The organism is Streptomyces sp. NPDC056734 (genome assembly GCF_042790455.1).
Lineage (GTDB): Bacteria > Actinomycetota > Actinomycetes > Streptomycetales > Streptomycetaceae > Streptomyces.
Genome location: NZ_JBHTZD010000003.1, coordinates 1 through 227,069 on the forward strand (window position 1 = coordinate 1; position 227,069 = coordinate 227,069).

A 227,069-nucleotide genomic window follows, 5' to 3' on the forward strand; every position below is an offset into this window, starting at 1 on the left:
ACTGGGAATGGGGGGGGCTCCTGGCCAGGAGCCGCGCCCTTTCCGTATACCCGTGGCGGCGTGTTCAGCCGACCAGCGCCGGTTCCCGTTCCGCCGCCTGCGCCGCGTCCGGCCTGCGGGCCTTCAGTGCCGCGCCGGTCACCACCGCGCCGAGCCCCAGCGCCGCCCACCAGGTCAGGGTGAGGGCCGGGCCGAGCGCGCCCGCCCCGTCGAAGTACGACACCGAGCGCAGCAGCGAGGTCCCCGCGCCCGGCGGCAGCCACTGGCCGAGGGTGCCCGCGGGCTCCGGCAGCAGCTCCGGGGCCGACCCGGCGCCGGAGAAGGGGTTGCCGAGCAGCATCGTCACCCCGGCGACGATCCCGGTCCCGGCCCGTCCGATCAGCGCGGACAGTCCGGCCACCGCGCCGCTCACCGCCAGGACGGACAGCCCCAGCACTCCGGCCTCGGCCCACCAGTCGCCGGTGAGCACCTCCAGCCAGCTGTGCCCGATGGCCGTCGCCACGACGCCGACCAGAGCCGCCGAACCGAGCAGCGCGGCCACCGCACGCACCCCGGTCAGCCCGAGGACGCCCACCAGCGCGCCGGCCGCCATGCCCGCCAGCGCCATCGGCAGCACGCTGGAGGTCAGCGCCGCCCCGCGCGGGTCGTTGGCGGGCGCGGGCACCACATCGACGGTCCTGATCTGCGTACCGTCGGCGGCTGCCTGCCCGGTCACCGCCTGCTGGAGAAGCTGGGCGACGGCCGGGCCGCCCGCCGACGCGGTGAGCAGTTCGGGGCCCTCGGGCGTGACCACGAGCGCGCCGTAGACCGTACGGTCCTCGATGGCCTGCCGGGCAGCGGCCCCGTCGGCGTACCGATGGATCTCGAAGGCGCCCTCCTGGGCGGCGAGCCGCTCCTCGATCGGGGCCGTCGCCGTGGCCGGTCCGGCCACGCCCAGCGGCAGATCGCGCGGCGCGGTGCGGGCGGCGGGCCAGGTGAAGGCCCACAGGGTGAGCGCGGCGATCACCGGGACGAGCAGGACGACCGCGAGCAGCTTCCGGTGGTGCTGAGGCCGGTGCTGCGGCGGGTGCTGCGGCGGGCGGGTGGTGGACATGCGGATACCCCTCTTACCTCTCGGTCGGGCGCCGGGCGATGCCGGGCGATATGGAGGGCTTCAAAAAGAAGGATCGTTCGTTTTAGATGTCTCCACCGTGCGTGACCGGCCCGGAGCTTGTCAAGAAGGAATGTTCGTTTTACGTTGGGGTCATGGCCCGCGTATCCCAGGAACACCTCGACGCCCGTCGCCGGCAGATCCTCGACGGCGCCGCGCGCTGTTTCGCGCGGGGCGGCTTCCATGCCACGTCCATGCAGGACGTGCTGAAGGAGGCGGACCTGTCCGCGGGCGCCGTCTACCGCTACTTCAGCGGCAAGGACGAACTGATCGCCGCGATCGTCGAGGAGGTCATCGAGCACGCGCTCGCCGTGTACGAGGGCGCGGCCGAGGAGAATCCGCCGCCGGCCCCCGACGTGCTGATCCCGCGGATCGTGACCCGTATGCAGAAGCTGCGGCCGGAGACCCTGGACGGCGAGTGGATCTTCCCCCGGCTGATGCTCCAGGTATGGACCGAGACCCTGCGCGACGACAAACTCGCGGCGCTGCTCGAAGACGGGGTCGCCCGTATCCGGGACGCCTGGACCACGATCGGCGAGAGTTACAAGGCGGCCGGGATGATGCCCGAGGACGCCGACCCGCAGGCCATGGCCCGCATCATCCTCGCCCTCGTGCAGGGCGTCGCCGCCCAGTTCGCCATGTTCGGCGAGGTGTCGGAGAAGACGCTGGGCGACGGAATGCGGGCGTTGATGAGCGTCCGCCGGGACGGCGTCGCCGGTTGACCGGCCGGGCGTCGCACCGGCGTCCGGCGGCATGCGACCCGGCCTCCGGCGGCGTACGACCCGGCGTCCGGCGGCGTCCGGCCCGGCCTCCGACGGCGTACGACACGCTCCCGTAACCGGATCGTATGACGGTTAACGTCCCGGAAACTCTCCGCAATTAGCCTCCCACCACGCCACCAGGCACCTTTCCGGTGGCCACGGCCGCCGGGCCGCGTCACGGCCTGGAGCGAGGATGTGAGGTGGGACGTGCAACTGACACCGCACGAGCAGGAGAGGCTGCTGATCCATGTCGCGGCCGACGTGGCGGACAAGCGCAGGGCCCGCGGGCTGCGGCTGAACCACCCGGAGGCCGTCGCCCTCCTCACCTCCCACCTTCTCGAAGGCGCCCGGGACGGCCGTACCGTCGCCGAACTCATGGCGTCCGGGCGGCAGGTGCTCACCCGCGACGATGTGATGGAGGGCGTGCCCGAGATGATCCACGACGTGCAGGTCGAGGCCACCTTCCCGGACGGCACCAAGCTCGTCACCGTCCATGACCCGATCGTCTGAGGGGGCCGCGATGATCCCCGGAGAGATCCTCTTCGCCGAGCCGCCGATCGTCTGCAACGAGGGCCGCGAGGTCACCCGGCTCACCGTGCGCAACGCCGCCGACCGGCCTGTCCAGGTCGGCTCCCACTACCACTTCGCCGAGGCCAACCCCGGTCTGGAGTTCGACCGTGCCGCCGCCCGCGGCAAGCGGCTGGATGTCCCGGCGGGCACGGCCGTACGGTTCGAGCCCGGGATCCCCGTCGCGGTGGCCCTCGTCCCGCTGGCCGGCGCCCGGATCGTGCCGGGGCTGCGCGGGGAGACCGGGGGTGCCCTCGATGGCTGAGATCTCCCGCGCCCGGTACGCCGATCTGTTCGGTCCCACCACCGGCGACCGGATCCGGCTCGCCGACACCGATCTGCTGATCGAGATCGAGGAGGACCGGGCCGGCGGCCCCGGACGGGCCGGTGACGAGGCCGTGTTCGGCGGCGGCAAGGTCATCCGCGAGTCCATGGGCCAGTCCCGCGCCACCCGCGCGGACGGCACCCCGGACACGGTGATCACCGGGGCCGTGATCATCGACCACTGGGGGATCGTCAAAGCGGACATCGGCATCCGGGACGGCCGGATCACCGGCATCGGCAAGGCGGGCAACCCCGACACCATGGACGGGGTCAACCCGGATCTGGTGATCGGCCCCGAGACCGAGATCATCGCGGGCAACGGGCGGATCCTCACCGCCGGGGGCGTCGACGCGCACGTCCACTTCATCTGCCCGCAGATCGCCGACGAGGCACTGTCCGCCGGGATCACCACCCTCATCGGCGGCGGCACCGGACCGGCGGAGGGCTCGAAGGCGACCACGGTCACCCCCGGGCCCTGGCATCTGGCCCGGATGCTGGAGGCGATGGAGGCATACCCGCTCAACATCGGACTGCTCGGCAAGGGCAACACCGTCTCGCACGAGGCGATGCTGTCCCAGATCAGGGGCGGTGCGCTGGGCCTGAAGCTGCACGAGGACTGGGGCTCCACCCCGGCCGTCATCGACGCCTCGCTGACCGTCGCCGACCGCACCGGCATCCAGGTCGCCATCCACACCGACACCCTGAACGAGGCCGGGTTCGTACAGGACACCCTGGCCGCGATCGGCGGGCGCGGGATCCACGCCTACCACACCGAGGGCGCCGGCGGCGGGCACGCGCCCGACATCATGACCGTGGTCTCCGAGCCGCATGTGCTGCCCAGTTCGACGAATCCGACGCGGCCGTTCACCGTCAACACCGCCGAGGAACACCTCGACATGCTGATGGTCTGCCACCACCTCAACCCGGCCGTCCCCGAGGACCTCGCCTTCGCCGAGTCCCGGATCCGGCCCTCCACCATCGGCGCGGAGGACATCCTCCACGACCTCGGCGCCATCTCGATCATCTCCTCCGACGCCCAGGCCATGGGCCGGGTCGGCGAGGTGATCCTGCGGACCTGGCAGACCGCCCATGTGATGAAACGGCGGCGCGGCGCCCTGCCGGGGGACGGCCGGGCCGACAACCACCGGGTCCGTCGCTATGTCGCCAAATACACCATCAATCCCGCGCTGGCCCAGGGCGTCGCCCGGGAGATCGGCTCCGTCGAGACCGGCAAACTCGCCGACCTCGTCCTGTGGGACCCGGCGTTCTTCGGCGTCAAACCCCAGCTCGTGATCAAGGGCGGGCAGATCGCGTACGCGCAGATGGGTGACGCCAATGCCTCCATCCCCACCCCGCAGCCGATCCTGCCCCGGCCGATGTACGGGGCGATCGGCCGGGCGCCCGCCGCGAACTCCGTCAACTTCGTCGCCCCGCTCGCCGTCGAGGACGGGCTGCCGGAGCGGCTGGGGCTCGGGAAACGGTTCGCCGCCATCGACTCGACGCGTGCCGTCACCAAGGCGGACATGCGGGAGAACGACGCCCGGCCCGACGTACGGGTCGATCCGGACAGCTTCGCCGTGTATATCGACGGGGAGCTGGTGGAGGCGGTGCCGGCGGTGGAGCTGCCGATGGCCCAGCGGTACTTCCTCTTCTGACCCCGAGTTTCCTCTGCTGATCCCTGACCCTGATCCCTTGATCCCGAGCCTTGTCCGGGGGGCCTGCGATGACTTTGGCAACGCTGTTGCTGCTGGCCGACGGGCGGTTTCCCGCCGGGGGGCACGCGCACTCCGGTGGGGCCGAGGCGGCCGTGCGGGGCGGGCGGGTGACCGACGCGCGCAGTCTGGAGGAGTTCTGCCGGGGGCGGCTGCACACGTCGGGGTTCCTCGCGGCCTCGGTCGCGGCGGCCGCCGCGCTGGGGGTCGATCCGGTGGAGCTGGACGGCGCGGTCGACGCGCGGACGCCGTCGCCCGCCCTGCGGGTCGCCTCGCGGCGGCTGGGGCGGCAGCTGCTGCGGGCCGCGCGGGGCACCTGGCCGGTGGGGGCGGCGGAGTTCGGGGTGCTCGGCCGGGAGTTCCCCAAGGGGGCGCATCAGGCGGTCGTGCTGGGGGTGGTGGCTCGGGTGGTGGGGGTGAGCGCGGGGGAGGTGGCGCATTGTGCGGCGTACGAGTGTGTCAGCGGGGCCGCGTCGGCGACCGTGCGGTTGCTGAGTCTGGATCCGTTCGAGGCGAGTGGGGTGCTGGCTCGGGTGGCGGGGGACGTGGGCCGGGTCGCGGATCGGGCGGTGGAGGTCGCGCGGGGTGTGGTGGGGGAGGGGGTGGGGGTGCTGCCGGCCGGGTCGGCGCCGCTGTTGGAGATCGGGGCGGAGGTGCATGCGGGGGCGGTGGGGCGGTTGTTCGCGTCCTGAGGGTTTTTCGCCCCCGCCGCCCCTACCCGTCCCATCCCCAGGGGCTGCCGCCCCTTCGACCCCGCCCAGGGGCTGCGCCCCCCCGGACCCCCCATCGGCCCCGAAAGGGCCTCGTCCTCAAACGCCGGACGGGCTGAAATGCCCGAGTCCGTTCGAAAGGAGACCCATATGCATCTCGACCACTCCCACTCCCACACCCCCGCCCTCAGTGCCGATGCCCAGCGGCCCGATGGGACGCGGCGGGCGCTGCGGATCGGGCTGGGTGGGCCCGTCGGGTCCGGGAAGACGGCCACCGTGGCCGCGCTGTGCCGGGTGTTGCGGGGGGAACTGTCGTTGGCCGTGGTCACCAATGACATCTATACGCGTGAGGACGCCGAGTTTCTGTTGCGGGAGGCGGTGTTGCCGCCGGAGCGGATCACCGCCGTGGAGACCGGGGCCTGTCCGCACACGGCGATCCGGGACGACATCTCCGCCAATCTGGAGGCGGTGGAGGATCTGGAGGAGGAGGTGGGGCCGTTGGATCTGATTCTGGTGGAGTCCGGCGGGGACAATCTGACCGCCACCTTCTCCAAGGGGCTCGTGGACGCCCAGGTGTTCGTCATCGATGTGGCCGGCGGGGACGACATCCCGCGCAAGGGCGGGCCGGGGGTCACGACCGCCGATCTGCTGGTGGTCAACAAGACCGATCTCGCGCCGTACGTCGGGTCCGACCTCGGGCGGATGGCCGCCGACGCCAAGGCGCAGCGGGCCGAACTGCCGGTCGTCTTCCAGTCGCTGCGCGGCGAGAGCGGGGTGCGGGAGGTCGCCGCCTGGGTGCGGGAGCGGGTCGACGCGTGGCGGGCGTGACCGCCTCCGCCCGCATCCTCGCCCGGTGCGACGGCCGGGGCGGGACCGCGCTGCCGGTGCTGGAGGGTGACGGGCCGCTGGCGCTGCGGCGGACGCGGGGGAGCGGGGACACCGCACAGGTCACCCTTGTCGGGGCGATGAGCGGACCCCTCGGGGGCGACCACTTCCGGATCCGGGCCGACGTCGCCGACGGGGCCCGGCTGCGGGTCGGCTCCGCCGCCGCGACCATCGCCCTGCCGGGACAGCACAAGGAGCCCGCCCGGTACGACGTACAGCTCAGCGTCGGTGCGGGCGGTGCGCTGCACTGGCTGCCCGAGCAGCTGATCAGCGCGGGCGGCAGCGAGCTGTCCGTGCACACCTGTGCCGAGGTCGCGGCGTCGGGGCGGCTGGTGCTGCGGGAGGAACAGGTCCTCGGGCGGGCCGGGGAGCACCCCGGACGGCTCGCGAGCCGTCTCACCGTGCGGGTCGCCGGCCGGTGCGTGCTCGACCAGGAACTGGAGTGCGGGCCGGGCGCGCCCCCCGGATGGGACGGTCCGGCCGGGCTCGCCGGCCACCGGGCCGTGGGGCAACTGGTCGTCGTACGGCCGGAGTTCGCCGAGCGGCCGGTGGCGGCGCGGGTGCTCACGCCGGGGGCGGCACTGTTTCCGCTGGCCGGACCCGCCGCGCTGGTCACGGTCGTCGCGCCGGACGCGCTGCGGCTGCGCGCGGTGCTGGACGAGGCCCTCGCCGAACTGGCCTGACCGCCGCCACCCCGGACGAGGGTGCCGTCGAACCGCACAAGCGGTTCCAGGGCTCCCGGCTGATCACCGAGAAGAACGCCGGCTCGCCCGGTGTCACCGGTCTGGTCAACGTGTGCGTCAACGACCGGGTGGACACCTGCCTGCTGACCGGGAAGCCGGACAGCAAGGACGTGACCTGCGCCCCGCACGCCGTGCCCAAGCCGTAGCGCTCCGCTGGGTTCGCCGGTGAGCGCCGTGGGTGCGATGCGGGTGGTTGTTCGCCGCGGGCTCGTCGTGGCTGGTCGCGCAGCTCCCCGCGCCCCTTGCGGGGCGCGTGTCACCGGGCGGCCAGCCAAGTGGTTTCCGCCTCGTAGTCGAAGAGGTCGCCGTAGCCCGCGTACATCTTCGGGTACGCGTCCTTCCAGTCCCGGCCCGCCAGGTGCGCTTCGATCCAGGTGATCGTCTCGGGGAGGGACGCGGCGTAGTCGATCACCGGGCGGTAGTCCAGTTCCCGGGCCGCCGCCGACATGTCGCAGACCACCGGGTTCGGCACCGACCAGGGCGTGTCGCCCACGCCCGGCGCGGGCGGTGGGCCGTCCACCAGCACCGTTTCCGGCGTCGCCCCCATCGCCTCGTCGATCGCCGCCGCGATCTCGCTCACCGTCGGAGCCTTCGGGTCGCAGGCGTTCAGGGCCCGGGAGCCCGGACGGGCGGCGGCGAGCCGGATCAGTTCCGCGAGGTTGTGCACGTTCACCGGGTGGAAACGGCTCGTACCGCCGTACGCGATCACCCGGCGCCGCCGTCCGTCCAGGTTCCGCTTGACGAAGTACAGCTCGCGCGGGGTGCGGCAGTGCGGGCCATGGACCGCCCCGGCCCGCAGCAGGGTGGCGGGCAGCCGGTCCCCGGCGGCCAGCAGTTCACGTTCCAGGGCCGCCTTGCCGGTGCTGTTCGTCTTCTCGCCGGGGCGTACCGTGCGCTGGGTCTCCCGCAGCGGCACCGGATACCCGGGGAAACCGCCCGGCTCCTCCTCGGTGTCGAAACCGCGCCCCCGGTCGTCCTCGTACACGGCCATGCTGGACAGCACCACGGCCGATCCCACCCGCCCGGCGAGCCCGGTCAGCTGACGCGCGTGCCGGGCGCCGTACGCCACCATGTCCACGACGACCTCGCAGCCGTCGCCGATCACCTCGGCCAGCGCCGAGTCGTCCTCGCGGTCCAGGCGGACCGCCCGTACGTCCCCGGGCCAGTGCTCGTCCCGGCCGCCGCCGCGCGAGGCGGCCGTCACCTGCCAGCCGTCCCGCGCGAGCGCGGCCACCGCGGGCCGCCCGATCTGGCCCGTCGCTCCGATCACCACTGCGTGTCGTGTCATGGAAGGGACCCTAGACGGACGGCTCGCACCGGCCCGTGATCTTCTGCCCAGGGCAGACGGTCAGCCCAGCGGGGCGCGCGGAAAACGGCGGCCCTTCCCGGCGGCCTCCGCCGGCTTCCCCGCAGCACCCGTCGCCTCCGCAGCGGCCGTCTCCTCCGCCTTGGCGACCGCCGCGTACCGGTCCACGTACTCCTGACCGGACAGCGACAGGATCGCGTACATGATCTCGTCGGTGATCGCGCGCAGGATCGCCTTCTCGTGCTCCATCCCGGCGTAGCGGGAGAAGTCGAGCGGCTCGCCGAAGCGGATGGTCACCGGGTGGACGTTCGGGACGATCTTGCCGGGCGGCTGGGCCTCGAAGGTGCCGATCATCGCGCAGGGCACCACCGGGACCCGCGCCCTCAGGGCCATCACCGCCACCCCGACCTTGCCCTTGTACAGGCGGCCGTCGTGCGAGCGGGTGCCCTCGGGATAGATGCCGAGCAACTCGCCCTTGCGCAGCACGCCGAGGCCCTCGCGGATCGCGGCCTGGCCCGCGTCCTTGCCGGAGCGGTCCACCGGGATCTGGCCCGCGCTGCGGAAGAAGGCGGCGACGAGCCGGCCGCGGATACCGGGGCCGGTGAAGTACTCGGCCTTGGCGAGAAAGGTGATCCGGCGCTTGAGGACCGCGGGCATCAGGAAGTGGTCGGAGAAGGAGAGATGATTCCCGGCGACGATCGCCGCGCCGGTCGCCGGCACATGCGCGAGACCCTCGATGCGCGGCCGGAAGACCAGGCGCAGCAACGGGCCCAGCACCACGTACTTGAGCAGGTAGTAGAACACCGCGGCTCCTCGTGTTCCCCGGGGAGCGATCAGTGTAGGCGCGGGTGCGACCTGCGGGAACCGTGCTCGCGGGGAGCGGCACGGGATGCGTACGAATGGGCGGAAACGGCGGCCGGGGTCCCTCGGAAACCCGGCCACCGTGTGGGTACGGGCGCCACCACGCCGATACGGCGAGAGCGGATACGCCCGTACCCGGATAGGCCGACGTACCCGCGCTACCGCCCCAGCACCTTCTCCAGCGCCCCCAGCGCCGACCGCAGTTCGTCGTCCGTGATCGTCAGTGGGGGTGCCAGCCGGATGGTCGAGCCGTGGGTGTCCTTGACCAGGACGCCCTCGGCCATCAGACGTTCGCTGATCTCACGGCCGGTGCCGATCGCCGGGTCGATGTCGACGCCCGCCCACAGGCCCCGCGAGCGGAAGCCGACCACGCCCCGGCCGACCAGCTCGGTCAGCCCGTCGCGCAGGACGCCTCCCGCCTCGGCCGCCCGGCGCTGGAACTCGCCGGTCTCCAGGAGGCCGACCACCGCCGTGCCGACCGCGGCGGCCAGCGGATTGCCGCCGAACGTCGACCCGTGCTCGCCCGGCCCCAGCACCCCGAGCACCTCCCGGGCGCCGGCCACCGCCGACACCGGCACGATCCCGCCGCCGAGCGCCTTGCCCAGCAGCACCAGATCCGGGACCACGCCCTCGTGGTCGACGGCGAGGGTGTGCCCCGTCCGGCCGAGCCCGGACTGGATCTCGTCGGCGATGAACAGGCACCCGGCCCGCCGGGTCAGCTCCCGGACGCCGGTGAGGTAGCCGTCGTCGGGGATGACGACCCCGGCCTCGCCCTGGATCGGCTCGATCAGCACCGCCGCCGTCGTCGCGTCGATCGCCGCCTCCAGGGCGGGCAGATCGTTGTAGGGGACGACCTTGAAGCCCGGGGTGAACGGGCCGAAGCCCGTGCGGGCGGTCTCGTCCGTGGAGAAGCTGACGATCGTCGTCGTACGGCCGTGGAAGTTGTCGGACGCGACCACGATCGTCGCCCGATCGGCGGGGACGCCCTTGACCTCGTAGGCCCACTTGCGGGCCACCTTGATGCCGCTCTCCACCGCCTCGGCCCCGGTGTTCATCGGCAGCATCATGTCCTGGCCGACCAGGGCGGTCAGCCGCTCGGCGAACTCGGCGAGCCGGTCGTTGTGGAAGGCGCGCGAGGTCAGGGTCAGCCGGTCCAGCTGGCGGTGCGCGGCCTCGGTCAGCGCCGGGTGACGGTGGCCGAAGTTCAGCGCCGAGTAGCCGGCCAGCAGATCCAGATAGCGGTGGCCCTCGACGTCCTCGACCCAGGCGCCCTCGGCCGCGGCGACCACCACGGGCAGCGGGTGGTAGTTGTGCGCGAGCACCGGCTCCTCGGCACGGATCAGCTCGGCGGTGGTGCGGGGGGCGCGTTCGGTACCGGCGGTCGCGGTCATCAGCGGATCTCCTGGGTGCAGCACTTGATGCCACCGCCGGCCTTGTGCAGCTCGGACAGGTCGACGGGGACGGGGACATAGCCGTGGGCGTCCAGCCGGGCGGCGAGCGCCTCGGCCCGCGGGGCGATGAAGACATGGCGGCCGTCGGACACGGAGTTCAGCCCGAACGACATCGCGTCGTCGCGGGTCGCGAGCACCGCGTCCGGATACAGCCGCGCCAGCACCTCCCGGCTGCCGGGCGAGAAAGCCTCCGGGAAGTACGCGATGTTGTCGTCGTCCAGCACGAACAGGGCCGTGTCGAGGTGGTAGAAGTGCGGGTCCACCAGCGTCAGGCTGATCACCGGGTGGCCGAAGAACTCCTGCACCTCGCGGTGGGCCTCACGGGTGGTACGGAATCCGGTGCCCGCCAGGACACAGCGGCCGGTCCAGACGAGGTCGCCCTCGCCCTCGCAGACCGACTCCGGACGCTGGACGGCATAGCCCGCCGTCTTGAACCAGGTGTCGTAGTGGACCGACTCCGGGCGGCGCTCGGGCGCGTGGAAGAGCGAGCCGAAGACCCGGCCGTCCACGACGACCGCCGAGTTCGCGGCGAAGACCATGTCCGGGAGACCGGGCACCGGCTCCAGGGCGTCGACGGTGTGGCCATGGGCCCGGTACGCGGCGAGCAGCGACTGCCACTGCTCCTGCGCGAGATCGACGTCGACCCTGACGTCGGGATGCATCCAGGGATTGATCGCGTACTGCACGGCGAAGTGTCTGGGTTCGCAGACGAGGTAGCGCCGTCGGCGCGGCACACGGGTGTCGGACACAGAGGGGTTCCTCCGCTTCCTGCGCTGTTCACTATGGGGTGACACCAAGGTAGAAAGCGGCGGATACGGGCGACAAGCAGCGAAGGCTGCGTGTCCGCGCAGGAACGCTGCGTGTTGATCACCTCTCACGCAGCAATGGTGCGCCGGTCACCCGATCGGCCTGCTTTTCAGAGGTTTCCCAGGTCTGCCTCGGGTGTTTCCTCAGGCGCCCTCCTCCGGCGCCGCCTGCGTCGCCCCCGCCTCCGGCGCCTCCGGGATCAGATGCGACAGCACCATCACACTGATCGTCTTCCGGATGAACGGCTCCACCCGGATCCGCTCCAGCACCTCCTCGAAGTGCTCCACGTCCCGCGCCCGCACATGCAGCAGCGCGTCCGCGCCCCCGGTCACCGTCATCGCCGCGGTGATCTCCGGATGGTTGCGCACCACCTCCGCCAGCCGCCGCGGCGGCGCCGCGCCCTCGCAGTACACCTCGACATACGCCTCGGTACGCCAGCCCAGCGCCGACGGCTGCACGGTCGCCGTGAACCCGGTGATCACCCCGGTCTCCCGCAGCCGGTCCACCCGCCGTTTCACCGCCGTCGAGGACAGCCCGATCGCCGCCCCTATCTCGGCGAAGCTGGTCCTGGCATTGGCCATCAGCGCGGTGATGATCTTCCGGTCGAGTTCGTCGAAGGACGCCGGCCTGCTGTTCATGCGGGCACTGTAACCAGCGCGTACGGGCAGGGGTGACCGGCGCGTACCGGCATTCGTGGCGTGCGCGTCCCGGCGTCCGCGGTCGGCGTGAACCCGCATCCGCGGTCGGCGCGTCACCGCATCCGCGGTCGGCGCGTCCCCGCATCCCCGGCCCGCGCGAACACCCCCGCCGCCCGGGCGAGACGGCCACGTCCGGCACATGGGCAGCCGTACGGATACCTCCTAGACTCCACCTTCATGCTGCGCGCCCTGGCTGTCGACGACGAACGCCCCTCCCTGGAAGAGCTGGTGTACCTGCTCAACGCGGACCCGCGCATCGGCAGCGCCGAGGGCGCCGGGGACGCCACCGAGGCGCTGCGCCGCATGAACCGCGCCCTCCAGTGCGGGCCGCACGGCCCCGAGGCCATCGACGTCGTCTTCCTGGACATCAACATGCCGGGCCTGGACGGACTCGATCTCGCCCGGCTGCTCACCGGCTTCGCCCGGCCGCCGCTCGTCGTCTTCGTCACCGCGCACGACGATTTCGCCGTCCAGGCGTTCGACCTCAAGGCCGTCGACTACGTCCTCAAACCCGTGCGCGGGGAACGCCTCGCCGAGGCCGTGCGCCGCGCCGCCGAACTGCGCGGCCCCCAGCACCGAGCCACCCCGCGCATACCCGTGCACGAACCCGACCCCGACCAGATCCCCGTCGAACTCGGTGGCGTCACCCGCTTCGTCGCCGTCGACGACATCACCCATGTCGAGGCGCAGGGCGACTACGCCCGGCTGCACACGGCCAAGGGCAGCCATCTGGTCCGTATCCCGGTCTCCACCCTGGAGGACCGCTGGCGCTCACGCGGTTTCGTCCGCATCCACCGCCGCCATCTCGTCGCCCTGCGCCACATCGGCGAACTCCGCCTGGACGCGGGCACGGTCAGCGTCGTCGTCGGCACCGAGGAACTCCAGGTCAGCCGCCGCCACGCGCGGGAACTGCGCGACCTGCTGATGAGGAGGCCCTGACGATGTCCCCGGAGCCCACCGAACGCCGGGTCGTCGTCACCGGCCCGCCCCGAGGCGCCGTCCCGCACGCCCGGCTCCGCGCACGCGGGCGGCACCCCCGGCCCACCGGCTCCTACCGCCCCCGCACCGAGATCGACGAACAGACCACCCTCGGCCACACCTACGTCCGCTCCCTGATGCGCAGCCAGCTGCGCGCCGCCCTCGCCGCCCTCGCCGTCCTCGTCCTGCTCGTCGCACCCCTGCCGCTGGTCTTCGCGATCACCCCCGACGCCCGCCTGGAATGGGCCGTCCTCGGCTTCGGCGTCTACGTCCCGCTGATCCTGCTGGCCCGCTGGTACGTGCGCCGCGCCGAGCGCAACGAACGGGACTTCGTGCGGCTGGTCGAGGACGCTTGAGGCCCGGGGCACCCGAGTGAACTCCGGCTACACCGTCACCGCCGTCGCCCTCGTCGTGGTCACAACCGTCCTCGTCGGCGCCTTCGGCCTGCGCATATCCCGGACCACCTCCGACTTCTACGTCGCCTCCCGCACCGTGGGCCCCCGGCTCAACGCCGCCGCCATCAGCGGCGAGTACCTCTCCGCCGCGTCCTTCCTCGGCATCGCCGGACTGGTCCTGGTCCAGGGCCCGGACATGCTCTGGTACCCGGTCGGCTACGCCGCCGGCTATCTGGTCCTGCTGCTCTTCGTCGCCGCCCCGCTGCGCCGCTCCGGCGCCTACACGCTGCCCGACTTCGCCGAGGCCCGCCTCGCCTCCCAGACCGTACGGCGGCTCGCCGGGGCCTTCGTCGTCGGCGTCGGCTGGCTGTATCTGCTGCCCCAGCTCCAGAGCGCGGGCCTGACCCTGACCGTCCTCACCGGCGCCCCCGAACTGCTCGGCGGGATCATCGTCGCCGTCGTCGTCACGGCGACCGTCGCCGCGGGCGGCATGCGCAGCATCACCTTCGTCCAGGCGTTCCAGTACTGGCTCAAGCTCACCGCCCTGCTGGTCCCCGCCCTGTTCCTGGTGCTGGCCTGGCAGGGCGACGGAGCGCCCCGGCACGCCTTCGACGAGCCCGCCGCCTTCCGCGAACAGCGCGCGGTCACCGTCGACGCCACCCTCGATCTGCGCCTGGAGCGCCCCCTGACGGTGACCGTCGACGGCACGGTCGACGGCCGCCGCCACCAGGGCACCGAACTGCGGCTGCCCGCCGGCACCCACCGCGTCGAACGCGGCACCCACCTCACCTTCACCGCCGGTGACCCCGTCCCCACCGCCCAGCGCGACACCGGCGGCGGCCTGTCCACGTCGTTCACCGACGGCCGCGAGGAACGCCCGCTGTACGCCACGTACGGACTGATCCTCGCCACCTTCCTCGGCACCATGGGCCTGCCGCATGTCGTCGTCCGCTTCTACACCAGCCCGCACGGCGTCGCCGCCCGCCGCACCACCGTCGCCGTCCTCGCCCTGATCGGCGGCTTCTACCTGCTGCCACCCCTGTACGGCGCCCTGGGCCGCCTCTACGCCCCCGAACTCGCCCTGACCGGCGACGCGGACGCCGCCGTACTGCTGCTGCCGGAGCGGATGATCGGCGGCCCCGGCGGTGATCTGCTGGGCGCGCTGGTCGCCGGGGGCGCCTTCGCCGCGTTCCTGTCCACCGCCTCCGGCCTCACCATGGCGGTCGCCGGAGTCCTCACCCAGGACGTCCTCCCGGCCCGCGGCGTACGGCACTTCCGGCTCGGCACCGTCCTCGCCATGGCCCCGCCGCTCGCCGCGAGCGTCCTGGTCGGCGGGCTGCCCGTCGCCGACGCCGTCGGGCTCGCCTTCGCCGTCTCGGCGTCCTCCTTCTGCCCGCTGCTGGTCCTCGGCATCTGGTGGCGCCGCCTCACCCCGCCCGGCGCGGCGGCCGGGATGCTGGTCGGCGGCGGCTGCGCGTTCCTCGCCGTCGCCGCCACCATGGCCGGGCTGCCCGGCACCGGCCGGCTGCACACCCTGCTCGCCTGGCCCGCGGTGTGGTCCGTCCCCCTCGCCTTCCTCACCATGATCCTGGTCTCGCTGGCCACCCCCGGCCGCGTCCCCGCCGGAACCGCCGCCATCCTGGCCCGCTTCCATCTCCCCGAGGATCTGAACCAGGGTCCCGACCCGGTACGTGAGGTGAAGGTGTGAGCGGATTCATCGCCGGGCTCTGCGTCGCCGTACTGCCCCTGCTCGCCGCCGGGTTCTGGCTCGGCCGGCGCACCGCGCGCCCCGACAGCCTCGCCGGGCTCGGCACCCCCGTCGAGCACGCCACCTTCCAGACCCTGCACACCGCGTCCCTCGCCGCGCCCCCGCTGCGCGCCGGGCTCACCGAGGAGACCGCCCGCCGATCGGCCCGCCGGCTGCGCTCACTGCTCGGCACCGACGCCCTCTGTCTCACCGACACCGCCCGGGTCCTCGCCTGGGACGGCGCCGGCGGCCACCACCGCGCCGAGATCATGGAACGCCTCGCCGGACCCCTGGACACCGGCCGCGGCGAAGCCTTCCCGCTCACCTGCGACACCCCCGACTGCCCGCTGCGCTGGGCCGTCCTCGCCCCGCTCACCGTCGACGACCGGGTGCACGGCGCGCTGGTGGCCTGCGCGCCCCGCGAGTCCGCCGTCCTGGTCCGCGCGGCCGGCGAGGTCGCCCGCTGGGTCTCCGTCCAGCTCGAACTCGCCGACCTCGACCGGTCCCGCACCCGGCTGATCGAGGCCGAGATCAAGGCCCTGCGCGCCCAGATCTCCCCGCACTTCGTCTTCAACTCGCTCGCGGTGATCGCCTCGTTCGTCCGCACCGACCCCGAGCACGCCCGCGAGCTGCTCCTGGAGTTCGCCGACTTCACCCGCTACTCGTTCCGCAAGCACGGCGAGTTCACCACCCTCGCCGACGAACTGCACGCCATCGACCAGTACCTCTCCCTGGTCCGCGCCCGGTTCGGCGACCGCCTCGCCGTCACCCTCCAGATCGCCCCCGAGGTACTGCCCGTCGCCCTGCCGTTCCTCTGTCTCCAGCCGCTCGTGGAGAACGCCGTCAAGCACGGCCTCGAAGGCCGCACCGCCACCTGCCGGATCAGCATCACGGCCCGGGACGCGGGCGCCGAGGCCCTCGTCGTCATCGAGGACGACGGCGCCGGCATGGACCCCGACGCGCTGCGCCGCATCCTCGCCGGTGAGGTCAGTCCCTCCGGCGGCATCGGCCTGTCCAATGTCGACGACCGGCTGCGCCAGGTCTACGGCGACGACCACGGCCTGGTCATCGAGACGGCCCTGGGCGCGGGCATGAAGATCACCGCCCGGCTGCCCAAATACCAGCCGGGCGTGCACTCGGCACGCGGCCTGCCCGGCGGCTGAGACCCGCCCCGGCCGCCGCGCGGCTCAGCCCTTGGTGGCGACCATTCCCACGGTGATCAGCACCAGTACCACCCAGCCGAACCACAGCCAGCCGTTGGAACCGAGCGTCACCGTGTAGGCCGTCACCGCGACGAGACCGCCGACGGTGAGCACCCCCATGGTCTTTGTGGAACCGTCCGTGGAACCGGGCATGGGCCACCCTCCTCATGGTTCGGTCCCCTCCATGGTGCCCCGGTTCCGCTCCCGAACGGCGCACCCGACCGAAATGAGTACCCGACGACCCCGCTCGGTCACCGCCCCGCGACCCGGGCCCATGCCCCCGCCCCGGCGAGCACGCCCCCTCACCCATCCAGGTGAATCCGGCCCGGACGCCCGTTCAGTGACTACGGGCGTTCAGCGAGGCCAGATAGGCGTTGTACGCCGCAAGCTCCTTGTCCCCGTCCCGGTCGGCGGCCCGGTCCTCCCGCTTGGCCTGCCGCTGATCGGAGGCGTACCACTGGAAGATCAGCGCGATCAGCACCAGCACCGACGGAATCTCACTGAACGCCCAGGCGATCCCCCCGGCCGCGTTCTGATCCGACAGCGCCTCGATCCCGAGCGAGGCGGGCGGATTCTCGTACGTCTTCACCATCGGCGTCGACGCCATCATCAGCGCGATCCCGAAGAACGCGTGGAACGGCATGCCCGCGAACAGTTCCAGCATCCGCATCAGATAGCCCGGCCGGTGCGGGCCCGGATCCACGCCCATGATCGGCCAGAAGAAGATCAGGCCGACGGCGAGGAAGTGGACCATCATCACGAGGTGACCGGGCTTGGACTCCATCAGGAAGTCGAAGAGCGGAGTGAAGTACAGGCCGTACAGGGAGGCGATGAACAGCGGGATCGTGAACACCGGGTGGGTGATGATCTTCATGTACCGGCTGTGCAGCAGCGCCATCAGCAGCTCACGCGGCCCCTTGCGGCCCCGAGCGGCGGGCGGCAGCGCGCGCAGCGCGAGGGTGATCGGGGCGCCGAGCAGGATCAGGATCGGCGACAGCATGCTGATCACCATGTGCTGCACCATGTGCACGCTGAACATGACCATGCCGTAGTCGTTCAGCCCGGTGCACGTCACCAGCATGATGCTGAGCACCCCGGCCGCGAAGGCCACGGTCCGCCCCACCGGCCACTTGTCCCCGCGCCGGGTCAGCCGCACGACCCCCCACGCGTAGAGCGCGAGCCCCACCAGACAGGCGACGAGAAAGAACGGATCGGGCGACCACTCAAGCCCCCGCCCCAGCGTGAACGGCGCCAGCTCCATCTCCATGCCGTGCCCGCTGTGCTCCATCCGCCCGACTCCAGTTTCATGGGGATTGCAAACAAATCGTCCGCCCACAGACTAGAACCGAGTCCGGCACCTCTTGCACAGGGGGTGCCTTAGGGGCGCGGGGAACTGCGCGACCAGCCCCCCCACACCCGCACCCGGCGACGAACCTAAAGCACACACTCCGCTTCCGCGTACCGCGCATCCGGCACAGTCTTCAGCGTCTCCACCGCCTCGCCCAGCGGAACCATCACAATCTCCGTCCCCTTCAGCGCCGTCATCTTCCCGAACTCCCCCCGATGCGCCGCCTCCACCGCATGCCACCCGAACCGCGTCGCCAGGACCCGGTCGTACGCCGTCGGAGTCCCCCCACGCTGCACATGCCCGAGGATGACCGGCCGCGCTTCCTTCCCCAGCCGCCCCTCCAGCTCGATGGCCAGCTGCCGGGCGATCCCCGCGAACCGCTCGTGCCCGTACACGTCCTTGCCGCCCTCGTCGAACGCCATCGTCCCGGGCCGCGGCTTGGCCCCCTCCGCGGCGACGACGATCGCGAACCGCTTGCCCGCCGCGAACCGCGCGCCGACCTTCGCGGCCAGCTCCTCGATGTCGAAGGGCCGCTCCGGTACGACGACGGCGTGCGCGCCGGCCGCCATGCCGGAGTGCAGCGCGATCCACCCGGTGTGCCGGCCCATGACCTCCACGATCAGCACCCGCTGGTGCGACTCGGCGGTGGTCTTCAGCCGGTCCAGCGCCTCGGTGGCGACGGTCACCGCCGTGTCGAAACCGAAGGTCACATCGGTCACGGCGATGTCGTTGTCGATGGTCTTCGGCACGCCCACGATGGGCAGCCCGCCGTCGGACAGCAGCCGGGCCGCTTTCAGCGTGCCCTCACCGCCGATCGGGATGATCGCGTCGAGGCCGAGTTCCGCGACATGCCCCTTCGCGCGCTCCACGCCGTCCCGCAGCTGCTCGGGGCGGACCCGGGAGGAGCCGAGGATCGTGCCGCCGCGGGCCAGGATGCCGGCCACCGCGTCCAGGTCGAGCTTGAGATAGTCGCACTCCAGGAGGCCCTTCCAGCCGTCCCGGAACCCGATGACCTCGTCGCCGTGGTCGACGACCGCACGGTGCACCACGGAGCGGATGACGGCGTTCAGGCCGGGGCAGTCGCCGCCGGACGTGAGGACACCAATGCGCATAGCCCGTATACCTTCTCGACGTGGGCCGGGTCCGGACCGCGCTGTCCGGCTCGATCCCCGCCACCCTAGCGGCACCGGGGGGCGCGGCCCCACCATGCGTCCGACAGCTGGACGGCCCCGCTCACCTGTGCGGACACCCCGTCAGACGGGCCGGTGACCAGGGGCTGGATCCGCGGTGAACGGCGTTACGCGCTCTGCTGCTGCGCGGAGGCGATCCGCTCGCTCCGCAGCGCCTCGTACCAGCGGTCGTCGGTCGGCGGCAGCGCGTTCACATCGAGCGCCAGCTTCAGCAGCAGGTCGGCGATCAGCGGATTGCGGGCCAGCACCGGGCCGTGCATGTACGTCCCGAAGACGGTGTCGTTGAACGCGCCCTCGGTGCCGTCGCCCGTGCCGTTGCCGTTGCCGAACCGGACCCGGGCCAGCGGGCGGGCGGTGGGGCCGAGGTGGGTGACGCCCTGGTGGTTCTCGAAGCCGGTCAGCGGCGGCAGTCCGAGCCGGCTGTCGATGTCGCCGAGCACATCGCCGACGCAGCGCTCGCCCTCGCCGCGCGTGGAGACCACGTCGAGCAGGCCGAGACCCGGCTCGCGCTGGCCGAGGTCGTTGATGAACTCGTGCCCGAGGATCTGGTAGCCCGCGCACACCGAGAACACGATGGCGCCGTTGGCCACCGCCCGGTGCAGTCCGCCGTCCCGGCGCAGCCGCTCGGCCGCCAGCCGCTGCGGACGGTCCTCGCCGCCGCCGATCAGGTAGATGTCCCCGGAGGTCGGGATCGGCTGGTCGCTGCGCACGTCCAGCCGGGCCACATCCAGACCGCGCTGGCGTGCCCGGCGCTCCACCACGAGCACATTGCCCTGGTCGCCGTACGTGCTGAGCAGGTCCGGGTAGATCCACACGATCCGCAGACCGTTGTCGCTCATGAAGTGATCGTCCCTCGTGCTGGGTCGGGTGCTGGGTCGGTGCTCGATCGGTGCTCGGTCGGTGCTGGGCGGCTGCCCGGCGGGTGCTCAGTTGCCGACGCGGCGGCGCAGGTCCTGGAAAGCGGTGTAGTTCGCGATGACCTCGATCCGGCCGGGCGGGGCCAGCTGCACGGCCTGGTCGACGCTCTCGCAGACCTGGAACTGCTGGTTCGCCACTTCGAGGCGGACCGCGAGGTCGAGCTTGCGGTCGCCGATCACGAAGATCGGGTGGCCGGACAGCCGGGTGTAGTCGACGTCCCACAGCCAGGAGGTGTCCGTGCCGTCCGCGCCGCGCGCGTTCACCGACAGGATCACCGGGGTGGGCGGCGGGTCGATCAGCGAGAACGTCTCCAGCCAGCCCGCCGGGTTCTTCGCCAGCAGCAGCCGCAGCTCACGGTTCATGAAACCGACCACGTCATAGCGGCCGGCCACCGCCTGCACCTGGTACATCCGCTCCAGCGCCACCTGCGGCGGCACCCCGAACACGGCCGCGACGGCGGCGGAGGTCGCCGCGTTGGCCTTGTTGGCGCGGCCCGGCAGCTGGAGGTGGATCGGCCATGCCTGGCCGTGCGGGTCGAGCACATGGTCACCGGAGAGCGCCCAGGTCGGCGCCGGGCGGCGGAAGCCGCACTGGGCGCAGAACCAGTCGTCGCCGGGGCGCTGCATCACCCCGCCGCAGGACGGGCAGGACCAGGCGTCGTCCTTCCACATCTGGCCCGCGGCCACCCAGATCACGTTCGGCGACGACGAGGCCGCCCACACCACCAGCGGGTCATCGGCGTTGGCCACGACCACGGCCTTCGACCCGGCGAGCCCCTCCCGCCAGTGCTCCGCGAGCATCCGGGTCTCGGCGGCCCGGTCCAGCTGGTCGCGCGAGAGGTTCAGCAGCGCGATGCACTTGGGGGCGGTGTCCCGGGCGACCCCGGCGAGATACTTCTCGTCGACCTCGATGACCCCGAACTTCGCGTCGGAGCCGCCGGCCAGCGCCGAGGTGATCCCGGCGGGCATGTTCGCGCCGAGCGCGTTGGAGACGACCGGACCGGCCGCGCGCAGGGCCTCGGCGATCAGCCGGGTCGTGGTGGTCTTGCCGTTGGTCGCCGAGACCAGCGTCACGTCCAGGTTCTGGGCGAGCCGGGCGAGGAGGTCGGGGTCGAGTTTGAGGGCCACCTTGCCGCCGATCACCGATCCGCTGCCGCGCCCCGCGGCGCGCGACGCCGCCGCGACCGCCTTTCCCGCGGTCACGGCGAGCTTGGCCCGCGGCGTGAGCGGGTCCGAGTTCCCTGCCATCAGTTCCCGATCCTCCTTGCGTACGCGCCGCGCCGAACGCCTTACGGCAACGGTGTGGACTCAGCCTATCGAGCAACACCCACCTGCCCGAATCGCGGCCTGCGCCTGCGCGGCGGGCGTGAACCGAACGAACCGTACCCTTCGATCATGCGACACGGTTCGATTCCGGGTGCCCACGGGCGCGTCCGGCCCCTCACCCTGCTCGGTGACCCGATCCTTCACACACCCTGCACGGAAGTCACCGATTTCGGCCCCGAACTCGCCCGCTTGGTGGAGGACTTGTTCGCCACGATGTATGCCGCGCGGGGGGTCGGTCTGGCCGCGAACCAGGTGGGCCGATCGCTCCGGGTTTTCGTCTACGACTGCCCCGACGACGATGACGTACGTCACCTCGGTCATGTCGTCAATCCCCGCCTCGTGGCGACGGACGGGGTGGTGCTGCGGGGTCCCGAGGGCTGTCTGTCCCTGCCGGGGCTGGAGGCGGGGACCGAACGCCACGACGAGGCGGTGGTCGAGGGGTTCACGGTGACGGGGGAGGCGGTGCGGGTGTCCGGGACCGGGTTCTTCGCGCGATGCCTTCAGCATGAGTGCGACCATCTGGAGGGGCGGGTGTATGTCGACCGGGTGACGGGCTGGCGCCGACGCCGGGTTGCCCGGAAGATCGCGAAGGCGCCGTGGGGATGAGGGCTATTCGGCGGCCGCGGGTGCTCTGTGGCTGGTCGCGCAGTTCCCCGCGCCCCTGAAAAGCAGGGGGTTGCCGCAACCCCCTGTCTTTTGTCTTTAGGGGCGCGGGGAACTGCGCGACCAGCCACAGAGCACCCGCACACGACACACCACCCTCAGAACCCGGGCCCCCCCACCCGATTGCCGGCGGCAGCCAACCGGCCCCACAGCAGGTCCGCGAGGGACGTCACCAACTCGGGCCGGGGACAGGGCCGTTCCCCCAGCCACCAGTCCCCCGCGGCGTGCATCATCCCGACGATCCCGTGCCCCCACACCCGCGCCAGCTCATGGCTGCGCGGACCGAGGTCCACCCGCTCCTCGATGACCTGCGCCAGCTCCTCGCCCATCCGCCGCAGCAGCGGCGCGGAGTGCTTGCCGACGTCGAAACCCTGGTCGCCCGGGGAGCCGTCCGACGGATGCATCAGGAAGCGGTACACCTGGGGCCGCGCCTCGATCGCCGCGAGGTAGGTGTCCAACGTCGCCTCGACCCGCTCCCGGCGCTCCGCGGGCGCGTCCAGCGCGGCCCGCAGCGAGGCCAGCAGCGCGTCCGTGTGCCGTTTGGCCAGAGCGGCGTAGAGGCCGCCCTTGTCACCGAAGTGGCGGTACAGAATGGGCTTGGTGATGCCCGCCTCGGCGGCGATCGCGTTCATCGAGGCATGCGGACCGTCGCGCAGCACCACCCGGTCGGCGGCCTCCAGCAGCTCGCGCCGCCGGCGCTCGGCGGACCGCTGCTGCTCGGTCCGCTGCGTGGTGTCCATGTGCTCTCCCCACCCGTGCTGATTCGGTGACGCCAGCGCAAACTAACACTGATGACGTCCAATGGATCGAACGGGCTGCCGAGTCACGCTCGCGAGTTGACTTTTCCTACCCACTGGTAACAGACTGCGGTTACCGCAAGTAACAAGCATGGGTGCGCTGGAGGGGACATGGCCGAGTTCACCATGGAGCTGAGCGAGGAACAGAAGGAGGTCCGGGACTGGTTGCACGGCTTCGCCGCCGATGTCATCCGTCCCGCCGCCGCCGAATGGGACGAGCGCGAGGAGACTCCCTGGCCGGTCATCCAGGAGGCCGCCAAGGTCGGTATCTACTCCCTGGACTTCTACGCCCAGCAGTACTTCGACCCGACCGGCCTCGGCATCCCCATGGCCATGGAGGAACTGTTCTGGGGAGACGCCGGCATCGCCCTGTCCATCGTCGGCACCGGACTCGCCGCGGTCGGCGTCCTCGCCAACGGCACCGAGGAACAGATCGGCACCTGGATCCCCCAGATGTACGGCGACGCCAGCGATGTCAAGGTCGCCGCGTTCTGCTCCTCCGAGCCCGACGCCGGGTCCGACGTGGCCGCCCTGCGCACGCGTGCCGGGTACGACGAGGCCAGGGACGAGTGGGTGATCAACGGCACCAAGACCTGGGCCACCAACGGCGGTATCGCGGGCGTCCATGTGGTCGTGGCGACGGTGGATCCGGCGCTGGGGTCCAAGGGGCACGCGTCCTTCATCGTCCCGCCGGGTACGCCGGGGCTGTCCCAGGGGCAGAAGTTCAAGAAGCACGGCATCCGCGCCTCGCACACCGCCGAGGTCGTCCTCGACCACGTACGGGTGCCCGGGTCGTGTCTGCTCGGTGGCAAGGAGAAGCTGGACGAGCGGCTCGCCCGCGCGCGGGCCGCCGGGGGCGAGCGGGTGCGGAACGCGGCGATGGCCACGTTCGAGGCGTCCCGGCCCGCCGTCGGCGCGATGGCTGTGGGCACCGCCCGTGCCGCGTACGAGGTCGCGCTCGACTACGCCATGACCCGCGAGCAGTTCGGGCGGCCCATCATCGACAACCAGGGGGTCGCCTTCCAGCTCGCCGACATGCGCACCTCCATCGACGCGGCCCGGCTGCTGGTGTGGCGGGCCTCCTGGATGGCGGTCAACGGGCGGCCCTTCACGGCCGCCGAGGGGTCGATGTCGAAGCTGTTCGCCAGTGAGACGGCGAAGACGGTCACCGGACAGGCGATCCAGATTCTGGGCGGGAACGGGTACACGCGGGAGTATCCGGTGGAGCGGATGCACCGGGACGCGGCGATCTACACCATTTTCGAGGGGACCAGTGAGATTCAGCGGCTGGTGATCGCCAGGGCGGTGTCGGGAACGCCCATCCGGTAGGTCGAGCGACCTACGGTCACCGGTGTTTCAAGGGAGTCAGTTGCTCGATGTCGTATCTCGTCCTCAGTGCCTCGATCGCCTCGTGGTCCGGTGGGCCGCCGCCGCTCAGGATCTCCAGGAGTTCCTCGAAGTAGCGCTCGTGGTCGGGGGGCGGGGACGCCTGGAAGAACATCTTCGCCGGGGCGTCCGTCGGGTTGGCGAAGGCGTGCGGGCAGCCGGGGGGTACGACGATCACCGTGCCCGGCGTCGCGCGCACCACCCGGTTGCCCCGGGTCGACTCCCAGCGCTGCCAGTGGTCGGGGGTGCGGATCCGGGGCTCGAAGGCGAGGACGTCCAGTTCGCCCTCCAGGACGTAGAACAGCTCCTCGCTGCGGGTGTGGACGTGGGCGCCCACGTCGAAACCCGGCGGGACCAGCACCTCGAAGGTGGAGGCCGAGCGGGAGTGCGAGCCGGTGACCTTGAAGGTCACATGCTGGGCGGGCGTCTGGACCACCCGGCCGTGGCCGGGCGGTACCAGCAGCCCCTCGGTCGCGGTCATCGGCCGCTCACCAGGCGACGGGCAGTGCCTCGGGCCCACGGATGAGCGCGCCCTTCCTGAACGGCACGTCCCTCGGCGCGACGGCGAGTCGCAGCCTGGGCAGCCGGTCGAGCAGGGCGTCGACCAGCAGCTCCGACTCCAGGCGGCCCAGCATGGCGCCGGGGCAGAAGTGCGGGCCGAAGCCGAAGGCGACATGCGGGTTGGGGGAGCGGCCGAAGTCGATGGTCTCCGGGTCGGGGAAGACCTCCGGGTCGCGGTTGGCGGCGAGGTAGGAGACATAGATGGCGTCGCCCGCGCGGACGGTGTGACCGCGGATCTCCACGTCCTGCGTCGCGATGCGCGACAGACCCACCGCGCTGCGGTGCGGGATGTAGCGCAGCAGCTCATCGATGGCGCTCGGGCGGATCTCCGGCTCGGCGCGCAGCCGTTCGGCCAGCTCCGGGCGGGTCAGCAGGATGTAGAACAGCTGCCCGCTGTTGTTGGTGACCGCCTCGCCGCCGATCTGGAGCAGCACCGCGAGCCCCACGGCCTCCTGGAGCGTCACATCCTCCCGGCCCACCGCGGCGCCGAGCAGCGAGGTGACGTCCTCGCCGGTGCTGTCCTCGCGCGAGCCGATGAGATCGGCGAAATAGGCGCCCATCTCCTGCTTGGCCCGCTCGCTGACATCGGCGCCGTGCGAGGAGGACAGGATCAGCTGGGTCCAGGTGTGCATCCCGTGCCGGTCGGCCGCCGGGACGCCCATCAGCTCGCAGATCACCGCGATGGGGAACGGGCTGAGCACCGTCTCGGTCAGATCCGCGGGCGGGCCCTCGCGCAGCAGGCCGTCGATCATCTCGTCCAGCATCCGGCGGGACCTCTCCCGCACCCGCTCCACCCCGCGCGAGGTGAACGCGGGCGCCACCGAGCGGCGCAGCCGGGTGTGGTCGGGCGGGTCGAGGAAGCCGACCGCGCCCCGGGCCGGGATGAAGTGCGGGGCGAGCCGGGTGACCGGCCGGTCCATCACCGCCTCCCGGCTGAAGCGCGGGTCGTTGGTCACCATCCGTACGTCGTCGTACCGGGTGACCAGCCAGGCCCAGCCCTCACCGTTGGGCAGCTGGATCCGGGTGAGGGGGCCCTCGTTCATCAGCTCGCGCAGCACCGGGTCGAAGTCGGCCCCGGTCAGATCGAGGGCGGGCCAGGGCCGTACGGGGGGTGCGGTCCCGGTGATCGTCTCTTCGGTCGTCTCTTCGGTCATCTCACGCCGTTTCCGTTGGAGCCGTGCCAGCGGCCGAGGCTCATCTCCGCGGTGATGCCGGGTCCGAACCCGGCCAGCAGTCCGCGCGCCCGGTGTTCCGCGCCGCCCTCGTCGAACAGTCTGCGCAGGGCGTCCAGGACGACCGCGCTCGCGATGTTGCCGTACTCGGTGAGCGTCGCCCGGCTGAACCGGAAGGCGTGCGGGTCGACCTGGAGGAACTTGCTGAGGTCGTCGAGGATGCGCGGGCCGCCCGCGTGGACTATGTAGAAGTCCAGGTCGGCCGCGTCCCAGCCGTGCAGCCCCGCGAGATCCTGAAGGGCCGGTGCGAGTGGCTCCATGGTGGCCGGCACCCGTTTGTCCAGCAGGAAGTGGAAGCCCGTGGCGCGGACGTCGTACATGATCCACTCCTCGGTCTTGGGGATCAGGTACGAGCCGTTGCGCTCCAGCCGGACGCCCGTGCCGCCCTGGCCGCGCACCACGGCGGCGGCGACCCCGTCGCCGAACAGTCCGTTGGACAGCAGCGAACCGATGCCGATGTCGGTGGGCTGGTAGCACAGCGAGCAGAACTCGCAGGCCACGATCAGCGCGTTGGCCTCGGGGTAGGCCGTGCAGAAGTCGTGCGCCCGGTTGATCGCGGCGCCGCCCGCCGCACAGCCCAGCTGGGCTATCGGCAGCTGCCGGGTGGTGCTGTCGAAGTCCATCTCGTTGATCAGCCACGCCGTGAGCGAGGGCATCATGAAGCCCGTGCACGAGACGTAGATGATCACGTCGATGTCGGAGGTGAGCAGTTCGGCGTCGTCCAGCGCCTGCTGCACCACCGCCGGTACCCGCGCCTTGGCCTCCGCCTCGTACAGCTTGTTGCGGTACTCGAACCCCGGATGCTTCAGGGTCTCCTCGATCGGCTGCACGATGTGCCGGGTGCGTACTCCGGTGTTCTCGATCAGCCGGAGCGCCAGCGGCAGTTGGGGGTGGTCGGCGTGGCGGGAGCGCGCCAGCTCCAGCGTCTCCTCCATCGTGATCACATGCTCGGGAACGGACACCGTGGGTCTGCACAAAGTCGCCATGAACCGTGCCTGCTTTCGCCGTCCGGAAGGCATGTCGCCCCCGGTCAGAAGGTGGCCCACCCGAAGGGTGGTTCACCAGAGGTGATGACCCCACGATCACCCCTCGGCGCGGCGATCTCGCGCGGAACTACTCCGTCTCGGGGAACGGCGCCCGCGACACGCCCGGGAACGCGGTGAACGCCCGGTAGGGGTTACCCCCGCTGCCCGCTGCTGTGCGCGATGCAGGCCACGTCGATACGGTCCGCGAGCTTGGCCAGTTCGATCGTCAGCGCGGCGACGGTGTCCTCGTCCAGCCCGTCCTGCCCGGCCTCGACCAGCCGCAGCCACCGCCCGCCCAAGGTGCGCAGCAGCTTGCTCACATCGGCGGCGGTCACCTGCAAGGTCCCGCGGTCGTCGACGATCAGCGGCAGGGTCACTTCGCGGTTCACAAACGGGATGGTAACCGCGCGGTGCTCACCGACCGTGCCAAACCGTGGTGATGTTGCAGAACTCGCGGATTCCGTGCCCGGACAGCTCACGCCCGTACCCGGACCGCTTGACCCCGCCGAACGGGAACGCCGGATGGGAGGCGGTCATCCCGTTGACGTAGACGCCGCCGGCCTCCAGATCCCGTACGAACCGCTCGACGTCGGCCTCGTCGCGGGTCCAGACGTTGGAACTCAGACCGAAGGGCGTGTCATTGGCGATCAGGACGGCCTCGTCCAGGTCACCGGCCCGGTACAGGGTCGCGACCGGCCCGAACGCCTCCTCGCGGTGGATGCGCATCTCGCGGTCGATGCCGGCCAGCACGGTCGGCGGGTAGTACCAGCCCTCGCCCTCCGGGCGCTCACCCCCGCACAGCACCGCCGCGCCGGTGCGCCGGGCGTCGTCCACCAGCTCCTCCAGGTCGGCCCGGCCCTGCTCGGTGGCCAGCGGCCCCACATCGGTGTCCTCCGCCATCGGGTCGCCCACGGCCAGCGCCCGCATGCCCTCGGCGAACCGCTCGGCGAAGGCGTCGTAGACGTCCGTGTGCACGATGAACCGCTTCGCGGCGATGCACGACTGCCCGTTGTTCTGCACCCGCGCGGTCACCGCGACCCGCGCCGCCCGGTCCAGATCGGCCGACGGCATCACCACGAACGGGTCGCTGCCGCCCAGCTCCAGCACCGTCTTCTTGATCATCTCGCCGCAGGTGGCGGCGACCGCCCGCCCGGCCGGCTCGCTGCCGGTGAGCGTGGCCGCCCGCACCCGCTCGTCGCGCAGGATGTCGTCCACCGCGCCCGAGCCGATCAGCAGGGTCTGGAAGCAGCCCGCCGGATGCCCCGCCCGGTGGAAGAGATCCTCCAGGTACAGGGCGGTCTGCGGCACGTTCGAGGCGTGCTTGAGCAGGCCGACATTGCCCGCCATCAGCGCGGGCGCGGCGAACCGGATCACCTGCCACAGCGGGAAGTTCCACGGCATCACCGCGAGCACCGGACCCAGCGGCCGGTAGCGGACCCGCACGGCCGCGGCGCCGGAGTCCTCGGCGTCGGCGGCGTCGGGCACCTCGTCGGCCAGCAGCGCCTCGGCGCGCTCCGCGTACCAGCGCATCGCCTTCGCGCACTTCGCCGCCTCCGCCCGCGCCTGCGCGACCGGCTTGCCCATCTCCGTGGTCATCACCCGCGCGACGTCATCGCGGTCCTCGTCCAGCAGATCCGCCGCCCGCCGCATCAGCCGCGCCCGGTCGGCGAAGGCGCTCTCCCGGTAGGTGCGGAAGGTCGCGGCGGCCAGCTGGAGCCGGCGTTCGATCTCCTCCTCGCCCATGGCCTCGTACGTCTTGAGCGTCTCGCCGTTCGCCGGGTTCACCGTCGCGATGGGCATGGCCGACCTCCTGAAGAGCGACTGTGCTACGACCTTCCCGCGCGGTGCCGGCGACCGCAACGTGTGGCCGTTTCGTCAGCCCAGGTGTGGTGCGAGGCGGTCCAGAAACGTGGCCTGGGCCCTCACGATCAGTTCACGCGCCCGCGCCACGGGGAACCACGCCACGCGGTCCAGCTCGGGAAACTCCTCCGTACGGCCCGAGCGGGGCGGCCACTCCATCGTGAAGGTGCCCGGCACCACCGCCGCCGGGTCCAGATCGGCCTCGACCGCCCACACCGTGACGACCTTGCCGCCGGTCTGCCGCACCTCACCCAGCGGTACGGGCTCCCCCTCGGGCGGCGCCAGCCCCAGCTCCTCGCGGAACTCCCGCCGGGCCGCGTCCCAGGCGGGCTCCTTTGGCCCGTACTCGCCCTTGGGCACGGTCCACGCCCCCGCGTCCTTCCGCGCGAAGAACGGCCCGCCCATATGGCCCAGCAACACCTCCGGCCCCTGACCGGTGTGCCGCCGATACAGCAGCAGCCCCGCACTGCGCTTCCCCGTCATCCGTGGGCCTCCGGATGGGCCGCGAGCAGACTCTCCACGGTGTCCGCCTCCTCGGGACGCTTGTCCTCGCGATAGCGCACCACCCGCGCGAACCGCAGGGTCACCCCGGCCGGATACCGGGTCGAGCGCTGGAGCCCGTCGTACGCGATCTCCACGACCAGTTCCGGCCGTACGGTGACCCCCCAGCCGGCCTCCCGCAGGGCCAGCTCCTGGAGCCGCCCCGTCTGCCAGGTGAGCATGGCGTCCGTCATTCCCTTGAAGGTCTTGCCGAGCATCGTGTACGAGCCGTCCGCCGCGCGGGCGCCCAGGTGCAGGTTGGAGAGCTTGCCGGTGCGCCGGCCGTGGCCCCACTCGGCGGCCAGCACCACCAGGTCCAGGGTGTGCACGGGCTTGACCTTGAGCCAGGCCGCGCCCCGCCGCCCCGCGCTGTAGGGCGCGTCGAGGGACTTGCAGACCACGCCCTCGTGGCCGCGGGCGAGGGTCTCGGCGAGGAACGCCTCGGCGGCGGGCGTCTCCTCCGGGCCGCCCACCAGCGTCCGGCGGACCCGCATCGGCTCCGGCACCAGCGCGGCCAGCGCCCGGTGGCGTTCGGCGAACGGCAGGTCCAGCAGGTCCCGGTCGTCGACGCTGAGCACGTCGAAGAAGACCGGCGAGACCGGGACCGACCCGGCGGCCGTCGCCACGTCCACGCGGGACCCGACCCGGGAGGCGGTCTCCTGGAAGGAGCGGGGGCGGCCGTCCGGGCCGAGCGCGATGACCTCGCCGTCCAGCACGAACCGCGCGCCGGGGAAGGCCAGGGCGGCGGAGGTCACCTCGGGGAGGCGGTCGGTGATGTCGTCCAGGGTGCGGGTGTAGAGACGGACCGTGCCGCCGTCGCGGTGCACCTGGACCCGGATGCCGTCCAGCTTCTCCTCCACCGCACACCCGCCCAGCCTGCCGACGGCCTCGGCGACCGAGGCCGCGGGCTGCGCGAGCATCGGCTGCACCGGGCGGCCCACGGTGAGCCGGAACCCGTACAGCGCGGTCGGGCCCTCGGTGAGCAGGGCGCGGGCGACCGGTTGCAGGGAGCCCGCCAGCATCACCGCCCGGCGGACGTCCGCGGGCGGCGCGCCGGTCGCCGCGGCCAACCCCAGGGCGGCCGCCGCGTCCAGCGCGCCCTGCCGCACCTCCCCGGTGATCAGCCCGAGCAGGAACCGCTGCTCGTCCTCGGTCGCCGCGCCCATCAGCGCGTCCACCAGGGCGGCCCGCCGCGCCTGCGAGCCGGGGCCGGTGGCCTGGGCCAGCTCGGTGAGACGGGCGTCCACCTCGCGGACGGTCAGGGTCGGCGCGGCGGCCGGCGGGACCGGCCGGCCCAGCAGCTTCCACCCGACCCCGAGCCGCCCCTGAGGCAGCCGCCCGGCGAGATACGGGATGACGATCGGCACGTCATCGGCGTCCGTCTCCCGGAACAGCTCCGCGAGCAGCGCGGTCTTGCGGGAGCGCGCGGCGGTGGCGGCGACCTCCCGGGACACCTCGGCGAGACGGGTCAGGAGCATTCAGTCATGGTGCATCGGGGTGGGGGTGGGGGCACCTTGGTGGGGTGTGGGGTGTGTGTGGCGGGGGGCGGGGGCGTGGGTGGGGTGCGGGGGTGGGTTGGTGCACGGGGCGTGGGTGGGTTACGCATGCGCGGGGCGTGGGCGTGGGTGGGTGCGTGGGTGGGCCGGTGCACGGGGCGTGGGTGGGTGCGGGGTTGGGCCGGTGTACCGGGGGCGTGGGTGGGTTCGGCTCGCCCTTGGCGGGTGGCGCCCGGTGGCGCCCGGTGCCACCCGTTGTCACCTGGCGTCGTCGGCCGCCTCAGGTCATCGACGGCCACTGGCGGCAATTGGAGGCCATTGGCGGTCGGTCATCGGCGGTCATCGTCGGCCGTCACTCGCCCGTCGACGCGTCCAGGTCCGTCATCAGCAGTTCCCCGTTGACGGCTGCCGCCACCCGGTAGCCGCCGCTGACCGCGTGCGGGACCTGCTCGGCGAAGCCCATGGCGTTGCCCGCGGCGTAGACACCGGGCACGGAGGTGAGTCCGTTGGGGTCGACCACGGGGTACGCGCCGAAGGGGGTCTCGTGGAGCTGGGCGCCGAGCCCTTCCAGGAGGCCGATCCGAGGGATCGTGCGCGGGGCGGTGAACAGCACCTCGCGCGCGTGGACCGCTCCGCCCTTGAGCCGGACGCCGGTCAGCCGGGCGTCCGCGACCAGCACCTCGGCCACCTCGCCGGGCACCACCTTGACGCCCGCCGCCGCGAGCCGGCGCCGATCCTGATCGGACAGTTCGGCCTCGTCCACGGTGTGCAGGAAGAAGGTCACATCGCCGGACCACTGGGTGACCATCAGGGCCTGGTGCACACTCAGCGGGCTGGTCGCCAGCACGCCGAACGCCCGGTCACGGACCTCCCAGCCATGGCAGTACGGGCAGTGCAGCACATCCACGCCGAACCGCTCGGCCAGCCCCGGCACCGGCGGCAACTCGTCCCGCAGCCCGGTCGTGACGATCAGCCGGCGTCCGCGCACGGTCCGCCCGCTCGCCAGGGTGACCACGAAGTCCCCGTGCCCGTCCCCGTCCCCGCCGCCGTCCTCCCGGCCGACGTCCACGGCCGTGTCCCGGACCTGCGCGACCACCTCGTACCGGGCGATCTCCGCACGGCCCAGCGCCAGGAACTCAGCCGGAGGCATGCCGTCCCTGGTCAGATAGCCCTGCATATGGGGGGACGGGGCGTTACGGGGTTCGCCCGCGTCGACCACCAGGGTGCGGCGCCGTGCGCGGCCCAGCACGAGGGCGGCGGACAGCCCGGCGGCGCCGCCGCCGACGACGATCACTTCGTAGGGCTCACTGAACGGCTCACTGAATGTTCCGGCCATCGAGGCTGCTGTCTCGGCCTTCTCGGTCATGGTGACCACCTCCGGGACCGACCGTGGCCGAGCCGGTGCGGTATTGACAAATCTCTTTGCCGAACCTGCAATGGCGATATGGGTACGGAAGAGGTGCTGGCCGGAGTCGGGCCGCGGCTGCGGCAGATACGCAAGGAGCGGGAGGTGACGCTCGCCGCGCTGTCCGAGGCCACCGGCATCTCGGTGAGCACCCTCTCCCGGCTGGAGTCGGGGCTGCGCAAGCCCAGTCTGGAACTGCTGCTGCCGATCGCGCAGGCCCATCAGGTGCCGCTGGACGAGTTGGTCGGGGCGCCCGCGGTGGGTGATCCCCGGGTGCGGGCCGAGCCGATCCACCGGCACGGCCGGACGTACATCCCGCTCACCCGGCAGCCGGGCGGACTCCAGGCGTTCAAGGTGCTGCTGCCGCATCGCGCGGTGGAGCCGGAGCCGCGTACCCATGAGGGGTACGAGTGGCTTTATGTGCTGTCCGGGCGGGTGCGGCTGGTGCTCGGGGAGCACGATGTGGTGCTCGCGGCGGGGGAGGCGGCGGAGTTCGACACGCGGGTGCCGCACTGGTTCGGGTCCACGGGGGAGGGGCCTGCGGAGTTTCTGAGTCTGTTCGGGCCGCAGGGGGAGCGGATGCATGTGCGGGCGCGGCCGAAGCGGGCGGGGGCGGAGGAGGGTGGGGAGTGACGCCGAGGATCCTCTGGGCCTGAGATTCCCCTTGGCCTGAGATTCCTTGGGTTGGGCTTGAGATTCCTCTGGCTCTGAGATTTCCCGTGGTCCGAGATTCTCCTGGGTCTGAGGTTACGCCGGTGGCAAGCGACCGCTTAGTATGGCGGGCGATTCGAGCGATGTCGAGTGAGCTGAACAAGCCGGGTGAGGTCGTTCCGGTCCGACCGTCGAGCAGTCCCGCTGGAGGCCCGTATGCAGGCATGGCAGGTGCACGAGAACGGTGAGCCGAGCAAGGTGATGCGGCCGGCGGACGTGGCGCCGCCCACGCCCGGCGAGGGTCAGGTGCTGCTCAGGGTGCGCGCCGCCAACGTCAACTTCCCGGACGCGCTGCTGTGCCGGGGCCAGTACCAGACGCGCCCGCCCCTGCCGTTCACCCCGGGCCTGGAGATCTGCGGCGAGACGGAGGACGGGCGCCGGGTCGTCGCCACCCCGGTGCTGCCGTTCGGCGGCTTCGCCGAGTACGCCGTCGCGGACAGCGCGGGCGTGCTTCCCGCGCCCGGGTCGCTGGACGATGCCGAGGCCGCCGCGCTGCACATCGGCTACCAGACCGGCTGGTTCGGCCTGCACCGCCGGGCGGGGCTGGCGGCCGGGGAGACCCTGCTCGTGCACGCCGCCGCCGGCGGGGTCGGCAGCGCCGCCGTGCAGCTCGGCAAGGCGGCCGGGGCGAGGGTCATCGGGGTCGTGGGCGGTGCCGACAAGGCCGACACCGCCCGGGAACTGGGCTGTGACGTGGTGATCGACCGGCGTGGCACGGACGTGATAGCGGCCGTCAAGGACGCCACGGACGGGCACGGAGCCGATGTGATCTACGACCCCGTGGGCGGCACCGCCTACGAGCAGTCCACCAAGGTCGTCGCCTTCGAGGGCCGGATCGTGGTCGTCGGCTTCGCGGGCGGCGTGATACCGCGCCCGGCGCTCAACCACGCGCTGGTGAAGAACTACTCGATACTGGGCCTGCACTGGGGCCTGTACCACACCAAGAACCCCCGGCTGATCCAGCACTGCCACGAGCAGCTCACCGAACTGGCCGCGCGGGGCGCCATAAAGCCGCTGATCAGCGAGCGGGTGGGGCTGGACGGTGCGGCGGACGCGGTGCAGCGGGTCGCGGACGGGGTGACGACGGGGCGGGTCGTGGTGGTGCCGGGACCGGTCGTGGCGGTGCCGGGTGGATCGGCCGGGTCCGGGAAGGGGACGGTTGTATGACCGAGGGGTCGGAGGTGATCGGCGGGACGGGCGCGACCGGCGGGGCTGAAGTGACGGACGTGACCGGTGTTGTCGGCACGACTGACTTGGCCGAGACGGTGAACGCGCCGGGGACAGCGAGCGCGCCCGGGACGGTGAACGCGGCCGGGACGGTGAACGCGGCCGGACTGCGCCGCCGTACCGCCGTCCTGCTGGCCGCCCACCCACCCGCCGCCACCGCCCCGGTCGACTTCCTCAGGGCCCGCTTCGATGCCGGGCTCGCCTGGGTGCACTTTCCCGAGGGGCTCGGCGGGCTGGGGGCCTCGCGCGCGCTCCAGGCGGTCGTGGACGCCGAACTGGCCGCCGCGGGCGCCCCCGACAACGACCCGCGCCGCATCGGTATCGGCCTGGGCATGGCAGCGCCGACGATCCTGACGTACGGCACGGAGGAGCAGAAGCGGCGCTTTCTGCGGCCGTTGTGGGTGGGGGAGGAGGTGTGGTGCCAGCTGTTCAGTGAGCCTGGGGCCGGTTCCGATCTGGCGGCGCTCGGCACCCGGGCCGTCCTGGAGGGCGACGACTGGGTGGTGAACGGGCAGAAGGTGTGGACGTCGAGCGCGCATTCCGCCCGCTGGGCCATCCTCATCGCCCGCACCGACCCGGACGTGCCCAAGCACCGGGGGATCACGTACTTCCTGTGCGACATGACCGATCCGGGGGTGGAGGTCCGCCCGCTGCGGCAGATCACCGGTGAGGCCGAGTTCAACGAGGTGTTCCTGACCGATGTCCGGATCCCCGACTCCCGGCGGCTCGGCGGGATCGGCGACGGCTGGCGGGTCGCCCGGACCACGCTCGACAACGAGCGGGTCGCCATCGGCGGCATGCGGCTGCCCCGTGAGGGCGGCATGATCGGCCCGCTCGCGCGGACCTGGCGCGAACGCCCCGAGCTGCGCACCCACGATCTGCACCAGCGGCTGCTGACCCTGTGGGTCGAGGCCGAGGTTGCCCGGCTCACCGGCGAACGGCTGCGCCAGCAGCTCGCCGCCGGCCGGCCCGGCCCGGAGGGCGCCGGCCTGAAGCTCGCCTTCGCCCGCCTCAATCAGGAGATCAGCGGCCTGGAAGTGGAACTCCGGGGCGAGGAGGGACTGCTGTACGACGACTGGACCCTGCGCCGCCCCGAACTGGTCGACTTCACCGGCCGCGACGCCGGATACCGCTATCTGCGCGCCAAGGGCAACAGCATCGAGGGCGGGACCAGCGAGATCCTGCTGAACATCGTCGCCGAGCGGGTCCTGGGCCTGCCCGCCGAACCGCGCACCGACAAGGACGTCGCCTGGAAGGACCTCGCCCGATGACCGAGCCTCGCTCTGCTGGTCTCCTCCACTCGGAGGAGGAAGAGGCCCTGCGGGCGGCCGTACGGGATCTGCTCACCGACCGCTGCGACGCGGCGTCCGTGCTCGCCCGTACCACGTCGGACACACCGCACGACCTCGCGCTGTGGAAGACGCTGACCGGCGAGATGGGCCTCGCGGGTCTGCTCGTCCCCGAGGAACTGGACGGACAGGGCGCCACCCACCGGGAGGCCGCCGTCGTCCTGGAGGAGCTGGGCCGGGCGGTCGCGCCCGTGCCGTATCTGACCAGTGCCGTCGTCGCCACGGAGGCGCTGCTGGAGTGCGGCGCCGACGACCTGCTGACGCGGCTGGCGTCCGGGACGTCGGTCGGCGCGCTCGCCGTGGGGCTGCACACCGCTCCCGACGCCGCCTTCGGGACCGTACGGATCGAGAACGGCACCCTGCGCGGGGAGTTGTGCGGCATCGCGGACGCGGCCGTCGCCGATGTGCTGCTCGTGCCGGCGGACGACGGCGGGCTGTACGCGGTCGACGCCGCCGCGGTCAGCGTCGTACCGCAGGTGGCGCTGGATCTGACCCGTCCGCTGGCCACGGTCGTGCTCGACGGAGTGTCCGGCGGGCGCCGGCTGGGGGAGGCCGGGCCGGCCGTGCGACGGGCCCTGCGGGCGGCGGCCGGGCTGCTGGCCGCCGAGCAATTGGGCGTTGCCGACCGGGCGCTGACCGAGACGGTCCGGTATCTGAAGGAGCGCAAGCAGTTCAACCGGCCGGTCGGCGGCTTCCAGGCGCTCAAGCACCGGCTGGCGCAGCTGTGGCTGGAGGTCGTCCACCTGCGGGCCGCCTCCCGCGCGGCGGCGGACGCGCTGGCCACCGGCGAGGACACGGACATCACCGTCGCGGTCGCCCAGGCGTACGCGGCCGGGGTCGCCGTCCACGCGGCCGAGGAGGCGCTCCAGTTGCACGGCGGCATCGGCATGACGTGGGAGCACCCGGCCCATCTGTACCTGAAGCGGGCCAAGGCGGACTCGATCGCGTACGGCACGGCGGGAGCGCACCGGGAGCGGCTGGCCACGCTGCTGGCGCTCCCGGCGCCTTGCCCTTGAGTCCGGCCCTCCTGGTGCCTTGCCCTTGAGTCCGGCTCTCCCGGTGCCCTGCCCTGCCCTTGAGGCTGCCGGCCCTTCCGGTGCCACGAGGCTTCACTCCGTCGGATTCTGGAGAGCCGACCGAGCCGGTGACGGCGGCGCGGCGATCCGATCGTCCTCCACCCGTCCCCTTCCTCACCCCGTCCCCTTCCGCCCCCGGCCCTCCCCCATCCCCCCCCATCTCCCCCATCTCCCCATCCCCCGGGTCCTCCCGGTGTCGTTCCGACGAGCCCGCGACGGCCGCCGCGCCGCTCCCCCCCCCCGTGTACGTTGCGGCGAAGCCAGGGCGACTTGGCGGGAAAGCCCGTCCCACCTGGGGCGGGCTTTTCGGTGTGCGGGGCACGGATGAAGTGAACGGTCGACGGCGGTCCGGCCAACTCCCCCTCGCCGTATGCCGCGTGGAGCCCTCGGCACCGCATACTCCTGTGCGGTTCCGTCCGGCCCACCAGGGAGGCAGCGCATGGCCCTCACCCCTCGTCGTATGGCCCTCACAACCCGTCGTACGTCCCTCACCACCCGTCGCAGAGCCCTCACCACCCTCTCAGTCGCCCTCGCGGGCACGGTGGCGCTCCCCGGCGCCACCGCTCTCGCGGGCGAGAACGAGCAGCGCGCCCCCCGCCCGCTGTGGCGGGCCCACGCCCACAACGACTACGAGCACCCCCGCCCCCTGCTCGACGCGCTCGACCACCGCTTCGGCAGCGTCGAGGCCGATATCTATCTCGTCGGCGACCAGCTCCTCGTGGCCCACGACCCCGAGGACCTCGACCCGGCCCGCACCCTGGAGTCCCTCTACCTCGACACCCTCGCGGCCCGGGTCAAGGCCAATCATGGGTGGGTCTACGGCGGTCACCGCACCTCCTTCCAACTGCTCATCGACATCAAGACCGAGGGCGCGTCGACCTATCTCGAACTCGACCGCCACCTGAAGCGCTACAAGAGCCTGTTCACGACCTACAGCCGGGGCCGGGTGGACCCCGGCGCCGTCACCGCCGTGATCTCCGGCGACCGGGCCGCCCGGGTCCCGATGGCGGCGCAGACCGAGCGCCGCGCCTTCTACGACGGCCGTCTCGCCGACCTGGGCAGCTCCGCACCGGCCTCCTTCGTCCCTCTGATCAGCGACAACTGGACCCTGAACTTCACCTGGCGGGGCGTCGGCGCGTTCCCGGCCGCCGAACGGCAGAAGCTGCGGGCCATCGTCGACGCCGCCCACGCGCGCCGCCAGACGGTCCGGTTCTGGGCGACGCCGGACCTCGCCGGTCCCGCGCGGGACGCCCTGTGGGGCGAACTGCTCGCGGCGGACGTGGACTTCATCAACACCGACGACCTGCTGGGCCTGGAGGCGTTCCTCGACGCCCAGGCGTGACCGCGCCGCCGCCGCGAACACCACACGTTCGGCGGTCAGGTCAGCCGCACGTGCAAACCCTCCGCTACGCCACACTTGCGGCCGAACGCCGCGAACGGGACGTGGCGGAGGAGGTTCACCATGGCCGTTTCCATCTCTGCGACAGTGCTGCTGCTGATCCTGGCGGTGATCTTCCTGCGCAACGGGGGGCTGAAGATCTCCCACGCCCTGGTCTGCGCCCTGCTCGGCTTCACCCTCGCGGGCACGAGCGTGGCCCCCACCATCCACAGCGGGTTGACGGCTACGGCGGACATTGTGAGCAGCTTGCGGCCGTGAGCGTGTCGGGGGGCTGGGGTGTCGGGGCCCGCCGAGAGTGCGGCGCCCGCCCCCTGGGCGACCAGCGTCGACGAACCGCCGCCGTCCGTCCAGGCTGGCCCCCTGTGCCACGCCGAGCCCGCGCAGTACCCAGGCGATCTCGGCGAGACCGGTCAAAGCGAGAGACACAGCCGTCGAGATGATGCCGGCGGGCCCTCATTCCCCCTTGGCAGCCCGGCCCTCACAGGGTGGCTACGACTGGGCCCGTCAGACGGACCCGACCAGCCTCAGATACCGCTCCCAGTCCCACAGCGGCCCCGGATCCGTATGGTCCGTACCCGGTATCTCGTGGTGGGCGATGATGTGCGCGCGGTCCCTCGGGATCGCGTACTTGGTGCATATCGCGGCCGTCAGACGCGCGGAGCTGTCGTACATCGCGTCGGTGAAGTACTCCGGCTGGTCGATCCAGCCCTCGTGCTCGATGCCGATGCTGCGGGTGTTGTAGTCCCAGTTCCCCGCGTGCCATCCGATGTCGGACTCGCGTACGCACTGGGCCACATGGCCGTCGCGGGAGCGGACCACGTAGTGCGCGGAGACGTCCTTGCTCGGGCGCTGGAAGACGGAGAGCGTGTTGGCGTAGGTGGTCTGGGCGACGTGGATGACGACGAGGTCCACGGGGTGGTCGGAAGGACGGTCGGCCGGCGTGTAGTTGGAGTCGTGGGCGGGCTGCCACTCGCCGGGTGCGTAGTCCGGTGCCGGGGCGAGGGCACCGGCCCGGGGGGTGGGCAGCAGGGCGTAGGGGACGGCGGCGAGGGCGGCGCCCTTGAGTAGATGTCGGCGGCCGGGCAGGTGGCGTGGGGCGGTAGGGAGATGGCGTTCGGGTTGCGTCGGCCGGTTCTGCGGGTCGCTCGTCACTGCACAGCTCCGATCTGCCGGGGCGGGCGGTGCCCGCTGTCCTGGTGGGGTGGAGGGCGGGACGGTGCCGACGCGATGCCGTTCCACCGGCCGCGCAGGTCCGTCCCCGCAGCGCTCACGGTGCGCCGCGTGTGATTTCACGGTAGGCGGCAGGACGGCCCGGCGACGGGACGGTTCGGAATCCGTGGAGGGGCGTGTGGTTGTGGATATCTCGGCCACCTGAATGGGTGACGCGATGGATGGTGTTGACGGTTGCGGCTGATGAACGGGTCTGGTGGAGGAGGTTCGGGCGGGGGTTTGGTGACCCGTTGACGGTCCTACGGTCCACGGCAAGGCAGGCGCCGTCCGTGTGGATGGGGGCGGGGGTCGGTCACCGGCAAGGCAGCGGCACCGGTCACCGGCAAGAACGGGGCCGGACGACTGGCTCCCGGTCCACGGCAGGGCCAGCCGGTCCACGGCAGGGCGGTGTCGGCCCCGGCCCAGCCCCCGCTAAGCCCGCCCCGCCACCGCCCCCGGATCGTCCAGCACCCCCCGCACCACCGAGTGCGCCGCCCCCAGCAACGGTCCCTCCGAGCCCAGGCGTGACACCGTCACCGGGCATGCCCGACCGGCCGTGCGGCCGTCCAGCTCCTCGCGCAGGGACGGCAGCAGCCAGGGCGCCAGGGCGGCCAGCGCGCCGCCCAGGACCACGCTCCCGGGGTCGAGGAGATTGACCGCGCCGGTCAGGGCGATGCCCAGTGCCGTGCCCGCCTCGCGCAGGGCGCGGCGTACGTAGGCGTCGCCCCGCTCCGCCCGTTCGGCGAGCAGTTCCACGCGGTTCTCGCCGGGTTCGATCCCGGCGGCCCGCAGTACCGCCTCCTCGCCCGCGTACTGCTCCAGGCATCCGCGCCCGCCGCAGGCGCACCCGGGCCCGTCCGGGCGGACCGGGACATGGCCCAGCTCGCCCGCGAATCCCCGGGTGCCCCGTAGCAGCCGCCCGTCCACGACGACCGCCGCGCCGATGCCGATCTCCGCCGACACATGCAGGAAATCGCGCGGCGTGTCTTCGCCGAGCCAGAGTTCGGCCAGCCCGCCGAAATTGGCCTCGTTGTCCACGGCGGGCGGCAGCTCGGGCGGAAGCAGGGCGGCGAGATCGGTGTCGCGCCAGTCGAGGTTCGGGGCGCGGACGACCGTACGGGCGTCGCTCGCGACCAGGCCCGGTACGGCCACGGCGAGCCCCGCCGCCCACAGCCCCTCGCGTTCGGCCTCGGCGACGACCCGGCGCAGCAGTTCGGTGAGGTCCTCGGCCACCGGCTCCGGCGCACGACCCCGGTTGGGGCCCTGGCGGACGGCCCGCGCCCGGACCCGTCCGCGCAGGTCGACCGCGCAGACCGCGAGATGGTCGACGCCGATCTCCGCGCCGATCCCCGCCGGACCGCGTCCGCTGACGGCGAGCGCCGAACCGGGGCGGCCCACCCGGCCGGGGCGCTCGGGGCCGAGTTCGTCGAGCAGGCCCGCGCGGACGAGTTCGTCGACCAGCGTGGACACCGCCGCGCGGGTCAGCCCGATGCGCGAGGCGACCGCGGCACGCGACAGCGGTCCCTCCGCGCTCACGGTGTGCATCACGCGCGCGAGATTGCGCCGCCGCATGCCCTGCTGGGTGTCGGGCAGCGCGCGTCCGGGACCGGCTGAGTGTGCCTCGTGCAGCGGTGCGGTCATGCCTCCGTCAATCCTCAGTGGCTCCGGGACGCCCGCGCGGGCCGTCCTCGACGACTTTTCGTACGCTCGGGCAGCTCTCGGTACGCCGCTCCCTGCCCCTTGGCCGTATCCGCGAAGTCCCGTCTGGCTCGTGGCGTATGGCACCGCCCCGCGCGGCGTTGTCGGGGCCGCCCGCGTACGCCCAGTACCCGGAGCCCCCCGCCTTGCGATGCTCGGCACCAGACGCCGCGAACCCTGCCCCGCGGGCAGACGACGCTGCGTTGCGGACACGCCCTAGGCGCGTCTGACGGATCTCCGCGGCGTCGCGATGCCCGGCACGCATTCTGGCCGCACCGGACAGCCGCACCAGACAAATACCCCAGCAGCGGAGCTGCCAGAGCTTTCGCCCGCGAACCGGGAGCACGCACCGAACACCGCCCCTCCACCCCCGCATACCCGTCAGACCCGCCCTAGCCGCCCTCCGGCCTCCGCTCCAGCAGCGGCGCCGCGTCGGAGAGTACCCCGGAGATCCTGGCCAGCGTCCCCTCGTCCCGCTCCACCGCGTCGAGCACCGGCCCGCGCGCGGTGTTCCAGCGCCGGGCGACGGCGGCCGGATCCTCGCCGGTGAGCACGCCCGCCGCCTGCGCCGCCGCGCCCAGCGCCACCAGCTCCTTCGCCTCGGGCACCTGCACCGGCCGCCCCGACAGCCGCCGTACGGTCTGCTGCCAGGCCCGGCCCCGCGCGCCGCCCCCGATCAGCAGCAGCGGCACCGACGGGTCCGCGTCCTGGTCGAGCACCAGGTCCAGGGCGCCCAGCAGCGCGTGGACGGCACCGTCGTAGGCCGCCTGGAGGAGCTGGCCCGCGGTCGTGTCATGGCGCAGGCCGTGCAGCAGCCCCGAGGCGTTCGGCAGGTCAGGAGTGCGCTCGCCGTCCAGGTACGGCAGCAGGGTCACCGACGTGCCCGGCTCCACCGCCTCGCGGTCCAGGCCCAGCAGCGTGGCCACGCGGTCCACGGCGAGCGTGCAGTTGAGCGTGCAGGCCAGCGGCAGCCAGTCGCCGCGCGCGTCGGCGAAGCCCGCCACCGTGCCGGTCGGATCGGCCGGGCGGCGCCGCGCCACGCCGTACACGGTCCCCGACGTGCCGAGGCTCAGCACCGCCGTGCCCGGACGCAGCCCGAGGCCGAGCGCCGCCGCCGCGTTGTCGCCGGTACCGGGCGCCACCAGGGTGCCCCTGGCGAACGGCAGGTCATGGCCGTCGCGCACGGTGCCGACGACCTCGCCGGGCCGGGCGACCCGGGGCAGCAGGGCGGGGTCCAGGCCCACATGCGCGAGGATCTCGGCGTCGTACGACTCCGTCGCCGACGCCCACCACCCCGTACCGGAGGCGTCCCCGCGGTCCGTCGTGCCCACGCCCGTGAGGCGCTCGGTGAGGTAGTCGTGGGGGAGACGCACGGCCCGCACCGCGCGGGCCGCCGCCGGCTCGTGCTCGGCGAGCCAGGCCCACTTGGTGACCGTGAAGGACGCGGTGGGCACCGAGCCGACCCGCCCGGCCCAGAACTTCGGCCCGCCCAGCTCCTCCGTCAGCCGCCGTGCCTGCGGCGCCGACCGCACGTCGTTCCACAGCAGCGCGGGCCGTACCGGCTCCCCGCGCGCGTCCAGCGTGACCAGCCCGTGCTGCTGCCCGCCGATCGATACGGCCGCTGCCTCCCGCGCGGCGTCCCCGCACTGGCGCAGCGCCTCGCCCAGGGCATCCCACCACTGGCGCGGATCGCTCTCGCGGCCCGCCCCCGAGCTGACCTCGTGCGGGGCCTGCCCACTCGCCACGACCTGCCCGGTCGCCACGTCCACCACCAGTGCCTTCGTCGACTGGGTGGACGTGTCCACGCCGACGACGAGCGGTCCATCGGCTGCTGACATGGGCTCTCCCTCTGCTACGGCGCGCGTCACGCGGCACGCGCGCGGGTCCTGGCTCGGCTGCTGGTGTCCCGGGCCACGGCCTGTTTCCCCGGCCCCGGGACAACTATGTCTCTTCCCAGGGACGCGACGGCATACTAATTTGTTAAGCGCCATGACGAAATAGGGGCGACGACATGCGCACATCGGTGACGCGTACGCGCACCCGAATCGGCACAGCGCCAGGACATTCATCAGCGAGCAAGGGAGCCGCGGCATGAACTACCAGCCCACCCCCGAGGACAGGTTCACCTTCGGCCTGTGGACCGTCGGCTGGCAGGGAAGGGACCCCTTCGGCGACGCCACCCGCAGGGCGCTCGAACCGGCCGAGACCGTCCGGCGACTCGCCGAGCTGGGCGCACACGGGGTGACGTTCCACGACGACGACCTGATCCCGTTCGGGGCGTCCGACAGCGAGCGTGAGTCGCACATCAAGCGCTTCCGGCAGGCCCTGGACGCGACCGGCCTGACCGTCCCGATGGCCACCACCAACCTGTTCACCCACCCCGTCTTCAAGGACGGCGCCTTCACCGCCAACGACCGCGACGTACGCCGCTACGCGCTGCGCAAGACCATCCGCAACATCGACCTCGCCGCCGAACTCGGCGCCAAGATCTACGTCGCCTGGGGCGGCCGGGAAGGCGCCGAGTCCGGCGCCGCCAAGGACGTGCGCACCGCACTCGACCGCATGAAGGAGGCGTTCGACCTCCTCGGCGAGTACGTCATCTCCCAGGGCTACGACCTGCGCTTCGCCATCGAACCCAAGCCGAACGAGCCGCGCGGCGACATCCTGCTGCCGACCGTCGGCCACGCGCTGGCCTTCATCGAGCGCCTGGAGCGGCCGGAGCTGTACGGCGTCAATCCCGAGGTCGGGCACGAGCAGATGGCCGGCCTCAACTACCCGCACGGCATCGCGCAGGCCCTGTGGTCGGGCAAGCTCTTCCACATCGACCTCAATGGCCAGAACGGCATCAAGTACGACCAGGACCTGCGCTTCGGCGCCGGCGATCTGCGTGCCGCCTTCTGGCTGGTCGACCTCCTGGAGACCGCCGGTTACGCGGGCCCGCGCCACTTCGACTTCAAGCCACCGCGGACCGAGGATCTCGACGGCGTCTGGGCGTCCGCCGCCGGCTGTATGCGCAACTACCTCATCCTCAAGGACCGCGCCGAGGCATTCCGGGCCGACCCCGAGGTCCAGCAGGCCCTGAGGGACTCCCGTCTCGATGAACTGGCCCGTCCCACCGCCGCCGACGGCCTCCAGGCGCTGCTCGCCGACCGCGCGTCGTTCGAGGACTTCGACGTGGAGGCCGCCGCCGCGCGCGGGATGGCCTTCGAGCGGCTGGACCAGCTGGCGATGGACCACCTGCTGGCGGCGCGGGGCTGAGCGGGTCCCGGGCGAGTCCCGACGGGCCGGGGCGGCTCCGCGCGCGTGGCGGTTGATTGGCGCCGGTGAGGGGCGTCCGAAGACGGTCGGGCGACCACCGGCGAGGCCCGGTCGGTCGTCCGACCGGCCTCCGCGCGGAGTGTGGCGGAATCGTGCCGTCCGGTGCATGGGTCCGTAGCAACCTCCGCGCGGGGATCGCCCGGTGATCCCACTGCGGCGATCCTGGACCGCATGGCCACGCCCCCCGTACCTCCGCAGCCGCCCGAGCCGCCGCGCGACACGCCGCCCCCGCCCGGCAACCCACCGCCCCCGGGCGGCGGCTTCGGACCGACGCCCGACGACTTCGGCGGCCCCTACGATCCCGGGGGCCGCCAAGGGCCCCGCATCCCACTGATCCTCGCCCTGGCGATCCTGGTGGCCGTCGCGGCGGTCGGGGTGATCGTGGTCATGGCCAACGACGGTGCCGATCCCTCCGGCCCCGCGCCCGCCGGGACCGACACCAGTCAGGGGACCGGCGAGTCGCCCGACCCGTCGCCGGGCCTCCCCACGGATCTCCCGACCGATCTGCCGTCCCTGCCCTCGGGGTTCCCGACCGATCTCCCGAGCGACTGGCCCAGCGACTTCCCGAGCGGCTGGCCCAGCGGTCTTCCGAGCGACTTCCCGACGAACCTGCCCAGCGGCCTCGAATCCCTCTTCCCGTCCGGCCTGCCCTCGTTCGACGTGGGCGATCTGCCGTAGCGGAAGGCGCCCCACGGCTACGGGGACGGTCGGATCGACCGGCGTAGGAGGTCCGCCGGGGATCAGCCGGCGGCCCAGCGGATGTCAGGAACGGATCATCGGGGACCAGCCGGAGATCGGCCAGAGATCATCGGAGACCGTCGGAGATCAGATGTCGCGCGGCAGCCGGACGTACGTCACCTGCGTCTCGATCCCGCTGTCCACCAGCCGGCCCTGCGCGTCGAACGCCTCGGCGCCGTCCGTCATGCCGAAGTCGTTGTCGTTGATGACGGCGATCGTGCGGTCGTCCACGAGCGCGACGCCCTCGATCTTCCCGGGCACCCCCTCGACCGTGCCGAGGTCGACCACAAGGCTCTTGTCGAGCACCGGCACGCCCGCTGCGGCCGGGTCGGCCAGCTCCTCCAGGGACGGCGACGTCGTCCTGTCGTCCCACTCCTCGCCCAGGATGTCCGAGGAGGGCTTCAGACGCACCAGGTTCAGTCGCGCCGACTTGTCGGTGCGCTCCTCGACGAGCAACTGGTCCCGGCCCACGGCGACGACCGAGGAGATCTTCAGCTCGGAGGTGTCGTCCTCGCTCGGGTCGACGATGTTCACCGGGTCGAACCGGTAGGCGTACTCGGCGGTGACGGCCTTCTTCTTCGGAGAGAAGCGCAGCAGACGGGTGGTGAGCGAGGCTTCCCCGGCGTCCTGGTCCGGCACCGACAGCGGGCTCTGCACGGCGATCACCAGGTCACCGCCGGGCATGAGCGCGAGGCCCTCGAAGCCCCGGTTGATCTTCCGGTCGAGCAGGATGGACGGCAGCGCCTCCACGACCGGGTAGTCCGCGCCCTTGAGGTTCAGCCCCTCGGGCACGTACCGGGTGAGCACCTTGCCGGCCGAGGAGACATGCACGAGCGACGGGCCGTACTCGTCCACCAGCCAGAAACTTCCGTCCGCCGCGCGGACGATGCCCTCGGTGTCGAGCCCGTTCGGGTTGTACGACAGCGGCTGCTGGGCGTTGAAGTCGTACGGCGCCTCGTCCCGTCCCGCCTGGTTCGGCAGGCCGGTGACCGCCTTGCCGGAACTTGTGGTGATCGGGATCGAGTCGAGCACCTTCACCGTCGTGCCGGTCACCTTGATCTTCACGATCGCCGGGTCGAAACCTGGCACGGGGAAGGTCCGGCGCTTGACGCCGTCCACCTTGATCTGGCCGTTGGGGCCGCGGTCGGTGACGGTCCAGAACTCGTCCTTGCGGCCGGTCGGGTAGAGGTCACTGCCGATGCCGCCGAGGTCCACCGCGCGGTCGTCGGCCACCGTGCCCGGCAGCAGCTCGTTGCTGAACGTGCCCAGCGGTATGTCGCCGAGCGTCGCCGTGCGCACGACCTCCGGTTCCTGCTGCTGGTGCGAGCCGGCGGACGCCGGGTAGGCCGCCGCGAGGGAGGCCAGGACGGCCAGCGGAAGACCGGCGGCGACAGAACGGTGAATTCGGCGCCGACCGGCGGATTGCGGGGACATCTGGCCCTCCAGAGGCTCAATTTTCCTGACAGCGGCCAGATTTCAACCTTTGCGGCGGAACGCCGTGCCACGGGTGGGTGAACACAGGGCATCGGCCCATGATCGGGCCGACGCCCACCTGTGAATGCCACGGAGAGACAGCCGCTCTGAGCCCGTCTGTGCCGCTTTGCGAAGCGCCACCCGGACCCGCGGCCGCCTCAGGAGCCGCTCTCCTCCTCCGGAGCCGGACGGGCCGCCGCCAGGGCCGTCGCCGGATCCCCGGCCGCCTGACCGGCCGGTAGCCACCGGCCGTCCTGCGCGCGATACGGCCACCAGCGGCCGTCCCGTCCGAGCCGCACCTGAGCCGGTTCACCGACGACCGTCCACCGGTTGGCCGAGGCGCGCAGGACGGGCCGCTCGTCCTCGTCCCAGGCCGACTCGACGGCCGCACGCGCGCGTGCCGCCGTTTCCCCCTCCACGGCCCACTCCTCCTCACAGACCGACAGCGCGGGCGCACCGCCGTACCGCCACGCCCGCACGGCCACCGCCAGCTCCTGGGCACTCCGCCCCGACCCATCGGCCAGCCGGCCCCGTACGTCCCCCTCGGCGCCCACGGCGAGTCGTACGGCGTCCTGGGCGAGTGTCGGTGCCGTGCCGCCGTCGGCCCGGCCGGGCCCGGCCCTCAGCGCCTCGGCCAGCAGCCGGTGGGCCTCGGCGGCCGTCCGCGCGGCGAGGAACTCCAGGGCCGCCGGATCCACGCCGGGCGGAGGAGGTGCCTCGGTGTCCAGCGACGGGGACACGCCGGGCGTGTCGGGCAGCGCGGGCGGGGCCGGCAGCGGCGGCAGGATGTCCCCGGCCGCGTACGCCTCGGCGGCGTCCACCCCCTCCGGCTCCGCGGACGCCACGACGGGCGCCGCACTGCGCTCCTGAAGCTCCTCCAGCAGGGCGCGTTCGGCGCGGCCCCGCATCAGCAGCAGGACGAAGGGATCCTCGTCCAGCAGCCGCGCCACCTGGTAGCACAGCGCCGCCGTGTGCCCGCACTGGTCCCACGCGCCACAGTCGCACTCGGGCTCCAGCTCACCGAGCCCCGGCAGCAGATCGATGCCGGCCGAGGCCGCGTCCTCCACCAGATCGGGCGGCATGTCACGGTCCAGCAGCGCCGCCATGTGCCCGGCCCGCTCGACGGCCATGTCCAGGAGCCTGTCCCACTGTTCGGCGGACAGCCGCTCCAGCAGCACGTCCGCGCGGTGGCGCGTGCCGTCGCGGTCCTGGACGACGGCCGTGATCCGCCCAGGACGCACCGACACCGCGCCCACCGCTCCCGCGCGGGCGAGCCGGCGGCCCGCCTTGACCTGCTGGTTGTCCAGCGCCCCGCCCTCCAGCGCCTTGAGCCACACATGACCCCACCACGTCTGCGTAAAAGCGCGCCCGCGCGCGGGCGGCAGCGCCGCGAAAGTGCGCTCGGTGTCCGTGGCGCCCTGGTCGAACTCGTTCATCGCGCACCTCCTCGCAGCTCCACCAATTCGGCCAGCTGCGCGTCCGTCAGCTCCGTGAACGCCGCCTCTCCGGACCCGAGGACCGCCTCGGCCAGCTCCTTCTTGCGCTCCAGCAGGTCCGCGATACGGTCCTCGATCGTCCCCTCGGCGATCAACCGGTGCACCTGGACCGGCCGGGTCTGCCCGATGCGGTACGCGCGGTCGGTGGCCTGTGCCTCGACCGCCGGGTTCCACCACCGGTCGTAGTGCACGACATGCTCCGCGCGGGTGAGGTTCAGCCCCGTGCCCGCCGCCTTCAACGACAACAGGAACACCGGCACTTCACCGTCCTGGAACCGCTGCACCAGCGACTCCCGCTCGCCCACCGACGTCCCGCCGTGCAGGAACTGCGACGACACACCGCGCGCCGCGAGATGCTCCTCGACGATCCGCGCCATCCGGACGTACTGCGTGAAGACCAGCACACTCGCCCCCTCGGCCAGGATCGTGTCGAGCAACTCGTCGAGCAGCTCCAGCTTCCCCGACCGCCCGGCGATGACGGGACGGTCCTCCTTGAGGTACTGCGCCGGGTGGTTGCAGATCTGCTTCAGGCCCGTCAGCAGCTTCACGATCAGCCCGCGCCGCGCCATGGAGTCGGCGGCGGCGATCCGCGCCAGCGTCTCGCGCACCACGGCCTCGTACAGGCCCGTCTGTTCCTGGGTCAGCGACACCGCGCGGTCGGTCTCGGTCTTCGGCGGCAGCTCGGGCGCGATCCCCGGATCCCCCTTGCGGCGGCGCAGCAGGAACGGGCGCACCAGCCGGGCCAGCCGCTCGGCGGCGGCCGGATCCCGGCCGCCCTCGACGGCCTGCGCGTAGCGGGTGCGGAAGGTGCCGAGCCGGCCCAGCAGACCCGGCGTCGTCCAGTCCAGGATCGCCCACAGCTCCGACAGGTTGTTCTCCACCGGCGTGCCGGTGAGCGCCACGCGCGCGCGTGCCCCGATGGATCGCAGCTCCCGCGCGGTCGCCGAGTACGGGTTCTTCACATGCTGCGCCTCGTCGATGACCACCAGCCCCCACGGCACCTCTGCCAGCCGCCCCGCGTCCAGCCGCATCGTGCCGTACGTCGTCAGCACGAACTCCCCGTCGGCCAGAGCCTCCAGATCGCGCCGGGAACCGTGGAAGCGGCGTACGGGCGTACCGGGCGCGAACCTCTCGATCTCGCGCTGCCAATTGCTCATCAGGGACGTGGGACAGACCACCAGCGTGGGGCCCGCGGACGACGGGTCGCCCTGCCGGTGCAGATGGAGGGCGATCAGGGTGATCGTCTTGCCCAGACCCATGTCGTCGGCCAGACAGCAGCCCAGGCCCAGCGAGGTCATCCGGGCCAGCCAGCTCAGCCCGCGCCGCTGATAGTCCCGCAGCGTGGCCGTGAGCGCGGCCGGCTGCTCCACCGGCTCCTGCCCCTCGGGGTCGTTCAGCCCCTCCCGCAGCGCCGCCAGCCATCCCGTGGGACGCACCTCGACCCGGCGGCCGTCCACCTCCGTCGAGCCCGCCAGAACGGCGCTCAGGGCGTCCACGGGGGAGACCTTGCCGTCCTGCCGGGCGCGGGCACGGCGTACCGCCTCCGGATCCACCAGCACCCACTGGTCGCGCAGCCGCACGACAGGCCGCCCGGCCTCCGCGAGCCGGTCCAGCTCCTCGCGCGTGAGCTGCTCGTCGCCCAGAGCGAACCGCCAGTTGAAGGCGAGCAGTGCGTCGGCGGACAGTAGCGACGGCGTGCCGGACGCCGCCCTGGCGGGCTCCTCGTCGTCCGGCGGGCCGACCACCGCGCGGGCGGTCAGTTCCCGGGCCAGTTCCTCGGGCCAGTGCACCTCGACCCCGGCGGCGGCCAGGGACCGCGCACCCGCGCCGAGCAGTTCGCCCACCTCGTCGTCGGCCAGTTCGACGGCGTCCGGCGCGGCGGCCGACAGCAGCGGTGCGAGCGCGGCCCAGGCGCGCGCCGCGCGGCGCAGGGCGATCAGTACGTCCATACGCGCGCGTGCCCCGAACCCGCCCGTCGCGTCGCCGCCCGCCCACACCTCGGCGGCGTCCGCGACCAGCGCGGGATCGCTGACGCTGTGCACCTGCGGCACCGCGCGGAACCGCGGGTGCGCACCCCCGTCCTCGGCGCCGCCCTCCCCGCCGTGCCCCGCCGGTCCCGTGAGCCCCTCGACCTCGATCCGCAGCGAGATCCGCACGCCCGCGTCATGACCGGCGGCGACATCGTCGGCCCACGCGCGCTGGTCCGGCAGATGCTGAGGCTGGGGCACCGCGTAGGCAGGACCGCCCGTGACGAGGGCCGCAGCGGGCGTACGGGGCAGCGTGTCGGCGACGGCGTCCAGGAAGGCGCGCAGGAGCCGCTCCGGGTCGGGCAGCCGAAGGGGCGCGGCGGCGCCGGGCAGCGGTACGGCGTGAGCCTCGGGCGGCATGGCCGCGGCCAGGTCACGGAGCCGCTCGACGTCCTCCGCGCGCAGCGGCCCGGCCCGCCAGGCGTCCAGGTCGCCGGCGGACAGGCCGGGCAGCAGCAGCCCGCGGGCGGTCTGCTGCAACGCCAGCACGGTGGCCGCGCCCCAGAACGCGGCCGACCGGTGTGCGGCCGGTGCGACCCGCGCGCGCGTGAGCACGGGCAGCGCGGCCCGCACCGGCAGCAGGGCGGCGGGCACGTAGGTCGCCGCCACACCGTCGGCCGTGGGGACCACGACGGTCAGGTCCCCGGCCGTTCCCGCGCCGACCGGCGGCGGAGCGGTGCCGTCCGGATGCCAGAAGGCCACGGTGCCTGCGCGGGCCGGATCACCGGGGAGGAACAGGGAGCAGCACCGAATCAGGTCGTCGGTCTCGGACGGGGTGGCCACAGGAGTGCTGTGCACAGGACTGCCATACTCCTCAAATTTGACTACGTGGAATCCGAGTCGCCGAGGGTACAGGATCGAAGAGGACTTCCTGGCACGGCGGGCGGTGACGTCCGTCTCCGCGAGGCCCGCGGCGGGAAGACGGCCGGGAAGACGACCGGGAGGTGATCGGGAGGGCAGCTGGCGAGGGGACAGTCAAGGGAGGACAGTCACGAAGGGACGGTCATGAGAGGACGGTCACGGGAGGTAAAGGGAGGCCGTCAGGGATGACTAAGGGACACGACTCAGGGACGTCTCAGGGTAGCGATCCGGAACTGCGGGGAGCGCGGACCCGTTTTTGAGAACAGAGAGCGGCAAGGGCCGCGAAGGAGGCGACACCATGTCGAAGAACGCCAAGATCGCCGCAGGGGGTGTGGCGGTCGGTCTCATCCTGCTGATCTGGCTGCCCTGGTGGGCGGCGCTGTTGATCGTGCTCGGGGTTCCGGCCGCCGCGTACCTCACCCTCGACCCGGCGCAGCGCCGCCGGCTCCGTCGAGTCACCCGCAAGGAGCTGGGCCGCTGAGGCGGGGCTGAGGAGGGTTCGGCTGGGCAGGCCCGACGGGGCAGGGTTCGGCAGGGCAGGTTCGGCAGGGCAGGTTCGGCAGGGTTGGGCCGCGCCACCGCCCGAGGGCGCGCGAGCGCGCGTTCCCGGGCGGCGCGGTACGACTCCGGAGGGGCGTAGGGGCTTGGGCTCAGGGCGTCATTTCGACCCGGCGTGGAGCGGCGTGACACCGGAGTGGGACTGGAGGTGCGGGACTGCGGACCTCGCTTCGGCGCGGGCGTGAAAGGGCGGGACATCGGGCCGGGATCGTCGGCGGAGCGGGATGCCTCCGGGGCTTCCGGCGGCGTCTGGGCCCCCGGCGTCGCACCACGTCGGGACGACCTGGGTCGGGAACCGCGCCGTGCCCGGCCGCCCCGGTCGGCCAGGACGTGGGGCCATCTTGTCCAGGGCCTTCAGCAGACCGGGCAGCTCCGGCCCCGCGCGGTCGGCATTACCTCACCGGGTTCCTCGTCCAGCGGCGGCTCACAGGGCGCGCGGACCAGGGACGATCCGGCTGGACCAGGCGAATCGGCCGACCCGGTACCGGGGCACGCGCCCGGGGTGTCACGTGGCGGGGAGTCCCAACAGCTCGCGGGCCACGGTCCGCGGCGATTCGTCGCGCTCGCGCGCCAGCGCTATCACCGCGCGGCAGGCCAGTTCGTTCACCCCGAACGACAACGCCTCCGGCGACACCCAGCCCGCCGCCTCGTCGATCCGGTCCTGATCGTCCTCGGCACAGGCCGAGACATACGCGGCGGCGGCCTCGAAGAGATTGTGCGCGCGAGTGTCCCGTCCCGTGCTCCGCTCGATGCGAAAGGATTCGGCAACCTTGTTCCAGGACGCGCTGACCTTGCCCCACATACGACCACCCTCGTATCCGTGTTCGACGATCCGTCATCCACCGCTGTTCAACGTAGGGTTGGAATTCGGGCGGCGACAGAGGGACTGCGCGGTGAAAACACGGTGGCCGCACTCCGCAGGGGGCGTCGCTGGGGTGCTCGGGCGGCGGTCGGAGCCTGGGTGACGCAGCGGAGGCGGGGCGGGGTCAGCCGTCCCGTACGGCCAGCGCCAGGAATCGGGTGTCCTCATCGACGTACGAGGTCATCCGCCAGCCCGAGGCGGCCAGCAGCGGACGGAGGTTGGGTTCCGCGCGCAGGTCGTCGGCGGTGATCTGCCGTCCGTGGCGGGCGGCCAGGGCCGCGCGGCCGATCGGGTGGAAGAGCGCGAGCCGCCCGCCCGGGCGCACCACGCGCCGCAACTCCCGCAGATTCTCCGCCGGATGGGGCAGATGGGCGATGAGCCCGGCGGCGAAGACCGCGTCGAGGGAATCCGGGCGCAGCGGCAGCGCGGAGACGTCGGTGAGCAGCAACTGGCCGTCCCGGTCCCGTCCGGCACGCACGGCGGCCGCCAGCATCGCCGGGGTCAGATCGGCCCCCAGGACCACCCCGGAGGCTCCCACGGCGGCGCGCAGCGGTGGCAGGGCGCGGCCGGTGCCGCAGCCGGCGTCCAGGACGCGGTCACCCGCGCGCAGGCCGAGCGCGGCGACCGCGGCGGCGTAGGCGGGGCCGTCGTCGGGAAATCTGCTGTCCCAGTCGGCGGCGCGGCCGGTGAAGAACTCCTGCACATGCGTACGGTCGTCGCTCATGTCCGCATGATCTCTCACCGACAGGGATGACGTCTGTGCGCACATGTTCGAGCGTAATTTGATCGAACGGGTACATAGCTATGTCATATTCCACCAGTTATCGAAAGGTGCTCCCTTTGTGCGCCCCTGTCCGGACTAGCGTCCCTTGGTCATGGGACACCTGGACCACGCCACCTTCGGTTGGCTGACCCCCGCGCTGTCGTACGCGATGGCCTGCATAGGCGCCGCCCTCGGGCTGCGCTGTACCGTCCGCGCGCTCGCCACCACCGGCCGCTCCCGGCGCAATTGGCTGATCACCGCGGCCTCCGCGATCGGCACCGGCATCTGGACCATGCACTTCGTGGCGATGCTCGGCTTCGGCGTCAGCGGTACCGACATCCGCTACGACGTGCCGCTGACCATCCTCAGCCTGATCGTCGCCATGGTCGTCGTCTGCGCCGGAGTCTTCGCCGTCGGCTACGGCCGGGACCGGGGCCGGGCGCTGCTGCTCGGCGGGCTGACCACCGGGCTCGGCGTCGCGAGCATGCACTACCTCGGCATGGCCGCGGTCCGGCTGCACGGGGATGTGCGCTACGACCCGGCGCTGGTCGTGCTCTCCGTCGTGATCGCGGTGGTCGCCGCGACGGCGGCCCTGTGGGCGGCGCTGAACATCACCTCGCCCGTCGCGGTCACCGTCGCCTCGCTCGTGATGGGCGCGGCGGTCAGCAGCATGCACTACACCGGCATGCTCGCCGTCGACGTGCGGGTGACGCCCTCGGACGCCATGCTGCCCGGGGCCACGGCGATGCAGTTCATCTTCCCCCTCGCCGTCGGCCTCGGGTCCTACCTCTTCCTGACCGCGGCCTTCGTGGCGCTGTCGCCCACCACGGGCGAGCGCGAGGCGTCCGCCTCCGCCCAGCGGCCGGTCATGAGCGCCACCCGCTGACGGCCCGCCCCCCGAGAACCCTGACGAGCGAGGAGGCCATGCGTACACCCCGCAGGACCCCGACGGCCGACGGCACACCGTTGCACACGCCCCCGGTGCGCGGGCGCCGCGCCCACGCCGGACCGCCGGCCGACGAGACTCCGGACGAGTTCCTGGCCGTGGACAGCGCGCCCCCGCGCGCGGGACGCCGCCGGATGCGTCCGCGTACCGTCCGCGCCAAGATCATCTGCCTGCTGATGGTGCCCGTCGTCTCCCTCCTCGCGCTGTGGGCGTACGCCACCGTCACCACCGCCCAGGACGTCGCGCGGCTGCGCCAGTTGCAGCGCGTGGACGCCGAGGTCCGCGCGCCCGTGGCAGCGGCCGTCGCCGCACTCCAGGCCGAACGCTCCGCCGCCGTACGCCACGCCACCGACCCCGCCCGGGGAGACGCGGACGACCTCAAGAGGCTCGCCCGGAGCACCGACCGCGCGATCGCGGCCCTGCGGCTCGGGGACCACGGCACCGTCGCCGACGCGCGGGAACTGCCCGCGGGCGTGGCCCAGCGCCTGGAGACCTTCGTCAGCGGCGCCGAACAGCTGTCCGCCCTGCGGACGACGGTCCTCGACGGGCGCACCGGATGGGCGCAGACCTATGAGACGTACACGCGGAGCGTCTCGGCGGCCTTCGCGGTCGACGGCGCGCTCACCGGCATCCAGGACTCCGAACTCGGATCCGACGCGCGCGTGCTGCTCGAATTCTCCCGCGCGGGCGAGGCCCTGGCCCAGGAGGACGTCCTGCTGTCCAGCGCGCGCCTCGCCGACGGGCTGTCCGGCGAGCGACTGCGCCTGTTCACCGGGGCCGCCGAGACCCGCCGTGCCTTCACCCAGTCCGCCGTCGCCGATCTGCGCGGCCCCGAGAGCGCGGCCTGGCAGCGGCTCGCCGACGGCGCGGACTACGCCGCCCTCGCCGCCCTGGAGGAAGAGATCCTCACGAGCGCCCCCGGCGAGCGCGCGGTCGCCGCGGCGCCGGAGGGCGACTGGAACGACGCCCACGCGCGCGTGCAGGGCGGCATGCGGACCATCGAACGGGACGCCGCGCGGGGCGTCGCCGAGCAGGCCGACCCGTTCACCCGGGGCCTGCTCACGCCCGCGGGCGCCGCGGTGCTGCTGGGCCTCGCCGCCGTCGCCGCCTCGCTCGTCATCTCCGTACGCATCGGCCGCGCACTCGTCGTCGAACTGGTCACCCTGCGCAACAGCGCCCTGGAGATCGCCCGCCGCAAACTGCCCGAGGCGATGCGCCGGCTGCGCAAGGGCGACGAGATCGACATCCGCGCGGAGGCCCCTCCCGGGCCGCCGGCCGAGGATGAGACCGGGCAGGTCGCCGAGGCCCTCACCACCGTGCACCGGGCCGCGCTGCGGGCCGCCGTGGAACGCGCCGAGCTGGCCAGCGGCATCTCCGGGGTCTTCGTCAACCTCGCCCGCCGCAGCCAGGTCCTGGTGCACCGCCAGCTGAGCCTGCTGGACAGCATGGAGCGCCGCTCCGACGACCCCGGCGAACTGAGCGACCTCTTCCGCCTCGACCACCTCACCACCCGCATGCGCCGCCACGCCGAGAGCTTGATCATCCTCTCCGGCGCCGCGCCCGGCCGGGCCTGGCGGATGCCGGTCTCCCTGACCAACGTCGTGCGCGCCGCGGTCTCCGAGATCGAGGACTACGCGCGCGTGGAGGTACGCCGGCTCCCCGAGACGTCCGTCGTCGGCGCCGCCGTCGCCGACCTCACCCATCTGCTCGCCGAACTCGTCGAGAACGCCGCCCAGTTCTCGCCGCCGCACACGCGCGTGCGCGTGACCGGCGAGCCCGTCGGTAACGGCTACGCCCTGGAGGTCGAGGACCGCGGCCTGGGCATGGGCGAGGAGACCCTCGCCGAGGCGAACCGGCGGATCGTCCAGTCCGAGACGCTCGACCTGTTCGACAGCGACCGGCTCGGACTCTTCGTGGTCAGCAGGCTCGCGGCACGCCACAGCGTCAAGGTGCATCTGAAAACCTCGCCCTATGGCGGCACCACCGCCGTCGTGCTGCTGCCGACCGCCCTGCTGCACACCCAGGCCGCCCCGGTGGAGGAACGTTCCGCCACCGCGGCCGCGCCCGAGCCGCAGCCGTCGGAACACGCCTACGCGCGCGTGCCCGCCGGTCCCGGATCCCAGGAAGCCGTGAGCGCACCGCCCGGACGACCCGCACTCGTACCGCCGATGGCACCCGACCCGACGCCGCCCCCCGGCGTCACCGCGCTGCGCCTGCACCGCCCCCAGGACGACCCCCCGGAGACCGGGAGCGAGGATCTGCCCCGCCGGGTCCGCCAGGCCAGCCTCGCCCCGCAACTGCGCGAACGCACCGCGCAGTCCCCAGAGCAGCCGGGCCAGGCCGCCGACGAGGAACGCACCCCCGAACTCGTACGGGACCGCATGGCCGCCTATCGCGACGGCTGGGTGCGCGGCGGCGGGCGGCGACCCGGCCACCGCGCCGCCTCCGATCCCTTCCCCGGCAGCCACAGCACCGAAGGAGACCCCGCATGATCCAGGACCCCGGCATCCGGACCGCTCAGCCGTCCGGCGAACTCGACTGGCTGCTGGACGACTTGGTGATGCGCGTGAGCGAGGTACGGCACGCCGTCGTGCTCTCCAACGACGGGCTCGCCGTCGGCGCGTCGAGCGGCCTCCGGCGTGAGGACGCCGAACATCTCGCCGCCGTCGCCTCCGGCTTCCACAGCCTCGCCAAGGGCGCCGGACGGCACTTCGGCGCGGGCGGTGTGCGGCAGACCATGGTGGAGATGGACGACGGATTCCTGTTCGTGGCCGCCGCAGGGGACGGCTCCTGTCTCGCCCTGATCACCGCCGTGACCGCCGACATCGGCCTGGTCGCCTACGAGATGGCGCGCCTGGTACGGCGGGTCGGCGAGCACCTGTACACCGCACCGCGTGTCGGCGCCCGCCCGCCCACCGCGGGATGAGGCCGGAAGACCGCTGCCGATGACCGACGACATGACCGACGCGATGACCGGCGCCATGACCGACGCGATGACCGGCGCCCCGCGCGAGCAGGGCAGCCAGTGGTACGACGGCGAGGCGGGGCCCCTGGTGCGCCCGTACGCCATGACCGGCGGACGCACCCAGTCCGGCCCGAACGGCGTCCAGTTCGACCTGATCACCCTGGTCACACTCGATCCCGCCGCCCCCGCGCTCGACGACGAGGCGGCGCTCGGACCGGAGCACCGGATGCTCCTCGACCTGTGCCAGGTGGAGACCCAGTCCCTGGCCGAACTGGCCGCGGGCGCGGACCTTCCGGTAGGTGTCGTCCGGGTGTTGCTCGGCGACCTCCTGGAACTGGGACGCGTCACCGCCACCCGCCCCGTACCGCCCGCGCAACTGCCAGACGAACGGATTCTGCGCGAGGTGATCGCAGGTTTGCGCGCACTGTAGACGCGGGTCACGGGCGCCGTGGACGACACCAGGGACCATCCGTGACCGGCGGAACCTTCATCCGGAGCCGACTTGTGCACCCAACCAGGCAGCACATGGGCATGAGTCGGTCACATCGGGCAATTAGCGGTCCCGCCCCCCGCCGGAACAGCGCCATTGCCATGATGCTGCCTTCGCACACACACCCGAGCCGCACATCCCCGAGCCGCACGTACCCGACGCACGCCCACCCGATTCGCCCGCGTTCGAACCGTACGCACCCGAACCCTACGTACCCTCGAACCGCACGCACGTCCGAGCCGCACCGGAATCTCGCCGGAGCGCGGCACTCCCTTCGACGCAGTCCTCCTTGCCGGCACCCCCGAGAGAAGTGATCGATGGTCACCGAGACATCCGACGTCACCCACGGCGACACGGCCGCCCTGGCGTTGAAAATCCTGGTCGCCGGTGGATTCGGCGTGGGCAAGACCACCCTGGTGGGCGCGGTCAGCGAGATCAGGCCCCTGCGCACCGAGGAACTGCTCAGCGAGGCCGGCCAGTTGGTGGACGACACCGATGGCGTGGACAGGAAGGTCACGACCACCGTTGCCATGGACTTCGGCCGGATCACCATCCGCTCCGGCCTGTCCCTCTACCTGTTCGGCACCCCGGGCCAGGACCGGTTCTGGTTCCTGTGGGACGAACTGGCCCAGGGCGCCCTCGGCGCCGTCGTCCTCGCCGACACCCGGCGCCTTGAGGACTGCTTCCCGGCGGTGGACTACTTCGAGCACCGCCACATCCCGTTCGTGGTCGCCGTCAACTGCTTCGCGGGCGCCCGCTCGTACGGCGCACAGGACGTCTGCCGGGCGCTCGATCTGGACAGCGGCACCCCCGTCGTCCTGTGCGACGCCCGCGACCGGGACTCGGGCAAGGAGGTGCTGATCCGGCTGGTCGAGTACGCCGGACGCATGCACACCGCCCGGCTGCTGGACTCGGTGAGCTGACCGGCACGAGGCACCGCCGGTGGGCGAAGAGGCAGCCGTCCGACTGGAACCGGCCGGCCGGCCGCCGCCGCGCCCCACCCGGGGGGCGCGTCCCCGGAACCGGATCAGCCCGCGATCTCCTTCTCCGCGAGCACCTTCTCGATCGACACGCGGACCAGCAGCTCGCCCGGAACACCGTTGCGCTCGCCGAACTCCGCGGCGCGCTCCTCACCCATGTACCGGGCCCCGATCCGGGCCGACCAGTACCGCAACTGGTCCAGATCCTCGGAGATCCGGACACGGCCCCGCACGATCACGAAATCGAACGGCGGCCGGTCGTCGTCCACACACAGCGAGATCCGGCCGTCCCGCAGCAGATTGCGCCCCTTGACGCTCTCCTTCCCGGTGTTGAACACCACCTCGTCCCCGTCCAGCACGAACCAGATGGGCGCCACATGCGGACTTCCGTCGGCGCGAACGGTCGCGAGCTTTCCGGTACGGGTGCCGTGCGAGACGAACGCCCGCCATTCGTCGTCGGTCATCTTCTGTGCCATGCCCGCCATCCTCCTTGCCCACGGGCCGTCCGGTGGGGAAGGCTGGCAGGGGGATTTCCCCGGTGCCGCGGAGATCCGGCAGCAGGCGGCGAAGTCACCACGAGAGGGCGGGACCATGGCGCGGACCGGCAAGGGACTCGGCTGGCTGCTCGACGATCTGACCGAGCGCGTCGAGCACGTACGGCACGCACTCGTCCTGTCCAACGACGGGCTGGTCACCGGGGCCAGCACCGGACTGCGACGCGAGGACGCCGAACACCTCGCCGCCGTCGCCTCCGGACTCCACAGCCTGGCCAAGGGGTCCGGGCGGCACTTCGGGGCCGGCGGGGTACGGCAGACCATGGTCGAGTTCGAGGACGCGGTGCTGTTCGTCACCGCCGCCGGCGACGGCAGCTGTCTGTGCGTCCTCAGCGGCGCGGAAGTCGACATCGGCCACATCGCCTACGAGATGACCCTGCTCGTCAACCGGGTCGGCGAACACCTCGGCGTGGACGCCCGGCAACCCGAGCGGATCCCCCTCACAGACAGCTGACCTGCGGTTTCTCCCTCTTCCGCGAAGTTATCCACAGGCCCGCCACGAGATCGGACACAGCGGCTACCGTGGTGTCACCGCGAACGCACACAGCGTGAGCGACGACGACTCCACGGGGGAGACCGACCATGTCAGGCAACACCATCGCCCGACCGGACAGCGCGTTCTGGACCATCAGCCGCGCCGCCCGGGAACTGGGCCTGAAGCGCATCGAACTCGAACTGGGCGTCCGGCTCGGACGCGTCCGCTCCGTACCCGATCCGGGCGGAGGGGGCCGCCGCGTCACCCGCGCCGAGATCGACCGGCTGCGCGCGGAGGACGGATTCCCGCAACTGCTGAGGGAGGGCATCCGGGCGGTCGCCGCCCCCGAGGGCGGGAAGATCATGGACGTGCCCTCGTCCCGGCTCACCCGCCTCGCCAAGCTGGGCCTGCTGGTCCCCGTCTCCTTCTACTTCAACCGCTACCGCGCCCTCGTCTGGCTCTACCTCGCCGACGAACTGCGCCAGTTCGCGACCGACGAGCGCAACGCCGGCCACCTCAAGGGCCGCTTCTCCGAGGGAATGCGAAGCCAGCTCGACGGCGGACTGGACCTGCGCCCGCGCAACTGGCGGGGCCGCCACCTCGGCCTCCTGCTGCGCCAGTCCGACGACCCCTGGACGCAGGCCGCGGCCATCGCGTCGATCCTGGACCAGACACTCGTCTCGGACCTCATCAGGGACCCCTACGAGCACGCCCATCTGAACCGCTTCAGGCCCGTGCCGCCCACCTACGGCTCCCCGGGATCACCCACGGCGGACCTCGCGTCCGACCTCATGACCGCCAGCGACCTCGACGAGATCGACTGGCTCCGGACCGATCTGGCCCAGGCACTGGCCGAGGCCCGCGACCTGCGCCCCGCGCCACGGTCGGCACCGAGGCCCACGGCACCGACCGCGACACCCGCACCCCCGCCGACAGCGGCCGGCCAGCCGAGGCCCGACCAGCCAGGGCCCGGCCACCCTCCTGCCGGCCGTGGGCCCTCGCGCGGTCTCCTCGGCTGGCTCCGGCGCCGCAGCCCATGAGCTACTGCGCCCGGAACAGCCCTTCCTGGACGACGGACACCAGCAGATGTCCCTGGAGGTCGTAGATCCGGCCGCGGGCCAGGCCCCGTCCACCGGTCGCGATCGGTGACTCCTGGTCGTACAGAAACCACTCGTCCGCGCGGAACGGCCGGTGGAACCACATCGCGTGGTCCAGTGAGGCCATGTCGAAGTTCCGCGGACCCCACAGGGGTTCGATCGGGATGCGGACCGCGTCCAGGAGGGTCATGTCGCTGGCGTAGGTCAGCGCGCAGGTGTGCACCAGCGGGTCGTCGCCCAGTGGGCCGACCGCCCGCATCCACACGGCGCTGCGCGGCTCGGCGTCCTTGATCTCCTCGGGCGTCCAGCGCAGCCGGTCCACGTAGCGGATGTCGAAGGGCTGGCGGCGCGCCATGCGCTCCAACTGCTCGGGGAGCGCGCCGAGATGCGCCCGGATCTCGTCCGAGACCGTCGGCAGCGACTCCGGGTCCGGGACCTTCCTCGCGGGCGGCAGCTGGTGCTCGAAGGGACCCTGTTCAGGCTTGTGGAAGGAGGCGGTGAGATTGAAGATCGTGCGGCCCTGCTGTACGGCGGTGACCCGGCGGGTGGTGAAGGACCGGCCGTCCCGCACCCGTTCGACCTGGTACACGATCGGCACACCCGGGCGGCCCGGGCGCAGGAAGTACGCGTGCAGCGAGTGCACCGGGCGGTCGCCCTCCGTGGTGCGGCCGGCCGCGACCAGCGCCTGGCCGGCCACCTGCCCGCCGAAGACCCGCTGGAGCGACTCCTGTGGGCTGCGGCCACGGAAGATGTTGACCTCGATCTGCTCCAGGTCGAGCAGGTCGACAAGCCGGTCGGCGGGGTTCGTCATGACGGTCCTCTGGGGAGTGCTGTGGGTTGTCGTTGTCGTTGTCGTCCTTCGGGGTGTCCTCAGGAAAGCTGTTCTTCCGGGCAGGTCACAGCTGGCCGACGTCGGTGATCCGCAGGACCGCCCGGCCCTCGGCGTCGGACGCCGTCAGATCGATCTCGGCGCTGATGCCCCAGTCGTGGTCGCCGTTCGGATCGTCGAAGATCTGCCGGACCCGCCACAGACTGTGCTGCGGCTCCTCCTGGATGACGAGCAGCTTCGGCCCCCGGGCATCGGGACCGGTGCCCAGGTCCTCGTACTCGTCCCAGTACTTGTCCATCGCCTCGCCCCAGGCGTCCGCGTCCCAGCCGGACTCGGCGTCCAGCTCGCCGAGTTCGCCGACCTGGTCGAGCGCGGCCAGTTCGACCCGGCGGAACAGCGCGTTGCGGACCAGCACCCGGAAGGCGCGCGCGTTGGTGGTGACCGGCTTGACCTCGTCGGCCTTCTCCCGGGCCTCCTCGGCGGTCATCTCCTCCGGGTTGGCGAGCTGCTCCCACTCGTCGAGCAGGCTGGAGTCGACCTGCCGGACCATCTCGCCCAGCCACTCGATCAGATCCTGGAGGTCCTCCGACTTCAGATCGTCGGGGATGTTGTGGTCGAGTGCCTTGTAGGCGCCGGCGAGATAGCGCAGCACGATTCCCTCGGTGCGCGCCAGCTCGTAGTGCGAGACCAGTTCGGTGAAGGACATCGCCCGCTCGTACATGTCCCGGACGACCGACTTCGGCGACAGCGGATGGTCCCCGACCCAGGGGTGGCTCCTGCGGTAGGTGTCGTAGGCGTGGAAGAGCAGCTCCTCCAGCGGCTTGGGGTAGGTGACGTCCTGGAGGCGCTCCATGCGCTCCTCGTACTCGACGCCGTCCGCCTTCATCGCGGCCACGGCCTCGCCGCGCGCCTTGTTCTGCTGGGCGGCGAGGATCTGGCGCGGATCGTCCAGCGTGGACTCCACGACCGAGACCATGTCGAGGGCGTAGGAGGGCGATGCGGGGTCGAGGAGTTCGAAGGCGGCGAGGGCGAAGGTGGACAGCGGCTGGTTGAGCGCGAAGTCCTGCTGGAGATCGACGGTGAGCCTAACGATCCGGCCCTCCGCGTCCGGCTGGTCCAGTTTCTCGACGATGCCGCCGTCCAGCAGCGAGCGGTAGATGGCGATCGCCCGCCGGATGTGCCGCAGCTGCTGCCTGCGCGGCTCGTGGTTGTCCTCCAGGAGGTGACGCATCGCGTCGAAGGCGTTGCCGGGCCGGGCGATCACCGACAGCAGCATGGTGTGCGTGACCCGGAAACGGGAGGTCAGAGGCTCCGGATCGGAGGTGATCAGCTTTTCGAAGGTGTCCTCGCTCCAGGCGACAAAACCCTCCGGGGCCTTCTTGCGGACAACCTTGCGGCGCTTCTTCGGATCGTCGCCGGCCTTGGCGAGCGCCTTCTCGTTCTCGACCACATGCTCCGGGGCCTGGGCCACGACGAAGCCCGCCGTGTCGAAGCCCGCGCGCCCCGCCCGCCCGGCGATCTGATGGAACTCCCGGGCGCGCAGTGTCCGCACCCGGCTCCCGTCGTACTTGGTGAGCGCGGTGAACAGCACCGTACGGATGGGGACATTCACCCCCACCCCGAGGGTGTCCGTGCCGCAGATGACCTTCAGCAGGCCGGCCTGCGCGAGCTTCTCCACCAACCTCCGGTATTTGGGCAGCATCCCCGCGTGATGCACCCCGATGCCATGACGGACGTACCGGGAGAGATTGCGGCCGAACTTGGTGGTGAAGCGGAAATTGCCGATCAGCTCGGCGATCTGTTCCTTCTCCTCGCGCGAGCACATGTTGATGCTCATCAGCGCCTGCGCCCGCTCCACGGCCTGGGCCTGGGTGAAGTGCACGATGTAGACCGGCGCCTGCCGGGTCTCCAGCAGCTCGGTCAGGGTCTCGGTGAGCGGGCTGCGCCGGTAGGAGTAGGAGAGCGGGACCGGGCGGGTGGCCGAGCGGACCACCGACGTGGGGCGGCCGGTGCGCCGGGTGAGGTCCTTCTCGAACATCGCGACATCACCGAGCGTCGCCGACATCAGCACGAACTGCGCCTGCGGCAGTTCCAGCAGCGGGATCTGCCAGGCCCAGCCCCGGTCCGGCTCCGCGTAGAAGTGGAACTCGTCCATGACGACCTGGCCGACATCCGCGCCCTTGCCGTCACGCAAGGCGATCGAGGCGAGCACCTCGGCGGTGCAGCAGATCACCGGGGCGTCGGAGTTCACGGAGGCGTCGCCCGTGAGCATGCCGACATTCTCGGTGCCGAAGAGCTTGCACAGCTCGAAGAACTTCTCCGACACCAGCGCCTTGATCGGGGCGGTGTAGAAGGTGACCTCGTCCCGGGCCAGCGCGGCGAAGTGCGCGCCCGCCGCGATCATGCTCTTCCCGGAGCCGGTCGGCGTCGAGACGATCACGTTCGCACCCGACACGGCCTCGATCAGCGCCTCCTCCTGATGGGGATAGAGCGTGAGACCGCGCTCCTGGGCCCACGACTCGAAGGCGTCGTAGAGGGCGTCGGGGTCGGCGGTCGGCGGCAGCTGATCGATGAGGGTCACGCCCCCATCTTGCCTGGCCTCCGGGCCGAGCGGGGAATCGGCCGCGGACCCGAAGATCGCGAACGCTACGCTGTGTCGCCGACGTGGCGTCAGCGCGCACGGCCAACTGGACAGCGGCACATGACGAATGGGGCGGGCAGCGGCGATGATGGGACCAGCACACTCACTGTCGGGAGCCGCGGCCTGGCTCGGCGTCGGCGCCGCGTCCGCCGCGGCCGGGCACACGATGCCCTGGCCGGTCCTCCTCGTCGGCGCCCTGATCTGCGCCGGTGCCGCGCTCGCCCCGGACCTGGACCACAAGGCCGCGACCATCTCGCGGGCCTTCGGGCCGATATCGCGCTGGCTGTGCGAGATCGTCGACAAGCTCTCGTACGCCGTCTACAAGGCGACCCGGAAGCAGGGCGACCCGCGTCGTACCGGCGGTCACCGCACGCTCACCCACACCTGGGTGTGGGCCGTGCTGATCGGCGGCGGAGCCTCGGCCCTGGCCATCACGGGCGGGCGCTGGGCGGTGCTGGCGATCCTCTTCGTGCACATGGTGCTGGCGATCGAGGGCCTGTTGTGGCGGGCGGCCCGTCCGAGCAGCGATGTACTGGTGTGGCTGCTCGCGGCGACCAGCGCCTGGATCCTCGCCGGAGTGCTGGACAAGCCGGGCAACGGGGCGGACTGGCTGTTCACGGAGCCCGGCCAGGAGTATCTGTGGCTGGGCCTGCCGATCGTGCTGGGCTCCCTGGTGCACTGCGTCGGGGACGCGCTGACCGTCTCCGGCTGCCCGATCCTGTGGCCGATCCCGATCGGCCGCCGACGCTGGTACCCGCTGGGCCCGCCGAAGGCCCTGCGGTTCCGGGCGGGCAGCTGGGTGGAGCTGAAGGTGCTGATGCCGGTGTTCCTGCTGCTCGGGGGAGTGGGCGGGGCGGCGGCGCTCAACGTCATCTGAGCCGAGCGCCACCCGGGGAGTCCGGGGGAGCGGGAAGGGCTCCCGGAGCCGGCGGTGTCGCCAAGGACGCGTCTCCCGGACCGCTCACGCCGGGCCGGCTGAGGAACCGCCGCCGGAGCCGTAGCGCTTCTCGAAGCGGGCGACTCGGCCCTCGGTGTCCACGGTCCGGGCCTTGCCGGTGTAGAAGGGGTGGCTCTCGGAGGAGATCTCGACGTCCACGACGGGGTAGGTCTCACCGTCGTCCCATTCGATGGTGGAGTCGCTGGTCGCGGTGGACCGGGTGAGGAAGGCGTAGCCGGCGGCGCGGTCACGGAAGACGACGGGGTGGTAGTCGGGGTTCTTGTCCTGCTGCATGGTGGCTCCTCTGACAGTGCGGGCGGGGTGGCCGGCGGGCGTGGGGACGACGGACGGCTTCGGTGACCTCGCTCTTGACGTCCCCCGGGGATCCGGACGGAGGGCCCGGCCGGTGCGACCCAGCCGGTGCGGGCCCTGTCGTGGCAGGTCAGCCGGGGAGGGAGTCCTCGTCGACGACATGCATCGCGGCCTCCTCGGCCGACGCCGCGGCCCCGTCGATGCCGACGTCCGTGGCGACCAGGGCGCTCTCCTCGTCCTCGTGCGCGCCCTCGTCGGGGGCGACGAGCCGGCCGGAGCGGGCGGCGCCGACCTCGTTGTCCCACAGTTCGCCGTCGGTGCCCTCGGCGTCGCCGAGGCCGTCGCTGTCGCGGTCGGGTCCGGCGAGGTCGGGCAGTTCCTCGGCCAGCCGCTGGTCCAGGCTCTCGCCCTGGTGCCGTTCGGCGGCGGTGACATCGTCGCGCTCCACCGCCCACGGACGCTCCGGAGGGGACCAGCCACGGTCGAGGGGGTCGGCGACACCGTCGTCGACCAGGGTGTCCTCCGGGTCGAGCAGCCCGGCGTCGTCCTGGACCTCGGATCCGTCGGGCTGGTAGACGTCGTCTCCCCATCCGTCGCCGCTGTTCACAGGTACCTCCAGGTGATGGAGATGGCCCCGATGCCGGTATCCACCCTTCCATCCCCCTTCGGCACCGCGCAACGCCACGGGGCGGAGGGTGACGGAGAGTGTGCGGAGGGGTGAGTGGGCTGGAGGGTGCCGCCATGGGACAGGGCCAGCCGGGATGGGCGGGGTGGGGGCAGTCAGGGTGGGGGTGGGTGGGTTCAGTCGGGATGGGGCTGGGGGCAGCCGTGCACGGGCGGAGATGGGCGCTGGGGCGGCGGGGGCTGTGAAGCGGTGCGGATAGGCGGGGTAGGGGGGTACGGGCCGAGCCGCCCTCGGCGCAACGCCTCGGCTCACGTTCCCACCGCACGCTCCCGTTCAGCGCCTCGGCTCGCCCGCGCCGCACCCCCGCGCCGCCTCCCGGCTGAGTGTGCCAGCCCACACCCGTACCCCACCTACCCCACCCTCCCCGCTCATCGCCTCACTGCACGCCCAACCGCACTATCGAGGGGCTCCGTGACCGGGCCCGGGGGCGCCTGGGTCGTGCCGGATACCCCCCGATCCACCCACCCCCCGCCTTACCACCTGTCACCCATGCCAGGACCGCCACAGCGCCGCATAGGCCCCGTCCGCCGCGACCAGCTCATCGTGGCTGCCCAGTTCGCTGATGCGGCCGTCCTCGACGACGGCGATGACGTCCGCGTCGTGGGCGGTGTGCAAGCGGTGGGCGATGGCGACGACGGTGCGGCCGTCGAGGACGCGGGCCAGCGAGCGTTCGAGATGGCGGGCCGCGCGCGGGTCGAGCAGGGACGTCGCCTCGTCCAGCACCAGAGTGTGCGGGTCGGCCAGGACCAGCCGGGCGAGGGCGATCTGCTGGGCCTGCGCCGGGGTGAGGGCCAGGCTGCCGGAGCCGACCTCCGTGTCCAGGCCCTTGTCGAGGGCGCGCGTCCAGCCGTCCGCGTCGACCGCGCCGAGCGCCGCCCACAGCTCCGCGTCCCCGGCGTCGGCGCGGGCCAGCCGCAGATTGTCGCGCACGGAGCCGACGAAGACATGGTGCTCCTGGTTGACCAGCGCCACATGGGAGCGGACCCGCTCCGCGGTCATGCCGGAGAGTTCGGCGCCGCCCAGGGTCACCCGGCCGGTGCGCGGGCCGTAGATCCCGGCCAGCAGCCGTCCCAGCGTGGACTTGCCCGCGCCGGACGGGCCGACCAGCGCCATCCGGGTGCCGGGCGCGACCTCCAGGGACACCTTGCGCAGGACGTCCACGCCCTCCACGTACCCGAAGTGCACGTGGTCGGCCCGCACATGGCGGCCTTCCGGCGCCAGCGAGGCGTCACCGGCGTCGGGTTCGATGTCCCGGACGCCGACGAGCCGCGCCAGCGACACCTGGGCGACCTGGAGTTCGTCGTACCAGCGCAGGATCAGCCCCACCGGGTCGACCAGCATCTGCGCGATCAGTGCCCCGGTCGTCAGCTGACCGACGTCGATCCAGCCCTTGAGGACGAAGACACCGCCGACCACGAGCACCGACCCGAGGACGGTCACATGGGTGGCGTTGACGACCGGGAAGAGCACCGACCGCAGCCACAGCGTGTACCGCTCCCACGCGGTCCACTCCTTGACCCGCTGGTCCGACAGCGAGATGCGCCGGGCCCCGAGGCGGTGCGCCTCGATGGTGCGTCCGGCGTCCACGCTCTCGGCCAGCGCGGCGGCGACCGCCGCATACCCGGCGGCCTCCGAGCGATACGCGGACGGCGCCCGCCGGAAGTACCAGCGACAGCCGACGATCAGCAGCGGCAGCGCCACCAGGACGGCGGCGGCCAGCGGCGGCGCCGTGATGACCAGACCGCCCAGCAGCAGTGCCACCCACACCACACCGATGGACAGTTGCGGCACGGCCTCGCGCATGGCGTTGGCGAGCCGGTCGATGTCGGTGGTGATCCGGGACAGCAGATCACCCGTCCCCGCTCGCTCCAGCACGCCCGGCGGCAGCCCGACCGACCGCACCAGGAAGTCCTCGCGCAGATCGGCCAGCATCCGCTCGCCGAGCATCGCGCCGCGCAGCCGCACCTGCCGTACGAAGACCGCCTGGATCAGCAGCGCGGCGAGGAACACCCCGATGGTGAGCTGGAGGTGGAGTTCCCGCGCGTCGTCGGAGACCCGCTCCACCAGGCCGCCCAGCAGATACGGGCCGACCATGGACGCGACCACGGCGGCCGTGTTCACACCCATCAGGATCAGGAAGGCCCGCCGGTGGCGGCGGAACAGTTCCGTCACGTACGCGCGCACGGTGGCCGGGGCCCCGACCGGCAGGGTGCTCGCGGTCGTCGGGGCGGCCGGGTCGTACGCCGGTGGCGCCACGCCGATCATGCGCTCTCCTCGATCTCTTCCAACGGTTCCAGCCCTTGGGGCTCTTCGATTGCTTCTCGGGCGCCGCGCCCTGCGGTGACCACGTCGGCGGCGTCGCCCTGCGGTGCGGCAGCGGTCAGGGTCGCAGCCGTGGCCGCCAGGGTTGCAGCGGCGGACGCAGGGGCCTTGGTGGCCGCAGTAGCCGCAGTAGCCGCAGTAGCCGCAGTGGCCGTAGTGGCCGTAGTAACCGCAGTGGCCGCGGTAGCCGTATTGGCCGTAGCGGCCGCGGTGGCCGCAGTGGCTTCCTCGGCGGTCTCCCGCGTCACCACCGCCCGGTACCGCGGCTCGGTGCGCACCAGTTCGCGGTGCGCACCCACGGCGGCGACCGCGCCCTCGTGCACCAGCACCACCCGGTCGGCCCGGTCCAGCAGCAGGGGCGACGAGGTGAACACCACCGTCGTACGGCCCTTGCGCAGCTCCCGCACGCCTCGCGCGATCCGCGCCTCGGTGTGCGAGTCGACGGCCGAGGTCGGCTCGTCCAGGACCAGCACCTCGGGGTCCGTGATCAGCGAGCGCGCGAGCGCCAGTCGCTGCCGCTGGCCGCCGGAGAGGGACCGGCCGCGCTCGGTCAGATGCGCGTCCAGCGGATCGGTCACGTCGAGCGAGCCCTGGAGCAGTGCCGCGAGCACGTCCTCGCACTGCGCGGCGGCCAGCGCCGCCTCGGGGGCGACCGTGCCGGAGCCCGGTACGTCGAGGAGTTCACGCAGGGTGCCGGAGAGCAGCACCGGGTCCTTGTCCTGGACCAGCACGGCGGTGCGCGCCGACTCCAGCGGCAACTCGTCCAGCGGTACGCCGTCCAGCAGCACGGACGTCCCCGGCTCCGACGGATGCCCGCCGAGCCGCTCGGCCAGCAGGCCCGCCGCGTCGGGGTCGCCGCACACCACCGCGGTGAGCCGGCCGGTCGGCGCGAGCAGCCCGGTGTCCGGGTCGTACAGATCCCCGGCGGGCACGTCGACCAGATCCCCGGCGGGCACATCGACCTCGCGCGATCCGCGCGTGTCGGTGGCCCGCTCCAGCGACAGCACGCGCGCGGCCCGCCGCGCCGACGGACGGGAGAAGGAGTACGCCATGGCGATCTCCTCGAAGTGCCGCAGCGGATAGCTGAGGAACATCACCGCGCTGTAGACGGTGACGAGTTCGCCGACGCTGATGGTCCCCTCGCGGGCCAGTCCGATGCCGTACCAGACGACCCCGATGAGCAGCAGGCCGGGCAGCAGGACCTGGATCGCGGCGATCAGGGCCCACATCCGGGCGCTGCGCACGGCCGCGTGGCGGACCTCCTGGGAGGCGCTGCGGTAGCGGTCGAGGAAGAGTTCCTCACCGCCTATGCCGCGCAGTACGCGGAGCCCGGCCACCGTGTCCGAGGCGAGTTCCGTGGCGTGGCCCGCCTTCTCGCGCTGGACGTCGGCGCGTCGGGTGGCGCGGGGCAGCAGCGGCAGCACCGAGAGCGCGAGCACCGGCAGGCCGACGGCGACCGCGACACCGAGCGCGGGCTGGTAGACGACGAGTCCGACGGCGACGATCACGATGGTCAGCAGCGCCGCGGTGAACCGCGACATGGCCTCCACGAACCATCCGATCTTCTCGACATCACCGGTGGACACCGCGACGACCTCACCCGCCGCGACCCGCCGGGTCAGCCCCGAACCGAGCTGCGCGGCCTTGCGGGCGAGCAGTTGCTGAACCCGGGCGGCGGCGGTGATCCAGTTGGTGACCGCCGTGCGATGCAGGAAGGTATCGCCGATCGCCACACCCGCCCCGGCCAGCGCCAGCAGCCCGCCGACGGCGGCCAGCCGTTCACCGGACCGGTCGACGACGGCCTCGATCGCCAGCCCGACGCAGAACGGCATCGCCGAGACCGAGGTGAAGTGCAGCACCCCCCAGGCCAGCGCCTTGAGCTGTCCGCCCAGCTGATTCCGGAACAGCCACCTCAGGAACCGTGGCCCCGAACGCGCGTCCGGTACACCGGGATCGAGGTACGGAAGGTCTTGGATCTGCATGGTGTCCCAGCGGCTCGTATCAAGGGGTGGATGGTATTGGCTCAAGATGTGAGCAGGTCGGATTCGGGGGTGGTGATTACGGAGCGTGGTGGTGGATTGCGGGCGGCCACCGTGCGTGTCGGCAGCAAACCGTGCAAGGTTCGCTCCGGGGGGTGGGGGAAGGCAAACGGTTTTCCGCGGTGGGGGTGGGGGTGGGGATGCGGGTGTCCTCGCGACCCGGGGCGGCGGGACGGCTTCCGGATCACGGCTCGGTGACAGCCGCAGCGGCCACGCCGTCTGCACCCCGAGCCTGCCACGCGGCCAGCGGCAGGGCAGGGCATCGCTACGACGCGCGAGCGCTGTCGACGGCACGGGTGGGGCGGTTGCGACGGATGGGGCGGCTGCTACGGCTGTGGTGGGTGCGGCGACCGTACGACTGCCGGAGTCGTACGAATGCGGCGACCGTACGACTGCCGGGGTCGTGCGAAATGCTGCGTCCTGACGACTGCCGGGATAGTACGAATGCCGCGACCGTACGGCTCCTGGGACCGTACGACCGCTACGACTTCTGCGACTTCTACGACCGTAAGGCGGCTACGACCGTACGGTCACCGCGGTCCAGGGCGTCCCCGCGGAGAACCGGCAGCACGGCTGAGCGCCCTCGCAGGGCTCGGGGAGTCTTCGGCACGCCCGCGTCGAAGTCCCGTCGGCCCGCCCGTACAGGAGCCGCCCCTCAACACCCCCGCGCCGGCCCCCCGTCGATCAGCGTGTCCAGCAGCCCCCCGAACTCGGCGCGCTGATCGACGGTCAGCGGCGCCAGGATCTCCTCGGCCGCAGCCCGGCGGGCGTCCCGCAGCGCACGCAGCGCCTTGCGCCCGTCGTCCGTCAGTTCGATCCGGATCACCCGGCGATTGTGCGGGTCGGGCACCCGCCGTACCTTGCCGCTCGCCTCCAGCCCGTCGACCAGGCTCGTCACGGCCCGCGGCACCACCTCCAGGCGCGTGGCCAGATCGGCCATGCGCGGCGGCGCCGAGAAATGAGCGAGCGTGCGCAGCAGCCGGGACTGGGCCGGGGTGATGCCCATGTCGCTGTGCTCCAGATGGCGTTTCTGGATGCGGTGCACCCGGCGGGTGAACCGCAGCAACTGCTCGGCGAGCAGGCCGTCGGGGTCGGGGGTGGTCATGCGGGAACAATATCAGCACCACGTTCATTGTGAGTATAGGTAACAATGAGCTAAGCTCCGCCAGACATCATCGACTCTCCCTCCGAAGGAGCCCATGCACCCCGATCACGAACCCGACCGGATCCGCTCCGGCCGCCGCCACGACCTGACCCGGAAGCCGCTCGACGGCGATGACCAGACGCAGCAGACGGAGCAGACGCACCAGACGCAGCGGCAGCGAGCCCGCATCCGGATCGACGGCGACGACGCGGCGCGTCCGCGCCAGGCCCGGAACCGCCCGGCCGGTGACGAGAAGGCGCGCCCGACCCGCAACCGCCCCGACGGCGACGACGCAGCCCGTCCGCGCCCGACCCGCGACGACCCCCACGGCGACGACCGGACCCAGCCCCACGAGGTCCGGCGTATCCTCGCCCTCTTCCGTCCCTACCGCGCCCGGCTCACGGTCGTCGGTCTCCTGGTCGGCGCCGCCGCCCTCGCCTCCGTCGCCACGCCGTTCCTGCTCAAGGCGATCCTCGATACCGCGATCCCGCAGGGCCGCACCGGACTGCTCACGCTGCTCGCCCTCGGCATGATCCTCAGTGCCGTGCTGACCAGCATCTTCGGCGTCCTCCAGACCCTGATCTCGACCACCGTCGGCCAGCGCGTGATGCACGATCTGCGCACCGCCGTCTACGGCCGCCTCCAGCGCATGTCGCTGGCCTTCTTCACCCGCACCCGTACCGGTGAGGTGCAGTCCCGCATCGCCAACGACATCGGCGGCATGCAGGCGACCGTCACCTCCACCGCGACCTCCCTGGTCTCCAACGCCACCAGCGTGATCGCCACGATCGTCGCGATGGTCGCGCTCGACTGGCGGCTGACGATCGTCTCCCTCCTGCTGCTGCCCGTCTTCGTGTGGATCAGCCGCCGGGTCGGCGACGAACGCCGCAAGATCACCACCCAGCGGCAGAAGCAGATGGCCGCGATGGCCGCCACGGTCACCGAGTCGCTGTCGGTCAGCGGCATCCTGCTGGGCCGCACCATGGGCCGCTCCGACTCGCTGACCGGCTCGTTCGCCGACGAGTCCGAGCGCCTGGTGGACCTGGAGGTCCGCGCCAGCATGGCGGGCCGCTGGCGGATGGCCGTCATCACCATCGTCATGGCCGCCATGCCGGCGGTCATCTACTGGACCGCGGGCCTCGCCATGAACACCGGCGGCCCGGACGTCTCCATCGGCACGATCGTCGCCTTCGTCTCCCTCCAGCAGGGCCTGTTCCGCCCGGCCGTCAGCCTGCTCGGCACCGGCGTGCAGATCCAGGCGTCGCTCGCCCTCTTCCAGCGCATCTTCGAGTACCTCGACCTGCCCATCGACATCACCGAGCGCGACCGCCCGGTCCACCTGGACCACATCAAGGGCGAGGTCCGCTTCGAGAACGTCGAGTTCCGTTACGACGACAAGTCCGGCCCCGTCCTCGACGGCATCGACCTCGCCGTCCCCGCGGGCGGCAGTCTCGCGATCGTCGGCACGACCGGCGCGGGCAAGTCGACGCTCGGCCACCTGGTGCCACGGCTGTACGACGTGACCGGAGGCCGGGTCACCCTCGACGGGGTCGACGTCCGCGACCTCGACTTCGACACCCTCGCGCGCGGGGTGGGCGTCGTCTCCCAGGAGACGTACCTCTTCCACTCCTCCGTCGCCGACAACCTGCGCTTCGCCAAGCCCGACGCGACCGACGAGGAGCTGTACGCCGCCGCCCGCGCCGCCCAGATCCACGACCACATCGCGTCACTGCCCGACGGGTACGACACCGTGGTCGGCGAGCGCGGCCACCGTTTCTCCGGCGGTGAGAAGCAGCGGCTGGCCATCGCCCGCACCATCCTGCGCGACCCGCCGGTACTGCTGCTCGACGAGGCCACCAGCGCGCTGGACACCCGCACCGAGCAGGCCGTGCAGGACGCCATCGACGCGCTGTCGGCGGGCCGCACCACCCTCACCATCGCGCACCGACTGTCCACCATCCGGGGCGCCGACCAGATAGTGGTCCTGGAGGCCGGCCGGGCGGTCGAACGCGGCACCCACGACGAACTGCTGACCCGCGACGGCCGGTACGCGGATCTGGTCCGCCGGGACGCCCAACTGGAGCCGATGGGATAGATGAGATAGAGACGCGCGCGGTACATCACGGGCCCTTGCCCAACACACCCCGACACGCCCCAACGCGACCAACCGCAACACGGCCAACCGGAACACAACCCCACCGACAAGATGAAGATATGCCGGAATTGTGACGATATGCGGGTTACCGTGCCCGCATGCAGACGAACACTCCGCCACGGAGCACGATCCGACTGACGCGCAGGGGTCGAATCGCCCTCATCGCGACCGGGGCCGTCGTGGCCGGTACCGCCGTGGCGGTGCCGCTGCTGACGTTCGACGACGACCGGCCCGCCAAGCCCACCACCCTGCTCATCCCGGAGGGCTACCGCGCGAGCCAGATCTACACAGCGGTCGACAAGGCCCTCGAACTGCCCTCCGGCACCACCAGGAAGTCCCTCACCCACGCCGGCCTGAAGCTGCCGAACGACGCCGACGGCAACCCCGAGGGCTATCTCTTCCCGGCGACGTATCCCCTGACCGGCACGTCGACGCCGGAAGCGCTGCTCGCGCAGATGGTGGACACGGCCAACGAGAAGTTCAACGGCGCCCCCATCGCCGCGGGCGCCCAGCGCAACGCCATGAACGTCTATCAGGCCGTCACCATCGCCAGCATCGTCCAGGCCGAGGCCGGCACCAAGGCCGACATGGGCAAGGTCGCCCGGGTCGTCTTCAACCGCCTGGAACGCGGCATGCCGCTCCAGATGGACTCCACCCTGAACTACGCGCTCAACCGCAGCACCCTGACGACGACGCTGGACGACACCAAGATCGACAGCCCCTACAACTCGTATCAGCGCATGGGCCTGCCGCCCACGCCGATCGACAATCCGGGCGAGGAGGCGGTCCGGGCCGCGATCAGCCCGACGCCGGGGGACTGGCTCTACTTCGTCACGGTCAAACCGGGCGACACCCGCTTCACCGCCGACTATGCCGAACACGAGCGCAACGTGGAGGAGTTCAACAAGCTCCAGAGGAGCGGGACTCCGCAGGCGACCAGGATGTGATCGCTGATCGATCGATCACGTTCCGGCTGATCGCCTGATCACCATGATTACTTGAGCGCAATCGCCTGATTACTGCGAACGCCGGGTTGCGGATTGCGTGATCGCCAGACCCCGGCACTGGGGGCGGACGGGCGCCAGATGGCATGCCCGCCCCTGATCACCCGATCTGATCACTCGATCAGCGACAGAGACTCATACACCACAGAGGCTCGTACGTGCCACAGAGGCTCACGCGCGCCAAGAGGCTCATACGCACCACAGAGGCGCATACGCGCGATCGAGGCAACACACACCCGACCGAGGCTCACACGGCCACCGGCATCTCCCCGGCGAGCAGCCGCCTGATGTCCCGTACCGCCGCGCGGCCCGCCCGGTTGGCGCCGATGGTGCTGGCCGACGGGCCGTAGCCGACGAGATGGATCCGGGGATCGGCGACCGCGCGCGTGCCGTCGACCTGGATCCCGCCCCCCGGCGCCCGCAGTCTGAGTGGCGCCAGATGGTCTATCGCCGGGCGGAATCCGGTGGCCCAGAGGATCACATCGGCGTCGACCCGCCGCCCGTCCGCCCACTCCACCCCGCCCGGGGTGATCCGGTCGAACATGGGCTGCCGGTCCAGCACGCCGTCCGCGAGGCCCTGGCGGACGGCGTCGGTGAGCGGCAGCCCGGTGACCGACACCACACTGCGCGGCGGCAGCCCCTGCCGTACCCGCTCCTCCACCAGCGCGACCGCCGCCCGCCCGGCGTCCTCGTCGAACGGCCCCTCCCGGAAGACCGGCGGCCGGCGTGTCACCCAGGTCGTGGCGGCGGCGTACGGCGCGATCTCCAGCAGATGCTGCGTCCCCGAGGCGCCCCCGCCCACCACGATCACCCGCAGCCCGCTGAACTCCTCGGGCCGCCCGGAGTACTGCGCCGTGTGCAACTGACGTCCCCGGAAGGTCTCCTGACCGGGGTAGCGCGGCCAGAAGGGCCGGTCCCACGTACCGGTCGCGTTGATCAGCGCCCGCGCCGACCACACCCCGTCCGAGGTCTCCACCCGCAGCCGCCCGCCCTCGCCCTCCCGCACGGCCGTCACCTCCACCGGCCGCCGCACCCGCAGCGCGAACCGCTGCTCGTACGCCGCGAAGTACTCGGCGATGACCTGCGACGACGGCCGCGCCGGATCCGCGTCCGTCAGCTCCATGCCCGGCAGCGCGTGCATCCCGTGCACCTTGCCGTACGTCAGCGAAGGCCAGCGGAACTGCCAGGCACCGCCCGGAGCGGGGGAGTGGTCGAGCACCACGAAGTCGCGTTCCGGCTCGAACCCGACCCGGCGCAGATGAAAGGCGCTGGACAGACCGGCCTGCCCGGCGCCCACGACGACCACCGCGACCTCACGTGTGTTGTTCACGCTTCTACCAACCGCCGGAAGGGCGCCCCTCTTCCCGCCCGGCACCCGAGCACAAAGTGATCGATCGATCGATCCAGCCACCCATCGAGCCACCCATCCAGCTCCCTTCCAGTCATCCGTTCATCCATATGCCGCTGTCAGCGTCCGCCCGCCACCAGCACCGGCGCCCCACCGGCCCCCGCATCCGTCGCACCCGCCATATCCATCGAGCCAGCCGCCCCACACGGACTCGCTGCGCCCCAGCGCCACCTGCGCGACGGCGACGGTGTCCGCGTCCAGATCGTCCAGCAGCCGGTTCGCGGTGGCCCACGCCTCAGCAGACGCATCGCGCGAAACGGTGTGCACCCGCACCCGGGAGGCGACCTCCCGGCGGTCCAGATGATCGCCGAACCTGTGCTGCTCGGCGGAGTCACCGCCGATGATCACATTCAGATACAGCCGCCCGCGCGGCACCCGCTGGTACATCGCCGCCATCTGCGCGGCCAGCGTCGGCGATATCACCCCCGGCCGGAGCGCGACCAGGCACTTCAGCCGTTCGGTGTGCTGGGCGAGCGCGAAGGTCGCCAGCCATGCGTCCTCGCACCAGGTGCCGGTCGGCATCAGCACCGCCCGTCGGCAGGAACCAGTGGAGACGGACGGTCATGTCAGGACTCCTTGTAGACGCGGGGCGCGGAGGTGGAGGGCGGCAGATCGCCGTTGAAACGATCGTCGACGTACTGAGCGAACTCGACCTCCCCCGGGATCAGCTCCAGCTCGGTGAAGGCGTCCGCGATCTGCTGCTCGGAGTCGATCAGGGGCTGATCGACCGCGACCGGGACCCGGGAGGCGTTGGTGCGCTGCACGGACGCCAGCGCCACCTCGTACGGCAGACCGGTGTCCTGCGCCCACACCTTCGCCCAGTCCTCCGGATGCTCGTACACCCAGTCCTGGGCACGCCGCAGCCGCTCCAGATAGTCCGCGATCGCGTCGGCCTTCTTCTGATCGGCCAGCGCGGAGGGCGCCGCCACCTGGAAACTGAGCCCATTCACGACCCCCTCCCCTGTGGTCAGCACCCGTCCTTGCCGTCCCTGGAGAATCTGCGAGGTGTAGGGATCCCACACCGCCCACGCATCGACCTTGCCGCTGGTGAACGCGGCCAGCGCATCGGCCGGCTGAAGGTACTTGACCTCGATGTCATCGAGCGCCAGCCCGGCCTCCTCCAGGGACGCGATCAGCTGGTAGTGCGCGGACGACCCCTGCGCCACCGCAACCGACCTGCCCTTGAGCTGCCCGGTAGCGGTCAGCTTCGACGCATCGGGTACGAGGATGGCCTCGCCCTGCGACGTACCGTGCCAGGCGGCCACCACCGTGATCTTCGAACCGGCACCGGCCGCGAACACCGGCGGGGTGTTGCCGACCCCGCCGATGTCGACGGCCTCGGCGTTCACCGCCTCCAGCAGCGGTGGGCCGGAGCTGAAAGTGGACCATTTGATCTGGTAGTTCAGATCGTCCAGCTCACCGGCGGCCCGCAACACCGCCTCCGAACCGCCTTTCTGGTCACCCACGTTGAGCGTGAGAGAGCCCTTTCCGTCCGTACCGTCACCGGAGGAGATGCCTGCGGCGGAGTTCCCGCCGCAGGCGGAGGCCAGCAGGGCGAGGGGGAGGAGCAAGGACAGGGGGAGGGCGGTGGAAAGGCGACGTCGTGGCATGGGGGGTCCGTTCAGGTGTGGGGTGAGCAGGGGCTTGTGGGCCGGAGCCGAGGTTCGGGGACCGGGGGCCGCCTCAGCCGACGTCCATCGAGGTGTCCGTCGAGGTGCCAGTCGAGGGGTCCGCCGGAGTATCCACGCCGAGCCGCTGGAGCAGACCGGCGCGCAACGCCGCGAAACGGGGATCAGCGATGTCCCGCGGCCGGTCGAGATCGATCATCTGCTCATAAGCGATCACCCCGTGGTCCATCACCAGCACCCGATCCGCCAGCAGCACGGCCTCCTCCACGTCATGGGTGACCAGCAGCACCGCGCAGCCGCGCCGCTGCCACAACTCGCCCACCAGCCGCTGCGCCTTGATCCGGGTGAGCGCGTCGAGCGCGCCGAACGGCTCGTCGAGCAGCAGCAGATCCGGCTCGCGCACCAACGCCCGTGCGAGCGAGACCCGTTGTGCCTCACCCCCGGACAGGGTTTTGGGCCAGGCGTCCGTACGGTGCTCCAGGCCCACCTCGGTCAGTGCTCGCTCGGCGACGGCCCGCTCGGGACGCCCCGGCAGCCCGAGGACGACATTGCGCCACACCCTCTTCCACGGCATCAGCCGCGGCGCCTGGAAGGCGACGGCCTTGCGGCGCGGCACCAGCACGGTGCCCTCGATCTCCCGGTCCAGACCGGCGAGGATGCGCAGCAACGTGGATTTCCCGCAGCCGCTGCGGCCGAGGAGGACAACGCACTCGCCGGACTGGACGTCGAGTTCGAGGCGGTCGATGACGGCACGGCCGTCGAAGGAGCGGGTGAGCCCGGCCACATGCACCGCGGCCGGTGTGCTCACCGGCCGGTGAAGGTCGGTCGCCATTGCAGCAGCAGCCTTTCGAGGGAGCGGACGACGAAATCGGCGAGCAGGCCGAGGAAGGCGTACACGATCAGGCAGACCACGATCACATCGGTGCGCAGGAAATCGCGCGCCTGCACCATCAGGAAGCCGATCCCGGAGTCGGCGTTGACCTGCTCGGCGAAGACCAGCGCGAGCCAGGCGATGCCGAGCGAGTAGCGCAGCCCGGTCAGTGCGCCTGGCAGCGCTCCCGGCAGGACGACATGCCGGACCAGACCCCACCGGGACAGCCCCAGGGACTCACCGGCCTCGATCAGCTGAGTGTCCACATTGCGGATGCCCGCGTAGACATTGAGGTAGAGCGGGAAGGTCACGCCGAGGGTGATGATGGCGATCTTCGGGGCCTCGCCGATGCCGAACCAGATGATGAACAACGGGATCAGCCCGACGAACGGCACCGTCCGCAGCATCTGCACGGACGCGTCCACCAGGTCCTCGCCGACCCGGAACAGCCCGGAGAGCAGCGCGAGCCCGGTCCCGACGACCGTACCGAGCAGCAGCCCGGCGGCGACGCGTTGCAGCGAGGTGCCCATGGCGGCGGGCAGTGAGCCGTCCCGGACCAGGTCCCAGCCGACCTGTCCGATCCGTCCCGGCGGGGCGAGCACCTCGGCGGTCAGTACGCCGGTGGAGCTGAGGAGTTGCCACAGCGCGAGCAGCAGTAGCGGGCCGGAGGTGCGGCGCAGCCAGCGGGGGACGCGGGCGCGGCGGGTGGAGGCGGGGAGGAGGGGTTCGAGGGTGGGGGAGTGAGGGGAGCCCGGTGCGGGTGACTTACCGGAAATATCCGTTTCTGACGGCTCGGGAGGGGCATGGCTGATGCTCATGAAGGCTCCGAGAAGGGCGCCGAAGCGCGTGTGGGGGGCGCACAGAACAGGTCAGGCGAACCATCACGTCACGGACGCGTCAGCGCGCCCCGGACGTACGGGCGAGAGCGGGGAAAGCGGGGAAAGCGAGGAAAGCGGAGAAGCTGGAGGACAGCGGGAGAAAGGGCGTCAGCGGTCGCGGCGACACGCGGCCGAGGCCACCCGCAGCAGGTCGATGTGACCGCGCGTGGTGAGCAGGGCTGAACGCAACATGCAACTGAACGTAGTCAGATGACGTGCTCACGGTCAACGGGTGTATCGCGGAATGGACGGCGTGTCCCGTATACCGGGAAGCGGCAGCCAGTATCGGGGAGCGGTGGCCGACATCGGGAAGCGGTGGCCGGAGGAACGCGGGCGTGTGGGCCGGATACCGGGGGAGCATCGGCGTATGGGAGAGGATGGGACCATGCCTGACGCGTTCACCACCCGAGTGCTGCACATTCCCACCGGTTCGCGGGAGACGGTCCACGACCTCACCCACGACTGCGAAGGCTTTCTGCGCGAGGTGTCCGAGGGCCGGGACGGGTTGCTCAACCTCTTCGTCCCGCACGCCACGGCGGGCATCGCCGTCATCGAGACGGGCGCGGGCAGCGACGACGATCTCCTCGCCGCCCTGCACACCCTGCTCCCGGCGGACGACCGCTGGCAGCACCGGCACGGCAGCCCCGGCCACGGTCGCGACCACGTCCTCCCGGCGATCGTCCCGCCGCACGCGACCCTGCCGGTGATCGGCGGCCGGCTGGAGCTGGGGACCTGGCAGTCGGTGTGCCTGGTGGACACGAACCGGGACAACCCCGAGCGCAAGGTCCGCCTGAGCTTTCTCGGCTGAGGGAGGCGGGAAGGCGGACGGGAAGGGAGCGATACCCGACGCCCCTGTGCCCTGTCGGCTTGCCCTGCTAGCAGCTCACCGCCTCACAACCCGGCCGACGCGTCCCCGATCGCCTCGTCCAGGATCGACAGCCCGAGCGACAGCTCCTCCTCCGTCGCCGTCAGCGGCGGGGCGATGCGGAAGACGCCGCCCATGCCCGCGAGCTGGACGATGTTCATGTGCAGGCCCAGTTCCAGGCAGCGGCGCGTGACCTGGGTGCCCAGCGCGTCCGAGGAACGCTCGGTCGCGCCGTCCACGACCAGTTCGAGGCCGGCCAGCAGACCCCGGCCGCGTATGTCGCCGACGACCGGATGCCGGGCGGCGATCTCCAGCAGGCCCTCGCGCAGAAACGCTCCGAGCGACCGTGCTCGTTCGTTCAAACGATCACGGGTGGGGACATCGAGGACGGTGTTTCCGACAGCGGCCACCAGCGGATCGGACACATGCGTGGTGAAGAACAGGAACCCGCGCTCATACGCCTCCTGCTCGATCTCGGCGCTGGTGATCACGGCCGCGAGCGGGAGGCCCGCGCCGAGGGTCTTGGAGAGGGTGAGGATGTCGGGGACCACCCCGTCGCGCTCGAACGCGTACCACGTCCCGGTGCGGCACAGTCCCGTCTGGGCCTCGTCCAGGATCAGCAGCATGCCGCGCTCCCGGCATTTGCCCTGGAGGGCGGCGAAGTAGCCGGGCGGCGGCTCGATGATGCCGCCGGAGGACAGGATCGGCTCCACCAGACACGCGGCCAGACTGCCCGTCGACTGGGCGTCGATCAGATCGAACGCGAAGTCGAGCTGGCGGCGCCAGTCCAGGGAACCGTCGGCGCCGGTGAAGTCGGGGCGGTACGTGTGCGGGACGGGGATCGCGAAATTGCCGGGGGCGGCGGGACCGTACCCCTTACGGCCCGCGCTGTACGTCGCCGACGCTGCGGCCTGTGTCATGCCGTGCCAGGACCGCGCGAACGAGACGACCTCGTGGCCGCCGGTGATCAGTTTCGCCATCCGTAGCGCGGCCTCGTTCGACTCGGCGCCCGTGGTCAGCAGCATCGCCTTCTCCAGCGGCACGGGCAGCGTCCCGGCGAGCCGCCGGGCGAGATCGATCACCGGGCGGCTGAGCATGCCGCTGTAGAGGTGATCGAGGGTCGCCACCTGCCGCTGTACCGTCGCGACGATCTCCGGGTGCGAGTGGCCGAGGATCGCGCTCATCTGACCGGACGTGAAGTCGAGGATCTTCCGGCCGTCCGTGGTGAACACGAAGCTGCCCGCCGCCCGCTCGATGATCTCCGGGGTGAACATGCCGCCGCCGTAGCGCACGAGATGCCGCTCGGCGTCGGCCCAGGCGGTCGCGGCGGACGACATGGAGGGGGTAGTGGACGAAGCGGTGGAGGACGAAGCCGTGGACGGCGAAGCCGGGGAGGAGGCCGGGGAGGTCATGTCCCGACCGTAGGACCGGGTTGAGCGTCGAGTCCATCAGACGATTTTGGCCCTCCTGTTCGGCGGAACCGCACAACAATGGCTGTCGTGATGAACCCCTGGGGGCTGCGGCTGCTGGTCCGGCTGGACACGCTGGGCACCGTCCGGGCGGTTGCCCAGGCGGCCAACCTGAGCCCGTCCAGCGTCTCCCAGCAACTCGCCGTACTGGAGGCGGAGACCCGCACCCAACTCCTCGAACGCACCGGACGGCGGGTGCGCCTGACCTCGGCCGGGCTGATCCTCGCGCGGCGGGCACGGGAGATCCTCGACCAGATGGACGCCGTGGAGGCGGAACTGCGCGGTTTCGGCGAGGAACCCGCCGGGCTGGTCCGGCTGGGGACCTTCCAGAGCGCGATCCACACCATCGCCGTACCGGCCGTGACCCGGCTGGCCCGCGACCACCCGCACCTCGAAGTGGAACTGCTGCAACTGGAGCCCCACGAAAGCGTGCCCGCGCTGCGGATCGGCGACGCGGACGTCATCGTCACCACCACCGACGTCGACGATCTGCCGCTGGGCCCCGACCTCGATCTCGTCCCGCTGGCCGACGACCGGATCGTCCTGGTGCTGCCGCCCGGCCATCCCGGCGCCGGACGCGGCCCGGTGGACCTCACCGCGTACGCGGACGAGCCGTGGGCGTTCGACATGCCCCAGTCGTACATGGCGAATCTCGCGCTACGGCTGTGCCGTCAGGCCCGCTTCGAACCGCGTGTGGTGTGCCGGTTCAGCAACTACCTGCTGGGCCTGCAACACGTCGAGGCCGGACTGTCGATCATGCTGCTGCCGAGCCTCGCCGTCGACCGCCGCTATCGTGTCGCCACCCGGGAACTCTCGACGCCCGTGCCCCGGACGATCACGGCGGCCGTCCGGCGTGGCGCACCGCCCCGCGCGGCGGTCCGGGTGGTGCTGGACGCGCTGCGCGAACTGCCGGACGCCGGGGCCGCTGGGGACGCTGGCGCCGCCGGGAACGCTGGGGCCGCCGGACCGGAATGAAGTCCATCAGACGCCACCACGCACGCTGTTCACCTCCGCCTCGAACAGCACGTCGGGGTCGAATCCCATCCCGGTGAAGTGGCCGGCCAACTCCAGGGACAGCACGCCGTGCAGTCGGCTCCAGAAGGTGAGGGCCGTGCGCAGGGCGGGGGGAGTGGCGGCGGAGTGACCGCCCGCCCATCGGCGGTGGTCGGCGAGGTGGGCTTCCAGGGGGGTGGACGGGGTGTTGGCGGGTGAGGCCGCTTCGGGGGAGTGCGGGTCGGAGGAGTGCGAGCCGGCGGAACACGGGTCGGCGGAATTCGGGCCGGGCGGGGCCAGGGCGACGGCGGCGTCCAGCAGGACGGACATGATCTCGTTCGAGATCGCGGTGACGTCGTCGGGCGCGTGATAGCCGGGGACGGGCGTGCCGTAGATGAGGAGGTACCGCTGTGGGTCCGCCAGCGCCCACGCGCGCAGGGCGTGTGCCAGCGCGGGCAGGGCGGCTCCGGACGCGGCGGCTTCCTGGACGCTGTCCGCGAGGCTGCGATACGCGTCCCTGATCAGTTCGGTGATCAGGTCGTCCCGGTTGGCGAAGTAGCGGTAGAGCGCGGGGCCGGTCATGCCCATCTGCTTGGCGATCGCGTTGAGGGAGAGCGCGGAGGCGCCGGCGATGGCGATCTGCTCCCACGCGTGCGCCTTGATCTCCGCTCGCACCTGGGCGCGATAACGCTCGCGCGGGGTCGTGCCGCTGTCGGCCATGGCAGCAACCGCCTTTCGTGCCGGTGCGAGATGTGAGATCACCTTTTCAACCTTGTTAGAGGCTATCACTCCAGCGCTTGACTCTCACTGTGATGTCGCGTTACAACTTCTAACGAACGACAGTGGTTCTAGTTCCAGCCGCTCCGATCCCGATCTGTGAGGGGAAGCTCATGACTGCGACAGCTCTGTCACCCGCCCATGCGTGTAGGCGCACTCCTTTGTCCGTGACCGTCTCCGCCTGGGCGGCGCCTGTCCTGGTGGTCGGCCAGTTCGCCCTGATCGCGGCCGTGCCGGTCACGATCGCCCTGGTCGGAGCCCTGCTCCGGGCCCGCGACCGCGCGGTCCGGCTCACCGCCGGGCTGCTCGCCGTCGCCTACGCGATCCCGCTCATCACCTGGCTGATACGGCCCGACGGTGCCCCGAGCCTGTCCAAGGACATCCATCCGGGTTTCGTCGGTCTGATCGTCGCCGCGTCCGCTGCCCTGATCGTCGCGATCCACCGCGCGGGCCGGAACTGACCAGCAGTGACCATCACTGACCCGCACGCTCCAATCACGACCGCGCTTACCCATCCCACACCCCCTGTTCATTCGCTCAAACGAACACCCGCTCATGCTCATCCGAAGGAGAACGCCATGCTGAACACCCGTCCGGCCCCCTCTGCGAACCGCGCCACCACACGCCGGGCAGCCGCCCTCACCGTCTCGCTCGCCCTCGCCGGAGTCCTCGGCGCCACCGCACTCCCCGCCCAGGCCCACGCTCAGTCCGCTCCGAGCGACGGCGCCACCGCGGCATGCCGAGGTGAGGGTGTCGATCCCACCGCCCAGATCCGCTACGAGACCGACCTCGTCATCGATGCCCCGCTGAGCACCGTCTGGAAGCTCCAGACCGACATCGGGCGCTGGCCGTCCTGGCAGCCGCCCGTCCTCACCGCCGAGCGGCTCGACTCCGGCCCGCTGCGAAAGGGGTCGCGGTTCCACTGGACGACGCCGGCCCCGCCCACCCCCACCACTCCGGCCACCACGCTGGGCATCACCTCGACGGTGAAGCAGCTCAAGAACAAGAGGTGCGTCCTGTGGACCGGCCCCGCGATCGGCGAGGGGCTGACCATCGATCAGGGCGTCCATCTGTGGACGTTCACGAAGGTGAAGGGCGGTGTCCGCGTCCACACGGAGGAGACCTGGACGGGTGAGCAGGTCGAGGCGGACGTCCCGCTCGCGACGCAGTACCTGGGGATGGGCCTGGAGGCATGGCTGGCGGACCTGAAGGCCGCTGCGGAGGGTGCTCGGTAGGTCCGAGGAGGCCGAGAGGCGCCAGGGAATCCCAGGTGACCCAGCCCGACCCTGAGCCGCGGTACCTTCACCATCGGTTGCCGCCAGGGCGCCGGGACACGCATACGCCCCCCTGGCTCGCGATCCAGGACCCACAGGCCGGGGACAAGCAGGCCGGGGACAAACAGGTACGGCGTGGCGCTGGAGTGGGCGGGCAACTGGCACATCTCGGCCGACGCCGAACCCGACGGCGCGGTCCGTGTGCGCGCGGGCCGCGTCCCACACGAGAGGATCGTCCACCTCGCCCCCGGCGAGACCCTGGTCGCCCCCGGACGTACCGGAGTTGCTGCCGCACCCGGAGTCGTGGTGCTCCAGGACGTCGTGGTGCTCCAGGGCGGCGGCAGGGCCGTGATCGCGTTCACCCAGCAGGACACCTACGCCGGACACCGCCTGGGAGGGGCTGCGGCCGCCCAGGCAATGAACGAACGATCAGCGCGGTGGTGATCGAGTCGTAGGCGACGGCACTACTCTCCTGGCCCATGAGGTTCTCGCTGCCACTGGATGCCATGCCCCGACTCTCCGGCGCAATCGTGCTCGGCGCTGCGGCCGGGGTGGCCGCGGCGATGGCGACCGACTGGGCGCTTGGCGTGATGGCGGGGATCACGGCGACGGAACTGTTCTTCGTGGCGTCGGGCTGGGCGGTGCTGTGGCCCATGGACGCCGAGGCCACTCGTCGCACCACCCGGCGCGAGGACTTCCGGCCCGTGGTCGAGGAATTCGTCGTGGGCGGCATCGCGTTGTGCGGGCTGATCGCCATCGTGCTGCTGCTGGTGCGCGGCGACTCCACCACCGGAAGCGGCAGTCTCGCAGCCGCCGCCGCCCTCTTCGGCGCCTTCCTGGCCTGGGCCGCCCTGCACCTGATGTACGCCACGCGCTACGCGTACGTGTACTACGAGATCGGCGGCGGGATCAATTTCCACTCGGCCGAACCGCCCGCGTACCGGGACTTCTTCTACTTCAGCTACAACCTCGGCATGACTTACCAGGTGTCCGACACCGAGGTCTCCAGCTCACGTCTCCGCTCGATCGTGCTCCGGCACGCCCTGTTGTCGTATCTCTTCGGAACCAGCATCCTTGCCACCGCCATCAATCTGGTGGTGGGAATCGTCAGCGCCTGAAGTCATTCCTTCCACACAGCCTGCCCACACATTCCCCTGCTCGCATTCCTCGGCGCCTTTCAAAGAATGCGTCAAGACGAGCTGACAGATAACCCAAGAGCCGGTATTCACCACCGCGTTGATCCAGGTCAGAGCCATACAGTGAGCAAGATCGGCGCGGCCTATCGTGCAATAGACGCCACCTCTTTGACTCTAGTGGGGAAAATATTGGATGCTTCCCCGTCGGGACATTCCGGCGGCGGCAGGAAGAGGAATGCGATGAGCGGCATCGAGGACCCGGACGACGAACTGTCGGTCACCCCGCCCAAGCAATGGGCGACCGGTGTGCCCGCCGTCGCACACGCGCTGGAGTACTCGCTGGAGCAGACGTCCATGCGGCGGACCGCTCTGACCCTGCTGAACATCAACCAGGCCAAGGGATTCGACTGCCCGGGATGCGCCTGGCCCGAACCCGCGCCGGGCAAGCGGCACTTGAACGAGTACTGCGAGAACGGCGCCAAGCACATCGCCGACGAGGCGACCTCCCGGCGGATCACCGCCGACTTCTTCCGTGAGCATTCGATCGCCGAACTGGACACCAAGTCCGACTACTGGCTCAACCAACAGGGTCGGCTCACCGAGCCCATGATCAAACGATCAGGCGGTACGCACTACGAGCCCATCGGCTGGGACGAGGCACTGGAGGCGCTCGCCCGTGAACTGCGCCTGCTGGACTCCCCGGACGAAGCGCTGTTCTACACCTCCGGCCGCCTCAATAACGAAGCCGCCTTCCTGCTCCAGCTGTTCGCCCGCGCCTACGGCACGAACAACCTCCCCGACTGTTCGAACATGTGCCACGAGTCCAGTGGATCCGCCCTCCAGGAGACGCTCGGCATCGGCAAGGGAAGCGTCTCGCTGGACGACATCCACCACTCCGACCTGGTCTTCGTCGTGGGCCAGAACCCGGGCACCAACCACCCGCGCATGCTGACGGCGCTGGAGGAGACCAAGCGCAACGGCGGCCGGATCGTCGCCGTGAACCCGCTGCCCGAGGCCGGACTGATCCGGTTCAAGCACCCGCAGAAGCCGCGCGGGGTGATCGGCCGCGGTACCAAGATCGCCGACGAGTTCCTCCAGATCCGCCCAGGAGGCGACCTCGCCCTCTTCCAGGCACTCAACCTCCTGCTGCTGGAGGCCGAGGAGGCCGCGCCCGGCAGCGTGCTCGATCACTCCTTCATCGACGTCTCCACGACCGGCTTCACCGAGTTCGCCGAGCAGACCCGGAAGGTCTCCTGGGATGCCGTGAGCGAGGCCACCGGACTCGACCGCGCACAGATCGAGCGCGTGCACGAGATGGTCCTGGAGAGCCGGAGCGTGATCGTCTGCTGGGCGATGGGCCTGACCCAGCACAAGCACGGCGTACCCACCATCCGCGAGGTCGTCAACTTCCTGCTGCTGCGCGGCAACATCGGCAGGCCGAACGCGGGCGTGTGCCCGGTGCGCGGGCACAGCAACGTCCAGGGTGACCGCACGATGGGCGTCTGGGAACGGATGCCCCAACCGTTCCTCGACGCGCTGGGCCGCGAGTTCGGCTTCACCCCGCCGAGCCGGCACGGCCTGGACTCCGTCGACGGCATCCGGGCCATGCGCGACGGCCGGGCGAAGGTGTTCCTCGGCGTAGCGGGAAACTTCGTACGCGCCACCCCCGACAGCGAGGTCACCGAGGCGGCGATGCGCAGTTGCCGCCTGACCGCGCACATCTCCACCAAGCTCAACCGCTCCCACACGGTCTGCGGCGACACCGCTCTGATCCTGCCCACCCTCGGCCGCAGCGACCGCGACACGCAGGCCACTGGCGTGCAGTTCTTCACCGTCGAGGACTCCATGAGCGAGGTACACGCCTCGCGAGGCCGGCTCGCCCCGGCCTCCCCGCACCTGCTCAGCGAGATCGCGATCATCTCCCGGCTGGCCCGCCGCGTCCTCGGCCACACCCCGGCCATCCCCTGGGAGGACTTCGAGGCCGACTACGGCACCGTCCGCGACCGCATCTCCCGCGTCGTCCCCGGCTTCGAGGATTTCAACGCGCGCGTCGCCCAGCCCGGCGGCTTCCGTCTCCCCAACCCCGTCAACGAGCGAATCTTCCGCACCCCCAGTGGCAAAGCCGTCTTCACCTGCAACGAACTCACCATGCCGAGCGTGCCCGACGGACACCTGCTGCTCCAGACGCTGCGCTCGCACGACCAGTGGAACACCATCCCGTACGCGCAGAACGACCGCTACCGGGGCATCCACAACGCGCGCCGGGTCGTCCTCGTCAACCCGGCCGATCTCGACCGGCTCGGCCTCGCCGACCACGATCTCGTCGACCTGATCAGTCTCTGGCACGACGGCCGCGAACGCCGCGCGGAGGACTTCCGCGTGGTCGCCTACCCGACCACCCCCGGCTCGGCCGCCTCCTACTACCCGGAGACCAACGTCCTCGTACCGCTGGACAGCGTGGCCGACATCAGCAACACGCCGACGTCCAAGGCGGTCCTGGTACGTCTGGAGGCGGCGGCCGGCACCGCGCGCTAGACGCCGGCCGGGGTACGGGCGGCGGTGCGGGCGGGGTTCCCGTCCGATCGGTCTCCGTCGCCCGTGGGAACGCATCACCGCGGGGTCGGGTCACTACCGGTGACGCGGGAGCGGTTGCCGCGCCACCGGGTCGTCGAGTGAACGGTCCCCGTCTGAACGGTCCCTGCGTGAATGGGGCCGTGTGAACGGGTTTCCCCGCCTCACCGCGCGCCCGGCAACCGCTCCAGAGCCCCCGCCACATCGATCATTCGCGCAAGATCGTTCAGCGCGCGTGCCATCACCGACTCGGGCTCGCGCGCCATGGTGACCAGCCCCACGGGCACCGCGCGCGCGGGCTCGATCAGAGGCACCGCCCACATCCCGTGCGGCACGCCGAACACATGCAGCCACGCGTGCGGGACGACACTCGCCCACTGACCGGTTCTGACATGGGCGAACAACGTCCCGACCGAATCCGTCTCCACTCGCGGTTCCGGCCGCAGTCCGGCCTCCGAGAACAGCCCGTCCACCGTCCGGCGACCCTGCATCGCGCCCGTCAGCAGACACAGTGGCAGCCGGGACGCCTCCGCCCAGGTGGCCGTCGGCCGATGCCCCACCCCGTCGGTCGCCGCGGTCAGCAGCACATACCGCTCGTCGTACAGCGGAACCGTCCGGAACCCCTCGGGCAGCTCCTCGTGCAGATACGTCAGTCCCGCGTCCAGCTCGAAGTCGCGCAGCTGCCGCAGGATGTCCCGCGCCTGCATGTCCGCGCTGATCTCCACGGTGACCAGCGGATGCGCCGCGCAGAACGGTCCCGTCAGCAGCGACACGGCCCCGGAAGCGGTCGGTACGGACCCGATCCGCAGCCGCCCGCCGAGACCCGTCCGCAGGGCGTCCACCTCGTCCTTGAGGGCGTCCCGGTCGGCAAGGATGCGGTGTGCCCACACCACGATCCGCTCACCCTCCGCGGTGAGCCCCTCGTACTTGCGGCCCCGTCTGACCAGCGGCACCGCCAGCTCGTCCTCCAGCTTCCGGACCGCCTCGGAGAGCGCGGGCTGGGAGACATGGCAGACCTGGGCGGCACGGGCGAAGTGGCGCTCACGCGAGAGGGCCACGAGATATTCGAGTTGGCGGAACAGCACGTCACGGGTCTACCGGACGGGGTCGGCAAAAGGCCACTGTGACGGACGTGGGGTGCCTCACGCTCCCCGGCCCCGGCGCCTCGCTTTCCGCGGCCCTGGCGCCCCACCGACCCCGGCCCACGCCGAATCGCGCCTCCTGGTGCCCTGTGGAATCGTGGAGTGCCAGGGCCGCCCGGGGTGGGGGTGTCGGGCTGCCCGGGGAGGCGCAGGTCCGGACGGCGGCGAAAGGGTGAGTGCGCGTTGAACGCCCCACGAGACGACCAGGACGGCCATGGGCCCCACGACGGGCCCGAATCTGATCAGATCGGTTCTGCACCTTTGGGTGGTTCCGAGCCCGGACGAGACGGCCTCGCACCCCGCGGAGACTCCGAGCCCGCACGCGGCGGCCCCGAACCGAGTAGCGGGCCCGCACCCGACAGCGAACCGTCCTTCCACCCCTACCACCACCCCTCCGCCGGCTGGGGCGCGGCCAAGAGCGTCGGAAGGGCATTCGCGCGCGAGCGCACCTTCGTGAACGGCCCCCGGGCGATCATGCGGATGAACCACGAGAACGTCGGCTTCGACTGCCCCGGATGCGCCTGGCCCGACGACACCAAGGGCCTGCACCTGGACATCTGCGAGAACGGCATCAAGCACGTGACCTGGGAGATGACCCCCAAGCGCGTCGACCGATCGTTCTTCGCCGAACACTCGGTCACCGAACTGTCCGACTGGTCCGACTTCGCCCTGGAGGACCGGGGACGGCTGACCGAGCCGATGATGTACGACCCCGCCACCGACCACTACGTCCCGATCAGCTGGCAGAGCGCATTCGATCTGATCGGACGAACACTGCGCGCACTGGACAGCCCGGACCAGGCGTCGTTCTACACCTCCGGCCGACTCGGCAACGAGGCCACGTTCCTCTACCAGTTGATGGCCCGTGAACTCGGTACGAACAACCTCCCCGACTGCTCGAACATGTGCCACGAGGCCAGTGGCCGCGCCCTCACGGCGTCCCTCGGCACCGGCAAGGGCACGGTCGACCTCAAGGACTGGGAGGCCACCGACGCCCTGTTCATCATGGGCGTGAACGCGGCCTCCAACGCCCCCAGGATGCTCACCGCGCTCGCCGAGGCCCACCGGCGCGGCGCGCAGATCGTGCATATCAACCCGATGGTGGAGGCGGCGGCGACCCGCACGATCGTCCCGCACGAGTTCGCCGCCATGGCGACCTTCCGCTCGACCAGGACCAGCACCCTGAACCTGCAACCGCGCATCGGCGGCGACATGGCCCTGATCCGCGGCATCGCCAAGGCCGTGCTGGACCAGGCCAAGACGGACGCGAAGGCGCTCGACCAGGAGTTCGTGGACCGGCACACGACCGGTTTCGACGCCTACCGGTCGCTGTGCGAGGAGACCTCCTGGGAACTGATCGAGCACCAGTCCGGCCTGGCCCGCGACGACATCCTCAAGGCGGCCCGCGTCTACCGGGACGCCGACCGCAGCATCATCAGCTGGTGCCTCGGCATCAGCCAGCACGAGCACGGCGTCGACACCGTACGGGAGATCGTCAACCTCCTGCTGCTACGCGGCAACCTGGGCCGGGAGGGCGCCGGACCCTGCCCGGTGCGCGGACACAGCAACGTCCAGGGCAACCGCACCTGCGGCATCGACCACCGCCCCGCCGAGGCGTTCCTGGACCGCCTGGCCGAAGTGTGCGGAATCGATCCGCCGCGCGAGCACGGACTCGACACCGTCGGCGCCGTCCAGGCCATGCACCGAGGCGACGTGAAGGTGTTCGTCGGCATGGGCGGCAACTTCGCCCTCGCCGCCCCCGACACGCCGTACACCTACGCGGCCCTGCGCAACTGCGATCTGACCGTTCAGGTCAGCACCAAGCTCAACCGCAGCCACCTCGTGCACGGCAAGCAGGCACTCATCCTGCCCTGCCTGGGCCGCACCGAGAAAGATCACCAGCGCGAAGGCGTCCAGAGCACCTCCGTCGAGGACTCCATGAGCATGGTGCACCTGTCCGTCGGCATGAAACGGCCCGCCTCCAAGCACCTGCTCTCCGAACCCGCGATCATCGCCGGCATCGCCCGCGCCGCCCTCCCGGACAGCCCCACACCCTGGCAGTGGTACATCGAGGACTACGACCGCATCCGCGACACCATGGCCCAGGTCCTCGACGGCTTCGAGGACTTCAACCGCCGCGTCCGGCTGCCCCTCGGCTTCCGCATCAAGCAGCCGGCCCGCGAACTGGTCTTCCGCACCCCCTCGGGACACGCCGAGTTCTCCACCGCGCCCCTGCCGGACGTCGTCCCCGCCCCCGGCACACTCTCGCTCGGCACCATGCGATCACATGATCAATGGAACACGACCATCTACTCCGACAACGACCGCTACCGGGGCGTGAAGAACCTGCGCACGCTTGTCTTCATGAACAAGGACGACATGCGCGAACGCGGCCTCACCGAGTTCGACCCGGTCGACATCACCAGCACCGCGAAGGACGGCAGCCACCGCCACCTCCACGGCTACCTGGCCATTCCGTACGACATCCCGCGCGGCTGCGCGTCCGGGTACATGCCGGAGATGAACGTCCTGGTCGCGATCGGCGACTACAGCAAGCAGAGTGATCAACCGATCATGAAGCATCTGAAGGTGACGATCACACCCGCGCCCTGAGACGACTACTCCTGCTCCGGCCGGACGACGACCACGGGACAAGCCGCGTGCTGCGCACATCGCTGGCTCACCGAACCCAGCATCGCCCGGGCAAAACCGCCCAGCCCCCGGCGCCCCACCACCAGCAGTTCGGCCCCGGCCGAAGCGCGGATGAGCACCTCCGAGGGATCGCCCTCCACCAGGAGTTCCCGCAGTCCGGCCGGGTGATCTTCACCGAAGACAGAGTGCAGTTCCCGCGTGAACCGCTCATGAGCCTGCTCTAGATCGAACTCCGGATCGATCGCCGGTCCGGTCCAGCCCGCCGCCGACGGCGTGTCCCAGGCGTGCACCGCCTCCACGACCCCACCGGTCGTGGACGCGTAGCGCGCCGCCCAACGCAGCGCAGCGTGCGACGTCGGCGAACCGTCCACCCCCACGACCACCCGCCGTACCGGCTCAGAGGAATCCATGGCCACCTCGCTCAGCGTCGATGTCTCCAGACCCACGCTGCCCGCACCCGCCGCCCCGCGCCAGCCGGGGCATTCCGCCCGTGGAACCGCCCGCTACGCCCCGCCGCGCCACACCTGCACACCCAGCGCGACCGAGGCCGTCCCCGACGAGCCCTGAGACGTCACCAGCCCACATGCCCGGTCCCGCTGATCACGCACACCTGCCGGCCGACCATGAGATCCGCGACCCAGAGGCGGAGTCGTCGTATCCGACGATCGAGACCTCACCGGGGACCGCGAGCCCTCGTCGGCGCGCGGCCCGCACCGCACCCAGCGCCAGCGGATCGCTCGCGCAGATGATCCCGGTGACGCCTTGGTCGAGCAGCCGGGCTGTCGCCGCCTGTCCGCCCTCCAGGGAGAACATGGTCCGCTCGACGTGCGCCTCGGGCAACTCCCGGCCCGCCCGCCGAGCCGCCGCCTCGGCGGCCGCCAGCTTGCGCTGCGAGGGCACGTGATCAAGCGGGCCCAGCACCAATCCGATCCGTTCATGCCCGAGCGATTCCAAGTGCCGCCACGCCTGATCCACCGCCACGGCGTCGTCGCACGCCACACACGGGAACCCGAGATCGATGATCGAGGCGTTCACCAGCACGACCGGGATCATTCGATCAGCGAGCAGGTTGTAATGATCGTGCGGCGCGTCCACCTGCGCGAACAAACCGCCGGCGAACACGACTCCCGACACCTGCTGCTGAAGCAACAACTCCACATAGTCCGCCTCGGAGACACCGCCCTTGGTCTGTGTGCACAGCACCGGAGTGAGTCCCTGCTGAGCGAGTGATCCACCGATCACCTCTGCGAGCGCCGGAAAGATCGGATTCTGCAACTCGGGCAGCACCAGGCCGACCAAACGCGCACGCTCACCCCGCAATTGGGTGGGACGTTCATATCCGAGCACATCGAGAGCGGAGAGCACCGACTGCCGGGTGGCCTCGGAGACCCCCGGCTTGCCGTTCAGCACCCGGCTGACCGTGGCCTCACTGACCCCGACCTTCCTGGCCACCTCGGCGAGTCGTCGCGTCATGCGCGCAAGGTTAGTGCAGGCCGCGCCCCCAACCTCCCGGCCGGCCACGAGGCACCCAAATAAACACCACATCCATGTCCGAACGATCAGAGTGCCTGTGCCCGTGCCCGAACCCGCCGCCCACCCTCACGGCCACACAATCACCGTCGCCCTGATCAACTCCCGCGACCAAAGTTGCGGCCCTGTAGACCATCGGCCGACGACACGCCGAACCCCGGCCGCCCAGACTCGACGCGACACCACACACGGCGGCGACACACGCACCGGGGGACGAGACGAGTGGACATCAAGAAGCGCGAGACCGATCCGGAAATGAACACGGCAAAGCGCCAACAGCCGCAGACGGACGACCAAACGAGCACGGTCGCGGAGTCGGCCTGGGCCACAGTGCTCTTCTGCCTCGCGTGCGGAGCCGCCGGCGGCTGGTTGATCACTGTGCTCGCCGATTGGTTCACCACCCTGCGCTGGGCCCCGCTGAAGGGCCCGGCCAAGCTCCTCAACTCGATTCCGGAACCGGGACTCACCCTCGGCGCGATCACCGTGGGCGCGCTGCTGGGCGTCCTGGTCGGATTCATCGCCGTACACGAGTCCCTGACCGTCCACGTCTCCCGCACCCGCGTGACCCTCACCGTCCGGGACACCCCGGAAGAGTTCACATCCGACCAGATCGAAGTGGCCCTCCGCGACGGCAAACAGTTGGTCCTTCTGAGCCTCAACGGCCTGGAGATCGCACGGGAGGACAGCGGCCTGCCCTGGCACCGGGTGGCCGAAGCCTTCACAGAACACGGCTACACCTGGTCCGACGAAGACCCGTACCGCGACGACTTCCGCCGCTGGGTCCCCGGGGCCTCCGGCCTACCGCAAGGCGCCGACGCCCTATTGATCGCCCGCGCGGCGGCCCGCAAGAACGACGACTCCACCGACGCCCGTGAACTGCGCCGCGACCTGATCCGCCTGGGTGTGGTCGTAAGGGACGAAGGCAAGCGCCAGTACTGGCGGATACCGAACTGACCCATACTCGCTCGGCAGAGCGGGCTCGTGCGCCCGCACACCGCTCACAGCGCCGCTGACGACACTCACCGCGAGCGTCCTTGGAAGCCGGCTACCTCGTCTGGCCGAACCGCTCGGACATTGGCCGACCGCAGGGCCGACGACCTGCTCGTCCAGTGTCAAAGCCCCCCGCGGCGCCTTCACCGGCGCCGACGGCAACAACTTTCTGGTCCCCGTTCAGAACGAACGTGAATGGACGTCCTTGTGCTGGCGATTCCTGCTGCACCCCGAACTCGTAGCCGATGAGCGTTTCGCCCCGGCTCCGGTCGATTGGCGCACCGCGCCGAACTGAACCCGATCGTGGCCGAACGCTTCGATCAGCTGGACAGCACCGAGGCCATGAGACGGCCCGCGACCGCTGGCGTGACGTACCTCTGCCGCGGGCCGACCGAGTGATCTGACGACCGCACCGCGCGCCTGGCGGGCGCCGGTCCACGGCACATCAGCGGCGAAACGCCGTGCGCACGCCTCTGACCAGCCATGCCACCCGGCTGAGATCCTGTCGGTCCCAGGTTCGCCGTCTCAGGGAGGTACCGCATGCCCGAGCCGTCAATCCTCGCCTCACTCGTCTCAGGACTGCGCGGTGGATCGATCGAGGTCGTCGATCTCACCTCGCCCCTGTCGTCGTCCACGCCGGTGATCCAACTGCCCCCGCAATTCGGCCAGACCGCCGTCTTCGAACTGGAGGAGATCAGCCGCTACGACGACCGCGGACCCGCCTGGTACTGGAACAATTTCCGCAGCGGCGAACACACCGGCACCCACTTCGACGCCCCCAACCACTGGGTCACCGGCAAGGACCTCGATGACGTGGCCTCCGTACCCGCCAGCCGGCTGATCGCGCCCGCCGTCGTACTGGATTTCACCACCGAAGCAGCAGAGGACCCCGACTTCCTCGTCGAGGTCGACCATGTGAAGGCATGGGAGGCGGAACACGGTCCGCTCCCCGATGGCGGCTGGCTGCTACTGCGTACGGGCTGGGATGATCGTTCGATCACGCAGGAGGCGTTCCTGAACGCGGACGAGAACGGTCCGCACACGCCCGGCCTGTCGGTGGAATGCGCCCGCTGGGTGGCTCAGGAGTCCCCGGTGATCGGTCTCGGAGTGGAGACGGTCGGCACTGACGCCGGACGCGCCCACTCCTTCGACCCCGCCTTCCCGTGCCACTCCTACCTCATGGGCAGCGACAAGTACGGTCTCACCCAGTTGCGGAACCTGACCGCGCTGCCGCCGACCGGTTCCGTCGTCATCGCCGGGCCCCTGCCCATCGTCACCGGATCCGGCGCTCCCGCGCGCGTGCTCGCCCTGGTGCAGCGCTGATGAAGGTAGCGGAGGCGGTCGGCCGGGCGCTCGCCGCTTCCGGCGTGGACCACGCCTTCGGCGTGGTCGGGTCCGGCAACTTCCATGTCACCAATGCCCTGATCGCGTCCGGCGCCCGCTTCGTCGCCGCCCGCCACGAAGGCGGCGCCGCGACCATGGCAGACGCCTACGCGCGCATGTCCGGCCGGGTGACGGCACTCACCGTCCATCAGGGCCCCGGCCTCACCAACGCCCTCACGGGGATCGCGGAGGCGGCCAAGAGCCGCACCCCGCTCGTCGTGCTGGCGCCGGAGGCAACCGAACCACGATCGAACTTCTACGTCGACCAGGAGGCCCTGGCCCGCGCAGTAGGCGCGACCACCGCTCGGATCACCTCGGCGGACAAGGCGGTGGAGCAGACACACGCGGCGGTCCGCACCGCCCTGATCGAACGAACAACCATCCTGCTTCAGCTCCCCCTCCCGATCCAGTCACTGGGAACACCGGACAGGGCCCTTGCGTCGGCGATGGCCCCACTGCTCACCCGGGAACCGATCGAGCCTGCGGAGGCCGATGCGGCGGCGCTGACCGAACTGCTCGGCCAGGCCCGCCGCCCGGTCTTCGTCGCGGGACGAGGCGCACGCGGCGTGTCCGCCCGGGAGGCGCTCCTCGCCCTCGCCGACCGGTACGGTGCACTCCTCGCGACGTCGGCCGTCGCACGCGGCCTCTTCCACGGCAATCCCTGGTCCCTGGACGTCTCCGGCGGCTTCGCGTCCCCCGTGGCGGCCGAACTCATCCAGGGCGCCGACCTGATCGTCGGCTGGGGCTGCGCATTGAACATGTGGACCATGCGCCACGGCCGATTGATCGGCCCGCAGGCGAGAGTCGCTCAGATCGATGACGATCGCTCCGCCCTGGGCAGGCACCGGCCGGTCGACCTCGGAGTGACGGGCGACGTGGCACTCACCGCGCGGCGCGCACTGGAGAAAGACGCGGATGCCAGGCAGGGCTACCGCACTTCGGCCGTCGGCGACTCGATCGCGACCCGCGTCCGCTGGCGCGACGTACCGTACGACGACACGAGCACGCGTGAACGGATCGATCCCCGAACGCTCAGCATCGCCCTCGACGATCTGCTCCCGGCTGATCGAGTGATCGGAGTGGACTCCGGTAATTTCATGGGCTACCCGAGCATGTATCTCTCGGTACCGGACGAGAACGGCTTCTGCTTCACGCAGGCGTTCCAGTCGATCGGCCTTGGCCTGGCCACCACCATCGGCGCCGCCCTGGCCCAGCCCGACCGCCTTCCGGTGGCTGCCCTTGGCGACGGCGGCGCGCTCATGGGCACCGCCGAACTCGACACCGTGCGCCGGCTCGGACTGCCGATGGTGGTGATCGTCTACAACGATGACGCCTACGGTGCGGAGGTCCACCACTTCGGTCCCGGCGGATTCCCCTTGGACACGGTCGAGTTCCCGCCGACGGACATCGCCGCGCTGGCCCAGGGCTACGGCTTCGAAGCACTCACCGTCCGCACGCTCGACGACCTCAAGGCGGCGGAGAACTGGGTCACCGGACCCCGTTCCTCCCCCTTGCTGATCGACGCGAAGGTGACGCGCGACCGGGGCGCATGGTGGCTGGAGGAAGCGTTTAGAGGCCACTGAGCGCCCCCAGGGTGATCGTCCCTCACGGGTGTGCCAACGAGGCACAACCATTCGGCGATTTGGGGTGTCCAAGTACACATCCCGATATCACCCTCCCTAGGGGGACGCCATGGCACGTAAAGGAACTGTGCTGGCAGCACTCGCGCTCATGAGCGCCGCCTCCGTCGTGACGGCTGCTCCGGCCGGCGCGGCCATCACCTCCACCCCACCCGCGAAGGCCGCGTGCCCCACCGGCTGGGGCAGCCTCGACAAGACCGGCACCGCCTCCACGACGGCATCGCTGACGAACGTCCGGACCGGCAGTCACGACTGCTACGACCGGATGGTCGTCGACGTCCCCGGCGCGGGCAGCGGTCTCGGCTACTCGGTTCGCTACGTCGACCGGATCTACCAGGACGGAACGGGCCGTCACATCCCTGTTGGCGGCGGAGCCGTGATCGAGGTCCGGGTGACCGCACCCTCCTACGACCCCGAGACGGGCAAACCGACCTACGCCGGGCGTGTCGCACAGCCTCTCCCCGGCGTTGTTCTCACCGGCAACCCCACCTTCAAGGACACCCGCTTCGTCGGCAGTTTCGAGGGTGACACCCAACTAGGCCTGGGTGTGCGGGCGCGGCTGCCCTTCCGTGTCCTCGCGCTGAACGACCGGATCGTGGTGGACGTCGCACACACCTGGGCAGGGGCTCGCTGAGGAGGATCTGCGCAGAGCATCACACAACGTGATGCACGTTTGATTATTCGCGCAGAAACGTTCATCTTCGATCATTCGGGCGCTAGACTCGCTGCTCCATCCGATGGACAACGCGAGGGGAACCCGGTCATATGCACGCCGAAGTGAGGCACAAGGAAATTCTCCAATGGCTGCACGAGCGGGGCACCATGCGAGTCTCGGACATGGCCCTGGAGCTGAACGTCTCCGCGATCACCATCCGTCGCGACGTCGACGCCCTGTCGAAGCGCGGGCTGCTGACCCGGGTGCACGGCGGCGCTGTGCTGCCGGAGCCCCGGGGGCAGCGCATGACGGTCGTGTCGGACGGTCCGGCCGTGGTCAGTGGCACCGGCGGCCGTGAACTCGTCCTCGGCCTGATCGTCCCTGCCGCCGACTACTACTTCCCCGAGGTCATCAAGGGCGCCCGCGAGGCCGCCGCCGAGCGCGGGATCCGTCTTGTGCTCGGCATCTCGCAGTACGACCCGGAGGAAGAGCGCGCCCAGGCCCGCCGAATGCTGGAGGACGGCATCCACGGGTTGCTGATCACTCCGTGCGGCCCGGTCGGCGCGCAGAGCTGGCCGGCCGAACTCGACGTCCCCTGCGTGCTGATCGAACGTCACCCTGACGACGACGCCTGGGGCGCGGAGCGCGTGGTGACCGATCATGCCTACGGTGCACGGATCGCCGTACGGCATCTCGTCGACTGCGACCGTGAACTGATCTCCCTGATCCTGCGCGAGGACAGCCCGCACAGTGATCTCATCCTGGAGGGCTATCGCGGCGGACTCGCCGCCGTCGGAATGACCGCGCGTGAATCCTCGGTGTTCCGGCTGCCGTCACCCAGCACCGACCCCGCCGAACGTGAGCGCAAGCTCACGGATTTCGCGGACAAGGCCGCGAACGACCTGCTGGAGGCCGTGATCGTGCACGACGACCACGATGCGATCGTCGTCCTCCAGCGACTCCGGGCGCGCGGAGTGGACATCCCGAACGCGGTCGCGATCGTGGCCTACGACGACGAGGTGGCCGCGCTCGCCGACATCCCGCTCACCGCGGTAGCCCCACCGAAACGCGCGGTCGGCGCGGCGGCCGTGGACCTGATCGTGCGCCGCCTGATCGATCCGGAACGTCCGACCCACCGCCTCGCGATCCTGCCGGAGCTGAACGTGCGAGCGTCGAGCGCACTGGAGTAGTCACCACACACCGAAGGCCCGACCGAAGCCCGACCGAACGAACAACAAAACGGCCAAATGAACATACCGACGATCACTCTCGCGTCTTCCGCCCGACGCCGTCGGTCTCCAGCCCAGCCGCTTGACCTCAATATTGCTTGAGGTCCTACTGTCCCCGGCATGAGCATGGAAATCACCGCCTGGTCCCAGTTGCACAGCGTCATGAATGCCCAGCAGGCACGCCGGCCCCTGGCCCGCGCGACACTGCGCAGAATCACCGTCTTCGCCCGCCCGCACCGCCGCCGGATCACCCAATTCGTACTGCTCGGTGTGGTGACCGCGCTCCTCGCCGTGGCCACTCCGGTCCTCGCGGGGCAAGTTGTCGACGCGATCGTGTCGGGCGGCGAGGCCGGCACGGTCGTACGCCTCGCCGTATTGATCGCTCTGATCGCGCTCGCCGAGGCAGCACTTGGGCTGGTGAGCCGCTGGCTCTCCGCGATCCTCGGCGAAGGGCTCATCCTTGATTTGCGCACCACCGTCTTCGACCATGTGCAGCGCATGCCGGTCGCGTTCTTCACCCGCACCCGCACCGGCGCGCTCGTCAGTCGGCTCAACAATGATGTGATCGGCGCCCAACGAGCCTTCAGCAACACCCTTTCCGGCGTGGTGAGCAACATCGTGACCGTTCTGCTCACGCTGGCCGTGATGCTCACCCTGTCATGGCAGATCACCCTGCTCGCGCTGCTGCTGCTCCCGGTGTTCGTGGTGCCCGCCCGGTGGATGGGCAGCCGCATGGCCCGCCTCCAGCGCGAGGCGGCCGATCTCAACGCGGCCATGGGCACCCGGATGACCGAACGCTTCTCCGCCCCCGGCGCCACCTTGATCAAGCTGTTCGGACGACCCGAGGAAGAGTCGACCGAATTCGCCGTCCGGGCCCGGCGGGTGCGGGACGTCGGAGTGCGCACCGCCATGGCGCAGTCCGCGTTCATCACCGCACTGACCCTGGTCTCGGCCCTCGCACTCGCTCTCGTCTACGGCCTGGGCGGCTGGTTCGCCCTGCGCGGCACCCTGGAACCCGGCGCCGTGGTCGCCCTCGCACTTCTCCTGACCCGCCTGTACGCCCCACTGACCTCCCTCGCCGGAGCGCGCGTCGAAATCATGAGCGCTCTGGTGAGCTTCGAGCGCGTCTTCGAGGTAATCGATCTCAAACCGCTGATCGAAGAATCACCCAAGGCCCGCGCGGTGCCGGACGGACCGGTGTCCGTGGAGTTCGACAATGTGCGCTTCGCCTACCCGTCCGCCGACAAGGTCTCCCTCGCCTCCTTGGAGGAGGTGGCCTCCCTGGACACGCGCGGCGGCGCCGAGGTCCTGCACGGTGTCTCCTTCCGCGTGGAAGCCGGGTGGACCGTCGCCCTCGTCGGCTCCTCCGGCGCCGGGAAGTCGACCATCGCCGCACTGCTGCCCCGCTTGTACGACACCGACGACGGCGCCGTCCGTATCGGCGGGGTCGACGTGCGCGACCTGAGCGCCCGCTCGCTGCGCGAAACGCTCGGCATGGTCACCCAGGACGGGCACCTCTTCCACGACACGGTCCGCGCCAACCTGCTGCTCGCCCGGCCGGACGCCACCGACGACGCATTGTGGGACGTGCTGCGCCGCGCCCGCCTCGAATCGCTCGTCCGCTCGCTGCCCGACGGACTCGACACGGTTGTGGGGGAGCGTGGCTACCGTCTCTCGGGCGGCGAACGCCAGCGCATGACCATCGCGCGCCTGCTGCTGGCCCGCCAGCGCGTGGTCATTCTCGACGAGGCCACCGCCCACCTGGACAACACTTCCGAGGCGGCCGTCCAGGAGGCGCTCACCGAGGCGCTGGAGGGACGCACCGCCGTGGTGATCGCCCACCGCCTGTCCACCGTGCGCGCCGCGGATCTCATCCTCGTCGTCGAGGACGGCCAGATCGTGGAGCGCGGAACGCATGATCAATTGATCGCAGCGGATGGGCGGTACGCGGAGCTGTACCGAACACAGTTCAAGGAACCGTTTCAGGTCGACACAGCGGCATAGGGGCCACAGAACCGATCACCTCATGGCAGTGGCCCTGAATCTCCTGGTACTACAGAGCCGACTCATCGACCCGCTCGGCGAGGATGACCGTCCGACGGCCACCGTCGATCATCTCGCCGAGTGCGGGCCAAGACCGTTCCGAATCGGGATCCGGGGTACGCACCAGACAGACCTCGGCGGCCGTCAGTCGCGCGAGTCGGCCTCCGCCGCCTTCTCGGCGTCCCGCTGCTTCAGCCGCGCCGCCTCCTGGCGTACCTCCGCCTGCGTGGCCCGCTCCTTCTCCAGCCATTCGGGAGACTCCTGCCTCAGCGCTTCGATCTGCTCGCTTGTGAGCGGTTCGGTCACGCCCCCGCGCGCAAGACCGGCGATGGAGACACCGAGCCTGGCCGCGACCACCGGACGGGGGTGCGGGCCGTTCTGGCGCAGCTCGCGCAGCCACTCGGGCGGATCGGCCTGGAGCCGGCTCAGTTCGGCGCGCGAGACTTCACCCTCCTGGAAAGCTGCGGGGGTGGCCGGGAGATACACGCCCAACTTCTTCGCCGCGGTCGCGGGCTTCATCATCTGGGCGCTCTGGTGCGACTTCATGCTGTCCAGACTATCCGCCGGAAAGGAGGCATCCGGCCGCGGCCGGTAGCCTGGCGAGGTGACAGGCTCCGAAGCACCCCCCGCGTTCCGGCTCGCGTACGTTCCCGGGACGACCCCCGGCAAGTGGGTGCGGATCTGGAACGAGCGCCTGCCCGACACGCCCCTCACCCTCCTCGCGATGTCGGCCGCGGAAGCGTTCGAGGCGCTGCACGAGGGGCGAGCGGACGCCGGGATCGTTCGGCTGCCCGTTGATCGAACGATCTTCAGCGCCATCCCGCTCTACACCGAGACGACCGTCGTTGTGGTTCCCAAGGACCATGTGATCACCGCGGCCGACGAGGTCACGATCGCCGATCTCGTCGACGATGTGGTCTTCCATTCCCTCGATGACGTGCTCGACTGGCCCGAGCCACCCGGTAAGCCCGCGATCGAACGCCCCGTGACCACGGAGGATGCCATCGAACTGGTGGCAGCCGGCGTGGGCCTGCTGATCGTTCCGCAGTCGCTCGCCCGTCTGCATCACCGCAAGGACCTCACCTACCGCCCGCTCGTGGACGCCCCGCAGTCCGGCGTCGCTCTCTCCTGGCCGGAGAACGCCACAACCGAACTGGTCGAGGACTTCATCGGCATCGTGCGCGGCCGAACGGTCAACAGCACTCGTGGCAGGGCCAAACCCGAAACACAGCCGGGGGCGAAGCCTGGCGAGGGCAGCGGGGTAGGACGGCGTGGGACGGGCGCGGGCAAGAAGGCCACAGGTGCCAAGAAGCCGACGAACACGCGGACGCGTGGCGGTTCGAGCACCGGATCCAAGCACAGCCGCCCCCGCCGCCGCTCCTAGCGTCGCCGGTCGTCCCTCGATACGAACCTCGCCCCGAAGCTCGCTCAGCCCGAGCAACCGGTAGGCAACGGCTCAGACCGCCGGAAACGATCGTTCAAGCCAGTCATAGGCGATCCGCGCGGTGAACTCCGTCTGCCCGCCCCGCAGCAGCAACCCGGCCGTCGCGAACTCCGGCGCGTTCGCCTGAGCGGCGACGTACGGAATCGCAATGCACATCATCCCCGCGGCATGGGCGGCTGCCGCACCAGGAGCAGCGTCCTCCAGCACCACACAATCACCCGGGCTCAGGCCCAGCCTGCGGGCGGCCTCCAGGAAGACATCGGGCGCGGGCTTCCCGCGGTCGACCTCTTCGGCGGAGACCACCGTGTGCAGATGGGCGTCCAGACCGGTGCCGGCCAGCACCGCCTTGATCGCATCGATCGAGGAGCCCGAGGCCACTGCCATGGGAACGCCGTCGGACGCCAGCAGCTCGATGAACGCACGCATCTCGGGGTACGCGCGCGTGGAGGTCCGGGCGATTTCGAGGTACACACGGTTCTTGTCGGCGAGCAGTTCGTCCACGGAGGCCGCCAGGCGGTACCGCCGCTTCCAGTCGGTGACTGTCTCCAAGGTGCTGATACCGACATATTTCTCGTGTTCGCCCCAGGAGAAGTCGGGTACGCCGTGATCGGCGAGCACCCGGCGGCCGGCTTCGTAGTAGTTCGGCTCGCTGTCCACGAGCGTTCCGTCGAGGTCGAAGATGACCGAGAAGGCGCCAAGGTTACTCATGCGTTCCAGCATGCCAAGGGGGAAAGCGGCGCCGGGCTCCAGGTGATCGTTCCGCGGCTGACTCGCGCCCACCGAAGACCTGAGCCACTGATCACTTGCTCACCGAGCGACCGATCGATTCGACCAGTGGCAGCAACCTATGCGGCACTCTCTCCCGCAGCGCCACCTCGGTGCGGGTACGGACGACTCCGGGCAAACTGATCAGCTTCTGGATCACATCCTCCAGATGCGCGTTGTCGCGTGCCACGACCCGAGTGAGCAGATCGCCGCCGCCGGTGATCGAATACGCCTCGACGATCTCGGGGACGGACGCCACCCCGTCCCCCACTTCGTCCAGGTGCCCCTGGGTGACCTCGATGTGTACAAAGGCAAGCACCGGATGACCGAGAGCGGCCGGCGAGAGGCTCGGGCTGATGCCGGTGATCACTCCCTCCCGTTCCAGCCGATCGAGCCGTGCTTGAAGCGTGCCGCGGGCGATCCCCAGGATCCTGGCGTACTCGCGCACGCTCGTGCGCGGCTGATCCAGCAGCAACCGCAGAATGCGGGTGTCCAACTCGTCCACGGCCATGACGCCGGCCCTCCCTCATGATTCTTGGTGATTGTCGACGACCGAAGCGATCGCGCCGAAAGCTGGTCCGCGCGTCGGGCCACCCCTTGTGGTCCGTTGGCCCTCCCATGGACGAGCGCCAAGGCCATCTCCTGGACCAATGGCACAGCCGGAGGGACGCCATTTGAGCCAGTGACGCACATGATGCTCTCATGGTGCTGTCGATGGCGCTACGGACCCCCGCGGCGCCTTTGTCATGCGTGATCGCTCGAAGCGGGACGCGCGGAGGCGATATCCACGTTCGTTGTCCGTGTTCGTTCGATCCAGTTGGCCAAGGGGGCGCAGAGCAATGCTGAAGAGAGCATTTGTCGCTCCCGACCCGGGCCGGGTGCGACTGCGTTTCGCGGCGCGGGCAGTACTCGGCGTCGGCCTGGCCGTCCTCGCCTGCGGCCTTGCCGGACACGCCCTCATCGGTGCCCTGACCGGCGGCCTAGCCGCACTGCTCGCCCTCTTCACTGTCACCGATCCCATCATGCGTGAGCAAACGATCACGACCGCGCTGCTTCCGGCCGTAGGACTGCCCGTGCTCGCCGTCGCGGCCGGACTGCACGACCAGCCCGTGGCACGCGACCTCGTCTTCCTCGCAGTGGTCGGCGCCGGCGTCTACGCGCGCCGCTGGGGCCCGCGTGGACACAGCCTCGGCGTGTTCGCCTTCATGACCTACTTCGCCGCCCAGTTCCTGCACGCCACCCCCGCCCAACTGTCCGAGCTGTACGCCGCCATGGCGCTGTCCGTGCTGGTTGCGGCGGCCGTACGTTTCGGCCTGTGGCGCTACGAACGCCACCTGCCGCCGACCTTGGCCCCCGCTCCGCTCGACGGCTTTGGCCTCGGCCGTATCACCACCCGCCAGGCCGTCCAGGCCACAGCCGGCGCGGGCTTCGCTCTGGTCGTGGGACACCTGGTGTCGGGGGAGCGCTGGTACTGGGCGGTCGGCGCCACCTGGTGGGTCTTCGTGAACACCACCTCGCGCGGTGAGACGCTCGTGCGCAGCTTCCGGCGTGTCCTGGGCACGGTGCTCGGTATCGGACTCGGCCTGCTGATCGTTCTCCCGCTGCACACCGCGGCGGTACCGGTGGCCGTTCTGCTCGCCGTGTGCGTCTTCGGGATCTTCTACACGGCCGCGGTGTCGTACACCTGGATGATGCTCAGCGTGACGCTGCTGGCCTCCTTGCTCTACGGGCTGCTGGGCGTCCTCGATCCGGCCCTGCTGGCGCTGCGGCTCGCCGAGACGGGCGTGGGCGCGCTGGGTGCCGTTCTCGCGGTGCTGTTCGTTCTGCCGGTGACCACGCACGCCGTCACCGATGCCTGGATCCAGCGTGCGCTTCGCGGTGTGCACACCTGCACCGCGCAGGCCGCCGCGCGGCTCGCCGGAGACCCGGACGCCGACCCGGCACCATGCGTCGCCGAGCTGGAGGGGTTCCTGGGCCGGGTACGACTCGCCGTCGCCCCGCTCGTACACCCGCTGAACCCGATGCGTGGCCGCAAACGCAGGGCCCTGCGTGTTCTCGACCTGCTCGACGAGTGCGCGCGCGAGATCCGCGGCCTCGTCGCCGTCGCCGCAGACCCGCAGGCTGCCCACGACGCCCGCCTGGCAGCCGCCTGCTGGCGCGTGGAGACCGCCGTGGAGGCACTGACCGGGCGGCCGGGCGACCCGCGCACCTCGCCGCCCGAGCCGCTCACAGACGCGCCCGCCCTCGTCCATTTGCATGGCCTGGAACGCGCCCTCGCCGAACTCGCCACGCCCCTGCGCGCGCCTTCCGGTTCGCCCCTGGTCGGCGCCTGATCGAACGATCGGAACGAATGCTCAGCCGGAGCGTTCAAAGCGATCGCTGAAAGCGATCATTGAGAGTGAACGTTCAGAGTGAGCGAACATTCAGAGATGACCCACCCTTGGTCTAGACCGCCGTAGATCGACTGCTACCGTCACCCCGGACGGCACAGCCACCGAGAGGGGACAGCGGTGACATACGGCGGCAGAGGGCAACGGGCGTTCATCGGGTCGTTCACGGCGGCCGGCGGGCCCGGCGTGGTGACGGCGTCCGTGGATCCGCGAGACGGCGCGCTCACCGTGCTCAGCGGCCTGGACGGTGTCCCCGATCCCTCGTATCTCGCCCTCTCGCCCTCGGGCGGCATGCTCTACGCGGTCAGCGAGACCGCGGAGGGCGCGGTGGCCGCGTACCGCGTCGACGGGGACAGTCCTGAGCCCGCAGGCCAGCCGGTTCCCGTCGGCGGAAACGGCCCCACCCACCTCACCGTGCACGCGGGCCACGTCCTGACCGCCAACTACGGCTCCGGCAGCGTCAGCGCGATCCCCCTGCGTCCGGACAGCACCCTCGCACCGGCCGCCTCCGATGTGTTCGCGCACTACGGCGCGGGCCCGCACACCCCCCGCCAGCAAGGTCCGCACGCCCACCAGGTGCAGCCCGACCCCAGCGGTCGATGGGCCGTGAGCGTCGACCTCGGCACGGACTCCGTACGCGTGTGCACCCTCACCGGGGGCCGTCTCGCCCTGCACCGCGAGATCGCGCTCCGCCCGGGTTCCGGCCCGCGCCACCTCGCCTTCCACCCGGACGGCACGTACGCCTACATCGTGAACGAACTGACGCCCACGATCACCGTCTGCCGTTGGGACGCCGCTGACGGCTTGCTCAAGCCGCTGTCCGAGGTGCGACTGTTGCCCGGCTCGCCGGACGGCGACGCCTACCCGTCAGGGATCGTCGCCTCGCCCGACGGGCGGTTCGTGTGGGCCGCCACGCGAGGTGAGGACGTACTGTCCGTGCTCGCCGTCGACGGAGACGCACTCCGGCTGGTCGGGACGGTCCCGTGCGGCGGCCACTGGCCACGCGCGATCACCGCGTCGGGTGGTCACCTGTACGTGGCCAACGAACGCTCCGGCGACGTCACCTGGTTCGCCCTGGACCCCGCCACCGGCCTGCCGAGCCGCGCCGGATCCATCAGGGTCCCGGCCGCGTCCTGCGTGATCTTCGAATAGGCCCGCAGACAGGGGCGTGCCGACCGCGCTCAGCGACATGGACGGCGCCCCCTGCCCCACCGATCGCCGACCTGCCCCCTGCGACCGTCGGCCGACCGTCCACCCCCACCCCTACCGACACGCCCGGCGCGCCAGCCCAGCACGCCCCCGTGCAGCACCGACACGCCCGAGCGTCCACCCGGCCCTCCAAATACCCACCGACACGCCGCACCATCATCACCATCGCAGCCTCGCGCGCACACCGAAGGGCCCGCTCCCACAAGAGGAGCGGGCCCGACGACCATCGATGGACAGCCACAGGCGACACGGCTGGCGACGCGACACGCCGTCAGCGCACCCTGCTCACCGCACCGGCGCGCCCTGCGCGTGCTGCGGCGCGATGCCCAGCGCCATCATGTACTTGGCGAGCGCCAGCTTGCCGATCGCCGGGTACGGGCCGAGTGCCTCGGCAGCGGCGCAGCCCGCCTCCTCCGCGGCGGCCTGGACGAGCGCGGGGTCGATCTCCGGGCCGATCAGATAGGGCGCCAGCGCCAGTTGCTGCGAGCCCGAGGAGAGCAACTGCTCCGCGATCGCCGCGATCGAGCCCTCCTCGTCGAGGGCGGCGGCCATCACCGGCACGGCGAGCCGCGCGGCCAGCAGCATGCCCGTGATCCCGGCGGCCTGCACGGCCTCCTCGCCGCCCACGGACGCCAGGATGATGCCGTCCGCGGCGGTCGCCACGGTGAACAGCCGGGCACGGTCGGCACGGGCCAGCCCGGCCTCCGACAGCCGTACGTGCAGCGCCTCGGCGAGCAGCGGGTGCGGGCCCAGCACATCGGTCAGGTCCGCGGCGACCTTGCTGTCCATCACGGCCTGGCGGACCCGCCGCAGCAGCGCGTTGTCCGGACCGGCCAGCAGCGGCACGACGACCGCGACCGGACCCTCGGGCTCCTTGACCTCCAGGCCGGCGGCCACCGCCTGCTCGTAGCGGGCCGTGCGCTCCTCGGCGGCATGCGCCAGCACGGCCTTCAGCGACGCGAACTCCGTGTCGTCGCCGTCCAGGTATCCGATCCGGGCGTCCAGGCCGGGCAGCTCGGACCGGGCGATACTGACGATCTCCTCGGCGATGCCGCGCGTTGCGGAGCCCGGTGTTCCGGGGACCGCGAGGACGAGAGCGGGTGCGCCCTCGGGAGCCGCGAGCGGCTCGGGGCGGCGGTGCCGTCCCGGCTGGCGCGGGCGCGGCATTCGTACGGGGAGCCCGGACGCGGGCCCAGTTGAGGAGGAGCTCATGGCGCCGCATGTTACTGGTTTCCTGGGCTCCCCTGTTCGGGGAGGGTGCAGGTGAGCGGTATCCGTCCGGTTTTGTCTGATGAGTTACGTACGGATCAGAACTGGGCGTCGCTGGCTCGTCCGGACGTGCGCGTGACCGACAGCATGTTCTTGTCGTACGGGAAGGTCAGGGCGCCGATGGCCAGACCGGCGGCCAGGGTCACGGCACCGTGCAGCGGATCGCCCTCGGCGGGCACCAGCGGCGCGTGCGGCAGCTGACGTGCCAACTCGGTCTCCAGCGGCCCGAGCAGCGGCGGTCCCATTTTGAACAGGCCCCCGGTGAGCGCCACCCGGACGTCGCCAGAGGCGGGGCAGACGGTCGCCGCGGAGTCGGCGATGTGCCGTGCCGCGGCCCGCAGGACGGCCGCCGCGACCGGGTCCTCGTCCGCGCAGGCGGCGACATGGGGCGCGAACGACGCCAGTACGGCGGTCCGGTCCGGGCGCGGATACAACCGCCCGGGCAGCTCGGACAGCGGACCGAACTCGTCCTCCGCGCGGTTCATCAGCGGTACCGAGCCGCCCGCGCGACCGTCGTACGCGCGCAGCGCCGCCTGAAGCCCCGCCTGCCCGATCCACGCCCCGCCGCCGCAGTCGCCCAGCAGATGACCCCAGCCGTCCGCCCGCCGCCACCTCGACAGATCCGTGCCGAGGGCGATCAGACCGGTTCCGCCCGCCACCACCGCACCCGGACGCGCCCCGAGCGCACCGGCGTACGCGATGACGGCGTCGGCGGCCAGCGCGAGGGTCTCCGTTGCGAACTCCCGGTGCAGGGCGGCGGGCAGTTCGGCGCGCAGCGCGTCACCGAGCGTGCCGAGGCCGGCGGCGCCGACAGCCGCCGTACACAGGACATGGAGCCCTGTCTCCTCGGCCAGTGAGCGGACCATCGGCACCAGTTGGCCCAGCAGATGATCCGGGTCGATACCGCGCGGGCCGGTGCGGACGGGCTCGGCGGAGGACCGCTGGGCGAGAGCGCCCCTCGCCGCCGTACCGACGGCCGCGCGCAGGCCCGAGCCGCCCGAGTCGACGGCGAGGATGCCCGCGGCGTGGGCCGGGGAGTCCTCGCCGGTGGTCACGGCAGGCGCCAGTCGACCGGCTGGCCGCCCTGGGAGATCAGCATGTCGTTGACACGGCTGAACGGACGCGAGCCGAAGAAGCCCCGGTCTGCGGACATCGGCGACGGATGCGCCGACTCCACGGCGGGCAGCTGCCCCAGCAGCGGACGCAGATTGCGCGCGTCCCGGCCCCACAGGACCGACACCAGCGGCTTGCCCCGCGCGGCGAGCGCGCGGATCGCCTGCTCGGTGACCTCCTCCCAGCCCTGGCCGCGATGGGCGCCCGGCTTGCGCGGGGCGGTGGTCAGCGCTCTGTTGAGCAGCAGCACGCCCTGCTGGGTCCAGGGCGTCAGATCGCCGTTGGACGGCTGCGGCAGTCCCAGATCGGCGTGCAGCTCGCGGAAGATGTTGATCAGGCTGCCGGGCAGCGGTCGTACGTCCGGAGCCACCGAGAAGGACAGACCCACCGCGTGTCCCGGTGTGGGATAGGGGTCCTGCCCGACGATCAGCACGCGTACGTCGTCGAAGGGCTGCTGGAAGGCGCGCAGGACGTTGGGCCCGGCCGGAAGGTACGTGCGCCCGGCGGCGATCTCCGCGCGGAGGAAGTCGCCCATCTGGGCGATCCGCCCGGCGACGGGTTCCAGGGCCTTCGCCCAGCCTGCTTCGACGATTTCATGCAAGGGTCGTGGTGCCACGGTGTCACCCTACTGCCGTACACCGCGCGGTGATCAACCGATGGCCAAGACCGGCTCGCCACCCTCCTCATCTGCCCGCGCCTCACACCTCCCACCTGCCCGTGCCTCCCACTGACCCTGGGCTCACGCCACGACCGCCGCCCGCACGCACAGCACGTCCGGCAGGTGGGACGCCAACTGCCGCCAGCTGTCGCCGTCGTCGGCCGACGCGAACACCTCTCCGTTGCGATTGCCGAAATACACGCCCGCCGGGTCGGCGTCGTCCGTGCACAGCGCGTCGCGCAGGACCGTGCCGTAGTGGTCCTCCTGCGGCAGCCCCGCCGTCAGCGGCTCCCAGCTCCGCCCGGCGTCCGGCGTGCGGAACACCCGGCAGCGCCGGCCGGCGGGCACCCGGTCGGCGTCCGCGGTGATGGGGAAGACATACGCCGTGCCGCCGCGGCTCGGATGAGTGGCGGCGGCGAAGCCGAAGGTGGACGGCAGGCCCTCGCCGATGTCGGTCCAGCGGGCGCCCGCGTCGTCCGTGCGGTAGACGCCCCAGTGGTTCTGGAGATACATCCGGTCGGGGTCTGCGGAATCCTTGGCGATCTTGTGCACACACTGGCCGAACTCCGGGTTCGGGTCGGGCAGGAACACCGCCGAGACACCGGAGTTGGCGGGCGCCCAGCTCGCGCCGCCGTCCGTGGTGCGGAACACGCCTGCCGTGGACACGGCGACCGTCACGGCCCGCGGATCACGCGCGTCGGTGATCACCGTGTGTAGCCCCTCGCCGCCGCCACCCGGCACCCACTTCGCGCGCGTGGGGTGCTCCCACAGCGGACGGACCAGGTCGAACGTCTCACCGCGGTCCTCCGAGCGGTACAGCGCCGCCGGTTCCGTGCCCGCGTACACCACGTCCGCCTCGGCCGCCGCGGGGTGCAACTGCCACACCCGCTCCAGCGAAGCGTCCGTGTCCTTGGGGAACTTCACGGGCGGGCGGGCCGGTTCGGTCCAGGTCCGGCCCAGGTCGTCGGAGTGGAACACCGACGGCCCCCAGTGCGAGCTGTCCCCGCCGGCCAGCAGCCGCGGCGTCTCGCCCCGCATGTCGATGGCGACCGAGTACACGGCCTGCGCGTTGAAATACGGACTCTCGTCGAACTCCCAGGAGCCACCGCGCCGGCGCCCGATGAACAGGCCCTTGCGCGTCCCCACGGCGAGTAGTACTTCGGTCATGCCGATCACCTCCGCGACGTCGTTGTCCCAGACACCGGCCAGTCTGCACCCCAGCACTGACAATCTCCCTCGGGAACGACGTCTGTGCAGGTCAGAGCCGTCACGTCGTACGACGGGACGGGCGGACGCCACACTCCGGACCGGGGCGGCCGGGCCTGCGCCAACCGCATGGAACACGCCATCCCCCGGCCGGTGCCCTGACCATCCGGCCGCCGATGCGCGTAGGGGGGAGGGTCGCGGATGCCTCGCGCGCGCAGGGGACGAGGGCCGACGCGGGCGAGGGTGGCGAGGCCGGGCTCGGATGCCTCGCGCGCGCAGGGGACGAGGCCTCGCGTTCGAGGGCGGCTATGCGGTCGAGGACGGATACCCGCGCGCGGAGGGGACGAGGAGGAAGCCGTCGATTGGCGATCCCGGGTCGGAAGGTGTGGCTGTGGCGCTGGCGGCGCAATCCGCTCACGGGGCGCTCGGACGCGGTGGAGGCATGCGTTCTGCTCGCCCGTGGGCTGGCCGCCCTGGTCCGCGGGCTCGCCGGACTGGATCACCGCCCGCTCCGTCGAGAACTCGCTGGTCCGCGAGCGCGTGGAGCGACGCCCGATCACCGCGCTGCTGACCGAGGGCGCGCCCGGCATGCCCTCCCGCGCGAGCGGCGAACAGGTCTGGGCCCGCATGACGTGGACGGCGCCGGACGGCTCTGCCCGCGCCGGGCAGGCCCGCGTCGTGCCGGGCAGCCGCGCGGGTGGCGAGATCACCGTCTGGACCGACCGCGCGGGCCGCCTGGTCACCGAACCCGCCACCGTCACCCAGGCCCGCGTCCGCGCGTCCCTGGTCGGCAGCATGACCGGGGCGACCGCGGCCATGCTGCCGACCGCCGCGGGCAGCATGCTCCGCGGACGCCTGGAGCGGCAGCGCTTGGACCCGTGGGAGCCGGACTGGGCCCGCTTCTACGCGCTCCGATGGCGGCAGACGGGATGACGCGCGCCCTAGACGTCCCCTTGCGTGCCCCGCACCACCTCGCGGCAGAGTCTCAGCAACCGCTCGTCCTTGGGGATGTCATCGCTGCCGTGGCCCCCTTCCCGAGCCAAATGCCGCCGTCCCGAAGCGAGTTCCGCCTCCATGAGGTCCCGCAAGGGTGCGGCGGCCGACCCCATCTCGCACACGTGCTCGGCGATCTGGACGCGCGGGTACGGGCTCTCCGTCCAGGCGGAACGCAGTGCGGGAAGGACCGGCTCCGGGTCCGCCTCGATGCGCCAGAGCGCGTACGCCGCCGCCGTGCGCTCCCACACCGAGCCGGACCCCGCCATACGCCGCAGCCTGCGCAGCGCGGGACGGGCAGACGGCCCCAGCCCGGCCATTTCCTCCGCCGCCGCGGTCCGTCGGTACGGGTCCTTGCCCGCCAACTCCCGCCGCAGCACCGGAAGTACGGCAGCGGCGTCGCCCTCGATCGACCACAGCGCGCCCGCGGCGGCGATGCCGGACCCGCCGCCGAGCAAACCGCGCAGCACGGGAACTGCTTCCCGCGCGGTGGCCCCGAACGCCCCCAAGGCGCGGAGCGCCGCCCGCGCGACCAATCCGCTCGGTTCCTCCTCCGAGCGGCTCAGCAGCCGCAACGCCTCCGGTACGACACCCTCGTCGCGGAGTTCGGTGAGAGCCCTCAGCAGCGGCAGCGCGCGGCTGACGGCGGTGGGGGAGTCCGGGGCGACGGCGGCGAGTTCGCGCAGCAGCGCGGGCGCGAGCGGGGCCGCGTGCCGGCCGAGCGGGACGACCACGACGCCGAGGTCGTCCGGGACGGTGGCCCCGGCGAGGACCTCGGCGAGGAGCGGCACCGCGCGCGGGTCGCCGCTCCTGGCGAGCGCCTTGAGCAGACCACCCAAGGTGGGCGCCCCACGCTCCCAGCGCCGCACCCACAGGTCCGGGCGGGCCCTCGCCAAATCGTGCAGCGCGTCCGCGGCGGGCGCGGCCAGCTCATGGAGATCACCCAGGACGGACACCGCCGCGTCCCTCAGTCCGCCTTCCTCCGCCCCCAGTTGCGCCCCTATGAGCGCCGCGGGCCCGGCGTAGTCGCCCCGCCACGCGCGGAACAGCCCCGCCGACATCCACACCGCGTTGCACCGGTCCGAGGTGCCCGGACTCGTCAACTGCCCGTTCAGGAGCGCGATCCGCTCCTGCACACGGCCGCCGAGCGCCGAATGAAGCGTCCGCAGCAACTGCGAGCCCTCTTCGTCCGACGGCCGCAGCCGCCGGAAATGCCTTGCCAGCGTGTCCGTGACGGCATGAGGTGGCTCACTCGGCCGCTGTCCCGTCGACCGCTCCCGGAGCAGCCCTACGGCCGTGGCGACCAGGTTCTCCGGAAGGCGCTCGGGTGCTCGCGCCGCGAGCTGGCCGAGCGCGGCCAGCCGCAGCGCGGGCCCGTTCGGCGGCGCGCTCTGCACGGCCAGGATGTCCAGCGCCGGGCCGGAGTACGCGGGATGCCGACGGGCGAACATCCCCAGGCCCTCGGCCAGCGCGATCAGGACCTGGTCCTCGCGCTCCCGCTCGATGCGATCCCGCAACAGGGCCAGTACGCGCGCCGGTTCGTCGAGGAATCCGACCACCGCGCGGGGCACCACCCGGCGTACTCCCGCGTCGGCGTCCCCGGCGAGGCGCGCGAAAACCGGCGCACCTGCGCGCACCGCGTCATGAGCCCGCGCGTGCAGCTCTTCGGCCGGGCCGGACACCGCTGCGGCGCCGTTCGCGTCGTCGGTGTCACCGGAGTCGTCCGCCCCGCCCCCGATGCTCACCAGCAACTCGACGATCCCGGCCCGGTCCTGGCCCGTCTCGCGCGCGGCCAGGGTGAGCAGAAACGGAACGCACGCGAGCGTCGAGTCGTACACGCTGCCCTGGTGGTGCACCGCGCCGTACATCCCGTCGAGCGCGGTCTCCCGCTCGGCGGGATCCTCCGAGGCGAGCCCCCGCAGCAGTCCCGGCACGTCCCGCGCGGTGCCGTAGGCATGCCTGAGCGACGCCCAGTCGATGTCGTCGATCCCCGTGAACATCCCGTCCTCCCCCGGGCGCAGCGGTCACACTGCCCTTCCGCTCTGGAGTCTGCACCACGGCACTGACAACGAACCGGAATCCGGCCGGGAGGATATGGGATCTGGGACACGTACGCGGAAGCGCGACGCCGCGGGACGCGCGCGTGCGCGGGGGCGCCCCGCGAACCGTACGGCCGAGCGCCGCGCCATTGCTCACATTCCACACCTTCAAGCCCGGCAGCCCACCCGAGGAGAGCTTCAAGATGATGGCGAGCCGGGCCCCGGAGTCCCCGATGGCACGGGACGCCGCGCCCCGTTCCGAACACTGCCCCCCTGCGGCTGATCAGCCCTGCCCCCGGCTCTACCCGCGTCACTCGCCTTCCGGCAGCGCCCGCGCGAGGATCGCGTCGATGTCGGCCGCGTCCGGGAGTGTGCCGAAGGAGTGCCCCCAGTCGCCACCCAGCCGGGTCGCGCAGAAGGCGTCGGCGACGGCGGGCGGGGCATGGCGGACGAGGAGCGACGCCTGGAGCGTCAGGGCCATCCGCTCGACCAGCCGGCGCGCGCTCGTCGGGGTGGTGGCGGCGAGAAGCTCCTTGAGGCCGGCCACCGTGGCGTCCAGACGGGCGTCCGCGCCGCGTGCGAGAGCCAGCTCGGCGAACAGGGCGTCTGCGGTGCCGGGCTCGCGGCCCAGCGCGCGCAGCACATCGAGCGCGTTGACGTTGCCCGAGCCTTCCCAGATCGACAGCAGGGGCGCCTCGCGGTAGTGCCGGGGCATGCCCGATTCCTCGACATAGCCGTTGCCGCCGAGGCACTCCAGTGCCTCCGCGGTGAACGCTGGGCCGCGCTTGGTCACCCAGTACTTGCCGAGGGCCGTGGCGATCCGCCGGAACCCGCGCTCGGCCTCGTCGCCGCGCACCGCGCGGTCGGCCGCACCCGCCAGCCGCAGCGTGAGCGTCGTCGCGGCCTCCGACTCCAGGGCGAGATCGGCGAGGACATTGCGCATCAAGGGCTGATCCACCAACAGCGCGCCGAAGGCATTGCGGTGACGGACATGGTGGCCCGCCTCGACCAGCGTCTTGCGCATCAGGGTCGCGGTGGCCATCACACAGTCCAGACGTGTGCAATTGACCATTTCGATGATCGTTTTGACGCCCTGGCCCTCCGGTCCGACCAGCCAGGCGATCGTGCCGTCGAACTCGGGCTCGGACGAAGCGTTCGACCGGTTGCCGAGCTTGTCCTTCAGCCGCTGGATACGGAACGGATTGCGCGTGCCGTCCGGCAGCACGCGCGGCACCAGGAAGCACGACAGGCCGTCCGGGGCCTGCGCCAGCACCAGGAACAGATCGCACATCGGCGCTGACGTGAACCACTTGTGCCCGCGCAGGATGTACACGCCCGATTCGGCGGTCGGCGTGGCGATCGTGCTGTTCGTTCGAACATCGGAGCCGCCCTGCTTCTCCGTCATCCCCATCCCCGCGAGCAGCCCGCGTTTCTCGCTCGGCACCCGCAGACCCGGGTCGTACTCCCGGCTGGTCAGCAGCGGCTCGTACACCTTCGCCAGCTCCGGCCGGCGACGCAGCGCCGGGACAGCCGCATAGGTCATCGACGTGGGACAGCTGTGCCCGGCCTCACTGTGCCCCCACACCAGCCCGCCTGCCGTACGGGCGACATGCGCGCCGGAGCGGTCGTCCGCCCAGGGCGCACCCGCGAGCCCCTCCTCCACGGCCACCCGCAGCAGCTGGTGCCAGCTCGGATGGAACTCCACCTCGTCGATCCGGTTGCCGAAACGATCGTGAGTGTGCAGAACGGGCTCATGGCGGTTCGCCAGCTCACCCCACTGCTGAGCCTCCACCCCGCCGGCCCGCCGCCCCAGCCGCCGCAGCTCCGTTTCGGCCCATCCGGCTCCCTCCCGGCGCAGCCCCTCCAGCAGAGCCGCGTCGTCGGACGCGTCGTAGGGAGCGAGCGGCGACGGTTGATTGATCACCTCATGGGTGACGTGCGACTCGCCCGAGAGGAACCTGTCGTGCGCGGATATGGTGGCCATATCACGAGTGTTGCACTATTCCTGCGGATGCAGCAATAGTGCAACATCGGCCGCGCGTAAGGTACGGCCATGCATGTGCAGGTACGCCCATGAACCCGCCCGTCCGCCCCGCCGAGCCCGGCGTCGAGCTGCGCCCGCTGTCCGCGCGGTCGGTCGTGCTGAGCCTGCTGCTCGGGGTGCATCCGCCCGAGCTGCCGGTGCGGGATCTGGTGAGCGCGGTGGCGCCGTTCGGGGTCGGCGGGTCCACCCTGCGAGCGGCGCTCAGCCGGATGGTCGCTGCCGGTGATCTGCGGCGTGCGGGGACCGTGTACGGGCTCAGTGACCGCCTGCTGGAACGACAGCGCCGCCAGGACGAGGCCGCGGAGCCAGGCACGCGCGTGTGGGACGGCGACTGGGAGATGGCCGTCATCACCGCCACCGGCCGCGGCCCAGCCGAACGCGCCGAGCTGCGCGCCCGCCTGACCGCCCTGCGGCTCGCCGAACTCCGCGAAGGTATCTGGCTGCGCCCGGCCAACCTCCTTCGCCCGCTGCCGGCAGATTTCGCCCAGGTCGCCCAGCACTACGCGGCCCGCCCGGAACAGCCCGCGAGCGAACTCGCCGCGAGCCTGTGGCCCCTCGAAGGCTGGGCCGGCACCGCGCAGTCCCTGCTCGCCCATGTGGCGCGAGTGCGTCGTCCGGCGGAGCGGTTCACCGCGTTCGCGGCCGTCGTACGGCACCTGCTGGCCGACCCGGTCCTGCCGCCCGAGCTGCTGCCCGCGGACTGGCCGGGAACGGCCCTGCGGGCCGCGTACGCGGGCTATCGGCGGGAGGTCGGAGGGCTGGTCCACCGGGCGTGAGGCGGCGCGGCCGTACGCGGCACTCCGGTCTCCTCGACGATGATCAGCCTCATGCCGCCGGTCGCGGGGGTGGCATAGCGGGCGAAGGGGCAGTCGCCTGGGACGCGCCCGAGGTCCTTCTGGTGGTGCGAACGCTCGCCGCCGTCGACGGCGGCGAGCATTTGTGTTCGCATTTCGATCTTCCGCTCACCCAGTCCACGACCACGCATCACGTCCGGGCGCTGCGCGAGAACAAAGTGATCAGCAGACGTATCGCAGCACTGCCAAAGGGAACGTCCTAGGTCAGAACGGTCTAGACGGCCTTTTCCCGGGGCTGCTGGGCGTCCTGATCGCCCCCGCTGACCGCCAGGCCGCCCCGCCCGGCAACGGCTGAGCCCGCTTTCGCGGGAAGGTGATTGAAGAGCAGATTGAGCACGATCGCGGACAGACAGCCGGCACTGATCCCGCTGTGCATGATCGTCTGGAACCAGGCGGGGAACGCGTCGTAGATCGTCGGAACACCCACCGGCAGCACCCCCATCGCCACCGACACCGCGACCACGGTCAGATTGTGATTGCCCTGGAAGTCGACCTCGGCCAGCGTGCGCAGGCCGCTCGCCGCGACCGTGCCGAACATGACCAGGCCCGCACCGCCCAGCACCGGCGCCGGGATGGCCGCGACCACCGCGCCCAGCTTCGGCAGCAGGCCCAGCAGCACCAGGATGCCGCCCGCCGCGGCCACCACCCAGCGGCTGCGCACCCTGGTCATCCCGACCAGACCGACGTTCTGCGCGTACGCCGTGTAGTGAAAGGTGTTGAAGACTCCGCCGAGCACGGTCGACAGGCCGTCCGCGCGCAGCCCGTCGGCGAGCGCGCGCGGCTCGACCTTCCGCCCGGTCATCTCGCCGACCGCGATGAAGTCACCGGTCGTCTCGGTCATACAGACCAGCGCGACGACCAGCATCGACACGATTGCCGAAATCTCGAAGGTGGGCGCCCCGAAGTGGAACGGCGTACTGATGCCCAGCCAGTCGGCGTCGCCCACGCCGCCGAAGTCCGTGAACCCGAACGGCACCGCAACCGCCAGGCCCACCGCGATACCGATCAGCACCGCGATCCGGCTGAGGAACACCGGTCCGAACCGCTGCACGCCCAGCACCACCGCCAGCACGAAGGCCGCCAGCGCCAGATTCTTCGGCTCGCCGAAGTCCTCCGCGCCGGCGCCACCGGCCGCCCAGTTGCCCGCGACCGGCAACAGTGACACGCCGATGATCAGAATGACCGTGCCCGTGACGAGCGGAGGGAAAAAGCGCAGCAGCCGTCCGAAAAGCGGCGCCAGGAGCATGATCGCGAGCCCTGCCACGATCACCGAGCCATAGATCGCGGGCAGCCCGCCACCCGTCGTACCGATCAGCACCATTGGCGACACGGCGGCGAACGTACATCCCTGCATGATCGGCAAACGAACACCGAAGCGCCAGAAGCCCACGCACTGGATGAGCGTCGCTATCCCGCACACCAGAAGATCGGCTGTGATCAGATAGGCCAGGTCGGCTGGCGGAAGGTTCATCGCGCCGCCGACGATCAGCGGAACGGCCACGGCGCCCGCGTACATCGCGAGCACATGTTGCAGGCCGAAGGCGGCCAGTTGCCGTATGGGCGGGACCTCGTCCACGGGGTGTATCAGTGCGGTTTTCGTCATGGGCGAGACCGTAGGTCTATTAAACAGTTTGTTGATTTCGAGGGTGTTGCCGCTTCGTGTCCGCGTTCGGGGCGTGTTCGATCGATCGCCCCCGGCACGAGCGAATCAGGGGATCGACTCGGCCTGCGCCGCTACCGGGCCTTCGTCTCCGTGCGCGGCGACCATGAGTGATCGCCAGTCGGGCAGTTTCACCACGCCCGCTCTGCCCAAGGACGCCCCGAGCGCCGCCTCAGCGCGTTCGATCGACTCCCAGCCGGACCATTCGACCGGGCTGAACCCCGCGGCCCGCAACCACGTGATCGGATCACCACCTGGCTTTGTTCGTACGATCATGGAGGCGTCCTCCAGGAGCGATGTCACCGTCTCCTTCGCGCACGGCCGGTTGGTGCCGATCACACCGGTCGGGCCGCGCTTGATCCAGCCCGCCACATACTCGCCCGGCGCCACCGCACCCTCGCGCAGCACCCGCCCGGCCCGATGCGGCACCGTCCCGCTCCCCGTGTCGAACGGCAGCCCCTCCAAGGGCACGCCGCGATAGCCGACCGAACGAAGCACCAACTGCGCCTCGATCTCCTCGTACTCTCCGGTGCCGCTGACCCCGCCGTGTCCGTCCGGCACCGTGCGTTCGAAGCGGACCCCCGCCACCTGCGCGCCGGACGGGTCGGGGAGGAGTTCGACCGGGCGAAGGAAGAACCGCGCGTGGATCCTGCGCGCCGCGCCCCGCGCCCGCTGGTCTGTCCAGCCACGCAGCGCCTCGATGTTCCGCCGTTGCACGGCCGGCAGCCCGGACGGATCGCTGTAGGCCGGATCCAGGCCCAGTTCCCCGGCGTTCAGCAGCACGTCCGCCTCGGGGAGCCCGCCCAGCTCGCGCAGTTCCTTCGTGGTGAAGCGGGCCTGCGACGGGCCTCGCCGTCCGACCATATGGATGTCGGTCACCTGGCTCGCGGCCAGCGCCGTCAGGGCGGCCTGGGGCATGTCGGTCGGGCTCAGCTCCGCCGCGCCGCGCGCCAGGATCCGCGTCACGTCGACCGCGACATTGCCGACACCGATCACCACGGCCGAGCGCACATCCCGTACGAAGCCGTCGTCCACGGCGTCCGGATGAGCGCTGTACCAGGACACGAACTGCGTCGCCGACCAGCTCCCCTTCAGGTCCTCGCCAGGAATGCCCAGCCGTCGGTCGGTCGCGGCGCCCACGCAGTACACCACCGCGTCATACAGCTCCCGCAGCCGTTCGACCGGCACGCCGCCCGAACCGATGTCGACAGCGCCGAGGAAGCGCACTCGATCGTGCTCCAGTACCGTCCGGAGATTGTTCTGGAGCGATTTGATCTTTTCGTGATCCGGTGCCACGCCATAGCGGACCAGACCGTACGGGCACGGCAGCCGATCGATCACATCGACATGCACCTCGGGATCGAGCTGGACCAGGTTCTGGGCGGTGTAGACCCCACTGGGCCCGGAACCGACGACGGCGACACGCAACACGGCGGAACTCTCCTTGTCCGTCCTGTCCGGTCACCCGGAGCCTGGCAGGAGATCGCTGATGCCTCCAGCATCGCACCGGGCCCCCAAGAGCGGGAGGGGGCGCGGCGCTGCGCTGACGAAGGGCATGCCGTGCGTGACCGTTCGCATGGAATGTGATCATGCGATTACGTTGCGTGGGCGCTTGAAGCATCCTCTCTTGATCTCGCTGAGATGCGATCAGGGGGGCCGTGATCGATCGGTCAGTCCATCTCCTGCATCCGTCCTATCTCGGACGTCTGCTGGGCGATCACGTCGTCGGCCATCTCCTCGATCTGGATGTTGTTGCCCTGTCCCTTGACGTCCGTGGCCATCGTGATCGCACCCTCGTGATGAGTGATCATCAGAGTCAGGAAGAGCTGATCGAACGCGCTGCCCTTGGCTGAGTGAAGGTTCTTCAGCTGCCCCTCGGTCGCCATCCCGGGCATCGACGCATGGTCGTGACTGCTCCCGGAGTCGTCCTCGCCGTCCTCGCCGTGCCGCGTCAGCCACGCCTCCATGGCGGCGATCTCCGGCTCCTGGGCCGCCGCGATGCGTTCGGCGAGCCCCTTCACGGCTTCCGATTCCGCCTGCTCGGAGGCGAGTTCGGTCATTTCCAGGGCCTGCGTGTGATGCTCGATCATCATTCGCGCGTACGCCACATCCGCCGAGTTGGGCGTGTCGTCCTCCACGCGCTGTTCCGCGGCCTCCTCGGCGGACAGGGTCTGATTCTCGTCACCCGGCTCGCCCGGCAGCAGCACCGAAGGCCCGGTCCCCGTACCTGACGTGGGTTCGTCGTCCGACCCGGACTCACACGCCCCGAGCGCCAGCACGGCCACCATGGCCGCGGCAGCGGTGGTGAGGGACGCGCGAGAAGCACGGCGGAAGAGCACAACTACCTCCTGTGGCAGGCGTGACGGCGAACACCGCAAAGGTGCGCTTTGTGAGCGCAGGTGACTGTCCTAGCACGCTTCCACGCTCGACCGATCAGAAAACTGCATTACGACTCCGTTGCACCCTATTGATCTGTGCATGACGGAGACGATACTTCGGTTGATCCGTTAAGCGTTCCCTCGCGAACGGAACAAGGGAGGACGCAGTGACCCTGTTCAACCGATCCCGGACTCGACACAGACGACTGGGAGTTGTCGTAGCCGCGGCCGGACTCCTGGCCACGCTGCTGACGGCCCACCAGGCCGCAGCCACCCCCGACCCGGGTGACACCCCGGCCGGGGAGCTGTCGGTGTCCACAAGCGATCAGGCCGAGGCGCGCGCGGCGATAGCCGCCGGCGACATACCGGCCCAGGACGAGATTGTTCATTCGTCCAACATCCAGCACCTTGCGAACATCCCCAAGGACGTTCTGCCGGGTACCAACTCGGACCTGGCCTTCCAGGGCAAGTACGCGTTCGCCGGCAACTACGACGGCTTCCGCATCTTCGACATCAGCAACCCGAAGGCGCCGAAGACCGTCTCCCAGGTGCTGTGCCCCGGTTCCCAGAACGACATCTCCGTCTCAGGTGACCTGCTGTTCCTGTCGACCGACTCCTCGCGCAGCGACAGCAGTTGCAACAGCACCACGCAGCCCACGACCGAGAAGTCCTCCTGGGAGGGCATGAAGGTCTTCGACATCAGCGACAAGCGCAATCCCCAGTACGTCGCTGCCGTCGAGACCGCCTGCGGTTCGCACACCCACACCCTGGTGCCGGAGAGCAAGAACGTCTACGTGTACGTCTCCTCGTACTCGCCGAACGCCGCCTACCCGGACTGCCAGCCGCCGCACGACGGCATCTCGATCATCAAGGTGCCGCGCGACGCCCCCGAGAAGGCGAAGGTCGTAGCCTTCCCGGTGCTGTTCCCGGGCGAGGGCGCGGACGGCGGCGGCAACCCGGGCGGACCCACGAACCCGGGCGTGTCGAAGACCACCGGCTGCCACGACATCACCGTGCTGCCCGAGCAGGATCTCGCCGCGGGCGCCTGCATGGGTGACGGCATTCTGTTCTCCATCAAGGACCCGGAACGTCCGAAGGTCATCGATCAGGTGCAGGACAATGTGAACTTCGCGTTCTGGCACTCGGCGACCTTCAACCAGACCGCGAACAAGGTCGTCTTCACCGACGAGCTGGGCGGCGGCGGTGGCGCCACCTGCAACGCGGCGATCGGCCCGAACCGGGGTGCTGACGGTATCTACGACATCGTCGGCAAGGGCGACAAGCGCGAGCTGGTGTTCCGCAGCTACTTCAAGATCCCGCGGCACCAGGCCGACACCGAGAACTGCGTCGCCCACAACGGCTCGCTGATCCCGGTCAAGGGCAAGGATCTGATGGTTCAGGCGTGGTACCAGGGCGGTGTCTCGGTCTGGGACTTCACCGACTCGTCCCGTCCGAAGGAGATCGCCTACTTCGAGCGTGGTCCGCTCTCCACGGACACGCTCACGGTCGGCGGTTCGTGGTCGGCGTACTACTACAACGGCTACATCTACTCGAACGACATGGCGAAGGGCTTCGATGTACTGAAGCTCAACGACCCTCGTACGAATCCGGCGCGCTGGGTCCAGCTGCGGGAGCTGAACGTGCAGACCCAGCCGGACTATTTCGACTGACCGGCTGATCGATCGCTCAGCTGCCGGTCGATCGATTGATCGGCTAGCGGGGCTTCGTGCCCGGCGGTTCGTCCGGCGCGAAGAACCGTGACAGATCCCGCTCACACGTCCCGCTGGGCGCCTCGGCGTCCGGCGGGACACCCTGCTCCCAGTCGAGCCCGTAGCGCCGGAAGAGTTCGGCGCGGACCGGGGCGATCGGCATCGGGACGTTCGGCAGCACCATCGCGTAGACCGCGCCCATCAGCAGCGACCGCATCATCGGGTAGTCGGCCTCCACGTCCCTGGAGCCGCGCCGGGCGACCGTGTCCCGCAGCAGCTCCGCGAGCCGGCGTTGTTCCGGACACTGCACAAAACCCTCGGCCTGGAGCAGACCCGCCATGTGCTGGCGCATCAGTACCGTCTGATCCCTGGCCAGGCCCAGGATCGCGTCGATCGCCCGCGCCATCCGCTCCCGCCCATCGTCGGTGCGCGGCTCGCTCTCCAGGCCCTCCTCCAGCGTGCGGTGCATCAGACGGTGCACCGCGGACTGCACCAACTGGCGCTTGCCGGGGAAGTAGTACGACACCAGTCCGCGGGCCGAGCCCGCGCGGTCGGCGATGTCCGCCAACGTTGTCGCCTCGTAGCCGCGTTCGCTGACCAGTTCGATCGCCGCGTGGAGCAATCGCTCACGCGAACGGCGCCGCAGCTCTTCATTGACCTGGGCGCTGCGCGGGGACATGCTGTAACTCCTGCGTTGACTGGCTGCCAGCCAACTATACTCAGGGCGTCCGGACCGGCTCCTGCACGGGCCCGGCCTGGCTGCCGCCTGCCTCGGGCGACACGGGGGATCGTCCGAGGTGGGCGGTTCTGTATGCCGGGATGGTTTGCCAGGGCTACTAACCTGGCGGTGGGTGCCGACCGGGCACGGAACGAGCATGTGCCGGTCGGCAGATCAGTTGCCATCGAGTGATTTTCGGGCCGGCGGACCAGCAGATTGCCGGATCGCGGGGCTGCGGGATCGACCGATCAATGTTCGATGTTCAGTCGATCAGGTCGAGTACCGCGCGCAGGGCATCCGGTCGCTTCCCCACCGGCAGGTGATCGACGAAGTGAACCGTGCACCCGAGGGCCGCGGCTCCGCCGTCCGCCCGCCGGTCGTCCCCGACCATCAGCACCTCACGCGGATCCACGCCGAGGGCCGAACAGGCGGTCGCGAAGAGGCGGGCGTCCGGCTTGCGGATGCCATGTTCGTACGAAAGTACGTAGGTGTTCACATGATCATCGAGTCCATGGGCGCGGAACACCGGGCGCGGGTCCCAGCCGATGTTGCTGATCACGCCTACTTGGATGCCCCGCTCGCGCAGCCCGGCCAGGACCTCCCCGGCATCCGGGTACGGGGTCCAGGCGGCGGGTGTCATATGGCGGTCGTAGAGCGCGTCGTGCAGGTGCTCGGCGGGCAGCCGCACCTGGCGGGAGAGGCCGGTGTAGGTGGCCCTGTGCAGTTCGGCGCTCTCGTCGCGTACCTCCCACAGCGGGGCCAGTTCCGCGGGGAGGTGCTGCGGAATCGGCCCGCCCGGCAGTGCGCCGGCTGCCTCCAGCGCCTGGGCGAGTGCGGCCACCTCGGCCTCCGGGAGGCCGATCCCGGTCTCGTCCAGGACCGCGCGTAGCCAGGAGTCGGTGGTTTCGGCGCGGAAGAGGGTTCCGGAGAAGTCGAAGAGGACGGCGATCATGCGGCGATCCTAGGGGTGGGCGTTGCGGCGATCCTAGGGGTGGCCGTGGGGAAGAGGGCCAGATATCGGGCCACTCTTGTCGCCGGTCGACGGCCGCCTCGCGGCGGTCAAGGCCGCTCCGGCCGGAATCGCTCATGCACCGCCACCGCCGCCGCGATCACCATCGCCCCCAGCAGCCAGCCGCCCACGACGTCGCTGAGCCAATGGACACCTAGCCACACCCGGGTGAGGCCGACGCCGAGGACGGACACGACAGCCACCGTGGTGGCCCAGCGCAGGACCGTACGGGAGGCGCCGTAGCGGTGGAGGAGCCACACCAGCAGGCCGCAGACCACCGTGGCGGTCATGACGTGGCCGGACGGGAAGGCCGCGTAGTTGGCCGAGTCGACCGGGTCCGGCCAGACGGGGCGTTCGCGGCCGACGGCGGCCTTCAGTCCCTGCTGCACCAGCGTGCTCACCGCGACCGTCACCAGCAGCCAGGCCGCGGTGAACCAGGCCGCGCGGCGCCACACCAGCCAGATGATCACGGCCGCGCACAGAATGCGCATGGTCATCGGATCCCACACCCAGTCCGTGAGGATCCGGAACGCATGCGTCAGCCCGTCCTCGCTGACAGCCCAGCCGTGTGTGGTCCGAGCGATCTGCTCATCGACCGTGATCAGCGGTCCCCACGACGCCGCGACGAGAATGAGCAGCGCAAGTGAGCACACTCCGAACGCGAGCGCCGCGCGGAGAGCGGTTCGATGCTGTGGCGGACGGGTGGGGCGGTCGACGGGCGTGGTGGTCATACTGCGATTCTTGCCGACCGGTGGGGTGCGAGGCCACCGCCGGGGCCTGTGAAGGGCTGCTAACCCAGCGCTCGCAGTCCGGGCACGAACGTCACCAGCACCGGGATCACCGGCACCAGCGCCGCCGTCGCCGTCAGCCGAAGGCGGTGGATCGCCGGGAGGCGCTCAGGAGCGGTCAGCAATCGCTGCACACGCTGCGGCATATGCGCCCGGGGAGTGGCGGACGGGCCGAACACGCCGCGGTGTTCGTTGAGTTCGATCAGCGCGAGCGCCGTGGTGAGGCGGCCGAAACGGCGGGACGCCATGTCGTCGGCGGCGAGTTCCACCAGCCGGTGCATCTCCTCCCGGAACGCCGCGAACACCGGCACCTGGGGGAACCCGGTCGCCAGCGCCGCCGAGCAATGCCGCAACCAATCGTGACGCGCCTGCGCGTGTCCCTCCTCGTGCGCCACCACGGCGTCCAACTGGCGGCCCTTCAGCCGGCGCAGCGCGGCCGTCGTGACCACCATCCGGGGCGGCGTCCCCGCCAGCCACCAGGCGTCCGGCCGCTCGCCCTCCAGGACCACCAGCCGACCCGCGGCGGCTTCCTCGCCGGGCAACAGCGGGGCCTGGAGGCGGAGTTCTGCCCGGCGCAGCCGATGGTGAGCCCGCGCTCGCGCGATCTCCCGCAGCAGCATGGCGCCGCTCCACAGCCCGGCGAGCGCGAGCGTCACCGCCGTCGCCGCCGCCCATGGGCCGGCCGAGCCCAGGGCGTACGCGTCCACGACGGCGTTCGGCGCCGGCGCGAACACATGCCCGCGCACCGCCTGCCAGGCCGCCGCCGCGCTCAGTGTCATCGACAGCGCGCAGCACATCAGTACGGCCGCTACCACGCACTGCCACGCCCACAGCGCGACCACCGGCTCATGGTCCGGCCAGTCGGCACGAGCGAGCATCCTGGGGCCGAGCACGGCGGTCAGAACGCCGAGCAGCAGCAGTGCCGCGGGGACCATCATGGGCCGCAGCCTATGAGCGGGCGGGTCTCCCGGGGTACGGGCCTCGCCCGCAAAGTGACGCAGACCACGGTTTCGTCGTGCCGGGCGCAGGCATCGCGTAGGTCAATCGCCGCCCTTTCGCAGGCGCCGCGTATGCCGACCCGGGTTCGCGCCTATCGTGCTCAGGCGTCATGTTCGTTTGCTCTGACTCTATGTGCGCTCGCTCCGACAGCACACGCCTCCGCCTGGCATTACGAACATCTGCTGTTGCGCTCCCGCCCGAATCCGATCAACCGGGAATGTTCAGATGAGCATCAGCATCGCCACCATTGCGATCCCCATCGACAGGCGGCACGCCTGCGTCAACTCCGGCCGGTCGCCCCACCCCACCGGCGCTCCCGCGACCCCCGGTACGGGAAGCAGACGCATGCCGGACACCAGCACATAGCCCGTGAAGTAGAGCAGGAACGCCCCCGTGACCAGCGGCAGACCGGCCGAACTGCCACCGTGACCATGGCCTTGCCCGGCGGAGATGCCCATCACGACCGCCATGTAGACCATCGCCAACGCACCGACCGCGTGGTGCAGATGATGCGCGCCTCGGTGAGCGACCCATAGCGCGCGCAATCCCGCCGCGCCGAAGACGACGGCGTAGACCGGCCAGGTCCACAACGGTGTGGTGAACACCGTCGTCGGCACGGCCATGGCCGCCATGCCGAAGCCCATCAGTGCCTCGTCGCCCGCTGTACGGCGCTCCTCCGCGGCGGCGCTGCGCATCCGCAGCACGCAATAGGCGCCGGTCACGGCACACACCGCCACCAGCAGCCATCCGGGCGAAGCCGGTCCGTGCACACGCACCTCCCCGCTCGACACACGGTCACGGATGCGATGCCCGACCCGCGCGGCGCGCACGCGAGCGCATGGGCGTACACGGGGAGCGTTCATGGGGGCACAGGAGGTGAGGGATGCGCGGAAGGGGCCGTGAACGGGCCGCGCGGGCGTTCGTGGAGGTTCGCCACGCGCGTGCCGCCGCCGAGGCCGACCGCCCCGTACTCCTCGCACTCCCTGTACTCCTCGCACTCCTCGCACTCGAATCCGCCCGCCGTTACCTGGCCGTCGCGCTCGCCCAGGCGCGTGCCACCGACGACGCCGTGATCGTTGAGTGGCGGCAGCGGACGCGTAGCCGGTGAACGGGGATGGAACAGTCCCACCGGGCTTGGGTGCCCGAACCCGGTGAACGGTCGGGAGACGGTCGCGGCAGACTCAGTCGGGACGAGCCCGGCGCCGCCGGAGCGGCACCTCTGAGCCGCGCGGGATCGACCCGCTCCGGGGCCGGCGGCGACGACACGGCCCTGGCGCCCGCGAGAGGCACCGCCCCGCCCTTCAGTAGCGACACCACGTTGCTGGGCGAGTTGCCCAGACCCTGAGGTGGGGCTCAGCAAGCCGCGCGCCTGAGGCCAACAAGAGTGCTCAGCTCGCGGCGTACACGCCGAACGCCGCTCCCTGCGGATCCCGCAGCACCGCGATCCTGAGGCCGTCCTGAAAGGTCGTCGGCTCCATCAGGACCGTGCCGGACGCGTTCGTGGCCGTGGCGGCCGCGGTGGCGACATCGGTGACCGCGAAGTACGGAAGCCAGTGCGGCGGCACTTCCGGCGGGAACTTGTCGTCCATCGTCGTCATCCCGCCGAAGTCCGCGCCGGCGATGCCCCACTGGGGATAGCGCTCGGAAACGCTCACGGTCCAGCTGAACACTTGCGGATAGAAGGTCTTGGCCAGGTCGGGGTTTCGGGTCCGTAGTTCCACCCAGCCCAGCGAGCCGGGTGCGTTGAACAGTCCGGCGCCCTCGAACGTGCGCGGCTGCCACATCTGGAAGACCGCGCCCGTCGGATCGGCGGCGACCGCGAAACGGCCTATGTCGAGCACATCCATCGGGTCGAGCAGAAGTGCTCCGCCCACCTCTGACACCGTCCGCGCGGCGGCGTCCACGTCGGCCACTTGGAACGACACGTTCCAGGCCACCGGCTGCGACTCCTGGTACAGCGGGGTCAGCGCGGCCACCGGCGCGTCCCCGAGATGCGCCATCGTGTAGCCGCCCGCCTCCTGACGCCGGTCCGTCTCCGTACGCCAACCGAACAGCTCCGTGTAGAACGCTTTGGCCGCCTCCAGGTCGCTGGTGCCGACCTCGGTCCAGCAGGGCCCACCTGGGACCGGCTTTTCGAGCCTCATGACGGTCCTTTCTCGGCGTTCCTCCGCAGGACGGACCCTGCGGAAGCTCGGGCGTGTCCTCACCACCATCGTGCGACCGGGGGACGCGCCGCGCGAGGCGTGGCGCCCGACACGTGGCGGAAGCGTCACCATCGCCCCGCCCCATACCGCCTCGCGCCCATCGCCCTCCCTGTCGTAGGCTCCCGGCATACCGCATCGCATGGCGGCCTCCCAGTAGCTCACTCCATGACCGGAGGTCACCCATGTCCACCGTGCGTACCTTCCACCGCGCGGACCGTGATCAGCTCACCGATCTGATCAATCTGCACATCGCCGCCGTGATCCCCGGCGTCGGCGTGTCCGTGAACACCGTGCTCAGCTCGCTGGAGCGGCAGCCGGACGAGTTCATCACCGATCCGTGGGTCGCCGAGCGGATCACCCTGGTCGCCGAGGAGCGGCGGCACATCGTCGCGGCGGCGCATCTGCTGCGCTACCGCGCGGACGACGAGGTCGCCGAGGACTATCGCGGCGTGGGCGAGATCAGCTGGTTCGTCAGCCGGCCCGAGGCGTCCTTCCTGCCGAACACTCACAAGGCCGCCGAACTGCTGATGAGCGCCTGCCTGGCCCAGATCGCCCGCTGGGACGTCCGGGCGTGCCTCGCCGACGGTGCCCTGCCCGCTCCTGCCGTGTACGGCGTGCCCCAGCCCTGGCCGCACATCCGGGCCGTGTACGAGAACGCCGGTTTCCGGCACATCGGGGGCACCGAGGTGCTGCTCATCGCCCGGGTCGCCGATCTGCCGGAGTCGGTACCGGAGCCCCGGCCGGGGGTTCGGGCCGTGCGCACCCTGGGGGAGTGCGGCACCCGTCTCACGGCGTACGGCGCCGATGGCGACGCCGCCGGCTTCATCGAGGTCGACACGTCCCTCGCCCGCCCCGAGCGCCACACCCGTGCCGCCGGTCTCGCGGACATCGGCAACCTGGTCGTCGTACGGGAGAACGAGGGCTGGGAGGAGTGGCTGCTCGGACAAGCCGCCGACTGGCTTCGGCTGTGCGGGGCGGACCGCCTTCTGACGTACGAGGACGCGGACGATCAGGTTGCGATCGATCGTTTGATCACGGCCGGCTTCCGGGAACTTACCCGCACCGACCGAGGATGGCGGTACGGGGCCGACGGCCGCTGAGCCCCAGACCGCTCCCCATCGACATGGCTCTCCATCGCTCCCGACCGTCCCTGGTCGACTCCGTTCGGCGGTGCCGGACTTGCGGCACATGGCGAGGTCAGATGGTCGAACGGCCCTCCCGGGACGGCTGATCGTGCGGCGTGAGGGTTTTGTCGCGCGCGTTACGCTCGACCCTGCCGAGCCGTGCCGCTGAAACGGAGAAGTGCCCCATGGACGCCCGCCCCGCCACCATCGGACTGAAGTACCGCGATGCCATCGACGCCGATGTGAACGATCTCGTCGCGTTGATCGAATCGGCCTATCGCGGGGACTCCAGCCGGACCGGGTGGACCACCGAGGCGGACATCCTTGAGGGGCGGCGCATCGACGCCGAGGGAGTGCTGGAAGTGATCAAGGCGCCGGAGGGCGGCTTGCTGGCCGTCGAGAGGGAGGGCCGGGTCGTCGCGTGCTGCCAGCTCGAACACCGTGATGATCATGCCTACTTCGGCATGTTCGCGGTCAGCCCCGGCCTCCAGGGCGCCGGCCTCGGCAAAGAGATCATCGCCGAGGCCGAGCGGCGGGCCCGCCACCTCTGGGACGCCGCAGAGATGCGCATGACCGTGATCACCGCACGGGACGATCTGATCGCCTGGTACGAGCGGCGTGGTTATCGGCGCACCGGGCGGATGACCCCCTTCCCGTACGGCGAGGAGCGGTTCGGGATTCCGCAGCGGGACGACCTGGAGTTCGAGCTGCTGGTCAAGGAGCTGTAGCGCGCGTCCCGGCGCACCGTGACGGGGACCGACGGGCCGTGACGGGCGCCGGGAGGCCGTTACGCGTCCCGCCGGGCCGCTACGCCGTGAAGCGGCCTGTTCGTTTGATCTCGGGATGATCGGTGGTCGCGCCGTCGAGTTCCAGGGCGCGTACCAGCCGCAGCTGGTCCTGGGTGTTGACCACCCAGCCGATGATCCGCAGATTCGCTCCGCGCGCGGCTTCCGTCACCTCCAGGGTGAGGCGGCGAATGTTCAGGCAGATGGTGTGCGCTCCGACCCGAACCGCGCGTTCGACGATGTCCGTTCCGTACCGGCTGCCGATCAGCGCGGTACGTACGCCGGGCACCAGGCGGCCGATCTCCGCGATCGCCTCGTCGTGGAAGGACGACACCTCCACCCGCTCCGCCAGATTCCGGTCCCGCACCACATCGGCCAGCGCGCGGGCCGCGGCGGTGTCCTTGATCTCGACCTGGAGCGGGGAGCGTACGGCGTCCAGCACCTCCTCGAAGACCGGGATCCGCTCGCCACGCCCGGCGTCGAGCGCGCGCAGCTCCGCGAGGGTCTTCTCGGCGACCGGGCCGGTGCCGTCCGTGGTCCGGTCCACGTGCTCGTCGTGCAGGACGACCAGAGCGCCGTCCTTGCTCAAGTGAACATCGAGTTCGATCACATCAAGGCCGGCGTGTTCGGCGGCCATGAACGAACGCAGGGTGTTCTCGGGCTCGACGCCCATGATTCCGCGGTGTCCGATGGTGAGGAAGTTCAAGGTTCAGCTCGCTTCCGTCGACGGGCAGGCGGCCGTGCGGACAGCGGCCGTCCGCACGGTGTGAATTTCGCACTTTAGTGGCCGAGGCGTGAGATGAACCCGCGCGTACGCTGCGGATCGGCCCCGACCGGCACGCCGGATCCGGTAAGCCCGGTGACGCAAGGCCCGCATCCCGGCCGCAACGCCTTGCGACAACCGTCGGCGTCCCTGCGGAGCCCTGGCAGCGTCCTTGCGGCACCCCGGGAGCATCTCCCTGCGGGCGCCGCCAGTGTCCCTGCGGCGCCCCGCCAGCCTCCCTGCGGCACCCCAGAAGCATTCCTCCGGCACCGCGCCAGCGTCCCTGCGGGCGCCCCGATAGCCGTCCCGCGACGCCCCCCGAGCGTCGTCCGCCCGACCCTGGCCCGCTCAGCCCCGGCTCCGGCCCCGCTCAGCCCGGGCCCGAGCCCGCCCGGCCCCGACCCCGGCCCCACGGCCCCAACCCACACCCCACCGGTCCGCCACCCCCGTACCCGCAGGAAAAAACACGGCGAATGGCCGGGGCGCACAGGATAATTTCCCGAGGCGTCGCTTGCTGGGAGAAAGCTCATACGCATACGGTGTTCCTACGCGAGGTTCTCCCGTGGAGGATGGGACATGACGGAAATTCTTGTGCAGCCGACGACCGATGGGCGGATTCCTGCTGCGCCCAGGGTGGTCGAGCACCCGGCGTGGCCCGCGCTCAAGGGCGCCGTGGAGCGCATCCGTGGCTGGCAGTCCAAGGACGGTTCGGTCGATCTTGCCGCCGAGGGCGCCCCGGCCCGCGCGGACGTGGAGCGTGCCGTCGCCGAGGTGATCGACGCCGTACAGGCGCTGTCGCCGCTGCTGCCGCACGACGCCGCCTATCACGCGGCCCTGGCCGAGGACCTGCGGCGCTGGTCGGTCAGCGGGTTCCTGGTGCCGGACTTCCTCGACTCGCTGCTGGCGTTCCAGCCGGCCGCCGACCGCCGCGATGGTCTCCAGCATCTGGTCGTCTTCCCGATGTACACCCAGAACGGCAACCCGGACCGCAATCTCGAAGCGATCGTGCTGAGGATGGTCTGGCCCAACTGGCTGGCGGAGCTGGAGCGCACCCGCTACGACAACCCGCTGTTCTGCGGCATCACCTTCGAGGACTTCACCTCCGGCTACGACACCAACTCGGCCGTGCTCTTCCCCGAGACGATCGCCGTCCGCGAGGCACCGGAACGTTTCTCCTGGGGCGGTATCTTCTGCGACCGCGAGGCCGCGCGCTTCCGCCGGGTCACCGCCGCCGCCGTCGATCTGCTGGGCCTCACGCTGCCCGAGGACGTCGCCGCGCTGGTGCACGACCAGAGGCGCTGCGAAGAGGCATTTGTGCTGTGGGACATGGTCCACGACCGCACCCACAGCCATGGTGACCTGCCGTTCGACCCGTTCATGATCAAGCAGCGGCAGCCGTTCTGGATGTACGGCCTGGAGGAGCTGCGCTGCGATCTGACCGCCTTCAAGGAGGCCGTCAAGCTTGCCCAGGACGGTGTCCCGCAGGCCCGCGACGTGCAGTACGCCGTGCTCTTCGACCGGATGTTCCGCTTCCCGGTCACCGGCGAGCGCGTACGCAACTACGACGGTCTCGGCGGCCAGCTCCTCTTCGCCTACCTGCACCGGCACGACGTGGTCCGCTGGACCGACAACAGGCTCTCCATCGACTGGGAGCGCGCCCCCCAGGTCACCAACCAGCTGTGCGCCGAGATCGAGACCCTCTACCGCGACGGCATCGACCGCCCCAAGCTGGTCCACTGGTTCAAGGGGTACGAACTGGTCGCCACGTATCTGTCCCCGCACCCGGGCTCCAAGTGGGCCAAGGGTCCCGACGCCCTCGACCTGTCCCTGCCGCCCCGCAAACTCGTCGATGACGTGCTTCCCGACGAGTTTCCGCTCAGCATGTTCTATGAGGCGCTGTCCAAGAAGCTGAAAAGCGTGATCGCCTCGACCCGGGGTATCACCAGGGACACCGCCGAGCGGGTCGCCGCGTGAGCGACCGCATCGGAAACGCTGCTCAGGAGGCGAGGAACATGGGGAACGGGGCTCTCAGCGGCGCGGTGATCGCGGTGGCCGGGGCGGGCGGGCCCGCCGGGCGGGCCGCGCTGGTGCGGCTGGCGGAGGCCGGGGCGACCGTCATCGGCTCGGACAACGACCCGGAGCGGCTGGCCGAGGCCGTCGACGCGGCCAGCTACGCGCACGGCGGTGCGACCGTCATCGGTGACACGGTCGATCTGCTCGACCGGGAGTCGTCCCAGGAGTGGGCGAACCGCATCGAGAAGGACTTCGGGCGGGTCGACGGCCTGGTGCATCTCGTCGGCGGCTGGCGCGGCAGCGAGACCTTCACCAAGACCCGACTCGACGACTGGGACTTCCTGGAGCTGCTGCTGATCCGCACGGTCCAGAACACCTCGCTCGCCTTCCACGAGGCGCTCCAGCGCAGCGATCGCGGCCGGTACGTGCTGATCAGCGCGGCCGGGGCCAGCAAGCCCACCGCGGGCAACGCCGCCTACGCCGCCGCCAAGGCCGCCGCCGAGGCGTGGACGCTGGCCCTCGGTGACTACTTCCACAAGGCGGGCGGCGAGGGCGGACCCAACGCGGCGGCGGCGATCCTGGTGGTCAAGGCGCTGGTCCACGACGCCATGCGTGCCGACCGGCCCAACGCGAGGTTCGCGGGCTTCACCGATGTCACCGACCTGGCCGACGCTGTCGTGGGCGTCTGGGACAAGCCCGCCGCCGAAGTGAACGGACGACGCCTGTGGCTGACCGAGAAGCCGTGAACCCCCCGAAGACCGACGCGCGCCGTCACCACGACCCGCAGGTCCGCGGCTTCGCCAGCGACAACTACGCGGGCGCCCACCCGGAGGTGCTCGCCGCCCTCGCGCTCGCCAATGGCGGCCACCAGGTCGCCTATGGCGAGGACGACTACACCGAGCATCTCCAGAGTGTGATCCGCGGCCACTTCGGGGCGACCGCGGAGGCATTCCCGGTCTTCAATGGCACCGGCGCCAACGTCGTCGCGCTCCAGGCCGTCACGGACCGCTGGGGCGCGGTGATCTGCGCCGAGAGCGCGCACATCCATGTCGACGAGTGCGGGGCGCCCGAGCGGGTCGGCGGGCTGAAGCTGCTCACCGTGCCCACACCCGACGGAAAGCTCACGCCCGAGCTGATCGACCGCCAGGCGTACGGCTGGGACGACGAGCATCGCGCCATGCCGCAGGTCGTCTCGATCGCCCAGAGCACCGAGCTGGGCACCGTCTACACCCCGGACGAGATCCGCGCGATCTGCGAGCACGCCCACGGCCTCGGGATGAAAGTCCATCTGGACGGCTCCCGGCTCGCCAACGCGGCGGCCTCCCTGGACGTCCCCATGCGGGCGTTCACCAACGCCGTCGGCGTCGATCTGCTCTCCCTGGGCGGCACGAAGAACGGCGCGCTGTTCGGCGAAGCGGTCGTAGTGCTCGACCAGGACGCGGTCAGCCACATGAAGCATCTGCGCAAGCTGTCCATGCAGCTCGCCTCCAAGATGCGGTTCGTGTCCGTGCAGTTGGAGGCCCTGCTCGCCAGGGACCTGTGGCTGCGCAACGCCCGGCACGCCAACGAGATGGCCCAGCGACTCGCCGAGGGCGTCCGCGCGGTGCACGGCGTGGAACTGCTCCACCCGGTCCAGTCCAACGCGGTCTTCGCCCGGCTCCCGCACGACGTGACCGTACGGCTCCAGCAGCGGTTCCGTTTCTACTTCTGGGACGAGGCGGCCGGGGACGTGCGCTGGATGTGCGCGTTCGACACCACCGAGGACGACGTGGACACGTTCGTCGCGGCTCTCAAGGAGGAGATGGCCCGCTGAGCCGACGGCTCCGCTTTCGACGCGAATGACCTGCCGTGCGTGCATAGATATGCGGGGGCATGTAAATGCATTGACGTCCGGGTGGCCGTATTCCTATGCTCTGGGGGCATGCAGCTGATCCAGCACGACCCCGACCTGTCCGCGTATCAGGCCGCCGACCAGGTCATCGACCATGAGCACCCGCTCGTCCGGCAGACCTCCGCCCGGCTCGCGCGCGGGGCCGCCGACTCGTATGACTATGCGCGGGCCGCCTTCGATTTCGTACGCGATACGATCCCGCACTCCGCCGACAGCGGCGATCTCCGTGTCACCTGGCGTGCCTCGGACGTCCTGGAGCGGCGCACCGGCATCTGCTACGCCAAGGCTCATGCCCTCGCCGCCCTGCTGCGCGCCGAGGACATCCCGACCGCGCTCTGCTACCAGCGGCTGCGGCATGACGGGGGCGGCGGCCATGTCGTACACGGGCTGGTCGCCGTCCGCTTCTACGGCGCCTGGCACCGGCAGGATCCGCGCGGCAACAAACCGGGCGTGGATGCCCAGTTCTCTCTGGACGGTGAGCGGCTGGCCTTCCCGGTCGACCCGGAGTCCAGTGAGGTGGACTATCCGGTCCTGTACGCTGAACCGCACCCGGTCGTCCTGGCCGCCCTCAAGGCCGCCCCCGACCGGCCGCACCTCTGGAAGACCCTCCCCACCGCGCTCTGAAGGCAGGCCATGACGTTCTCCCTGACCGTGTCCGACGAGGTGCATGCCCTCGTGCCCGGCTTCACCCACGTCACCGTCGAAGCCCACGGACTCGTCAACGGGCCCAGCACCGACGCCGGTTCGGCGCTGCTGGACGAGGCCGCCGAGCGGCTCGCCGTACGACTGGCCGGGCGGGCGCCGCACGAGGACCCGCACATGGCCGCCTGGCGCGCCGCCTACACCGCGTTCGGCGCCAAGCCCTCCCGCACCCGCAACTCCGCGGAGGCGCTGGCCAAGCGGGCGCTGACCGATGCCGGACTGCCCCGGATCAACCTCCTGGTGGACCTCTACAACGCCATCAGCGTGGCCCATCTGATCCCGGTCGGCGGAGAGGACATCGACCGGATCGAGGGCGGCATGCGGCTGGTACGGGCGCACGGCGACGAGGACTTCGTGACCGTCGCCGGCGGCGAGGAGTCCGTCGAGCACCCGGAGCCCGGCGAGGTGGTGTGGCGCGACGGCCTCGGCGTCACCTGCCGGCGCTGGAACTGGCGCCAGGGCCCGCGCACCCGGCTTGGCGAGGGGACCAGCTCCGGCATCTTCCTGCTGGAGAGCCTCGCCCCCATGCCGGTCGCCGAGGTGGAGGCCGCCGCGGCCGAACTCGCCGAACTGCTGGAGAAGTTCAGCCCCGGCGCGGAGATCGCTCTCGGCACCGCGAGCCGCTGATCCCGGGAGGATCGATTGATCGATTGATCGACTGATCGCTCGATCGCTCGATCGACCGGCCTGGTCGTGGCCTGGCGGGCCTAGCCGTCCTCGCGGCCGGGAAGCGGCGGCCCCCTGGAGGAACGCCTGGTACGCGTCCTCGGCGTCGGCCTCCACGGCCGGATCCTCCGGCCCGTACCGGGTGTCGTTCCGGTCGCGCTTCGGGCGGGAGATCCAGAAGACGTCGTCGCTGTCGACGTTGTGGAAGTTCGCGTCGAACAGGCCGCGTCCGGTGGCACGCCGCAGGGTCCGCCCCTGGAAGCAGGCGGTCTTCCAGGTCTTGGAGAAGTCCACCCAGCCGATCCAGGAGGGGCCACGATCGATGTCGTAGCCCGTCTTGAGCTGGACGAACATGATTCTGCGAGGCATGGCTCCGGTGTGGCCGGGCCTGCGGCTGCGGCCCATCGGCTTTCCGGGTGCTACCGCCGCTCCGGTCCGGGGCCGGACGGGGGCCCGGACGGGAGGCGGACCGGCCCGGCCCGGAGTGGCGGTCGCGCGGCGCGAGGCGTCCCGGGTGGCGCGGACCGCCTGCGGGGTGCGTGAGCGAGTCCCGACCTGCGTGAGTCGCGAGTCCCGACCAGGGCGAGCGCGGCCCGGTCCCCGGCACCGTCTCCGCGTGAGTGCGGCTTGGCCCGCCGGCTCCGTCTCCGGCGTCAGTGCGACCCGGCCCGCGCCCTCTCCCGCGTCAGTGGGACTCGGCCGCCCGTACCGCCTCCGGTGTCGGGGCCGTGCCGCCGAGGTGGGCCGGTATCCACCAGGTGTCGTCGGTGCCCTTCGGGCGGACCGGGTACGCGCGCTGGGCGGCCTCCAGCAACTCCTGCACGCGCCCGCGCAGTCGCCGGGTGATGGCGCCCGCGTACTCGTCGCGCGAGGCTTCCATGGGCTCGCCCACCCGGATGGTGACCGGGATGTGGCTGCGCTTGAAGTTGCGCGGCTGGCCCTTGGTCCACAGCCGCTGCGTGCCCCAGACGGCCATCGGGATCAGTGGCACGCCCGCGTCCTGCGCCAGCCGCGCGGCGCCCGACTTGAAGCTCTTCAGGGTGAACGACGACGAGATCGTGGCCTCCGGGAACACCCCGATCACCTCGCCGGCGCGCAGCGACTCCAGCGCGTGCTTGTACGCGGTCTCGCCCTGCTTGCGGTCCACCGGGATGTGCTTCATGCCGCGCATCAGCGGACCGGACACCTTGTGCCGGAAAACCGACTCCTTGGCCATGAAGCGCACCAGACGCTTCTGCGGCAGGGCCGACAAACCACTGAAGACGAAGTCCAGATAGCTGATGTGATTGCTGACCAGTACGGCGCCGCCCGCGCGCGGGATGTTCTCCGAACCCTGGCAATCGATCTTCAGGTCCCATGCCTTGAACAGCGTGCGGGCAAAACCGATCACGGGACGATACACAAGCTCTGCCATGGGCGGGGCGGGCCCTTCCTGCTCTGCCAGGGAAGGGGTCTCCCGGCGGAAAGCTACGCAGCCGTAGGTTTACGGCATCTCGCAGATGGTGCCCGAAGAACGAACCGGGGGCCACCCCTGGTGCCCGCACCCGGCGTAATCCTCGTCACGTCCTACGGACGGCCCATCGCGACCCCGAGAAGACCTGTCCCCGGCCTGTCTCCCGCCTGTCTCCTGCCTGTTCCTGGCTTGGCCCCGGCCTGACCCGAAACGGCCCCGGCAGGCCCGCCACGGCCTCGGCGCGACCCCCGTACGCCACGGTCCCGCCCCCGCCCCACACAGGGCCGCCACGACGCCCGTACGCCCCACGCGCCCCCTACTTCGCGCGCACCGCCACCCGTCGCGACAGCAGATACACCTCGCAGCCCAGGCAGTACCCGAACGCGGCGTTCAGGAAGGCCGCCGCGAGCGCCGCTCCGGTCGCCGCGAGCCCCAGCCACTGCGGCCCCAGAGTGAAACCGATCAGGCCGAGCAGCGCGAAACCGAGCCCGACCGTCTGCGCGAACCGGGGCGGCTCCGGCGGCTCGAACGCGGTCGGCGGCCCGATCCGGGGCCGTACGAACCGCTGGAACACCCAGCCGTACGGCGACCGGCCGACCCCGCCCGCCGCGCCGAGCGCGAACGCCAGCGTCTGCCAGGCCAGCAGCCACACACCGCCGGTGATCAGCACGACCGCCAGGACCACGGCCGTCACGGCCGCCCCGAACCGCGGCCCTCTCACATCGATGTCCATGAATCAAGCATTCCGTAGCCCGGACGCGCCGTCGGCCCGGGAATCTTTGCAGTCTCGTGAACGCTGACACGACCGATGACCGGACTGGTGGTGTGCCTTGCGGTGCTCGCGGCGGCGAGCGTCTACGGAGTGCTGCACAAGCGGCGGAGCGGGAGAGTACGGGTGCGCGGGCGCGACGACGGCAAACGGCTCGGCGCCACGGAACTGGGTGCCGCTCTGGGGGAGCGGGCCACCCTCGTGCAGTTCTCCAGTGCCTTCTGCGCCCCTTGCCGGGCGACCCGCCGGATCCTGGGCGAGGTCGCCCAACTCGTCCCGGGCGTCGCCCACGTCGAGATCGACGCCGAGGCGCACCTGGACCTCGTACGCGAACTGGAGATCCTCAAGACGCCCACCGTGCTTGTCCTCGACGCGGACGGGCGGATCGTGCGGCGCGCGGCCGGGCAGCCGCGCAAGGCGGATGTGATCGCGGCCCTGGGCGAGGCGGTGTGAGAGGGACCACCGCGCGGCGGATCCGGGCGGCTGGGCCGAGGTGCCGCATACGGGGACGGGGCGGGCGTCAGATGGGTCACCCGGCGTCGGTGAGCCATCTCCCATATGCCGGGACGTACTTGACTGTATCCACCACTCATCGTCAGCCTGAACGCATGCCCAGGACCACCCCATGACGGCCACGCCGGATCTGGAGGCCGCCCGGCCCGGCTCGCCCGAGTTGCTGCGTTCCGTCTTCCGGCGGCACGCGGCGGGGGTCGCCGTGATCACGGCCCTGGGCGCCCGGGGGCCGGTCGGGTTCACGGCCACGTCCCTTGCGTCGGTCGCGGCCGAGCCGCCGTTGCTCTCCTTCGGGATCGCCACGGGGGCGTCCAGTTGGCCGGCCGTCTCGGCGGCGGCGTATGTCGGGGTGCATGTGCTGGGGGAGCGGCAGGGGGAACTTGCCGTGACGTTCGCACAGAGCGGGGCTGATCGGTTCGCGCCGCCGACGCGGTGGCGCGAGGGGCCCGAGGGGGTTCCGGTGCTCGACGGGGTGCTCGCCTGGGCGGTGTGCCGGGTGCACGCGCGCGTGCCCGCGGGTGATCACCGGATCGTGATCGCCGAGGTCGTCCTGGGCGACCCCACGGGCCCCGGACGACCCCTGCTCTACCACCAAGGGGGCTTCACCGGCCTGCGGGATTGATCACTTGACCGCGCGCCTGCGGGACCGTCCAGTTCCGGTTACGCTGCGTTGCGAAGGTCACAGTTCAAAGCGCTTGCTCAGTGGGAACGAACTAGGTGTACTGACGAGTAATATCTGGGGCGGGGCGCGGGTCGCCCCGACCGGGACCGGCCGCCAGGGGCGCCTATGCTGCCTGCTGGAAGGCAGCCGAAAATGACGATTGCAGTAGGAGAGCCGGCGTGAGCTTGAGGATCGTTGTCACTGTGAAGTACGTGCCCGACGCCACTGGCGACCGGCATTTCGCCGATGACCTGACCGTCGACCGTGACGACGTGGACGGTCTGCTCTCCGAACTGGACGAGTACGCGGTCGAGCAGGCGCTGCGGATCTCCGAGAACTCCGACGACGACGTCGAGGTCACCGTCCTGACGGTCGGCCCCGAGGACGCCAAGGACGCGCTGCGCAAGGCGCTGTCCATGGGCGCCGACAAGGCGGTCCACGTCGAGGACGACGACCTGCACGGCACCGACGCGATCGGTACGTCCCTGGTGCTGGCGAAGGCGATCGAGAAGGCCGGCTACGACCTGGTCGTCTCCGGCATGGCGTCCACCGACGGCACCATGGGCATCGTCCCCGCCCTGCTCGCCGAGCGCCTGGGCGTCCCACAGGTCACGCTGCTGTCCGAGGTCTCCGTCCAGGACGGCACGGTCACCGGCCGCCGTGACGGCGACGCCGCCTCCGAGCAGTTGGAGGCGTCCCTTCCGGCGGTCGTGTCGGTCACCGACCAGTCGGGCGAGGCCCGCTACCCGTCGTTCAAGGGCATCATGGCGGCCAAGAAGAAGCCGGTGCAGTCCTGGGACCTGTCCGACCTGGACATCGACGAGGACGAGGTCGGCCTGGACAACGCCTACACGGTGGTCGATTCCGCGGCCGAGCGGCCGGCCCGCACGGCCGGCACGATCGTCAAGGACGAGGGCGAGGGCGGCAAGCAGCTCGCCGAGTTCCTCGCGAGCCAGAAGTTCGTCTGAGACCCGCGCGTCACAGGTTCGTCCGGATTGCGCGAGCCGGAGGGTCGTCCGACGCCGCGCGCGTCAGAGGTTCGTCCGATGCCCGTGCGCCGGAAGTCCGGTCCCGGCCCGCGCGCCGGAGGCCCGCCGCCAGGCCCGCGAGTCCGAGGTTCGTCCGGGTCTCGCCGCCCGGGTGAGCCGTACGGCGTGACACGCCGCCCGCCCCGCATCCTTCGCAAGCAGGAGAGATAGTCCCATGGCTGAAGTTCTCGTCTACGTCGATCACGTGGACGGTGCCGTCCGCAAGCCCACCCTGGAGCTGCTGACCCTGGCCCGCCGCATCGGCGACCCGGTCGCCGTCGCCCTGGGCAACGGTGCCGCCGACACCGCCCCCGTACTGGCCGAGCACGGCGCCGTCAGGGTCCTCACCCACGACGCCGCCGAGTACACCGACTACCTGGTCGTGCCCAAGGTCGACGCCCTGAAGGCCGCCTATGACGCCGTCTCCCCGGCCGCCGTGCTGGTCCCGTCCTCGGCGGAGGGCAAGGAGATCGCCGCCCGCCTCGCGCTGCGCATCGGCTCCGGCATCATCACCGACGCCATCGACCTGACCGACGGCGACGAGGGCCCCGTCGCCACCCAGTCGGTGTTCGCCGCCGCCTTCACCACCCGCTCCCGCGTCTCGCGGGGCATCCCGGTCATCACCGTCAAGCCGAACGCCGCGCCCGTCGAGGCCGCCCCGGCCGCCGGTGACGTGGAGGCCCTGACCGTGGCGTTCTCCGGCCAGGCCACCGGCACCAGGGTCACCGCGCGCACGCCGCGCCAGGCGACCGGGCGCCCCGAGCTGACCGAGGCCGCGATCGTGGTCTCCGGTGGACGCGGTGTCAACGGTGCCGAGAACTTCGCGGTCATCGAGGCGCTGGCCGACGAACTCGGCGCGGCCGTCGGCGCCTCGCGCGCGGCGGTGGACGCGGGCTGGTACCCGCACACCAACCAGGTCGGCCAGACCGGCAAGTCGGTCTCCCCGCAGCTGTACATCGCGGCCGGTATCTCGGGCGCGATCCAGCACCGCGCGGGCATGCAAACCTCCAAGACCATCGTCGCCGTCAACAAGGACGCCGAGGCCCCGATCTTCGACCTGGTCGACTACGGCATCGTCGGCGACCTCTTCGACGTCGTGCCCCAGCTCACAGAGGAGATCAAGACCCGCAAGGGCTGATCGTCCGGCAAGGCCCGGAGTCTCGTACGAGGCCCCCGTGACCGTTTGATCGGTCACGGGGGCCTCGGCGTGTCGTACGCGATGGGTGTGGGCGTGTCGGCGGTCCGTCCGGCGGGGGCGTGTCGGCGGTCCGTGGGCGTGGGCGTGTCGGCGGGTGGGAGCGTGTCGGCGGTCAGCCGAGCGTGAGTGTCGCCTGTACCGGCAAATGATCGCTCGGGAACTGACCGTTCGCGGAGAAGGTGTTGATGACCGCGCGGTGGGTGGTCACGCCGGGAGTGGCTAGGATCCAGTCGATGCGGTCGCCGTCCGGGGTCGGCGGGCGATAGCCGTGGAAGGTGGCGTACAGCGCGCCGCGCTCGGCGGCGGTGTCCCAGGTATCGGTGAGACCGGCGGCCAGCAGCGTGTCGTACACCGGGTTCTTGTGCGCGGCGACATTGAAGTCACCGGTGACCACCAGCGGGAGGGCGGGGTCCAGGGCGGCGATGCGCTGGGTGATCAGAGCGGCGGCACGCGCGCGTGCGTTCTGGCTGCTGTTGTCCAGGTGGGTGTTGAGGAAGAAGAACTCCCGGCCGTCGTCGGCGTGGTCGCGGAAGCGGACCCAGGTGACCATGCGGATGGAGCCGCCGCCCCAGGTGTTGGAGCCGATGACGTCGGGCGTGTCGGACAGCCAGAAATGATCGAACGCCAGCGGGGTGAAGCGGCGGGTGTCGTAGAGGATCGCCATGAACTCGTCGCGGCTGCCGCCCGCGCGGCCGGTGCCGATCCAGTCGTAGTGCGTTCCGAGATCGCTCTCGATGTCGCGCAGCTGGTGGTAGAGGCCCTCCTGGGTGCCGATCAGCTGCGGGCGCTCGCGGCGCAGCAGCTCGCGCATGACCGGTCTGCGGACGGTCCAGCTGTGGGGCTCGGTGTCGCTCGCGAAACGGAGGTTGAAGGACATGACCTCCAGGCGGCGGCCTTGGCGCTCGTCGGCGGACGCGGCGGATGCGGCGCCGGTGGTGAGCGGGGTGCTCGACAGGGGGACGGCGATCGTGGCGGCGAGCGCGGTCTTCAGGCCCAGACGGCGGGTGAGGCGGGTGCGGTTCGGCACGGGGCTCCTTCGCTGGTTCGCTGGGAAACGGAACATCTGGGCCGGGGGTCCTTGCCGGGTTCGCTCAGCAGGGCCCTGGTCGTGCCTACCGCATGGTTGTACCGCCGGATGAGATGGGCGTGAACATGACGAAATCCGGGAGTGACCCGGTTCGGAAGAGGTGTTGACCGGTGGAACGGGCGCCGGATAGCTTCATTCAACGGATTGTTGATTCCATGAAGCGGAAAAGTGGAGGGTGTGGGATGGGTCAGGGCCAGCAGGAGCGGGTGCGGACGAGCCTCGCGGGCGCCGTGAGCGAGGAGATCAGCGCCTCCCTCGCACCGGTCGACGCCGAACTGGAGCGCCGCTACCCCGGCGACCCCGGCACCCGCCAGCCCGTCCACACCGTCTACGTCCCCGGCGACGCCTTCGCCGCCGACACCGTCCGCTCCTGGGGCGATCAGGCTCTCGCCGCCCTGGACGAACACGCCCCGGACGCCGCCTCCTTCGCCGCGGTCCTCGGACTCGACGAGACACTCGCCGAACCCGTGCACGCGCGCGTGCGCGCCAAACTGGAGCGCGAACCGATCGAAGACCTGCGGGTCGATTTCGAGGACGGCTACGGCCCCCGCCCCGGCGCCGAGGAGGACGAGGCCGCCGCCCGCGCGGCCCGCCTGATCGCCGACGCGTACGAGAACGGCACCGCCGCCCCGTACATGGGCATCCGTATGAAGTGCATGGAGGCGCCGGTTCGCGACCGGGGCATCCGCACCCTCGACATCTTCCTCACCGGTCTGATCGAATCCGGCGGACTGCCCGCCGGACTGGTCCTCACGCTGCCCAAGGTGACCTATCCCGAGCAGATCACCGCCATGGTGCGGCTGCTGGACGCGTTCGAGAAGGCGCACGCCCTCGAACCCGGCCGGCTCGGCTTCGAGATCCAGATCGAGACCAGCCAGTCCATCCTCGCCACCGACGGCACCGCCACCGTCGCCCGGATGATCCAGGCCGCCGAGGGCCGCGCCACCGGACTGCACTACGGCACCTTCGACTACAGCGCCTGCCTCGGTGTCTCCGCCGCCTACCAGGCCAGCGACCACCCCGCCGCCGACCACGCCAAGGCCGTCATGCAGGTCGCCGCCGCGGGTACCGGCGTACGGGTCTCGGACGGCTCGACCAACGTCCTGCCGGTCGGTACGACGGAGCATGTGCACGACGCCTGGCGGCTCCACCACGGCCTCACGCGCCGCGCTCTGGCCCGCGCCTATTACCAGGGCTGGGACATGCACCCCGGCCACCTCCCGACCCGCTACGCCGCCGTCTTCGCCTTCTACCGCGAGGGTTTCGAAACGGCCGCCGCCCGCCTCGCCCGGTACGTCGGCCGTACCGCCGGCGACATCATGGACGAGCCCGCCACCGCCAAGGCCCTCAGCGGCTATCTGCTGCGCGGCCTGGACTGCGGGGCGCTCGACGTCGCCGAGGTGACCGGCCTGACCGGGCTGTCCCGGAGCGGCCTGGAGGGCTTCGCGGCGCCCCGGCACGGCGATCTGACGGCTCCCGCACAGTAGCGCCCCGGACGGGCGGCCAGGGTGCCGCGAGACGTTCCGCTACCGGGCGTGTGCCCCGTACCGCTCCAGACCGGACGCCGTCACCAGCTTCTCCTGCGCGAACAACAGGGTCCCGCGCGCGCTGAGCGCCGGATCGGAGCGCACGCGCGCACAGAACCGCTCCGGCGTGTCGCCGCACAGCTCCCGCAGCCGGGGGGAAGCGATCAGCAACTCGGTGATCAGAGTGCGCTGGTCCCCGTGGAGGCGGGGCGTGCCGGTGCCGTCGTGCAGCACGCCGCGGCGATTGACGTACGCGAAGGCGCCCGGCAGCGTACGGCCGTCGGCCAGTTCGATCCGTACGTGCGGTGCGGGCAGCCAGGCGCGCCGGTAGTTGCCGTCCGGCAGGGGGACGCCCTCGCTGGCGTCCACCGCGGCGAGTTGCCCGGCGTCGAGCCAGGTGAGGAACAGCTCGCGTACGGTGCCCGGGGCCGCGAACGGGGAGGCGCTGACGTATCCCATGCGGCTGATGTGCGCCGACACGCCGACGCCGAGGCCGCTCACGCGTGCCTTGACCAGGGGGAGCGGGGTGGTGATCCCGGATTCTGCGAGCTTGCGGCGGAGCTGGCCGGGGCAGGCGTTGGAGCCGACGGCGAGCACCGGGACACGGTCCTCGTGGACCAACCGCGTGAGCGGCAGCAGCCGGTCACCGACGAGCAGGCCGGACTCGGCGGGCCAGGCGCCGGGATAGGCCAGCGGATGATCGCGGGGGGCGACGGCGAGGCCCAGCTCCTCCAGGGTGCGACCGGGGGCGAGGAGTGACGCGGCGAAGGCGTCGCGGTCCGGTACGTCCATCCGGTGCCCCTCAGTTCGACGGTGTGAACTCGCCCGAGCCTCGCTGGATCAGGCGCGTCGGCAGTTCGATCCGCTCGGGTGTGATCAGAGTGCCGTCCAACTGCCGGAAGAGCCGCTCGGCGGCCGTGCGGCCGAGAGCCGCCGCGTCCTGGGCGACGACGGTGACCCCCGGCTGGAGCAGATCGCCCAGCTCGATGTCGTCGAAGCCGACCAGGGCGATCCGCCGCGTCTGCTCGGCCAGGACCCGGATCACGGTGACCGTCACCCGGTTGTTGCCCGCGAAGATCGCGGTGACCGGGTCGGGGCCGGCGAGCATCTCCTCCGCCGCCTGCCGCACCCGTCCCGGGTCGGTCACGCCCAGGGACATCCAGGCGGGCGTGACGGGTATCCCGGCGTCCTCCATGGCGGCCCGGTAGCCGCGCAGCCGTTCGGCGGCGGTGTGGATGCGCGGCCGGTCGCCGATGAAACCGATCCTGCGGTGGCCGTGCGCGATGAGGTGCGCGACCCCGTTGCGCGCGCCGCCGAAGCTGTCGGACAGCACCGCGTCGGCGTCGATCTTCCCGGCCGGGCGGTCCACGAACACCGTGGCCACGCCCGCGCGGATCTCCGGTTCCAGATAGCGGTGGTCGTCGCCGGCCGGGATAACCACCAGCCCGTCCACCCGCCGGGCGCACAACGCCAGCGCCAGCTCCTGCTCGCGCTCGGGGTCCTCGGCGCTGGAGCCGTTGATCAGCAGCGCTCCGTGCGCGCGGGCCACCTCCTCGACGGCACGGCTGAGCGGCCCGTAGAACGGGTCGGCGAGGTCCTCCAGGACCAGCCCGATGCTGGCCGTACGGCCCTTGCGCAGCACGCGCGCGCTGTCGTTGCGGCGGAAGCCCAGGGCGTCGATGGCCTCCTGGACACGCCGCTCGGTCTCGGGGGTCACCCCGGGCTCTCCATTGACGACACGCGAGACCGTCTTCAGGCCCACCCCGGCGCGTGCGGCCACGTCCTTCATGGTCGGCCGGTTGCCGTAGCGGGTCATCGGAAGGCCGTCTGCTCGGCGGTGCGTGTCGGGCACGATGGGGTGTCCTGTTCCTGTGGTCCACGAGGCTGCCTCGGCGCTTCGGGGCATATGTGGGATGTGCCGTCGAGCATAGGGCCTGGACAACGTTGTCAGAAGCGGGAGAGACTGTCCACCGCAATCTTCGGCCCGCGCCCCCCACCGCTGGACCGGCCTGCCCATTCCCCGCGGCCTCGCGGGGAGACCGACCTTGGTTGACGGGGAGATCCCACTCTGATGCACACCGACCTCGTGGCAGCGCTCGACATCGGCGGCACCAAGATCGCCGGAGCGCTCGTGGACGGCCACGGCACGATCCTGGTGCGGGCGCAGCGCCCGACGCCCGCACAGCAGAACGGCGACACGGTGATGGGAGCCGTGGAGGAGGTGCTCCGGGAACTCATCGCCTCGCCGCTGTGGGGCCGCGCGGACGCCCTCGGCATCGGCAGCGCGGGTCCGGTGGACGCCTCCGCCGGGACCGTGAGCCCGGTGAACGTTCCGGGCTGGCGGGACTATCCGCTGGTCCACCGGGTCCAGGAGGCGACCGGCGGGTTGCCCGTCGAACTCATCGGCGACGGCGTGGCGATCACCGCCGCCGAACACTGGCAGGGCGCCGCGCGCGGCCATGACAACGCGTTGTGCATGGTGGTCTCCACCGGCGTCGGCGGCGGCCTGGTCCTGAACGGTCGGCTGCACCCGGGGCCGACGGGGAACGCCGGCCACATCGGTCATGTCTGTGTGGACCTCGACGGCGATCCCTGCCCGTGCGGTTCGCGCGGCTGTGTCGAGCGGATCGCGAGCGGTCCGAACATCGCCCGGCGGGCGCTGGAGGGCGGCTGGCGGCCCGGACCGGACGGCGACACGTCCGCCGCGGCGGTGGCCGCCGCCGCGCGCGCGGGCGATCCGGTGGCCACCGCCTCCTTCGAACGCGCCGCGCAGGCCCTCGCCGCCGGGATCGCGGCCACGGCGACCCTGGTCGAGATCGACATCGCCGTCATTGGGGGAGGCGTCGGCAAGGCGGGTTCCGTGCTTCTCGACCCGCTCCGCAAGGCCCTCGGCACCTACGCCACGCTTTCGTTCGTTCAGCGGCTGACGATCGTTCCGGCGCAGATGGGGACGGACGCGGGGCTGGTCGGCGCGGCGGCGGCGGTCCTGGCCCGCCGTACGGACACGACGGTGGCCGGGGTTTAGGGCGTGTGGTGGTGCGGGCGGGTGGGCGAGGAGTTGGGCGGCCGGTCGGACGGTCGGCCGGATGGGTTCGGTTGGTTGATGGTGTAGGCCCGGTTGGCGGTGTGTGAGTGGGTGGGGCCGTGTGGTCCCACCGGGCATGGGCGTTTCGCCGGAAACGCTCATGCCCGAATGCGCGTCGAGCCGTCCGTCGGGGGCTGTTGGTTGATCGGTCGATCAAATCGCGATGTTCGTTCGATCAGGTGCCACAGCTCAAGCGGGCGTCCGCCAAGTCGCCGTGGTCAGAGATGATGCCGTCGCCGTCGCCGTCGGTGGCGATCAGGCGGATCATGTTTGCGTCGATCAGGGCGGTGCTGGCACGGATCGTGGCTCGTGTACCCATGAGGCGGCCGGGAAGGCACACCGCTCTGGCGGTCGTGGCGTTGCGCTGGGGCTCGGTGAACAGCGCTACCGCGCGGGCTGTCGTCCTGCCTCTGCCGGGAAGCCACCCGGCGTCCGGCCTCGGTCGGGAGGACCGTGCTCTGCTTGTCCAGCGGGTCTCCGGTCGACGGCGGTGGCCGCGTGCTTGCCGAGGATTTCGAAGGTGTCCTCCGGACGGCCCACGACCGTGACCCCCGTGCCGCCCGGGGAGTTGAACGGGGCATGAAGAAGCGCAGCATGCTGGCCATCGCCTCCCTCGCCACCGGATTCGTCGTCGCCGCCGTCTCCCCGTCCCACGGGCTCGGCGACGAACTGACCGAAATCGATGTGAACGGCACCCTCAGCGCCGTCGACCAGACCATCGCCAGCGACAGCCTGGCCATGGACGAGAACGCCCTGGGCGGGGGCGCCCCCAAGAAGTGAGGGGCGGCCCATCGCCCGCCCTTCAGCGCCGTGGCGCCGGACCCCGTATCGCGGGGCACCGGCGCCACGGTGCTTCCACCCGCCCTCATCTGGGGCTGGTTTCCGTGGCAGGGTGGAGCGGGCAAGCCACAGGGGGCCAACAGAAGAGGGGGAAACGTGACCGTCGTCTGGATCAACGGCGCGTTCGGTGCGGGGAAGACCACCACCGCACGGGAACTGATCGAGCTGATCCCGAGCAGCACGCTCTTCGACCCCGAGGTCATCGGCGCCGCGCTCACGCAGCTGCTGCCGGCCAAACGCCTCGCCGAGGTCGGCGACTTCCAGGACCTGCCGATCTGGCGCCGTCTGGTGATCGACACCGCCGCCGCGATGCTCGCCGAGATCGGCGGCCCGCTCGTGGTGCCCATGACGCTGCTGCGCCAGGACTACCGCGACGAGATCTTCGGCGGCCTCGCCGCCCGCCGGATCGGTGTCCGTCATCTGGTACTGACCCCGGCCGAAACGATCCTGCGCGAGCGCATCGCCCAGCGGGAGGTCCCGCCCGGCCTCCCGGACGGCGAGATACGCATCCGGCAATGGTCGTTCGATCAGATCGAACCGTTCAAGACCGCTCTTGGCGCCTGGCTCGCCGCCGACGCGCATCTGATCGACAACGGATCGCTCACCCCCTGCGAGACCGCCCTGCGCATCGCCGACGCCGTCGGCTCCGGGGCCGCGCCGCCCTGCGACATCGTGCAGACCCCGGAGCCCACCGCCGAGACCGTCGCCTCCGGCGTCCTGCTCTTCGACGAACAGGACCGCGTGCTGCTGGTCGACCCCACCTACAAGCCAGGCTGGGAGTTCCCCGGCGGGGTCGTCGAGCCCGGCGAGGCCCCGGCCCGCGCCGGAATGCGCGAGGTCGCCGAGGAGACAGGCGTCCTCCTCGACGACGTGCCCCACCTGCTCGTGGTCGACTGGGAACCGCCCGTGCCGCCCGGCTACGGCGGTCTGCGGCTGCTCTTCGACGGCGGTCGGCTCGACTCCGCCAAGGCCGCCCGCCTCCTGCTCCCCGGTCCCGAACTCCGGGGCTGTCGCTTCGTCACACAGACCGAAGCGGCCCGCCTGCTGCCCCCGGTGCGCTACGAGCGGCTGAGGTGGGCCCTGAAGGCACGGGAGCGGGGTTCCGCGTTCTATCTGGAGGCGGGGATACCGGTGGGGGCGGACGCCCAGGGCGCCCAGGAAGCCGACGGGGGCGCGGGCTGAGGGACGGCGGTCGGCCGGACCCGGGGCGCTCCTGGATCGGTAGGTGTGGTGGGTGCGGAAGGGCAAGGTGGGCACGGACGGGCAAGGTGGGTGCGGGCGGGGCGTGGTGAGGCGCCCCGTGCCGTACGGGAGGAGGCGCGAGCCGCTCAAGGCCGTACGGGCGGGCGTGCCGGCGTACGAGAGGCGAGAACCGCCCGGATCGTACGGGCGCCCGCCCCGCCCCCAGGTCCCTCAGCCCGCCGCGTAGTTGCGCAGGAACAGGGCCTCCGCGACCGACAGGCGTTCCAACTCGTCCGGGGACACGCTCTCGTTGGCGGCGTGGATCTGGGCTTCCGGCTCGCTCAGGCCGATGAGGAGGATCTCGGCGGCGGGGTAGAGCGCGGCCAGGGTGTTGCACAGGGGGATCGAGCCGCCCTGGCCCGCGTACTGCATCTCCTGGCCGGGGTAGGCGACGGCCATCGCCTCGGCCATGGCCTGGTACGCCGGGCTGGTCGGGTCGGCGCGGAAGGGCTGGCCCTGGCCGACCTGCTCCATGGTCACCCGGGCGCCCCACGGGGTGTGCGCCTCCACATGGGCCTGGAGCAGCTTGGTCGCTTCGGCCGCGTCCACGCCCGGCGGCACGCGCAGGCTCACCAGTGCCCGCGCGCTCGCCTGGACCGACGGCGTGGCGCCGACGACCGGCGGGCAGTCGATGCCCAGGACGGTGACCGCGGGGCGGGCCCAGATACGGTCGGCGACCGTGCCCGATCCGATCAGTTCCACGCCGTCCAGCACCTTGGCGTCCTTGCGGAACTGCTCCTCGTCGTACTGGAGCCCCTCCCAGGAGGAGCCGCCGGTCAGGCCGTCGACGGTGGTGGAACCGTCCTCCGCGCGGAGCGAGTCCAGAATCCGGACCAACGCGGCCAGGGCGTCCGGGGCGGCGCCGCCGAACTGACCGGAGTGCAGATTGCCTTCGAGCGTGTCCACCGACAGACGGAGCATGGTCATGCCGCGCAGCGTGGTCGTGACCGTCGGCAGACCGACCCGGAAGTTGCCGGAGTCACCGATGACGATCGTGTCGGCGGTGAGCAGTTCGGGGTGGGCCTCGGCGTATCGCTCCAGGCCGCCCGTGCCCATCTCCTCCGAGCCTTCGGCGATCACCTTGACGTGCACCGGTACGCCGCCGTTCGCCTTCAGCGCGCGCAGCGCCAGCAGGTGCATGATCACGCCGCCCTTGCAGTCGGCGGCGCCGCGCCCGTACCAGCGGCCCTCGCGCTCGGTCAGCTCGAACGGCGGGGTGGCCCAGGCGGCCTCGTCGAGCGGCGGCTGGACGTCGTAGTGCGCGTAGAGCAGTACGGTCCGCGCGCCTTGCGGGCCGGGCAGAAACCCGTACACCGACTGTGTGCCGTCGGGGGTGTCGAGGAGGGCGACGTCCTGGAAGCCCTCGGCGGTCAGCGCGTCGGCGACCCAGCGGGCCGCGCCCTCGCTCTCGCTCCTCGGGAACTGGTCGAAGTCCGCCACCGACCTGAAGGCCACCAGCTCGGTCAGCTCGGCCTTCGCCCTGGGCATCAGCGAGGCGACGGTCTCGGCGACCGGATTCGACGACATGGGCACGCTCCTCGTAGGTGCGACGTTGTACTTCAGTGAACGGGTCTGCGCGGTCGGCGGACGCCGCGAGGTATTGTCTGCTGCTTCTTGCTCGCTCGCGCACGGACAGGCAACGCTTCGGGGCAACCGATGACCGCGCGAGTGCAGGCGCGCCCTTGTGCGGGGCGCATTCGGTGCCGATCCTCCCACAGTGGCCTGCGGCGACACGGCCGTAGGATGCGGGGGACAGTCGGCAGGCGGCGGATCGGGAGCAGTAGACCATCGTGAGCAGCGAGAACTCTTCGGCGGACGACGTGCGGCAGGTGTGGGACGTCGTCGTGGTGGGCGCGGGGCCTGCTGGGGCCTCTGCGGCATACGCGGCGGCGGTCGCCGGGCGGCGCGTGCTGGTGCTGGAGAAAGCGGAGCTGCCGCGGTACAAGACCTGCGGCGGCGGCATCATCGGCCCCTCACGGGACTCCCTTCCACCGGGCTTCGAACTGCCCTTCCGGGACCGCGTGCACGCGGTCACCTTCTCCCACAACGGGCGCTACACGCGCACGCGTCGCTCCAAGCAGATGCTGTTCGGTCTGATCAATCGACCGGAATTCGATCAGCAATTGGTCGAGCACGCGCAGAAGGCGGGCGCGGAGTTGCGTACGGGCGCCACGGTCACGCGGGTCGAGCAGCACGGCTCGGCCGTCCCCGACCGCCGCACGGTCGCCGTCGTCCTCCAGGGCGGCGAGACCCTCCTCGCGCGGGCCGTGGTCGGCGCGGACGGCAGTGCCAGCCGCATAGGGGCGCACGTCGGCGTCAAGCTCGAACAGGTGGATCTCGGCCTGGAGTCCGAGATCCCGGTCCCGGAGACCGTGGCGGAGGACTGGAAGGGCCGGGTCCTGATCGACTGGGGGCCGATGCCGGGCAGTTACGGCTGGGTCTTCCCCAAGGGCGACACGCTCACGGTCGGGGTGATCTCCGCGCGGGGCGAGGGCGCCGCCACCAAGCGGTATTTGGAGGACTTCGTCGGACGGCTCGGCCTCGCCGGGTTCGAACCGAGCATCTCCTCCGGCCATCTGACCCGCTGCCGCGCCGACGACTCGCCGCTCTCACGCGGGCGCGTGCTGGTGTGCGGGGACGCGGCGGGGCTGCTGGAGCCGTGGACGCGCGAGGGCATCTCGTTCGCCCTGCGGTCCGGGCGGCTCGCGGGGGAGTGGGCGGTCCGTATCGCGGAGGCGCACGACGCCGTGGACACCCGCCGCCAGGCCCTCAACTACGCCTTCGCCATCAAGGCCGGGCTGGGTGTGGAAATGGCCGTCGGCAAGCGGATGCTGCGCATCTTCGAGCGCCGGCCGGGGCTGTTCCACGCGGCGCTGACGGGGGTCCGTCCGGCGTGGAAGGCCTTCATGGACATCACGCGCGGGGCGACCACACTGGGCGAACTGGTCCGCAGCCGTCCGTTCGCCCAGCGGGCGCTGGCCATGCTCGACCGCCGGGCGGCGGAGGCGGAGACGGAACCCAAGCCGGACCCGGAGCCGGAGGAGGAATCGGCGGAGGAGCAGCCGCGCGCCTGATGGGTGGCGGGCTGGGCAGCGAGGGGGTCGGCGCGATACCGGATGTGTCGGCCCGCGCGCGGCATTTGGATGCGCGCCCGGACACGGCGGCGTCGGCAACGATGTTGGGCATTCGGGGGGCTCGGCAGGCACAGAGGGTGTGGCGGATGTGTCAGATGCGGTGGGACATGAAGGGCGTCGGCCGAGAATCGGCTACGGCATCCGCTACGGCATCCGCCGAGGTGTCTGCCGTGGCGTCGCCCATGGCGCCCGAGTGACTGCCCGGACATGACTTCTCGGCCACGACGGCGGGGCGGCGCCGGTCAGCAACGGCAACCAGCAACGGCAACCCGTGACCTCCCCCCCTTGCCACCCCGCGGATCACTTGGTGAACGTGATCCGGAAGACCGGATGATCAGGAGCGATCCGTCGTAGTTCGGCGTTCGAGGACCCGGGGCCGACGCCCTTGAAGAACACGCCCACCTCCGACTTCCAGCGTCGGAGATAGGCCCGCAGCAGTGGTGGTTTGTCGTCGTCGGCGATCTCGGTCGCGGTGAACACATCCGTGTTCTTGCCGAGCCGCAGCTCACCGCCGCCCGCCGCGCGCATGTTGTGCGTCCACTGGACATGCCCGCGAGGCGCGACCAGGTAGTACTGCCCGTGGACCGTCAGCAGGTTCACCGGAGTGGTCCGCCACTGGCCGCTCTTGCGGCCCCGGACGGCCAGGACGCGCGAGCCCCAGACGCTCACCCCACGGGCGGTCAGCCAGGCGACGGAACGGTTGAGGACGTTGACCGTGAACCAGCCGGCCTTCTGCACGTGTGGGGACATCAGACTCCTCACGGATGTTCGTTCGCTCAAGAACAGTCTGCACGAGTGAGCCGACGTATGGCAGCACGAGCGGGGGCCGCGCGTCGGCAGCCACATATGTGCGCCGCGGCGTCAAGGGCCGCGCGCCGGGGCGCGTACTTCCGTGGGAGTACATGTGATCACCCCGTCCGGCTGACGGCGCCGGTGGCCGGTGGCGTCTAGCGTGGCGGGCATGGACAGGCAGCACGGGCGCCGGGCGGGCCCGCCGACGTGGTGGCGGCACGGGCCGCCCTGGTGGAACCGCTGGGACGGGACGGCGGACGCCCGGCGGTGGCCGTGGCGCTCCACCCTCGCCGTGACGGCCGTCGTGCTCGTGGGGTCGAATTTCGCCGCCCACGCGCAGCAGGGCCAGCGCGCCGCGCTCGACCCCTTCGCCCGCGCTCTGCTGCTCGCCGGCTGTGTCCTGCTGCTGTTCCGCAAGCGCCACCCGGTGCTGGTCGCCTTCGGTACGGCTGCGGCGGCGACGGTCTATCTGGGCGCCGGGTACCCGTACGGACCGGTGTTCCTCATCGTGGCGCTGGGGTTCTTCAGCGCGCTGGTCGCCGGGCGCCGCCGGGCCGCCTGGGCGGCGCTGCTGCTGCTCTGGGGCGGGCATGTGCTGGTCGCGCACTGGCTGTACCGCTGGCTGCCGCCGCCCGGCGACACGCCCGCGCCCTGGGCGCAGGAACTGGTGATCGCGGCCTGGGTGGCGGCGATCGTGGCGGTGGCCGAGCTGACCCGGGTGCGGCGCGATCAGTGGGTGCGGGAACGGGCCGAACGCGCCCAGGCCGCCAGGCGCCGCGCCGACCAGGAGCGGCTGCGGATCGCCCAGGAACTCCACGACGTGCTCGCGCACAGCATCTCCGTGATCAATGTCCAGGCCGGGGTCGGCCTCGCCCTGCTGGACTCCGACCCCGAGCAGGCGCGCACCGCGCTCACCACCATCAAGTCGGCCAGCAAGGAGGCGCTCGGCGAGGTCCGCCAGGTGCTCGACACCCTCCGCACCCCCGGCGACGCGCCCCGCGCGCCCGCCCCCGGCCTCGACCGCCTCCCCGAGCTGGTGGAACAGGCGGCCTTCGCCGGTCTCACGGTCGCCGTCGAGGGACGCCCGCCCCGGCTGGCGCCCGGCACCGATCTCGCCGCGTTCCGGATCGTCCAGGAAGCGCTCACCAATGTCGTACGGCATTCGGGTTCACGGCACGCGCGCGTGCGCCTCGAACACGGGGGTGGTGCGTTGCGGCTGCGGGTCGACGACGACGGGCCCGCGACCGGCGCGGACGCGGGCGGCAGCGGCAATGGGCTGGCCGGGATGCGGGAGCGGGCCGCCGCGCTCGGTGGCACCATCGAGGCGGGCCCGCGACCCGACGGCGGGTTCCGGGTGCTGGCGGTGCTGCCGCTCACGACCGACGGGCCCACGAGGACCGCAGGGCCCATGCGGACAGACGCGCCCATGCGGACAGACGCGCCCACGAGGACAGACGCGCCCACGAAGACCGGCACCCCCGTGAGAACCGATGACCCCGTGAGGACCGATGACCCCGTGAGGACCGACGAGCCCACGAGAACCGATGACCCCACAAGGACCGACGAGCCCACGAAGGAGGACCGGTGATCCGCGTACTGCTCGCCGACGACCAGTCGCTGGTGCGGGCCGGGTTCCGCGCGCTGCTGGACGCCCAGCCGGACATCGAGGTGGTGGCGGAGGCGGCCGATGGCGAGGAGGCCGTGCGCGAGGTGGGCGAACTGCGGCCGGACGTCGTACTGATGGACATCCGGATGCCGGTCCTCGACGGGCTGGCCGCTACCCGGCGGATCACCGGGGACACGGGGCTGGGGGACGTGAAAGTGATCATGCTGACCACGTTCGAACTCGACGAGTATGTCTTCGAGGCGATCCGCGCGGGTGCGTCGGGCTTCCTGGTCAAGGACACCGAACCGGAGGAACTGGTGCGGGCGGTACGGGCGGTGGTGGCGGGCGACGCGCTGCTGTCGCCCGGCGTGACCCGCCGGCTGATCGCCGAGTTCGCCGCCCGCTCCAAGGAGCCCGCCGCGGTCGGCACCCTCGGTGGCCTCACCGAGCGCGAGCGCGAGGTCATGGCACTGGTCGGCATCGGCCTGTCCAACGACGAGATCGCCCGCCGTCTGGTGGTCAGCCCGCTCACCGCGAAGACCCATGTCAGCCGGACGATGGTGAAGCTCGGCGTGCGCGACCGGGCCCAACTGGTGGTACTGGCCTACGAGTCGGGATTGGTCCGGCCCGGCTGGCTGGGCTGACCGGAACTCCCGAGGGGCATCAGCACGCTCACCACCCTCACGAGGAACAGCACCGGCGCGAGCACGAACCCCGCGTTGAGCAGCACCCGCTCCAGCGGACCGGGCAGGGCGAACAGCAGCGCCGGACCGGCCACCACCCCGAACAGCAGCGCCGCCGCGAACAACGCGCTGACGAGCGCGTATCCGATCTCGACGGTGATCGCGTCCCGCTCGTCCTGCGAGCGGCGTCCCCCGTGTGTGCTCATGTCCTGTGTCCCCCCGTGCGTGTTCATATCCTGAGTCCCCGTCCCCGTCCCCGTCCCCGTCCCCGTGTGTGTGCTCACGCGCCGGGTTCCCCGCGTGTGGTGACGTGGTGGTCCTCCGGGTGCGCTCACGCGCCGAGTTCGCCGAGCGTGCTCATGCCCTGGTCCCCCGCGTTCCCGCTGCGCGCTCATGCCCGGAGTGTCGTACGCGGGTGCCCGGCGAGGCAAGCACGCCCCGCCGGGCACCCCTTCGGAGACGGACCCCCTGTTCAGTCGCGGACCGGCACGCGGTCCGCTTCCGTCTCCTTCACGGTGGACTTGGTGACGACGAGGGACTCGCCGCGAGGCCGGCCGCGCAGTCCGGTCAGGGACAGCAGCAGTCCGGCGACGGCGGTGCCCGTGACGACGAGCAGGCCCGGACGGTAGCTGTCGAGGACGGCCTGCGGGGTGGCGTTCTCCGGGGCGCCCGCGGTGACCACCGCCGTGACCACGGCCAGGAAGATCGCGCCGCCGACCTGCACGGAGGTGTTCAGCAGGCCCGAGACCATGCCCTGTTCATGGTCGTCGACGCCGTTGGTGGCCTGGATGTTCAGGGACGGGAGGATCAGGGCGCAGGCCGCGCCGATCAGCAGCATGCTGGGCAGGATCGCGGCGGCGTACACCGGGTCGAGATCGACGCCGAGGAACAGCGTGTACCCGGTGACCAGCAGCGCGAAGCCGATCGCCAGCAGCCGCTGGGTGCCGAACCGGTCGACGATCGAGCCGACCATGGTCGCCGACAGGGCGACGACGGCGCCCGAGGGCAGGAAGGCGAGCGCGGTGTGCAGCGCGGACCAGTCGAGCAGTTCCTGCATGTAGATCGTGACCAGGAACTGGAAGCTGATGTACGAGCCGAAGAAGGTCATCGCGCCGAGCTGGGCGCGCACCTGGGTGCCCGAGCGCAGCACCCCGAGCCGGATCAGCGGTCCCGGCGAGCGCCGTTCGACCCGTACGAACAGGGCCAGCAAGGCGGCGACGGCCAGGAACGACAGCAGGGTGCGGGCGGACGCCCAGCCGACCTCGGGGGCCTGGACGACGGTGAAGACCAGCAGCAGCATCGAGGCGGTGCCGAGGACGGCGCCGGGGATGTCGTACCCCTGGTGGTCGCGTTCGCGGGCGCTGCGCGGCAGCAGCTTCAGGCCGGCGATCAGTGCGATCAGGGCGATGGGGGCGGGCAGCAGCATGGTCAGCCGCCAACTGGCCTCGGTGAGCAGTCCGGAGACCACCAGGCCCATGGAGAAGCCGGCGGCGGCACAGGTGGTGTAGATGGACAGGGCCCGGTTGCGCAGGGGGCCCTGCGGGAACGTGGTCGTGATGATCGACAGGCCGGCGGGTGCGGTGAACGCGGCGCTCAGGCCCTTGACGAAGCGGCTGGCGATCAGTAGCGGGCCGGAGTCGACCAGGCCGCCGAGGAGCGAGGCGACGGCGAAGACGGCGAGCGCGACCAGGAAGACCTGGCGCCGGCCCAGCAGGTCGGCGGCGCGACCGCCGAGCAGCAGCAGACCGCCGTACCCCAGGATGTAGCCGCTGACGATCCATTGCAGGGACGAGGTGGACAGGCCGAGGTCCGCGCCGATGGACGGGAGGGCGACGCCGACCATCGACACGTCCAGCGCGTCGAGGAACATCGCGGCGCAGAGCACCAGCAGGGTGCCCCACAGGCGGGGGGTCCAGCGCCCTTCGGGCGCGGAGGTGACGAGCGGAGAGGTCATGGGCGAGACAGTACATGCATGTGCATTGAGTGCAAGTACATTTAATTCGAGTGCAACAAATGGGCCTTCTCTGCTACGGTGCGGCCCATGTCGGTGACGAAGGGCGAGGAGCGGGGCGAGCGGGCCCTCGTGGAGCAATGGCGCGACATCCTGGCCCTGCACGCGCGCACCCAGTGCGAACTCGACCGGGTGCTGCATGAACACGGCCTGGGCGCCAGCGACTTCGAGGTGCTCGACGTGCTGGCCGAGAGCACACCCCCGGACGGCGACTGTTCCTTCCGCGTCCAGGAGATCTCCGACCGGATCCATCTCAGCCAGAGCGCCCTGTCCCGGCTGATCGCCCGGCTGGAGCGGGACGGGCTGGTGGAGCGCGCGATGTGTGTCGAGGACCGGCGCGGGGTGCGCGTCCTGCTGACGGACCGGGGGCGTGAGCTGTACCGGGCGGTGCTGCCGGTGCAGCGCGAGGTGCTGACGCGGATGCTGGCGGGTGGTGAGGGGGCGGCGGGTTGAGGGGCGGGTTCCTCACGGGGTTGAGGGGGCGTGTGCCTTACGGGGTTGAGGGGGCGTGGCGGGTGCTGACGGGCGCGCGCCGCTGAATTCCCGGCCCGTTGTGGGCCCTTCCGTTGTTACGGGCCCCTTGAGCGCCCTCGGTCTCCGTTCACACCGCCGACGTCTGCCGCCAGAGCCTCGCGAGGGTCGGGTCGCCGGACACCTTCGGTACCGGCACCCGGTTCCACAGCGCCAGGTACAGCAGATCGGCCGGGCCGGACAGTTCGCATTCCGCGTCCCCCTCCGCGCCCCGCGTCGCCGCCGGGGGTTCCTGTGACAGCCGTACGGTCCATACGGCGTCCGTGTCCGAGGTACGCACCCGTAGCACCCGGGGGTTCTCCGTACGGACCCGGCTTCTGGCGCGGGCGTGGAAACCGCGCAGCAACTCGTCGATGCCGTCCACCGCGAAGTCCGCGGCGATGGGTGAGGGGGCGGCGAGGCGGGTTGCCCTCAGCGTTGGCGGAGGGGTGTCGGCCTGGGCTCCCGTCACCGTCGGCGGAGGGGTGCCGGCCCGGACCGCCGCCAGCGCCGCCTGCGCGTCGAACCGGTGCACGGTCGTCTCGTGCGCCTGGCGCCGCCGCCAGAAGGCCAGCGGCGAGGGCGCGGGCAGGAACGCCCAGCACTCGGTGTCGGGCGCGGCCCGCGTCAGCGTCCGGACCAGCTCGCGGTGGCTGTCCCGGTACCAGGCCACCAGTTCGGGCCCGTCCAGCGCCGGGAGCGCGTCGAGGCGGCGGGGAGCGTGGATGCCGTCGGCGACGAAACCGGCCGCCCAGCGGTGGACCGCGCCCGTGTGCCGCAGCAGATCGCCGATCCGCCATTCGGGGCAGGTCGGCACGGCCGCGTCGGTCCCGGCCTGCTCGGCGGCCGTGGCCAGCAGCCGCCCTTCGGAGTCGAGGGTGTCGAGGAAGCGGGCGGTGTCCATGGGGGGAGTGTGGGGGATGGGGTGGGCCTTGGCGCAAGGGGGTGTGGTTGGGGGAGGGCGGGGGCCTCCGGCGGGTGTGGGCGGTCTCCGGGTGGACAGCGGGGCCTGCGGTGCGAGGGGACGCCCTCGGCGCAGGGACCAAAGCCCCTCGGGCGCCGAGCTGTTCCCGGAGCCGTAGCCCTCGGTGTGTTCGCGCAGATGGGCGACGGCCGCGCGGATGTCGTCCGGCGAGGCCGGTGAAGTGGGTGATGCCGGACTCGTCGAAGCCGTACGGCCGTTGAGGGCGAAGCCGCGGTGGAGGCGCCGGCGTGGCTGATCGCTCGCGGGGTGCCGGCGGATTCGGCTGCGGCGCCGCGGAAGGGCACCTTGACCGGCGTCCGTCGCGGGGGCGGGGGCACGCCGTCCCTGGGCGCGGAGCCCCCGCGAGCCCCCCCCGCCTCTACCGGGCGCCGTTCCTCGACCTGAGGGATTCGAGTTCGACCACCATCGCGTCCAGTCTGAGGCGGCGGGACCGTGTGTCGAGGATCTGCTGGATCAAGGGAACCACCAGGACCGCCGCGAATCCGAGGATGGCGATGTTCGCGACGATCTGAGCCGTGAGCGGGTCCGGCTGCCGCGCGTCGCCGGCGAGCCATCTGATCAGCTGGACCTCAGCCCCGGTCTGACTGGCCCAGAGTGCGAGCCATGCCCAGACGGTCCAGTAGGTGCGCCGGGGTCGATGCCGGTCGGCCGGGATCTCCCGCCCTTCGCCTGCGGCTTGGATCTTCTCGCTCATCGAGTGGAGCACTTCGTTGTGCGAGTCTTCGAGCGTTCGGTGGAAGCTGTTGAACTCGACCGCCGCCACCAACATGATGATCGGAATGACCGTCACCATGGCTGACGCGAACTCCACGGTCATCTTGAACGGCATGCGATTCCCCCTCCGGACCCGGCGATGAGCCAGGGATTCTAGGCGGGCCCGCGAATGCCTCAGCCGCCGGTCTCCGGTCCCCAGTGGCCCGGCCCCACTCCGCGCCATTCGATCCACGCGAGGGTCGGTACGTCCTCGGGGTCGACCTCCAGCCCGGCGCGGCGCAGGAACTCGGCGACGTCCGTCGTGCTGTACGCGATGCCGAGGATCTCTCCGTCGACCCGTACCCGCCGCCCGCCGGTGGGAGAGGGTGGCTGCACGATCACGCGAATCGCCGCCATGTCCCCAGGATCGTCCTGGCCGCGCCTCCCCGCATCCCCTGCACCGTGCCCGTACCGGCTGCTCACGGCCTCGCCGCGGAACCGGAGCGCAAAGAGGCCAGAATCTGACCTATATCCCGCCTACCGTCGTCCTCATCACCGACCACCCCATGCCAAACCACCACACCTCACCCACCAGAAGGACGGACCATGACCGACCAGACCTCCGCAGCCCCGCAGGGATACACCACCGTCGCGCCCTGGGTCGTCACGGACGACACCGGAGCCTTTCTCGACTTCGTCAGCGAGGCGTTCAGCGGGGTGGAACTGGGGCGGGTCACCACCGAGGACGGGCTGATCGGGCACGCCGAGATCCGGGTCGGCGACACGGTGGTCCTCGCCTTCGACCGGCGCGCGGACTGGCCCGTCCTGCCCAGCCTGCTCAATCTGTACGTCCCCGACGCCGACGAGGCGTTCGAACGGGCCCTCGCGGCCGGCGGGCAGGTCCTCACGGCACTCGCCAACGACGCCTTCGGGCAGCGCGGCGGCCGGATCAAGGACCCGTTCGGAAACATCTGGTGGGTGAGTGCCCGCGTCGAGGAACTCACCGAGGACCAGATGTGGCAGCGCCTCCAGGAGCCGGTGTACGCCGAGGGCATGCGGGTCGCCCAGGAGACGCTCGACGCCGAGCTGAGCGGCCGGCGGCGGGGGCGGAGCAGCGCGCCGGTGCGCTGAGGGCGACGGGCGGGGGGAGGGGGGAGGGGGGAGGGGGAATCCAGGCTTCCGGCGAGGCACTCCTCCCGAGGGCCCTCTACGAGAGCCCTTTGCGGGAGCCCCCTACGAGAGTCCTCTACGAGAGTCCTCTACGAGAGTCCCCTACCCCGCCTCCTCCATCACCCGCCTCAGCGTCGCCAGATCCGCCCTCACCGTCTCCGCGTCCCGCCGGAACTGCTCCTCGGTCATGCCGTCCCGGCGGCGCAGGGTGAACAGCACCTCCGATGCCGAGGCGCCGTCGGCGATCACGCGTACCGGGTTGTGGACGACCTCGCCCGACGGCAGGGTGACATCGTGGTCGAGGACGCCGAAGTCGTTGCGGGGTACGAAGACGACCTCGACGCGTCCCATGGGGGAGTCCGCGATCCAGCGGCCGTCGACCTGCTCCACGGCACTGCCCAGCCCGCCGGCCCAGGTGGGGATGTTGGACGGGGCCGACGCGAAGGCGTACACCTCCTCGGCGGGCCGCTCGATCCGTGTGCTGAGGTGCAGGCTGTGCGTGTGCTCGTACGTCTCTGCTGTTCCCATGGTCGCGACCGTAGCCGTCGGCCCGGGTCCCGGTCTTGAACGAAACGGCCGTGCGGGGTCGGGCCCACAAGCGTGGACACCGCCCCGCCTCACCGGATCAGCGCGGGCCGTACGACTTCGGCAACCGCATCCCCCGCTCCGCCATGATCTGGCGGACCCGGTCCGGGTAGTCGGTGATGATGCCGTCCACGCCCAGGTCGATCAACGCCTCGATGGTCGCCGGGTCGTCACAGGTCCACGGGATGACCTTCAGGCCCTTGGCGTGGGCGTCGGCGATCATCTGCTCGTCCGGGTAGAAGCGGAAGCCCGGGTCGCCGAGCTTGCCGTTCTGCGGGAAGCCGTAGTTGGGGGAGAGGGCCTTGACGCCGCGGATCGTGGAGGCCGCCCGCACGAAGTCGCCGTCGTAGTCGTCGGCGTCCATCCCGCCCAGCCACGGGGAGGCGCCTTCCTTGCCCACCTGGAGGAAGTCGTAGTTGGTGAGGGCGACCAGCGGCCACTTCGGGGCCAGCTCGTGCATCGCCTTCAGCGCGCCCCAGTCGAAGGACTGGATGCTGACCTGGTCCTGGAGACCGGACCTGCGGATCTCCTCGTACACCCGGCGCACGAACAGCTCGCGCGGCGCGGTCTGTTCGGGTGCGCCCGCCTCGACCTTCGTCTCGATGTTGAGCGTCACCTGGTACGCCCGGTAGCTCTTGACCAGGTTGAGCACGTCCTTCAGCTCGGCCATCCGGGCCCCCGTGACGACCTCCTGCCCGGGGTGGCCGGGGAGTTGCTGGTAGCCGCAGTCCATGGTCTTGATCTGGGCCAGCGTCAGATCCTTGATGTACTTGCCGACGTACGGGTACATCGGGTCGCCCGGCACCACGGGCCCGGTGTCACGGCACTTGGTGGCGCTGACCTGACGGTCGTGGGTGACGACCACCTTCTCGTCCTTGGTGACCTGGGTGTCCAGTTCGAGGGTGCTCACGCCGAGCCGCAGCGCCTTGGCGAACCCCGCCAGGGTCGACTCCGTCGTCAGGCCGAGACCACCGCGGTGCGCCTGGAGATCGAACTGTGTCTTGCGGGGCGGCACCCCAGGGCCGCCGTTCGCCGCCTGCGCGGTGCCGGGCAGGGCGGACACCAGGAACACCGGGGCCAGCGCCAGCGCCAGGCCGGCGAGGACTCGTCTTGCGGACATCGCACCTCACTCGTACGGGATCGGGTGACCTCACGACCGTAGATCGGGCACGGGCGGGGGCAACCGCCGCGAGGTGATGCGGCCGTGAATGGCCGGGGAACGGTCTTCCCCGAGGGGCGGATCCAGGTGCCCCTGGAGGGCCGCGCCTGACCGTCGCCGACCGCGGGCGGGCCGGGGCCCCGACCGTATCGGCGGCCTCTTCGAACCCTTCCGCCACCCGGGACGGGACCGTGTCGGCACCGCCACCGTCACCGCCACCGCCGCCACCAACCCCCTCGGCAGGAGGAAGCCGGTGCCGCCCCACCCCCCCCGTTGTCCGCCGCCCCGATCAGACAGTGAACATCGGCCGATAACCGCCCTCGTCTCCCCCGTGACACGCCCCGCCCCCGTACGTTGCCCAGTGGTCTCTTCTCTCCGGTACCCCAACTCCGTGCACTGGGAGCACCCTTGGACTCCGAAGCCACCCCCGACACCGTCCGTCCCGCCGGCACCTTCCCCGCCCGCCCGGAAACCCCGCCGGACACGCCGCTGTCCCGCCGCAGATTCCTCCAGGCCACCACCACCGCCACGGCGACCGCGCTGACCGGCATGACTGGTATGACCGGCATGGCCGGTATCGCCGCCCCCGCCGCCTTCGCCGCCCCGGCCACCTCCGCCGCATCCGTCACCTCTGCCACCTCTGCCACCCCCGCCACCACCACCCTCACCTTCACCCGCGCCACCGGCGGTTCCGCGACCCTCGCGCCCGGCGGTGACCGGCTGATCGCCGAGATCCAGAGCGTCCTGTGGTCCGTCCCCCGCGAGGGCGGCGAGGCCGTGCCGCTCACCCAGGCCGGGTTCGAACCCACCCGCCCGCTGTTCTCGCCCGACGGCGGGACCCTCGTCGTCTGCGCCTACCAAGGAGGCGGATTCCACCTCTGGACGCTCCGCCCCGACGGCTCCGGGCTGCGGCAGCTCACGGACGGCCCGTACGACGACCGGGGGCCCGCCTGGTCGCCGGACGGCACCCGGATCGCGTTCGCCTCCGAGCGCGGCGGCGACACCGTGACCGGCTCCCCGTACCGCATCTGGACCGTGGACGTGCGCACGGGCGCGCTGACCCGGCTCACCGGAGGGCAGGAGCCGGGGACCGCCGGTGAGTGGGAGGATTCCGACCCCACCTGGTCGCCCGACGGTGAGCGGGTGCTGTTCGTGCGCGCCGCCGTCACCGCGACCGGCACCCTGCGCGCGGACACCATCGCGGCCGTGGCCGCCGACGGCTCAGGCCCGGTCACCACCGAGCACACCGACGACTCCGGCGCCCAGCTGATGACCCCCACCGTCTCACCCGCCGGACGCCTGGCCTATCTGCGCACCACCGTCGCGCCCACGGCCTCCTGCACCCTCGTGGTCGACGGGCGGCCGGTCGCCGTCGACGGCGATGTACTGCCCGCGCCGCCCCGCTGGACCGACGGCGAACGGCTGCTGCTCACCGTCGACGGCCGGTTCCGGCTGCTCGACCCGGATGCGCCGGGCGACCCGGAGGAGATCCCGTTCACCGCCGCACTGCCGGTGGACCGGCCGCCCTACCGTGGCAAGACGTACGACTTCGAGGGCGCCGGCACCCGCCCGGTACGGGCGCTGCACCTGCCCGCCCTCGCGCCCGACGGCCGTTCCGTCGCATTCGCCGCGCTGAACGCGCTGTGGACCGCCGGGACCGAGGGCGGCCGGGCGCCCCGCAAGATCCTCCAGGTCCCCGCCACCCGCTATGTGCTGGCGCCGGTCTGGACGCCCGACGGCAAGGGCCTGGTCTACGCCGACGACCGCGACGGGCTGTTCGCCGTGCGCCGGCGCGACCTCGCCTCCGGCGCGGAGACCGTGCTCGCCGGGGGCGGCCGGGTCTTCCCCGCCCTCTCGCCCGACGGGACCCGGCTGGCCTGCCTGGACATGTCCGGCAACCTCTTGGTCCAGGACCTGGACCTGGACCAGGTTCGGCCCGACGGCCCCGAACGCCTCCTCGCCGCCCCGCTCGGCGCCGGCGGCCTGCCGGGGCGCCCCAGCTGGTCCCCGGACGGCCGCTACGTGGCGCTGTGCGACCGCAACCGGCTCAACCGGCGGTTCCGCGAGGGCTACAACCTCATCCGGGTCCTCGACACCACCGACGGCACGGCCACCCTGCACGCCGTCGCCCCGCACACCTCCCTCTCCGACCGCTACGACTCCGGACCCGTCTGGTCCCCCGACGGCCGCTGGATGGCCGTCATCTCCGAATCCGCGCTGTGGCTGCTGCCGGTACGCCCGGACGGCACCCCCGACGGAGCACCCCGCCGCCTCACCACCGAGGCCGCCGACCACCCCTCCTGGTCCGCCGACGCCCGCAGCCTCCTCTACCTCTCCGCGGGCAGCCTGCGCCTGATCGACATCGCGAGCGGCACGGCCCGTACCGTCCGGGTCCCGCTCGACTACCGCAGACCCCGCCCCGCCGACACGGTCGTGCACGCGGGCCGCTTCTGGGACGGCACCGGCACCGAGGTCCGCGAGGACGTCGACGTCGTGATCCGCGAGGGACGGATCACCGAGGTGGCGGCCCACCGCCCCGCACGCCCCGCCGCCCGCCGCGTCGACGCGAGCGAGCGGACCGTCGTCCCGGGCCTGTGGGACGCCCACACCCACCCCTGGCAGAGCACCTACGGCGGACGCCAGACCGCACTCCAGATCGCGTACGGCATCACCACCGCCGTCTCCCTGGGCGGCTTCGCCTACGAACAGGCCCGCATCCGCGAGGCCGTCGCCGCCGGTGTCCTCACCGGGCCCCGGCTGCTCACCACCGGCGAACTCCTCGACGGGTCCCGGGTCGCCTACAGCATGGGCCGCGCCCACCGCACCCGCGAGGGCCTGGAGCGCTCACTCGCCCGCGCGCAGGCCCTGGACTGGGACTTCGTCAAGACGTACGTACGGGCCCCCGGCTGGGTGATGAAGGAGGCCGCCGACTTCGCGCACGAACGGCTCGGGGTGCGCACCGGCGGCCATCTGTGCAGCCCCGGCGTACAGCTCGGGCAGGATCTGACGACCCATCTCCAGGCCACCCAGCGACTGGAGTTCGGCCACGCCACCTCGGCGCGCGGCAACGCCTACCAGGACGTCACGGAGATCTACTCCGGCACCGGCTTCCATCTCGTCGCCACGCCCTTCACCTCGGTGCCGCTGCTGGGCGCCGACCCGGCCCTCGCGGACGACCCGCGCGTCGCCGCGCTGATGCCGCCGTGGGACATCGCCCTGGTCCGGCAGCAGGCCGGTGCCCCGCCGACCCCGGACCAGCTCGCGACGCTCGGCCGGGAGACCGATGTCTACCGGCGGATCCTCGCCGCCGGTGGCCTGGTCGCGCTCGGCACGGACCAGCCGCTCGTCGCCGTCGGCCTCAGCCTCCATCTGGGCCTGCGCGCCCTGCACCGCGCGGGCCTGTCCCCGGCCGAGGCCCTGCGGACGGTCACCGTGCTGCCCGCACGTGTCTTCGGCGCCGACGCCGATCTGGGCACGCTGGAGGAGGGCAAACTGGCCGATCTGACGATCGTGGACGGCGATCCCTTCACCGACTTCGCCACGCTGATCCGCACGCCGGCCGTGCTGCGGGGCGGGGTCCTGTTCGAACAGGCCGATCTGCTGGAGGACTTCGCGCCGACAGGGCCGAACGACGAGGCGGACGAGGCCGGTGCGCGGGCGTCCGTGGACTGGCTGGAGGTCAGCCGCCAGATGCGGCGGGAGGGGTGCTGCGACCCGCATCACGTCGGCTGACCTGGGGCCCGCGCTCACGGCGCTCACCGCGCTGACGGTGCTCACCGGGCCGGTCACCCCGGGTAGCACCGCGCCGCGGGGGTCCGGCCCGGTGCTACCCGTCGACCGACCCTGACCCCGACTGCGAACCCGGCCCCGAGTTCTTCTGCGAGCGGTTCGACTTGCGCACCAGCTCGCCCGCCATCACCGTCGCCGACGCCACACCGCGCACCCAGCGCGGGCCGCCGCGCGAGGCCCAGACGACGCAGGCGCACCCGGCGACGGCCAGCACGACGAGGACGGACAGGACGAGTATCACCATGGGCTTCCCCCTTCGTTCCGGGGACACGGGCGCGTCCCCGGCGTGGTCGGGGCCATCCTGTCAGCACGGGCGGTGGTGCGGGGGAGGGGGTGGAACAGTGGATCATGAGCCGGCACCTGGCACCCGGCACCTGGCACCCGGCACCCGGCGCGCGGGGGCCGGCGCCCGGGGCCGGTCGGCGGCGGACGCGCGGCCGGGATCACGATCGGACGGCGCTCACTCCGCCGCGCCTGCCCCCTGTGCCCCTTCCGCCTCGCCCAGCGGCAGCCCCGTGTAGTTCTCCGCCAGCTCCGCCGCCGCGTGCGGGGACGATGCCACCCGGTCGAGCTGGGACAGCTGGAGCCGGGTCTCGAACGGGCTCTGGTCCGGGTCCGTGTGCAGGGTCGTGGTCATGAAGTAGGAGAAGTGCTCGGCCCGCCACACCCGGCGCAGACAGGTGTCGGAGTACGACTCCAGCAGTTCGGCCGAGCCGGTCTCCTTCAGATGGGCGAAGGCGCGGGCGAGCACCACCACATCGGCTGCCGCGAGATTCAGCCCCTTCGCGCCGGTCGGCGGCACGATGTGCGCCGCGTCCCCGGCCAGGAACAGCCGCCCGTGCCGCATCGGCTCGGTCACCGAACTGCGCATCGGCAGCACCGACTTGCCGGTGACCGGCCCCCGCTTCAGCCGCCAGCCCGGCTCGGTGTCGATCGCGAACCGGGCGTCCAGCTCGTCCCAGATCCGCTCGTCCGGCCAGTGGGCCGGGTCCGTGCCGTTGGGCACCTGGAGGTAGAGCCGGCTGACCGTGGGCGAGCGCATGCTGGCGAGCGCGAAGCCGCGGTCGGAATGGGCGTAGATCAGCTCGTCATAGACGGGCGCAGCCTCGGCGAGGATGCCGAGCCAGGAGTACGGATAGACCCGCTCGTACGTGCTGCGCACCCCCTCGGGCACCGCCGTGCGGGCCACCCCGTGATAGCCGTCGCAGCCGATGACGTAGTCGCAGGTCAGGGTCTGCTCGCGGCCCTCGTGGGTGTAGCGGATCAGCGGTCGGTCGGTGTCCGCGCCCTCCACCGCGTGGACCTCCGCCTCGAACAGCAGCGGTCCGCCCTCGGCCAGTTGCAGCGCGACGAGATCCTTCACCACCTCGGTCTGCGCGTACACCCACACCCGCCGTCCGCCGGTGAGCGCCGGGAAGTCCAGTCGGTGCGCGCGCCGGCCGAAGCGCAGCTCGATGCCGTCGTGCGGTATCCCCTCCCGCTCCAGGCGGGCCCCGGCTCCGGCCGCGATCAGCACGTCCGCCGTGGCCTGCTCCAGGATTCCGGCGCGCTGGCGCTGCTCGACGTACGCGCGGTCGCGCCGCTCCAGGACCACGCTGTCGATGCCCGCGTTGTGCAGCAGGCGGGCGAGGAGCAGCCCGGAGGGGCCGCCGCCGATGATCCCGACCGTGGTGTGCATGGTCTTCTCCTCGTTTCCCCGATGTCGTCGAGGTCGTGACGCTCGTGCGATACCCGTGCGATACACGTACGACGTTCGCCTGTTCGTCTGTTCGTCTGGTGAAATATAGTTCACACTCTTCCCGTGTGAGTCTGCGCCCGGTGCCGGGCCCTGTCAACGGTCCGGGCACCGGACCGCACGCGTACCCCGCCGCTGTGCTCCCCCGGTCCGCCCCGACTACGGTGGCCCGGACATCCGCCACGGAGAGCCCATGACCCCCCTGACGCCCATCACCACCGGCCACACCCTGCCGCCGGCCGGCCCGCCTCTGGCGCCCGCGCCTCCGCCGGAGGCCGTCGCCCCCCTCGTCCGGGGGATCGCCGTGCTGCGCCGCCTCACCGACACCGGCGGCACCGCCAGCCTCAGCGAACTGGAACGCGCCACCGGGCTCGCCCGCTCCACCGTCGACCGGATCGCCGCCACCCTCGCGCGCATGGGTTACGTACGGCTGGACGGCCGCGACGCCGCCCTCGCCCCGCGTCTCATGGAACTCGGCAACGCCTACCTCGCCGCCCTGCGGCTGCCCGCCCTGCTCGGCGGCCACGCCGACGCCCTCGCCGACGCGCTCGACGAGTCGGTGTCGCTCGCGGTGCCGGACGGCGACGGCATCCGCTTCATCCACCAGGCCACCCGGCGCCGCGCCCTCTCCCTCAGCTTCCGCATCGGCGACCTGCTCCCCGCCGAACGCACCGCGCCCGGCCCGCTGCTCGCCACCGAGTGGACGCCCGAGGACTGGCGCCGCTGGCACGACCGCCGCGCCGCCGACCCGCAGGACCGGGGTTTCCCGGCCGTACCGCCCCGGCCGCACATCGCCCCCGACGCCGTTTTCACGGCGGCCGTCGAGCGGGCGCGGGCGGACGGCTGGGCGCTGGACGACCAGTTGATCGAGCCCGGCCTGATCGCCCTGTCCGCGCCCGTGCGCACACCGGACGGCCGGATCGCCTGCGTCGCCAGCGTCGTGAGCCACACCAGCCGGCACAGCGCGGACTCGCTGCACGGCACCCTGCTGCCCCGGCTGCGCGCGGCGGTCACCACCATGGAACACACGCTCGCCGCGCCCCACCCGCCCGGTCCACCCGGCGCCCCGTCCGGGCTCGCCGGGTGGACCGGCGCGTCCAAGCAGGAACTCGGCCGGGAGTTCGTCGAGTCGCTGGCCCGCGGCCTGACCGTGATCACCGCGTTCGGCGACGGCCGCGACGAGCTCACCCTCACCGCCGTCGCCGAGGCCACCGGACTGGCCCGCGCCACCGCCCGCCGCGCCCTGATCACCCTGGACCACCTCGGCTACGTCACCACCCGCGACCGAGGCTTTCGGCTCACCCCGCGCGTCCTCGCCCTCGGCTTCCCGCCGCTGTCCAGAACCACCCTCACCCGCGTCGCCCGCCCCCACCTCGCCGAACTGACCCGGCGCGTCCAGGACTCCGCCGCGCTGGCCGTGCTCACCGGGGACGAGGTCCAGTACACGGCGTGGGTCACCACCGGCCGGATCATGGACGTCGACATCGCGGTCGGCTCCCGTCTCCCCGCGTACGCCACCTCCGTCGGCCGGGTCCTCCTGGCCGCCCTGCCGCCCGCCGACCGCGCGGCCCGCCTCGGGCCCTTCGCCCGCGACCCGCTGACCTCCCGCACGGTCACCGGCCCCGCCGACCTCGCCGCCCTCCTCGACCGCGCCCGTGCCGACGGCTACGCCCTGGTCGACGAGGAACTGGAGGAGGGCCTGCGCTCCATCGCCGTCCCGGTCCGCGACCGCGACGGCACGCCCGTCGCCGCCGTCAACGTCACCGTGCACAGCAGCCGCCGCACCCCCGAGGCGTGCGTCGCCGATGTCCTGCCCGAACTGCGCGCCACCGCGGCGGCCATCGAGGCGGACCTCCACATCGCGGCCCGCTTCGCCCGCGTACCCACCCTCTGACCGGGGCCACGCCCGATCACCGGCCTCCCGGCCGCCCGGGATACGGACAGGTGTGCGTCAGCTCAACCTCGTACGCCCAACTTCCCAGTGACTTTTGCCGATTACCCCCTTTCCTCCGCTTAGCATCGGAATCTTGATGAAGGGATCGGGAATGGCACATGAACACGGTGAGAAGTCCCCGAGTGTCTGGGCGGGTCGGGCGATCGATCTGCTGCTGGCGGACCGGGCGGCCGAACCACCCACACCCCTGGATCTCGTCCCGCTTCCGGACCGGCCGGGCGCGCGGGTCTATCTGAAGGACGAGTCCCGCCGCCCCAGCGGCAGCGGTGCGCACGGCCCGGCCCGCGATCTGCTGCTGGACGCCCTGCGCGAGGGCCGGATCGACCGCGACACCCCCCTCTTCGACGCGGCGAGCGGCGATCTGGCCGTGGCACAGGCGTACTTCGCGCAACTGCTCGGCCTTGCCTACACCGCCGTCGTCCCGGCGTCGGCCGATCCGGCCGGGCTGCGGGCGATCGAGCGACGGGGCGGACGCTGCCGTCCCGCCGAACCACCCCTCGGGGACCACGAGTCGGCCCGCGAACTGGCCGAACGGGCCGGCGGCCACTTCCTCGACCACCGCCACCGACTCGCCGACGCCCTCGACTGGGACGGCCCGTACAGCCTCGGCGCGGAGCTTCTGGACGCGGCGCCCCTGGCGTGGATCGTGATGGAGGACGGCGTCTGCGCCGCGTCCGTGGGCCGTCATCTGCGCGCCCGGCCCGGCTCGGACACCCGCCTCGCCGTGACCGCCCGGCCGCGCACGCCCCCGGAGACCCCCGCCGACCTGACCCTCCCCACCCTCGACGGCACCTGCCTCGGGAGCGCCCGCCAGGTGCTGGACCGAATGCACCGGGACGGCACGGAGGCCGCGGGCGCGGTGGTGGTCGTGGTCGCGAGATGAGGGGGCGCGGCCAGGTGGCTGGGCGCGGTGATGGTGGTCCCAGAGCAGCACGGCCAGGGCCAGACAGGGAGGAGGACACCCGCCCTGGTCCTGGCGGCGACGGGTCACCCCCGGGCACCGCCCTCGCCGGTACGGCGGCCGGGCCGTTCACTGCCGGGCACCCTGCTCCCGGCCTCCGGCACGGCCCTACCTCACCACGATCCGCTCCACCGCCGCCCTCACCAGCCGCTCCCGCTCCGCGTCCGACAGCACGTCCGGGAGGGTGAGCTGTTCGACGATCAGCCAGTTCAGGGCGAGGTAGAGCAGCTCTACGGAGGTGGTGTCGCCGGGTAGCCCGGACTCCAGGTGGTAGGCGATGTTCGCGTCGAGGTCGGCGCGTGCCCGCTCGGTCAGGATCTTGCGCAGTTCCGGGCGGCGGGTGGACTCCAGCCGGAGTTCCAGCAGGGCGAGATAGCCGCTGCGGAACGCGCTGACCCGGCCCACCAGTTCATGCATCAGCCGGGCGTACGTCTCCCGGTCCGGGGCCGCCGTCCGCTGACGCGCGATGGTCTCCTCGTCCGGCACCAGACGCTCGTAGACCCGGGCACCGGTCTGGGTGAGCAACTCGTCGCGATTGGCGAAGTAGTTGGAGGCGGTCCCGGCCGGTACTCCCGCCTCCGTGTCCACCGCCCGGAAGGTCAGCCCCCGCGCCCCCTCACGGGCCAGCACCTCGATCGCGGCGTCGACGAGCGCGGCCCGTCGCTGGGGGTTGCTGCGCACCATCGGGGCTCCGGGGGTGGGTTCGTACGGTCACCGGTCGGATCTCTGATCTCTGATCTCGGATCTCGGATCTCTGATCTCAGATCACTACGGGCAGAGTACTCCGGGCGTCGTGTCGGGCGGGCGGCGCCGTCGGGCGGGCGGTGGGGTGTGGTCGTGCGGGGCGCGGGCGTACGGCAGTGGCGGGCCCGGTTCTCGCAATCAGATGACAATGGGAACCATTATCGATAACGTGTCGGCGCGGCGGGGGTGACGGGCGCGCGCCGAGTCGCCGCTCGGTGTGCCGAACCGCCGTATACCGATACAGAAAAGGGGAGTTGTGGGTCATCTGCTGGTGGTCGAGAGCTGGGTCGGCTCGATGAGCAGGCTGCTGCCACGCGCGATCCGGGAAGCGGGGCACGAGTTCACCTTCCTCACCCGTGACCTGCACCACTATCTGCGGTCGGCGCCCGAGGGGACCGCGCACCCGTTGCTCGGCGCCCGACATGTCATCACCGCCGACACCAATGACACGGCGAGCCTGCTGCCCGAGGCGGAGCGGCTGCACGCGGTGTTCGGCTTCGACGGAGTGCTCACCTCCTGTGACTACTACCTGCCGACCGCAGCCCGCATCGCCGGTCGGCTGGGGCTGCCGGGACCCGGTCCGGAGGCGGTCGAGAGTGCCTGCCGCAAGGATCTGACGCGCCGGGTGCTGGCGGACGCCGGGGTGCCCGGACCCCGGTTCGCCGTGTGCACGCAGTGGGCCGAGGCGGCGCGGGCGGCACGGGAGATCGGCTATCCGCTGGTCGTCAAGCCGGTCGATCTGTGCGCGGGCATGTTCGTGCGCGAGGTCGCGGACGAGGCCGCGCTGGCCGCCGCGTTCCGGGCGCTCGCCGAGTTCCCCGTCAACGCGCGTGGCCAGCGCCGGGACCCGGCCGTCCTGCTGGAGGAGTTCCTGGACGGGCCCGAGGTGAGCGTCGAGACGGTGTCGTACGGCGGCACGGTCGAGGTGATCGGGGTGACCGACAAGAGCGTCGGCGGCGCACCCGCGTTCATCGAGACCGGCCACATGTTCCCCGCCGACCTGGCGCCCACCGCCCTCGCCGACGCCGAACGCACCGCCCTGGACGCCCTGAAGGCGCTCGGCCTGACGGACGGCACGGTCGCGCACACCGAGATCAAACTGACCCCGGCCGGTCCCCGCCTGGTCGAGGTCAATCCCCGGCCCGCCGGGAACCGCATCACCGAGCTGATCCGCCATGTCACCGGCGTCGACCTCGCCGCCGCCCTCGTCGAGGTGGCCCTCGGCCGCGCCCCCGACCTGCGCCGCACGGACACCGGACTGCGCAGCGCCGCCATCGGCTTCCTGGTCCCGGACCGCGCGGGCACCCTCGGCGCTCTCGACGCCGACGCCCTCCGCGACGCCCCCGGCGTCCTGGAGGTCCAGCTCCCCACGCCCGGTACGACCGTCAGGGCGGCGGGCAGCAACAACGAGTACCTCGGCCATGTCATGGCGGGCGACCCCGCCGGACCCGGAGCCCGCGCCCACGTGGACCGGCTGCTGGGCTCGCTGCACGCCGGGTTGGTGATCCGATGACGGGCGCCCGCACCTTCCCCGGCCGACGCGGGCCTGATCCGGTGAGGGATGCGACGCCGGGCGTCGATACGTCCTTCGGCCCGCGCGGCTCCGACCCGGTGAACGCCGTCGACGTGCCCCTCGACCTGTGCGGGTCCGGTGATGTGGTGAGGGGTGTCGGCATGTCCTCTGATCTGCGGGGTCCGGATCCGATGAGGGCCGGCACGTCCCGCGAGCTGCGCGGCCTCGATCCGATGAAGGCCGGCACGTCCCGTGATCCGCGCGGCCTCGACCCTACGGGGGCCGCCGGTACGTTCCGTGATCCGCGTGGTCCCGCCCCCACGGGGGCCGCCGACACATCCCCCGCCCCACGCGCCCCCGCCCCCACGAGAGCCGACAACCCGCCCCCCGACCTGCGTGGCCTCGTCGACCGGGTCCGGTGCGGCGGCTACGGGCCCGACCCCGCCGCCCTCCGGGTCTCCGTCGCCTTCACCACCCATCAGGCCGTCCGGCACGACGGCCGGGGTACCGGCTACCGCAACGAGGTGCTCAGCCTGCGGCTGGCGGAGGCCGTCGGCTCCTGTGCCGTCGAGCCCGGCACCCTGCCCGACAGCGCGCCCGGCGACTGCGTGGGCGCCGATGTGGCGAGCCTGCTGGACCACCCGCTGGCCCCCGTCCGGATCGCCGCGCTCGACGCCTACCTTCTGCACACCCACCCGCACACCCCCGCCCACGGCGCCCGGCCCGTGCCGCTGCCCGCCGGATCCTCCCTGCACAAATCACGCGCCCGCGCCAGGGCCGTCGTAGAACTCCTCGAACTGCCCGCCGGGGCCACCGTCCTGGTCGTCGGGGTCGTCAACTCGCTGCTGGAGGCACTGCGGTCGCGTGGACTGCGCTATGTGCCCTGTGATCTGAAGGGGGGCCGCACCGAGTGGGGAGAGCCTGTCGCCGTCGATGCCCTCGCCGCCGCCGACGACTGTGACGCGCTGCTGGTCTCCGGCATGACCCTCGGCAACGGCACCTTCGACCCGCTGCGCCGCCACGCGCTCGCCCGGCGCAAGCAACTCGTCCTGTTCGCCCAGACCGGCAGCGCGATCCTGCCCCGTTTCCTGGGGTACGGGGTCAGCGCCGTGTGCGCGGAACCGTACCCCTTCTTCTGGCTCGACGGTGGGCCCGGCGTCCTCCACCGCTATCGTGCCCAGCCGCCCGGAGCCCAGCGATGACCCTCACCGACCTGCGACCGCTGGCCCGCCCCGAACTGCTCGGGCTGCTCGGCCGGACACCCCTCGCCCGGATCACCGCCGGGCTCCCGCAGCCGCACCCCGGATTCTGGGCCAAGCTCGAAGGGCTCGGAGCGGGCGGCATGAAAGCGCGGGCCGCGGTGTCGATGCTGCTCGGCGCCCGTGAGCGCGGCGAACTGCACCCCGGCGCCCCGGTCGTGGAGTCCACCTCCGGCACCCTCGGCATCGGTCTCGCCTTCGCCGGACAGGCCCTCGGCCACCCGGTGGTGCTGGTCGGCGACAGCGAACTGGAGCCGTCCATGCGGCAGTTGCTGCACATGTACGGCGTCCGGCTGGAGATCGTGGACCGCCCGGCCGCGCGGGGCGGCTGGCAGGCGGCCCGGCTCGCCCGGGTGCGCGAACTGCTCGCGGTACTGCCCGGCGCCTACTGGCCCGACCAGTACAACAACCCCGACAACACCACCGGCTATGCCTCGCTGGCCGCCGAACTCGCCGTCCAGCTCGACCAGCTGGACATCCTGGTGTGCAGCGTCGGCACCGGCGGCCACAGCGCCGGACTCGTCGCCCCGCTGCGCGCCCACTGGCCCCGGCTGCGGCTCGTCGGCGTCGACGCCACCGGCTCCACCATCTTCGGCCAGCCCGCCCGCCCCCGGCTGATGCGCGGCCTCGGCTCCAGCATCCATCCGCGCAATGTGGCCTACGACGCGTTCGACGAGGTCCACTGGATCGGCCCCGCCGAAGCCGTCGACAGCTGCCGCAGACTCGCCCGGGGCAGCTTCGTCACCGGCGGCTGGAGCACCGGCGCGGTCGCCCGCGTCGCCGCCTGGGCCGCCCGCGTCCATCCCGGCGCGGTCGTCGCCACCGTCTTCCCCGACGGCCCGCACCGCTACCTCGGCACGGTCTACGACGACGACTTCACCACCGCCCACGGCATCGACCCGGCCGACGCCGCCACCCGCCCCGTGGAGATCCCGCACCCCCACGCCGCCGAGGCCACCGGCTGGGCCCGCTGCACCCGGGTGACCGACCCCCTCGCCCACACCGCCCGGAGCGACACCCCATGAGGACCACCCTGCGCACCGAGCGCCTCACCCTCGCCGAACCCCTGCGCATATCCCGCTCCACCATGACCGCCCGGGACACCGTCTGGCTGACCGTCGAGCACGACGGGCTGCGCGGCCACGGAGAAGCCGTCACCAGCGTCTACTACGGCCTCGACACCGCCACCCTCCACCGGCACCTCACCGCGCCGGGCGTGCACCGCTTCCCGGACCCCGAGACCGCCCTCGAAGCACTGGGGGCGGGGGAGTGGGCCGGTGCCGACACCCCGACAGAAGACACCCCGCCCGCCGTCACCGCCGCCGTCGGCTCCGCGCTGCTGGACCTCGTCGGCAAGCGCGCCGGACGGCCCGTGCACAGCCTGCTCGGGGCACCCGAGACCCCGGTCGCCGCCACCGCCCGGACCATCGGCATCACCGACCCCGCACGGGCCGCCGCCACGGCACGCACCCTCGCCTCCCACGGCTTCCGGGTCATCAAGCTCAAGGCGGGCACCCCCGACCCCGAGGACGACCTCGCGCGCGTCCGGGCCGTTCGGGACGCCGTGCCCGGTGTACGGCTGCTGCTGGACCCCAATGGCGCCTGGAGCGTGGCACGGGCAAAAACGTTGCTGCCGCGCTGGGCCGACCTGGGGGTCGAGGCTGTGGAACAGCCGATCGCGCCCGGCGATCCGGAGGGGCTGGCCAGGCTCGCCGAACGCTCACCCCTTCCCGTCATCGCCGACGAGGACGCGGTCAGCCTGGCCGACGTCCACCGGCTCGCCGGGCGGGTGCACGGGGTCAACGTCAAACTCGCCAAGTGCGGGGGCGTGCACGCTGCCCTGCGGATCGCCGAGGCCCTCGACGGCAGCGGTACGGAGCTGATGCTCGGCTGTCTCACCGCCAGCACCCTGGGCCTCGCCCCCGCCGTCCACCTGGCCGACCGGGCCCGCTGGGCCGACCTCGACGGCCATCTGCTGCTCGCCCACGACCCATGGACCGGGATCGGCGGCACCGACGGCCTCGTCCGCGCGAGCGACCGGCCCGGGCTCGGCGTCGAGGAGGCACGGCCGCGATGAGGACCCTGCACGAGATACGCCGCTTCCCCCTCGCCGTACGCCTCCTGCTGGTCAATCAGCTCGGCGTGAACATCGGCTTCTACCTCCTCGTCCCCTACCTGGCGACCTACCTCACCGAGAACCTCGGAATGTCGGCGGCGGTCGTCGGGGTCGTGCTCGGGGTGCGCAACCTCAGCCAGCAGGGGCTGTTCCTCATCGGCGGCTCCGCCTCCGACCGGCTCGGCGCACGCGGGGTGATCATCACCGGGTGCGCGCTGCGCACCGTCGGCTTCGGGCTGTTCGCACTCGGCGACGGGCTCACCGTCCTGCTCGCCGCGTCCGTGCTCAGCGGGCTCGCGGGGGCACTGTTCAACCCGGCCGTACGGGCCTATCTGGCGCGGGAGGCGGGGGAGCGCACGGCGGAGGCGTTCGCCCTGTTCAACGTGTTCGCCACGGCCGGGGCGCTGCTCGGACCCCTGCTCGGCGGCCTCCTGCTGCTCATCGACTTCCGTACCTCCGCGCTCACCGCCGCCGGGATCTTCGCCCTGCTGACCGTCGCCCAGGCCCTCGTCCTGCCCGCCCGGCAGGTCGCACCCGGCAAGGGCGGACTGCTCGCCGACTGGCGCGAAGTGCTCGGCAACCGGAGTTTCCTCGCCTTCGCGCTCGCCCTGGTCGGCATGTTCACCCTGGAGAACCAGCTCTATCTCCTGCTGCCCGCCGGAGCCCGCCAGGCCACCGGGTGGGACGGCGCCGCCGGGCTGCTCTTCGCCGTCGGCACCCTCGCCAACCTCGTCCTCCAGCTCCGGATCACCCGCGCCCTGAAGCGGCGCGGCAGCCGGGGCCGCTGGATCGCCACCGGACTCGCCCTGATGGCACTCGCCTTCCTGCCCCCCGCCTGGCTGAGCGGCACCCCGGACAGCACCGGGGACGCCGTGCTGCGCGCCCTGCCCGTGCTGCTGGGCGCCCTGCTCCTGTCCCTCGGCCTGATGATCGCCCAGCCCTTCGTCATGGAACTGATCCCCGGCTTCGGCCGCCCCGGCCTCACCGGCACCTACTTCGGGATCTTCTACGTCGTCTCCGGCATCGCCGCCGCCCTCGGCAACACGCTCGTCGGCTGGGCCATGGACACCGGCGCGGGCGGCGTCGGCTGGCTGCCGTGGCTGTGCTGCGCCCTGTTCGGGCTGGCCTCCGCGCTCGGGGTGGTGTGGCTGCGGCGGCTCGACGTACTGCCCACGCCCGCGCGGACCGCCGTACCGGCCACGGCGTGAGCACCGGCATTGCGGCCACGGCGTGAGCACCGCAGTACCGGCCACGCCCGATCACATGAAACGCCCAGAACGGCCAAGGAAGAGGAGGAGACACCGTGTCCGCGCCGCCCAATCTGCTCACCGACCACCCCGCCCTGTACGAGGCCCGTTTCCCCGACCCCGACCGGCTCGCCGGGCGCTGGGCCGAGGACTGTCTTCGCCGTCACGGAGCCGGACGCCGGGTCCTGGACCTGGGCTGCGGCACCGGCCGGGACGCCGCCCACCTGCATCGCGGCGGCCGTACCGTCACGGGTGCCGACCTGTCCGAGGCGATGCTCCGATACGCCCGCACGCACCACGCCGGGCCCGTCTACGTCCCCGCCGACCTGCGCGGCTTCGCGCTGGGGGAGTTCGACGCCCTGCTCTGCCTGGACAGCGCGCTGCTGTACTGCCACACCAACGACCAGCTCGCCGGGGCGCTGGCCTCCTGCCGCCGGGCGCTCGTCCCCGGTGGGCTGCTGGTCGCCGAGATGCGCAACGGCGCCTATTTCCTGGGCCGTACGGAACTGCTGGACACGCCCACCGTGCGGTCGTTCACCTGGCAGGGCACCGTCCACCGCGCCACGACCACCCTCACCGTCGACCGCACCGCCCAACTGCTGCGCCGGGTCCGGGTCTGGACGGCGGGCGAGGGGCCGCCCCCGGTCGAACAACGCTCCGCCTGGCGGCTGCTGTTCCCGCAGGAACTGCGCGCCCTGCTCGCCGCGCACGGCTTCGAGGTGCTCGAACTCCACGACGGCCCCGGCCCGCGCACCGAACCGCCCTGGCACGAGGGCCGCTCCCCGGGCACCGACGCGGACGCGGACCGGCTGCACGTGGTCGCCCGCCGCACCGGACCGGCCTGCTGACCCCCCACCGATGACCCATGACCGACAAGGAATCCGCATGCACATCGACCGTTTCCCCGGCCCGCGCCGCCGTGGCTTCCTCGCCGCCACCGGGGCCGCCGCGCTCGCCCTCACCGGCTGCGGCACCGGGGGGAGTACCGCCGAGGACAAGGGCGACGGCACACCCCGCAAGGGCGGGCGGCTGCGCGCCGCCTTCGCCGGGAGCGGCGCCAGCGAGACCCTCGACCCGCACCTCGCCAACCTGTTCCTCGATGTCGCCCGCGCCAAGGCCCTCTTCGACAAGCTCGCCGACTACGGACCCGACCTCTCCGCCCGCCCCCGCCTCGCCGAGTCCTGGGAGTCGAGCCAGGGCCTCGACCGCTGGCAGGTCACCCTGCGCGAGGCCGGCTTCCACGACGGCCGTCCGGTCACCGCCGCCGACGTCCTGCACAGTTACCGCCGGATCGCCGACCCGAAGCAGGCGTTCCGCGCCAAGGCGTCCCTGGAACCCATCGACCTCGACGCGAGCCGCGCGACCGGTGAGCGGAGCATCGACTTCGTGCTGAAGCGGCCGACCGCCGAATTCCCCAATGTGCTGGCCGCGTTCGGCGCGTACATCGTCCCCGAGGGGGCGGACGACTTCGACCGGGCGCCGATCGGCTCCGGGCCCTTCCGGTTCGGGTCCTTCGACCCGGGCCGCTCCGCCGTGCTGCGCCGCTACGACGACCACTGGGAGGGCGCCCCCTACCTGGACGAGCTGGAGTTCCTCGTCGCCAACGAGGAGTCCGCGCGCGTCAACGCCCTGCTCGGCGGCCAGATCGAGTACGCCCATGAACTCAACCCCACCACCGCCCGCGCCCACGAGGGCAAGGGACAGATCGAGATCGTGCGGCTGCGCAACAGCGCCATGCAGGCGTTCGCCATGAAGACCGACCGGCCGCCCTTCGACGACCCCCGGGTGCGCCAGGCGTTCTTCCTCATCGCCGACCGCGAGGAACTCCTCCAGGGCGCGCTCTCCGGCGCGGGCGAGATCGGCAACGACCTGTTCGGCAAGGGCTACGCGTACTACGCCGACAGCCTGCCGCAGCGCACCCAGGATCTCGACCGGGCCCGCGCCCTGCTCAAGGAGGCCGGAGCAGAGGATCTGAAGGTCACCCTCGACACCTCCTCGGTCGCCGCCGGATTCACCGAGGCCGCCGGGATCTTCCGCGACCAGGCCGCACAGGCGGGCGTCACCGTGGAGGTGAAGATGGGCAGCGAGGACTCCTACTGGAGCGACATCCTCGACTCCGGCACCCTCGCCTGCTACCGCTCCGGCGCCATGCCCATCGAGGCCCATATCTCCCAGCGGCTGCTCACCGACTCCTCCACCAACGCCACCAAGTGGGCGCACCAGGACTTCGACGCCCTGTACCGGCAGGCCCAGTCGACCCGCGACGAGCAGGACCGGGCGGCGGTCTACGAGCGGATGCAGCGCCGGCTGTACACCGAGGGCGGGTTCCTGGTGTGGGGCTTCGCCGACTGGATCCTCGGCACCGCCCGCACGGTCCGCGGGGTCGTCCCCGAGGCACCCGCCAACACCCTCGACTGGGCCCGCTTCGACAAGGTCTGGCTCGCGTGAGGCACAGCCCCTGGCGTTCGTTCGTCGCCCGGCGGCTGCTGCTCGGCGTGGCGCAGACGGCGGCCGTGGTGCTGCTGGTGTTCGCGCTCACCGAGGCGCTGCCGGGCGACGCGGCGGTGGCGCTGGCCGGGGACCAGCCCGACCCGGCCCGGATCGCCGCCATCCGCGAGGCCATGCACCTGGACCGCCCGGCCCATGAACGCCTCGCGCGGTGGGCGGCGGGCCTCACCCACGGCGACTTCGGCACCTCCCTGGTCTCCGGCCGCCCGGTCTCCCAGTACCTGACCGACGGCTTCGGCCCCACCCTGCTCCTCGCCGGGCTCACCCTCGCCCTGCTGATCCCGCTCGGCTTCGGCCTCGGCGTCCTCGCCGCCCGCCACGAGGGACGGCTCACGGACCGGCTGATCAGCTCCGGCACCCTCGCCGTGTACGCGGTACCGGAATTCGCCCTCGGCGTGCTGCTGGTGACCGTCCTCGCCCTGCGCCTGGGCTGGCTGCCGCCGACCGCCGTCGGGTACGGCACCGACCTGCTCGCCCATCCGGCGGTGCTGGTCCTGCCGGTGCTGGTGCTGCTGTCCCGCCCGGTGTGCTCGATCGTGCGCCTGGTCCGGGCCGGGATGATCGAGGCACTCGCCGCCCCTTACGCCGTGCACGCCCGGCGGTACGGCATCGGCGGCGCCCGCGTCCGGTACGCGCACGCGCTGCCCAACGCCCTCGCCCCGGCCGTGCAGCAACTCGCCCGCACGGTGGACTGGCTGCTGTGCGGGGTGATCGTCGTGGAGGCGCTCTTCGTGATCCCCGGGCTCGGCACGCTCCTGCTGGGCGCGGTCGCCGAACGGGACGTGCCGGTGGTGCAGGGGCTCGCGGTGGTGTTCGGGGTGCTGACGGTCGTCCTCAACCTGGGCGCGGACCTGGTGGCCCACCGGCTCACCCCACGGGCGGGGGTGGCGGCGTGACGATGACCTCGGCGGGCTGGGAGACGCCCTCCCGGGCGACGACTTCCAGGCGACGCTTCCTCCTCGGCGCCGGACTCCTCGCCGTCCCCCTCCTCCTCGCCCTGCTCGGGCCGTTCCTCGCCGGGGAACCCGGCCCCCGGGCCGCGTCCTTCACGCTCGGCGGCGGGCACTGGCTCGGCACCGACTTCGTGGGGCGCGATGTGTGGCGCCAGGTGCTGCACGGCGGCCGTCCGGTCGTGCTGACCGCGCTCGCGGCGACCGCCCTCGCCTACGCCGTCGCGCTCCCGGTCGGTCTGGCCGCCGCGCTCACCCACCGGCGGCTCGTGGAGGAACTCCTGATGCGGCCACTGGACGTGGTGCTCGCCGTGCCCTCCCTGCTGCTGATCCTGCTGGTGGCGTCGCTGGTCACGCCCGGGGCGACGGGGCTCGCGCTGCTGGTCGCGCTGGTCAATGTGCCGGACGCGGCACGGATCGTGCGGGCCGCCGCCGCGTCGGCCGCCGCCCGGCCCGCCGTCGAGGCGCTGCGGATGCAGGGCGAGACCTGGTGGCGCATCGCCGTCGGCCATGTCGGCCGGTCCCTGCTGCGCACCCTCGCCGCCGACGCCGGGACCCGGCTGACCGGCGTCCTCTACCTGGTCGCCACGGCCGCGTTCCTGGGCGTCGGGGTGGCGCCGGACGCGGCCGACTGGGCCGTCATGGTCGACCGCAACCGCACCGGGCTGTTCGTCCAGCCCTGGGCCGTGGTCGTGCCCGCCCTGCTGATCGTCGCGCTGACCATGGGCACCAACCTGCTCTTCGACGCGGCACTGGAGAACCCCGGCGGACGCCGGGCACGGAAGGGACGGCACCTGTGAGCGGCGGCGACGGCGACGGCGACGGCAACGACATCGGCGCCGGGCCGCCCCCGCCGCTCGCCGAGATCCGCGGCCTGCGGGTCGAGATCGACGGGCGGGCGGTGGTCGACGGGGTGGACCTGCGGATCCTGCCGGGCCGGGTGACCGCGCTGGTCGGCGCCTCCGGCAGCGGCAAGACCACCACCGGCCTGGCCCTGCTCGGCGCCCACCCGCCCGGCGCGCGGGTGTCCGGCGAGGTGCGCACGGCGGCGGACGGCCGGGTCGGCCACATCCCCCAGCACCCGGCGGAGGTCCTCAACCCCGCCCGCCGGATCTCCGTGCTGCTGGACGACATCGCCCGGACCCGGGTACGGGAGCTGCCCCGGGCGCGGCGGCGGGCGGCGGCCCGCGAGCATGTCCTCAAAGCCCTGGAGGACGCCCAGCTCACCGACGTACGAGGGCTGCTGGACCGCTACCCGCATCAGCTCTCCGGCGGCCAGCAGCAGCGGGTGGTACTGGCCCAGGCCCTGCTCTTCGGCGCCCGGATCGTCGTCGCCGACGAACCCACCACCGGGCAGGACCCGTTCACCAAGAGCCGGATCGTGGACGAGCTGGCGGCCGTCGCGGCGCGCGGCATCGGGGTGCTCCTGCTCAGCCATGACCTGGACGTGGTGCGCGCGCTGGCCGACGAGATCCTGGTGCTGCACGAGGGCCGGGTCGTGGAGTCGGGCCCGGCGGCCCGCCTGTGGACGGCCCCCCGCCACCCATGGACCCGCCGACTGCTCGACGCCCACGTGAGCGCCCCCGCGCCCCCGGATCCCACCCCCGTACGCCCGCACCCGGAGGACCCCACCCCCACCCCCACCCACCCCCTCCTGGAGGTGCGCGACCTCACCGCCCGGCACCAGCACACGGCCGTCCTGCGGGTGCCCCGTCTCACCCTGCGCGGCGGCGAGTGTCTGGCCGTCGCGGGGCGTTCGGGCAGTGGCAAGACCACGCTGGGCCGGTGTCTGGCCGGGCTGCACCGGGACCATGACGGTCAGCTGCTCCTGGGCGGCGAGGCGCTGCCGCGCGGGGTGCGGCGGCGCGGGCGGGAGCAACTGGCCGCCGTGCAGTACGTGTTCCAGGACCCGGCGGCCGCCTTCGACCCGTTCCGGCCGGTCCTGGACCAGGTCGCCCGGACCGCCGTACGGCTGCGCCGCACCGACCGGCACACGGCCGGGGAGGAGGCCCTGGCGACGCTGGAGCGGCTCGGCATCCCGCCCGCCACGGCCCGGCGCCAGCCGGAGGGGCTCTCCGGCGGGGAACTCCAGCGCGCCGCCCTCGCCCGCGCCCTGCTCGCCCACCCCCGCGTGCTCATCTGCGACGAGATCACCTCGGGGCTGGACACGGTGACCCGGCGCGGCCTCCTCGACGTGCTGACCGGGCTGCTCCGGGACCGGGACGGTCTCTCCCTCGTCCTGATCACCCACGATCCGGACACGGCCCGGCTCGCCGACCGGATCGCCGTGCTGGACGCGGGCGAGATCGTCGCGCAGGGCCCGGCCCGGCGGATCCTCGCCGGGCCGCTGAACCCCTTCACCGTGGCGCCGGGCGGCGGGCGGGCTCAGGGGCGGGAGGTGAGATACCCGCCCATCGTGCGGAAGTAGTCGGTGGCCGCGTACTCCGTGCCGTCGTCCGTCCGCACCCGCCGCACCAGCAGGCCCGGGTGGCGCCCGGAGTACGCCTCCGCCCCCGCGACGATCACCACGCCGTCGCCCTCGCGGATGAAGATCCGGCCCGGGGTGCCGCCGTAACGGCCCTCGGAGACCGCCGCCGACACGATCCGCAGCCGCTCGCCGCGATGGAAGGCGTACGCGTTGGGATACGGGTCGGACTGGGCGCGCACCAGCCGCTCCAGGCGCTCGGCCGGCCAGCTCCAGTCGATCCGGCTGTCCTCGGCCGACCGCTTGTGGAAGAAGCTCGCCCTGGCCCGGTCCTGCGGCAGCCAGCGCCCCGCGTCCCGCCCGGCGCCGATCAGATCGAGCGACTCGCGCACGATCGGGGCGATGAGATCGACGGTCCGGTGGAACAGATCGGTCGCCGTGTCCGCCGGACCGACCGGCACGGACCGCTGCACCAGGATGTCCCCGGCGTCCAGCGCGCCGTTCATCCGGTGCGCGGTCACCCCGACCCGTTCCTCCCCGTTGATCAGCGCCCAGATCAGCGGGGAGAACCCGGCGTACGAGGGCAGCAGCGAGTCATGGACGTTGAGCGTGCCGTGCGGTGGCAGGTCGAAGACCTCCGGGGGCAGCCAGGTGCGCCAGTTGTTGGCGACGATGATGTCCGCGCGGGCCGACCGCAGCGCGTCGAGCAGCTCCGGGTCGTCGGGGCGGTTGCGCAGCAGGACGGGTATGCCGTTCTTCTCGGCGAGTTCGGCGACCGAGTCGTCCCAGATCTTCTCGTAGGCGTGCTCGCTCTTGGGGTGGGTGACCACGAGAACGGGCTCGTGGTCGGAGTCGAGCAGGGCCTGGAGCGTGCGATGGCCCCAGGTCTGGTACCCGAACATGGCGACACGCATGACGTGTTCTCCCCTCCGGCGCGACAGCTCCGGTACGACATTGCAAGGTAAGGCTTACCTTAACTAACAACGGTCGTCCGGAGGGAGACCATCACCGGCCCGCGCGTGAGGGATCACATCGGCCCGCACACGAGGGATGCAAGACATCACACCGGCCCGTACGTGAACCGCCCGCCCGTCATCGTCGCGTGCACCGGCATCCGGCGCAGCGTCGCCGCGTCCGCCTTCAGCGGATCCACGTCCACCACCACCAGGTCCGCCGGGTCGCCCGCCCGCAGCGCGCCGCGGCCCCGGGCCGACGCCGTCAGCGCGTCCCGCACCGGGACCCGCTGCTCGGGATGCCAGGCCGGGCGCCCGTCGTCCGTGCGGTGCACCGCCGCCGCGATGCCCACCCACGGGTCCAGCGGCGACACCGGCGCGTCCGAGCCGAACTCCAGCCGGGCACCCGCCGCGAGCAGCGCGCCGTACGGGAAGGCCCGTCCCGTCCGCCCGGCCCAGTGCCGGTCCGCCACGTCCCGGTCGTCGAGCGCGTGCGCGGGCTGCACACCCGCGGTCACCCCCAGCGCCGCGAACCGCGGCAGATCCGCCGCCGACAGCAACTGCGCGTGCTCGATCCGGCCCCCGCACGCCGTCTCCGCGAAGGCGTCCAGGGCCAGGGCGTTGGCGCGGTCGCCGATCGCGTGCACGGCGGGCGTGAGGCCGTGCTCCGCCGCCCGCCGCATCAGCCGCACGAGTTCGTCGTACGACGTCTCCTCGATGCCGTACGCCTCCGCCGTGCCCGTAAGGCCCGGGTACGGCTCGTGGCACAGCGCCGTACGGGTGTTGAGCGAACCGTCCGTGAACAGCTTCAGCGGCCCGACCCGCACCAGCCCCCCGGTGCCGGGCAGCGCGTCGCCCGTGCGGTGCCCGGCGGCGAGCGCCGCGTCCAGGTACGCCGGGTAGACCGCCGCGTCCACCCGCACCGCCGGTGTCCCGGCCGCCGCCCGGCGTGCCCAGTCGGTGACGTTGTCCGCGAAGTGGAAGTCGATGACCCCGCTCACCCCGCGCGCGGCGGCGGCCTCGCACGCCTGTGCGATCCAGCCGTCCAGCACCTCACCCGGCACCTCCGGCAGCGCCGACACCGCCCGGAAGGCGTCCCCCTCCCGCAGCAGCCCCGTCGGATGCCCGGCCCACCCGACCAGCGCCAGGCCCGCCGAGTTCAGCCAGGCGGCATGCAGATCCCCGCTGACCAGCGCGACCGGCCGCTCCGGGCACACGGCGTCCAGCAGCGCCTTGTCCGGCACATCGGGCCACAGCCCGTCCCGGAACCCGTACCCGATGAGCACCTCGGCGCCGGAAGACCCCGCCGCCCGCTCCCGTACGGCGTCCCGCTCCCGTACGGCGTCGGCGACCGCCCGCGCGGAGGTCAGCCCCGCCAGATCGAGCCGGTGCCGCACACTCGCCCACTGCCCCAGATGCACATGCGCGTCCCACAGCCCCGGCAGCACGGTCCGCCCGTCCAGATCGAGTACGGGGCCGTCCGCGCCGGACGCCGGGCCGGTCCCGTCGGACGCCGGGGCGTCGATCGCGCCGATCGCGGCGATCCTGCCGTCCTCGATGCGCAGGGCGGTCAGCGGACCGCCCGCGCCCAGGCGGGCACGGGTGAGGGTGAGCGTGAGGCTGGGCGTGAGGCTGGGCGGGCCGTCGGGGCTCGTCAACGGATCTCCTGGAGGGAAGGCGGATGGGGGGTCAGCCGAGCGCGCGGTCCAGGTTGAAGGCCGCGCTGATCAGGGCGAAATGGGTGAACGCCTGCGGGAAATTGCCCTGCTGCTCACCCGTGTGGCTGATCTCCTCGGCGTACAGACCGAGATGGTTGGCGTACGTCAGCATCTTCTCGAACGCGAGCCGGGCCTCGTCGAGCCGTCCGGCGTGCACCAGCGCCTCGACGTACCAGAAGGAGCAGATGGAGAACGTGCCCTCGTCGCCGCGCAGCCCGTCCGGGCTGGCCACCGGGTCGTAGCGGTAGACGAGGGAGTCGGAGACCAGGTCGTGGGTGAGGGCGTCCAGGGTGGACAGCCATTTGGGGTCGGTGGGGGCGATGAACTTGGTCAGCGGCATCATCAGCACCGACGCGTCCAGCACATCACTGTCCTCGTACTGCGTGAACGCCTGGCGCCGCTCCGACCAGCCATGGCTCATGATCCGCCGGTAGATGACGTCACGGACCTGCTGCCAGCGGGCGTGATCGGCGGGCAGCCCGCGCCGGTTGGCCATCCGGATGGCCCGCTCGATCGCCACCCAGCACATCAGCCGGGAGTACAGGAAGTTCTTCCGGCCGCCCCGGGTCTCCCAGATGCCCTCGTCCGGCTGGTCCCAGTGCTCGCACACCCAGTCCACCAGCGCGCACACGTCGTCCCACTGGTCGCTGGAGACCGGTGTGGCCCATTTGTCGTAGAGGTAGACCGAGTCGATGAGGGCGCCGTAGATGTCGAGCTGGAGCTGATCGGCGGCGGCGTTGCCGATCCGGACCGGCGCCGAGCCCTGATGGCCCTCCAGGTGACCGAGTTCGCGCTCCGGCAGATCCGTGCGGCCGTCGATGCCGTACATCACCTGGAGCGGGCCCGAGAGTCTGCCGTCGCCCGGAGTGATGTGCCGGGTGACGAACTCCATGAACGCCCCGGCCTCCTCCGTGAACCCCAGCCGCAGCAGCGCGTACACACAGAACGCGGCGTCGCGCACCCATACGTACCGGTAGTCCCAGTTGCGCTCGCCGCCGAGCTGCTCGGGCAGGCTGGTGGTCGGCGCGGCCACGATGGCGCCGGTCGGCGCGTAGGTGAGCAGCTTCAGGGTGAGGGCCGAGCGGTGCACCATCTCGCGCCAGCGGCCCTTGTACTGAGAGGCGGACAGCCAGCGCCGCCAGTACGTCACCGTCGTCTCGAACTGCGCCTGGGCCTCACCGGCGGCGCAGGTGCGCGGCGGCACCCCGCCGCTGTCCTGGTCCAGCGCGAACACCGCCGACTCGCCCTCGGTGAGCTTGAACTCCGCGCGCGCGTCGGGCCCGGCGACCTCCAGCGGGACCGTCGACGTCAGTGCCAGCGACAGGTCCTCGGACGCGAACACGGCCCGGCCGGACTCCAGGCGCAGGGTGTGCGGCCGGGTGCCGTAGTCGAAGCGCGGCGCGACCCGGGCCCGGAACCCCACCGTGCCCCGGACGCAGACCACGCGCCGGATCAGCCGGTGCCGCTCCGCCTCCAGGGGGTGCCGGGCCGAGTCCCCGCCGACCGGCATGAAGTCCTGCACCTCGCCGACGCCGTCCTCGGTGAAGAAACGGGTGATCAGGACGTTGGTGTCCGGGAAGTAGAACTGCTTGGTCCGGGCCTCCCCGATCGCCGCCAGCTCGAAGGCGCCGCCGCGCTCGGCGTCCAGGATCCCGGCGAACACGCTCGGCGAGTCGAAGGAGGGGCAGCAGTACCAGTCGATCGTGCCGTCCGAGCCCACCAGGGCGACGCTGCGCAGATCGCCGATCAGCCCGTGCTCGGAGATCGGCACGTACCGGGTCCCGCCCCCGCCCAGGTCCCCGATCCCGGTTCTGTTCCCGGTTCCGTGCCCGCCCCCGGTCGCCGCATCGGCCATCCCAGCCTCCCTCGACGGGCTACCCCGAATAGCTGTTCCAGCGTACGGCGTGCCGGGGAGAGGGGGCGGTCGGACCGGAGGCGGCCACCGCGGCGATCGCACCCCGCCGGACCGGCGCCCCGGCGTCCGCCGCGCCCTCACACCGCCAGCACGGCCACGCCCGCGTCCTCGAACCGCCCTACCGTCTCGTCATCCACCGCCGCGTCCGTGACCAGGGTGTTCACCGACTCCACACCGCAGATCCGGGCGAAGGCGCGGCGGCCCAGCTTGCTGGAGTCGGCCGCGACGACGACCCGCTCGGCGCGTTCGCACAGGAGGCGGTTGACCGCCGCCTCGGCCTCGTCGTGGGCGGCGGCGCCATGGGTGACGTCGAAGGCGACGACACCGAGGACGGCGATGTCCAGGGTCACCTGCGAGAGCACGCCGTCGGTCAGCGGGCCGATCAGCTCGTAGGACTGGGCGCGGGCCACCCCGCCGGTCACCACGATCTTGAACTGAGGGCGGACGGCCAGCTCATTGGCGATGTTCAGGGCGTTGGTGACGATCGTCAGCGCGGGGGAGCCGGTGGCGAGATCGCTGCGGACGGCGAGCGCGCGGGCCACCTCCGTGGTGGTCGTGCCGCCGGTCAGCCCGACCGCCTCCCCGGGCGCGACGAGAGCCCCGACCGCCTTCGCGATCCGCTGTTTCTCGGAGGCCCGGCGCGCGGTCTTGTAACGCAGCGGCAGTTCGTACGACACCCCGTGCACCACCGCGCCCCCACGCGTGCGGACCAGCATCTGCTGCTCGGCCAGCTGGTCGAAGTCACGGCGGATGGTGGCGGCCGACACCGCCAGCGCGGACGCGGCCTCCTCGACGTCCAGCCGGCCCCGCTCGACGAGCAGCTCCAGCAGCGCTTTCCAGCGGGCGTCGCGCGACATCCGCACCTCCAGCCGAACCGTTCCCCGATCGTCGGGCGACCCTAGCGCAGCCGCCTGTGATCCACCCGGTCGCATGCTTGATGATGCTTGAAATCTCACGGTACCTTGCAGGAATGCGCATCTTAGGGGTACGTGCCGCAGGAATACGCGTCGTCGCGCGGAGGGGGTACGGGGCATGACCCACGTCGAGGACGAGCTGAGCAGCCAGCCGGAGTGCTGGCGGCGCGCGGCGGAACTGGCGCCCGGGTTCCGCGCCGCCCTTCCGGCACCCGGGGAGCGCGTCGCGGTCGTCGGCTGCGGCACCTCGTACTTCATGGCCCAGGCGTTCGCCGCACTGCGCGAGAGCGCGGGCGCGGGGGAGACCGACGCCTTCGCCGCCTCCGAGTTCCCCACCGGCCGCGCCTACGACCGGGTCCTCGCCCTCACCCGCTCCGGCACCACCACCGAGGTGCTCGACCTGCTCGGCCGGCTGCGCGGCACCGCCCGTACCACCGCCGTCACCGCCGACCCCCGCACGCCGGTCATGGGCGCGGCGGACGAGGCGATCGTGCTCGACTTCGCCGACGAACGGTCCGTCGTGCAGACCCGGTTCGCCACCACCGCCCTCACCCTGCTCCGCGCCCACCTCGGCCTGCACCCCGGCACCGCCGTCACCGACGCCCGCACCGCGCTCGCCACCGGCCTGCCCGAAGGGCTCGCCGACTGCGAGCAGTTCACCTTCCTCGGCCGTGGCTGGACCGTCGGCCTGGCCAACGAGGCCGCCCTGAAGCTGCGCGAGGCGTCCCTGTCCTGGACGGAGGCGTACCCGGCGATGGAGTACCGCCACGGCCCCATCAGCATCACCACCGAGGGCCGCGCCACCTGGATGTTCGGCGAGGCACCGGAAGGACTCGCCGCACAGGTACGGGCGACCGGCGGGCTGTGGATCGCCGGGGACCGCCTGGACCCGCTCGCCGAACTGGTCCGCGCGCAGCGGCTCGCGGTGGCGGTCGCGGCGGCCCGCGCACTGGACCCCGACAGCCCCCGCCACCTCACCCGCTCGGTGATCCTCACGCCGTGAGCGGACCCCGCCTCCCCTCCCCGTCGCCGGGGAGGGACCCCCACCGTGCCCCTGGCCACCACCGGTGACCTCGTCAGCCGGTCCGCCAGGGCCGCCCGTCAGCGCGTGACGGCCCGCCCGTGGCCCGCTGCCGCCCTCCGACGGCCCGGCCGGGGCCGCCCCCTCCGCGCCGGCCCGCCCAGGTCGCCGTCCCTCACCGCTTGACCGCCCGCAGCACCACGAACTTCGGATCGCCGGCGATCACCTCGCTGTTGCCGAACACCCGCCGCAGCCGCACGTGGTAGCCGAGATGCCGGTTCCCCACCACATACAGCTCCCCGCCCGGCCGCAGCACCCGTCGCGCCCCGGTGAACATGCGCCACGCCGTCGCGTCGGTCGTCGCCTGGTGGGTGTGGAACGGCGGATTGTTCAGCACCAGGTCCGCGCTGTCCGAGGCCACCCCGGCCATCCCGTCCCCGACCCGGAACTCGGCGTGCCCCGGCACCCCGTTCACCTTGTACGTCGCCGCCGCCGACGCCACCGCCTGGTACGACTCGTCCACGAACAGCACCTCGGCGTCCGGGTTCGCCAGCGCCACCGACGTACCCACCACCCCATTGCCGCAGCCCAGGTCCACCACCCGCCGCACGCCCCGGGTGACCGGAAGATGGGCGAGGAAGAACCGGGTGCCGATGTCCAGCCGCTCGGCACAGAAGACGCCCGCGTGGTTGACGACGGTGTGCCCGGAGGCCGGTCCGACCCCGTCCGGCAGGGCGTACCGGTACGGCCACGGGCTGACCGGCCGCCGCCGCCCCGGCTCCGGCACGCACAGGATCAGCCGGGCCTTCTGCTCGGCGAGCGAGGTGCGGGTCGGCCCGATCACCGTCTCGAACAGCTTCAGCGTCGAGGTGTGGATCTCCTTGACCATGCCGGTCCCGATCACGACCGTGTCCCGGTGCAGTGCGGGCGCCAGCCGCAGCAACTGGTCCTCCAGCAGCGCCAGGCTCTTCGGCACCCGCACCAGCAGCACATCGATCCGCTCCGGCGGCCGGTCCCGCGTGGTCAGCAGCCGTACCGTGCCCGGCGGTGCCCCGGCGCGCGCGAGATTGGCCCGGGTCGCCTCCTGCGCCAGGAACGAGTCCGTGATCTGGGTCGGGCCGTGCTCCGCGAGCGCGGTGACCAGCGCGCCCCAGCGGTCGCCGACGACCACCACGTGACCGGTCAGCGGGATCTCCCGGTCCGCCAGCTGCCGCAGCAGATAGGCGTCGGCGGCGTCCCAGGCACGCAGCCGGTCACGCGGGTCCTCGGGGAAGCGGGACAGCGCGAACGTGCCCCACGGGGTCGTCATACGGTCGTTCATCGCCGCCAAGGCTAGCGGAACCGCAGCTCAGGGCCGGTGGGGGAAGGCGGTCTGCCCAGGGCGGCGCAGGTCACGCGGAAGGCGGGGAGGGCTGCGGGAGACTGGGGAGGGCTGCGGGAGACTGGGGAGGGCCGGGGAGGGCCGGCAGGAACTGGGGGAGACCGGGGGAGACCGGGGAGGACTCGCGACGGCATGGACGGTCACGACAGCGGGCTGTTTCCCCGCGAGCGCGCCGAGGTCGCGCCCGGCGCGGTGCACGTGCCCGACTGGCTCACCCCCGAGCGGCAGACCGCGCTGCTCGCCGCGTGCCGCGACTGGGCCCGGCCGCCCGCCGGACTGCGTACGGTCCACACCCCCGGCGGCGGCACCATGACCGCCCGCCAGGTCTGCCTCGGCCTGCACTGGTACCCGTACGGCTACGCCCGCACGGCCGTCGACGGCGACGGGGCGTCCGTGAAACCCTTCCCGGCCTGGCTCGACCGGCTCGGCCGGGCCGCCGTGACCGACGCGCTCGGCCCGCGCGCGGTGGCCGCCGAGCCCTACGACATCGCCCTGATCAATTTCTACGACGGCGACGCCCGCATGGGCATGCACCGCGACAGCGACGAACGGTCCGCCGCGCCGGTCGTCTCGCTCAGCCTCGGCGACACCTGCGTCTTCCGGTTCGGCAACCCCGGGACCCGCACCCGCCCGTACACGGACGTGGAGCTGCGCAGCGGTGATCTGTTCGTGTTCGGCGGGGCCTCGCGGCTCGCCTTCCACGGGGTGCCGCGTGTCCATCCGGGCACCTCGCCGCCCGCCCTGGGGCTCGCCGGGCGGCTGAACATCACAATGCGGGTCGGCGGCCTGCCCTTGACGGCCCTCTGACCGGCGGATCATGGGAGACTCGCCCTCATGAGCGGCAAGGCGGGCCCCCGGCGGCCGGGGGACGGGACCCCCTCCAGGACGCGGCTGGACCGGGGGCGCGGCGCACTCGGCCCCGCACTGGAACTGGTGCACACCGGACGGGCACCCACCCGCGCGGTACTCACCGCGGAACTCGGCGTCACCCGCGCCACGGCGGGCGCGGTCGCCGCCGAACTGGAAGCACTGGGCCTGATCCATGTCGACGCCCGCCCCACCGCGGCCGGTGGCTCCCAGGGCCGCCCCTCGCACCGCCTGGAACTCGCCGAGAACGGACCCGTGGCCCTCGCCGCCCAGGTCCACGCCGACGGCTTCCGCGCCGCGCTGGTCGCCCTCGGCGGCCGGATCGTCGCCACCGCCCCCGGCTGCGAGGCCGTCGACGCCGACCCGGCGAAGGTGCTGGGCTCGGTCGTCGAGGCGGGCGCGGAACTGCTGCGCGCGACCGGCCGCCGCTGTGTCGGCGCCGGGCTCGCCGTCCCCTCCGCCGTCGCCGAACCCGAGGGCCTCGCCCTCAACCCGCTGCACCTGGACTGGCCCCCCGGCTCACCGGTCCGCGAGATCTTCGCCGAGCAGGTGCGGGCCGCCGGGATCACCGGCCCCGCCTTCGCGGCCAACGACGTCAACCTCGCCGCGCTCGCCGAACACCGGCACGGCGCCGGGCGCGGCTCCCGCGACCTGCTGTGCGTGGCCACCGGGCACCGCGGGGTCGGCGGCGCGCTGGTGCTCGACGGGCGGCTGCACACCGGCAGTTCGGGCCTCGCCCTCGAAGTCGGTCATCTCACCGTCAACCCCGAGGGCCGCCCCTGCCACTGCGGCAGCCGCGGCTGCCTGGACGTCGAGGCCGACCCGCTGGCTCTGCTCACCACCGCGGGCCGCGCGCCGGGACCGGTGGTGTCCCTGCTCCAGCAGGCCAACGACCTGATCCGGTACGAGTACGCCGACCCGGGCGTCCGCGCGGCCGTCGGGACCCTCGTCGACCACCTCGGCCTCGGGCTCGCCGGGCTGGTCAACATCCTCAACCCGGACCGGATCATCCTCGGCGGCCTGCACCGCACCCTCCTGGACGCCGACCCCGAGCGGCTCCGCGCGGTCGTCGCCGACCGCAGTCTGTGGGGCCGCAGCGGGGTCGTGCCGATCCTGCCCTGCACGCTGGACTTCAACAGCCTGGTGGGCGCCGCCGAACTGGCCTGGCAGCCGGTACTGGACGACCCGCTGGCGGCGCTGGCGGCGGCCTGAGAGGCCCCTCTACCTGTACCTGAGGGGCCCCTCGGCGTGAGAGGCCCCTCTCCCATGCCTGAGAGGCCCCGCTACAGGGACGCCCCGCCGTCGATCACCAGGTCCGTGCCCACCAGCGACGCGGCGGCGTCCGACGCCAGATACAGCACCGCCTGCGCCACCTCCGGCGTCGTCGACACCCGGCCCAGCGGTGACGCCTCCTTCATCCGCGCCGCCCGCTCGGCCTCCGTCTCCCCGGGGAACAGCGACATCGTGGTGTCGGACGCGCCGGGGCTCACCGCGTTGATCCGCACCCCCTCCGCGATGTGCTCCAGCGCGGCCCCCCGGGTCAGCGAGGTGACGGCGGCCTTGGTCGCCGAGTACCCGGTCGTGCCCGGCAGTTGCTTGTGCTGTCCCAGGTTCGCGGAGACGTTGACGATCGCCCCGCCGCCCGGCTGGGTCCGCATCCGCCGGATCTCCGCCGCCATGGCGAGCAGTACGCCGGTCACATTGATGTCGAGGACCCGCCGCCAGTCCGCCTCGGACAGCTCGGTGATCGGCCCGCCCTGGAAGACGCCCGCGTTGTTCACGGCGACATCGAGTGACCCGAACCGCTCGACCACCGCGGTGACCAGCGCCTCCACCTCGACGCTCCGGGCCACGTCGGCGACCTGCGCGACCGCGCTCCCACCGGCCTCCCGCACCAGCGCGACGGTCTCGTCCAGCGCGGCCCGGCCCCGCCCGGCGACCACGACGTTCGCCCCCTCGGCGGCGAACGCGAGCGCCACGGCCCGGCCGATCCCGGAACCGCCCCCGGTGACGAGCACGGACCGGTCGGCGAAACGGTGGAAGGACAGGGAGGACAGAGAGGTCATGAATGAACTGCCTTTCGTGAGTGGAGAGATGAGCCGGGAAGGCGAGAGAAGAGATCAGGTGGGGTGAGGGAGGCACCGTGGTGACCCGACGCCGAAAGGTGCCGCTCCTACGGCGGAGGCCGGGCCAGACCCGCCGCGCCGCCCGCCGCCACCGCGAACACCCCCGCCGCCACGGCGAGGCTCACCGCGTCGCTCCCGGCGGCCAGCAGCACCGCGAAGACGACGGTCGGCCCGGTCTCCATCGCGGTGTTGTGCACACCCCCGGCCAGCCCGGTCCGCTCGGCGGGCACCCGGTCGGTGGCGAGCACGGCGGCCCCGGCGAAGGAGGCGGCGGCCCCGGCCGGCAGCAGTACAAGACCGGGCAGGACGCCATAGCCGTACGCGACTTCCGGATCGAGCCCGGTCAGCGCGAGCAGTCCGAGCCCGGCCGCGCCCAGCGCCAGCCCGCCCGCGGTGACCGGGCCCGCCCCGTACCGCCCCACCAGCCGCCCCGCCGCCCGCCCGGAGACGAGCAGGGCGACGGCGAAGGGCACGAACGCGGCCGAGGTGCGCAGCGCCGACCAGCCGCGTTCCTCCTGGAGGAAGAGCGAGAACAGGATGAACACCGTGCTGGTTCCGGCGGCGGTGAGCGCGGTCGCGACCAGACCGGCCGCGCGCCGCCGGTCCCGCAGGAACCCCGGCGGCAGCAGAGGGTCACGCGTCCGGCGTTCGACGGCGGCGAACAGGACGAGCAGGGCGGCACCGGCCAGGAGCGGGCCCAGTACCCGGGCGGAGCCCCACGACCACGCGTCGGTGACCACCAGGCCGTAGCTGGCGGCGATCAGCCCGCCCGTGGCCAGCACGGCACCCGGCACATCGAGCCGCCCGCCCCGTCCGGGCCTCTCACCCCTCGGCAGCATCCGGGGCGCCAGCACCAGCGCGACCACCGCGACGACGGCCGGGACACCGAGTGCCCAACGCCAGGACAGCAGCGCGGAGATGACCCCGGAGAGCAGATTGCCGGCCGTGGCGCCGAGCACCGACAGCCCGCCCCAGGTGGCCATGGCCCGGCGGTAGGCGGCCGGTTCGGGGTGCAGGGTGCGTAGTACGGCCATGGCGGCGGGGGCGATCACAGCCGCTCCGGCGCCCTGCGCGAACCGTGCCGCGAGCAGCGCCTCGTATCCCGGGGCGAGCGGGGCGGCGACCGACGCGGCGGCGAACAGCCACAGTCCGCCGATCAGGGTCCCCCGGCCGCCGTGGCGGTCCGCGAGCCGTCCGCCGAAGAGCAGCAGTCCGGCGAAGGTCAGCCCGTAGGCGGCGCTGAGCAGGATCAGTTCGTCCCGGCCCAGGCCGAAGCGGCGCCCGATCTCCGGCAGCGGGACGGCGATCGAGGCCAGCGTGAAGATCAGGGTGACCTGGAGGGAGCCCAGGAGCGGGAAGACACGGGTGCCGCCGAACCGCGGCCGGTCCGCTGCGGAGTCGCCGGTGAGCGTGCTCATGAATCCCTTTCCGGAACGAACGTTCTACTATTTGGCCGAGCGAGGCCGCCCCGCATCCAGGGAGGGGGCGGCGGGCGGCGGGATCAGTCCAGCAGGGTCAGTGCCTGGTCGGCCGCGTCCCGGACCCGGCCCGGGTCGGACGACGCCTTGCCCACCACCCGCAGCCCCTGTATCAGCACCAGCAGCATCCGGGCGAGCGCGCGCGGGTCCCGGTCCCCGGGCAGTTCGCCCTGTGCCTGGGCGCGGACCAGCGCCGAGTGCAGCAGGGTCTCCGTGTGCTCCCAGCTCAGCTCCACCCGGCGGGCGGCCCCGGTGTCGTGCGGCGCCAGCTCGGCCGCCGTGTTGGTGACCAGGCAGCCGATCGGCCGGCGGGCCTCGTCCGCGGCCTCCTCGGCGAACCTGCGCACCACCGCCCGTACGGCGGGCAGCGCCGGGCCCGGCTGGGACAGGGCCCGGGTGAGCCGCGGGTTGTGGGCCTCGCCGTAGCGGTCCAGGGCCTTCAGGAAGAGGTCGCGCTTGTTGCCGTACGTCGCGTAGATGCTGGCGCGTCCGATGCCGAGGTGCTCGACCAGCTCCGCCATGGACGTGGCCTCGTAGCCCTGCCGCCAGAACAGTTCGAGGGCGGACTGGAGGACGGTGTCCGGGTCGAATTCCTTGGTCCTGGCCATGAGAACGACGCTAGGCGATACAAGAACGATCGGTCAAATGGGAGAGGGATCCCTCAGCTGCTCCTGGCGGCCCTCTCCAGCTCCTCCGCCGGGTACGGGGTGTCCGGGCTGATGTCATGGACCCGGCCGTAGAAGTCCGTCAGCACGGCGGCCAGCGGTGCGTGCCGGACGATGAGCGCCCTGATGCCCGGCGGACCGGCCGGGGGCTCGGCGCCGCCCGCCACCGCGTGGATCAGCGCCTCACGCTCCTTGCGCTCAAGGCCGTACACCGCCGTGATCAGCCAGTTCACCAGCCAGCTGAGCATGTAGCAGTGGTCGTAGGAGCGGTGGTGCGCGAAGAAGGCGGACTCGGCCGGGGACAGGGCGAAGCGCTCGGAGACGGCGAGGCCGAAGTCCGCGAAGTACAGCCGCCGCCCATCGGTCAGGATGTTCCGGAAGTGGGCGTCGAAGTGCAGCAGGCCCTCGGCGCCCATGAACGCCGCCCCGGCCGTCAGTTCCCGCTCCACCAGCGCCGCGGCCCGGTCGGCGCGCTCCGCACCGGCCGCCACCTCCTCGGTGAGCCACTCATGGAGGGTTCGCGGGAGGTACTCCATGAACACCGCGAGGCTCGCCGGGGGGTGCCGGAGCGCCTCGATCCGGTGACGGATCTCCGCGCCGCCGCCGAAGTAGGCCACGGCCCGCTCCACATCGGCGAGTTCCTCCGGCAGCCGCTGTGGCGCCGCGTCCGGCAGCACCCGCCAGTGGTACATCAGCGGGAACCCCGCGTACCGCCCCGCCAGGACCCAGTCCGTGGTCATCGTGTGCGCGGCCAGCTCACGCCAGGTGCCGAACCCCGGGCTCATGACGCCGTACTGGCAGAAGGCGGGCAGCCCGAAGACATTGGCCGTGGAGCGCCGATGTTCCGGGCGCAACTCCCGTTCCGTGAGTGGCACCCGCTTCACGAAGACCGGCGTGCCCGCCACCTCCAGCCGCGCCGCCGTCCCGCCGATCCCGGCCCCGAGCGGCACGGCCGACTCCAGCAGCTCACCCAGCTCGCGATCCCCGCGCAGGGCGAGGGCCGTGGAGACGGCTGCGTACGCGGACCGCCGCGCCTCGGCGTCGGATGTACCAGGTGTGTCGGGGGTACCAGGTGTATCGGGGGTATCGGATGTGCCGGGTGTGCCGGGTGCCTCAGACGCGCCGGATGTCATGCCGTCCCCACCACCGGATAACTCGACGTCAGTGGCCGCCCAGCCTATGCCGGGGTCCGGGGGAAGCAGCCGGTATCCCCGCCCGTACTCCCGGGGACGTACCCGCACAGCCGCTGGCCGTACGACGACCCGGCACCCCGCGCGGAGCGAGGTTGGAGGCATCGGAAGAACCGACCCGCTACCACCTGGGAGATGACCTGAGATGCAGACCCTCGCGGACTGGGGCGGCGGTGGCGGTGGGCCCGGCCCCTGGATCCTGTTGTTCCCGCTGATCTGGGCGGCCGCCGTGGCGGGTGTCGTGACCGTGCTGCGGCGCACCGCCGGGCGCGGGCGGCGCGGACCGTGGCCCGCCGGGCGGGACGTGCGCCCGAGCGGTGACTCGCCGATCGCCGTGCTCGGCCGCCGGTTCGCCGCCGGTGAGATCGACGAGGACGAGTACTGGCGGCGGCTGTCCGTCCTGGACGAGCAGTTCGGCCCCGCGCCGGGCAAGGGCGGCCTGTGATGACGACGACGACCAACGCCCGCGCGGCCGCGCGGGTCGTGGACGCCGTGAAGGTCTACGGCCGCGGCGACACCGAGGTACGGGCCCTGGACGGGGTGAGCGTCGGCTTTCCGGCCGGGCGGTTCACCGCGATCATGGGGCCCTCCGGCTCGGGCAAGTCCACGCTGATGCACTGCGCGGCCGGACTCGACACACTCGGCTCCGGCGCCGCCTTCATCGGCGGCACCGAGCTGGGCACCCTGGACGACCGACGGCTCACCCTGCTGCGCCGGGACCGGATCGGCTTCGTGTTCCAGGCGTTCAACCTGGTGCCCACGCTGACCGTCGCCGAGAACATCACCCTGCCACTGGACCTCGCGGGCCGCCGCGGCGACCCGGAGTGGACCGACGCGCTGATCGACATCGTGGGGCTGCGTGACCGGCTGCGGCACCGGCCCGCCGAACTGTCCGGCGGACAGCAGCAGCGGGTCGCGGTGGCCCGCGCCCTCGCCGGGCGCCCGGACGTCGTCTTCGCCGACGAACCCACCGGCAACCTGGACTCCCGCTCCGGCGCGGAGGTGCTCGGGCTGCTCGGCCGGGCCGTACGCACCATGGACCGGACCGTCGTCATGGTCACCCACGACCCGGTCGCCGCCGCCCATGCCGACGAGGTGCTCTTCCTCGCCGACGGCCGGCTGGTCGACCGGATGACGGCGCCGACCGCCGACAAGGTCCTGGACCGGCTCAAAGCCTTCGAGGTACGGGCCTTCGAGGTACGGGCCTTCGAGGTACGAGCCTTGGAGGGGCGAACCTTGGAGGGGCGAGCCTTCGAGGGGCCGTCATGAACGCCGCCGTACGGCTCAGCCGTTCCTCCCTGCGCGCCCACAGGCGCCGCTTCGCCGGGACGTTCCTCGCCGTCCTCCTCGGTGTGTCCTTCCTCGCCGGGACCCTTGTCATGGGGGACACCCTGCGCGCCGGGTTCGACACCCTGTTCGGCGACGCCACCAGCGGCACGGACGCCGTCGTCCGCTCCGCCGACGCGATCACCACGCCCGGGGAGACCCAGGGCGTACGGCAGCCGGTGCCGACGGAGCTGGCGGCGACCGTCGAGCGGGTGCCCGGCGTCGCGGCGGCCGTGCCCGTCATCGAGGGCGCCGGGCAACTCCTCGGCGCCGACGGCGAACCCATCGGCGGCAACGGCCCGCCGACCCTCGCCGGCAACTGGATCACCGACCCGGAGCTGAACCCGTACCGGCTCGCCGCCGGACGGGCCCCGCAGCGGTCCGGTGAGGTCGTCGTCAACGCGGGCACGGCCGAGCGCGGCGGGCTGCGCGTCGGCGACCGGACCGTGCTGCGCACACCCGACCCGGTCGACGTCACCGTCGTCGGCCTCGCGACCTTCGGCGGCGCCGACGGTATGGCCCAGGTGACCTACACGGGGATGACCCTCGCGGACGCCGAGCGCCATCTGACCGCACGGCCCGGCGAGGCGTCCGACATCCGGGTGCGGGCCGAGACCGGGGTGAGCGAGGCCGAGCTGGTACGGCGGCTCGCCGAGGTCCTGCCGAGCGGCACCGAGGCGATCACCGGCCAGGAACTGGCGCGGGAGAACACCGACATGATCTCCGGGCAGTTCCTCACCCTCTTCACCACCTTCCTGCTGGTCTTCTCCGGTGTCGCCCTGCTGGTCGCGACCTTCTCCATCCACAACACCTTCGCGATCGTGGTGGCCCAGCGCACCCGCGAGCACGCCCTGCTGCGCGCCCTCGGCGCCGCCCGCCGCCAGCTCACCGCCCTCACCCTGATCGAGGCGTCCGCCGTCGCCGTCACCGCCTCCCTGGCGGGCCTCGCGGGCGGCATCGGCGTCGCGGCCGGGCTCCAGGCGCTGTTCCCGGCGCTCGGATTCCCCTTCCCCGAGGGCGACTTGGTGATCGGCGCGCTGTCCCTCGCCCTGCCGCTCGCCGTCGGGATCGTGGTCTGCCTGGGCTCGGCCCTGCTCCCCGCCGTACGCGCCGGGCGCATCGCACCCCTGGCCGCCCTGCGCGAGAGTGCCGTCGACACCTCGGGCGCCTCCCGCCCCCGCGCGCTCACCGGCGCCGCGCTCCTCGCCCTCGCGGCGGCGGCGACCCTGACCGGCGTCCTGGCCACCCCGTCCCTCTGGCTCGCCGCCACCGGAGCGGTGCCGGCCCTCGCCGCGTTCGTGGTCCTCGGCCCGGTCGCGGCCGGCCCGGCGGTACGTGCGCTCGGCGCCCCACTGGACCGGCTGCGGGGCGTCACGGGTGCCCTGGCCCGCCGCAACGCCCTGCGCAGCCCGCGCCGCACCGCCGCCACCGCGAGCGCCCTGATGATCGGCGTGGCGGTCGTGTCCCTGTTCACCGTGTTCGGCGCCTCGCTGAAGGCGACCATGGACCGGACGGTCGCCCGGTCCTTCGCGGGGGACGTGGCGATCAGCACACCCGGGTTCGGCGCGGGCGGCAGCGGGCTGAGCCCACGGCTCGCGGCGGAGATCGCCGGGCTGCCGGAGGTGGACACGGCCGTGGGACTCGGACGCGGGGTCGCCGAGGTCAACGGCGACGGACGCGCGCTGACCGTCACCGGCCCGGCCGCGCTCGCCCGCGTCCTCGACCTAGGCACGATCCGCGGCGACCTCACCGGCCTCGGCACCGACGGCATCGCGCTCACCGAGACGGAGGCCGACGGACACGGCGTGGGCGTCGGCGACCCGCTCCGCCTCACCTTCACCGACGGCGACCGCCGGACCTTCACCGTCCGGGCGGTGTACGGGCCGTCCGAGCTGGCGGGGGACTACCTCCTCACCCGGGACGCCTGGGCCCCGCACCGCACGCAGGACGCCGACACCCTGGTCGCGGTCTCCTTCGCCGACGGCGTCGACCCGGCCGCGGGCAAGGCGGCCGTGGAACGCGTGGCGGCCGGGTACGGCGATCCGGACGTCCAGACCCGCGCCGAGTACGCCACGTCGTCGGCGTCCGGCATCGACATGATGCTCACCCTCGTCTACGCGCTGCTCGCCCTCGCCGTGCTGATCGCCCTGCTGGGCATCGCCAACACCCTCACCCTGGCCGTCCACGAACGCACCCGCGAACTGGGCCTGCTCCGCGCGGTCGGCCAGACCCGGTCCCAGACCCGGGCGATGGTCCGCTGGGAGTCCGTCCTGGTCGCCGCCTTCGGCACGGTCGGTGGCCTCGGCCTCGGCGCCTTCCTCGCCTGGGTCCTGGTCCGCGCGTCCGACGGCGCGAGCGACAGCGCGTTCACCTTCGCGGTGCCGCCGCTGAGCCTGCTGGTGATCGCCCTGGTCGGCCTGACAGCGGGCGCCCTCGCGGGCCTACGGCCTGCGGCGCGGGCGGCACGGCTGGATGTGCTGCGGGCGATCGGCACGGAGTAGGTCTCGCTGGCGCGAGCGGGGCAGGAGATGAGGGGTGCAACACCGGACGTGCGCAGCAACTGGCGGCGACGCGGATCTCCTGGAGCAGCTCCGCGTACGTCGCCACCAGCCGGGCGCGCTCGGGTTCCTCGGCAGCGTCTCTCCCGAGGGTTCGAGGAACCTCGGGAAAACGCACCGGAGCCGGAGCCGGAATCGGAGCCGGAATCGGAATCGGACTCGGGGACAGACCCGGGACGGACTCGGGACGGACTCGGGACCGGCCCGGCCGACAGAGAGGCCGACAGGCCCCCGCCGAGAACCCCATGGGACCTGTGCCACGGTCGCCGCACGGTCGACGGCCCCGGCACAGGCCCCAGGGCCCCGGTCACCGCCTGGTCAGCCGGGAACGGCCGAGCGGGCGGGAGTGTGTCCGGGCCTGCGGGCGTCGGTGGCGAGACCGGCGTGTTCGACCTCGGCGAAGACCGGTGCCGGTTCGGCGATCGGGCGGCGCGAGGGCTGCGCGGGCTTCGCGACCGCGCGGGAGGGTGCGGGCAGGATGAACCACACGACCTTGCCACGGTCGCCGTCCGGCCGGGCGCCCCAGCTCTCGCTCACGGCCGCCACCATCGCGAGCCCCCGCCCGCAGGTGGCCAGCGGATCCGCGTCCGACAGCTCGGGCAGCCGGGGGTCGTGGTCGCGCACCGAGACCGTCAGCCGGTCGAGCAGCAGCTCGATCTCCACGGTGCAGGTCTTGTCGGGCTGGGCGTGCCGGTGAACATTGCTCAGCAGCTCGGTGACACCGAGCGAGGCACGGTCTATGAGCGGATCCAGATGCCAGTAACGCAATTGCGCGGAAACGATTCTGCGGACCTGTCCGATCCGCGACGGCAGGGCTTGCAGCTCCACCGTGCAGTGTCTGCTGGGGTGACTGATCACGGCTGCGACTCCCCGACATTGAGGCCCGGAAGAACACGGAGTTGGTGCCGGGGCAAGACGCCGCAGACGCGGCGGCCCGCCTGGCTGTGGTGCCCGGCGGGCTGGTTCGCAGCGTTGTCGCCGGTAAACCCAGAGTGACGTGTGACAAGCGTGACGCATGGGGTGCGGCACCGCAACTCGCGGTGACCGAGCCGTCACGCCCGCCCCGTGCGCCCGGCGCGGCGACCCGTCACGCATACCCCGTGCGCCCGGCGCACGACCCCGATGAACCGGCTGAACGCGAGGGACAGGAGGAACACGAGGAACAGGAGGAACCGGCGGCGCCCCGGCTCACTCCTCGCGCCCCGACGCCCGGCGCACCGCCTCGATGAACCGCCGGGCCGCCGGTGGTCCGGGCTGCCCCGGCGGCGGGTCGTCCTCGCCGAGGGTGAGCAGATACCGCGTGCCGTTCAGGTCCGCGAGCGCCCGGTCGTCCGGCGCGAACCACGGCTTCGAGGCGCGCACCGCCCCCACCGGGGCGCTGTCGATCTCGCTTCCGTAGCTGGTGAGCAGTTCCAGCCTGCCGCCGCTGATCCGGACCTGCCCCGCCCGGGTGAGCGACCGCAGCCCCTTGCCTATCCGCACGCCGCTCGCCGTGAACTCCGGCTCCGCCATGCCCCTGCCCCCTTGCCCGCCCCGCCGTTCGCCCTACCGCCGGACCCGACCCGCGCGCCCGCGCGTGCCCGGTGATCCACCCCGGTCCACGAAACCCGGAACCGCGCGGCCACCGCCGTACACCTCGGCCGCCCGAACCGTACGGCTCCCACCACATCAACCGTACGGCCGTACGAGCCGATCCCCGCGCGGTGCAGTGTGCCCGCACCCGCGCTCGCGCACCAGTGCGCGCGGCCCCTTCACGCCGGTCGCCCGGAGCACTCACGCAATGCGCCCCCGCACCACCGCGCCCGCCCGGTCACCGCCCCCCGCCGCTCACCCGTGCCCAGGCCCGGCTTTGAGCCGCTCAAAGATGCGTTTATGCAGGTGAGGAGCGTTGGATGACGTGCCTATGATCGAGGTGCGGCCCGCGCGGCGAGAGCGTCGGCGCGCAGCGTAAGGAGCCCGCCGTGAGCACCCCTCAGCAGACCCGGCCCGCAGCGACCCTCGACATCGACCGCACCGACCCCGCCTACCGCGCCTGGCTCAAAGAAGCCGTCCGCAAGGTCCAGGCCGACGCCAACCGCTCGGCCGACACCCATCTGCTCCGCTTCCCGCTCCCCGAGACCTGGGGCATCGACCTCTATCTCAAGGACGAGTCCACCCACCCCACCGGCAGCCTCAAACACCGCCTCGCCCGCTCCCTGTTCCTGTACGGGCTGTGCAACGGCTGGATCCGGCCAGGGCGCCCGGTGATCGAGGCGTCCAGCGGCTCCACGGCCGTCTCCGAGGCGTACTTCGCGAAGCTGATCGGCGTCCCCTTCATCGCGGTGATGCCCCGCACGACCAGCGCCGAGAAGTGCCGCCTGATCGAGTTCCACGGCGGCCGGTGCCACTTCGTGGACGACGCGCGCGGGATCTACGAGGAGTCGGCCCGGCTCGCGGAGGAGACCGGCGGCCACTACATGGACCAGTTCACCTACGCCGAACGCGCCACGGACTGGCGCGGCAACAACAACATCGCCGAGTCCGTCTTCCGCCAGCTGGAGCTGGAGCGCCACCCCGAGCCCGCCTGGATCGTCGCCACCGCCGGCACGGGCGGCACCTCGGCGACCATCGCCCGCTATGTGCACTACATGCAGTACGACACCCGCATCTGTGTCGCCGACCCCGACAACTCCTGCTTCTTCGAGGGCTGGACCACCGGCGCCCCCGGCGTCACCTGCGACTCCGGCTCCCGTATCGAGGGCATCGGCCGCCCCCGGATGGAACCGAGCTTCGTGCCCGGCGCGATCGACCGCATGATGAAGGTGCCGGACGCGGCGAGCGTGGCCGCCGTCCGCGCCCTGGAGCGGGCCATCGGCCGCAAGGCGGGCGGCTCGACCGGCACCGGCCTGTGGAGCGCCCTGAAGATCGCCGCCGAGATGGTCGCGCAGGGCAGACAGGGCAGCGTGGTGACGCTGCTGTGCGACCCGGGGGACCGGTACCTCGACAAGTACTACTCCGACACCTGGCTCGCACAGCAGGGGCTGGACATCGGGCCGTACACGACGGCGATCGAGACCCTGCTGGAGACGGGGGTGTGGCCGGACTGAGGCAGTGTCTTGCGGGCTCCGGGCTCCGGGCTGCGGTCACCGGACAAACAGGCCGCACAGCCTCACTTGCGGTACGTCAGCTGCCCGCCACGCCTGCCGGGCCTCAGGCGTGGATGTCGCCGGGTGCCGCCCCCACCGGACCTCAGTTGCCGGTGTCGCCCACCGGCTCCCCGGCCACCACCAGCCGCATGTGCTCCGCGATCTCCGTACGCGTGGCCGCGTCCATCCCGGCGTCGGTGACCAGCGTGTCGATCTGCTCCAGCGTCGCGAAGGAACTCAGACCCACCGTGCCCCACTTGGTGTGGTCGGCGACCACCACGACCCGCCGCGCGGACCGCACCAGCCGCCGGTTGGTCTCCGCCTCCGCGAGATTCGGCGTCGACAGACCCACCCCCGGCGCCATCCCGTGCACGCCGAGGAACAGCAGGTCGAAGTGGAGCGTCGCGATCGCCTGATCGGCGACCGGGCCCACCAGCGAGTCGGACGGGGTGCGCACCCCGCCGGTCAGCACCACCGTCGCCGCGCCCGGCCGCGGCCCCGCCGACCGCTGCGCCGCGTGGAAGACGTCCGCGACCCGCACCGAGTTGGTGACCACGGTCAGATCGGCCACGTCCAGCAGCCGCTGCGCCAGCGCGTACGTCGTCGTACCGCCCGAGAGCGCGATCGCCGCGCCCGGCGCCACCAGTTCGGCCGCCGCGTGCGCGATCTGGTCCTTCGCGCTCGGTTCCAGACCCGACTTGGCCTCGAAACCGGGCTCGTGGGTGCTGGCGTCCAGCAGCGGGACCGCGCCGCCGTGCACCTTCTCCAGCACGCCCTGCCGGGCCAGCGCGTCCAGATCCCGGCGGACCGTCATGTCGGACACCCCGAGCCTGCGCGTCAGCTCGTTCACCCGGACGCCGCCCCGGCGCCGCACCTCGTCCAGGATCAGGGCACGCCGCTGCTCCGCGAGGAGGTTCTGATTCTCACTCACGTCAGCTCCGGTCCTTTCGCCGCTGGCCTGCGACACCCCTGCGACACCCTTTCGTCGCCCCTGCGCCCCTGCGCCCCTGCTGCGACGCACGGGACGCCGGGTGGCGGGCGCGGGGCGTCCCATCCTCGCACGGGCCGGCCCGGCCGGCGCCACCGGTCGCGGCGGCGCGCGCATGCCACTCCGTGTCCGCTCCGTGGCCGGTCCGTCACAATGATCGGGGAGATTCGGTGACGACGGGTGCACGCGCACGGACCCGCGGAGATCCTGGGCGCGCACCCCGCACCACGCCGTCAGCGAACCGCCGTACGGCACGTCAGAACGCGGTGGGGCACACCATCACGCCGTCCGGCAGTCCGGCACGTCTCGGGGGAAGAACACGACAGTGGAACGCGCGCAGGAACAGGCCGCCGCGGGCACGGCGGCCGGGCAGGAACCGACGACCGCTCTGGAACTCCTGGTCCACGGAGTGGGCGGGGCCACGCCGGAGGAGATGCTGAACGACCCGCGCACCGAACGGGTCACCGGCGACCACATCGCGGCGATCTTCCGCCGCGCCGGCGACGTCCACGCGGAGCGAGGGCCACGAGGCCCCGGCGGCGAGCCCGTCCAGGAGGCGTACGTCTGGTCCAACCTCACCTCCGGCAACGGCGCCCGCGCCCTGTGGCTGTTGCTGCTGCCGTTCATGGTCGCCAACCTCGCCCACTGGATGCGCCCGCCCACCCGCGGCCGCACCCGCGCGGTGCGCTGCTACGGGCTGCTGGTACGGCTCGCCGGACTCACCCTGACCGTGCTGATGGTGGCCGCCGCCTGCGAGGTCGCCCTGGATCTCGCCGCCTGGCAGTGCGCGGGCACCCGCGCGTGCGCCGAGCGCAACTCCTGGCTCGGCTTTCTGTCCCCGGCCCTGTCCCACGACGGCTGGTGGACCCTGCCCGGCCGCCGCCTCGCCCTGGCCGCCCTCGTCCCCACCGCCCTGGTCGCCCTCCTGTGGTACCTCTCCCACCGCACCTGGAGCGCCTACGAATCGGCCCGCCCGATGCCCGACCCGGACGAGACCGACGCCCCGCCGGAACCGGTCGAGCCCTCCGCCCACGCCCTGTCCGCCCACCCGCGATCCGGGCGCACCGATGCCGGTGACGAACCCGCCCGCACCGCGCTGGGGCGGCCCGGATTCTGGTTCGGGCGGCGGCTGGTCGCCCGGTTGCGGGCCGCGCACACCGCCGCCGGACTGCTCACCGTGGCCGCCGCCCTGCACTGGGCCGCGCTCCGCCACGACCGCGAGCCCGGCGGCCCGGCCGCCCTCCATCTGCTCGGCCTGCTCCTCGCCGCCGCGCTGGCCGCGGGCTTCACGACCGTGCTGTGGGTGATCTGCCGCCGGGGCCGCAGCGAACGCCGCCTCGACCGCGAACTCGACGCCCGTCTCGTACGGGGGCTGCCGCTCGCCGCGACGGCCCTGCTGCTCCTCGCCGTGCTGTACGCGGGCTGGGCCCGCCCCGGCTGGCACTCCACCCGAGGGCTGCCGGGCGATGCCGCCTTCGGCGCGATCACCCTGCTCCAGGGCCTGCTCGCCCTCGCCCTGTGCGGGGTCGCCCAGGCCCTGCACCGGGCCCGGCCCGAGCCCCGCTGCGCCCTGCGCGGCCTCGGCGGCCCCGCCGTCGCCCTGCTGGCCTGCGCACTCGGCGGGGTCTTCTCCGGCGGCGTCTCCCAGCGCGTCGCCGACTGGCTGGACGGCACCGGAGCGGCCATCCCCGGCCCGCCCGTCCTGCTCACCTGGCAGGCATCCGTCATCCCGCCCCTGCTGCTGGTCCTCCTGCTCGTCGCGGCCTGGCTGGTGTGGGGCACCCTGCGGCTGGCCCGCGCCGAACAGCCCGATGTGGCGCACGACTACCCCGAGGAGCAGGCGGACGACGGCCGCACCCGCCGGATCGCCCACACCCGCGCCATGGCCACGCTCACCGACCGGGCGCCCATGCTGATCGCCGCGACCGCCGTGGTGACCCTGCTGCTCGGCGCGGGCGCCCTCGCCGGCGCCCTGGCCACCGGCGAGACCCCGGCGCGGGCCGCCGCCGACGTCCACCCCTTCCTGCACGGCGCCGCCGTGACCGCGCAGACCCTCGGCTCCTGGCTGATAGGGCTCGGCTTCATACTGTTCGTCACCTCCGGCCGCCGCGCCTACAAGGACGCCTCCGCGCGGCGCACCATCGGCATCCTCTGGGACGTCGGCACCTTCTGGCCGCGCGCCGCCCACCCCTTCGCGCCGCCCTGCTACGCCGAGCGGGCGGTCCCCGACCTCAGCTGGCGGATGGCGACCTGGACCAGGGCCACCGGCGGGCGGCTGGTGATCTCCGGCCACTCCCAGGGCAGCGTCCTCGCCGCCGCGGCGGCCTGGCAACTGACCCCGGTGGTCCGCGCCCGGGTGGCGCTGCTGACGTACGGCTCCCCGCTGGAGCGGCTGTACGGCCGCTGGTTCCCCGCCTACTTCGGCCCCGCCGCGCTCGACGCGCTGCACCAGGACGTCGACTGCTGGCGCAATCTGTACCGGGACACCGACCCGATCGGCGGCCCCATCGGGCTGCCCGGCAGCTGCGGCCCCGAGATCGACCGCGCCGCCCTCGCCGACCCCCTGTCCTACGGCCGTACGGACCTGCACCCGCTGCCCGCACCGATCCTCGGCCACTCCGACTACCAGGCCGACCCCGCCTTCGCCGACGAACGGTCCCGCCTGCTGGCCCGATTGAGCCCGGAGGTGCCGGGGCCGCGGCCGGGGGGCGGGGGTGGGGGTGTGGGCGTGGGTGATGGTGATTAGGAGGGATCACCGGTGATCAGCGGGGGAGGGGGTGTCGTCCCGTCTCCCGTCCGGGGGCGGGGATGTTGTCCTCCCCGTCTGCGGCTGGGATCGGGGGTGTTGTCCTCCTCGCCCGGGGCCGGGGGCCGGGGATGTTGTCCTCCCCGCCAGGGCCGGGGATCGGAGATGTTGTCCACCACCCGCCTACGACTGGGGGATCGGGGACGTTGCCCCCGCCTACGACCGACGGATCGGGGATGTCGTCTCCCCGCCCACGGCCGGGGGATCGGGGATGCCGTCCACCCCGCCCCCGACCGCCGTCTCCAGATCCGCCGTCAGTCCCGCCAGCCAGACCTCCACGTCCACCACCAGAGACAGTGTCGCCGCCGGTTCCCGCCGGGCGGCGTCCCACGGCAGCGGGGCCTGACTGACCCGCACCCCGTCCGCCGGGAACTCCGCCGCCCGTTCCCCCGCCGCCGCCACCTGACCGGCCGCCTCGTGGGCCCACCGCCGCACGGCGGGCGGGAAGTCCGGCGGGCCGTGCTCGCGCGGCAGCCAGTAGGCGCCGATCAGCACCCGGGAACCGTAGTTGAGGGCGGCGAGCCAGTCGGGGCCGTCCTCGCCCGTGTGCGGCACGGGTTCCGCGCGGTACTGCGCGTACGCGGCCTCCGCGATCTGGAGCCGGTGCAGGGCGAGCCACTGCATCCCCGCCGCGACCTTCCCGCCCGCGGCCCGGCCGCCCCCGCCCGTCACGGCGTCGGCGGTGGCCCGCACCAGCGGCCCGGACGTGTGCAGCAGCGCCGACACACCCCGCCGGATCTCGGCCCGCGCGCCGGACGGCCACGCCAGCAGCCCGCACACCAGCCCGATCGCGCTGCCGGTCAGCACATCGACGAGCCGCGCCTCCGCCAGCCGCCAGGTCACCGGCGCGAGCTGCGCGAACGCCGTCGAGACGACCAGCGTGAACAGGCCCTGCGCCCACGCCGGTCCGCCGACCGGCCCGACCGAGAAGGCCACCAGCATCATCGGCACCAGCAGGAACTCGTACACCTCGATGGTGTCACCCGCCCCGATCACCAGCACGCCCGCCGCGATCGAGCCCAGCAGGGTGCCCAGGGCCGCCGAGCGGACGGCGGACCAGGTGGCGCCCGCCGTGGTCCGCCCGAGGGTGAGCACGGCCAGCAGCACCCAGAACCCGTGCGAGAGGTCGAACGACCCGGCCACCAGCCGGGCGAGCGCCAGCCCCAGCATCGTCCGGACGGCGTTCTGGAACACCACCGAGTGCGGGGTGAAGTTCCCGGCGACACGCACGAACCACAGCCGGGGCGTGGAGCGTTCCGCGTACCAGAACTGCTCCTCGGGCAGCCCCGGCACCGAGCGCCGGCGCCGCCCGGCCGCGAGGGCGACGGCGGTGCGTACGGTCATGGCGGACACCGCGGCCGACAGCACCGTCGACCGCCGCCGCAGCACCGCGTGCAGCGAGCCTTCGGGCCCGTCCGGGAGCCGTGCGCGCTCGACCAGGAACCGGTCGGCCATCTCCACGATCACCCCGGGACCGGCCGCGGGGCGCCGCCCGCGCAGAATGCCGGCCATGTCCGCGGCGGTCGCCGCGATCCCCCGCAGCAGGGTCTGGGCGGACAGGTCCACCGGGCAGGGCGGGAGTTCGGTGAGGGACGCGAGCTGATCGAGCAGCCGGCGGGTCGCGGAACCGGCCTGGGCCAGGGCGCGGTCGGTGCGTCCGGCGCCCGTGGGGCGGCTGCCGGCCGGCTGCTGCGAGAAGCGCAGGTCCCGGCCCGCCGCCCGCAGCCGCGCCGCCCGCCCGGCGTCCGCGTCCGCCTCCCGGGTCAGCCGCCGCGCGGCCCGGGCCGCGAGATCCAGGGCTCCGGCGAGCCGGTCCTCGTACGACGGCTGCCACGGCCGGGGGAGCAGCAGCAGTTCGCACAGGATCAGCGCGCCCGCCCCGACGGCCAGCCCGGTCAGCCGCTCGGGCGCGGTGCCGGGGGCGTACGGCGGGAAGCAGGCCAGGATGTAGCAGAGCTGGAGTCCGGGAACGGTGGCCGCCAGCCGGGGCGCGCACGCCGCGCCGAAGGTCAGCACGAACCCCACGACCAGCATGCCGACGGCCGCCGCCCAGGTCGCCACGGCCAGCACCGTACCGAGGACGATCAGTACGGCGGCGCCCGGCAGGGCCCGCAGTACCGTCGTGGCACGGTGGCGCCCGGAGCCCGGCAGCGGGGACAGCGCGCCGAAGGCGATCGCCGCGAACAGGGCGTAGACGGCGACGACGGGCTGGTCCAGCAGATGCGCCGCCGGGTAGAAGCCGACCGTCGCCGCGACCGTGACCCGCAGCGACCGCCGGGCCGCGTCGGCCAGCCCCGCCGACTTCGGCATGCACGTCCCTCCCCACGGGCTCGCCCGACGCGGGTCCCGACGCGGGGAGTTCCGCGTCGACGGATGTCCGCGACGGGGATTTCCGCCTGGACGGGTGTCCGCCACGCCGAGTTCCGCCTGGACGGACGTCCGTCAAGGCGAGTTCCGGGCGTCGACCCATGCTGCCGGGCAGGATCCGGACGCGCCGCCCGCCGCACCAACGTCCCGCCCGGGACCGCCCGACCGGCCCACCGCGCCGCCGCGCGGCCCTGCGGCGGGGTGGGCCTTTTGTGCGGTGCAGGGGGTGGCTCGGATCAGTGGGCCCCGGCCCCAGCGGTGTCCCTGGACCCAGCGGGCCCCGGGGCCAGTGGGACGGCCCCCCGGCCCAGCCCAACACCGCGCTCCACCAGCCCACCCCGGCGCCCGGCATGCCGCCGGGGCGCGGCGCGAACGCCGCGGTTCAGGGCAGCTCCGGCAGGTCCTCATCGAACAGGAGGGACAGGTCGTCCTTGCTCGGTTCCGTCAGCTGGGCCACCCGGCTGGCGTGGCGCTCGACCATCGCCTCGAACGTCTGCCGCGCGGTTCGTCCGTTGCCGAAGGCCGGGCCCTTGGGCAGTTCGGCGAAGTACTTCTTGAGCGCCTCCGGAGCGCCCGGCGCCAGCTGGTACTCATGTTCCTCGGCCTGCTGCTGCACGATCCGCAACAGCTCCTCGGGGTTGTAGTCGCCGAAGGTGATGGTCCGCGAGAAGCGGGACGCCACGCCCGGGTTGACCGACAGGAACCGCTCCATCTCGGCGGTGTACCCCGCGACGATCACCACGACCGCGTCCCGCTGGTCCTCCATCAGCTTCACGAGCGTGTCGATGGCCTCCTTGCCGAAGTCCCGGCCCGCGTCCTCCGGCGACAGCGCGTACGCCTCGTCGATGAACAGCACCCCGCCCCGCGCCCGTCCGAACGCCTCCTGGGTGCGGATCGCCGTGGAACCGATGTGCTCGCCGACCAGATCTACCCGCGAGACCTCGACCAGATGGCCCTTCTCCAGCACGCCCAGCGAGGCGAGGATCTCGCCGTACAGCCGGGCGACCGTCGTCTTGCCGGTGCCGGGGGAGCCGGTGAAGACCAGATGCCGCTTGACGGAGGCGGCCTTGAGACCCGCCAGCTGGCGGCGCCGCCCCACCTCGATCATGTCGGTCAGCGCCCGCACCTCGCGCTTGACGCTGTCCAGGCCGACCAGGCCGTCCAGTTCACCGAGCACGGTCGTGGAGCTGCGCGAGGGCTGCTCGGGCCCGGCGGGCGCGGCGGCCGGTACGGGTTCCGGCTCGGAGGTGCGCTGCCCGGGGATCGCCCCGAGCAGGCCCGGCGTCCCGGCCGTCGTCTGCTGGACGGCCGGCTCCGGCGCCGAGGGCCGTATGCCGCCGCTCTCGTCGCTGGTGCAGTCCTCGATCACGGGCCCGGTGCCGGCCGCCCCGTCCGACCCGGCGTCCGCGAACTCGTACCCGCCGCGCGCGCACCGCTCCGTGCGGCACTTGCGCAGGGTCGTGCGGGAGCCGTCTATGACATGGAAGCCGTAGCCGCCGCTGCCCGTCACCCGGCAGTTCAGGAAGCTGCCCCGGCCGCCCGCCGACACATAGAAGCCCGCTTCGGCGGGGGAGTCGACCGTGCAGCGCTCCACGGTGGGGTCGGCGCCCTTGGTGACGATCACCCCGGTCTGGGTGCCCGTCACCGTGCAGTTGCTGAGCGTGCCGCCGCTGCCGTGGTCGCGGAACCAGGCGCCGGTCGCGGCGTCCCGGATCCGGCAGTCGTCGAGCTGGGCGGTGGCGCCGTCGCTCACGGACACCGCCGTGTTGCGCACCTGGGACAGATCGCTGTCGACGACATCCGCGCGCGAACCGCGGTCCAGCACGAACAGCGCGTCCGGCACGTCGTGCACCCGGCAGGAGTCGAGGACCGCGGTGGCGCCGTCGCTCACCCACACCGCCGGATAGTCGCCCGTGGAGTCGAAGATCTCGCACTGATTGGCGTCCACGCGGGTGCCCGGGTCCCACACCGACAGACCGTTGCGGCCGAACTGCCGGACGGTGGTGCGGGTCAGGGTCAGCACCGAGCGGGAACGCAGATCGACCGCGTTCTCCGGGATGTCGTGGATACGGCAGTCGGCCAGGGTCAGCACGGCGTCCGTGTCGAGCGTGACGCCGTCGGCGGTGGTGCGGTGCACATCGCAGTCGGTGAGATGCGCCGTCGCGCGGGCGGTGATCTGCACGCCGCTGCCGCGCACCTCGTAGATCTCGCAGCCGACCGCCTCCACCGCGGAGTTCTCCCCGGTCGCCGTCAGCCCCGCGCCCGAGGTGTGATGCACCCGGCAGCGCTCCAGTCGGGGATGCGCGCCCCCGCGCACGGCTATCCCGGCCTGCCCGGCCGCGACCACCTCGCACTCCTCGAACACCCCGCCCCCGCCGTCGAGCACCGCGATGCCGATGCCCGCCGGATTGTCGACGGTGCACCGCCGCACGGTCGGCCGGGCGCCCCCGCGCACCTCTATCCCGGCGGCGGACCGGGTCACCACCCGCACGTCCGTCAGCTCCGGCGCCCCCTCCTCGACCAGCAGCGCGGGCGCGGCGGAGTCCTGCCCCTCCACCAGCAGATCCTGTACGACGGCGGAGGCCCGCACGGTCAGCGGCACCCCGTCGGCCGGGGCGATGCGCACCGAACCGGGGGAGCCCTCGGGGCCGCGCAGCGTCACCGCGCGCTCCACCACGAGATTCTCCCGGTAGGTGCCGGGGGCGACGGTGAGCACATCACCGTCGGCCGCGGCCTCCAGGGCGGCGGCGAGCGAGGTGTACTCACCTGTGCGGCGCCGCCACCGCGAGGTACCGGTGTGCGTCACCTGGACCGTGCCCTGTGCCATGGCGTTGTTCTGTCCCCACCTCGTCGTACGCGGGTTTGATGCCGAAGAGTTCGGCCGGTCCACCGTAGCGTGCGCGCGGGCGGTGGGTTGACCAGAGCCGAAAGGCCGTCAATTGCCGACCAACGGGCGTCAACTGCCCGTACCGGTTCTGCCCCAGTCCGGGCCCGCGCGGTCCCATGCCCGGTCCCAGTGGGCGTGGCGGAGCGTGACCAGCCGCCGCACGATCAGACGTCTGGAGCCCTCCGCCAGCCCGGCCACGACGAGGGCGGCGCCGAGGCCGGCGAGCACCGCGTGGGTGGTGGCCGTGGCCGGATCCAGCGGCGGGGCGACCGCGTGTCCACTGAGGTCGGTCCAGATCGTGAACCGGTCGCCGGCCTGCGGGGAGGTCAGCTGGGCCAGCACGGGCCCGCGATGCTCGCTGCCGTCCGGTGCCGTCCAGTCGGCGAGGACTCTGCTGCGGGTGTCCTGGGCCGCGGCCTCGGGGTCGATGTCCAGCACACCGCGGTCCAGCTCGCGCACCACCGTGGCCGTCACCTGGAGCCGGGAGCTGCGCTGTTCGTGCACCGACCGGTCCAGGGCGTCCTGGGCGGTGAGACCGGCCAGGACCCCGAGCACGGGTGCCGCCACCACGATCAGCAGCAGGGCGGCCAGGGCCACCCAGGACTCCACCAGATCGGTTTTCCGGCACAGCGGATTGTGCCGCCAGCTCCACAGACCCTTGATCGCTCGCACAGTGCCGTACCCCCTTCCCCGATCCGTGATAACCCGACGCAGGGCCCCACGCGGAGCCAACCGGTCGAAGAGAGAGCGAAATCACCCCGGCCGGACCGCTCGCGCAGCTCTCACGTGCCTCTCAGGAATCCCATCAGAAATCCCAACGGACAAGGCCCCAGGAGGGGTTCCCACGGGCGGGCTCCCTGCGGGTGAGAACGGTGCTCGGCGCACGGTGCCCGACGGGTGTGAACGGCTCATCGTCCGGCTGCCCGTCCAAACTGCCCGTCCGCCTGCCCGATCGCCTGCCCGATCGGCTGATCGTTCGGCCGGCCGCTCGGCTAATCGAGGATCCGGACCGGATCGCCCACGCGGACCGTGCCGGTGGACAACGGCACCAGATTCTGGCCGAAGACCAGCTTGCCGCCGATCCGGCGATGCCGTCCGAGGGTGAACAGCGGCTCCTTGCCGCGCGCCGAGGTGCCCTGGTCCGTGGTCGTCACCACGCACCGCCCGCACATCTTCGCGACCCGGAACCGCACCGGCCCGATCGCGAGCCGCGACCAGTGGTCCTCGGCCCACGGCTCGGTCCCCGAGACCACCACATTGGGCCGGAAGCGATTCATCGGCAGCGGGCCCTCGGCGGCGTGGGGGCCGCTCGCGACCAGTGAGTTGAGGGCGTCCAGGGAGGCGGTGGTGGTCAGCAGCAGCGGGTAGCCGTCGGCGAAGCTGACCGTCTCGCCGGGCAGCGCGAAGTCCGGGTCGACGGGCCGGCGGGTGGCCGGATCGTCCATGTGCACCAGCCGGACCTCGGCGCCGAGGAAGGCGCTGCACCACGCGTGCGCGGCGGCGCCGGCGAGCACGCCCTCCACCTTGTTGCCGAAGATCTCCAGTGTGACCGTCGCGTCCGGCTCGGGGACCGGCACGGCCAGCGGCTCCAGGGCGGGCGCGGACAGCAGGACGCCGCCGCCGGGCTCCGGCTCGGCGGCGGCCTGCGCGAGGAGCGGCTGCTGGCGTTGGGTGACGACCTTTCCCCCGTCGTCGATCAGCACCCAGCGGCGGTCACCGGCCGGCCCCCAGGGCTCCATCACGCACTCCGGGAGCGACAGTCCCCGCAGCGCCTTGACCGGATGGATGTGTATCGACTTCAGCCACGCGTTCCCCATACGGCCATCGTGCCAGGCGGCACCGACAGCCGGCGGCGGAGATCAGTAGCCGCGGTACTGCTGGTTGTTGTACGGGTCCTGGTAGCCGCCGGGCGCGGGGCGTGGCGCGGCCGGGCGCATCGCCTCGTAGCCGGCGGCGCCGGGAGCGGCGGGCCGGGGCTGCTGCGGCTGCGGACCGGGGTATCCGCGCGGCGCGGCGGCCTGGTGCGGGATGTACGCCGCGGGCGCCTGCTGCAACGGGGCGGGCTGCTGGGCCTGTGGGTAGCCGTAGAGGGGCTGGGACGGAGCCGCCGGGAGGGCGGGGAGCGCCGGCGGCAGCGCGGGCAGGTGACTGCCCGTGTCGTAGGCGGCGGGGACTCTGATCGGGGCGATCTGCGGGGTGCCCCGCTCGGCCACGAGCGAGTCGTAGATCGGAGTGTCCGGGAAGGAGGCGGAGTAGTAGCCGCCGCCATAAGTGGAGCGGGGGGAGGTCATGGCACATAAGTTAAGCCCACGATGTGCTGGTTGTGGAGACCGATAAGAGGGTTGATTTCCGTGTCGCCGGTGACTCAGGATCGCCAATCCGAGCGAACTTGGGAGAAAAGGGCGGAAGTCCGCGTTGGGATCGTGTAAAGGCTCAGTTCCCGGCGGGTTACCGGCGGTTGACCATAGGGGTTCACACCTCACCCGGACGGGCGTCCGAGGGCCCCGGGGAATAGGTTGGCAGGACGGAAACCAGGATTGTCCGGGAGCGCCGTGCGGCGCGACGCACAAGATGGGGGCGGACATGTCAATGCCGAAAGGGTCGAACGTTCCGGTGCCGGCTTCGGCGCTACGGGTCGAGGTCGCCTGGCGCGCGGGTGCCGGGGTGCCCGACGCGGACGCCTCCGCGCTGCTGCTGGTGGCCGGGAAGGTCCGCTCCGACGCCGACCTCGTCTTCTACAACCAGCCGTCGCACACCTCGGGCGCCGTCCGTCACGAGGGCAAGCGGAACGCGGGCGGCAGGGTGACCGACTCCCTGACCGTCGACCTCGCGCGCGTGGAGCCCGCCGTCGAGACCGTCGTCCTCGCCGCCTCCGCCGACGGCGGCACCTTCGGCCAGGTGCCCGACCTCTCCATCGAAGTCCGCGACACCGGCCGCGACACCGTGGTCGCCCGCTTCGAGCCCACCGGCGCCACCGTCGAGACCGCCTTCGTCCTCGGCGAGTTCTACCGCCGCCAGGGCGCCTGGAAGTTCCGCGCGGTCGGCCAGGGCTACGACCGGGGCCTGGAGGGTCTCGCCACGGACTTCGGCATCTCCGTCGACGAACCCCAGCAGCCCGCCGCGCCGCCGCCCTCCCCACGACCGCGCTCGCAGCCGGTCCCCGCCGCGCCCGCCCGGCCGCTGACCCCGCCCGCGCCCGCCACACCGCCCGCGCCCGCCGCGTCCGCGCAGCCCGTGCGGCTGACCAAGGTGACGCTCACCAAGTCCGCCCCGGCCGTCTCGCTGACCAAGCAGGGCGGCACCTCCGGCGCGATGCGCGTCAATCTCAACTGGGAGGTGCACAAGCAGTTCAAGGGCTGGGGCAGCAAACTCGGCCGCGCGATGGCCATGCACGCCGACCTCGACCTGGACCTGTGCGCCCTGTACGAACTCGCCGACGGCAGCAAGGGCGTCGTACAGGCCCTCGGCAACGCCTATGGAGCCCTCGACCGCCCGCCCTTCATCCACCTCGACGGCGACGACCGCACCGGCTCCAGAGCGAGCGGTGAGAACCTCACCGTCAACCTCGACTTCCAGCGGCACTTCCGGCGCATCCTCGTCTTCGTCACCGTCTACGAGGGCGCCCGCTCCTTCGCCGACCTGCACGCCACCGTCACCCTGACCCCGCAGTTCGGCGCCCCGATCGACTTCTCCCTCGACGAGTGCACGGTCCCCTCCACGGTCTGCGCCCTGGCCCTGATCACCCACACGGACGGCGAACTCATCGTGCGGCGCGAGGCCCGCTATCTGGTGCCCGAGCGCGGGGTGAGCCCGCAGCGCACCGTCGACCGCGCCTATGGCTGGGGCATGGACTGGACGCCGGGCCGCAAGTAGGCGGCGCCGTCTCAGCCCTCGTCGGGCACGGCGTCCGGACGCGCATAGGTGCGGCCCTTCCAGGCCGCGCCGCGCCCCCGGTAGTGCTGCACCGCCGAGTCCACCGTCATCAGCAGATAGAGGAACGCCGTGAACGGCAGCAAGGGCGCGAGCCACAGCGGCTGACGGTAGTAGCGGAGCATCGGCACATACGTCCCCGTCATCACCAGCCATGCCGCCGCGCCGAGCAGCGCGGTCGCCGCGCTCCCGGTGGCCGCGCCGGCCAGCAGGGCGACGGGCGGCACCAGATAGACGAGGGCGAGTCCGGCCACGGTGCCCGCCAGGAGCGCGGGCTGGTGCCTCAATTGCGCATAGGCGCTGCGCGAGACCATCCGCCACAGGTCGTGCAGCCGGGGATACGGGCGGATGCTGTGCACCCGGTCGGCCAGCCCCAGCCAGATGTGCCCGCCGCCGCCCTTCACCGCGCGGGCGAGCGCCACGTCGTCGATCACGGCGTGCCGGATGGTGTCCGGGACGCGCGCCCGCTCGGCCGCCTCCGCGCGCAGCAGCACACAGCCCCCGGCCGCGGCGGCCGTCCGTGAACCCCTGCGGCCGATCCGGCGGAACGGATACAGCTGCGCGAAGAAGTAGACGAAGGCGGGCACCACCAGCCGCTCCCACCCGCTCGCCACCCGCAGCCGGGCCATCTGCGACACCAGGTCGAATCCGCCGCCATGGGCCGCGGCCACCAGCTCCCGCAGACTGTCCGGCTCATGGGCGATGTCCGCGTCCGTCAGCAGCAGGAATTCCGGCCCACGCGCGCGGGCGAGTCCCATCCCGTGGCGCACGGCCCACAGTTTGCCGGTCCAGCCCGCGGGCGGCTCGCCCGGCGAGTCCACGGTGAGTGCCAACCCGCCATGCCTGCCCGCCAGTTCCCGGGCCAGGTCCCCGGTGCCGTCGGAGCTGCCGTCGTCGACCAGGATCACCTCGGCCCGCCCCGGATACTCCTGGGCGAGCAGCGAGGGCAGGCTCAGCGGCAGCACTTCCGCCTCGTCGCGGGCGGGGACGACGACACAGACGTAGGGCCACGACCGCGGTTCGCGGCGGCCGGGCAGCCGGATGTCGGTCCGCCAGAAGAAGCCCTGGCACAGCAGCAGCCACAGCCACGCGGCGAGCGATCCGGTGGCGATCCAGGCGAAGACGGTCACCCGCGCAGTCTGCCCCACGGCACCGGTCCGACACGGGCCATCGTTTATCGTGGCCGGGTGAAGATCGCGCTCATGGACTCCGGAATCGGCCTGCTGGCGGCGACCGCCGCGGTACGACGCCTTCGCCCCGACGCGGATCTCGTCCTCTCCCTCGACCCCGACGGAATGCCCTGGGGGCCACGCACCCCCGAGGACCTCACCCGGCGGGCCGTGGATGTCGCCCGCGCCGCCGCCGCCCACCGCCCCGAGGCCCTGATCGTCGGCTGCAACACCGCCACCGTGCACGCCCTGACCGCCCTGCGCGACCTCCTGGAGCCCGGCCTGCCGGTGATCGGCACGGTCCCCGCGATCAAGCCCGCCGCGGCCGGCGGCGGCCCCGTCGCCATCTGGGCCACCCCCGCCACCACCGGCAGCCCCTACCAGCGCGGACTGATCCAGGACTTCGCCGACGGCGTCCCCGTCACCGAGGTGCCCTGCTGGGGACTGGCCGAAGCGGTCGAACGCGCGGACGAGGCCGCGATCGACGCCGCCGTCACCGCCGCCGCCGCCCTGACCCCCCGCGAGGTGACGACCGTCGTCCTGGGCTGCACCCATTACGAACTGGTCGCCGAACGCATCCGCACCGCCGTCCAGCGCCCCGGCCTGCCTCCACTGGTCCTGCACGGTTCCGCCGGAGCGGTGGCCGCGCAGGCCCTGCGCAGAATCGGCGCCGCGCCCGCCCCGGACGCATCCCCGGCAGGCACGGTGACCGTCCTCCTGAGCGGGCGCGCGGGCGGTCTCCCGGAGCCCGCGCTGGCCTACGCGGAGGGCCGGCTGCTGCGTACGGCCGCCCCCGCGCGCGTGGTGTAGCCGCCCGGGACGGGCGGGCCGCCGTCCGGAGCATTCACCGTGTGCATCGAACTACCAGCGGAGCGAAACCTGAGTAGTCTCGAAGGCATGAGGGACCACCCCCAGGATGCGGACGCGGACGCGTCGCACCCCGATGTCTGGACCGGACAGGCCACCAACCGTGTTCAGTGGCTGCTGGCGCTGGTCGGCTTCGCCTGCGTGGCGCTCGGTATCGAACTTGCCGTCGACTCCGCGTGGACGGCGGGTTCGGCCCCCCTGGTGATGTCCGTGGTCGGCTGCATCCTGGCCGGTCTGCTGGTCCTGTTCGGGACCCTCGCCTTCGTCAGCGTCGCCCTGAAGGTCGACAAGGACTCCCTGGAAGTGCGCTGCGGCCATATCGGCGTGCCGCGCCGCCGCATTCCCCTCTCCCATGTCGTCGGCGCCGACTTCGTCGCGCATGTGACCCCCCGCCACTGGGGCGGCTGGGGCTACCGCTGGCGGCCCGACATGGGCACGGCCGTCGTCGTGCGCCAGGGCGAGGGACTGGTCCTGCGGCTGTGGGACGGCCACACCTTCACCATCACGGTCGACGACGCGGAGGCGGCCGTACGGGTGATCCGCGACCGGCTGCGCACCACCACGCCGGACACGGCCCACTGACCTGACCTGGTCTGATCAGATCAGACCAGACGCCCGGCCCCGGCTCCGATGTCCGGTCTCACCCGTTCGGCCCCTCCTGGGCTCGGCGATCGTGGCGCCTCTCCTCCGTATCGGGAATATCCGAAATGTCGGGTGTGGCGGTGCCGTCGGGGAGCGGGCGCGCGGTCGCCAGGCCCGCCAGCAGGCCCGCTCCCGCCGTCACGGCGGTGAAGCTCAGCGCGTTGCCCACGGCGGCGATCGCCGCGACGGCCGTCAGCGCGGCGCCCGCGGTGAGCGCGACCGGCGTGGGACTGGCGGTGCGCCACAGCGCGAGCAGCACCCAGCAGAAGGCCGCCCCGAGCAGTGCCACCCCGATCACCCCCTGCTCGGCCGCCTGCTGGAGCAGCGCGGAGTGCGGTTTCCCGTCGGACGTCGGCGCGGCGCCGGCGGCCGGGCTCAGTTCCCCGAACCGCCCCGGGCCCACGCCCAGCACCGGCTCCTGGTCCAGCAGCCGCAGCGCGTCCCGCCACAGCGCCACGCGGGCGGCGGTGAGCTGACCCTCCAGCGTCGCGGCGAGTCCGTCCGGGAGCACCTTCGCGGCCACCGCCCAGGCCGTCGCGGTGACCCCGGCCGCGGCCAGGGCCAGCCCGGCGATCCCGGTCCCGCGTCGCCGCATCCGGCCCGCCGCGAGCGACGCCAGCAGGACCACGGCACACGCGACCGCGCCGGTCAGCGACCCCAGGAACGCCGCCGTCACCGCGGCCCCGGCCGCCAGCAGCCGCATCGCCAGCCGGATCGCGGGCGCCGACGCCTCCCACGCGGCACAGCAGGCGGCACCCGCGGCCAGGGTGAGCAGCGCGGCGGTGGCCCCGAGATGGCCCAGCGGCGCCCCCGGCCGCGGCCCCGCCGACAGTTGCGGGACGACCACCGGCAGCGCGATCCCGGCCAGCGCCGCCGTACCCGGGGCGGCGACCGGCAACAGCGCCCCCGTGATCCGGCCCGCGGCATGTCCGGCGGCCACCGCCAGCACCGCCAGGAGTGCCCCCTCCGGCCGTCCGTCGTGCACGGCCGCCGTGATCAGCGACCAGATCGCACAGCCGCCCAGCACGGCCATCCCCGCCGCGTCGGAAACGTTTCGTCTGTCGTCCTCGGCCGCCGCGCCGGCCGTGGACACACTCCTCGTGGACCCCACCCGTCCCCCCGGACCTTCTCCCCGGCCCCGCCCGCGCGCGTAGCCACGACCGCACGCCACGGGGCTCCGCACACCGTAACGGCTGATCGACCCTTTGTGGATGAGGGGTGACGAAGTGTGCGGAACGTGTGCGCGGGGCGCCCCGGGGGCCGGGCGTGGCCCCGGGCCCGGCCTCCTTCGCCCAGGTCGGGGCACCCGCCCGCCCAGGGCCGTCCTGTCGGCCGCTCAGGATGCCGCCGTACACTCCCCGGGTGACCGTCACCGCGACTCCCGTCGGCGAACCTGACCAGGTCGAACCGCCGCCCGCGCCCGCCGCGTGGCGCCGCTGGCCCGCGCGTCTGGTCCCGCCCGCCGTAGCGGCGCTCTCCGGAGTGCTGCTCTACATCAGCTTCCCGCCCCGCACCCTGTGGTGGCTGGCCCTGCCGGCGTTCGCGGGCTTCGGCTGGGTGCTGCGCGGACGCGGCTGGAAGGCGGGCCTGGGTCTCGGCTACCTCTTCGGCCTCGGTTTCCTGCTGCCGCTGCTGGTGTGGACCGGCGTGGAGGTCGGCCCCGGCCCCTGGCTGGCGCTGGTCGTGATCGAGGCGGTCTTCGTCGCGCTGGTCGGCGCGGGCGTCGCCGCCGTGTCCAAGCTGCCCGGCTGGCCGGTGTGGGCCGCCGCCGTATGGATCGCCGGAGAGGCGGCACGCGCGCGTGTGCCCTTCAGCGGCTTCCCCTGGGGCAAGATCGCCTTCGGCCAGGCCGACGGCGTGTTCCTTCCGCTCGCCGCCGTCGGCGGCACCCCGGTGCTCGGCTTCGCCGTCGTCCTCGCGGGCTTCGGTGTGTACGACGTCGTCCGCGTCGCCCTCGAAACGCGCCGCACGCGCGCGCTGCGCCGGGGCGCCGCCGCGGTGGCCCTGCTCAGCGTGGCCGTCCCCGTGGTGGGCGCGTTCGCCGCCCGCCCGCTGGTCAGCGACGAGGCCGAGGACGGCACCGCGACCGTCGCGGTCGTCCAGGGCAACGTCCCGCGCGCGGGACTCGACTTCAACTCCCAGCGCCGCGCGGTGCTCGACTACCACGCCCGGGAAACCGAACAGCTCGCCGCCGACGTGGCCGCGGGCAAGGTCCCCCAGCCCGACTTCGTGCTGTGGCCGGAGAACTCCTCCGACATCGACCCCTTCACCAACCCCGACGCCCGTGCGGTGATCGACCAGGCCGCTCAGGCGATCGGCGTGCCCATCTCGGTCGGCGGCGTCGTCGAGCGCGACGGGAAACTCCTCAACGAGCAGATCCTCTGGGACCCCGAGCAGGGGCCCGTCGACACCTACGACAAGCGGCAGATCCAGCCCTTCGGCGAGTACCTTCCGCTGCGCTCCCTGATCGGCGCCATCAATAGCGAGTGGACCAGCATGGTCGCCCAGGACTTCAGCCGGGGCACCGAGCCGGGCGTGTTCACCATGGACGGCACCACGGTCGGCCTGGTCACCTGCTACGAGGCCGCCTTCGACTGGGCCGTGCGCTCCGAGGTCACCGACGGCGCCCAGATGATCTCCGTACCCAGCAACAACGCCACCTTCGACCGCAGCGAGATGACCTACCAGCAGCTCGCCATGTCCCGCGTCCGCGCGGTCGAGCACAGCCGCACCGTCACCGTCCCGGTCACCAGCGGCGTGAGCGCGATCATCATGCCGGACGGCACCATCACCCAGCGCACCGGCATGTTCGTCGCCGACACACTCGTCCAGGAGGTGCCGTTGCGCTCCTCGCAGACGCCCGCCACCCGGCTGGGCGTACTGCCGGAGATCGCTCTGGTGCTGATCGCCGCCGGCGGCCTCGGCTGGGCGATCGGTGCCGGTGTGCGCGGGCGGCGCGCGGGTGGCGCGTAGCGGTACGACCGCCGTACGCCCCTTGAATCGGCCAGGAGCGGGCGAAGGGCGCCGCTAGGGTCGGGGGCATGGCTACTCCTGACTTCATCACCGAACTGCGCGAGTCCGCAGGCCATCAGCTGCTGTGGCTCCCCGGGGTCACCGCCGTCGTCTTCGACGACGAGGGCAGGGTGCTGCTGAACCGGCGGTCGGACACCCGCAGGTGGTCGCTGATCGGCGGCATCCCGGACCCGGGCGAGCAGCCCGCGGCCTGCGCGGTGCGCGAGGTGCAGGAGGAGACCGCCGTGCACTGCCTCGCCGAGCGGGTGGTCCTCGTCCAGGCACTGTCCCCGGTGACGTACGAGAACGGGGACGTCTGCCAGTACATGGACATCACGTTCCGCTGCCGTGCGCTCGGCGGGGAGGCCCGGGTCAACGATGACGAGTCGCTGGACGTGGGCTGGTTCCCGGTCGACGGGCTGCCGGACCTGAACGAGTTCGGTGTGCTGCGGATCAAGCAGGCCATGGCCGAGGCCCCCACATGGTTCGACACCACGACTTCCCTGTGAGGTGTGGGGGCCGACCACATGGGTGAGGGGGCTGGGGAGGCTTAGTGTCGGCGCATGACCACGCCCAGCCCCGGACCGGCCCCGACGAAGATCACCCCGCCCGACCTCGGTGGGCGTACGGCCCTGGTCACCGGGGCCGCCAGCGGTATCGGGCGGGCCTGCGCGCTGCGGCTGGCGTCCGCCGGGGCCCGGGTCAGGGCGGTCGACCGGGACGCCGCCGGGCTGGACGCCCTCGCCGGGCTCGCCGCCGGCCTGCCGGGCCCGGTCGAGGCGCACGTCCTGGACCTGACGGATCTCGACGCCGCCGAGCAGGCCGCCGCGGGCACCGACGTGCTGGTCAACAACGCCGGGCTCCAGCTGGTCCGGCCGATCGAGGACTTCCCGCCGGAGGTCTTCCACACGGTCCTCACCGTGATGCTGGAAGCCCCCTTCCGGCTGATCCGGGGCGCCCTGCCGCACATGTACGGACAGGGCTGGGGCCGCATCGTCAACATCTCCTCCGTGCACGGCCTGCGCGCCTCCCCCTACAAGTCGGCGTATGTCGCCGCCAAGCACGGCCTGGAGGGACTGTCGAAGACGGCGGCGCTGGAGGGCGCCCCGCACGGCGTCACCTCGAACTGTGTGAACCCCGGCTATGTCCGCACCCCGCTGGTCGAGCGGCAGCTCGCGGACCAGGCGACCGCCCACGGCATCCCCGTGGAGCGGGTGCTCACGGAGGTGCTGCTGAGCGACAGCGCGGTCAAACGGCTGATCGAACCGGAGGAGGTCGCCGAGGCCGTCGCCTATCTGTGCGGGCCGTGGGCGTCCTCCGTCACCGGGACCTCACAGGTGCTGGACGGGGGCTGGACCGCGCACTGAGTGCGTGCCACGTATGCGCTGGGATTGCGCTGCTGGGTGCTTTGTCGGGGGCATCCCGTAGGGGGTCCCGCGGGGTGGCCCTGGTTTTCCACAGGCCGGTGGTCCGGTCGTCGGGGGTTGTCCACAGGGCTGACGGGGTGGGTGGCGGATGGGTCATCCTGGGCACATGTCCCGCGATCACGTGCAGTCCGCCGAGCGCCCCGCCGCCGCAGACCCACCGGGCGGCGCCGAGGTGCCGTTCCTGGAGCTGCTGGCCCGTGGCGCCCCCGTCGACGCCTATGAGCAGCCGGTGCTGCGGGCCCGTGCCGAGGGCCGGGCGCCCGAGGGGATCGCCGCGCTGGAGACCGCCAAGCTGCGCGCCCTGCGGGTGCGCGCCGAGCTGGAGGGCCGCAGGCGCCGCGAGGCCGAGCTGTCCGCGCTGTTCGAGACCGCCCACGACCTGGCGGGACTGCGCGATCTGGACGCCGTGCTCCAGGCGATCGTGCAGCGCGCCCGCTCCCTGCTCGGCACGGACGTCGCCTACCTCAGCCTCAACGACCCCGAGCGCGGTGACACCTATATGCGGGTCACCGAGGGTTCGGTCGCGGCCCGCTTCCAGCAGCTGCGCCTCGGCATGGGGGAGGGGCTGGGAGGACTGGTCGCCCAGACCGCCCGGCCGTACGTCACCGACGACTACTTCCACGACGAGCGCTTCCGGCACACCATGACGATCGACACGGGCGTGCGGGACGAGGGCCTGGTGGCGATCCTCGGCGTCCCCCTCATGCTCGGGCAGCAGGTGATCGGCGTGCTGTTCGCCGCGGACCGGCGGGCGAGGGTGTTCGAGCGGGAGCAGATCGCGCTCCTCGGCTCCTTCGCGGCGCTCGCCGCGGCGGCCATCGACACCACCCATCTGCTCACCGAGACCCGTTCGGCCCTCGCCGGCCTGGAGCGCGCCAACGAGATCATCCGCGACC

At 72.1% G+C, this 227,069-nt stretch carries 202 protein-coding genes and 4 pseudogenes (1 of these 206 running past the window's edge); 103 read left to right on the forward strand and 103 right to left on the reverse strand.

Annotated elements, in window-relative coordinates:
- Positions 1–64 precede the first annotated feature (64 nt).
- Positions 65–1,093 (reverse strand): ABC transporter permease, encoded by a 1,029-nt coding sequence (locus tag ACFRFC_RS04205; protein WP_382683710.1) that lies wholly within the window; start codon positions 1,091–1,093, stop codon positions 65–67.
- A 152-nt stretch (positions 1,094–1,245) separates the two neighbouring features.
- Between ACFRFC_RS04205 and ACFRFC_RS04210 the strand changes: the two genes are divergently transcribed.
- From ACFRFC_RS04210 to ACFRFC_RS04245, 8 genes and pseudogenes are all read left to right on the forward strand, one after another.
- On the forward strand, positions 1,246–1,872 hold the full coding sequence (locus tag ACFRFC_RS04210; protein ID WP_382683707.1) for a TetR/AcrR family transcriptional regulator: 627 nt from the start codon (positions 1,246–1,248) through the stop codon (positions 1,870–1,872).
- A 246-nt stretch (positions 1,873–2,118) separates the two neighbouring features.
- Positions 2,119–2,421 carry an urease subunit gamma gene (locus ACFRFC_RS04215; RefSeq protein ID WP_382683704.1) on the forward strand — a complete coding sequence of 101 codons (303 nt, stop codon included), beginning with the start codon at positions 2,119–2,121 and terminating at the stop codon, positions 2,419–2,421.
- A gap of 10 nt (positions 2,422–2,431) precedes the next feature.
- Positions 2,432–2,743 (forward strand): urease subunit beta, encoded by a 312-nt coding sequence (locus tag ACFRFC_RS04220; RefSeq protein ID WP_382683701.1) that lies wholly within the window; start codon positions 2,432–2,434, stop codon positions 2,741–2,743.
- A complete protein-coding gene (locus tag ACFRFC_RS04225) occupies positions 2,736–4,457 on the forward strand; it encodes an urease subunit alpha (RefSeq protein WP_382683699.1) in 1,722 nt (573 codons plus the stop codon). The genes ACFRFC_RS04220 and ACFRFC_RS04225 overlap by 8 nt, the downstream gene beginning before the upstream one ends.
- A 68-nt stretch (positions 4,458–4,525) precedes the next feature.
- On the forward strand, positions 4,526–5,206 hold the full coding sequence (locus tag ACFRFC_RS04230; RefSeq protein WP_382683697.1) for an urease accessory protein UreF: 681 nt from the start codon (positions 4,526–4,528) through the stop codon (positions 5,204–5,206).
- Positions 5,207–5,374: 168 nt separating this feature from the next.
- Positions 5,375–6,052 (forward strand): urease accessory protein UreG, encoded by a 678-nt coding sequence (ureG, locus tag ACFRFC_RS04235; RefSeq protein ID WP_382683694.1) that lies wholly within the window; start codon positions 5,375–5,377, stop codon positions 6,050–6,052.
- A complete protein-coding gene (locus tag ACFRFC_RS04240) occupies positions 6,040–6,792 on the forward strand; it encodes an urease accessory protein UreD (RefSeq protein ID WP_382683691.1) in 753 nt (250 codons plus the stop codon). The genes ureG and ACFRFC_RS04240 overlap by 13 nt, the downstream gene beginning before the upstream one ends.
- A 2-nt stretch (positions 6,793–6,794) precedes the next feature.
- Positions 6,795–6,998 (forward strand): annotated as a pseudogene (locus ACFRFC_RS04245) (alpha/beta hydrolase); the annotation flags it as partial.
- A gap of 110 nt (positions 6,999–7,108) precedes the next feature.
- On the opposite strand, the gene ACFRFC_RS04250 reads toward ACFRFC_RS04245, so the two are convergent.
- From ACFRFC_RS04250 to ACFRFC_RS04270, 5 genes are all read right to left on the reverse strand, one after another.
- Complete coding sequence (locus ACFRFC_RS04250) at positions 7,109–8,140, reverse strand: NAD-dependent epimerase/dehydratase family protein (RefSeq protein ID WP_382683689.1); 1,032 nt, start codon at positions 8,138–8,140, stop codon at positions 7,109–7,111.
- Positions 8,141–8,200: 60 nt separating this feature from the next.
- Positions 8,201–8,962 (reverse strand): lysophospholipid acyltransferase family protein, encoded by a 762-nt coding sequence (locus tag ACFRFC_RS04255; protein WP_382683686.1) that lies wholly within the window; start codon positions 8,960–8,962, stop codon positions 8,201–8,203.
- A 215-nt stretch (positions 8,963–9,177) separates the two neighbouring features.
- Positions 9,178–10,410: an ornithine--oxo-acid transaminase gene (rocD, locus tag ACFRFC_RS04260; protein ID WP_382683683.1), complete on the reverse strand. Its 1,233-nt coding sequence runs from the start codon at positions 10,408–10,410 to the stop codon at positions 9,178–9,180.
- Positions 10,410–11,219, reverse strand: a complete 810-nt coding sequence (gene ddaH, locus ACFRFC_RS04265; RefSeq protein WP_382683680.1) for a dimethylargininase — start codon at positions 11,217–11,219, stop codon at positions 10,410–10,412. The genes rocD and ddaH overlap by 1 nt, the downstream gene beginning before the upstream one ends.
- 201 nt (positions 11,220–11,420) lie before the next feature.
- Entirely contained in the window at positions 11,421–11,915 is a 495-nt protein-coding gene (locus tag ACFRFC_RS04270; RefSeq protein WP_382683678.1) for an Lrp/AsnC family transcriptional regulator, read from the reverse strand.
- A 237-nt stretch (positions 11,916–12,152) separates the two neighbouring features.
- Between ACFRFC_RS04270 and ACFRFC_RS04275 the strand changes: the two genes are divergently transcribed.
- Genes ACFRFC_RS04275 through ACFRFC_RS04290 form a run of 4 tightly spaced genes read left to right on the forward strand, consistent with a single transcriptional unit; the run spans position 12,153 to position 16,258 of the window.
- On the forward strand, positions 12,153–12,914 hold the full coding sequence (locus tag ACFRFC_RS04275) for a LytR/AlgR family response regulator transcription factor (RefSeq protein ID WP_382683676.1): 762 nt from the start codon (positions 12,153–12,155) through the stop codon (positions 12,912–12,914).
- Positions 12,915–12,916: 2 nt separating this feature from the next.
- Entirely contained in the window at positions 12,917–13,309 is a 393-nt protein-coding gene (locus ACFRFC_RS04280) for a hypothetical protein (protein ID WP_382683673.1), read from the forward strand.
- Positions 13,310–13,325: 16 nt separating this feature from the next.
- Positions 13,326–15,056 carry a cation acetate symporter gene (locus ACFRFC_RS04285; RefSeq protein WP_382683671.1) on the forward strand — a complete coding sequence of 577 codons (1,731 nt, stop codon included), beginning with the start codon at positions 13,326–13,328 and terminating at the stop codon, positions 15,054–15,056.
- A complete protein-coding gene (locus tag ACFRFC_RS04290) occupies positions 15,053–16,258 on the forward strand; it encodes a sensor histidine kinase (RefSeq protein ID WP_382683669.1) in 1,206 nt (401 codons plus the stop codon). Before ACFRFC_RS04285 ends, ACFRFC_RS04290 begins: the two co-directional genes overlap by 4 nt.
- 24 nt (positions 16,259–16,282) lie before the next feature.
- Here ACFRFC_RS04290 and ACFRFC_RS04295 read toward each other — a convergent pair whose 3' ends face one another.
- From ACFRFC_RS04295 to ACFRFC_RS04315, 5 genes are all read right to left on the reverse strand, one after another.
- Positions 16,283–16,450, reverse strand: a complete 168-nt coding sequence (locus ACFRFC_RS04295) for a hypothetical protein (RefSeq protein ID WP_382683667.1) — start codon at positions 16,448–16,450, stop codon at positions 16,283–16,285.
- A gap of 184 nt (positions 16,451–16,634) precedes the next feature.
- Entirely contained in the window at positions 16,635–17,585 is a 951-nt protein-coding gene (locus ACFRFC_RS04300; RefSeq protein WP_382683666.1) for a cytochrome c oxidase assembly protein, read from the reverse strand.
- A gap of 146 nt (positions 17,586–17,731) precedes the next feature.
- Positions 17,732–18,757 carry a 6-phosphofructokinase gene (locus ACFRFC_RS04305; protein ID WP_382683663.1) on the reverse strand — a complete coding sequence of 342 codons (1,026 nt, stop codon included), beginning with the start codon at positions 18,755–18,757 and terminating at the stop codon, positions 17,732–17,734.
- A 185-nt stretch (positions 18,758–18,942) separates the two neighbouring features.
- Positions 18,943–19,674, reverse strand: coding sequence for a type 1 glutamine amidotransferase (locus ACFRFC_RS04310; RefSeq protein WP_382683660.1), 732 nt, complete (start codon positions 19,672–19,674; stop codon positions 18,943–18,945).
- A gap of 87 nt (positions 19,675–19,761) precedes the next feature.
- Positions 19,762–21,000, reverse strand: a complete 1,239-nt coding sequence (locus ACFRFC_RS04315) for a MurT ligase domain-containing protein (RefSeq protein WP_382683658.1) — start codon at positions 20,998–21,000, stop codon at positions 19,762–19,764.
- Positions 21,001–21,147: 147 nt separating this feature from the next.
- On the opposite strand from ACFRFC_RS04315, the gene def reads away from it, so the two are divergent.
- Positions 21,148–21,684, forward strand: coding sequence for a peptide deformylase (gene def, locus ACFRFC_RS04320; protein ID WP_382683654.1), 537 nt, complete (start codon positions 21,148–21,150; stop codon positions 21,682–21,684).
- A 155-nt stretch (positions 21,685–21,839) separates the two neighbouring features.
- Here the strand turns inward: def and ACFRFC_RS04325 are convergent, their stop codons facing one another.
- The gene (locus ACFRFC_RS04325) at positions 21,840–22,481 is read right to left on the reverse strand and encodes a TetR family transcriptional regulator (RefSeq protein ID WP_382683653.1); all 642 of its coding nucleotides are present in this window, start codon (positions 22,479–22,481) and stop codon (positions 21,840–21,842) included.
- A 168-nt stretch (positions 22,482–22,649) separates the two neighbouring features.
- Between ACFRFC_RS04325 and ACFRFC_RS04330 the strand changes: the two genes are divergently transcribed.
- Positions 22,650–23,867: an acyl-CoA dehydrogenase family protein gene (locus tag ACFRFC_RS04330; protein WP_382683650.1), complete on the forward strand. Its 1,218-nt coding sequence runs from the start codon at positions 22,650–22,652 to the stop codon at positions 23,865–23,867.
- A 16-nt stretch (positions 23,868–23,883) separates the two neighbouring features.
- Here the strand turns inward: ACFRFC_RS04330 and ACFRFC_RS04335 are convergent, their stop codons facing one another.
- The 8 genes from ACFRFC_RS04335 to ACFRFC_RS04370 all read right to left on the reverse strand — a co-directional run bounded on the left by ACFRFC_RS04335 (position 23,884) and on the right by ACFRFC_RS04370 (position 32,004).
- Positions 23,884–24,405 carry a cupin domain-containing protein gene (locus tag ACFRFC_RS04335; protein WP_382683648.1) on the reverse strand — a complete coding sequence of 174 codons (522 nt, stop codon included), beginning with the start codon at positions 24,403–24,405 and terminating at the stop codon, positions 23,884–23,886.
- Positions 24,406–24,412: 7 nt separating this feature from the next.
- Positions 24,413–25,639, reverse strand: coding sequence for a cytochrome P450 (locus tag ACFRFC_RS04340; protein ID WP_382683646.1), 1,227 nt, complete (start codon positions 25,637–25,639; stop codon positions 24,413–24,415).
- Entirely contained in the window at positions 25,636–26,703 is a 1,068-nt protein-coding gene (locus ACFRFC_RS04345; protein WP_382683643.1) for a type III polyketide synthase, read from the reverse strand. The genes ACFRFC_RS04340 and ACFRFC_RS04345 overlap by 4 nt, the downstream gene beginning before the upstream one ends.
- A 191-nt stretch (positions 26,704–26,894) precedes the next feature.
- On the reverse strand, positions 26,895–27,131 hold the full coding sequence (locus tag ACFRFC_RS04350) for a DUF6213 family protein (RefSeq protein WP_382683641.1): 237 nt from the start codon (positions 27,129–27,131) through the stop codon (positions 26,895–26,897).
- 25 nt (positions 27,132–27,156) lie between these two features.
- The gene (locus tag ACFRFC_RS04355; protein WP_382683639.1) at positions 27,157–28,542 is read right to left on the reverse strand and encodes an NADP-dependent succinic semialdehyde dehydrogenase; all 1,386 of its coding nucleotides are present in this window, start codon (positions 28,540–28,542) and stop codon (positions 27,157–27,159) included.
- A gap of 75 nt (positions 28,543–28,617) precedes the next feature.
- On the reverse strand, positions 28,618–29,085 hold the full coding sequence (locus ACFRFC_RS04360; protein ID WP_382683636.1) for an NUDIX domain-containing protein: 468 nt from the start codon (positions 29,083–29,085) through the stop codon (positions 28,618–28,620).
- Positions 29,082–30,620, reverse strand: coding sequence for an ATP-dependent DNA ligase (locus ACFRFC_RS04365; RefSeq protein WP_382683633.1), 1,539 nt, complete (start codon positions 30,618–30,620; stop codon positions 29,082–29,084). The genes ACFRFC_RS04360 and ACFRFC_RS04365 overlap by 4 nt, the downstream gene beginning before the upstream one ends.
- Positions 30,621–30,990: 370 nt before the next feature.
- The gene (locus ACFRFC_RS04370; protein ID WP_382683631.1) at positions 30,991–32,004 is read right to left on the reverse strand and encodes an NAD(P)/FAD-dependent oxidoreductase; all 1,014 of its coding nucleotides are present in this window, start codon (positions 32,002–32,004) and stop codon (positions 30,991–30,993) included.
- Positions 32,005–32,082: 78 nt separating this feature from the next.
- Here ACFRFC_RS04370 and ACFRFC_RS04375 point away from each other — a divergent pair, with 78 nt between their 5' ends.
- From ACFRFC_RS04375 to ACFRFC_RS04400, 6 genes are all read left to right on the forward strand, one after another.
- Complete coding sequence (locus ACFRFC_RS04375) at positions 32,083–32,676, forward strand: helix-turn-helix domain-containing protein (RefSeq protein ID WP_382683628.1); 594 nt, start codon at positions 32,083–32,085, stop codon at positions 32,674–32,676.
- Positions 32,677–32,910: 234 nt separating this feature from the next.
- Positions 32,911–33,921 (forward strand): NADPH:quinone oxidoreductase family protein, encoded by a 1,011-nt coding sequence (locus tag ACFRFC_RS04380; protein WP_382683625.1) that lies wholly within the window; start codon positions 32,911–32,913, stop codon positions 33,919–33,921.
- Positions 33,918–35,252 (forward strand): acyl-CoA dehydrogenase family protein, encoded by a 1,335-nt coding sequence (locus tag ACFRFC_RS04385; RefSeq protein WP_382683623.1) that lies wholly within the window; start codon positions 33,918–33,920, stop codon positions 35,250–35,252. The genes ACFRFC_RS04380 and ACFRFC_RS04385 overlap by 4 nt, the downstream gene beginning before the upstream one ends.
- Positions 35,249–36,346 (forward strand): acyl-CoA dehydrogenase family protein, encoded by a 1,098-nt coding sequence (locus ACFRFC_RS04390; protein WP_382683621.1) that lies wholly within the window; start codon positions 35,249–35,251, stop codon positions 36,344–36,346. Before ACFRFC_RS04385 ends, ACFRFC_RS04390 begins: the two co-directional genes overlap by 4 nt.
- A 520-nt stretch (positions 36,347–36,866) precedes the next feature.
- On the forward strand, positions 36,867–37,748 hold the full coding sequence (locus ACFRFC_RS04395; protein WP_382683618.1) for a phosphatidylinositol-specific phospholipase C/glycerophosphodiester phosphodiesterase family protein: 882 nt from the start codon (positions 36,867–36,869) through the stop codon (positions 37,746–37,748).
- Between the two features lie 120 nt (positions 37,749–37,868).
- Positions 37,869–38,063, forward strand: coding sequence for a hypothetical protein (locus ACFRFC_RS04400; protein WP_382683616.1), 195 nt, complete (start codon positions 37,869–37,871; stop codon positions 38,061–38,063).
- Positions 38,064–38,309: 246 nt separating this feature from the next.
- Here the strand turns inward: ACFRFC_RS04400 and ACFRFC_RS04405 are convergent, their stop codons facing one another.
- From ACFRFC_RS04405 to xylB, 3 genes are all read right to left on the reverse strand, one after another.
- Positions 38,310–38,891 (reverse strand): N-acetylmuramoyl-L-alanine amidase, encoded by a 582-nt coding sequence (locus ACFRFC_RS04405; protein WP_382683775.1) that lies wholly within the window; start codon positions 38,889–38,891, stop codon positions 38,310–38,312.
- A gap of 555 nt (positions 38,892–39,446) precedes the next feature.
- Entirely contained in the window at positions 39,447–40,655 is a 1,209-nt protein-coding gene (locus ACFRFC_RS04410) for an ROK family protein (protein ID WP_382683613.1), read from the reverse strand.
- Positions 40,656–41,104: 449 nt separating this feature from the next.
- A complete protein-coding gene (xylB, locus tag ACFRFC_RS04415) occupies positions 41,105–42,550 on the reverse strand; it encodes a xylulokinase (protein ID WP_382683610.1) in 1,446 nt (481 codons plus the stop codon).
- Positions 42,551–42,803: 253 nt separating this feature from the next.
- On the opposite strand from xylB, the gene xylA reads away from it, so the two are divergent.
- Together xylA and ACFRFC_RS04425 are read left to right on the forward strand one after the other, a co-directional pair.
- Positions 42,804–43,970 (forward strand): xylose isomerase, encoded by a 1,167-nt coding sequence (xylA, locus tag ACFRFC_RS04420; RefSeq protein WP_382683607.1) that lies wholly within the window; start codon positions 42,804–42,806, stop codon positions 43,968–43,970.
- A 231-nt stretch (positions 43,971–44,201) separates the two neighbouring features.
- Complete coding sequence (locus ACFRFC_RS04425; RefSeq protein ID WP_382683604.1) at positions 44,202–44,708, forward strand: hypothetical protein; 507 nt, start codon at positions 44,202–44,204, stop codon at positions 44,706–44,708.
- A gap of 147 nt (positions 44,709–44,855) precedes the next feature.
- On the opposite strand, the gene ACFRFC_RS04430 is transcribed toward ACFRFC_RS04425, so the two are convergent.
- From ACFRFC_RS04430 to ACFRFC_RS04440, 3 genes are all read right to left on the reverse strand, one after another.
- On the reverse strand, positions 44,856–46,202 hold the full coding sequence (locus ACFRFC_RS04430) for an esterase-like activity of phytase family protein (RefSeq protein ID WP_382683601.1): 1,347 nt from the start codon (positions 46,200–46,202) through the stop codon (positions 44,856–44,858).
- A 197-nt stretch (positions 46,203–46,399) separates the two neighbouring features.
- Positions 46,400–47,677, reverse strand: coding sequence for an SWF or SNF family helicase (locus ACFRFC_RS04435; protein ID WP_382683599.1), 1,278 nt, complete (start codon positions 47,675–47,677; stop codon positions 46,400–46,402).
- Positions 47,674–50,562, reverse strand: coding sequence for a DEAD/DEAH box helicase (locus ACFRFC_RS04440; protein ID WP_382683597.1), 2,889 nt, complete (start codon positions 50,560–50,562; stop codon positions 47,674–47,676). The genes ACFRFC_RS04435 and ACFRFC_RS04440 overlap by 4 nt, the downstream gene beginning before the upstream one ends.
- A 361-nt stretch (positions 50,563–50,923) precedes the next feature.
- Between ACFRFC_RS04440 and ACFRFC_RS04445 the strand changes: the two genes are divergently transcribed.
- Positions 50,924–51,106 (forward strand): hypothetical protein, encoded by a 183-nt coding sequence (locus tag ACFRFC_RS04445; RefSeq protein WP_382683595.1) that lies wholly within the window; start codon positions 50,924–50,926, stop codon positions 51,104–51,106.
- Positions 51,107–51,688: 582 nt separating this feature from the next.
- Here the strand turns inward: ACFRFC_RS04445 and ACFRFC_RS04450 are convergent.
- Together ACFRFC_RS04450 and ACFRFC_RS04455 are read right to left on the reverse strand one after the other, a co-directional pair.
- Positions 51,689–51,985 (reverse strand): hypothetical protein, encoded by a 297-nt coding sequence (locus ACFRFC_RS04450; protein WP_382683592.1) that lies wholly within the window; start codon positions 51,983–51,985, stop codon positions 51,689–51,691.
- Positions 51,986–52,169: 184 nt separating this feature from the next.
- Positions 52,170–52,769 (reverse strand): class I SAM-dependent methyltransferase, encoded by a 600-nt coding sequence (locus ACFRFC_RS04455; protein WP_382683589.1) that lies wholly within the window; start codon positions 52,767–52,769, stop codon positions 52,170–52,172.
- A 151-nt stretch (positions 52,770–52,920) separates the two neighbouring features.
- Here ACFRFC_RS04455 and ACFRFC_RS04460 point away from each other — a divergent pair, with 151 nt between their 5' ends.
- From ACFRFC_RS04460 to ACFRFC_RS04480, 5 genes are all read left to right on the forward strand, one after another.
- Entirely contained in the window at positions 52,921–53,694 is a 774-nt protein-coding gene (locus tag ACFRFC_RS04460; protein WP_382683587.1) for an MHYT domain-containing protein, read from the forward strand.
- Between the two features lie 38 nt (positions 53,695–53,732).
- On the forward strand, positions 53,733–56,246 hold the full coding sequence (locus ACFRFC_RS04465; protein ID WP_382683584.1) for a nitrate- and nitrite sensing domain-containing protein: 2,514 nt from the start codon (positions 53,733–53,735) through the stop codon (positions 56,244–56,246).
- Positions 56,243–56,680: a roadblock/LC7 domain-containing protein gene (locus ACFRFC_RS04470; protein WP_382683581.1), complete on the forward strand. Its 438-nt coding sequence runs from the start codon at positions 56,243–56,245 to the stop codon at positions 56,678–56,680. The genes ACFRFC_RS04465 and ACFRFC_RS04470 overlap by 4 nt, the downstream gene beginning before the upstream one ends.
- A 55-nt stretch (positions 56,681–56,735) precedes the next feature.
- The gene (locus ACFRFC_RS04475; RefSeq protein WP_382683772.1) at positions 56,736–57,149 is read left to right on the forward strand and encodes a DUF742 domain-containing protein; all 414 of its coding nucleotides are present in this window, start codon (positions 56,736–56,738) and stop codon (positions 57,147–57,149) included.
- A gap of 377 nt (positions 57,150–57,526) precedes the next feature.
- Positions 57,527–58,132 (forward strand): ATP/GTP-binding protein, encoded by a 606-nt coding sequence (locus ACFRFC_RS04480; protein ID WP_382683577.1) that lies wholly within the window; start codon positions 57,527–57,529, stop codon positions 58,130–58,132.
- Positions 58,133–58,236: 104 nt separating this feature from the next.
- On the opposite strand, the gene ACFRFC_RS04485 is transcribed toward ACFRFC_RS04480, so the two are convergent.
- Positions 58,237–58,665: a PPOX class F420-dependent oxidoreductase gene (locus tag ACFRFC_RS04485; RefSeq protein WP_382683575.1), complete on the reverse strand. Its 429-nt coding sequence runs from the start codon at positions 58,663–58,665 to the stop codon at positions 58,237–58,239.
- A 115-nt stretch (positions 58,666–58,780) separates the two neighbouring features.
- Here ACFRFC_RS04485 and ACFRFC_RS04490 point away from each other — a divergent pair, with 115 nt between their 5' ends.
- Both ACFRFC_RS04490 and ACFRFC_RS04495 read left to right on the forward strand, forming a co-directional pair.
- Positions 58,781–59,197, forward strand: a complete 417-nt coding sequence (locus ACFRFC_RS04490; protein ID WP_382683769.1) for a roadblock/LC7 domain-containing protein — start codon at positions 58,781–58,783, stop codon at positions 59,195–59,197.
- A gap of 128 nt (positions 59,198–59,325) precedes the next feature.
- Positions 59,326–60,258 carry a DUF6397 family protein gene (locus tag ACFRFC_RS04495; protein WP_382683572.1) on the forward strand — a complete coding sequence of 311 codons (933 nt, stop codon included), beginning with the start codon at positions 59,326–59,328 and terminating at the stop codon, positions 60,256–60,258.
- A 1-nt stretch (position 60,259) separates the two neighbouring features.
- Here ACFRFC_RS04495 and ACFRFC_RS04500 read toward each other — a convergent pair whose 3' ends face one another.
- Together ACFRFC_RS04500 and ACFRFC_RS04505 are read right to left on the reverse strand one after the other, a co-directional pair.
- Positions 60,260–61,126 carry an acyl-CoA thioesterase gene (locus ACFRFC_RS04500; protein ID WP_382683569.1) on the reverse strand — a complete coding sequence of 289 codons (867 nt, stop codon included), beginning with the start codon at positions 61,124–61,126 and terminating at the stop codon, positions 60,260–60,262.
- A gap of 85 nt (positions 61,127–61,211) precedes the next feature.
- Positions 61,212–63,725 (reverse strand): DEAD/DEAH box helicase, encoded by a 2,514-nt coding sequence (locus tag ACFRFC_RS04505; RefSeq protein WP_382683566.1) that lies wholly within the window; start codon positions 63,723–63,725, stop codon positions 61,212–61,214.
- 145 nt (positions 63,726–63,870) lie between these two features.
- Between ACFRFC_RS04505 and ACFRFC_RS04510 the strand changes: the two genes are divergently transcribed.
- The gene (locus ACFRFC_RS04510; protein WP_382683563.1) at positions 63,871–64,662 is read left to right on the forward strand and encodes a metal-dependent hydrolase; all 792 of its coding nucleotides are present in this window, start codon (positions 63,871–63,873) and stop codon (positions 64,660–64,662) included.
- A gap of 84 nt (positions 64,663–64,746) precedes the next feature.
- On the opposite strand, the gene ACFRFC_RS04515 is transcribed toward ACFRFC_RS04510, so the two are convergent.
- The 5 genes and pseudogenes from ACFRFC_RS04515 to ACFRFC_RS04535 form a co-directional block, all read right to left on the reverse strand.
- Complete coding sequence (locus tag ACFRFC_RS04515) at positions 64,747–65,016, reverse strand: type B 50S ribosomal protein L31 (protein ID WP_382683561.1); 270 nt, start codon at positions 65,014–65,016, stop codon at positions 64,747–64,749.
- Positions 65,017–65,164: 148 nt separating this feature from the next.
- Positions 65,165–65,641 carry a DUF5709 domain-containing protein gene (locus tag ACFRFC_RS04520; RefSeq protein WP_382683558.1) on the reverse strand — a complete coding sequence of 159 codons (477 nt, stop codon included), beginning with the start codon at positions 65,639–65,641 and terminating at the stop codon, positions 65,165–65,167.
- Positions 65,642–66,202: 561 nt separating this feature from the next.
- Positions 66,203–67,984 (reverse strand): ABC transporter ATP-binding protein, encoded by a 1,782-nt coding sequence (locus tag ACFRFC_RS04525; protein WP_382683555.1) that lies wholly within the window; start codon positions 67,982–67,984, stop codon positions 66,203–66,205.
- A gap of 272 nt (positions 67,985–68,256) precedes the next feature.
- A pseudogene (locus ACFRFC_RS04530) lies at positions 68,257–70,023 on the reverse strand (ABC transporter transmembrane domain-containing protein); the annotation flags it as partial.
- A 712-nt stretch (positions 70,024–70,735) separates the two neighbouring features.
- Positions 70,736–71,185: a MarR family winged helix-turn-helix transcriptional regulator gene (locus ACFRFC_RS04535; protein WP_382683553.1), complete on the reverse strand. Its 450-nt coding sequence runs from the start codon at positions 71,183–71,185 to the stop codon at positions 70,736–70,738.
- Between the two features lie 94 nt (positions 71,186–71,279).
- Here ACFRFC_RS04535 and ACFRFC_RS04540 point away from each other — a divergent pair, with 94 nt between their 5' ends.
- Positions 71,280–73,319 (forward strand): ABC transporter ATP-binding protein, encoded by a 2,040-nt coding sequence (locus tag ACFRFC_RS04540; protein WP_382683551.1) that lies wholly within the window; start codon positions 71,280–71,282, stop codon positions 73,317–73,319.
- A gap of 158 nt (positions 73,320–73,477) precedes the next feature.
- Positions 73,478–74,326, forward strand: coding sequence for an endolytic transglycosylase MltG (gene mltG / locus ACFRFC_RS04545; RefSeq protein ID WP_382683549.1), 849 nt, complete (start codon positions 73,478–73,480; stop codon positions 74,324–74,326).
- 304 nt (positions 74,327–74,630) lie between these two features.
- Here the strand turns inward: mltG and ACFRFC_RS04550 are convergent, their stop codons facing one another.
- The 6 genes and pseudogenes from ACFRFC_RS04550 to ACFRFC_RS04575 all read right to left on the reverse strand — a co-directional run bounded on the left by ACFRFC_RS04550 (position 74,631) and on the right by ACFRFC_RS04575 (position 79,360).
- Positions 74,631–75,713, reverse strand: coding sequence for an NAD(P)-binding domain-containing protein (locus ACFRFC_RS04550; RefSeq protein ID WP_382683546.1), 1,083 nt, complete (start codon positions 75,711–75,713; stop codon positions 74,631–74,633).
- A 222-nt stretch (positions 75,714–75,935) separates the two neighbouring features.
- Positions 75,936–76,322: pseudogene (locus tag ACFRFC_RS04555) on the reverse strand (LLM class flavin-dependent oxidoreductase); the annotation flags it as partial.
- Between the two features lie 35 nt (positions 76,323–76,357).
- Complete coding sequence (locus tag ACFRFC_RS04560) at positions 76,358–77,401, reverse strand: ABC transporter substrate-binding protein (protein WP_382683543.1); 1,044 nt, start codon at positions 77,399–77,401, stop codon at positions 76,358–76,360.
- A gap of 73 nt (positions 77,402–77,474) precedes the next feature.
- Complete coding sequence (locus ACFRFC_RS04565; protein ID WP_382683541.1) at positions 77,475–78,251, reverse strand: ABC transporter ATP-binding protein; 777 nt, start codon at positions 78,249–78,251, stop codon at positions 77,475–77,477.
- Positions 78,224–79,108, reverse strand: a complete 885-nt coding sequence (locus tag ACFRFC_RS04570; protein ID WP_382683538.1) for an ABC transporter permease — start codon at positions 79,106–79,108, stop codon at positions 78,224–78,226. The genes ACFRFC_RS04565 and ACFRFC_RS04570 overlap by 28 nt, the downstream gene beginning before the upstream one ends.
- Before the next feature lie 168 nt (positions 79,109–79,276).
- Positions 79,277–79,360 (reverse strand): putative leader peptide, encoded by an 84-nt coding sequence (locus ACFRFC_RS04575; protein WP_382683767.1) that lies wholly within the window; start codon positions 79,358–79,360, stop codon positions 79,277–79,279.
- Between the two features lie 193 nt (positions 79,361–79,553).
- Between ACFRFC_RS04575 and ACFRFC_RS04580 the strand changes: the two genes are divergently transcribed.
- The gene (locus ACFRFC_RS04580) at positions 79,554–79,976 is read left to right on the forward strand and encodes a secondary thiamine-phosphate synthase enzyme YjbQ (RefSeq protein ID WP_382683536.1); all 423 of its coding nucleotides are present in this window, start codon (positions 79,554–79,556) and stop codon (positions 79,974–79,976) included.
- Positions 79,977–80,059: 83 nt separating this feature from the next.
- On the opposite strand, the gene ACFRFC_RS04585 is transcribed toward ACFRFC_RS04580, so the two are convergent.
- Positions 80,060–81,370 carry an aspartate aminotransferase family protein gene (locus ACFRFC_RS04585; RefSeq protein WP_382683533.1) on the reverse strand — a complete coding sequence of 437 codons (1,311 nt, stop codon included), beginning with the start codon at positions 81,368–81,370 and terminating at the stop codon, positions 80,060–80,062.
- Positions 81,371–81,535: 165 nt separating this feature from the next.
- On the opposite strand from ACFRFC_RS04585, the gene ACFRFC_RS04590 reads away from it, so the two are divergent.
- On the forward strand, positions 81,536–82,477 hold the full coding sequence (locus ACFRFC_RS04590; protein ID WP_382683765.1) for a LysR family transcriptional regulator: 942 nt from the start codon (positions 81,536–81,538) through the stop codon (positions 82,475–82,477).
- 6 nt (positions 82,478–82,483) lie between these two features.
- Here the strand turns inward: ACFRFC_RS04590 and ACFRFC_RS04595 are convergent, their stop codons facing one another.
- Positions 82,484–83,215: a TetR/AcrR family transcriptional regulator gene (locus tag ACFRFC_RS04595; RefSeq protein WP_382683530.1), complete on the reverse strand. Its 732-nt coding sequence runs from the start codon at positions 83,213–83,215 to the stop codon at positions 82,484–82,486.
- A 224-nt stretch (positions 83,216–83,439) separates the two neighbouring features.
- Between ACFRFC_RS04595 and ACFRFC_RS04600 the strand changes: the two genes are divergently transcribed.
- From ACFRFC_RS04600 to ACFRFC_RS04620, 5 genes are all read left to right on the forward strand, one after another.
- Positions 83,440–83,733 carry a hypothetical protein gene (locus ACFRFC_RS04600; RefSeq protein WP_382683529.1) on the forward strand — a complete coding sequence of 98 codons (294 nt, stop codon included), beginning with the start codon at positions 83,440–83,442 and terminating at the stop codon, positions 83,731–83,733.
- A gap of 117 nt (positions 83,734–83,850) precedes the next feature.
- Positions 83,851–84,507 (forward strand): SRPBCC family protein, encoded by a 657-nt coding sequence (locus ACFRFC_RS04605; protein WP_382683526.1) that lies wholly within the window; start codon positions 83,851–83,853, stop codon positions 84,505–84,507.
- A 174-nt stretch (positions 84,508–84,681) separates the two neighbouring features.
- Positions 84,682–84,990, forward strand: coding sequence for a hypothetical protein (locus ACFRFC_RS04610; RefSeq protein ID WP_382683524.1), 309 nt, complete (start codon positions 84,682–84,684; stop codon positions 84,988–84,990).
- A gap of 35 nt (positions 84,991–85,025) precedes the next feature.
- The gene (locus ACFRFC_RS04615) at positions 85,026–85,664 is read left to right on the forward strand and encodes a DUF1345 domain-containing protein (protein ID WP_382683522.1); all 639 of its coding nucleotides are present in this window, start codon (positions 85,026–85,028) and stop codon (positions 85,662–85,664) included.
- A gap of 258 nt (positions 85,665–85,922) precedes the next feature.
- The gene (locus ACFRFC_RS04620; protein ID WP_382683519.1) at positions 85,923–88,217 is read left to right on the forward strand and encodes an FdhF/YdeP family oxidoreductase; all 2,295 of its coding nucleotides are present in this window, start codon (positions 85,923–85,925) and stop codon (positions 88,215–88,217) included.
- 200 nt (positions 88,218–88,417) lie between these two features.
- Here the strand turns inward: ACFRFC_RS04620 and ACFRFC_RS04625 are convergent, their stop codons facing one another.
- Complete coding sequence (locus ACFRFC_RS04625; RefSeq protein WP_382683517.1) at positions 88,418–89,338, reverse strand: LysR family transcriptional regulator; 921 nt, start codon at positions 89,336–89,338, stop codon at positions 88,418–88,420.
- 318 nt (positions 89,339–89,656) lie between these two features.
- Between ACFRFC_RS04625 and ACFRFC_RS04630 the strand changes: the two genes are divergently transcribed.
- Positions 89,657–92,008, forward strand: a complete 2,352-nt coding sequence (locus ACFRFC_RS04630; protein WP_382683514.1) for an FdhF/YdeP family oxidoreductase — start codon at positions 89,657–89,659, stop codon at positions 92,006–92,008.
- A 5-nt stretch (positions 92,009–92,013) separates the two neighbouring features.
- On the opposite strand, the gene ACFRFC_RS04635 is transcribed toward ACFRFC_RS04630, so the two are convergent.
- Positions 92,014–92,457 (reverse strand): universal stress protein, encoded by a 444-nt coding sequence (locus ACFRFC_RS04635; RefSeq protein ID WP_382683511.1) that lies wholly within the window; start codon positions 92,455–92,457, stop codon positions 92,014–92,016.
- Here ACFRFC_RS04635 and ACFRFC_RS04640 point away from each other — a divergent pair.
- Positions 92,456–92,614 carry a hypothetical protein gene (locus tag ACFRFC_RS04640; protein ID WP_382683508.1) on the forward strand — a complete coding sequence of 53 codons (159 nt, stop codon included), beginning with the start codon at positions 92,456–92,458 and terminating at the stop codon, positions 92,612–92,614. The two genes, ACFRFC_RS04635 and ACFRFC_RS04640, sit on opposite strands and share 2 nt — an antisense overlap.
- A 75-nt stretch (positions 92,615–92,689) precedes the next feature.
- Here ACFRFC_RS04640 and ACFRFC_RS04645 read toward each other — a convergent pair.
- Positions 92,690–93,520, reverse strand: a pseudogene (locus ACFRFC_RS04645) (LacI family DNA-binding transcriptional regulator); the annotation flags it as partial.
- 312 nt (positions 93,521–93,832) lie between these two features.
- Here ACFRFC_RS04645 and ACFRFC_RS04650 point away from each other — a divergent pair.
- The 6 genes from ACFRFC_RS04650 (at position 93,833) to ACFRFC_RS04675 (ending at position 101,478) form a co-directional block, all read left to right on the forward strand.
- Positions 93,833–94,531 carry a hypothetical protein gene (locus ACFRFC_RS04650; protein ID WP_382683505.1) on the forward strand — a complete coding sequence of 233 codons (699 nt, stop codon included), beginning with the start codon at positions 93,833–93,835 and terminating at the stop codon, positions 94,529–94,531.
- A gap of 576 nt (positions 94,532–95,107) precedes the next feature.
- A complete protein-coding gene (locus ACFRFC_RS04655) occupies positions 95,108–95,890 on the forward strand; it encodes a cyclase family protein (RefSeq protein ID WP_382683503.1) in 783 nt (260 codons plus the stop codon).
- A complete protein-coding gene (locus tag ACFRFC_RS04660) occupies positions 95,890–97,533 on the forward strand; it encodes a thiamine pyrophosphate-binding protein (protein ID WP_382683500.1) in 1,644 nt (547 codons plus the stop codon). The genes ACFRFC_RS04655 and ACFRFC_RS04660 overlap by 1 nt, the downstream gene beginning before the upstream one ends.
- A 109-nt stretch (positions 97,534–97,642) precedes the next feature.
- The gene (locus ACFRFC_RS04665) at positions 97,643–98,224 is read left to right on the forward strand and encodes a hypothetical protein (RefSeq protein ID WP_382683497.1); all 582 of its coding nucleotides are present in this window, start codon (positions 97,643–97,645) and stop codon (positions 98,222–98,224) included.
- A gap of 143 nt (positions 98,225–98,367) precedes the next feature.
- On the forward strand, positions 98,368–99,435 hold the full coding sequence (locus tag ACFRFC_RS04670) for a substrate-binding domain-containing protein (RefSeq protein WP_382683494.1): 1,068 nt from the start codon (positions 98,368–98,370) through the stop codon (positions 99,433–99,435).
- Between the two features lie 159 nt (positions 99,436–99,594).
- The gene (locus tag ACFRFC_RS04675) at positions 99,595–101,478 is read left to right on the forward strand and encodes an ABC transporter ATP-binding protein (protein ID WP_382683492.1); all 1,884 of its coding nucleotides are present in this window, start codon (positions 99,595–99,597) and stop codon (positions 101,476–101,478) included.
- 183 nt (positions 101,479–101,661) lie between these two features.
- On the opposite strand, the gene ACFRFC_RS04680 is transcribed toward ACFRFC_RS04675, so the two are convergent.
- Positions 101,662–102,063: a DUF5997 family protein gene (locus ACFRFC_RS04680; protein ID WP_382683489.1), complete on the reverse strand. Its 402-nt coding sequence runs from the start codon at positions 102,061–102,063 to the stop codon at positions 101,662–101,664.
- Positions 102,064–102,121: 58 nt separating this feature from the next.
- Between ACFRFC_RS04680 and ACFRFC_RS04685 the strand changes: the two genes are divergently transcribed.
- A complete protein-coding gene (locus tag ACFRFC_RS04685; protein ID WP_382683487.1) occupies positions 102,122–102,901 on the forward strand; it encodes a LysR family substrate-binding domain-containing protein in 780 nt (259 codons plus the stop codon).
- 72 nt (positions 102,902–102,973) lie between these two features.
- On the opposite strand, the gene ACFRFC_RS04690 is transcribed toward ACFRFC_RS04685, so the two are convergent.
- Both ACFRFC_RS04690 and ACFRFC_RS04695 read right to left on the reverse strand, forming a co-directional pair.
- Positions 102,974–103,669 (reverse strand): HAD family hydrolase, encoded by a 696-nt coding sequence (locus ACFRFC_RS04690; RefSeq protein WP_382683762.1) that lies wholly within the window; start codon positions 103,667–103,669, stop codon positions 102,974–102,976.
- A 91-nt stretch (positions 103,670–103,760) separates the two neighbouring features.
- Complete coding sequence (locus ACFRFC_RS04695; RefSeq protein WP_382683484.1) at positions 103,761–104,237, reverse strand: Lrp/AsnC family transcriptional regulator; 477 nt, start codon at positions 104,235–104,237, stop codon at positions 103,761–103,763.
- A gap of 328 nt (positions 104,238–104,565) precedes the next feature.
- On the opposite strand from ACFRFC_RS04695, the gene ACFRFC_RS04700 reads away from it, so the two are divergent.
- Positions 104,566–106,059 (forward strand): FUSC family protein, encoded by a 1,494-nt coding sequence (locus tag ACFRFC_RS04700; protein WP_382683481.1) that lies wholly within the window; start codon positions 104,566–104,568, stop codon positions 106,057–106,059.
- A 177-nt stretch (positions 106,060–106,236) separates the two neighbouring features.
- The gene (locus ACFRFC_RS04705) at positions 106,237–107,268 is read left to right on the forward strand and encodes a lactonase family protein (RefSeq protein ID WP_382683479.1); all 1,032 of its coding nucleotides are present in this window, start codon (positions 106,237–106,239) and stop codon (positions 107,266–107,268) included.
- Positions 107,269–107,610: 342 nt separating this feature from the next.
- On the opposite strand, the gene ACFRFC_RS04710 is transcribed toward ACFRFC_RS04705, so the two are convergent.
- The 4 genes from ACFRFC_RS04710 to ACFRFC_RS04725 all read right to left on the reverse strand — a co-directional run bounded on the left by ACFRFC_RS04710 (position 107,611) and on the right by ACFRFC_RS04725 (position 111,589).
- Positions 107,611–108,492: a hypothetical protein gene (locus ACFRFC_RS04710; RefSeq protein ID WP_382683760.1), complete on the reverse strand. Its 882-nt coding sequence runs from the start codon at positions 108,490–108,492 to the stop codon at positions 107,611–107,613.
- 140 nt (positions 108,493–108,632) lie between these two features.
- The gene (locus ACFRFC_RS04715) at positions 108,633–109,649 is read right to left on the reverse strand and encodes an N-acetylglucosamine kinase (protein ID WP_382683476.1); all 1,017 of its coding nucleotides are present in this window, start codon (positions 109,647–109,649) and stop codon (positions 108,633–108,635) included.
- Positions 109,646–110,323, reverse strand: coding sequence for a uracil-DNA glycosylase (locus ACFRFC_RS04720; RefSeq protein WP_382683473.1), 678 nt, complete (start codon positions 110,321–110,323; stop codon positions 109,646–109,648). Before ACFRFC_RS04720 ends, ACFRFC_RS04715 begins: the two co-directional genes overlap by 4 nt.
- Before the next feature lie 123 nt (positions 110,324–110,446).
- Positions 110,447–111,589, reverse strand: a complete 1,143-nt coding sequence (locus ACFRFC_RS04725) for a WD40/YVTN/BNR-like repeat-containing protein (protein WP_382683470.1) — start codon at positions 111,587–111,589, stop codon at positions 110,447–110,449.
- Between the two features lie 441 nt (positions 111,590–112,030).
- On the opposite strand from ACFRFC_RS04725, the gene ACFRFC_RS04730 reads away from it, so the two are divergent.
- Positions 112,031–112,504, forward strand: coding sequence for a hypothetical protein (locus tag ACFRFC_RS04730; protein ID WP_382683467.1), 474 nt, complete (start codon positions 112,031–112,033; stop codon positions 112,502–112,504).
- A gap of 8 nt (positions 112,505–112,512) precedes the next feature.
- On the opposite strand, the gene ACFRFC_RS04735 is transcribed toward ACFRFC_RS04730, so the two are convergent.
- Both ACFRFC_RS04735 and ACFRFC_RS04740 read right to left on the reverse strand, forming a co-directional pair.
- Positions 112,513–114,564, reverse strand: coding sequence for a HEAT repeat domain-containing protein (locus ACFRFC_RS04735; protein ID WP_382683465.1), 2,052 nt, complete (start codon positions 114,562–114,564; stop codon positions 112,513–112,515).
- A gap of 349 nt (positions 114,565–114,913) precedes the next feature.
- Positions 114,914–116,587: a DNA alkylation response protein gene (locus ACFRFC_RS04740; protein ID WP_382683462.1), complete on the reverse strand. Its 1,674-nt coding sequence runs from the start codon at positions 116,585–116,587 to the stop codon at positions 114,914–114,916.
- 89 nt (positions 116,588–116,676) lie between these two features.
- Between ACFRFC_RS04740 and ACFRFC_RS04745 the strand changes: the two genes are divergently transcribed.
- Positions 116,677–117,423 carry a PaaX family transcriptional regulator C-terminal domain-containing protein gene (locus ACFRFC_RS04745; protein ID WP_382683459.1) on the forward strand — a complete coding sequence of 249 codons (747 nt, stop codon included), beginning with the start codon at positions 116,677–116,679 and terminating at the stop codon, positions 117,421–117,423.
- A 292-nt stretch (positions 117,424–117,715) separates the two neighbouring features.
- Here the strand turns inward: ACFRFC_RS04745 and ACFRFC_RS04750 are convergent, their stop codons facing one another.
- From ACFRFC_RS04750 to ACFRFC_RS04760, 3 genes are all read right to left on the reverse strand, one after another.
- Positions 117,716–119,104, reverse strand: coding sequence for a nucleobase:cation symporter-2 family protein (locus ACFRFC_RS04750; RefSeq protein WP_382683454.1), 1,389 nt, complete (start codon positions 119,102–119,104; stop codon positions 117,716–117,718).
- Positions 119,105–119,209: 105 nt separating this feature from the next.
- Entirely contained in the window at positions 119,210–120,592 is a 1,383-nt protein-coding gene (locus ACFRFC_RS04755; RefSeq protein ID WP_382683452.1) for an FAD-dependent oxidoreductase, read from the reverse strand.
- 239 nt (positions 120,593–120,831) lie between these two features.
- Entirely contained in the window at positions 120,832–121,449 is a 618-nt protein-coding gene (locus ACFRFC_RS04760) for a DUF305 domain-containing protein (RefSeq protein WP_382683758.1), read from the reverse strand.
- Between the two features lie 257 nt (positions 121,450–121,706).
- Between ACFRFC_RS04760 and ACFRFC_RS04765 the strand changes: the two genes are divergently transcribed.
- The gene (locus tag ACFRFC_RS04765) at positions 121,707–123,209 is read left to right on the forward strand and encodes an LVIVD repeat-containing protein (RefSeq protein WP_382683449.1); all 1,503 of its coding nucleotides are present in this window, start codon (positions 121,707–121,709) and stop codon (positions 123,207–123,209) included.
- Positions 123,210–123,252: 43 nt separating this feature from the next.
- Here the strand turns inward: ACFRFC_RS04765 and ACFRFC_RS04770 are convergent, their stop codons facing one another.
- From ACFRFC_RS04770 to ACFRFC_RS04790, 5 genes are all read right to left on the reverse strand, one after another.
- The gene (locus ACFRFC_RS04770; RefSeq protein ID WP_382683447.1) at positions 123,253–123,927 is read right to left on the reverse strand and encodes a TetR/AcrR family transcriptional regulator; all 675 of its coding nucleotides are present in this window, start codon (positions 123,925–123,927) and stop codon (positions 123,253–123,255) included.
- 301 nt (positions 123,928–124,228) lie between these two features.
- Entirely contained in the window at positions 124,229–124,918 is a 690-nt protein-coding gene (locus ACFRFC_RS04775) for an HAD family hydrolase (RefSeq protein ID WP_382683444.1), read from the reverse strand.
- Positions 124,919–125,025: 107 nt separating this feature from the next.
- On the reverse strand, positions 125,026–125,706 hold the full coding sequence (locus tag ACFRFC_RS04780; protein ID WP_382683441.1) for a phosphatase PAP2 family protein: 681 nt from the start codon (positions 125,704–125,706) through the stop codon (positions 125,026–125,028).
- A 59-nt stretch (positions 125,707–125,765) separates the two neighbouring features.
- The gene (locus ACFRFC_RS04785) at positions 125,766–126,701 is read right to left on the reverse strand and encodes a M56 family metallopeptidase (protein WP_382683438.1); all 936 of its coding nucleotides are present in this window, start codon (positions 126,699–126,701) and stop codon (positions 125,766–125,768) included.
- 282 nt (positions 126,702–126,983) lie between these two features.
- Positions 126,984–127,532, reverse strand: coding sequence for a DUF5134 domain-containing protein (locus ACFRFC_RS04790; protein ID WP_382683434.1), 549 nt, complete (start codon positions 127,530–127,532; stop codon positions 126,984–126,986).
- Between the two features lie 113 nt (positions 127,533–127,645).
- Here ACFRFC_RS04790 and ACFRFC_RS04795 point away from each other — a divergent pair, with 113 nt between their 5' ends.
- Complete coding sequence (locus ACFRFC_RS04795; RefSeq protein ID WP_382683431.1) at positions 127,646–127,870, forward strand: hypothetical protein; 225 nt, start codon at positions 127,646–127,648, stop codon at positions 127,868–127,870.
- Between the two features lie 280 nt (positions 127,871–128,150).
- On the opposite strand, the gene ACFRFC_RS04800 is transcribed toward ACFRFC_RS04795, so the two are convergent.
- Positions 128,151–128,906 (reverse strand): VOC family protein, encoded by a 756-nt coding sequence (locus tag ACFRFC_RS04800; protein WP_382683428.1) that lies wholly within the window; start codon positions 128,904–128,906, stop codon positions 128,151–128,153.
- Between the two features lie 242 nt (positions 128,907–129,148).
- On the opposite strand from ACFRFC_RS04800, the gene ACFRFC_RS04805 reads away from it, so the two are divergent.
- Both ACFRFC_RS04805 and ACFRFC_RS04810 read left to right on the forward strand, forming a co-directional pair.
- A complete protein-coding gene (locus ACFRFC_RS04805) occupies positions 129,149–130,066 on the forward strand; it encodes an N-acetyltransferase (RefSeq protein ID WP_382683426.1) in 918 nt (305 codons plus the stop codon).
- Positions 130,067–130,275: 209 nt separating this feature from the next.
- A complete protein-coding gene (locus tag ACFRFC_RS04810; RefSeq protein WP_382683423.1) occupies positions 130,276–130,818 on the forward strand; it encodes a GNAT family N-acetyltransferase in 543 nt (180 codons plus the stop codon).
- Positions 130,819–130,897: 79 nt separating this feature from the next.
- Here ACFRFC_RS04810 and ACFRFC_RS04815 read toward each other — a convergent pair whose 3' ends face one another.
- Complete coding sequence (locus ACFRFC_RS04815) at positions 130,898–131,581, reverse strand: glycerophosphodiester phosphodiesterase (protein ID WP_382683420.1); 684 nt, start codon at positions 131,579–131,581, stop codon at positions 130,898–130,900.
- A gap of 633 nt (positions 131,582–132,214) precedes the next feature.
- On the opposite strand from ACFRFC_RS04815, the gene ACFRFC_RS04820 reads away from it, so the two are divergent.
- From ACFRFC_RS04820 to ACFRFC_RS04840, 5 genes are all read left to right on the forward strand, one after another.
- Positions 132,215–133,612, forward strand: a complete 1,398-nt coding sequence (locus ACFRFC_RS04820) for a DUF6421 family protein (protein WP_382683417.1) — start codon at positions 132,215–132,217, stop codon at positions 133,610–133,612.
- Positions 133,613–133,650: 38 nt separating this feature from the next.
- Positions 133,651–134,397 carry an SDR family NAD(P)-dependent oxidoreductase gene (locus ACFRFC_RS04825; RefSeq protein WP_382683415.1) on the forward strand — a complete coding sequence of 249 codons (747 nt, stop codon included), beginning with the start codon at positions 133,651–133,653 and terminating at the stop codon, positions 134,395–134,397.
- The gene (locus ACFRFC_RS04830; protein ID WP_382683413.1) at positions 134,394–135,464 is read left to right on the forward strand and encodes a threonine aldolase family protein; all 1,071 of its coding nucleotides are present in this window, start codon (positions 134,394–134,396) and stop codon (positions 135,462–135,464) included. Before ACFRFC_RS04825 ends, ACFRFC_RS04830 begins: the two co-directional genes overlap by 4 nt.
- Positions 135,465–135,572: 108 nt before the next feature.
- Positions 135,573–136,166: a transglutaminase domain-containing protein gene (locus tag ACFRFC_RS04835; protein ID WP_382683410.1), complete on the forward strand. Its 594-nt coding sequence runs from the start codon at positions 135,573–135,575 to the stop codon at positions 136,164–136,166.
- Between the two features lie 9 nt (positions 136,167–136,175).
- Positions 136,176–136,871, forward strand: a complete 696-nt coding sequence (locus ACFRFC_RS04840) for a B3/4 domain-containing protein (RefSeq protein WP_382683407.1) — start codon at positions 136,176–136,178, stop codon at positions 136,869–136,871.
- A gap of 724 nt (positions 136,872–137,595) precedes the next feature.
- Here the strand turns inward: ACFRFC_RS04840 and ACFRFC_RS04845 are convergent.
- Together ACFRFC_RS04845 and ACFRFC_RS04850 are read right to left on the reverse strand one after the other, a co-directional pair.
- Positions 137,596–138,324, reverse strand: a complete 729-nt coding sequence (locus tag ACFRFC_RS04845; protein ID WP_382683404.1) for a lysophospholipid acyltransferase family protein — start codon at positions 138,322–138,324, stop codon at positions 137,596–137,598.
- 355 nt (positions 138,325–138,679) lie between these two features.
- Positions 138,680–139,096, reverse strand: a complete 417-nt coding sequence (locus tag ACFRFC_RS04850) for a DUF4395 domain-containing protein (RefSeq protein WP_382683402.1) — start codon at positions 139,094–139,096, stop codon at positions 138,680–138,682.
- Between the two features lie 75 nt (positions 139,097–139,171).
- Between ACFRFC_RS04850 and ACFRFC_RS04855 the strand changes: the two genes are divergently transcribed.
- The 4 genes from ACFRFC_RS04855 (at position 139,172) to ACFRFC_RS04870 (ending at position 142,472) form a co-directional block, all read left to right on the forward strand.
- Positions 139,172–139,585, forward strand: a complete 414-nt coding sequence (locus tag ACFRFC_RS04855; RefSeq protein WP_382683399.1) for a TlpA family protein disulfide reductase — start codon at positions 139,172–139,174, stop codon at positions 139,583–139,585.
- 172 nt (positions 139,586–139,757) lie between these two features.
- Positions 139,758–140,267 (forward strand): flavin reductase family protein, encoded by a 510-nt coding sequence (locus ACFRFC_RS04860; RefSeq protein WP_382683397.1) that lies wholly within the window; start codon positions 139,758–139,760, stop codon positions 140,265–140,267.
- Between the two features lie 218 nt (positions 140,268–140,485).
- Complete coding sequence (locus ACFRFC_RS04865) at positions 140,486–141,274, forward strand: electron transfer flavoprotein subunit beta/FixA family protein (RefSeq protein ID WP_382683395.1); 789 nt, start codon at positions 140,486–140,488, stop codon at positions 141,272–141,274.
- Between the two features lie 235 nt (positions 141,275–141,509).
- Positions 141,510–142,472, forward strand: coding sequence for an electron transfer flavoprotein subunit alpha/FixB family protein (locus ACFRFC_RS04870; protein ID WP_382683393.1), 963 nt, complete (start codon positions 141,510–141,512; stop codon positions 142,470–142,472).
- Between the two features lie 172 nt (positions 142,473–142,644).
- Here ACFRFC_RS04870 and ACFRFC_RS04875 read toward each other — a convergent pair whose 3' ends face one another.
- Positions 142,645–143,559, reverse strand: a complete 915-nt coding sequence (locus tag ACFRFC_RS04875) for an endonuclease/exonuclease/phosphatase family protein (protein ID WP_382683390.1) — start codon at positions 143,557–143,559, stop codon at positions 142,645–142,647.
- A 242-nt stretch (positions 143,560–143,801) separates the two neighbouring features.
- Between ACFRFC_RS04875 and ACFRFC_RS04880 the strand changes: the two genes are divergently transcribed.
- A complete protein-coding gene (locus ACFRFC_RS04880; RefSeq protein WP_382683388.1) occupies positions 143,802–145,106 on the forward strand; it encodes a DUF6986 family protein in 1,305 nt (434 codons plus the stop codon).
- Positions 145,107–145,145: 39 nt separating this feature from the next.
- Here ACFRFC_RS04880 and ACFRFC_RS04885 read toward each other — a convergent pair whose 3' ends face one another.
- Together ACFRFC_RS04885 and ACFRFC_RS04890 are read right to left on the reverse strand one after the other, a co-directional pair.
- Positions 145,146–145,937, reverse strand: a complete 792-nt coding sequence (locus ACFRFC_RS04885; RefSeq protein WP_382683385.1) for a hypothetical protein — start codon at positions 145,935–145,937, stop codon at positions 145,146–145,148.
- Between the two features lie 10 nt (positions 145,938–145,947).
- The gene (locus ACFRFC_RS04890) at positions 145,948–147,051 is read right to left on the reverse strand and encodes a LacI family DNA-binding transcriptional regulator (RefSeq protein WP_382683383.1); all 1,104 of its coding nucleotides are present in this window, start codon (positions 147,049–147,051) and stop codon (positions 145,948–145,950) included.
- A 165-nt stretch (positions 147,052–147,216) separates the two neighbouring features.
- On the opposite strand from ACFRFC_RS04890, the gene ACFRFC_RS04895 reads away from it, so the two are divergent.
- On the forward strand, positions 147,217–148,170 hold the full coding sequence (locus ACFRFC_RS04895) for an ROK family protein (RefSeq protein ID WP_382683381.1): 954 nt from the start codon (positions 147,217–147,219) through the stop codon (positions 148,168–148,170).
- Between the two features lie 235 nt (positions 148,171–148,405).
- Here ACFRFC_RS04895 and ACFRFC_RS04900 read toward each other — a convergent pair whose 3' ends face one another.
- Positions 148,406–148,549 (reverse strand): hypothetical protein, encoded by a 144-nt coding sequence (locus ACFRFC_RS04900; protein WP_382683378.1) that lies wholly within the window; start codon positions 148,547–148,549, stop codon positions 148,406–148,408.
- 260 nt (positions 148,550–148,809) lie between these two features.
- Here ACFRFC_RS04900 and ACFRFC_RS04905 point away from each other — a divergent pair, with 260 nt between their 5' ends.
- Together ACFRFC_RS04905 and ACFRFC_RS04910 are read left to right on the forward strand one after the other, a co-directional pair.
- Positions 148,810–149,010, forward strand: a complete 201-nt coding sequence (locus ACFRFC_RS04905; protein ID WP_382683375.1) for a hypothetical protein — start codon at positions 148,810–148,812, stop codon at positions 149,008–149,010.
- A gap of 156 nt (positions 149,011–149,166) precedes the next feature.
- Positions 149,167–150,252: an NUDIX domain-containing protein gene (locus tag ACFRFC_RS04910; protein ID WP_382683372.1), complete on the forward strand. Its 1,086-nt coding sequence runs from the start codon at positions 149,167–149,169 to the stop codon at positions 150,250–150,252.
- 231 nt (positions 150,253–150,483) lie between these two features.
- On the opposite strand, the gene ACFRFC_RS04915 is transcribed toward ACFRFC_RS04910, so the two are convergent.
- Positions 150,484–151,839: a dipeptidase gene (locus ACFRFC_RS04915; protein ID WP_382683369.1), complete on the reverse strand. Its 1,356-nt coding sequence runs from the start codon at positions 151,837–151,839 to the stop codon at positions 150,484–150,486.
- 263 nt (positions 151,840–152,102) lie between these two features.
- Here ACFRFC_RS04915 and ACFRFC_RS04920 point away from each other — a divergent pair, with 263 nt between their 5' ends.
- Positions 152,103–153,386 carry a geranylgeranyl reductase family protein gene (locus ACFRFC_RS04920; protein WP_382683366.1) on the forward strand — a complete coding sequence of 428 codons (1,284 nt, stop codon included), beginning with the start codon at positions 152,103–152,105 and terminating at the stop codon, positions 153,384–153,386.
- A gap of 360 nt (positions 153,387–153,746) precedes the next feature.
- On the opposite strand, the gene ACFRFC_RS04925 is transcribed toward ACFRFC_RS04920, so the two are convergent.
- Positions 153,747–154,196, reverse strand: coding sequence for a nitroreductase family deazaflavin-dependent oxidoreductase (locus tag ACFRFC_RS04925; RefSeq protein ID WP_382683363.1), 450 nt, complete (start codon positions 154,194–154,196; stop codon positions 153,747–153,749).
- Positions 154,197–154,407: 211 nt separating this feature from the next.
- Between ACFRFC_RS04925 and ACFRFC_RS04930 the strand changes: the two genes are divergently transcribed.
- Together ACFRFC_RS04930 and ACFRFC_RS04935 are read left to right on the forward strand one after the other, a co-directional pair.
- Complete coding sequence (locus ACFRFC_RS04930; RefSeq protein ID WP_383112584.1) at positions 154,408–155,826, forward strand: sensor histidine kinase; 1,419 nt, start codon at positions 154,408–154,410, stop codon at positions 155,824–155,826.
- Entirely contained in the window at positions 155,823–156,488 is a 666-nt protein-coding gene (locus tag ACFRFC_RS04935) for a response regulator (protein WP_382683360.1), read from the forward strand. Before ACFRFC_RS04930 ends, ACFRFC_RS04935 begins: the two co-directional genes overlap by 4 nt.
- On the opposite strand, the gene ACFRFC_RS04940 is transcribed toward ACFRFC_RS04935, so the two are convergent.
- Both ACFRFC_RS04940 and ACFRFC_RS04945 read right to left on the reverse strand, forming a co-directional pair.
- Positions 156,449–156,733: a DUF6332 family protein gene (locus ACFRFC_RS04940; RefSeq protein WP_382683357.1), complete on the reverse strand. Its 285-nt coding sequence runs from the start codon at positions 156,731–156,733 to the stop codon at positions 156,449–156,451. The genes ACFRFC_RS04935 and ACFRFC_RS04940 overlap by 40 nt on opposite strands.
- A 266-nt stretch (positions 156,734–156,999) precedes the next feature.
- On the reverse strand, positions 157,000–158,481 hold the full coding sequence (locus ACFRFC_RS04945; protein ID WP_382683354.1) for an MFS transporter: 1,482 nt from the start codon (positions 158,479–158,481) through the stop codon (positions 157,000–157,002).
- 87 nt (positions 158,482–158,568) lie between these two features.
- Here ACFRFC_RS04945 and ACFRFC_RS04950 point away from each other — a divergent pair, with 87 nt between their 5' ends.
- On the forward strand, positions 158,569–158,991 hold the full coding sequence (locus tag ACFRFC_RS04950) for a MarR family winged helix-turn-helix transcriptional regulator (protein WP_382683351.1): 423 nt from the start codon (positions 158,569–158,571) through the stop codon (positions 158,989–158,991).
- Positions 158,992–159,139: 148 nt separating this feature from the next.
- Here the strand turns inward: ACFRFC_RS04950 and ACFRFC_RS04955 are convergent, their stop codons facing one another.
- From ACFRFC_RS04955 to ACFRFC_RS04965, 3 genes are all read right to left on the reverse strand, one after another.
- On the reverse strand, positions 159,140–159,952 hold the full coding sequence (locus ACFRFC_RS04955) for a maleylpyruvate isomerase family mycothiol-dependent enzyme (RefSeq protein WP_382683349.1): 813 nt from the start codon (positions 159,950–159,952) through the stop codon (positions 159,140–159,142).
- A gap of 439 nt (positions 159,953–160,391) precedes the next feature.
- The gene (locus ACFRFC_RS04960) at positions 160,392–160,862 is read right to left on the reverse strand and encodes a hypothetical protein (RefSeq protein WP_382683346.1); all 471 of its coding nucleotides are present in this window, start codon (positions 160,860–160,862) and stop codon (positions 160,392–160,394) included.
- A gap of 59 nt (positions 160,863–160,921) precedes the next feature.
- Positions 160,922–161,143 (reverse strand): hypothetical protein, encoded by a 222-nt coding sequence (locus tag ACFRFC_RS04965; RefSeq protein WP_382683343.1) that lies wholly within the window; start codon positions 161,141–161,143, stop codon positions 160,922–160,924.
- Positions 161,144–161,332: 189 nt separating this feature from the next.
- Between ACFRFC_RS04965 and ACFRFC_RS04970 the strand changes: the two genes are divergently transcribed.
- On the forward strand, positions 161,333–161,857 hold the full coding sequence (locus tag ACFRFC_RS04970) for a VOC family protein (RefSeq protein WP_382683341.1): 525 nt from the start codon (positions 161,333–161,335) through the stop codon (positions 161,855–161,857).
- A gap of 141 nt (positions 161,858–161,998) precedes the next feature.
- On the opposite strand, the gene ACFRFC_RS04975 is transcribed toward ACFRFC_RS04970, so the two are convergent.
- Complete coding sequence (locus ACFRFC_RS04975; protein WP_382683338.1) at positions 161,999–162,424, reverse strand: SRPBCC family protein; 426 nt, start codon at positions 162,422–162,424, stop codon at positions 161,999–162,001.
- 97 nt (positions 162,425–162,521) lie between these two features.
- Positions 162,522–163,601, reverse strand: a complete 1,080-nt coding sequence (locus ACFRFC_RS04980; protein WP_382683335.1) for a glycerophosphodiester phosphodiesterase family protein — start codon at positions 163,599–163,601, stop codon at positions 162,522–162,524.
- 447 nt (positions 163,602–164,048) lie between these two features.
- Here ACFRFC_RS04980 and ACFRFC_RS04985 point away from each other — a divergent pair, with 447 nt between their 5' ends.
- Positions 164,049–167,372 (forward strand): amidohydrolase family protein, encoded by a 3,324-nt coding sequence (locus ACFRFC_RS04985; RefSeq protein WP_382683333.1) that lies wholly within the window; start codon positions 164,049–164,051, stop codon positions 167,370–167,372.
- 94 nt (positions 167,373–167,466) lie between these two features.
- Here ACFRFC_RS04985 and ACFRFC_RS04990 read toward each other — a convergent pair whose 3' ends face one another.
- Complete coding sequence (locus tag ACFRFC_RS04990; RefSeq protein WP_382683331.1) at positions 167,467–167,673, reverse strand: hypothetical protein; 207 nt, start codon at positions 167,671–167,673, stop codon at positions 167,467–167,469.
- A 216-nt stretch (positions 167,674–167,889) separates the two neighbouring features.
- The gene (locus ACFRFC_RS04995) at positions 167,890–169,107 is read right to left on the reverse strand and encodes a 4-hydroxybenzoate 3-monooxygenase (protein ID WP_382683328.1); all 1,218 of its coding nucleotides are present in this window, start codon (positions 169,105–169,107) and stop codon (positions 167,890–167,892) included.
- Positions 169,108–169,357: 250 nt separating this feature from the next.
- Here ACFRFC_RS04995 and ACFRFC_RS05000 point away from each other — a divergent pair, with 250 nt between their 5' ends.
- Together ACFRFC_RS05000 and ACFRFC_RS05005 are read left to right on the forward strand one after the other, a co-directional pair.
- Positions 169,358–171,058 carry an IclR family transcriptional regulator C-terminal domain-containing protein gene (locus tag ACFRFC_RS05000; protein WP_382683326.1) on the forward strand — a complete coding sequence of 567 codons (1,701 nt, stop codon included), beginning with the start codon at positions 169,358–169,360 and terminating at the stop codon, positions 171,056–171,058.
- Between the two features lie 151 nt (positions 171,059–171,209).
- A complete protein-coding gene (locus tag ACFRFC_RS05005) occupies positions 171,210–172,001 on the forward strand; it encodes a pyridoxal-phosphate dependent enzyme (RefSeq protein ID WP_382683323.1) in 792 nt (263 codons plus the stop codon).
- Positions 172,002–172,187: 186 nt separating this feature from the next.
- On the opposite strand, the gene ACFRFC_RS05010 is transcribed toward ACFRFC_RS05005, so the two are convergent.
- Positions 172,188–172,763, reverse strand: a complete 576-nt coding sequence (locus ACFRFC_RS05010; RefSeq protein WP_382683321.1) for a TetR/AcrR family transcriptional regulator — start codon at positions 172,761–172,763, stop codon at positions 172,188–172,190.
- Between the two features lie 316 nt (positions 172,764–173,079).
- Between ACFRFC_RS05010 and ACFRFC_RS05015 the strand changes: the two genes are divergently transcribed.
- From ACFRFC_RS05015 to ACFRFC_RS05060, 10 genes are all read left to right on the forward strand, one after another.
- The gene (locus ACFRFC_RS05015) at positions 173,080–174,336 is read left to right on the forward strand and encodes an ATP-grasp domain-containing protein (RefSeq protein ID WP_382683318.1); all 1,257 of its coding nucleotides are present in this window, start codon (positions 173,080–173,082) and stop codon (positions 174,334–174,336) included.
- Positions 174,337–174,728: 392 nt separating this feature from the next.
- Positions 174,729–175,538: a Rossmann-like domain-containing protein gene (locus ACFRFC_RS05020; RefSeq protein ID WP_382683756.1), complete on the forward strand. Its 810-nt coding sequence runs from the start codon at positions 174,729–174,731 to the stop codon at positions 175,536–175,538.
- Positions 175,535–176,620: a PLP-dependent cysteine synthase family protein gene (locus tag ACFRFC_RS05025; RefSeq protein WP_382683315.1), complete on the forward strand. Its 1,086-nt coding sequence runs from the start codon at positions 175,535–175,537 to the stop codon at positions 176,618–176,620. Before ACFRFC_RS05020 ends, ACFRFC_RS05025 begins: the two co-directional genes overlap by 4 nt.
- Positions 176,617–177,672: a dipeptide epimerase gene (locus tag ACFRFC_RS05030; protein WP_382683312.1), complete on the forward strand. Its 1,056-nt coding sequence runs from the start codon at positions 176,617–176,619 to the stop codon at positions 177,670–177,672. Before ACFRFC_RS05025 ends, ACFRFC_RS05030 begins: the two co-directional genes overlap by 4 nt.
- Positions 177,669–178,919, forward strand: coding sequence for an MFS transporter (locus tag ACFRFC_RS05035; protein ID WP_382683310.1), 1,251 nt, complete (start codon positions 177,669–177,671; stop codon positions 178,917–178,919). Before ACFRFC_RS05030 ends, ACFRFC_RS05035 begins: the two co-directional genes overlap by 4 nt.
- Before the next feature lie 95 nt (positions 178,920–179,014).
- Entirely contained in the window at positions 179,015–179,806 is a 792-nt protein-coding gene (locus ACFRFC_RS05040) for a class I SAM-dependent methyltransferase (RefSeq protein ID WP_382683307.1), read from the forward strand.
- Positions 179,807–179,843: 37 nt separating this feature from the next.
- Entirely contained in the window at positions 179,844–181,406 is a 1,563-nt protein-coding gene (locus ACFRFC_RS05045) for an ABC transporter substrate-binding protein (protein ID WP_382683305.1), read from the forward strand.
- Positions 181,403–182,362, forward strand: a complete 960-nt coding sequence (locus ACFRFC_RS05050) for an ABC transporter permease (protein WP_382683302.1) — start codon at positions 181,403–181,405, stop codon at positions 182,360–182,362. Before ACFRFC_RS05045 ends, ACFRFC_RS05050 begins: the two co-directional genes overlap by 4 nt.
- A gap of 2 nt (positions 182,363–182,364) precedes the next feature.
- Positions 182,365–183,216, forward strand: a complete 852-nt coding sequence (locus ACFRFC_RS05055) for an ABC transporter permease subunit (protein WP_382683753.1) — start codon at positions 182,365–182,367, stop codon at positions 183,214–183,216.
- Positions 183,213–184,844 carry an ABC transporter ATP-binding protein gene (locus tag ACFRFC_RS05060; protein WP_382683299.1) on the forward strand — a complete coding sequence of 544 codons (1,632 nt, stop codon included), beginning with the start codon at positions 183,213–183,215 and terminating at the stop codon, positions 184,842–184,844. The genes ACFRFC_RS05055 and ACFRFC_RS05060 overlap by 4 nt, the downstream gene beginning before the upstream one ends.
- Here the strand turns inward: ACFRFC_RS05060 and ACFRFC_RS05065 are convergent.
- From ACFRFC_RS05065 to ACFRFC_RS05080, 4 genes are all read right to left on the reverse strand, one after another.
- The gene (locus tag ACFRFC_RS05065; RefSeq protein ID WP_382683296.1) at positions 184,802–185,755 is read right to left on the reverse strand and encodes a methionyl-tRNA formyltransferase; all 954 of its coding nucleotides are present in this window, start codon (positions 185,753–185,755) and stop codon (positions 184,802–184,804) included. The two genes, ACFRFC_RS05060 and ACFRFC_RS05065, sit on opposite strands and share 43 nt — an antisense overlap.
- Before the next feature lie 146 nt (positions 185,756–185,901).
- Positions 185,902–187,452 (reverse strand): amidohydrolase, encoded by a 1,551-nt coding sequence (locus ACFRFC_RS05070; RefSeq protein ID WP_382683293.1) that lies wholly within the window; start codon positions 187,450–187,452, stop codon positions 185,902–185,904.
- Positions 187,453–187,483: 31 nt separating this feature from the next.
- Positions 187,484–189,367: a glycoside hydrolase family 15 protein gene (locus tag ACFRFC_RS05075; protein WP_382683290.1), complete on the reverse strand. Its 1,884-nt coding sequence runs from the start codon at positions 189,365–189,367 to the stop codon at positions 187,484–187,486.
- Between the two features lie 137 nt (positions 189,368–189,504).
- Positions 189,505–190,284 (reverse strand): DeoR/GlpR family DNA-binding transcription regulator, encoded by a 780-nt coding sequence (locus ACFRFC_RS05080; protein WP_382683288.1) that lies wholly within the window; start codon positions 190,282–190,284, stop codon positions 189,505–189,507.
- 175 nt (positions 190,285–190,459) lie between these two features.
- On the opposite strand from ACFRFC_RS05080, the gene ACFRFC_RS05085 reads away from it, so the two are divergent.
- Positions 190,460–191,344 carry an SIS domain-containing protein gene (locus ACFRFC_RS05085; RefSeq protein ID WP_382683284.1) on the forward strand — a complete coding sequence of 295 codons (885 nt, stop codon included), beginning with the start codon at positions 190,460–190,462 and terminating at the stop codon, positions 191,342–191,344.
- A 193-nt stretch (positions 191,345–191,537) separates the two neighbouring features.
- Here ACFRFC_RS05085 and ACFRFC_RS05090 read toward each other — a convergent pair whose 3' ends face one another.
- Entirely contained in the window at positions 191,538–192,671 is a 1,134-nt protein-coding gene (locus tag ACFRFC_RS05090; RefSeq protein ID WP_382683751.1) for a methyltransferase, read from the reverse strand.
- A gap of 204 nt (positions 192,672–192,875) precedes the next feature.
- On the opposite strand from ACFRFC_RS05090, the gene ACFRFC_RS05095 reads away from it, so the two are divergent.
- Together ACFRFC_RS05095 and ACFRFC_RS05100 are read left to right on the forward strand one after the other, a co-directional pair.
- Complete coding sequence (locus ACFRFC_RS05095; RefSeq protein ID WP_382683282.1) at positions 192,876–193,550, forward strand: alpha-ketoglutarate-dependent dioxygenase AlkB family protein; 675 nt, start codon at positions 192,876–192,878, stop codon at positions 193,548–193,550.
- Positions 193,551–193,577: 27 nt separating this feature from the next.
- Complete coding sequence (locus tag ACFRFC_RS05100) at positions 193,578–194,822, forward strand: ROK family protein (RefSeq protein ID WP_382683280.1); 1,245 nt, start codon at positions 193,578–193,580, stop codon at positions 194,820–194,822.
- A gap of 71 nt (positions 194,823–194,893) precedes the next feature.
- Here ACFRFC_RS05100 and ACFRFC_RS05105 read toward each other — a convergent pair whose 3' ends face one another.
- The 4 genes from ACFRFC_RS05105 to ACFRFC_RS05120 all read right to left on the reverse strand — a co-directional run bounded on the left by ACFRFC_RS05105 (position 194,894) and on the right by ACFRFC_RS05120 (position 199,012).
- Positions 194,894–195,676 carry an SDR family NAD(P)-dependent oxidoreductase gene (locus ACFRFC_RS05105; protein ID WP_382683278.1) on the reverse strand — a complete coding sequence of 261 codons (783 nt, stop codon included), beginning with the start codon at positions 195,674–195,676 and terminating at the stop codon, positions 194,894–194,896.
- Between the two features lie 107 nt (positions 195,677–195,783).
- Positions 195,784–197,154 (reverse strand): MFS transporter, encoded by a 1,371-nt coding sequence (locus ACFRFC_RS05110; protein WP_382683275.1) that lies wholly within the window; start codon positions 197,152–197,154, stop codon positions 195,784–195,786.
- An 83-nt stretch (positions 197,155–197,237) separates the two neighbouring features.
- Complete coding sequence (locus ACFRFC_RS05115; protein WP_382683273.1) at positions 197,238–197,822, reverse strand: TetR/AcrR family transcriptional regulator; 585 nt, start codon at positions 197,820–197,822, stop codon at positions 197,238–197,240.
- Positions 197,823–197,875: 53 nt separating this feature from the next.
- Complete coding sequence (locus tag ACFRFC_RS05120) at positions 197,876–199,012, reverse strand: protein kinase family protein (RefSeq protein ID WP_382683270.1); 1,137 nt, start codon at positions 199,010–199,012, stop codon at positions 197,876–197,878.
- A gap of 202 nt (positions 199,013–199,214) precedes the next feature.
- Between ACFRFC_RS05120 and ACFRFC_RS05125 the strand changes: the two genes are divergently transcribed.
- The 3 genes from ACFRFC_RS05125 to ACFRFC_RS05135 are packed head-to-tail and all read left to right on the forward strand — an operon-like array spanning position 199,215 to position 202,896.
- Positions 199,215–199,514 carry an SHOCT domain-containing protein gene (locus ACFRFC_RS05125; protein WP_382683268.1) on the forward strand — a complete coding sequence of 100 codons (300 nt, stop codon included), beginning with the start codon at positions 199,215–199,217 and terminating at the stop codon, positions 199,512–199,514.
- Complete coding sequence (locus ACFRFC_RS05130; protein WP_382683265.1) at positions 199,514–200,338, forward strand: ABC transporter ATP-binding protein; 825 nt, start codon at positions 199,514–199,516, stop codon at positions 200,336–200,338. Before ACFRFC_RS05125 ends, ACFRFC_RS05130 begins: the two co-directional genes overlap by 1 nt.
- Complete coding sequence (locus ACFRFC_RS05135; RefSeq protein WP_382683262.1) at positions 200,335–202,896, forward strand: ABC transporter permease; 2,562 nt, start codon at positions 200,335–200,337, stop codon at positions 202,894–202,896. The genes ACFRFC_RS05130 and ACFRFC_RS05135 overlap by 4 nt, the downstream gene beginning before the upstream one ends.
- A 375-nt stretch (positions 202,897–203,271) precedes the next feature.
- Here the strand turns inward: ACFRFC_RS05135 and ACFRFC_RS05140 are convergent, their stop codons facing one another.
- Both ACFRFC_RS05140 and ACFRFC_RS05145 read right to left on the reverse strand, forming a co-directional pair.
- Positions 203,272–203,811 carry an ATP-binding protein gene (locus ACFRFC_RS05140; protein ID WP_382683259.1) on the reverse strand — a complete coding sequence of 180 codons (540 nt, stop codon included), beginning with the start codon at positions 203,809–203,811 and terminating at the stop codon, positions 203,272–203,274.
- Between the two features lie 330 nt (positions 203,812–204,141).
- The gene (locus tag ACFRFC_RS05145) at positions 204,142–204,465 is read right to left on the reverse strand and encodes a hypothetical protein (protein WP_382683256.1); all 324 of its coding nucleotides are present in this window, start codon (positions 204,463–204,465) and stop codon (positions 204,142–204,144) included.
- A 449-nt stretch (positions 204,466–204,914) separates the two neighbouring features.
- Between ACFRFC_RS05145 and ACFRFC_RS05150 the strand changes: the two genes are divergently transcribed.
- Complete coding sequence (locus tag ACFRFC_RS05150; protein ID WP_382683254.1) at positions 204,915–206,039, forward strand: PLP-dependent cysteine synthase family protein; 1,125 nt, start codon at positions 204,915–204,917, stop codon at positions 206,037–206,039.
- Between the two features lie 142 nt (positions 206,040–206,181).
- Here the strand turns inward: ACFRFC_RS05150 and ACFRFC_RS05155 are convergent, their stop codons facing one another.
- Complete coding sequence (locus ACFRFC_RS05155; protein ID WP_382683251.1) at positions 206,182–207,009, reverse strand: DeoR/GlpR family DNA-binding transcription regulator; 828 nt, start codon at positions 207,007–207,009, stop codon at positions 206,182–206,184.
- A 382-nt stretch (positions 207,010–207,391) separates the two neighbouring features.
- Here ACFRFC_RS05155 and ACFRFC_RS05160 point away from each other — a divergent pair, with 382 nt between their 5' ends.
- Positions 207,392–209,812: a hypothetical protein gene (locus ACFRFC_RS05160; RefSeq protein ID WP_382683248.1), complete on the forward strand. Its 2,421-nt coding sequence runs from the start codon at positions 207,392–207,394 to the stop codon at positions 209,810–209,812.
- A gap of 216 nt (positions 209,813–210,028) precedes the next feature.
- Here ACFRFC_RS05160 and ACFRFC_RS05165 read toward each other — a convergent pair whose 3' ends face one another.
- From ACFRFC_RS05165 to ACFRFC_RS05185, 5 genes are all read right to left on the reverse strand, one after another.
- Entirely contained in the window at positions 210,029–212,182 is a 2,154-nt protein-coding gene (locus tag ACFRFC_RS05165; RefSeq protein ID WP_382683245.1) for an FUSC family protein, read from the reverse strand.
- 439 nt (positions 212,183–212,621) lie between these two features.
- Entirely contained in the window at positions 212,622–215,066 is a 2,445-nt protein-coding gene (locus tag ACFRFC_RS05170) for a right-handed parallel beta-helix repeat-containing protein (RefSeq protein ID WP_382683243.1), read from the reverse strand.
- A gap of 129 nt (positions 215,067–215,195) precedes the next feature.
- On the reverse strand, positions 215,196–215,798 hold the full coding sequence (locus tag ACFRFC_RS05175) for a hypothetical protein (protein WP_382683240.1): 603 nt from the start codon (positions 215,796–215,798) through the stop codon (positions 215,196–215,198).
- A 320-nt stretch (positions 215,799–216,118) separates the two neighbouring features.
- Positions 216,119–216,943 carry an MOSC domain-containing protein gene (locus tag ACFRFC_RS05180; RefSeq protein WP_382683238.1) on the reverse strand — a complete coding sequence of 275 codons (825 nt, stop codon included), beginning with the start codon at positions 216,941–216,943 and terminating at the stop codon, positions 216,119–216,121.
- Between the two features lie 42 nt (positions 216,944–216,985).
- Positions 216,986–217,417: a DUF6643 family protein gene (locus ACFRFC_RS05185; RefSeq protein WP_382683235.1), complete on the reverse strand. Its 432-nt coding sequence runs from the start codon at positions 217,415–217,417 to the stop codon at positions 216,986–216,988.
- A 298-nt stretch (positions 217,418–217,715) separates the two neighbouring features.
- Between ACFRFC_RS05185 and ACFRFC_RS05190 the strand changes: the two genes are divergently transcribed.
- Positions 217,716–218,999 (forward strand): TerD family protein, encoded by a 1,284-nt coding sequence (locus ACFRFC_RS05190; protein ID WP_382683748.1) that lies wholly within the window; start codon positions 217,716–217,718, stop codon positions 218,997–218,999.
- Between the two features lie 11 nt (positions 219,000–219,010).
- Here the strand turns inward: ACFRFC_RS05190 and ACFRFC_RS05195 are convergent, their stop codons facing one another.
- Positions 219,011–220,204: a glycosyltransferase gene (locus ACFRFC_RS05195; protein ID WP_382683233.1), complete on the reverse strand. Its 1,194-nt coding sequence runs from the start codon at positions 220,202–220,204 to the stop codon at positions 219,011–219,013.
- A 39-nt stretch (positions 220,205–220,243) separates the two neighbouring features.
- Between ACFRFC_RS05195 and ACFRFC_RS05200 the strand changes: the two genes are divergently transcribed.
- Together ACFRFC_RS05200 and ACFRFC_RS05205 are read left to right on the forward strand one after the other, a co-directional pair.
- Positions 220,244–221,035 carry a glutamate racemase gene (locus ACFRFC_RS05200; RefSeq protein WP_382683230.1) on the forward strand — a complete coding sequence of 264 codons (792 nt, stop codon included), beginning with the start codon at positions 220,244–220,246 and terminating at the stop codon, positions 221,033–221,035.
- 87 nt (positions 221,036–221,122) lie between these two features.
- Complete coding sequence (locus tag ACFRFC_RS05205) at positions 221,123–221,674, forward strand: hypothetical protein (protein WP_382683228.1); 552 nt, start codon at positions 221,123–221,125, stop codon at positions 221,672–221,674.
- A gap of 58 nt (positions 221,675–221,732) precedes the next feature.
- Here the strand turns inward: ACFRFC_RS05205 and ACFRFC_RS05210 are convergent, their stop codons facing one another.
- The gene (locus tag ACFRFC_RS05210; RefSeq protein ID WP_382683745.1) at positions 221,733–222,767 is read right to left on the reverse strand and encodes an O-antigen ligase family protein; all 1,035 of its coding nucleotides are present in this window, start codon (positions 222,765–222,767) and stop codon (positions 221,733–221,735) included.
- A 329-nt stretch (positions 222,768–223,096) separates the two neighbouring features.
- Here ACFRFC_RS05210 and lnt point away from each other — a divergent pair, with 329 nt between their 5' ends.
- The 4 genes from lnt to ACFRFC_RS05230 all read left to right on the forward strand — a co-directional run.
- Positions 223,097–224,707: an apolipoprotein N-acyltransferase gene (lnt, locus tag ACFRFC_RS05215; protein ID WP_382683226.1), complete on the forward strand. Its 1,611-nt coding sequence runs from the start codon at positions 223,097–223,099 to the stop codon at positions 224,705–224,707.
- A 68-nt stretch (positions 224,708–224,775) separates the two neighbouring features.
- On the forward strand, positions 224,776–225,255 hold the full coding sequence (locus tag ACFRFC_RS05220; RefSeq protein ID WP_382683224.1) for an NUDIX domain-containing protein: 480 nt from the start codon (positions 224,776–224,778) through the stop codon (positions 225,253–225,255).
- Positions 225,256–225,309: 54 nt separating this feature from the next.
- Positions 225,310–226,113 carry a 3-hydroxybutyrate dehydrogenase gene (locus tag ACFRFC_RS05225; RefSeq protein WP_382683222.1) on the forward strand — a complete coding sequence of 268 codons (804 nt, stop codon included), beginning with the start codon at positions 225,310–225,312 and terminating at the stop codon, positions 226,111–226,113.
- Positions 226,114–226,279: 166 nt separating this feature from the next.
- A protein-coding gene (locus ACFRFC_RS05230; protein WP_382683221.1) for a helix-turn-helix domain-containing protein crosses the window boundary here: on the forward strand, positions 226,280–227,069 show its 5' portion. It continues 1,148 nt past the right edge of the window; the window shows 790 of its 1,938 coding nt (coding positions 1–790); it begins with the start codon at positions 226,280–226,282; the stop codon falls past the right edge of the window.

Bases quoted from the DNA above. Each gene is read 5' to 3' on its own strand.
- ACFRFC_RS04205 (WP_382683710.1), bottom strand. From the start codon at position 1,093: ATGTCCACCACCCGCCCGCCGCAGCACCCGCCGCAGCACCGGCCTCAG.
- ACFRFC_RS04210 (WP_382683707.1), top strand. From the start codon at position 1,246: ATGGCCCGCGTATCCCAGGAACACCTCGACGCCCGTCGCCGGCAGATC.
- ACFRFC_RS04220 (WP_382683701.1), top strand. From the start codon at position 2,432: ATGATCCCCGGAGAGATCCTCTTCGCCGAGCCGCCGATCGTCTGCAAC.
- ACFRFC_RS04225 (WP_382683699.1), top strand. From the start codon at position 2,736: ATGGCTGAGATCTCCCGCGCCCGGTACGCCGATCTGTTCGGTCCCACC.
- ACFRFC_RS04230 (WP_382683697.1), top strand. From the start codon at position 4,526: ATGACTTTGGCAACGCTGTTGCTGCTGGCCGACGGGCGGTTTCCCGCC.
- ureG (WP_382683694.1), top strand. From the start codon at position 5,375: ATGCATCTCGACCACTCCCACTCCCACACCCCCGCCCTCAGTGCCGAT.
- ACFRFC_RS04250 (WP_382683689.1), bottom strand. From the start codon at position 8,140: ATGACACGACACGCAGTGGTGATCGGAGCGACGGGCCAGATCGGGCGG.
- rocD (WP_382683683.1), bottom strand. From the start codon at position 10,410: ATGACCGCGACCGCCGGTACCGAACGCGCCCCCCGCACCACCGCCGAG.
- ACFRFC_RS04270 (WP_382683678.1), bottom strand. From the start codon at position 11,915: ATGAACAGCAGGCCGGCGTCCTTCGACGAACTCGACCGGAAGATCATC.
- ACFRFC_RS04275 (WP_382683676.1), top strand. From the start codon at position 12,153: ATGCTGCGCGCCCTGGCTGTCGACGACGAACGCCCCTCCCTGGAAGAG.
- ACFRFC_RS04280 (WP_382683673.1), top strand. From the start codon at position 12,917: ATGTCCCCGGAGCCCACCGAACGCCGGGTCGTCGTCACCGGCCCGCCC.
- ACFRFC_RS04295 (WP_382683667.1), bottom strand. From the start codon at position 16,450: ATGCCCGGTTCCACGGACGGTTCCACAAAGACCATGGGGGTGCTCACC.
- ACFRFC_RS04300 (WP_382683666.1), bottom strand. From the start codon at position 17,585: ATGGAGCACAGCGGGCACGGCATGGAGATGGAGCTGGCGCCGTTCACG.
- ACFRFC_RS04305 (WP_382683663.1), bottom strand. From the start codon at position 18,757: ATGCGCATTGGTGTCCTCACGTCCGGCGGCGACTGCCCCGGCCTGAAC.
- ACFRFC_RS04310 (WP_382683660.1), bottom strand. From the start codon at position 19,674: ATGAGCGACAACGGTCTGCGGATCGTGTGGATCTACCCGGACCTGCTC.
- ACFRFC_RS04315 (WP_382683658.1), bottom strand. From the start codon at position 21,000: ATGGCAGGGAACTCGGACCCGCTCACGCCGCGGGCCAAGCTCGCCGTG.
- def (WP_382683654.1), top strand. From the start codon at position 21,148: ATGCGACACGGTTCGATTCCGGGTGCCCACGGGCGCGTCCGGCCCCTC.
- ACFRFC_RS04325 (WP_382683653.1), bottom strand. From the start codon at position 22,481: ATGGACACCACGCAGCGGACCGAGCAGCAGCGGTCCGCCGAGCGCCGG.
- ACFRFC_RS04330 (WP_382683650.1), top strand. From the start codon at position 22,650: ATGGCCGAGTTCACCATGGAGCTGAGCGAGGAACAGAAGGAGGTCCGG.
- ACFRFC_RS04335 (WP_382683648.1), bottom strand. From the start codon at position 24,405: ATGACCGCGACCGAGGGGCTGCTGGTACCGCCCGGCCACGGCCGGGTG.
- ACFRFC_RS04340 (WP_382683646.1), bottom strand. From the start codon at position 25,639: ATGACCGAAGAGACGACCGAAGAGACGATCACCGGGACCGCACCCCCC.
- ACFRFC_RS04345 (WP_382683643.1), bottom strand. From the start codon at position 26,703: ATGGCGACTTTGTGCAGACCCACGGTGTCCGTTCCCGAGCATGTGATC.
- ACFRFC_RS04355 (WP_382683639.1), bottom strand. From the start codon at position 28,542: ATGCCCATCGCGACGGTGAACCCGGCGAACGGCGAGACGCTCAAGACG.
- ACFRFC_RS04360 (WP_382683636.1), bottom strand. From the start codon at position 29,085: ATGACGGGGAAGCGCAGTGCGGGGCTGCTGCTGTATCGGCGGCACACC.
- ACFRFC_RS04365 (WP_382683633.1), bottom strand. From the start codon at position 30,620: ATGCTCCTGACCCGTCTCGCCGAGGTGTCCCGGGAGGTCGCCGCCACC.
- ACFRFC_RS04370 (WP_382683631.1), bottom strand. From the start codon at position 32,004: ATGACCGAGAAGGCCGAGACAGCAGCCTCGATGGCCGGAACATTCAGT.
- ACFRFC_RS04375 (WP_382683628.1), top strand. From the start codon at position 32,083: ATGGGTACGGAAGAGGTGCTGGCCGGAGTCGGGCCGCGGCTGCGGCAG.
- ACFRFC_RS04380 (WP_382683625.1), top strand. From the start codon at position 32,911: ATGCAGGCATGGCAGGTGCACGAGAACGGTGAGCCGAGCAAGGTGATG.
- ACFRFC_RS04385 (WP_382683623.1), top strand. From the start codon at position 33,918: ATGACCGAGGGGTCGGAGGTGATCGGCGGGACGGGCGCGACCGGCGGG.
- ACFRFC_RS04390 (WP_382683621.1), top strand. From the start codon at position 35,249: ATGACCGAGCCTCGCTCTGCTGGTCTCCTCCACTCGGAGGAGGAAGAG.
- ACFRFC_RS04395 (WP_382683618.1), top strand. From the start codon at position 36,867: ATGGCCCTCACAACCCGTCGTACGTCCCTCACCACCCGTCGCAGAGCC.
- ACFRFC_RS04400 (WP_382683616.1), top strand. From the start codon at position 37,869: ATGGCCGTTTCCATCTCTGCGACAGTGCTGCTGCTGATCCTGGCGGTG.
- ACFRFC_RS04410 (WP_382683613.1), bottom strand. From the start codon at position 40,655: ATGACCGCACCGCTGCACGAGGCACACTCAGCCGGTCCCGGACGCGCG.
- xylB (WP_382683610.1), bottom strand. From the start codon at position 42,550: ATGTCAGCAGCCGATGGACCGCTCGTCGTCGGCGTGGACACGTCCACC.
- xylA (WP_382683607.1), top strand. From the start codon at position 42,804: ATGAACTACCAGCCCACCCCCGAGGACAGGTTCACCTTCGGCCTGTGG.
- ACFRFC_RS04425 (WP_382683604.1), top strand. From the start codon at position 44,202: ATGGCCACGCCCCCCGTACCTCCGCAGCCGCCCGAGCCGCCGCGCGAC.
- ACFRFC_RS04430 (WP_382683601.1), bottom strand. From the start codon at position 46,202: ATGTCCCCGCAATCCGCCGGTCGGCGCCGAATTCACCGTTCTGTCGCC.
- ACFRFC_RS04435 (WP_382683599.1), bottom strand. From the start codon at position 47,677: ATGAACGAGTTCGACCAGGGCGCCACGGACACCGAGCGCACTTTCGCG.
- ACFRFC_RS04445 (WP_382683595.1), top strand. From the start codon at position 50,924: ATGTCGAAGAACGCCAAGATCGCCGCAGGGGGTGTGGCGGTCGGTCTC.
- ACFRFC_RS04450 (WP_382683592.1), bottom strand. From the start codon at position 51,985: ATGTGGGGCAAGGTCAGCGCGTCCTGGAACAAGGTTGCCGAATCCTTT.
- ACFRFC_RS04455 (WP_382683589.1), bottom strand. From the start codon at position 52,769: ATGAGCGACGACCGTACGCATGTGCAGGAGTTCTTCACCGGCCGCGCC.
- ACFRFC_RS04460 (WP_382683587.1), top strand. From the start codon at position 52,921: ATGGGACACCTGGACCACGCCACCTTCGGTTGGCTGACCCCCGCGCTG.
- ACFRFC_RS04465 (WP_382683584.1), top strand. From the start codon at position 53,733: ATGCGTACACCCCGCAGGACCCCGACGGCCGACGGCACACCGTTGCAC.
- ACFRFC_RS04470 (WP_382683581.1), top strand. From the start codon at position 56,243: ATGATCCAGGACCCCGGCATCCGGACCGCTCAGCCGTCCGGCGAACTC.
- ACFRFC_RS04475 (WP_382683772.1), top strand. From the start codon at position 56,736: ATGACCGACGCGATGACCGGCGCCCCGCGCGAGCAGGGCAGCCAGTGG.
- ACFRFC_RS04480 (WP_382683577.1), top strand. From the start codon at position 57,527: ATGGTCACCGAGACATCCGACGTCACCCACGGCGACACGGCCGCCCTG.
- ACFRFC_RS04485 (WP_382683575.1), bottom strand. From the start codon at position 58,665: ATGGCACAGAAGATGACCGACGACGAATGGCGGGCGTTCGTCTCGCAC.
- ACFRFC_RS04490 (WP_382683769.1), top strand. From the start codon at position 58,781: ATGGCGCGGACCGGCAAGGGACTCGGCTGGCTGCTCGACGATCTGACC.
- ACFRFC_RS04495 (WP_382683572.1), top strand. From the start codon at position 59,326: ATGTCAGGCAACACCATCGCCCGACCGGACAGCGCGTTCTGGACCATC.
- ACFRFC_RS04500 (WP_382683569.1), bottom strand. From the start codon at position 61,126: ATGACGAACCCCGCCGACCGGCTTGTCGACCTGCTCGACCTGGAGCAG.
- ACFRFC_RS04510 (WP_382683563.1), top strand. From the start codon at position 63,871: ATGATGGGACCAGCACACTCACTGTCGGGAGCCGCGGCCTGGCTCGGC.
- ACFRFC_RS04515 (WP_382683561.1), bottom strand. From the start codon at position 65,016: ATGCAGCAGGACAAGAACCCCGACTACCACCCCGTCGTCTTCCGTGAC.
- ACFRFC_RS04525 (WP_382683555.1), bottom strand. From the start codon at position 67,984: ATGATCGGCGTGGCGCCACCGGCGTACGACCCGGCCGCCCCGACGACC.
- ACFRFC_RS04535 (WP_382683553.1), bottom strand. From the start codon at position 71,185: ATGACCACCCCCGACCCCGACGGCCTGCTCGCCGAGCAGTTGCTGCGG.
- ACFRFC_RS04540 (WP_382683551.1), top strand. From the start codon at position 71,280: ATGCACCCCGATCACGAACCCGACCGGATCCGCTCCGGCCGCCGCCAC.
- mltG (WP_382683549.1), top strand. From the start codon at position 73,478: ATGCAGACGAACACTCCGCCACGGAGCACGATCCGACTGACGCGCAGG.
- ACFRFC_RS04560 (WP_382683543.1), bottom strand. From the start codon at position 77,401: ATGCCACGACGTCGCCTTTCCACCGCCCTCCCCCTGTCCTTGCTCCTC.
- ACFRFC_RS04565 (WP_382683541.1), bottom strand. From the start codon at position 78,251: ATGGCGACCGACCTTCACCGGCCGGTGAGCACACCGGCCGCGGTGCAT.
- ACFRFC_RS04570 (WP_382683538.1), bottom strand. From the start codon at position 79,108: ATGAGCATCAGCCATGCCCCTCCCGAGCCGTCAGAAACGGATATTTCC.
- ACFRFC_RS04575 (WP_382683767.1), bottom strand. From the start codon at position 79,360: ATGTTGCGTTCAGCCCTGCTCACCACGCGCGGTCACATCGACCTGCTG.
- ACFRFC_RS04580 (WP_382683536.1), top strand. From the start codon at position 79,554: ATGCCTGACGCGTTCACCACCCGAGTGCTGCACATTCCCACCGGTTCG.
- ACFRFC_RS04585 (WP_382683533.1), bottom strand. From the start codon at position 81,370: ATGTCGTCCGCCGCGACCGCCTGGGCCGACGCCGAGCGGCATCTCGTG.
- ACFRFC_RS04590 (WP_382683765.1), top strand. From the start codon at position 81,536: ATGAACCCCTGGGGGCTGCGGCTGCTGGTCCGGCTGGACACGCTGGGC.
- ACFRFC_RS04595 (WP_382683530.1), bottom strand. From the start codon at position 83,215: ATGGCCGACAGCGGCACGACCCCGCGCGAGCGTTATCGCGCCCAGGTG.
- ACFRFC_RS04605 (WP_382683526.1), top strand. From the start codon at position 83,851: ATGCTGAACACCCGTCCGGCCCCCTCTGCGAACCGCGCCACCACACGC.
- ACFRFC_RS04615 (WP_382683522.1), top strand. From the start codon at position 85,026: ATGAGGTTCTCGCTGCCACTGGATGCCATGCCCCGACTCTCCGGCGCA.
- ACFRFC_RS04620 (WP_382683519.1), top strand. From the start codon at position 85,923: ATGAGCGGCATCGAGGACCCGGACGACGAACTGTCGGTCACCCCGCCC.
- ACFRFC_RS04640 (WP_382683508.1), top strand. From the start codon at position 92,456: ATGGCCACCTCGCTCAGCGTCGATGTCTCCAGACCCACGCTGCCCGCA.
- ACFRFC_RS04635 (WP_382683511.1), bottom strand. From the start codon at position 92,457: ATGGATTCCTCTGAGCCGGTACGGCGGGTGGTCGTGGGGGTGGACGGT.
- ACFRFC_RS04650 (WP_382683505.1), top strand. From the start codon at position 93,833: ATGAACACGGCAAAGCGCCAACAGCCGCAGACGGACGACCAAACGAGC.
- ACFRFC_RS04655 (WP_382683503.1), top strand. From the start codon at position 95,108: ATGCCCGAGCCGTCAATCCTCGCCTCACTCGTCTCAGGACTGCGCGGT.
- ACFRFC_RS04660 (WP_382683500.1), top strand. From the start codon at position 95,890: ATGAAGGTAGCGGAGGCGGTCGGCCGGGCGCTCGCCGCTTCCGGCGTG.
- ACFRFC_RS04665 (WP_382683497.1), top strand. From the start codon at position 97,643: ATGGCACGTAAAGGAACTGTGCTGGCAGCACTCGCGCTCATGAGCGCC.
- ACFRFC_RS04675 (WP_382683492.1), top strand. From the start codon at position 99,595: ATGAGCATGGAAATCACCGCCTGGTCCCAGTTGCACAGCGTCATGAAT.
- ACFRFC_RS04680 (WP_382683489.1), bottom strand. From the start codon at position 102,063: ATGAAGTCGCACCAGAGCGCCCAGATGATGAAGCCCGCGACCGCGGCG.
- ACFRFC_RS04690 (WP_382683762.1), bottom strand. From the start codon at position 103,669: ATGAGTAACCTTGGCGCCTTCTCGGTCATCTTCGACCTCGACGGAACG.
- ACFRFC_RS04695 (WP_382683484.1), bottom strand. From the start codon at position 104,237: ATGGCCGTGGACGAGTTGGACACCCGCATTCTGCGGTTGCTGCTGGAT.
- ACFRFC_RS04700 (WP_382683481.1), top strand. From the start codon at position 104,566: ATGCTGAAGAGAGCATTTGTCGCTCCCGACCCGGGCCGGGTGCGACTG.
- ACFRFC_RS04710 (WP_382683760.1), bottom strand. From the start codon at position 108,492: ATGCCGCGCCCGCGCCAGCCGGGACGGCACCGCCGCCCCGAGCCGCTC.
- ACFRFC_RS04735 (WP_382683465.1), bottom strand. From the start codon at position 114,564: ATGTTCACGGGGATCGACGACATCGACTGGGCGTCGCTCAGGCATGCC.
- ACFRFC_RS04740 (WP_382683462.1), bottom strand. From the start codon at position 116,587: ATGGCCACCATATCCGCGCACGACAGGTTCCTCTCGGGCGAGTCGCAC.
- ACFRFC_RS04745 (WP_382683459.1), top strand. From the start codon at position 116,677: ATGAACCCGCCCGTCCGCCCCGCCGAGCCCGGCGTCGAGCTGCGCCCG.
- ACFRFC_RS04750 (WP_382683454.1), bottom strand. From the start codon at position 119,104: ATGACGAAAACCGCACTGATACACCCCGTGGACGAGGTCCCGCCCATA.
- ACFRFC_RS04760 (WP_382683758.1), bottom strand. From the start codon at position 121,449: ATGGTGGCCGTGCTGGCGCTCGGGGCGTGTGAGTCCGGGTCGGACGAC.
- ACFRFC_RS04770 (WP_382683447.1), bottom strand. From the start codon at position 123,927: ATGTCCCCGCGCAGCGCCCAGGTCAATGAAGAGCTGCGGCGCCGTTCG.
- ACFRFC_RS04775 (WP_382683444.1), bottom strand. From the start codon at position 124,918: ATGATCGCCGTCCTCTTCGACTTCTCCGGAACCCTCTTCCGCGCCGAA.
- ACFRFC_RS04780 (WP_382683441.1), bottom strand. From the start codon at position 125,706: ATGACCACCACGCCCGTCGACCGCCCCACCCGTCCGCCACAGCATCGA.
- ACFRFC_RS04785 (WP_382683438.1), bottom strand. From the start codon at position 126,701: ATGATGGTCCCCGCGGCACTGCTGCTGCTCGGCGTTCTGACCGCCGTG.
- ACFRFC_RS04795 (WP_382683431.1), top strand. From the start codon at position 127,646: ATGCGCGGAAGGGGCCGTGAACGGGCCGCGCGGGCGTTCGTGGAGGTT.
- ACFRFC_RS04800 (WP_382683428.1), bottom strand. From the start codon at position 128,906: ATGAGGCTCGAAAAGCCGGTCCCAGGTGGGCCCTGCTGGACCGAGGTC.
- ACFRFC_RS04805 (WP_382683426.1), top strand. From the start codon at position 129,149: ATGTCCACCGTGCGTACCTTCCACCGCGCGGACCGTGATCAGCTCACC.
- ACFRFC_RS04810 (WP_382683423.1), top strand. From the start codon at position 130,276: ATGGACGCCCGCCCCGCCACCATCGGACTGAAGTACCGCGATGCCATC.
- ACFRFC_RS04820 (WP_382683417.1), top strand. From the start codon at position 132,215: ATGACGGAAATTCTTGTGCAGCCGACGACCGATGGGCGGATTCCTGCT.
- ACFRFC_RS04825 (WP_382683415.1), top strand. From the start codon at position 133,651: ATGGGGAACGGGGCTCTCAGCGGCGCGGTGATCGCGGTGGCCGGGGCG.
- ACFRFC_RS04835 (WP_382683410.1), top strand. From the start codon at position 135,573: ATGCAGCTGATCCAGCACGACCCCGACCTGTCCGCGTATCAGGCCGCC.
- ACFRFC_RS04840 (WP_382683407.1), top strand. From the start codon at position 136,176: ATGACGTTCTCCCTGACCGTGTCCGACGAGGTGCATGCCCTCGTGCCC.
- ACFRFC_RS04845 (WP_382683404.1), bottom strand. From the start codon at position 138,324: ATGGCAGAGCTTGTGTATCGTCCCGTGATCGGTTTTGCCCGCACGCTG.
- ACFRFC_RS04850 (WP_382683402.1), bottom strand. From the start codon at position 139,096: ATGGACATCGATGTGAGAGGGCCGCGGTTCGGGGCGGCCGTGACGGCC.
- ACFRFC_RS04855 (WP_382683399.1), top strand. From the start codon at position 139,172: ATGACCGGACTGGTGGTGTGCCTTGCGGTGCTCGCGGCGGCGAGCGTC.
- ACFRFC_RS04860 (WP_382683397.1), top strand. From the start codon at position 139,758: ATGACGGCCACGCCGGATCTGGAGGCCGCCCGGCCCGGCTCGCCCGAG.
- ACFRFC_RS04870 (WP_382683393.1), top strand. From the start codon at position 141,510: ATGGCTGAAGTTCTCGTCTACGTCGATCACGTGGACGGTGCCGTCCGC.
- ACFRFC_RS04880 (WP_382683388.1), top strand. From the start codon at position 143,802: ATGGGTCAGGGCCAGCAGGAGCGGGTGCGGACGAGCCTCGCGGGCGCC.
- ACFRFC_RS04885 (WP_382683385.1), bottom strand. From the start codon at position 145,937: ATGGACGTACCGGACCGCGACGCCTTCGCCGCGTCACTCCTCGCCCCC.
- ACFRFC_RS04890 (WP_382683383.1), bottom strand. From the start codon at position 147,051: ATGCCCCGAAGCGCCGAGGCAGCCTCGTGGACCACAGGAACAGGACAC.
- ACFRFC_RS04895 (WP_382683381.1), top strand. From the start codon at position 147,217: ATGCACACCGACCTCGTGGCAGCGCTCGACATCGGCGGCACCAAGATC.
- ACFRFC_RS04900 (WP_382683378.1), bottom strand. From the start codon at position 148,549: ATGGGTACACGAGCCACGATCCGTGCCAGCACCGCCCTGATCGACGCA.
- ACFRFC_RS04905 (WP_382683375.1), top strand. From the start codon at position 148,810: ATGAAGAAGCGCAGCATGCTGGCCATCGCCTCCCTCGCCACCGGATTC.
- ACFRFC_RS04915 (WP_382683369.1), bottom strand. From the start codon at position 151,839: ATGTCGTCGAATCCGGTCGCCGAGACCGTCGCCTCGCTGATGCCCAGG.
- ACFRFC_RS04925 (WP_382683363.1), bottom strand. From the start codon at position 154,196: ATGTCCCCACACGTGCAGAAGGCCGGCTGGTTCACGGTCAACGTCCTC.
- ACFRFC_RS04930 (WP_383112584.1), top strand. From the start codon at position 154,408: ATGGACAGGCAGCACGGGCGCCGGGCGGGCCCGCCGACGTGGTGGCGG.
- ACFRFC_RS04940 (WP_382683357.1), bottom strand. From the start codon at position 156,733: ATGAGCACACACGGGGGACGCCGCTCGCAGGACGAGCGGGACGCGATC.
- ACFRFC_RS04945 (WP_382683354.1), bottom strand. From the start codon at position 158,481: ATGACCTCTCCGCTCGTCACCTCCGCGCCCGAAGGGCGCTGGACCCCC.
- ACFRFC_RS04950 (WP_382683351.1), top strand. From the start codon at position 158,569: ATGTCGGTGACGAAGGGCGAGGAGCGGGGCGAGCGGGCCCTCGTGGAG.
- ACFRFC_RS04955 (WP_382683349.1), bottom strand. From the start codon at position 159,952: ATGGACACCGCCCGCTTCCTCGACACCCTCGACTCCGAAGGGCGGCTG.
- ACFRFC_RS04960 (WP_382683346.1), bottom strand. From the start codon at position 160,862: ATGCCGTTCAAGATGACCGTGGAGTTCGCGTCAGCCATGGTGACGGTC.
- ACFRFC_RS04965 (WP_382683343.1), bottom strand. From the start codon at position 161,143: ATGGCGGCGATTCGCGTGATCGTGCAGCCACCCTCTCCCACCGGCGGG.
- ACFRFC_RS04970 (WP_382683341.1), top strand. From the start codon at position 161,333: ATGACCGACCAGACCTCCGCAGCCCCGCAGGGATACACCACCGTCGCG.
- ACFRFC_RS04975 (WP_382683338.1), bottom strand. From the start codon at position 162,424: ATGGGAACAGCAGAGACGTACGAGCACACGCACAGCCTGCACCTCAGC.
- ACFRFC_RS04980 (WP_382683335.1), bottom strand. From the start codon at position 163,601: ATGTCCGCAAGACGAGTCCTCGCCGGCCTGGCGCTGGCGCTGGCCCCG.
- ACFRFC_RS04990 (WP_382683331.1), bottom strand. From the start codon at position 167,673: ATGGTGATACTCGTCCTGTCCGTCCTCGTCGTGCTGGCCGTCGCCGGG.
- ACFRFC_RS04995 (WP_382683328.1), bottom strand. From the start codon at position 169,107: ATGCACACCACGGTCGGGATCATCGGCGGCGGCCCCTCCGGGCTGCTC.
- ACFRFC_RS05000 (WP_382683326.1), top strand. From the start codon at position 169,358: ATGACCCCCCTGACGCCCATCACCACCGGCCACACCCTGCCGCCGGCC.
- ACFRFC_RS05005 (WP_382683323.1), top strand. From the start codon at position 171,210: ATGGCACATGAACACGGTGAGAAGTCCCCGAGTGTCTGGGCGGGTCGG.
- ACFRFC_RS05010 (WP_382683321.1), bottom strand. From the start codon at position 172,763: ATGGTGCGCAGCAACCCCCAGCGACGGGCCGCGCTCGTCGACGCCGCG.
- ACFRFC_RS05025 (WP_382683315.1), top strand. From the start codon at position 175,535: ATGACCCTCACCGACCTGCGACCGCTGGCCCGCCCCGAACTGCTCGGG.
- ACFRFC_RS05030 (WP_382683312.1), top strand. From the start codon at position 176,617: ATGAGGACCACCCTGCGCACCGAGCGCCTCACCCTCGCCGAACCCCTG.
- ACFRFC_RS05035 (WP_382683310.1), top strand. From the start codon at position 177,669: ATGAGGACCCTGCACGAGATACGCCGCTTCCCCCTCGCCGTACGCCTC.
- ACFRFC_RS05045 (WP_382683305.1), top strand. From the start codon at position 179,844: ATGCACATCGACCGTTTCCCCGGCCCGCGCCGCCGTGGCTTCCTCGCC.
- ACFRFC_RS05055 (WP_382683753.1), top strand. From the start codon at position 182,365: ATGACCTCGGCGGGCTGGGAGACGCCCTCCCGGGCGACGACTTCCAGG.
- ACFRFC_RS05065 (WP_382683296.1), bottom strand. From the start codon at position 185,755: ATGCGTGTCGCCATGTTCGGGTACCAGACCTGGGGCCATCGCACGCTC.
- ACFRFC_RS05075 (WP_382683290.1), bottom strand. From the start codon at position 189,367: ATGGCCGATGCGGCGACCGGGGGCGGGCACGGAACCGGGAACAGAACC.
- ACFRFC_RS05080 (WP_382683288.1), bottom strand. From the start codon at position 190,284: ATGTCGCGCGACGCCCGCTGGAAAGCGCTGCTGGAGCTGCTCGTCGAG.
- ACFRFC_RS05085 (WP_382683284.1), top strand. From the start codon at position 190,460: ATGACCCACGTCGAGGACGAGCTGAGCAGCCAGCCGGAGTGCTGGCGG.
- ACFRFC_RS05090 (WP_382683751.1), bottom strand. From the start codon at position 192,671: ATGACGACCCCGTGGGGCACGTTCGCGCTGTCCCGCTTCCCCGAGGAC.
- ACFRFC_RS05095 (WP_382683282.1), top strand. From the start codon at position 192,876: ATGGACGGTCACGACAGCGGGCTGTTTCCCCGCGAGCGCGCCGAGGTC.
- ACFRFC_RS05100 (WP_382683280.1), top strand. From the start codon at position 193,578: ATGAGCGGCAAGGCGGGCCCCCGGCGGCCGGGGGACGGGACCCCCTCC.
- ACFRFC_RS05105 (WP_382683278.1), bottom strand. From the start codon at position 195,676: ATGACCTCTCTGTCCTCCCTGTCCTTCCACCGTTTCGCCGACCGGTCC.
- ACFRFC_RS05110 (WP_382683275.1), bottom strand. From the start codon at position 197,154: ATGAGCACGCTCACCGGCGACTCCGCAGCGGACCGGCCGCGGTTCGGC.
- ACFRFC_RS05115 (WP_382683273.1), bottom strand. From the start codon at position 197,822: ATGGCCAGGACCAAGGAATTCGACCCGGACACCGTCCTCCAGTCCGCC.
- ACFRFC_RS05120 (WP_382683270.1), bottom strand. From the start codon at position 199,012: ATGACATCCGGCGCGTCTGAGGCACCCGGCACACCCGGCACATCCGAT.
- ACFRFC_RS05125 (WP_382683268.1), top strand. From the start codon at position 199,215: ATGCAGACCCTCGCGGACTGGGGCGGCGGTGGCGGTGGGCCCGGCCCC.
- ACFRFC_RS05130 (WP_382683265.1), top strand. From the start codon at position 199,514: ATGACGACGACGACCAACGCCCGCGCGGCCGCGCGGGTCGTGGACGCC.
- ACFRFC_RS05135 (WP_382683262.1), top strand. From the start codon at position 200,335: ATGAACGCCGCCGTACGGCTCAGCCGTTCCTCCCTGCGCGCCCACAGG.
- ACFRFC_RS05145 (WP_382683256.1), bottom strand. From the start codon at position 204,465: ATGGCGGAGCCGGAGTTCACGGCGAGCGGCGTGCGGATAGGCAAGGGG.
- ACFRFC_RS05165 (WP_382683245.1), bottom strand. From the start codon at position 212,182: ATGCCGAAGTCGGCGGGGCTGGCCGACGCGGCCCGGCGGTCGCTGCGG.
- ACFRFC_RS05170 (WP_382683243.1), bottom strand. From the start codon at position 215,066: ATGGCACAGGGCACGGTCCAGGTGACGCACACCGGTACCTCGCGGTGG.
- ACFRFC_RS05180 (WP_382683238.1), bottom strand. From the start codon at position 216,943: ATGGGGAACGCGTGGCTGAAGTCGATACACATCCATCCGGTCAAGGCG.
- ACFRFC_RS05185 (WP_382683235.1), bottom strand. From the start codon at position 217,417: ATGACCTCCCCCCGCTCCACTTATGGCGGCGGCTACTACTCCGCCTCC.
- ACFRFC_RS05190 (WP_382683748.1), top strand. From the start codon at position 217,716: ATGCCGAAAGGGTCGAACGTTCCGGTGCCGGCTTCGGCGCTACGGGTC.
- ACFRFC_RS05205 (WP_382683228.1), top strand. From the start codon at position 221,123: ATGAGGGACCACCCCCAGGATGCGGACGCGGACGCGTCGCACCCCGAT.
- ACFRFC_RS05210 (WP_382683745.1), bottom strand. From the start codon at position 222,767: ATGGCCGTGCTGGGCGGCTGTGCGATCTGGTCGCTGATCACGGCGGCC.
- ACFRFC_RS05220 (WP_382683224.1), top strand. From the start codon at position 224,776: ATGGCTACTCCTGACTTCATCACCGAACTGCGCGAGTCCGCAGGCCAT.
- ACFRFC_RS05225 (WP_382683222.1), top strand. From the start codon at position 225,310: ATGACCACGCCCAGCCCCGGACCGGCCCCGACGAAGATCACCCCGCCC.